General features: G+C 66.1%; 198 protein-coding genes and 13 pseudogenes (2 of these 211 running past the window's edge). 126 read left to right on the top strand and 85 right to left on the bottom strand.

Features of this window, described 5'->3' with window-relative positions:
- The 4 genes in view from ACVBD7_RS24600 to ACVBD7_RS24585 are tightly spaced (at most 10 nt apart) and all read left to right on the top strand, a layout consistent with a single transcriptional unit that may run on beyond the window.
- Positions 1-189 carry the final stretch of a M20/M25/M40 family metallo-hydrolase gene (locus ACVBD7_RS24600; RefSeq protein ID WP_458098122.1) on the top strand. It extends 1,098 nt beyond the left edge of the window, so only the last 189 of its 1,287 coding nucleotides appear in the window; its start codon lies beyond the left edge, outside the window; its stop codon occupies positions 187-189.
- The gene (locus tag ACVBD7_RS24595; RefSeq protein ID WP_458098121.1) at positions 186-1,781 is read left to right on the top strand and encodes an ABC transporter substrate-binding protein; all 1,596 of its coding nucleotides are present in this window, start codon (positions 186-188) and stop codon (positions 1,779-1,781) included. The genes ACVBD7_RS24600 and ACVBD7_RS24595 overlap by 4 nt, the downstream gene beginning before the upstream one ends.
- Positions 1,778-3,088 (top strand): NAD(P)/FAD-dependent oxidoreductase, encoded by a 1,311-nt coding sequence (locus ACVBD7_RS24590; RefSeq protein ID WP_458098120.1) that lies wholly within the window; start codon positions 1,778-1,780, stop codon positions 3,086-3,088. Before ACVBD7_RS24595 ends, ACVBD7_RS24590 begins: the two co-directional genes overlap by 4 nt.
- A 10-nt stretch (positions 3,089-3,098) precedes the next feature.
- Complete coding sequence (locus ACVBD7_RS24585) at positions 3,099-3,803, top strand: DUF1028 domain-containing protein (RefSeq protein ID WP_458098119.1); 705 nt, start codon at positions 3,099-3,101, stop codon at positions 3,801-3,803.
- 208 nt (positions 3,804-4,011) lie between these two features.
- Here ACVBD7_RS24585 and ACVBD7_RS24580 read toward each other — a convergent pair whose 3' ends face one another.
- Together ACVBD7_RS24580 and ACVBD7_RS24575 are read right to left on the bottom strand one after the other, a co-directional pair.
- Positions 4,012-4,842 (bottom strand): segregation and condensation protein A, encoded by an 831-nt coding sequence (locus tag ACVBD7_RS24580; protein WP_458098118.1) that lies wholly within the window; start codon positions 4,840-4,842, stop codon positions 4,012-4,014.
- Entirely contained in the window at positions 4,835-5,575 is a 741-nt protein-coding gene (locus tag ACVBD7_RS24575) for a hypothetical protein (protein WP_458098102.1), read from the bottom strand. The genes ACVBD7_RS24580 and ACVBD7_RS24575 overlap by 8 nt, the downstream gene beginning before the upstream one ends.
- A 19-nt stretch (positions 5,576-5,594) precedes the next feature.
- Here ACVBD7_RS24575 and ACVBD7_RS24570 point away from each other — a divergent pair, with 19 nt between their 5' ends.
- Positions 5,595-5,789, top strand: coding sequence for a hypothetical protein (locus tag ACVBD7_RS24570; RefSeq protein WP_458097907.1), 195 nt, complete (start codon positions 5,595-5,597; stop codon positions 5,787-5,789).
- Positions 5,790-5,835: 46 nt separating this feature from the next.
- On the opposite strand, the gene ACVBD7_RS24565 is transcribed toward ACVBD7_RS24570, so the two are convergent.
- The gene (locus tag ACVBD7_RS24565; RefSeq protein ID WP_458098117.1) at positions 5,836-6,870 is read right to left on the bottom strand and encodes a tyrosine-type recombinase/integrase; all 1,035 of its coding nucleotides are present in this window, start codon (positions 6,868-6,870) and stop codon (positions 5,836-5,838) included.
- A gap of 408 nt (positions 6,871-7,278) precedes the next feature.
- Entirely contained in the window at positions 7,279-7,848 is a 570-nt protein-coding gene (locus tag ACVBD7_RS24560; RefSeq protein ID WP_458098116.1) for a hypothetical protein, read from the bottom strand.
- 381 nt (positions 7,849-8,229) lie between these two features.
- On the opposite strand from ACVBD7_RS24560, the gene ACVBD7_RS24555 reads away from it, so the two are divergent.
- The 10 genes from ACVBD7_RS24555 to ACVBD7_RS24510 all read left to right on the top strand — a co-directional run bounded on the left by ACVBD7_RS24555 (position 8,230) and on the right by ACVBD7_RS24510 (position 21,331).
- On the top strand, positions 8,230-8,937 hold the full coding sequence (locus ACVBD7_RS24555; RefSeq protein WP_458098115.1) for an IS6 family transposase: 708 nt from the start codon (positions 8,230-8,232) through the stop codon (positions 8,935-8,937).
- Between the two features lie 527 nt (positions 8,938-9,464).
- Complete coding sequence (locus ACVBD7_RS24550; protein ID WP_458098114.1) at positions 9,465-9,791, top strand: hypothetical protein; 327 nt, start codon at positions 9,465-9,467, stop codon at positions 9,789-9,791.
- Positions 9,792-10,284: 493 nt separating this feature from the next.
- Complete coding sequence (locus tag ACVBD7_RS24545; protein WP_458098113.1) at positions 10,285-10,623, top strand: H-NS histone family protein; 339 nt, start codon at positions 10,285-10,287, stop codon at positions 10,621-10,623.
- Between the two features lie 1,120 nt (positions 10,624-11,743).
- A complete protein-coding gene (locus ACVBD7_RS24540) occupies positions 11,744-12,907 on the top strand; it encodes an antitoxin Xre/MbcA/ParS toxin-binding domain-containing protein (RefSeq protein WP_458098112.1) in 1,164 nt (387 codons plus the stop codon).
- Positions 12,908-13,072: 165 nt separating this feature from the next.
- Positions 13,073-14,383 (top strand): hypothetical protein, encoded by a 1,311-nt coding sequence (locus ACVBD7_RS24535; protein ID WP_458098111.1) that lies wholly within the window; start codon positions 13,073-13,075, stop codon positions 14,381-14,383.
- Positions 14,380-14,610 (top strand): hypothetical protein, encoded by a 231-nt coding sequence (locus ACVBD7_RS24530; protein WP_458098110.1) that lies wholly within the window; start codon positions 14,380-14,382, stop codon positions 14,608-14,610. Before ACVBD7_RS24535 ends, ACVBD7_RS24530 begins: the two co-directional genes overlap by 4 nt.
- 133 nt (positions 14,611-14,743) lie before the next feature.
- On the top strand, positions 14,744-15,100 hold the full coding sequence (locus tag ACVBD7_RS24525; RefSeq protein ID WP_458098109.1) for a DUF6634 family protein: 357 nt from the start codon (positions 14,744-14,746) through the stop codon (positions 15,098-15,100).
- Between the two features lie 2,242 nt (positions 15,101-17,342).
- The gene (locus ACVBD7_RS24520; protein ID WP_458098375.1) at positions 17,343-18,263 is read left to right on the top strand and encodes a replication protein RepA; all 921 of its coding nucleotides are present in this window, start codon (positions 17,343-17,345) and stop codon (positions 18,261-18,263) included.
- Positions 18,264-20,297: 2,034 nt separating this feature from the next.
- Positions 20,298-20,984: an AAA family ATPase gene (locus ACVBD7_RS24515; protein ID WP_458098108.1), complete on the top strand. Its 687-nt coding sequence runs from the start codon at positions 20,298-20,300 to the stop codon at positions 20,982-20,984.
- Entirely contained in the window at positions 20,981-21,331 is a 351-nt protein-coding gene (locus ACVBD7_RS24510; protein WP_458098107.1) for a hypothetical protein, read from the top strand. The genes ACVBD7_RS24515 and ACVBD7_RS24510 overlap by 4 nt, the downstream gene beginning before the upstream one ends.
- A gap of 211 nt (positions 21,332-21,542) precedes the next feature.
- On the opposite strand, the gene ACVBD7_RS24505 is transcribed toward ACVBD7_RS24510, so the two are convergent.
- The 3 genes and pseudogenes from ACVBD7_RS24505 to ACVBD7_RS24495 all read right to left on the bottom strand — a co-directional run.
- Positions 21,543-21,707, bottom strand: coding sequence for a hypothetical protein (locus ACVBD7_RS24505; RefSeq protein ID WP_458098106.1), 165 nt, complete (start codon positions 21,705-21,707; stop codon positions 21,543-21,545).
- Positions 21,707-22,060 (bottom strand): RES family NAD+ phosphorylase, encoded by a 354-nt coding sequence (locus ACVBD7_RS24500; RefSeq protein ID WP_458098105.1) that lies wholly within the window; start codon positions 22,058-22,060, stop codon positions 21,707-21,709. The genes ACVBD7_RS24505 and ACVBD7_RS24500 overlap by 1 nt, the downstream gene beginning before the upstream one ends.
- A pseudogene (locus ACVBD7_RS24495) lies at positions 22,057-22,308 on the bottom strand (antitoxin Xre/MbcA/ParS toxin-binding domain-containing protein); the annotation flags it as partial. The gene ACVBD7_RS24500 and the pseudogene ACVBD7_RS24495, both read right to left, overlap by 4 nt.
- Before the next feature lie 211 nt (positions 22,309-22,519).
- On the opposite strand from ACVBD7_RS24495, the pseudogene ACVBD7_RS24490 reads away from it, so the two are divergent.
- The 3 genes and pseudogenes from ACVBD7_RS24490 to ACVBD7_RS24480 all read left to right on the top strand — a co-directional run.
- A pseudogene (locus tag ACVBD7_RS24490) lies at positions 22,520-22,867 on the top strand (DDE-type integrase/transposase/recombinase); the annotation flags it as partial.
- A 277-nt stretch (positions 22,868-23,144) separates the two neighbouring features.
- Positions 23,145-24,197 (top strand): DUF808 domain-containing protein, encoded by a 1,053-nt coding sequence (locus ACVBD7_RS24485; protein WP_458098104.1) that lies wholly within the window; start codon positions 23,145-23,147, stop codon positions 24,195-24,197.
- 368 nt (positions 24,198-24,565) lie between these two features.
- A complete protein-coding gene (locus ACVBD7_RS24480; RefSeq protein ID WP_458098103.1) occupies positions 24,566-25,597 on the top strand; it encodes a tyrosine-type recombinase/integrase in 1,032 nt (343 codons plus the stop codon).
- A 46-nt stretch (positions 25,598-25,643) separates the two neighbouring features.
- Here the strand turns inward: ACVBD7_RS24480 and ACVBD7_RS24475 are convergent, their stop codons facing one another.
- Complete coding sequence (locus tag ACVBD7_RS24475; RefSeq protein WP_458097907.1) at positions 25,644-25,838, bottom strand: hypothetical protein; 195 nt, start codon at positions 25,836-25,838, stop codon at positions 25,644-25,646.
- Between the two features lie 19 nt (positions 25,839-25,857).
- On the opposite strand from ACVBD7_RS24475, the gene ACVBD7_RS24470 reads away from it, so the two are divergent.
- The 3 genes from ACVBD7_RS24470 (at position 25,858) to ACVBD7_RS24460 (ending at position 28,209) form a co-directional block, all read left to right on the top strand.
- Positions 25,858-26,598 carry a hypothetical protein gene (locus ACVBD7_RS24470; protein WP_458098102.1) on the top strand — a complete coding sequence of 247 codons (741 nt, stop codon included), beginning with the start codon at positions 25,858-25,860 and terminating at the stop codon, positions 26,596-26,598.
- Positions 26,591-27,421 carry a segregation and condensation protein A gene (locus ACVBD7_RS24465; RefSeq protein WP_458098101.1) on the top strand — a complete coding sequence of 277 codons (831 nt, stop codon included), beginning with the start codon at positions 26,591-26,593 and terminating at the stop codon, positions 27,419-27,421. The genes ACVBD7_RS24470 and ACVBD7_RS24465 overlap by 8 nt, the downstream gene beginning before the upstream one ends.
- Before the next feature lie 290 nt (positions 27,422-27,711).
- The gene (locus tag ACVBD7_RS24460; RefSeq protein ID WP_458098100.1) at positions 27,712-28,209 is read left to right on the top strand and encodes a VOC family protein; all 498 of its coding nucleotides are present in this window, start codon (positions 27,712-27,714) and stop codon (positions 28,207-28,209) included.
- A gap of 544 nt (positions 28,210-28,753) precedes the next feature.
- On the opposite strand, the gene ACVBD7_RS24455 is transcribed toward ACVBD7_RS24460, so the two are convergent.
- The 4 genes from ACVBD7_RS24455 to ACVBD7_RS24440 form a co-directional block, all read right to left on the bottom strand.
- Positions 28,754-30,331, bottom strand: a complete 1,578-nt coding sequence (locus ACVBD7_RS24455; protein WP_458098099.1) for an ABC transporter substrate-binding protein — start codon at positions 30,329-30,331, stop codon at positions 28,754-28,756.
- A gap of 38 nt (positions 30,332-30,369) precedes the next feature.
- A complete protein-coding gene (locus tag ACVBD7_RS24450; protein WP_458098098.1) occupies positions 30,370-31,137 on the bottom strand; it encodes an SDR family NAD(P)-dependent oxidoreductase in 768 nt (255 codons plus the stop codon).
- Positions 31,138-31,180: 43 nt separating this feature from the next.
- The gene (locus ACVBD7_RS24445; RefSeq protein WP_458098097.1) at positions 31,181-31,555 is read right to left on the bottom strand and encodes a hypothetical protein; all 375 of its coding nucleotides are present in this window, start codon (positions 31,553-31,555) and stop codon (positions 31,181-31,183) included.
- 227 nt (positions 31,556-31,782) lie between these two features.
- On the bottom strand, positions 31,783-32,034 hold the full coding sequence (locus ACVBD7_RS24440; protein WP_458098096.1) for a hypothetical protein: 252 nt from the start codon (positions 32,032-32,034) through the stop codon (positions 31,783-31,785).
- Positions 32,035-32,399: 365 nt separating this feature from the next.
- On the opposite strand from ACVBD7_RS24440, the gene ACVBD7_RS24435 reads away from it, so the two are divergent.
- From ACVBD7_RS24435 to paoC, 3 genes are read left to right on the top strand one after another with little or no spacing between them, the layout of a single operon-like run.
- Positions 32,400-32,894: a 2Fe-2S iron-sulfur cluster-binding protein gene (locus tag ACVBD7_RS24435; protein WP_458098095.1), complete on the top strand. Its 495-nt coding sequence runs from the start codon at positions 32,400-32,402 to the stop codon at positions 32,892-32,894.
- Positions 32,891-33,856 carry an FAD binding domain-containing protein gene (locus tag ACVBD7_RS24430; protein WP_458098094.1) on the top strand — a complete coding sequence of 322 codons (966 nt, stop codon included), beginning with the start codon at positions 32,891-32,893 and terminating at the stop codon, positions 33,854-33,856. Before ACVBD7_RS24435 ends, ACVBD7_RS24430 begins: the two co-directional genes overlap by 4 nt.
- Positions 33,846-36,071, top strand: a complete 2,226-nt coding sequence (gene paoC / locus ACVBD7_RS24425) for an aldehyde oxidoreductase molybdenum-binding subunit PaoC (RefSeq protein WP_458098093.1) — start codon at positions 33,846-33,848, stop codon at positions 36,069-36,071. Before ACVBD7_RS24430 ends, paoC begins: the two co-directional genes overlap by 11 nt.
- A gap of 11 nt (positions 36,072-36,082) precedes the next feature.
- Here the strand turns inward: paoC and ACVBD7_RS24420 are convergent, their stop codons facing one another.
- Complete coding sequence (locus ACVBD7_RS24420) at positions 36,083-36,706, bottom strand: TMEM175 family protein (RefSeq protein WP_458098092.1); 624 nt, start codon at positions 36,704-36,706, stop codon at positions 36,083-36,085.
- Positions 36,707-36,868: 162 nt separating this feature from the next.
- Here ACVBD7_RS24420 and ACVBD7_RS24415 point away from each other — a divergent pair, with 162 nt between their 5' ends.
- Positions 36,869-37,645, top strand: a complete 777-nt coding sequence (locus tag ACVBD7_RS24415) for a VOC family protein (RefSeq protein WP_458098091.1) — start codon at positions 36,869-36,871, stop codon at positions 37,643-37,645.
- Positions 37,646-37,664: 19 nt separating this feature from the next.
- Positions 37,665-38,255 (top strand): hypothetical protein, encoded by a 591-nt coding sequence (locus tag ACVBD7_RS24410; protein WP_458098090.1) that lies wholly within the window; start codon positions 37,665-37,667, stop codon positions 38,253-38,255.
- Between the two features lie 31 nt (positions 38,256-38,286).
- Here the strand turns inward: ACVBD7_RS24410 and ACVBD7_RS24405 are convergent, their stop codons facing one another.
- The 5 genes from ACVBD7_RS24405 to ACVBD7_RS24385 all read right to left on the bottom strand — a co-directional run bounded on the left by ACVBD7_RS24405 (position 38,287) and on the right by ACVBD7_RS24385 (position 46,936).
- Entirely contained in the window at positions 38,287-38,643 is a 357-nt protein-coding gene (locus ACVBD7_RS24405) for a putative quinol monooxygenase (protein ID WP_458098374.1), read from the bottom strand.
- Between the two features lie 120 nt (positions 38,644-38,763).
- Entirely contained in the window at positions 38,764-41,658 is a 2,895-nt protein-coding gene (locus ACVBD7_RS24400) for an ATP-binding protein (protein ID WP_458098089.1), read from the bottom strand.
- Positions 41,659-41,754: 96 nt separating this feature from the next.
- On the bottom strand, positions 41,755-42,777 hold the full coding sequence (locus ACVBD7_RS24395) for a Bug family tripartite tricarboxylate transporter substrate binding protein (RefSeq protein WP_458098088.1): 1,023 nt from the start codon (positions 42,775-42,777) through the stop codon (positions 41,755-41,757).
- 116 nt (positions 42,778-42,893) lie between these two features.
- Positions 42,894-44,885, bottom strand: coding sequence for a hydantoinase B/oxoprolinase family protein (locus ACVBD7_RS24390; protein ID WP_458098087.1), 1,992 nt, complete (start codon positions 44,883-44,885; stop codon positions 42,894-42,896).
- Positions 44,886-44,890: 5 nt separating this feature from the next.
- Entirely contained in the window at positions 44,891-46,936 is a 2,046-nt protein-coding gene (locus ACVBD7_RS24385) for a hydantoinase/oxoprolinase family protein (RefSeq protein ID WP_458098086.1), read from the bottom strand.
- Between the two features lie 124 nt (positions 46,937-47,060).
- Here ACVBD7_RS24385 and ACVBD7_RS24380 point away from each other — a divergent pair, with 124 nt between their 5' ends.
- The 6 genes and pseudogenes from ACVBD7_RS24380 (at position 47,061) to ACVBD7_RS24355 (ending at position 54,604) form a co-directional block, all read left to right on the top strand.
- Entirely contained in the window at positions 47,061-47,948 is an 888-nt protein-coding gene (locus tag ACVBD7_RS24380) for a LysR family transcriptional regulator (protein ID WP_458098085.1), read from the top strand.
- 1,304 nt (positions 47,949-49,252) lie between these two features.
- Positions 49,253-49,917, top strand: a pseudogene (locus tag ACVBD7_RS24375) (IS6 family transposase).
- A 420-nt stretch (positions 49,918-50,337) separates the two neighbouring features.
- On the top strand, positions 50,338-50,727 hold the full coding sequence (locus ACVBD7_RS24370) for a hypothetical protein (RefSeq protein ID WP_458098084.1): 390 nt from the start codon (positions 50,338-50,340) through the stop codon (positions 50,725-50,727).
- The gene (locus ACVBD7_RS24365; protein ID WP_458098083.1) at positions 50,727-52,973 is read left to right on the top strand and encodes an FAD-dependent oxidoreductase; all 2,247 of its coding nucleotides are present in this window, start codon (positions 50,727-50,729) and stop codon (positions 52,971-52,973) included. Before ACVBD7_RS24370 ends, ACVBD7_RS24365 begins: the two co-directional genes overlap by 1 nt.
- A 9-nt stretch (positions 52,974-52,982) precedes the next feature.
- Positions 52,983-53,870, top strand: coding sequence for a hypothetical protein (locus ACVBD7_RS24360; protein WP_458098082.1), 888 nt, complete (start codon positions 52,983-52,985; stop codon positions 53,868-53,870).
- Between the two features lie 47 nt (positions 53,871-53,917).
- Entirely contained in the window at positions 53,918-54,604 is a 687-nt protein-coding gene (locus ACVBD7_RS24355; RefSeq protein WP_458098081.1) for an FkbM family methyltransferase, read from the top strand.
- A 1,317-nt stretch (positions 54,605-55,921) separates the two neighbouring features.
- Here the strand turns inward: ACVBD7_RS24355 and ACVBD7_RS24350 are convergent.
- Positions 55,922-56,635 carry a PEP-CTERM sorting domain-containing protein gene (locus ACVBD7_RS24350; RefSeq protein WP_458098080.1) on the bottom strand — a complete coding sequence of 238 codons (714 nt, stop codon included), beginning with the start codon at positions 56,633-56,635 and terminating at the stop codon, positions 55,922-55,924.
- A gap of 347 nt (positions 56,636-56,982) precedes the next feature.
- On the opposite strand from ACVBD7_RS24350, the gene ACVBD7_RS24345 reads away from it, so the two are divergent.
- Both ACVBD7_RS24345 and ACVBD7_RS24340 read left to right on the top strand, forming a co-directional pair.
- Positions 56,983-57,773, top strand: a protein-coding gene (locus tag ACVBD7_RS24345; protein WP_458098079.1) for an IS5 family transposase whose coding sequence is annotated in 2 segments (ribosomal slippage) — positions 56,983-57,319 and positions 57,319-57,773 — 792 coding nt in all. Because the reading frame shifts where the segments join, the coding sequence is not laid out codon by codon here.
- 16 nt (positions 57,774-57,789) lie between these two features.
- The gene (locus tag ACVBD7_RS24340; protein WP_458098373.1) at positions 57,790-58,131 is read left to right on the top strand and encodes a tripartite tricarboxylate transporter substrate-binding protein; all 342 of its coding nucleotides are present in this window, start codon (positions 57,790-57,792) and stop codon (positions 58,129-58,131) included.
- A 1,399-nt stretch (positions 58,132-59,530) separates the two neighbouring features.
- On the opposite strand, the gene ACVBD7_RS24335 is transcribed toward ACVBD7_RS24340, so the two are convergent.
- Both ACVBD7_RS24335 and ACVBD7_RS24330 read right to left on the bottom strand, forming a co-directional pair.
- Positions 59,531-60,649 (bottom strand): OmpA family protein, encoded by a 1,119-nt coding sequence (locus tag ACVBD7_RS24335; protein WP_458098078.1) that lies wholly within the window; start codon positions 60,647-60,649, stop codon positions 59,531-59,533.
- Between the two features lie 125 nt (positions 60,650-60,774).
- A complete protein-coding gene (locus ACVBD7_RS24330; protein ID WP_458098077.1) occupies positions 60,775-62,502 on the bottom strand; it encodes a hypothetical protein in 1,728 nt (575 codons plus the stop codon).
- 432 nt (positions 62,503-62,934) lie between these two features.
- Here ACVBD7_RS24330 and ACVBD7_RS24325 point away from each other — a divergent pair, with 432 nt between their 5' ends.
- A complete protein-coding gene (locus ACVBD7_RS24325) occupies positions 62,935-63,438 on the top strand; it encodes a hypothetical protein (RefSeq protein ID WP_458098076.1) in 504 nt (167 codons plus the stop codon).
- On the opposite strand, the gene ACVBD7_RS24320 is transcribed toward ACVBD7_RS24325, so the two are convergent.
- The 5 genes from ACVBD7_RS24320 to pcaD form a co-directional block, all read right to left on the bottom strand.
- Positions 63,371-63,685 (bottom strand): AMP-binding protein, encoded by a 315-nt coding sequence (locus tag ACVBD7_RS24320; protein WP_458098075.1) that lies wholly within the window; start codon positions 63,683-63,685, stop codon positions 63,371-63,373. The two genes, ACVBD7_RS24325 and ACVBD7_RS24320, sit on opposite strands and share 68 nt — an antisense overlap.
- On the bottom strand, positions 63,682-64,983 hold the full coding sequence (locus ACVBD7_RS24315; RefSeq protein WP_458098074.1) for an enoyl-CoA hydratase/isomerase family protein: 1,302 nt from the start codon (positions 64,981-64,983) through the stop codon (positions 63,682-63,684). The genes ACVBD7_RS24320 and ACVBD7_RS24315 overlap by 4 nt, the downstream gene beginning before the upstream one ends.
- Before the next feature lie 546 nt (positions 64,984-65,529).
- Positions 65,530-66,441 (bottom strand): LysR substrate-binding domain-containing protein, encoded by a 912-nt coding sequence (locus tag ACVBD7_RS24310; protein WP_458098073.1) that lies wholly within the window; start codon positions 66,439-66,441, stop codon positions 65,530-65,532.
- A 78-nt stretch (positions 66,442-66,519) separates the two neighbouring features.
- Complete coding sequence (locus ACVBD7_RS24305) at positions 66,520-67,179, bottom strand: SRPBCC family protein (RefSeq protein WP_458098072.1); 660 nt, start codon at positions 67,177-67,179, stop codon at positions 66,520-66,522.
- 28 nt (positions 67,180-67,207) lie between these two features.
- Positions 67,208-67,993, bottom strand: coding sequence for a 3-oxoadipate enol-lactonase (gene pcaD / locus ACVBD7_RS24300; protein WP_458098071.1), 786 nt, complete (start codon positions 67,991-67,993; stop codon positions 67,208-67,210).
- A 257-nt stretch (positions 67,994-68,250) separates the two neighbouring features.
- Here pcaD and ACVBD7_RS24295 point away from each other — a divergent pair, with 257 nt between their 5' ends.
- From ACVBD7_RS24295 to ACVBD7_RS24275, 5 genes are read left to right on the top strand one after another with little or no spacing between them, the layout of a single operon-like run.
- Positions 68,251-69,138, top strand: coding sequence for an FAD binding domain-containing protein (locus ACVBD7_RS24295; protein ID WP_458098070.1), 888 nt, complete (start codon positions 68,251-68,253; stop codon positions 69,136-69,138).
- A 14-nt stretch (positions 69,139-69,152) separates the two neighbouring features.
- Entirely contained in the window at positions 69,153-69,653 is a 501-nt protein-coding gene (locus ACVBD7_RS24290; protein WP_458098069.1) for a (2Fe-2S)-binding protein, read from the top strand.
- Entirely contained in the window at positions 69,646-72,111 is a 2,466-nt protein-coding gene (locus ACVBD7_RS24285; protein ID WP_458098068.1) for a xanthine dehydrogenase family protein molybdopterin-binding subunit, read from the top strand. Before ACVBD7_RS24290 ends, ACVBD7_RS24285 begins: the two co-directional genes overlap by 8 nt.
- Positions 72,111-72,839, top strand: coding sequence for an enoyl-CoA hydratase/isomerase family protein (locus ACVBD7_RS24280; RefSeq protein ID WP_458098067.1), 729 nt, complete (start codon positions 72,111-72,113; stop codon positions 72,837-72,839). The genes ACVBD7_RS24285 and ACVBD7_RS24280 overlap by 1 nt, the downstream gene beginning before the upstream one ends.
- A gap of 48 nt (positions 72,840-72,887) precedes the next feature.
- Positions 72,888-73,868, top strand: a complete 981-nt coding sequence (locus ACVBD7_RS24275) for a Bug family tripartite tricarboxylate transporter substrate binding protein (protein WP_458098066.1) — start codon at positions 72,888-72,890, stop codon at positions 73,866-73,868.
- A gap of 700 nt (positions 73,869-74,568) precedes the next feature.
- On the opposite strand, the gene ACVBD7_RS24270 is transcribed toward ACVBD7_RS24275, so the two are convergent.
- A complete protein-coding gene (locus ACVBD7_RS24270; protein WP_458098065.1) occupies positions 74,569-74,886 on the bottom strand; it encodes a LysE family translocator in 318 nt (105 codons plus the stop codon).
- Positions 74,887-75,214: 328 nt separating this feature from the next.
- Here ACVBD7_RS24270 and ACVBD7_RS24265 point away from each other — a divergent pair, with 328 nt between their 5' ends.
- Complete coding sequence (locus ACVBD7_RS24265) at positions 75,215-75,877, top strand: Bug family tripartite tricarboxylate transporter substrate binding protein (protein ID WP_458098064.1); 663 nt, start codon at positions 75,215-75,217, stop codon at positions 75,875-75,877.
- A gap of 147 nt (positions 75,878-76,024) precedes the next feature.
- Here ACVBD7_RS24265 and ACVBD7_RS24260 read toward each other — a convergent pair whose 3' ends face one another.
- Positions 76,025-76,948: a GntR family transcriptional regulator gene (locus ACVBD7_RS24260; RefSeq protein ID WP_458098063.1), complete on the bottom strand. Its 924-nt coding sequence runs from the start codon at positions 76,946-76,948 to the stop codon at positions 76,025-76,027.
- A gap of 128 nt (positions 76,949-77,076) precedes the next feature.
- Here ACVBD7_RS24260 and ACVBD7_RS24255 point away from each other — a divergent pair, with 128 nt between their 5' ends.
- Positions 77,077-78,057: a Bug family tripartite tricarboxylate transporter substrate binding protein gene (locus ACVBD7_RS24255; RefSeq protein ID WP_458098062.1), complete on the top strand. Its 981-nt coding sequence runs from the start codon at positions 77,077-77,079 to the stop codon at positions 78,055-78,057.
- A gap of 25 nt (positions 78,058-78,082) precedes the next feature.
- On the top strand, positions 78,083-79,108 hold the full coding sequence (locus ACVBD7_RS24250) for an Ldh family oxidoreductase (protein ID WP_458098061.1): 1,026 nt from the start codon (positions 78,083-78,085) through the stop codon (positions 79,106-79,108).
- A 326-nt stretch (positions 79,109-79,434) separates the two neighbouring features.
- Here ACVBD7_RS24250 and ACVBD7_RS24245 read toward each other — a convergent pair whose 3' ends face one another.
- Complete coding sequence (locus tag ACVBD7_RS24245; protein ID WP_458098060.1) at positions 79,435-80,415, bottom strand: Bug family tripartite tricarboxylate transporter substrate binding protein; 981 nt, start codon at positions 80,413-80,415, stop codon at positions 79,435-79,437.
- Between the two features lie 169 nt (positions 80,416-80,584).
- Between ACVBD7_RS24245 and ACVBD7_RS24240 the strand changes: the two genes are divergently transcribed.
- The 3 genes and pseudogenes from ACVBD7_RS24240 to acnA all read left to right on the top strand — a co-directional run bounded on the left by ACVBD7_RS24240 (position 80,585) and on the right by acnA (position 84,946).
- Complete coding sequence (locus tag ACVBD7_RS24240; RefSeq protein ID WP_458098059.1) at positions 80,585-81,385, top strand: MBL fold metallo-hydrolase; 801 nt, start codon at positions 80,585-80,587, stop codon at positions 81,383-81,385.
- Between the two features lie 53 nt (positions 81,386-81,438).
- Positions 81,439-82,074 (top strand): annotated as a pseudogene (locus tag ACVBD7_RS24235) (PrpF domain-containing protein); the annotation flags it as partial.
- Positions 82,075-82,273: 199 nt separating this feature from the next.
- On the top strand, positions 82,274-84,946 hold the full coding sequence (acnA, locus tag ACVBD7_RS24230; protein WP_458098058.1) for an aconitate hydratase AcnA: 2,673 nt from the start codon (positions 82,274-82,276) through the stop codon (positions 84,944-84,946).
- Between the two features lie 348 nt (positions 84,947-85,294).
- Here acnA and ACVBD7_RS24225 read toward each other — a convergent pair whose 3' ends face one another.
- Positions 85,295-85,960 carry a GntR family transcriptional regulator gene (locus ACVBD7_RS24225; RefSeq protein WP_458098057.1) on the bottom strand — a complete coding sequence of 222 codons (666 nt, stop codon included), beginning with the start codon at positions 85,958-85,960 and terminating at the stop codon, positions 85,295-85,297.
- A 115-nt stretch (positions 85,961-86,075) separates the two neighbouring features.
- Here ACVBD7_RS24225 and ACVBD7_RS24220 point away from each other — a divergent pair, with 115 nt between their 5' ends.
- The 8 genes from ACVBD7_RS24220 (at position 86,076) to ACVBD7_RS24185 (ending at position 94,067) form a co-directional block, all read left to right on the top strand.
- Positions 86,076-87,149, top strand: a complete 1,074-nt coding sequence (locus tag ACVBD7_RS24220) for an isocitrate/isopropylmalate dehydrogenase family protein (protein ID WP_458098372.1) — start codon at positions 86,076-86,078, stop codon at positions 87,147-87,149.
- An 80-nt stretch (positions 87,150-87,229) separates the two neighbouring features.
- On the top strand, positions 87,230-88,207 hold the full coding sequence (locus ACVBD7_RS24215) for a Bug family tripartite tricarboxylate transporter substrate binding protein (protein WP_458098056.1): 978 nt from the start codon (positions 87,230-87,232) through the stop codon (positions 88,205-88,207).
- A 14-nt stretch (positions 88,208-88,221) separates the two neighbouring features.
- Positions 88,222-89,205, top strand: a complete 984-nt coding sequence (locus ACVBD7_RS24210) for a tripartite tricarboxylate transporter substrate binding protein (RefSeq protein ID WP_458098055.1) — start codon at positions 88,222-88,224, stop codon at positions 89,203-89,205.
- Between the two features lie 5 nt (positions 89,206-89,210).
- Positions 89,211-90,077 carry an amidohydrolase family protein gene (locus tag ACVBD7_RS24205; RefSeq protein WP_458098054.1) on the top strand — a complete coding sequence of 289 codons (867 nt, stop codon included), beginning with the start codon at positions 89,211-89,213 and terminating at the stop codon, positions 90,075-90,077.
- 98 nt (positions 90,078-90,175) lie between these two features.
- Positions 90,176-91,087: a LysR family transcriptional regulator gene (locus ACVBD7_RS24200; protein WP_458098053.1), complete on the top strand. Its 912-nt coding sequence runs from the start codon at positions 90,176-90,178 to the stop codon at positions 91,085-91,087.
- 106 nt (positions 91,088-91,193) lie between these two features.
- The gene (locus ACVBD7_RS24195) at positions 91,194-92,012 is read left to right on the top strand and encodes a class II aldolase/adducin family protein (RefSeq protein ID WP_458098052.1); all 819 of its coding nucleotides are present in this window, start codon (positions 91,194-91,196) and stop codon (positions 92,010-92,012) included.
- A gap of 55 nt (positions 92,013-92,067) precedes the next feature.
- Entirely contained in the window at positions 92,068-93,078 is a 1,011-nt protein-coding gene (locus ACVBD7_RS24190) for a Bug family tripartite tricarboxylate transporter substrate binding protein (protein ID WP_458098051.1), read from the top strand.
- The gene (locus ACVBD7_RS24185; protein ID WP_458098050.1) at positions 93,075-94,067 is read left to right on the top strand and encodes a Bug family tripartite tricarboxylate transporter substrate binding protein; all 993 of its coding nucleotides are present in this window, start codon (positions 93,075-93,077) and stop codon (positions 94,065-94,067) included. The genes ACVBD7_RS24190 and ACVBD7_RS24185 overlap by 4 nt, the downstream gene beginning before the upstream one ends.
- An 11-nt stretch (positions 94,068-94,078) precedes the next feature.
- Here the strand turns inward: ACVBD7_RS24185 and ACVBD7_RS24180 are convergent, their stop codons facing one another.
- The 6 genes from ACVBD7_RS24180 to ACVBD7_RS24155 all read right to left on the bottom strand — a co-directional run bounded on the left by ACVBD7_RS24180 (position 94,079) and on the right by ACVBD7_RS24155 (position 100,224).
- Positions 94,079-95,005 carry an SMP-30/gluconolactonase/LRE family protein gene (locus ACVBD7_RS24180; protein WP_458098049.1) on the bottom strand — a complete coding sequence of 309 codons (927 nt, stop codon included), beginning with the start codon at positions 95,003-95,005 and terminating at the stop codon, positions 94,079-94,081.
- Between the two features lie 2 nt (positions 95,006-95,007).
- A complete protein-coding gene (locus ACVBD7_RS24175) occupies positions 95,008-95,979 on the bottom strand; it encodes a Bug family tripartite tricarboxylate transporter substrate binding protein (protein WP_458098048.1) in 972 nt (323 codons plus the stop codon).
- Between the two features lie 32 nt (positions 95,980-96,011).
- Positions 96,012-97,106 carry an Ldh family oxidoreductase gene (locus ACVBD7_RS24170; RefSeq protein WP_458098047.1) on the bottom strand — a complete coding sequence of 365 codons (1,095 nt, stop codon included), beginning with the start codon at positions 97,104-97,106 and terminating at the stop codon, positions 96,012-96,014.
- Positions 97,103-97,900, bottom strand: coding sequence for an HpcH/HpaI aldolase family protein (locus ACVBD7_RS24165; protein WP_458098046.1), 798 nt, complete (start codon positions 97,898-97,900; stop codon positions 97,103-97,105). The genes ACVBD7_RS24170 and ACVBD7_RS24165 overlap by 4 nt, the downstream gene beginning before the upstream one ends.
- 10 nt (positions 97,901-97,910) lie before the next feature.
- Entirely contained in the window at positions 97,911-98,873 is a 963-nt protein-coding gene (locus ACVBD7_RS24160) for a Bug family tripartite tricarboxylate transporter substrate binding protein (protein ID WP_458098045.1), read from the bottom strand.
- Positions 98,874-99,345: 472 nt separating this feature from the next.
- Positions 99,346-100,224 carry an IclR family transcriptional regulator gene (locus ACVBD7_RS24155; protein ID WP_458098044.1) on the bottom strand — a complete coding sequence of 293 codons (879 nt, stop codon included), beginning with the start codon at positions 100,222-100,224 and terminating at the stop codon, positions 99,346-99,348.
- Positions 100,225-100,359: 135 nt separating this feature from the next.
- Here ACVBD7_RS24155 and ACVBD7_RS24150 point away from each other — a divergent pair, with 135 nt between their 5' ends.
- Together ACVBD7_RS24150 and ACVBD7_RS24145 are read left to right on the top strand one after the other, a co-directional pair.
- A complete protein-coding gene (locus ACVBD7_RS24150) occupies positions 100,360-101,127 on the top strand; it encodes an SDR family NAD(P)-dependent oxidoreductase (RefSeq protein ID WP_458098043.1) in 768 nt (255 codons plus the stop codon).
- Between the two features lie 142 nt (positions 101,128-101,269).
- On the top strand, positions 101,270-102,523 hold the full coding sequence (locus ACVBD7_RS24145; RefSeq protein WP_458098042.1) for an ABC transporter substrate-binding protein: 1,254 nt from the start codon (positions 101,270-101,272) through the stop codon (positions 102,521-102,523).
- On the opposite strand, the gene ACVBD7_RS24140 is transcribed toward ACVBD7_RS24145, so the two are convergent.
- Positions 102,520-103,419 (bottom strand): LysR family transcriptional regulator, encoded by a 900-nt coding sequence (locus ACVBD7_RS24140; protein WP_458098041.1) that lies wholly within the window; start codon positions 103,417-103,419, stop codon positions 102,520-102,522. The two genes, ACVBD7_RS24145 and ACVBD7_RS24140, sit on opposite strands and share 4 nt — an antisense overlap.
- 120 nt (positions 103,420-103,539) lie before the next feature.
- On the opposite strand from ACVBD7_RS24140, the gene ACVBD7_RS24135 reads away from it, so the two are divergent.
- Genes ACVBD7_RS24135 through ACVBD7_RS24120 form a run of 4 tightly spaced genes read left to right on the top strand, consistent with a single transcriptional unit; the run spans position 103,540 to position 107,223 of the window.
- Positions 103,540-103,956, top strand: a complete 417-nt coding sequence (locus ACVBD7_RS24135; protein WP_458098040.1) for a cupin domain-containing protein — start codon at positions 103,540-103,542, stop codon at positions 103,954-103,956.
- Complete coding sequence (locus ACVBD7_RS24130; protein ID WP_458098039.1) at positions 103,956-104,924, top strand: Bug family tripartite tricarboxylate transporter substrate binding protein; 969 nt, start codon at positions 103,956-103,958, stop codon at positions 104,922-104,924. The genes ACVBD7_RS24135 and ACVBD7_RS24130 overlap by 1 nt, the downstream gene beginning before the upstream one ends.
- A gap of 5 nt (positions 104,925-104,929) precedes the next feature.
- The gene (locus ACVBD7_RS24125) at positions 104,930-106,072 is read left to right on the top strand and encodes a CaiB/BaiF CoA transferase family protein (RefSeq protein WP_458098038.1); all 1,143 of its coding nucleotides are present in this window, start codon (positions 104,930-104,932) and stop codon (positions 106,070-106,072) included.
- The gene (locus tag ACVBD7_RS24120; RefSeq protein WP_458098037.1) at positions 106,057-107,223 is read left to right on the top strand and encodes an acyl-CoA dehydrogenase family protein; all 1,167 of its coding nucleotides are present in this window, start codon (positions 106,057-106,059) and stop codon (positions 107,221-107,223) included. Before ACVBD7_RS24125 ends, ACVBD7_RS24120 begins: the two co-directional genes overlap by 16 nt.
- Before the next feature lie 122 nt (positions 107,224-107,345).
- Here the strand turns inward: ACVBD7_RS24120 and ACVBD7_RS24115 are convergent, their stop codons facing one another.
- Positions 107,346-107,666, bottom strand: coding sequence for a hypothetical protein (locus ACVBD7_RS24115; RefSeq protein ID WP_458098036.1), 321 nt, complete (start codon positions 107,664-107,666; stop codon positions 107,346-107,348).
- A gap of 146 nt (positions 107,667-107,812) precedes the next feature.
- Here ACVBD7_RS24115 and ACVBD7_RS24110 point away from each other — a divergent pair, with 146 nt between their 5' ends.
- Together ACVBD7_RS24110 and ACVBD7_RS24105 are read left to right on the top strand one after the other, a co-directional pair.
- The gene (locus ACVBD7_RS24110; RefSeq protein WP_458098035.1) at positions 107,813-108,580 is read left to right on the top strand and encodes a tetratricopeptide repeat protein; all 768 of its coding nucleotides are present in this window, start codon (positions 107,813-107,815) and stop codon (positions 108,578-108,580) included.
- Between the two features lie 71 nt (positions 108,581-108,651).
- Entirely contained in the window at positions 108,652-109,323 is a 672-nt protein-coding gene (locus tag ACVBD7_RS24105; RefSeq protein ID WP_458098034.1) for a hypothetical protein, read from the top strand.
- 31 nt (positions 109,324-109,354) lie between these two features.
- On the opposite strand, the gene ACVBD7_RS24100 is transcribed toward ACVBD7_RS24105, so the two are convergent.
- A complete protein-coding gene (locus tag ACVBD7_RS24100) occupies positions 109,355-109,594 on the bottom strand; it encodes a hypothetical protein (RefSeq protein WP_458098033.1) in 240 nt (79 codons plus the stop codon).
- Positions 109,595-109,762: 168 nt separating this feature from the next.
- Here ACVBD7_RS24100 and ACVBD7_RS24095 point away from each other — a divergent pair, with 168 nt between their 5' ends.
- Positions 109,763-112,012 (top strand): endonuclease/exonuclease/phosphatase family protein, encoded by a 2,250-nt coding sequence (locus ACVBD7_RS24095; protein ID WP_458098032.1) that lies wholly within the window; start codon positions 109,763-109,765, stop codon positions 112,010-112,012.
- A 200-nt stretch (positions 112,013-112,212) separates the two neighbouring features.
- On the opposite strand, the gene ACVBD7_RS24090 is transcribed toward ACVBD7_RS24095, so the two are convergent.
- The 3 genes from ACVBD7_RS24090 to ACVBD7_RS24080 all read right to left on the bottom strand — a co-directional run bounded on the left by ACVBD7_RS24090 (position 112,213) and on the right by ACVBD7_RS24080 (position 114,739).
- The gene (locus ACVBD7_RS24090; RefSeq protein ID WP_458098031.1) at positions 112,213-112,767 is read right to left on the bottom strand and encodes an IS5 family transposase; all 555 of its coding nucleotides are present in this window, start codon (positions 112,765-112,767) and stop codon (positions 112,213-112,215) included.
- 142 nt (positions 112,768-112,909) lie between these two features.
- Positions 112,910-113,620: an IS6 family transposase gene (locus ACVBD7_RS24085; RefSeq protein ID WP_458098030.1), complete on the bottom strand. Its 711-nt coding sequence runs from the start codon at positions 113,618-113,620 to the stop codon at positions 112,910-112,912.
- A gap of 126 nt (positions 113,621-113,746) precedes the next feature.
- The gene (locus tag ACVBD7_RS24080) at positions 113,747-114,739 is read right to left on the bottom strand and encodes a GntR family transcriptional regulator (protein WP_458098029.1); all 993 of its coding nucleotides are present in this window, start codon (positions 114,737-114,739) and stop codon (positions 113,747-113,749) included.
- A 150-nt stretch (positions 114,740-114,889) separates the two neighbouring features.
- Here ACVBD7_RS24080 and ACVBD7_RS24075 point away from each other — a divergent pair, with 150 nt between their 5' ends.
- From ACVBD7_RS24075 to ACVBD7_RS24025, 11 genes and pseudogenes are all read left to right on the top strand, one after another.
- On the top strand, positions 114,890-115,732 hold the full coding sequence (locus tag ACVBD7_RS24075) for a fumarylacetoacetate hydrolase family protein (protein ID WP_458098028.1): 843 nt from the start codon (positions 114,890-114,892) through the stop codon (positions 115,730-115,732).
- A 3-nt stretch (positions 115,733-115,735) separates the two neighbouring features.
- On the top strand, positions 115,736-116,911 hold the full coding sequence (locus ACVBD7_RS24070; protein WP_458098027.1) for an alpha-hydroxy acid oxidase: 1,176 nt from the start codon (positions 115,736-115,738) through the stop codon (positions 116,909-116,911).
- Positions 116,908-117,693: an acetoacetate decarboxylase family protein gene (locus tag ACVBD7_RS24065; protein ID WP_458098026.1), complete on the top strand. Its 786-nt coding sequence runs from the start codon at positions 116,908-116,910 to the stop codon at positions 117,691-117,693. Before ACVBD7_RS24070 ends, ACVBD7_RS24065 begins: the two co-directional genes overlap by 4 nt.
- 1 nt (position 117,694) lies before the next feature.
- Positions 117,695-118,453 carry an SDR family oxidoreductase gene (locus ACVBD7_RS24060; RefSeq protein ID WP_458098025.1) on the top strand — a complete coding sequence of 253 codons (759 nt, stop codon included), beginning with the start codon at positions 117,695-117,697 and terminating at the stop codon, positions 118,451-118,453.
- 44 nt (positions 118,454-118,497) lie between these two features.
- Positions 118,498-119,802 carry an MFS transporter gene (locus ACVBD7_RS24055; protein ID WP_458098024.1) on the top strand — a complete coding sequence of 435 codons (1,305 nt, stop codon included), beginning with the start codon at positions 118,498-118,500 and terminating at the stop codon, positions 119,800-119,802.
- Entirely contained in the window at positions 119,802-120,566 is a 765-nt protein-coding gene (locus tag ACVBD7_RS24050; protein WP_458098023.1) for an SDR family NAD(P)-dependent oxidoreductase, read from the top strand. The genes ACVBD7_RS24055 and ACVBD7_RS24050 overlap by 1 nt, the downstream gene beginning before the upstream one ends.
- Before the next feature lie 735 nt (positions 120,567-121,301).
- Positions 121,302-122,012 (top strand): IS6 family transposase, encoded by a 711-nt coding sequence (locus ACVBD7_RS24045; protein ID WP_458098022.1) that lies wholly within the window; start codon positions 121,302-121,304, stop codon positions 122,010-122,012.
- Positions 122,013-122,069: 57 nt separating this feature from the next.
- Positions 122,070-122,713, top strand: a pseudogene (locus ACVBD7_RS24040) (IS5 family transposase); the annotation flags it as partial.
- A 31-nt stretch (positions 122,714-122,744) separates the two neighbouring features.
- Positions 122,745-122,963 (top strand): hypothetical protein, encoded by a 219-nt coding sequence (locus ACVBD7_RS24035; RefSeq protein WP_458098021.1) that lies wholly within the window; start codon positions 122,745-122,747, stop codon positions 122,961-122,963.
- 271 nt (positions 122,964-123,234) lie between these two features.
- Positions 123,235-123,894, top strand: a pseudogene (locus ACVBD7_RS24030) (IS6 family transposase).
- A gap of 2,116 nt (positions 123,895-126,010) precedes the next feature.
- Positions 126,011-126,310, top strand: a complete 300-nt coding sequence (locus ACVBD7_RS24025) for a hypothetical protein (protein WP_458098397.1) — start codon at positions 126,011-126,013, stop codon at positions 126,308-126,310.
- 25 nt (positions 126,311-126,335) lie between these two features.
- On the opposite strand, the pseudogene ACVBD7_RS24020 reads toward ACVBD7_RS24025, so the two are convergent.
- From ACVBD7_RS24020 to ACVBD7_RS24010, 3 pseudogenes are all read right to left on the bottom strand, one after another.
- Positions 126,336-126,431, bottom strand: a pseudogene (locus ACVBD7_RS24020) (hypothetical protein); the annotation flags it as partial.
- A gap of 133 nt (positions 126,432-126,564) precedes the next feature.
- A pseudogene (locus tag ACVBD7_RS24015) lies at positions 126,565-126,744 on the bottom strand (transposase); the annotation flags it as partial.
- Positions 126,745-126,751: 7 nt separating this feature from the next.
- A pseudogene (locus ACVBD7_RS24010) lies at positions 126,752-127,060 on the bottom strand (transposase); the annotation flags it as partial.
- 55 nt (positions 127,061-127,115) lie between these two features.
- Between ACVBD7_RS24010 and ACVBD7_RS24005 the strand changes: the two are divergent.
- A complete protein-coding gene (locus ACVBD7_RS24005; protein ID WP_458098020.1) occupies positions 127,116-127,910 on the top strand; it encodes a hypothetical protein in 795 nt (264 codons plus the stop codon).
- A 117-nt stretch (positions 127,911-128,027) separates the two neighbouring features.
- Here ACVBD7_RS24005 and ACVBD7_RS24000 read toward each other — a convergent pair.
- The 15 genes and pseudogenes from ACVBD7_RS24000 to ACVBD7_RS23930 all read right to left on the bottom strand — a co-directional run bounded on the left by ACVBD7_RS24000 (position 128,028) and on the right by ACVBD7_RS23930 (position 142,992).
- Positions 128,028-128,992, bottom strand: a pseudogene (locus ACVBD7_RS24000) (IS630 family transposase).
- A gap of 96 nt (positions 128,993-129,088) precedes the next feature.
- Positions 129,089-129,886, bottom strand: a complete 798-nt coding sequence (locus ACVBD7_RS23995) for a hypothetical protein (protein ID WP_458098019.1) — start codon at positions 129,884-129,886, stop codon at positions 129,089-129,091.
- 48 nt (positions 129,887-129,934) lie between these two features.
- Positions 129,935-131,341 (bottom strand): mannose-1-phosphate guanylyltransferase/mannose-6-phosphate isomerase, encoded by a 1,407-nt coding sequence (locus ACVBD7_RS23990; protein ID WP_458098018.1) that lies wholly within the window; start codon positions 131,339-131,341, stop codon positions 129,935-129,937.
- 77 nt (positions 131,342-131,418) lie between these two features.
- Positions 131,419-133,689 (bottom strand): glycosyltransferase, encoded by a 2,271-nt coding sequence (locus tag ACVBD7_RS23985; RefSeq protein ID WP_458098371.1) that lies wholly within the window; start codon positions 133,687-133,689, stop codon positions 131,419-131,421.
- 42 nt (positions 133,690-133,731) lie between these two features.
- Positions 133,732-134,223, bottom strand: a complete 492-nt coding sequence (locus ACVBD7_RS23980) for a hypothetical protein (RefSeq protein ID WP_458098017.1) — start codon at positions 134,221-134,223, stop codon at positions 133,732-133,734.
- A gap of 79 nt (positions 134,224-134,302) precedes the next feature.
- The gene (locus tag ACVBD7_RS23975) at positions 134,303-135,040 is read right to left on the bottom strand and encodes a polysaccharide pyruvyl transferase family protein (protein WP_458098016.1); all 738 of its coding nucleotides are present in this window, start codon (positions 135,038-135,040) and stop codon (positions 134,303-134,305) included.
- 766 nt (positions 135,041-135,806) lie between these two features.
- Positions 135,807-136,772 (bottom strand): IS5 family transposase, encoded by a 966-nt coding sequence (locus ACVBD7_RS23970; RefSeq protein ID WP_458098015.1) that lies wholly within the window; start codon positions 136,770-136,772, stop codon positions 135,807-135,809.
- A 115-nt stretch (positions 136,773-136,887) separates the two neighbouring features.
- On the bottom strand, positions 136,888-137,733 hold the full coding sequence (locus tag ACVBD7_RS23965; protein ID WP_458098014.1) for a hypothetical protein: 846 nt from the start codon (positions 137,731-137,733) through the stop codon (positions 136,888-136,890).
- A gap of 14 nt (positions 137,734-137,747) precedes the next feature.
- Positions 137,748-138,257 (bottom strand): annotated as a pseudogene (locus ACVBD7_RS23960) (winged helix-turn-helix domain-containing protein); the annotation flags it as partial.
- Positions 138,258-138,383: 126 nt separating this feature from the next.
- Positions 138,384-139,151, bottom strand: coding sequence for a hypothetical protein (locus tag ACVBD7_RS23955; RefSeq protein ID WP_458098013.1), 768 nt, complete (start codon positions 139,149-139,151; stop codon positions 138,384-138,386).
- Positions 139,152-139,447: 296 nt separating this feature from the next.
- Entirely contained in the window at positions 139,448-139,660 is a 213-nt protein-coding gene (locus tag ACVBD7_RS23950) for a hypothetical protein (RefSeq protein ID WP_458098012.1), read from the bottom strand.
- A 138-nt stretch (positions 139,661-139,798) separates the two neighbouring features.
- Positions 139,799-140,518 (bottom strand): Crp/Fnr family transcriptional regulator, encoded by a 720-nt coding sequence (locus tag ACVBD7_RS23945; protein WP_458097839.1) that lies wholly within the window; start codon positions 140,516-140,518, stop codon positions 139,799-139,801.
- Positions 140,519-140,597: 79 nt separating this feature from the next.
- Entirely contained in the window at positions 140,598-140,873 is a 276-nt protein-coding gene (locus ACVBD7_RS23940; protein WP_458097838.1) for a DUF6894 family protein, read from the bottom strand.
- A 121-nt stretch (positions 140,874-140,994) separates the two neighbouring features.
- Positions 140,995-141,732, bottom strand: a complete 738-nt coding sequence (locus tag ACVBD7_RS23935) for a Crp/Fnr family transcriptional regulator (RefSeq protein WP_458098011.1) — start codon at positions 141,730-141,732, stop codon at positions 140,995-140,997.
- 513 nt (positions 141,733-142,245) lie between these two features.
- The gene (locus ACVBD7_RS23930; RefSeq protein ID WP_458098010.1) at positions 142,246-142,992 is read right to left on the bottom strand and encodes a dienelactone hydrolase family protein; all 747 of its coding nucleotides are present in this window, start codon (positions 142,990-142,992) and stop codon (positions 142,246-142,248) included.
- A gap of 504 nt (positions 142,993-143,496) precedes the next feature.
- Between ACVBD7_RS23930 and ACVBD7_RS23925 the strand changes: the two genes are divergently transcribed.
- From ACVBD7_RS23925 to ACVBD7_RS23910, 4 genes are all read left to right on the top strand, one after another.
- Complete coding sequence (locus tag ACVBD7_RS23925) at positions 143,497-144,234, top strand: DUF3489 domain-containing protein (RefSeq protein WP_458098009.1); 738 nt, start codon at positions 143,497-143,499, stop codon at positions 144,232-144,234.
- Complete coding sequence (locus ACVBD7_RS23920) at positions 144,234-144,992, top strand: recombinase family protein (protein WP_458098008.1); 759 nt, start codon at positions 144,234-144,236, stop codon at positions 144,990-144,992. The genes ACVBD7_RS23925 and ACVBD7_RS23920 overlap by 1 nt, the downstream gene beginning before the upstream one ends.
- A 157-nt stretch (positions 144,993-145,149) precedes the next feature.
- Positions 145,150-146,202 carry a phosphate ABC transporter substrate-binding protein PstS gene (gene pstS / locus ACVBD7_RS23915; RefSeq protein WP_458098007.1) on the top strand — a complete coding sequence of 351 codons (1,053 nt, stop codon included), beginning with the start codon at positions 145,150-145,152 and terminating at the stop codon, positions 146,200-146,202.
- A gap of 63 nt (positions 146,203-146,265) precedes the next feature.
- Entirely contained in the window at positions 146,266-147,972 is a 1,707-nt protein-coding gene (locus tag ACVBD7_RS23910; protein ID WP_458098006.1) for a Na/Pi cotransporter family protein, read from the top strand.
- 164 nt (positions 147,973-148,136) lie between these two features.
- Here the strand turns inward: ACVBD7_RS23910 and sthA are convergent, their stop codons facing one another.
- Positions 148,137-149,564 carry a Si-specific NAD(P)(+) transhydrogenase gene (gene sthA / locus ACVBD7_RS23905; RefSeq protein WP_458098005.1) on the bottom strand — a complete coding sequence of 476 codons (1,428 nt, stop codon included), beginning with the start codon at positions 149,562-149,564 and terminating at the stop codon, positions 148,137-148,139.
- A 998-nt stretch (positions 149,565-150,562) separates the two neighbouring features.
- Between sthA and ACVBD7_RS23900 the strand changes: the two genes are divergently transcribed.
- Both ACVBD7_RS23900 and ACVBD7_RS23895 read left to right on the top strand, forming a co-directional pair.
- Positions 150,563-153,847, top strand: coding sequence for a glycerophosphodiester phosphodiesterase family protein (locus tag ACVBD7_RS23900; protein ID WP_458098004.1), 3,285 nt, complete (start codon positions 150,563-150,565; stop codon positions 153,845-153,847).
- A gap of 957 nt (positions 153,848-154,804) precedes the next feature.
- Positions 154,805-155,770: an IS5 family transposase gene (locus tag ACVBD7_RS23895; RefSeq protein ID WP_458098003.1), complete on the top strand. Its 966-nt coding sequence runs from the start codon at positions 154,805-154,807 to the stop codon at positions 155,768-155,770.
- A 647-nt stretch (positions 155,771-156,417) separates the two neighbouring features.
- On the opposite strand, the gene ACVBD7_RS23890 is transcribed toward ACVBD7_RS23895, so the two are convergent.
- The gene (locus tag ACVBD7_RS23890; RefSeq protein WP_458098002.1) at positions 156,418-157,392 is read right to left on the bottom strand and encodes a Bug family tripartite tricarboxylate transporter substrate binding protein; all 975 of its coding nucleotides are present in this window, start codon (positions 157,390-157,392) and stop codon (positions 156,418-156,420) included.
- 327 nt (positions 157,393-157,719) lie between these two features.
- Here ACVBD7_RS23890 and ACVBD7_RS23885 point away from each other — a divergent pair, with 327 nt between their 5' ends.
- From ACVBD7_RS23885 to ACVBD7_RS23860, 6 genes are all read left to right on the top strand, one after another.
- A complete protein-coding gene (locus ACVBD7_RS23885; protein ID WP_458098370.1) occupies positions 157,720-159,027 on the top strand; it encodes an LLM class flavin-dependent oxidoreductase in 1,308 nt (435 codons plus the stop codon).
- A gap of 330 nt (positions 159,028-159,357) precedes the next feature.
- Positions 159,358-160,440 carry an ABC transporter substrate-binding protein gene (locus tag ACVBD7_RS23880; protein ID WP_458098001.1) on the top strand — a complete coding sequence of 361 codons (1,083 nt, stop codon included), beginning with the start codon at positions 159,358-159,360 and terminating at the stop codon, positions 160,438-160,440.
- Positions 160,437-161,429 (top strand): ABC transporter permease, encoded by a 993-nt coding sequence (locus ACVBD7_RS23875; RefSeq protein WP_458098000.1) that lies wholly within the window; start codon positions 160,437-160,439, stop codon positions 161,427-161,429. The genes ACVBD7_RS23880 and ACVBD7_RS23875 overlap by 4 nt, the downstream gene beginning before the upstream one ends.
- Positions 161,423-162,184, top strand: coding sequence for an ABC transporter ATP-binding protein (locus ACVBD7_RS23870; RefSeq protein ID WP_458097999.1), 762 nt, complete (start codon positions 161,423-161,425; stop codon positions 162,182-162,184). Before ACVBD7_RS23875 ends, ACVBD7_RS23870 begins: the two co-directional genes overlap by 7 nt.
- Positions 162,185-162,194: 10 nt before the next feature.
- The gene (locus tag ACVBD7_RS23865) at positions 162,195-163,496 is read left to right on the top strand and encodes an O-acetylhomoserine aminocarboxypropyltransferase/cysteine synthase family protein (RefSeq protein ID WP_458097998.1); all 1,302 of its coding nucleotides are present in this window, start codon (positions 162,195-162,197) and stop codon (positions 163,494-163,496) included.
- Positions 163,497-163,506: 10 nt separating this feature from the next.
- Entirely contained in the window at positions 163,507-164,538 is a 1,032-nt protein-coding gene (locus ACVBD7_RS23860) for an isopenicillin N synthase family dioxygenase (protein WP_458097997.1), read from the top strand.
- 52 nt (positions 164,539-164,590) lie between these two features.
- On the opposite strand, the gene ACVBD7_RS23855 is transcribed toward ACVBD7_RS23860, so the two are convergent.
- The 5 genes from ACVBD7_RS23855 to ACVBD7_RS23835 are packed head-to-tail and all read right to left on the bottom strand — an operon-like array spanning position 164,591 to position 169,412.
- A complete protein-coding gene (locus ACVBD7_RS23855; protein ID WP_458097996.1) occupies positions 164,591-165,187 on the bottom strand; it encodes a peroxidase-related enzyme in 597 nt (198 codons plus the stop codon).
- 12 nt (positions 165,188-165,199) lie between these two features.
- Positions 165,200-166,144: an ABC transporter substrate-binding protein gene (locus ACVBD7_RS23850; RefSeq protein WP_458097995.1), complete on the bottom strand. Its 945-nt coding sequence runs from the start codon at positions 166,142-166,144 to the stop codon at positions 165,200-165,202.
- 4 nt (positions 166,145-166,148) lie between these two features.
- Positions 166,149-167,099, bottom strand: a complete 951-nt coding sequence (locus ACVBD7_RS23845; protein ID WP_458097994.1) for an ABC transporter substrate-binding protein — start codon at positions 167,097-167,099, stop codon at positions 166,149-166,151.
- Positions 167,100-167,113: 14 nt separating this feature from the next.
- Positions 167,114-168,220, bottom strand: coding sequence for an LLM class flavin-dependent oxidoreductase (locus ACVBD7_RS23840; protein WP_458097993.1), 1,107 nt, complete (start codon positions 168,218-168,220; stop codon positions 167,114-167,116).
- A 22-nt stretch (positions 168,221-168,242) separates the two neighbouring features.
- Positions 168,243-169,412, bottom strand: coding sequence for an acyl-CoA dehydrogenase family protein (locus ACVBD7_RS23835; RefSeq protein WP_458097992.1), 1,170 nt, complete (start codon positions 169,410-169,412; stop codon positions 168,243-168,245).
- Between the two features lie 480 nt (positions 169,413-169,892).
- Between ACVBD7_RS23835 and ACVBD7_RS23830 the strand changes: the two genes are divergently transcribed.
- On the top strand, positions 169,893-170,600 hold the full coding sequence (locus ACVBD7_RS23830) for an IS6 family transposase (protein ID WP_458097991.1): 708 nt from the start codon (positions 169,893-169,895) through the stop codon (positions 170,598-170,600).
- Positions 170,601-170,875: 275 nt separating this feature from the next.
- Here the strand turns inward: ACVBD7_RS23830 and ACVBD7_RS23825 are convergent, their stop codons facing one another.
- The 3 genes from ACVBD7_RS23825 to ACVBD7_RS23815 all read right to left on the bottom strand — a co-directional run bounded on the left by ACVBD7_RS23825 (position 170,876) and on the right by ACVBD7_RS23815 (position 172,969).
- Positions 170,876-171,250, bottom strand: coding sequence for a hypothetical protein (locus ACVBD7_RS23825; protein WP_458097990.1), 375 nt, complete (start codon positions 171,248-171,250; stop codon positions 170,876-170,878).
- A 171-nt stretch (positions 171,251-171,421) separates the two neighbouring features.
- Positions 171,422-171,658, bottom strand: coding sequence for a hypothetical protein (locus ACVBD7_RS23820; RefSeq protein WP_458097989.1), 237 nt, complete (start codon positions 171,656-171,658; stop codon positions 171,422-171,424).
- A gap of 258 nt (positions 171,659-171,916) precedes the next feature.
- A complete protein-coding gene (locus ACVBD7_RS23815; RefSeq protein ID WP_458097988.1) occupies positions 171,917-172,969 on the bottom strand; it encodes a DUF3616 domain-containing protein in 1,053 nt (350 codons plus the stop codon).
- Between the two features lie 1,061 nt (positions 172,970-174,030).
- Between ACVBD7_RS23815 and ACVBD7_RS23810 the strand changes: the two are divergent.
- The 7 genes and pseudogenes from ACVBD7_RS23810 to ACVBD7_RS23780 form a co-directional block, all read left to right on the top strand.
- A pseudogene (locus ACVBD7_RS23810) lies at positions 174,031-174,279 on the top strand (transposase); the annotation flags it as partial.
- A gap of 12 nt (positions 174,280-174,291) precedes the next feature.
- Positions 174,292-174,687, top strand: coding sequence for a hypothetical protein (locus ACVBD7_RS23805; RefSeq protein ID WP_458097987.1), 396 nt, complete (start codon positions 174,292-174,294; stop codon positions 174,685-174,687).
- A 403-nt stretch (positions 174,688-175,090) separates the two neighbouring features.
- The gene (locus tag ACVBD7_RS23800; RefSeq protein WP_458097986.1) at positions 175,091-175,849 is read left to right on the top strand and encodes an SDR family oxidoreductase; all 759 of its coding nucleotides are present in this window, start codon (positions 175,091-175,093) and stop codon (positions 175,847-175,849) included.
- Between the two features lie 324 nt (positions 175,850-176,173).
- Positions 176,174-176,518: a cation transporter gene (locus tag ACVBD7_RS23795; RefSeq protein ID WP_458097985.1), complete on the top strand. Its 345-nt coding sequence runs from the start codon at positions 176,174-176,176 to the stop codon at positions 176,516-176,518.
- Positions 176,519-176,782: 264 nt separating this feature from the next.
- A complete protein-coding gene (locus ACVBD7_RS23790) occupies positions 176,783-177,523 on the top strand; it encodes an aspartate/glutamate racemase family protein (RefSeq protein WP_458097984.1) in 741 nt (246 codons plus the stop codon).
- Positions 177,524-177,527: 4 nt separating this feature from the next.
- Complete coding sequence (locus ACVBD7_RS23785; RefSeq protein WP_458097983.1) at positions 177,528-178,370, top strand: glycosyltransferase family 32 protein; 843 nt, start codon at positions 177,528-177,530, stop codon at positions 178,368-178,370.
- A 473-nt stretch (positions 178,371-178,843) separates the two neighbouring features.
- Positions 178,844-179,848 (top strand): annotated as a pseudogene (locus ACVBD7_RS23780) (DUF2332 domain-containing protein).
- Positions 179,849-179,959: 111 nt separating this feature from the next.
- On the opposite strand, the gene ACVBD7_RS23775 reads toward ACVBD7_RS23780, so the two are convergent.
- The gene (locus ACVBD7_RS23775) at positions 179,960-181,477 is read right to left on the bottom strand and encodes an FAD-dependent oxidoreductase (protein ID WP_458097982.1); all 1,518 of its coding nucleotides are present in this window, start codon (positions 181,475-181,477) and stop codon (positions 179,960-179,962) included.
- Positions 181,478-181,665: 188 nt separating this feature from the next.
- On the opposite strand from ACVBD7_RS23775, the gene ACVBD7_RS23770 reads away from it, so the two are divergent.
- Together ACVBD7_RS23770 and ACVBD7_RS23765 are read left to right on the top strand one after the other, a co-directional pair.
- Positions 181,666-182,295 (top strand): TetR/AcrR family transcriptional regulator, encoded by a 630-nt coding sequence (locus ACVBD7_RS23770; protein ID WP_458097981.1) that lies wholly within the window; start codon positions 181,666-181,668, stop codon positions 182,293-182,295.
- A gap of 311 nt (positions 182,296-182,606) precedes the next feature.
- Complete coding sequence (locus tag ACVBD7_RS23765; RefSeq protein WP_458097980.1) at positions 182,607-182,924, top strand: HU family DNA-binding protein; 318 nt, start codon at positions 182,607-182,609, stop codon at positions 182,922-182,924.
- Between the two features lie 86 nt (positions 182,925-183,010).
- On the opposite strand, the gene ACVBD7_RS23760 is transcribed toward ACVBD7_RS23765, so the two are convergent.
- Positions 183,011-183,538, bottom strand: a complete 528-nt coding sequence (locus ACVBD7_RS23760; protein WP_458097979.1) for a hypothetical protein — start codon at positions 183,536-183,538, stop codon at positions 183,011-183,013.
- Between the two features lie 278 nt (positions 183,539-183,816).
- Here ACVBD7_RS23760 and ACVBD7_RS23755 point away from each other — a divergent pair, with 278 nt between their 5' ends.
- Both ACVBD7_RS23755 and ACVBD7_RS23750 read left to right on the top strand, forming a co-directional pair.
- Positions 183,817-184,044 carry a hypothetical protein gene (locus ACVBD7_RS23755; protein WP_458097978.1) on the top strand — a complete coding sequence of 76 codons (228 nt, stop codon included), beginning with the start codon at positions 183,817-183,819 and terminating at the stop codon, positions 184,042-184,044.
- A 13-nt stretch (positions 184,045-184,057) separates the two neighbouring features.
- Positions 184,058-187,390 (top strand): error-prone DNA polymerase, encoded by a 3,333-nt coding sequence (locus tag ACVBD7_RS23750; protein WP_458097977.1) that lies wholly within the window; start codon positions 184,058-184,060, stop codon positions 187,388-187,390.
- A gap of 194 nt (positions 187,391-187,584) precedes the next feature.
- Here ACVBD7_RS23750 and ACVBD7_RS23745 read toward each other — a convergent pair whose 3' ends face one another.
- The 4 genes from ACVBD7_RS23745 to ACVBD7_RS23730 are packed head-to-tail and all read right to left on the bottom strand — an operon-like array spanning position 187,585 to position 191,410.
- Complete coding sequence (locus tag ACVBD7_RS23745) at positions 187,585-188,553, bottom strand: Bug family tripartite tricarboxylate transporter substrate binding protein (RefSeq protein ID WP_458097976.1); 969 nt, start codon at positions 188,551-188,553, stop codon at positions 187,585-187,587.
- Between the two features lie 32 nt (positions 188,554-188,585).
- Positions 188,586-189,248: an HD domain-containing protein gene (locus ACVBD7_RS23740; RefSeq protein WP_458097975.1), complete on the bottom strand. Its 663-nt coding sequence runs from the start codon at positions 189,246-189,248 to the stop codon at positions 188,586-188,588.
- A 6-nt stretch (positions 189,249-189,254) separates the two neighbouring features.
- Positions 189,255-190,241, bottom strand: a complete 987-nt coding sequence (locus ACVBD7_RS23735) for a Bug family tripartite tricarboxylate transporter substrate binding protein (RefSeq protein WP_458097974.1) — start codon at positions 190,239-190,241, stop codon at positions 189,255-189,257.
- A 29-nt stretch (positions 190,242-190,270) separates the two neighbouring features.
- Positions 190,271-191,410 carry a mandelate racemase/muconate lactonizing enzyme family protein gene (locus ACVBD7_RS23730; protein ID WP_458098369.1) on the bottom strand — a complete coding sequence of 380 codons (1,140 nt, stop codon included), beginning with the start codon at positions 191,408-191,410 and terminating at the stop codon, positions 190,271-190,273.
- A gap of 117 nt (positions 191,411-191,527) precedes the next feature.
- On the opposite strand from ACVBD7_RS23730, the gene ACVBD7_RS23725 reads away from it, so the two are divergent.
- From ACVBD7_RS23725 to ACVBD7_RS23640, 18 genes are all read left to right on the top strand, one after another.
- Positions 191,528-192,460: a LysR family transcriptional regulator gene (locus tag ACVBD7_RS23725; protein WP_458097973.1), complete on the top strand. Its 933-nt coding sequence runs from the start codon at positions 191,528-191,530 to the stop codon at positions 192,458-192,460.
- Between the two features lie 377 nt (positions 192,461-192,837).
- Positions 192,838-193,674, top strand: coding sequence for a Bug family tripartite tricarboxylate transporter substrate binding protein (locus tag ACVBD7_RS23720; RefSeq protein ID WP_458097972.1), 837 nt, complete (start codon positions 192,838-192,840; stop codon positions 193,672-193,674).
- Between the two features lie 39 nt (positions 193,675-193,713).
- Entirely contained in the window at positions 193,714-194,487 is a 774-nt protein-coding gene (locus ACVBD7_RS23715; RefSeq protein ID WP_458097971.1) for a GntR family transcriptional regulator, read from the top strand.
- Positions 194,480-195,061 carry a cysteine hydrolase family protein gene (locus tag ACVBD7_RS23710; RefSeq protein ID WP_458097970.1) on the top strand — a complete coding sequence of 194 codons (582 nt, stop codon included), beginning with the start codon at positions 194,480-194,482 and terminating at the stop codon, positions 195,059-195,061. The genes ACVBD7_RS23715 and ACVBD7_RS23710 overlap by 8 nt, the downstream gene beginning before the upstream one ends.
- Before the next feature lie 442 nt (positions 195,062-195,503).
- A complete protein-coding gene (locus tag ACVBD7_RS23705; protein WP_458097969.1) occupies positions 195,504-196,337 on the top strand; it encodes a TauD/TfdA dioxygenase family protein in 834 nt (277 codons plus the stop codon).
- Positions 196,337-197,326 carry a Bug family tripartite tricarboxylate transporter substrate binding protein gene (locus tag ACVBD7_RS23700; RefSeq protein ID WP_458097968.1) on the top strand — a complete coding sequence of 330 codons (990 nt, stop codon included), beginning with the start codon at positions 196,337-196,339 and terminating at the stop codon, positions 197,324-197,326. The genes ACVBD7_RS23705 and ACVBD7_RS23700 overlap by 1 nt, the downstream gene beginning before the upstream one ends.
- 5 nt (positions 197,327-197,331) lie before the next feature.
- A complete protein-coding gene (locus ACVBD7_RS23695) occupies positions 197,332-198,393 on the top strand; it encodes an isocitrate/isopropylmalate dehydrogenase family protein (RefSeq protein WP_458097967.1) in 1,062 nt (353 codons plus the stop codon).
- 49 nt (positions 198,394-198,442) lie between these two features.
- Positions 198,443-201,100, top strand: coding sequence for a 2-oxoglutarate dehydrogenase E1 component (locus tag ACVBD7_RS23690; RefSeq protein WP_458097966.1), 2,658 nt, complete (start codon positions 198,443-198,445; stop codon positions 201,098-201,100).
- Positions 201,097-202,314, top strand: coding sequence for a CoA transferase (locus ACVBD7_RS23685; RefSeq protein ID WP_458097965.1), 1,218 nt, complete (start codon positions 201,097-201,099; stop codon positions 202,312-202,314). Before ACVBD7_RS23690 ends, ACVBD7_RS23685 begins: the two co-directional genes overlap by 4 nt.
- A gap of 4 nt (positions 202,315-202,318) precedes the next feature.
- The gene (locus ACVBD7_RS23680) at positions 202,319-203,977 is read left to right on the top strand and encodes an acyl-CoA dehydrogenase family protein (protein WP_458097964.1); all 1,659 of its coding nucleotides are present in this window, start codon (positions 202,319-202,321) and stop codon (positions 203,975-203,977) included.
- A 177-nt stretch (positions 203,978-204,154) separates the two neighbouring features.
- A complete protein-coding gene (locus ACVBD7_RS23675) occupies positions 204,155-205,366 on the top strand; it encodes an ABC transporter substrate-binding protein (protein WP_458097963.1) in 1,212 nt (403 codons plus the stop codon).
- Positions 205,367-205,415: 49 nt separating this feature from the next.
- On the top strand, positions 205,416-206,171 hold the full coding sequence (locus ACVBD7_RS23670; RefSeq protein ID WP_458097962.1) for an SDR family NAD(P)-dependent oxidoreductase: 756 nt from the start codon (positions 205,416-205,418) through the stop codon (positions 206,169-206,171).
- 7 nt (positions 206,172-206,178) lie between these two features.
- Positions 206,179-207,090: an NAD(P)-dependent oxidoreductase gene (locus ACVBD7_RS23665; RefSeq protein WP_458097961.1), complete on the top strand. Its 912-nt coding sequence runs from the start codon at positions 206,179-206,181 to the stop codon at positions 207,088-207,090.
- A complete protein-coding gene (locus ACVBD7_RS23660; RefSeq protein ID WP_458097960.1) occupies positions 207,087-207,977 on the top strand; it encodes a branched-chain amino acid ABC transporter permease in 891 nt (296 codons plus the stop codon). The genes ACVBD7_RS23665 and ACVBD7_RS23660 overlap by 4 nt, the downstream gene beginning before the upstream one ends.
- On the top strand, positions 207,970-208,959 hold the full coding sequence (locus ACVBD7_RS23655; protein WP_458097959.1) for a branched-chain amino acid ABC transporter permease: 990 nt from the start codon (positions 207,970-207,972) through the stop codon (positions 208,957-208,959). The genes ACVBD7_RS23660 and ACVBD7_RS23655 overlap by 8 nt, the downstream gene beginning before the upstream one ends.
- Complete coding sequence (locus tag ACVBD7_RS23650) at positions 208,952-209,740, top strand: ABC transporter ATP-binding protein (RefSeq protein WP_458097958.1); 789 nt, start codon at positions 208,952-208,954, stop codon at positions 209,738-209,740. Before ACVBD7_RS23655 ends, ACVBD7_RS23650 begins: the two co-directional genes overlap by 8 nt.
- Positions 209,733-210,470 carry an ABC transporter ATP-binding protein gene (locus tag ACVBD7_RS23645; protein WP_458097957.1) on the top strand — a complete coding sequence of 246 codons (738 nt, stop codon included), beginning with the start codon at positions 209,733-209,735 and terminating at the stop codon, positions 210,468-210,470. Before ACVBD7_RS23650 ends, ACVBD7_RS23645 begins: the two co-directional genes overlap by 8 nt.
- 23 nt (positions 210,471-210,493) lie before the next feature.
- Positions 210,494-211,423 (top strand): SMP-30/gluconolactonase/LRE family protein, encoded by a 930-nt coding sequence (locus ACVBD7_RS23640; protein ID WP_458098368.1) that lies wholly within the window; start codon positions 210,494-210,496, stop codon positions 211,421-211,423.
- A gap of 215 nt (positions 211,424-211,638) precedes the next feature.
- Here ACVBD7_RS23640 and ACVBD7_RS23635 read toward each other — a convergent pair whose 3' ends face one another.
- Positions 211,639-212,640, bottom strand: coding sequence for a hypothetical protein (locus ACVBD7_RS23635; RefSeq protein ID WP_458097956.1), 1,002 nt, complete (start codon positions 212,638-212,640; stop codon positions 211,639-211,641).
- 355 nt (positions 212,641-212,995) lie between these two features.
- Here ACVBD7_RS23635 and ACVBD7_RS23630 point away from each other — a divergent pair, with 355 nt between their 5' ends.
- Entirely contained in the window at positions 212,996-213,820 is an 825-nt protein-coding gene (locus ACVBD7_RS23630) for an alpha/beta fold hydrolase (protein WP_458097955.1), read from the top strand.
- A gap of 210 nt (positions 213,821-214,030) precedes the next feature.
- Here ACVBD7_RS23630 and ACVBD7_RS23625 read toward each other — a convergent pair whose 3' ends face one another.
- Both ACVBD7_RS23625 and ACVBD7_RS23620 read right to left on the bottom strand, forming a co-directional pair.
- Positions 214,031-214,681, bottom strand: a complete 651-nt coding sequence (locus ACVBD7_RS23625) for a LysE family translocator (protein ID WP_458097954.1) — start codon at positions 214,679-214,681, stop codon at positions 214,031-214,033.
- Positions 214,682-214,709: 28 nt separating this feature from the next.
- Positions 214,710-215,333: an FMN-binding negative transcriptional regulator gene (locus ACVBD7_RS23620; protein ID WP_458097953.1), complete on the bottom strand. Its 624-nt coding sequence runs from the start codon at positions 215,331-215,333 to the stop codon at positions 214,710-214,712.
- A 39-nt stretch (positions 215,334-215,372) separates the two neighbouring features.
- Between ACVBD7_RS23620 and pdxR the strand changes: the two genes are divergently transcribed.
- A complete protein-coding gene (pdxR, locus tag ACVBD7_RS23615) occupies positions 215,373-216,884 on the top strand; it encodes a MocR-like pyridoxine biosynthesis transcription factor PdxR (RefSeq protein ID WP_458098367.1) in 1,512 nt (503 codons plus the stop codon).
- A 169-nt stretch (positions 216,885-217,053) separates the two neighbouring features.
- Here pdxR and ACVBD7_RS23610 read toward each other — a convergent pair whose 3' ends face one another.
- Entirely contained in the window at positions 217,054-217,944 is an 891-nt protein-coding gene (locus ACVBD7_RS23610; RefSeq protein WP_458097952.1) for an AraC family transcriptional regulator N-terminal domain-containing protein, read from the bottom strand.
- Between the two features lie 132 nt (positions 217,945-218,076).
- Here ACVBD7_RS23610 and ACVBD7_RS23605 point away from each other — a divergent pair, with 132 nt between their 5' ends.
- Positions 218,077-218,832 (top strand): SDR family NAD(P)-dependent oxidoreductase, encoded by a 756-nt coding sequence (locus tag ACVBD7_RS23605; RefSeq protein WP_458097951.1) that lies wholly within the window; start codon positions 218,077-218,079, stop codon positions 218,830-218,832.
- Positions 218,833-218,919: 87 nt separating this feature from the next.
- Here ACVBD7_RS23605 and ACVBD7_RS23600 read toward each other — a convergent pair whose 3' ends face one another.
- Complete coding sequence (locus ACVBD7_RS23600; protein ID WP_458097950.1) at positions 218,920-219,081, bottom strand: hypothetical protein; 162 nt, start codon at positions 219,079-219,081, stop codon at positions 218,920-218,922.
- On the opposite strand from ACVBD7_RS23600, the gene ACVBD7_RS23595 reads away from it, so the two are divergent.
- The 3 genes from ACVBD7_RS23595 (at position 219,076) to ACVBD7_RS23585 (ending at position 220,575) form a co-directional block, all read left to right on the top strand.
- A complete protein-coding gene (locus ACVBD7_RS23595) occupies positions 219,076-219,504 on the top strand; it encodes a YsnF/AvaK domain-containing protein (protein ID WP_458097949.1) in 429 nt (142 codons plus the stop codon). The two genes, ACVBD7_RS23600 and ACVBD7_RS23595, sit on opposite strands and share 6 nt — an antisense overlap.
- A 252-nt stretch (positions 219,505-219,756) precedes the next feature.
- On the top strand, positions 219,757-220,140 hold the full coding sequence (locus tag ACVBD7_RS23590) for a response regulator (RefSeq protein WP_458097948.1): 384 nt from the start codon (positions 219,757-219,759) through the stop codon (positions 220,138-220,140).
- 48 nt (positions 220,141-220,188) lie between these two features.
- Positions 220,189-220,575 carry a response regulator gene (locus ACVBD7_RS23585; protein WP_458097947.1) on the top strand — a complete coding sequence of 129 codons (387 nt, stop codon included), beginning with the start codon at positions 220,189-220,191 and terminating at the stop codon, positions 220,573-220,575.
- 246 nt (positions 220,576-220,821) lie between these two features.
- Here ACVBD7_RS23585 and ACVBD7_RS23580 read toward each other — a convergent pair whose 3' ends face one another.
- Together ACVBD7_RS23580 and ACVBD7_RS23575 are read right to left on the bottom strand one after the other, a co-directional pair.
- Complete coding sequence (locus tag ACVBD7_RS23580) at positions 220,822-221,127, bottom strand: hypothetical protein (RefSeq protein ID WP_458097946.1); 306 nt, start codon at positions 221,125-221,127, stop codon at positions 220,822-220,824.
- A gap of 164 nt (positions 221,128-221,291) precedes the next feature.
- Entirely contained in the window at positions 221,292-222,383 is a 1,092-nt protein-coding gene (locus tag ACVBD7_RS23575) for an NADH:flavin oxidoreductase/NADH oxidase (RefSeq protein WP_458097945.1), read from the bottom strand.
- Positions 222,384-222,466: 83 nt separating this feature from the next.
- On the opposite strand from ACVBD7_RS23575, the gene ACVBD7_RS23570 reads away from it, so the two are divergent.
- Positions 222,467-222,802: an ArsR/SmtB family transcription factor gene (locus ACVBD7_RS23570; protein ID WP_458097944.1), complete on the top strand. Its 336-nt coding sequence runs from the start codon at positions 222,467-222,469 to the stop codon at positions 222,800-222,802.
- 494 nt (positions 222,803-223,296) lie between these two features.
- Here the strand turns inward: ACVBD7_RS23570 and ACVBD7_RS23565 are convergent, their stop codons facing one another.
- Both ACVBD7_RS23565 and ACVBD7_RS23560 read right to left on the bottom strand, forming a co-directional pair.
- On the bottom strand, positions 223,297-225,021 hold the full coding sequence (locus tag ACVBD7_RS23565; protein WP_458097943.1) for an FAD-dependent monooxygenase: 1,725 nt from the start codon (positions 225,019-225,021) through the stop codon (positions 223,297-223,299).
- Positions 225,018-225,476 carry a MarR family winged helix-turn-helix transcriptional regulator gene (locus ACVBD7_RS23560; RefSeq protein WP_458097942.1) on the bottom strand — a complete coding sequence of 153 codons (459 nt, stop codon included), beginning with the start codon at positions 225,474-225,476 and terminating at the stop codon, positions 225,018-225,020. The genes ACVBD7_RS23565 and ACVBD7_RS23560 overlap by 4 nt, the downstream gene beginning before the upstream one ends.
- A 458-nt stretch (positions 225,477-225,934) precedes the next feature.
- Between ACVBD7_RS23560 and ACVBD7_RS23555 the strand changes: the two genes are divergently transcribed.
- Both ACVBD7_RS23555 and ACVBD7_RS23550 read left to right on the top strand, forming a co-directional pair.
- A complete protein-coding gene (locus ACVBD7_RS23555) occupies positions 225,935-226,909 on the top strand; it encodes a Bug family tripartite tricarboxylate transporter substrate binding protein (protein ID WP_458097941.1) in 975 nt (324 codons plus the stop codon).
- On the top strand, positions 226,906-227,198 hold the start of the coding sequence (locus ACVBD7_RS23550) for a M28 family metallopeptidase (RefSeq protein ID WP_458097940.1). The gene runs 1,021 nt beyond the window's last position; the window shows 293 of its 1,314 coding nt (coding positions 1-293); the start codon lies at positions 226,906-226,908; its stop codon lies off the right edge, out of view. The genes ACVBD7_RS23555 and ACVBD7_RS23550 overlap by 4 nt, the downstream gene beginning before the upstream one ends.

The raw sequence follows: 227,198 nt of genomic DNA, 5'->3' as shown, positions 1-227,198 counted from the left end.
GGCTCTGATGCCCGCTACTGGCGGTGGCGCGGCGTGCCCGCCTACCTCTACGGTCCGTCGCCGAAGACCATGGGACGCCGCGACGAGCATGTGACCGTGGAGGAAATGCTGCACGTCCTTCGCGTCCACGCGCTCTCATCGCTCGATTACCTCACGCGCTGGACGGATCGGGAAGGACAGACAGGATGATCGGACGCAGGACGGGCCTGAGAGCCGGGCTCGCAACGGCGGCGCTCCTGCTCGGGCGGGCTGAGGAGGCTGAGGCCCAGGCCAACCGCGACAACGTCACCATCCTCGTCCGCAACGACTCCGTCGGCTTCGACCCGCACAAGGTCACGGGGCGCGGCGCGGCCGAAGTGCTGTTCATGGTGACCGACACGCTCGTCGCGCTGGAGGACGATCAGAAGACGGTCCACCCACTCCTGGCAAAGTCATGGACGATCTCGCCGGACGGCACGACCTACACCTTCGAGCTCCGCGACGATGTCACCTTCCACGACGGCAAGCCGATGACGGCCGACGACGTCGTCTACTCCCTCACCCGCCTTGTGGACCCGATGACGCGCTCCCCTGCGGCGTGGCGCGCCGGGCCGGTGAAGGCCATCACCGCAAAGGGGCCGCACACGGTCGAGTACGTGCTGCACCGGCCCTATAACGAGCTGCTGCTCCAGCTCGCGCAGAGCTTTGGCGGCATCATCGACAAGGACAATGTCGCCGCCCTCGGCAACGACTTCGGGGCGCGCGGGATGAACGGCACCGGGCCCTTTCGGTGGGGCGAGTGGCGGCCGCGCGATCGTGTGGTGCTGACGCGCCACGAGGCCTACCGCTGGGGTCCGGCCATCTATGAAAATCGTGGCCCGGCCCGTGTGCGACAGGTGACGTGGCAGGTGATTCCCGAGGAGTCCACCATCGTCGCCGCCATGCAGACCGGCGGCGGCGACCTCACCTACTCCATGCCGGAATGGGCCATCGACGGCCTTAGGCGCGATCCGCGTCTTGCCCTGGCCCAGCCGCGGCTGGCAAATTACAGCGCGTTCCTCGGCTTGCGCGTGAACCGCGACCTGACCTCCGATGAACGGGTCCGCCAGGCCATGTCGCTCTCGGTGAACCGTGAGATGCTGGTCAAGGGTCTGTGGTTCGGTCAGGCGGCGGTGGGCGATTCTTACATCAACCCGGGCACGCTGGACTATTCCGATGCGGGACGTGTCGGCTTCGACCCCGGCCGGGCAGGTGGACTCCTGGACGCAGCGGGCTGGACGCGCGGGTCGGACGGATTCCGTGTGAAGGACGGAAAGCGGCTGGCCCCTGAGATCGTAGCGGCAAACACGCCGGGCTGGCGCGCCCGGCTGGAGGCGATTCAGGGCTATATGCGGACAGTCGGCATCGATCTCCGGCTGACCATGCCGGAGCCGGCGGCCGCCATGTCACGGATCAACAATTCCCCCGACTACGACGCCTACGCGCTGTTTCAGCCCTATGGCACGGCAGGCGAGGCCCTGATGCCCTTCCACTCCCGCAGCATCCCCGCGCCCAACCGGATCAACTGGCGTGATGGGGAGACCGACGCGCTGCTCGACGCCGGGCAGGTGGCGCTCGACGAGGCCGGGCGGTCGGAGGCCTATGCCAAGGTGCAGCGGATCGTCGCGGAGAAGGCACTGGTAATCCCGCTCGCGCATGAACGGCTTTTTCTCTTCTCCAACCGTCGCGTCAGCGGCGTGAAGGTGCACGGCATCTACAATTGCGGCATCTACAAGGGTCTGGATCTCCAGCTCGGCCGGTGAGAGACATCCTCGCCCCGGATTTCTCGGCCGAACCGCATTGGTGGCGGGCCGCCCCGCGCGAGCCGGCCCAGGACGTGGCGCTCCCCGCGCGGGCCGACATCGTCGTGGTCGGGGCCGGCTACGCCGGCCTCTCGGCAGCGTTGCATGCGGCGCGAGCAGGGCGCTCGGTCGTCGTCATCGAGGCCCGGGAGCCCGGCTGGGGCGCTTCCACGCGCTCAGTCGGCATGATCGGCGGCCGGTTGCGCCAGGGCTACGCGCCACTGTCCAAGGCGCTGGGCGAGACCGAAGCCCTGGCACTGATGACCGAGACGCGCGACGCCTATGACTGGTTCCGTGGCTTCGTGGCGGAGGAAGGGATCGAGTGCCACCTCCGTCGTAGCGGACGGCTGGTTTGCGCCTGGACGCCAAAGGACCTGCCGCGCCTGGAGGGGCTGGCACGCTTCCTCAAGGGGCGCCTCGGTATGGAGGCGACCATCCTCGACCGCGCAGGTCTGCGGGCGGAGCTGGCGAGCGATCTGCACCACGGCGCGCTTCTCCTGTCCGGCGATGGCGGTCTGCACCCGGCCTTGCTGCATGAGGGGCTGTTGAGCGCAGCGCGTTCGGCTGGGGCATCCATCGTCCCGCATACGGCTCTAACGGGGATCGAGCGCGACCAGGCCGGTTTCAAGGTGACGACGACCCGTGGAGCGGTAGCAGCGCGCGACGTCATCGTCGCGACCAATGCCCACGGCCATGGTCCTGCGCTCGGCTGGTTCCGCCGCCGCGTGATCCCCGTGGGCAGCTACATGATTGCCACCGAAATCCTTCCACGGGCGTTGCTGGACGAGTTGATCCCGCAGGATCGGCTGGTGAATGACACCCGCGGCCTGGCCTATGCCTTCCGCCGCGCGCCCGACGAGGATCGGTTGCTCGTGGGCGGACGCGCTTCGGCGCGCGACCACGCTGATCCGCGGAAGGTGGCGGCCGGGCTGCACCGCATCATGCGACAGGTCTTCCCGCAGCTCGCGGGGACGCGGATCAGCAATGCCTGGGGTGGCCTGGTCGCCTTCACTTTCGATCGCCTGCCGCGCATTGGGCTGCGGGACGGCGTCCATTACGTTCTTGGCTGCAACGGCTCCGGCGTCGTGATGAACACCTATCTCGGGCGCTGCGCGGCGCGGACGGCGCTGGGCGAGAAAGCGGTAAGCGGATTCGCGCGCCCGCATTTCCCGACGGCGCCTCTCTACACGGGACATCCGTGGTTCATGCCCCCCCTCACCCTCTACTACGATGCGCGCGACCGGCTGGCGCGCCTCACCGCACGATAGGAGACGCGCCGTGACCTTTTCGCTCGCCGCCCGCTGCCCCGAGACGGGGATGTTCGGCATCGCGATCACCACCTCCTCCATTGCCGTGGGCAATCGGTGCCCCTGGGCGCGGGCCGGGGTGGGTGCGGTGACGACGCAGTACCGCAGCGACATCCGCCTGGGGCCGCTCGGCCTAGACTTGCTTGCTTCCGGTCTTTCCGCAAAGGAGACGGTGGCCGCGCTGGTGGCGGGAAGCGAGTATCCCCAGTTTCGGCAGGTGGGCGTAGTGGACCGGAACGGCGGCACCGCTTTTCACTGTGGCACCGATATAAAGGGCTACAATGCGGGCGCCGAGGGGCCAGGATGCGTCTCGATTGGGAATGTCATTGCCCATGACGGGGTGCCGGCGGCGACGGTCACCGGCTACATGGCTGCGAGGGGCTCTTTTGCGGAGCGCTTGCTCGCGGCGGTGGATGCGGGGCTGGCGGCTGGCGGCGAGACCCAGCCGATCATGTCCTCTGCCCTGCTGATCGTAAATCGTTACGACTGGCCACTCGTCGATCTGCGCGTCGACCATCAGGAGCATCCGCTTCTCCAACTTCGCAAGCTCTGGATGCTCTATGAGCCGGAAGTGGAGCACTACGTAACGCAGGTGCTCCGGCCAGATGCCGTGCGGCCCCTGGCAGAACGGCAGGCGGCAACGGCCGCAGCGTTGGCTAAAGTCGTGCAGCTGTAAAAACGTTCACAGGTCCGCTCGCCCCATGATGGCGCTCCCAGGCGGCAAAAGGACCGGCGAGGAAGGCAGCGACAGTCTCCATCCTGCGGCAGTCTCGGCCGCAGTGCGGGAAGGCTGCCGCCCAGAGAAGGTTTGCGCCGAGTTCCTACTGCTGCGGGCAAAGGGATTCAAAATGTAGGCCTCAAGCATTCACCCTGTAGCTCTCCAATCAGGTGTTGGCACTCGCAGGCATAACTGTGACCGCTCCGAATGGCGTCACCTGCTCGATCGTGACCGCACCATCTCGCGCCAGTTCGAGCCCGGCGACGAGGGTGCTCGCATACGCCGTCCGTAGGCGGATTATGCGATCAGATGCATGCGACGGGAACTGTGGCATGCAGCGCTCCAGCGCCAATCCGGTCGGGTGCTGCTTGAGTAGTTCGGCGATGCGCCGGAGCGCATCCGGGATGCGCCAGAGGTCGGGGGGGCGGGGCTGGTAGACCGGCGCTGGTTCAGCCCCCCTGCCCTCCCTCCCCTCCAGCATGGCAAGCGTCGTCTCCAGGAAGGCCACGTACAGCTCAGCCTGCGGCCGGGCCTGGGGTGGCGCGCCCTGCCCCCTGCCGAACACCACCCGCCCGAGCTGCGGTCGCGCCGCCAGCCAGTCGGCGCCGGCTCGCATGCGGGCGAGCTCGTCCAGGAGCTCGAGCCGGCGTGCAGCGGCCACCCTCGCGTCCGCAGCCTCCTCCGGGCTCGTGGGCGCCAGGAGCTGCGCCTTGAGCAGCAGGAGTTGGCTCGCCATGACCAGCCAGTCGCCGCGACGCTCCAGCGGGATCCGCCCTCCCCCGTCCTCGATGGCGGCGACCAGTTGATCGGTCAGGCTCAGGATCGAGAGCCGCCCGAGGTCGACCCGCTGGCGCCGCACCATCTCCAGCAGGAAGTCGAGCGGGCCCTCGAAGCCCTCCACGCTCAGCCGCGGCGTGGCATGGGTCAGCTGGGACTGCGCCGCCCTCCCCTTCCCTTCCCAGACCTCAGCCTCCGCGGTGGCCGGGAGCTCAGCCACGGCGGCGCGCCCCGACTCGCACTCCACCTTTTCGCCCGGCCGCCTCCCGTGCGGGTACCCGGCTGTCCTGCTCCAGCGTCTCGCCCCGTGCCGAGCCGGGATAGTGCGGCTGCAGCTCCACGGAGAGGTCGGGCCAGGCGCGGCGGAGGCGCAGGATGGCGGCCCAGGGCGACCAGTCGGCCGACCAGAACCCGACCCGCAGCTGCCCCATCTTTCTCTTCCGCCCGTCCAGCGTGCTCGGCAGCGCCTCGACGTGCCGGAGCGGACGGGTCACGCCCCAGTGGCTTTGGAGCCAGTTCCGACTCACGGCCTCCTCCGGTCCGAGAGCGAGGACGGAGGGCGGCACTGGCAGGAGCCGGTGCAGGTCAAAGGGACAGCGCCGGTCGGTGGTCAGCCGGGCCAGCGCCGCTTGGTGGTTGGCGGCCGCGGCGTCCCGCAGCCTCCGGGCGAGGATCTTGGCGCCGGAGAGGCTGATGGCGCGCACCCCGTCCTGGGGTCCGGCCATGGGCAGCAGGAACTCCTCCTCCAGCGAGGCAAGGTCCAGAGCCCAGGGGATCACGCCTGAGCCGGCCGCGGCCTGGCGGAACGCCTCCACGCGTTCCGAGGGCCCGCCGGCAGTCACGACGTTCCACAGCCAGTCCACCGGCATCGGTGTGGGCTGCCAGAGGGGCGACGCGGGGTCTCTCGGCTCCGGCGCGACGGTGGCGCTCTCATCGCTTGGCATCGCGCTCATGCGCTTCTAGGAAGCCACGATGCTGTTCAAACCGGCCGCCCCCACGAAGGACCCTCTGGATACGCTGGAGATCCAGGTCAGCAAGGAGGGCGCGGGCCGGAACAACTGGCGCTGGTCGATCTGGCGCGGGTCGACGCTGGTCTCGCGCGCGCCGCAGGGCTTTGCGGGTGCCGAGGCCGCATATGAGGACGGACGCCGCGTCCTGAACCGCTGACCAGCGCGCCCTCTAACGAGGGCCCGCCCGGGCTGCCGGCCGCCCCTCACAGGTCGAGCAGCCGTGCCGGGCTGTCCTGGGTGATCTTGGCCCGCCGGCGATAGCCCTGGGTGGTGGCAATGCTCCGCTGCCGCGCGTGATGCATGACCTGCTCGTCGAGGGCACCCTTGAGGTAGGCCTCGGTGATGAACCCGGCCCTCAGTCCGTGGGGCGAGAGGCGCTCGGTCTCATCCACCGTGAGTCGAGCCATCTCCGCCCGACGGCGCAGGATCTTCCACACCCCCTGCGGGCTCAGCCGGTCTTCCAGTGCGCCCCCAGCGCTGAGGCGACGGAACACCGGCCCCCACTCCGTGCGCGTCTGCCGGAGCCACTCCTCCATGGCCCGCACCGGGCAGGAGAGCGGGTTCAGGCCTCGAGGGATGCCAATCGTGGCCCCCTCCCCTTCCCGGTCGCGCTTGGAACGCGGGATGAACACGGTCATCCCCTCGGTCGTGAAGCGCAGGTGCTCTCGGTCGATCGCGACCAGCTCGGAGCGCCGCAGCGCGCCCGCGAAGCCCAGCAGCAGCAGCGCGCGATCGCGGGTGCCGGCCGTGTCGGTGCCGCAGGCCGCGAGCAGCCGCTTCACCTCGACTGAAGTGAGGGCGGCGGCAGGGCGGGACGCCTTGCCGTGAGTCGCGAGGATGCCGCGCATCGTCGCTGCGATCGCCGGGTGCCGGGTCTCCCAGGGGTGGCCGGCCTGACGGTGCTGGTGGGCGATGGCGGCGAGGCGCCGGCGTAGCCCGCTGCGGCCCAGCGTCTTGGCCAGGCTCGCGAGGTGGCCGGCGACCACAACGGGAGCGGCCGGGAGGGGGGCGATGCCGCCCGCCTCGCACCAGGCGCAGAAGGCACGCCAGTCGCCCTCATAGGCGCGCTTGGTGTTGTCCGAGAGCGCCCGGCCCGCGTAGCCGGCCGCCTGCGCCACCGCCTCGCCGGCCGGGCCGGAGAGCATGGCCAGCGCCTCGAGCGAGAGCGCGCCCTGAAGGAGGCGGCGCACCGTCGGGGAAAGCGGCGTCACGCCAGAACCGGCGGGCAGCTTCAGCACGCCGGCCCCGCACCGACGGGCTCTGCTCGGCCAGACTTTGCTCGATTTTTCATGGTTGTCCCGGCCACCGGTCTCAAACTCCCTGCCCTCTTCGGTCGCCGAAATAGACGTAGCAGCACCGCCTTTCTATCTACATACAGAGCATGCGGGTCTACCGAAGCTCCATCCTTCGGGTCGAAACAAAGGGGCGAGTTGAACGTGTAGATCAGTACCGAATTCGTCGAGAGGCCGCACGCGTGAGATACGTAAGATTGGCGATCCCGAAAGAATTACTGTAGGAGCTTGGCTAATCATCCCAGCCCTGCCAAGCCTGTCTCAGACAGTCAATAACAAGCCTTAATACTCTCAAGGCAAGTTCAGCCCTATCTCGATAGGCCCAAGTACAGCTTCACCCATTGGGTCACCAGCCTAGGAAGGTTTAAGAGGCGGGTTACGCTCGGCCAGTTCCTGCCGGCGACTTTGAGCGAATGCTGCAGGTCGCTTCTCGCTTAACTCCTCTGCATCCTCCGCCATACCCGTAAGTAGGGTAGCCAACTCTTTGAAGGTGACAGAACATGCCGCGCATTCAATACCATCTTGCACCACCCACATCGGCGCTAGCGGGACTGTTTGCCGTTTTCGCGCTGCGTCCTGAATATCGTCTTCAAAGTGTTTGATGCGGTTCGTGATGCAACGGACACGATCGAAGGCAGAGCCGTCGCCATTGCTGAATAGCGGTGACGCACCCAAGAAATTGCTAACAGCATTCAGTGCGGCAGCAGATAGACATGTCTCCAAAACACAAGTCTCGAAGTGAGACAACGAGCGGGCATGAGCGTCGAGCTGCTCATGATTATGTAAAGACGCCACGTACTTGCGGATTTCCAAAGTTCCGAGCCTGTACGCCTCTGTCGCCTTGCGGAGTCGATTCAAGAAAACAGAAATAGCGATCATTACATGCCGGGCATATCCGACTCCGACGAAGGCATGGTTCAGCACCAGAGAGCTTCTATACGGAGGAAGCTGTAGCACTTCCGGAGGATTGCAGTTTACTAACAACGATAATTTCGGGGAGATATATTTGTCAAGTATATACTCACCAAAATGCATAGCCATCGACCTCCGCATTTGATTGATCACCTTTGGATCATGCGACCTTACCGGTAGCACCTTCTGCAGCCGTACTTACATCGTCAAATCGCCGTGTTGCTTAAGTCATGTTGCAGACGCACTTCCCTCTTGTTGACTTTGATCATGCGCGAGCGACGGCGTTCGGCATACTGAGGGCGCTATGCGTGTTCAGGATGGAGCAGCGGATTTGGACTTCGACGGGCCTTGTCAGGTTAGCGGGCTCGGCAGGACGGTGGCAGTCTCGGCTGCATGACGCCCCCCAGCCCTTACCGAGGCTTCCGCTATCCGGCCGAGGTAATCCAGCATGCGGTGTGGTTGTACCATTGCTTCAGCCTCAGCCTGCGTGACGTCGAGCTGATCCTGGCCGCGCGAGGGGTCGTGGTCAGCTACGAGACCATTCGGGACTGGGGCCTGCGCTTCGGCCGGCTGTTCGCGAACGAGCTGAAGCGACGCCGGCCACGGCCGGGCGACAAGTGGTACATGGACGAGGTGTTCATCCGCATCCGCGGAAAGCAGCATCTCCTCTGGCGCGCGGTGGATCAGAACGGTCACGTGCTCGACATTCTGGTCCAGAGCCGACGCAATACCACGGCAGCCAAGCGGTTCTTCCGCAAGCTTCTGAAGGGACTGCAGTACGTGCCCCGCGTGATCGTGACGGACAAGCTGCGCAGCTACGCTGCCGCGAAGCGCGAGATCCTGCCGGGCGCGGAGCATCGGCAAAGCCGCTATCTCAACAACCGCGCCGAGGTGTCACACCAGCCGACACGACGACGAGAACGGCAGATGCAGCGGTTCAAGTCACCGCGTCATGCACAGCGATTCCTCTCCACCCATTGCCGGATCCACAACCACTTCCAGCTCCGTCGTCACCGCCTGACCGCCGACCAACACCGCGACGCCCTCAGCGCCGCGTTCAGCGCTTGGCGCGATGTGACCGGGACTGCACCGACGATGTGAGGGTTGCGCCAGCTCGATGCTCCTTGCCTCCTACGTCCCCAACCTGACAAAGCCGTTTTGACTACTAGTGCCGTAGACGTCCAGTGAAGGAGTTCAAAATCGTCTGGTAGCCACGGATGTCTCCGGACGCCTCGTGGCCGGCGCGGCCATGCCATCGCTCAATGTTTTCGAAACCCGCTTGAACTCGGCGAGGTATGTACACATATCTGAACTCAGACCGTAGTGCTTTGCGCGCTCGTGTCTCTGTTGGCTCAGGACATTTGGCCTTCTATCCGCGTGGTGTCGGCCCTTGGATGACGCGCCTGAGAGCGTCTCCAGCTTCGCCTGTTATCCCGTAGGGGGTTGATGGCCTGCTCCGCCCGCCGGCATCGGCGGTGTCGTCGTGGTTGGAATTCCCCTGGTTGTCCAGGGAAGCCGCCCAGCCTCCCCTGTATCAACGGGACGGAGGATCAGCCATTCATCCCCACACGGGCCGACGCCGTCGATGCCACGCAGCTTTCCGCGCCCGTGCTACCGTGAGCCTCATCATGTGCAACGACAATCAGAAGAACCAGGGCAGTGCTGGCGCATCTGCTGATCACTGCAGCCCGGGAGAGCCCAGCATGGGCTACCCAAGCCATCTGCATGACGCGTTCGATAAGCTGGACAGCGAACTCACCGATGTCGCCTGCGGCGTTATCGCACTGCAAGACCTCACGCGCGCATCTTTGCCGAAAGACGACACAATTGAGCACGCTAGAAAAGTCGATGCGATCGAATGGATATGCAATCGTCTACTGACGCAGTTGAAGAGCATGGCGACCTACGCCGAAGAGCAAGCCTACGCTCTTCGGCACGGACATAAAGCGACATAAGCCACAACGCCCCTCCTCCCTAGGCCACCTCGCCAATCTATGGCACAGCCAATTTGGTGGGGGGACCGTCGGGGAGGTTTAACAATTGTCTCAATTAGGGACGAGTTGGGACGGAGCCGCTCCGCGCCTCCGTCCCACACGAATGTGGTGGCCGCTTCTGCACACTCGTCCAGGACCGAGACCGACACGGGTGAATAGCACACTTCAACACGAAATAACCGGAATTCAAAAGCTTGTTAATTTCGCATAGTCGTACAGCGGACTGGCATAGCCGCTTTCACACTCTGCGTGCCCTAGAGCATGCCATCCGCTTCCGGCCAACCTTGTCCATCTGATCGCCATTTGGAGGGTTCTCTTCAGAGCTCAACTTCGTGGATCAGGCTGGTAGAGTGCTCCCCATAAACTAGGGTCAGATCAAAAAATCCGCAACTAAGGCTAGTTTAAAATGGAAAATTGGTCTACCTTCGCGTGACTGAAATTTACTGGAGGATCTATGGCGAAGTCTGACATCAACTTGGACAAGCTGAGCGTCCCGGAACTCATCCAGCTCATTGAGGAGGCAAAAGTCGCCCTTGGTAACAAAAGGGGCCAAGCCCGCGCCCAGCTGGTGGAGGAGATGACCGAGAAGGCTCGGCAACTCGGGTTGGATCTCAGCGACCTCATCACCTCGCCCGGCACCAACGTGCGGAAGCACCGGGCCGACAAGGGCGGTGTAATTGCTGCCAAGTTCCGCAATGAGCAGGGCGAGACGTGGAGCGGCCGCGGCCGCATGCCCAAGTGGCTCACTGATGCCGTTCAGCACGGCAGGAAGAAAGAGGACTTCGCCGTCTGATCCGATGCCGTGGGGGGAGCTTTCCCAGGTCATGTTTCCCGCCAGGTATCCGCTTTTATTGGGTCGCTAAAAAGCTGAACGTACTGCCTTTGGCCACAATCTATCATTTGCGGGAAAACAGCCATAAGACGGTTCAAGGCTTGAGTCTGTTATCATGCGCAGAGCAATAACCGATGCGGAATAACTTGACGCCGTCCCTTCTAATATCGGAGGCAGGATCCTTGCAGGAGGTGCCAATACCGATACCGATGGCTTGAGTGACTCCTCCTGCTGACCGTAAGGGGTGACACCCCCAGGCGCGGCCCACCATCTGGTTCCACGTCGACGGCGATGGCTTCCGGCGCCCGATCAATCACCTCAGCGAGTTCATGATCTGGAGCTATAAACCTAGGTTGCCCGTCCGGCGGATTTAGGATTTCTGACGGCAGCTCAGGATCCCGAACCATCGGCTGCCCTGACCCGATTGCAGCTCGCGTGACTGTCACGAACTCCGTCCACTCTTCCGCCAGCAGGGTGTGCAGCAGCCGCTGCGCCTCGACCCAAGCGCGGCGCTCATCACCTTCCCCCTCTTGTTCGACAAACTCGGCCACGATCTCCGCGTCTGGAAGCTCTCGTGCCAGTGCCGTCCTCTGGCGCTCCAGGGCCCTGGCTGATGCCTCGGGCTCGCTGGGGCAGCTTCGGAGATAGACGATCGTCTTCAGCCTAAACTGCTCCTGTAGTAGATCATTGTTTGAGGACGTCATTGTTGATTCCTTGTGCCCTAGTCCTTGTCCGCAAGAAACCAACGAGGGCCGCCAGCTACCCCTGCACTGCCGAAAACATTTCGCTCTTGCGAAGATGCTCGAATCAGCCCGTGGGCCAACTTTTCCGTCCTCGCGGCGGCGGCAGGAGCCGAGGTCCGGGCCTGGGGCCGGCCTCGGCCTCCTGCCGCCGCCGCGAATGGACAAGCTTGTATGTCATCTCGCACCAACACCCCGCCCTTTGGGCGGGGCAGTTCTTCTTCCATCAGCCGAGACGTGGAGCGCCGCCTAGGGGGAACTGGATGCGCCTCCCCCATCCCTCGGCACCGTCCCCTTTCGGATACCGGCCCTGGTAGCCGGCCGGTCTCGGGGATCTTCCGATGATCCCGCCCCTGGCCGGTCGGGCCACTGACGTCCTCTCCCCTGCCCCGCACGCGCGCCTGCTCGGCCTCTGCGCCCGCGTCGCCGCGGTCCAGCGTCGCACTGAGGCCCTCGCAGCCCAGGAGCGCCGGGCCGAACGCCGGGGCGACCTCGCCGCTGCTGAGCGCCTCCACCACCGCCAAGTTCGGCTCGTCCATCGGCGGCACCGGCTCCTGGAGGCGGTCTGCGACCTCCCTGCCCCAACAGCCCTCAAACGCCAAGTCAAGGCGGCCGCCCTCGCGACCCTCATCACCTTCGACACCGATGGACGGCCCGACCGCCTGAACGGCATGGCCCTATGGTCGGTGCTGCGCGACTTGGAGGCCGCTGGGAGCGAGTTCGCAGCGAGCGGCGAGGTCCTGCCTCCCGCGCTGCTCAGTGCCCTCCTCCGGCGCGTCTGGCGGGCCGGCGACGGCTGGGCCTTGGACAATGACGCGATCCGCCACCTTCTCGGCAACCCGGACGACGAGACGGCACAGGCTTGGTTCCGCCACGAGGCGATCCCCCTGCCGTCTGGGACGCGTCGGCGCATCGGCCTCCTCCTCGCCCTGGACCACGCCCTTCGCCGCCTCTTCCGCTCGGCGGAGCGGCGTCTCGACTGGATGACGCGCGCCCACCCGGGGCTCGGTGGCCGCGCGCCCATCACCCGCCTGCTCGACGGTGGGCTCGGCGGTCTCCTTGCCGTGCTCGCGCTGCTCGCGGGGGAGCATCGCGCGGCAGGTGCGGGGGATGGCCGTCGCACCTCCTCCTTCCCGATCGAGGCTGCGTTGCGGCAGGCGCTGACCCGCTTCTGCGACGGAACCGAGGTTCCGCCTCCGGCGATCGCCTTCCCCTCCTGGGACGCGCTCCTGCGCTGGGTCTGGGACGGTGATGGCGACGAGGATACGGCTGTCCGAGGGCGCGTCGCAGAGCTCCTCGTCCGGACCGAGCGGGTCATCCACAACACCGACGCCCGGCGCCAATGGCTGACCGCGCGCACGCCCTGGCTCGGCCACCTCACCCCGCTCGCCGCCGCCACCACCCCGGGCGGGCTGCATCGGGCGCTAGGGCTGCTTCGCGACGTCGATGCCCTTCGCCGGCGCCTGCGCGATGCCGGCTTCCCTCCCGCCGACGGCGACAGCTGAACCCGGAGCACGGCTGTCAGCCCGGGCAGCCGTGTCCCCGCAGCCCTGCCGCAGGGACCCAGTGAGGAGGAACAGAAGGATCACAGCCTGTGGAGGGCACGGATGCCGCCCGGCGCCCTGCGGCCGGGGCGGCATTCCGTCGCCCCCCACGAGGATCAACACGACATGACACGCAAGAGGACACCTGGGCGGCCCCACTTCCGGCGCCGCACCAGCGGGACAACCGACTCCCGTCAGCTTCGCCTCAGCCTCCGTCACGGACGTGGCGGCCGGCGCAAGCGCTCCCAGGCAGGGGCGCAGGCGCTCACCCCCTACCCTGCCCTGCTCCTGCATCGCACGGTCATTCCCTTCGGCAATCTGCCGACCAAGCCCCCCGTGGGAATGGCTTGGCTGTACCAGATGTCCGGCCTCAACGACCCAGAGCCCTTCTACGCGGGCTTTACCAGTCAGAATCCCGCCACCCGCCTTGCCGCGCACGTCTCCTTTGCCCGGCATCGCGAGGGCTCCAATATCCGGCTGGAGACCCGGCTCCGCCGTATGGCCGAGCAGGGTGAAACCCTGGTGATGCGCCTCGTCGGCATGCATCCCATCCACGCGATCGGAGCGGCCGAGGTCGCCCTCGTTGCAGGACTGCGAACTTGCCTCGGCACCGCTCTCCTGAACCAGGGCCCGGGGGGCGAGAGTGCGCCCGTCGGTCGCCTCGTCTCCCGGGAGGAACGCTATCGCGCGGCCATGGCGCGCCGCGCACGCCAGGCGGATCCGGCCTACCGCCTGCATCAGGCCCTCGCCAGCGCCCGTCCACGCCACACACCGGAGGCGCTGAACCATCTCCTCACCGACATCGCGGAGGCCGATCCGAGCCTCCCCACCTGTGCCCTTTGCCGCCGGCACGGGGTGCACGAGGCGGTGCTGCTCGGCCTCCTCGCCGGCACGGCGCGCCACCTGGTCGTCGATCCCGAACGCCTCGCCGCGGCCCGCGCCGCACAGGCCCGGCGCCAAGCTGTCCGGTCCGCGGCAGAGGAGGCCACGGCGTCGGCCGTCATCGCGACGCTGCTGAACTATCTCGCCGCTCCGGCTGGCATGGGGCTGGCCGAGATCGCGCGCATCCGGGGGCTCGATCCTCGTCGCCTGCAAGAATCCATCAGGCGTCGTCGGCACGGGATCTCCGATGAACTCGCCGGTGCCGTTCGGGCCCGCATGAGAGAGGATAACCGCCTGCGGGGCGCGGCTCTCGGCCGCAAGGCGCCCGCTGCCGACGCGCGCCTGCTCCGCTGGTGGCTGACGGCGTACTCCCGGCCAGGCTCGACGCTAACGCTCGCGACGGTCGCCGCCCGGCTCGGCGTGACGCAGGGCGCCCTCTCGCATCGCCTGGCCGGCGAGCGTGGCACCCCCCTCCCCCGGGCGTTGCTTCGGGCCTGCCGTGCCCGGGCCCGCACCGCGCGCCTTGCCGCCCTCCGCTCAGGGATGCGGCGATGAGCGAGGCGGAATTCCTGCGGGACGAACTGACCGAAGGCGAGCGACGCGGTCGCTTCGTCATCGTCCGTGACGTCGATGGACGCCGGCATGCCCTCGCCGCCACGGCTGTCGTCGCGATCAGCGAGGATGGGGACGGCGACGTCCTTCTCCTCCTGCCTGGCGGTCGGGCCCTGCGCCTCGCCGTCCCACTCCCCTCCGTCCTCGGCTGGCTCGACGGCCGGGGCTGACCCGACACCCACCACGGCCATGCCCCTGACAGGACCATGGCCTCCCCCTTCAAGTCGCGTGATCGATCGCTCGGAAAGGCTCGACGCCTTTGCGAGCGAGAGATCGCGCGCTCTCACGGAACCTGCCATTCCCATGATCCGCCTCGACGGCCCCCCTGACCTCCTCGCCCGACAGCAGCTGGAGTTCCAGATCACCCGATTGGAAGCTCTTATCGGTGACTTGCGCAGCCTTGCGGCCGGCAGCATGCCCAACGCCGATCAGCTTGCCGGCGCGCCAGTTCTTCATGCCTGGCAGATCATCACCCGTCCCGTACCGTGTCTCGCCGGTATGGGCCTCGGTCACCCACGCCTTCCGCCCGGTCCTGTAGTGACAACGGATCTCTGGGCCGTCGACGCGACAGCTGGTTGGGCACGAACCCTCAGTCGGTTCTACCGCCTCAAGACGCCTTTACAATTCCAGCGCGGTCTGGAGATCAATGATGAGGAGTGACCCGATCGCACCGTCATCCGCCGCCACGCGGTAAGTGACGAGGTGCCGAGCTTCCGCAACACGGCGTGCTGGCTTGACGCGGTGTCCGGCGAGGCGAGTTGGATATGCCCAAAGCCCGTGTAAGCTGGGCACTTCAACCGTACCGGCCAGCCGCCTCCAGACCGTGATGGCGCGCGCTGTCGAGGAGGAGAGCGTCTAGCTAGTCCTCCGCTGTCCTGGTGAGGCGATAGGATACTACTCGCCGGAAGGTAGGCGAGCCCGGAGCCACGTCATCATGTCGTCTCGCTGCTGCTGCTCGTCGCCGGGACTTGCCACCGTTCGGTAACGCCCTTCGCCGTGGTCGGCCAAGCCAGCGCCGACGGTACGCCGGACGTGCTATTCCTTCGCGGGAGCCTCGTCGACCAAGCGCATGACCGCCTCTTCAAGGAAGACTGTCGGGTTGGTGGCCCTGTGCGGTCCCGTCACTCGGTCACCTCGACCGAGCCGCAATCCACGCATTCCATCTCAGGATCCCGGCCAGCCCCTAAACGGTCAGTAGCCCTTCCACTTCGGGCACCTCTGGCGCAAGAGAGACAGAACCGGCCTGGGCGCGAACTAGGGGGCACTCCGCCGCCGGCAGCACGCGCCGCGTCCTCTGCGCCGTTGTCTCCTCGCTACTGAGGGCCTCTTCTCACCGTCTCCTTTACTCACCTCCCACAGCACCGCAGGTGGTTCCGCCTCCTTGTCGCCCAGACTTTCCAGGACCTCGCGCATGCGGCGACACAGGTGCCGATCCCGAGGTCGGCCTCTAACTCATCAAGTGGGCCCCGCCCACTCCAGTTGCGCTGGCTCACAACATCGGGTGCTCCCCTGCTCGACGGGTTCGCGTCCCTCGGCCTCCTCGGCTCCGCCGGGCACGCCGCCGGCCCTCGAGCCGGCACGTTGAAGGGAGCTAAGTAGAAGGCTGATCCATTAAAATTCGCCCCCAGTGGATTGGGGAAGGTGCCCCCAGTATGCCTGGGGACTTTACCGGGAACTTTGTCCTGCGATCTGCCGATCCGGCCTAAGCGAGCCATTCTGTGGCGGCGAAATTGGGGACTCTGCCGGGGGCAGGCCGCCCGCGGCTTTGCCCGCTGTATCTTCGATGGATCGCGAGCGCGCCGCCGGAACAATGGGGACTCTACCGGGTGATGCCCTTTCCTGCGGTCTGCGCCACCGTTTGTGCAATGCGATCCTCATCAGCGGATCGGGGACTCTGCCGGGGTCACGCTTCGGAAAGGGTTTCCCCACCTTTGAACGCATACTGACTTGGGGCCGCGCCTAACCACTGGATCAGAAGGTGGGGACTCTGCCGGGGCGCCCTGCCCGCCGTAGCGTCGGATCGATAGCTCGAACAATCAGCAGAGTTGGCGGCGGGGACTTTGCCGGGGTTTGCCTCGTAAAATCCGCGCCCCCTCCCCCGACGCCCTGGAGGACGACGACAATGACCAGCGGCGTTTTCGGAAGTGGGGACTTTACCGGGGAGGGGCGCTGCTGCGGACCCACAGCATGCCAGAATTCTGCTGACAGTCGTTGGAAGCAAGCGTAACGCCAGACCCGAGCCCCAGACGCCAAGCCATTGTTTCTATTGGGCGCAGTGGTGGAGAGAGCCGAACCTAACAACAGGCTGTTAAGGTGGGGACTTTACCGGGATCCCTAAGTTGCGACCTTCAGGTCGCGGTCAGGCAAAGCCCTTCCGCCAGAAAACCAAGGTGGGGACTCTACTGGGGCCTTCACGCCGAAGTTCGGCCTTTAGGCTGCGCCCGATGGAGATCACGCTCCTGAACTTTTCTGTGCCGCTCAGGCAAGGCGCCTGGAGTTTGGGGCAACCGCTTAGGTCCGTGCCCCATCAGGGCGAACTCTGCACCGGCCCTACCGCTCGACGCTGAGGGAGCCTAGGCGCGCCGGGAAGACCGTCCGTCCAACCAAAACAGAAGGAGGCCGTGCGCTTGCCCGAGTCGCAAGTCTCGGAAGCTGTGGACTGCCCCGTGAAGCGCGAAGCCATCCACCTAGCGGGTGGGGACTGTACCGGGCAGTTTGGGGACTCTGGCGGGGAGCACCTATGAAGAGTCAACGAGTCGCAGGAACTATCCCGGGGGGAACAGCGGGACAAACTAGTAATAGATTCTCTAATAGCCTTCCTAGTAGCTGCCCCCGGTAAAGTCCCCAGAGACAAACGAGAGCTTCCGGACGAAAAGAAGGGTGCATAGGGAGACACGTTGTGATGGGGACGGTGCACCAGATCATCGAGACCCGCGGACGGCGGGGCGCGCTCTCGATGGACATCGACCGTCGTGTGGTCGACGCGGCAGCCGACTTCATGGCGGACGAGGAAGGCGGCATCGGCTTCCTATTTTCTGGCTGGGCACAGGCCGCCCTCCCCCACAAACGGCTTCCCGACGACGCTCCTTGGCAGGTCCAGACTGAGCGGGTGATGCTTCTCGTGCAGCCCGGACGCCGCGCAGTGCGCGACAGTGCACCGATCCCGATTGGTGTGCCTTATGGCTCCCGGGCGCGGCTCATCATGCTCTATCTCCAAACAGAGGCCATCAGGACCAACTCACGCGAGGTCGAGCTTGGGAAATCCCTACGCAGCTGGCTTGGCAAGATGGACATTGCCTGGGGTGGAAAGACCGTAAAAGATGTTCGAGAGCAGGCTGAGCGCATCAGCCACTGCAGCCTCTCTTTCCAGATCAACCAGGGCGGACGCGGCGCCCTCTTAAATCAGCACATCGTCGACACGGCATTGTTCCTGGACTCAGATGACGGAGCTCAGGGAAGCCTGTTCCTCGAAAGGGCGAAGCTGTCCGAAAGCTTCTTTGAGCAGCTGAAGCGACATCCCGTTCCCCTCCAAGAGGCGGCGATCAGACGGCTGAACGCAAGCTCTATGGCCTTGGACATCTACTGCTGGCTGGCTTATCGCCTCCACGTGCTCGAGAAGCCCTGCCCTATCACTTGGGTTGCGTTGAAGGCCCAGTTTGGAACCGGGTTCAACCGGTTGGACCACTTCCGCGCTACGTTTCAGCAGAACCTGGAACTAGCAATGGCTGTCTATCCAGAGGCCAAGGTGCTCTCATCACCGGCGGGTCTCACACTCCATCCCTCGCGGCCGGCGGTGCCGCCGAAACTGGTAGCCGTAAAGTAACTCACATCGGACTACTCGGGGCCGGAGTAAGAAGTGCAGCAGATCGGGGCGGCATCTGTTCATCTCCTGGTCGGCTAGCCGCTAAGTTAGCGTCTTCAGAACCCGAGACTTCCCGAAATGCCGTGCTCGGACCTCTCGGAAATCATCGCAAATGGCCATGGCTCATGGCCATCTGAAGCTCACGCTCCGCGGTCCTGAGACGTAGTGACAGCCTCTGCGGGTTACATTTGACGGAGAGGCGGAAAACAACCCTAGCCGCCGTTGTTCCCAGAGCGATATCTAACTGCTATCTTTTCGCGACCTATTAGCTATCTAGTAGCTACAGGACTGCAATCGTCCAGGCATGAACACCTCCTTTGATAGCTGTCGGAGGTACAAGCCGAGCTCTTAAAGGCGGGTCTCGGCTCTACTACGCTCGGCTCTTGTAGTGCCGCAACGGGCACATTGAGGAGTCCTCGAGAACCCTCCCTGCCCAATCTCGCCAGGCAGAAGCATACAAGCCCCTCCCCGCTTCTCCATGTGGAGCTGCGAGTGAGTTTAGCCGGCCCATAAACAGCTACGCTCCTGAACTGTTCCAGCAACCGAGCGCACACGAGCAACCGCCATGTCGATCGAACGAGAGCAGCACGGAAGGCCCGCAGAGATCTCGCCTCCGCGCCACCGGCAGAAACAGGACGCCTTCCTTAATCCTTTAACGCGCCTTCCTCAGCAAATAGCACGAGAGATGCTCCCACTTGGATGCCGAAGTTCCAGCCCACGGCCAGCAAGTTGCACTTAGAGAGCTATACGACTGCGAACCGGTAGCTAGCCGGTAGCTTCTGACGTGCCGTCAGATACGGCTTAGAAGCTGGGAGAGGCCGCCACGGCTCGGGGTCCCCCAGCAAGCCTCCATTCTATGATTAGCTATCAAGTAGCCTTCGGATAGCCTTCAAGTACCACGCGGCAACTGCGGAGCATCCAGTCTGTGCATCACGGGGCGCCCCTCTCGCCGTCGAAAGCACACCAGCTAAACAACAGCCACGAGCAAGGTTTGCGACACTAGCTAGGACAAGCGACGGCATCTGCTCGATCCAGCTTTTCGAAACCAAGTGGCTACTAGAGGGCTACTTGAAACTTCTCTTCGCATTGCACTGGCCTCGTTTCTTGCCAGGGGCGGCACCAAAGGATTCGCAGCACGAAACCCGAAGCATTCTCACAACTCTGGCGCTGTGATCAGGACGCCATCTTAGGGTTGGATGGTGAGGTAAGATGCACTGATTTGGTTCAAGGTGGCGCAAGCCCGCCCTCCAAAAGCCACTTCACGGCTGTGTCCGACAAGTCCAAGCCCGACCGCCCACTAGTGCTCAGATCGGGGTGCATGGGCCTCGCGAGCCCACGCCAGGTAGCTGCCGGCTAGCCACTAGAGAGCTAATAGGAAGTGTCTGGCTAGCCGAGTGGAATCCCTTACGAGGCGCTGGATACTCATTGTCGAAGCGTGGAAAGTACGCCAGGCCCTACTAGCCACAAACGAGCAACCTCGTTGCACCCAGGCACCCCAGACTACACTGTCAGAGCTACCAGCATCCCGGACTGCTGCGCATGTATCGAGATGGCGAGCTAATTTGGATGTCCACACCTGACAGAGACACACTGCCCCCTCCCCGGACCGATATCTATCCAGGAGCTACTAAGTAGCTACTGGAAAGCGTCCCAGAGGATAGCAGGGCGCTACCTGTTGACAGTCAGGTGCCTATCCGACCACTAACTGGTGGCTATCAGAAACCAACCGGAGAGTACTTTTACTCTTCTAAGGGATGGCGGAGTAGATCCGACGGGAACACCTCGTCCCGACGGAGACACACTTTAGCCTCCCCGCACCACCCGAGCACAAAAAGATACTTGGTAGCTACTCGGAAGCGTCCCAGAAGGTGACAGGGCGCTACCAGTTGACATTCCGCTGCCTCTCTGGCGACCTTCCGCTAGCATTCAGCACCCGCCATGCAGCTGCTGCAACTCTGCCATGGAATGGCTGAGTGAGATGTGAAGGGGACAACTATGCCGACGATCTGCATGGCCAGCAGCAAGGGGGGGTGCGGGAAGTCCACGAGCTCTGTAGTGCTGGCGACACAGCTCGCGCAGCGCGGCGCGAAGGTGACGCTGATTGACGCCGACCCTAACCGCCCGCTGAGCGCCTGGGCCGAGAGATCGGGTCGCCCAGAAAGCCTGACCGTGCTTTCTGAAGTGACCGAGGCGACAATTATCGACGAGATCGAGAAGGCGGCCCAGACTACGCCATTCGTCATTGTTGACCTCGAGGGCACGGCGAGCATGACGGTCGCCTATGCCATCAGCCGCGCGGATCTCGTCGTTGTTCCGGTCCAGGGAAGCCAGTTGGACGCGGCGGAGGCAGCGAAGGCGATCCGCCTCATCCGACAGCAGGAAAAAGCATTCGGGCGGGCCATTTCGTATTCTGTGCTGTTCACGCGCACGTCGGCCGCCATCCGCCCGAGAACGCTGCAGCATATCCGTGCAGAATTGGAGGGGGCAGGGATCCCGATTTTCAAAACCCAAATGCATGAGAGAGAGGCCTTCCGCGCCATATTTTCCTTCGGCGGGACGCTCGAGCAACTGAATGCTACGCAAGTCGGTGGCCTTGAGGCAGCGCTCAAGAACGCTCGCGAGCTCGCGGCAGAGGTAGTTGCGCTCTTAAGGAAGCCGGCCGTTAAGGAGGCTGCAGCATGAACGGCGAGCGCGCCAAGCTGTTTGGTGGCGATGATGACCTCGACCTGAGCGGATTCACGCCGAAACCGCCAGCCCGCCCAGAAGAGGTGAGGGGGGTTGCGGAGGGCGCCGGCTTCCGAAGCCGGGAGCCTTTAGCTGCTCAGAACAAACTGCCTCCTGTTAGTGATCCCGCCAGACGGGAGCAGCGAAGGTATCGCACTGGCCGTAACGTGCAGCTTAACCTGAAGGTTCGGCAAGAGGATCTCGATGCTTTTTACAAATTGGCTGACGATAGCGGTGATGTTCTTGGGCTAGTGTTTGCTGATGCGGTGGCCGCCCTACAGCGTGAGCGAGCGGGACAGAAATAGGATTCCACCTTTGTAGCTGGTAGCTGGTAGCTAGCTGATAGCAGCTCAGAACTGCGTCGATCCGACCTGCTTCCCATCGCCTTACGCAGCAAGCAGGGGCGGGGACGCACACGTAGCTTACTGAGCCAAAAGCACCGAGCTCCAGGAGCAGCTTAGGGGCCGGAGAGATCGGCCGCTCGTTGCCTGGACCGGCCAAGCATTAGCCGGTCCCCTACGACCAAAATTGCTGATCTCGTGGTAGTCGAACCTGGTCATCGACCACTGTGATCCTATGCGGAGGGGAACCGCTCGAGCGCCAGAAAACGACGTTTGGGTCGTCTTCAGCTGCACCCGGAGCAAAGCTCGGGACGACAATGGCAGCCGTTCCCTCGGCCATCAGTTGACGTGCCAATGCCCAGCTCGGCGGCTCCTGGCCTTGAACGCTAAATCCTCCCACGTACCGGCGAGATCCGTAGAGGCCACCGTCCGAGCGGACCGGACCTGGGCATCAATCAGGTCAACGACGTTAACGAAGTCCACCTCGTAGGCGCAGATGGTCAGGAACTGCGCCTTGAATGTTATACCCTGCTGCGCCTCTCGGCAGGCGGTCTCCATACGGCAAGAAGTGTAGAGAGCTGGAGAACCAACAGGATTGAAGCGCCCACCGAAGCGGACAGCGCCATCGCCAGAGGTCGGAGCGAAAGCCCAGTGGGGATTGTGAGCCCAATAGACAATCCGCCGCAGCCTCACGCGTAACCGCCGACCGCGATCCGATCGAGGTAGCGCCTCACTGCATCCGCTCGGCCTTCCTTGACGAGGGCTCCAGCCTTCTGATCGCCGAAGGAGGGAAGGGGCTGCGAGCGGTACCAGGCAAACGCGAACTGCGGCGTCCCGACCCAAGGACGAACCCGGTTCAGGATCTCAATCATCTCGCAAAGTCGAGACTGTGTCACTTGGAAGCGAGCCCGGGTGGCCTTCGAGACGGCCTCGCGAGACAGACGGATCTGTCAGCTCTCGCGCCAGAGAAGGGCGGATTGGCGAACTGGGGTAGGCGTGGATAGGCTTCAGACAGGGTGAGGGTCGGCCGGGAGCCTGAGATGGAGTGCGTGGACTGCGGCTCGGCCAAGGTGATGGAGCAGCGGGCCCGTACAGCCCAGGGTCACCGACGCTTCCGGTGTCGCAGTTGCGGGCGAGGGTTCAACGAGCGCAGTCCGAGGACGCTGGTGCTACTTGTATCGGGCAATCGACCGGAACGGTGACCTCGACGACACCATGCTGAGCGAGCACCGCGACATGGCGGCCGCGAAGACGTTCTTCCGCTTAGCCAAGTCCCCACAGGTATCATCCCCGACCAAGTCACCACGGACGGGCATGGCTCCTACCCGCGGGCGATCCGCTCATCGCTGGGCAAGCGGGTCACACACCGCAACAGCGCCTTCAAGGATAATCGGCTTGAGCAGGATCACCGGGGCATCAAAGGCCGGATACGATGCATGCGTGGGTTCAAGAGCTTCACCTCAGCTGACCGGTTCTGCCGCAGTGACGACGAACTTCGCAACCACCTCCACCCTCGCTACCGGCACGACCAGCATATCCCCGCCAACCGCCGCCGCACGCTTCATCTCCGTCGCGCGGCAACCGCGCTTGCCATTCTAGCGGCAGGGTAGGCCGGCAGCGTCAGCCGGCTTGCGATAGCAGCTTTGGCGCGAGAGCTGACAGAACCCGCTAGCCCCGCGCCCACCGATCCCGGCATTTTCGAGGCGCCCCCCGGGTCGCGGCGAGCATACGGATCATCCATGATAGCCGCGCACGCGCGCCAGAAGGGGAGCTTCGCTTGAGCACAGGGTTGATCGCGCTCTTGGACGACATCGCCGGGCTGGCCAAGGTCGCGGCGGCGTCGCTGGACGACGTGGTCGCGCAGTCGGCCAAGGCCGGCGCTAAGGCGGCTGGCGTGGTGATCGACGACGCCGCGGTGACACCGCGCTACGTGGTGGGCTTCGCCGCAGCGCGCGAGATACCGATCGTGGCGAGGATCGCCTGGGGATCGCTCAAGAACAAGTTGCTATTCCTGCTCCCCGGCGCACTGCTGCTAAGCCTGTTTGCGCCCTGGGCAATTACGCCGCTTCTAATGCTGGGCGGCGCCTATCTCTGCTACGAGGGCGCCGAGAAGGTGTGGCACGCGGTGGCGCCGCACGGGGCAGGCCAGCACGAGGCCAAGGTGCTGGCACCGCCCGAGAACCCCCAGGCGCTGGAAGACGCCAAGGTGCGCGCCGCCATCGGTACCGACTTCATCCTTTCGGCCGAGATCATGGCGATCACGCTCGGCACCCTGCCCGACGTGCCGCTTTGGGAACAGGCGGTGGTTCTGGCGATCGTGGGGATCGGCATCACTGTGGGCGTTTACGGGGTGGTGGCGCTGATCGTGAAGGCGGACGACGCGGGGCTGGCGATGGCGGCCGGCGAGCGCCCGATCTCGGCGATCTTCCGTCGGCGGATCGGTCAGCCTAGCGGCGCCGACGTCGCGGTTCGGCCGGTGACACAGGCGATCGGGCGCGCACTGGTGATTGGGATGCCCTGGTTCCTCAAGGTACTTGCGGTCGTGGGCACGGCTGCGATGGTGTGGGTAGGCGGTGGCATCATCGTGCACGGCCTGGCTGGCTACGGCTTGCCGGGAGTGGAGCACGCGATCCACGCCACCGCCGTCGCGGTGGCGGACGCGGCGCCAGCGGCGGCGGGTGCCGTGGAATGGCTGGCAACGGCGGCAGGTTCGGGCGTGGTGGGATTGCTGGTCGGCGCGGTGCTGATCCCCGTCGTGCAGTTTGTGGTGTCGCCGCTGATCGGCCTGTTCCGGCGAGCGCCGAAGGGACAAGGAGCGCCGGGCGCCTGACAGGGGACGCTGCCGGCAGGGTCCGGGTTGGCCTGGGCATGGGCCCGTCCGGGGCGGACCTGCACTTCCGAAGCCGCCCCGCGTCAGACCGGACGCCAGAGGCGGAACGCTGCACTCGACCGCATTTCAGCCATCTGATTGGGTAATAAGGCACGATAATCATCTATTATCGTGCCGACGTTGGACTGCGGGGCGGATTGCCATGAGAGGGGCTCTCCTGGCACTCTGATCCTGGCCGGAACGGCGAGGGCGGCCGCGCTGAACCGGACGGCCGAAGAGGGCAGGGGGTGTGGGGGGATGACCGGGACAGGAACGCCGGGCCCAGTAAATGCGGAGCTTTCGCCGCGTCGGCCCCAGAGGTCCTGGCGTTGACGCCGCCTGACGAAACTGGCCGGGCACCGCTGCCCACTGCCGTGCGGCGGCTTGTCCAGCAGACACTCCCACCCGAGGCGCTGGCCATGCTCTCCGGCCCGGTCGGCGAAGCGGTGGCGCAGGCGGCCGGCTACGCGGGCCGGGCGCTCTCGGACAACACCAAGCGCGCCTATGAGAGCGACTGGCGTGCCTTCTGCGCCTGGTGCGAGGCGGGCGGCATCGCCCCCCTCCCGGCCGCTCCCGTTGTGGTCGCCGGCCACCTCGCGAGCCTGGCCAAGACGCTGGGCCGCAGCGGGCTACGCCGGCGCCTCGCCGCCATCGCCCACCAGCACCGTCAGGCCGGCCACCCCTGGGAGACCCGGCACCCGGCGATCGCAGCGACGATGCGCGGCATCCTCGCGACTCACGGCAAGGCGTCCCGCCCTGCCGCCGCCCTCACTTCAGTCGAGGTGAAGCGGCTGCTCGCGGCCTGCGGCACCGACACGGCCGGCACCCGCGATCGCGCGCTGCTGCTGCTGGGCTTCGCGGGCGCGCTGCGGCGCTCCGAGCTGGTCGCGATCGACCGAGAGCACCTGCGCTTCACGACCGAGGGGATGACCGTGTTCATCCCGCGTTCCAAGCGCGACCGGGAAGGGGAGGGGGCCACGATTGGCATCCCTCGAGGCCTGAACCCGCTCTCCTGCCCGGTGCGGGCCATGGAGGAGTGGCTCCGGCAGACGCGCACGGAGTGGGGGCCGGTGTTCCGTCGCCTCAGCGCTGGGGGCGCACTGGAAGACCGGCTGAGCCCGCAGGGGGTGTGGAAGATCCTGCGCCGTCGGGCGGAGATGGCTCGACTCACGGTGGATGAGACCGAGCGCCTCTCGCCCCACGGACTGAGGGCCGGGTTCATCACCGAGGCCTACCTCAAGGGTGCCCTCGACGAGCAGGTCATGCATCACGCGCGGCAGCGGAGCATTGCCACCACCCAGGGCTATCGCCGGCGGGCCAAGATCACCCAGGACAGCCCGGCACGGCTGCTCGACCTGTGAGGGGCGGCCGGCAGCCCGGGCGGGCCCTCGTTAGAGGGCGCGCTGGTCAGCGGTTCAGGACGCGGCGTCCGTCCTCATATGCGGCCTCGGCACCCGCAAAGCCCTGCGGCGCGCGCGAGACCAGCGTCGACCCGCGCCAGATCGACCAGCGCCAGTTGTTCCGGCCCGCGCCCTCCTTGCTGACCTGGATCTCCAGCGTATCCAGAGGGTCCTTCGTGGGGGCGGCCGGTTTGAACAGCATCGTGGCTTCCTAGAAGCGCATGAGCGCGATGCCAAGCGATGAGAGCGCCACCGTCGCGCCGGAGCCGAGAGACCCCGCGTCGCCCCTCTGGCAGCCCACACCGATGCCGGTGGACTGGCTGTGGAACGTCGTGACTGCCGGCGGGCCCTCGGAACGCGTGGAGGCGTTCCGCCAGGCCGCGGCCGGCTCAGGCGTGATCCCCTGGGCTCTGGACCTTGCCTCGCTGGAGGAGGAGTTCCTGCTGCCCATGGCCGGACCCCAGGACGGGGTGCGCGCCATCAGCCTCTCCGGCGCCAAGATCCTCGCCCGGAGGCTGCGGGACGCCGCGGCCGCCAACCACCAAGCGGCGCTGGCCCGGCTGACCACCGACCGGCGCTGTCCCTTTGACCTGCACCGGCTCCTGCCAGTGCCGCCCTCCGTCCTCGCTCTCGGACCGGAGGAGGCCGTGAGTCGGAACTGGCTCCAAAGCCACTGGGGCGTGACCCGTCCGCTCCGGCACGTCGAGGCGCTGCCGAGCACGCTGGACGGGCGGAAGAGAAAGATGGGGCAGCTGCGGGTCGGGTTCTGGTCGGCCGACTGGTCGCCCTGGGCCGCCATCCTGCGCCTCCGCCGCGCCTGGCCCGACCTCTCCGTGGAGCTGCAGCCGCACTATCCCGGCTCGGCACGGGGCGAGACGCTGGAGCAGGACAGCCGGGTACCCGCACGGGAGGCGGCCGGGCGAAAAGGTGGAGTGCGAGTCGGGGCGCGCCGCCGTGGCTGAGCTCCCGGCCACCGCGGAGGCTGAGGTCTGGGAAGGGAAGGGGAGGGCGGCGCAGTCCCAGCTGACCCATGCCACGCCGCGGCTGAGCGTGGAGGGCTTCGAGGGCCCGCTCGACTTCCTGCTGGAGATGGTGCGGCGCCAGCGGGTCGACCTCGGGCGGCTCTCGATCCTGAGCCTGACCGATCAACTGGTCGCCGCCATCGAGGACGGGGGAGGGCGGATCCCGCTGGAGCGTCGCGGCGACTGGCTGGTCATGGCGAGCCAACTCCTGCTGCTCAAGGCGCAGCTCCTGGCGCCCACGAGCCCGGAGGAGGCTGCGGACGCGAGGGTGGCCGCTGCACGCCGGCTCGAGCTCCTGGACGAGCTCGCCCGCATGCGGGCCGGGGCAGACTGGCTGGCAGCGCGGCCACAGCTCGGGCGGGCGGTGTTCGGCAGGGGCGAAGGCACGCCACCCCAGGCCCGGCCGCAGGCGGAGCTGTATGTGGCCTTCCTGGAGGCGACACTTGCCATGCTGGAGGGGAAGGAAGGGAGGGGGGCCGAACCGGCGTTGATCTACCGGCCCAGTCCGCCTGACCTCTGGCGCATCCCGGATGCGCTCCGGCGAATCGCCGAGCTACTCGAGCAGCACCCGACCGGATTGGCGCTGGAGCGCTGCATGCCTCAGATCCCTGCGCATGCCGCTGACCGTGCAGCCCGTCTAAGGACGGCGTATGCGAGCACCCTCGTCGCCGGGCTCGAACTCGCGCGAGATGGTGCAGCGACGCTCGAGCAGGTGAAGCCGTTTGGACCGGTCACAGTCAGGCTTGCGAGTGTCGGCATGTGATCGATGAGCAGCGGTGGCGTTTGGGGCCGAAACTTCGAATCCCTTTGCCTGCAGCGGTCGACGGAGAGAGTGGCCACCGTGATAGTCGAAAGCTGACGATCCCGTTTTCTATGAGCTACGGTTTCCGACTTCCGGAACTGATGAACGAAGATCCGCCTCAAGAAAGTAGCGTCCAGACGCGTAACCAAGGTCCGAAGTTCGCTCCCTGAGCTTTGCGCATTTACCTCTTTTTACCCTAATTTGACGATCCCCGCTGTTAAACAAAGCATTGCCAAGCGAGGAGAGCATCAATGGGTTATCACCCGCTACCGATCACGCATGTCGGCCTTACCGTTACCGACATCGCCGCAGCGACGAAGTGGTACCAGGACGTTTTCTCCTGCAGGCATATCATTGGACCACTGCACATTAAACATGACGGATCGCATATTGGCGAGGCGTTCAAGGGCATATTCGGGGACCGATTTGAGGAGTGCTTTGTCTGCCACTTGGCGACGGCGAACGGAGTCGGAATAGAGCTCTTCCAGTTCGTCACGCCACATTCGGAGCCGGCGGACAACAATTTCGACTATTGGAAAACGGGTGTCTTCCACTTCTGCTTGGTTGATCCGGATATTGAAATTCTCGCCAAGCGCATTGCTGATCATGGCGGTAAGCAGCGCTCCGCGATTTGGACGCTCTTCGAGGGGGAGCCGTTCCAGGCGGTCTATTGCCAGGACCCGTGGGGCAATCTGATCGAGATCTACAGTCACTCGACGGAGCTGATGTACGCCAATCGGGGACGGTAGGGCCGATCGGACCTGGGGGTGAGTCTCGGCCCGCCGGATCGAAAGATTGCGGGCTGCGGGCCTCCGGTACGACAGAGCCAAGCTGACTGACAGCAGCACTGCGCTCCGGCGTGATACGGCCGAAGATGTTCGGTCCGCCCAACGACCCCGAACCCAGGCTGCGGCGAATCTAGGTAAAGGGCAGTTACTTCACCAGCACCTTCGAGGCGAACAGGATCAGCAGCGACGCGGAGGAGCACACGGCCGCCGCGCCTCTCCCAGTTTCCGGGCTCTCCGCCGATGGCTACCGGTGGCGCTCTTCGGCAGCGTATGCCTTGCGCCCATCCTGCTGCAAAACCTCTAACTCCACGTCTGCTTCGCGGCGTGAACAGCAAGATTGAGGATGCTTATCCTCGCGTTGATCCTGCTTCACCTGGGAGCGGCACTGTCCCACGCTCTGGAGTGTTCAGCGATGTTTTCGCGGCTGCGGCACCTATCGCGACGCGTGCCCCTCAATGGGCGGCAACAGACGCGCGCCCGCCTACCGCCGTTCCTACGCAGTGCATCAGGTCTTCCTGACATTCCAGAACAGGGGAAACCCGCGAAGGAGCCCTTCGAGGTTGGACCGGTAGGCCGCGACTTGGAGGAACTGCCCAGCCGGGACATAGGGCACGTCCCGGAAGGCCTGGGCCTGCAGCCTCCGCGCGAGACCCTGCTGCGCGGCGAGGTCCCCGGCGGAGTACCATTCGCCGACTAGCGCTTCGATCTGCGGCAGGTTCGGCCAGCCCGCCATGGCCTGAAGGCCGTTCCCTCGCAGCGGCGTGCTGAGTGCGGGATTGGCGGTGTCGATCCCTGTGAGGGCCGTCATGTAGCAGCTCCAGCCGCCCTTCTCGACCGGCTCCCTACTGGAGCGCCGAGTGGTCAGCGTTCCCCAGTCGGAGAGGAGATACTCGACGTTCAGGCCACATTTGCGGAGGAGATCCGCCGCTACCTCGCTCAGGCCGAGGATGAAGGTCGGCTCGGTGGACCCGAGCAGCACCACCTTCTCGCCCTTGTATCCTGCGGCCTCGAGCTCCCGCTTAACCCGGGCGTAGTCGCGCGGTCCCTGGAGCACGCCGAGTCCCTCGTCGTTCGCCATGGGCGAGCCCGGGGTGAAGAAGCCAACCGGCGCGTGCCACATCGCCCTGTCGTCACCGGCGACGGCCTGCATGAAGTCCGCCTGGTCGAAGGCACCCAAGATCGCGCGGCGGATGGCCGGGTTGTTGAAGGGCGGGTGCAGGTGATTCAGCCGCATCAAGCACATCATGCCCGCCTGCTCCTGCACCGCCACCTTCACGCCACGCATGCGCCTGAGAAGCGGGACCATGTCGTTCGCGGCAAACTCCAGCCAGTCATGCTCACCTGCCTGCAGGGCCGCCGCCGCCGTGGAGGCATCGGGGATCGTGGTCCATTCCACCCGGTCCACATGCACGACCTTCGGCCCCGCCGTGCCATCCGCCGTGCCCGAGGAGCGCGGCACGTAGTCCGCAAACCGCTCGTAGACGACGCGCGCGCCGGAGACACGCTCCCCGGGAAGGAAGCGGAACGGGCCCGATCCGACCATCTCCGTCACCTGCGTGAACGGGTCTGTCCTGGCGAGGCGCTCCGGCATCATCACCGGCAGCAGCGGCGGCAGCTTGCCCAGCGCCTCCGGCAGCAGCGGGAAGGGACGCTTCAGGCGAAACCGGATTGTCCGGTCGTCCGGGGCCGAGAGCTCGTCCGTTATGGCCAGCAACGCCTGACCGAAGGGGTCGCGCGCACCCCAGCGGCGGATGCTCGCCACGCAGTCCCGCGCTAGAACGCGCTCGCCGTCGTGCCATTTTAGTCCATCGCGCAGCGTCAGGCGCCAAAGGAGACCATCCCCCTCCGTGATCTGGCCTTCCACCATCTGCGGTGCCACACGATAGCTGCTGTCCTGGCCGTAAAGCATGTCGAAGACCATGTAGCCATGGTTCCGGGTCGCGTAGGCCAGGCTGAAGATCGGGTCGAGGAAGCTGAGATCCGTCTGCGGGATGAACCGCAAGACCTTGCTCTGCTGGGCGGTGGTAAGAGACGGCGCGGCGAGAAGGGCGCCGCCGCTTGCCAGGAATGCTCTGCGCTTCATGAAATGTGTCTTTCCGTTGGAGGTATGGAGCTCAGGCCTCAGCCTTCGGCCTGCGCCGGCGCGGCGCGGGACGTGAGCCAGCCCCCATCGACGACGAGGACCTGCCCCGTGATGAAGGACGCGTCCTCCGAGGCCAGGAAGGCCACGGTGGAGGCGATCTCCTTCGGCTTTCCTGCGCGCCGGAGCGGCGTCGGGAGGGTCATGTTGGCGACGTAGCGCGGGTCCTTCAGGTAGTTCGCCGTCATCCGCGTCTCGATGACACCCGGCGCGATGGCGTTGACGCGGATGCCCTCCGGCCCGAGATCGCAGGCCAGCTGGCGCGTGAGCTGGGCGACTCCCGCCTTCGCGACAGCATAGGCCGCGGTGCCGGGGTAGCCCACCAGTCCGAAGATGGAGGATATGTTGACGATGCTCCCGCCCGGCCGGGCCAGATGCGGCAGGCAGTCCCGCGTCACGCGCAGCACAGCCTTCAGATTTGTGTCCACGAAACGGTCGATGAGGTCGTCGTCCGATTCGGCCAAGGCCTTGCTGCCGCCGATGCCAGCATTGTTCACCAGGATGTCGATGTGGCCGAAGGCCTGGAGCGCCGCCTTAGCAAGCCTGCTCCCCGCACTCTTCTCGGCTAGGTCGAGCTCGAGCGCGACACCGCCGATCTCGCGCGCCACCGCGTCGACATCCGGCGAGCGATCGGCCACCAGGACCTTAGCCCCTTCCTGCGCGAGCCGTGCTGCCGTTGCCGCGCCAATGCCGCTGGCCGAGCCGGTGACGATCGCCACTTGACCGGCAAAACGAGGTTCCTGAAGCACCGAAGCGATCCTTTCGAGAGGGGCGGGCCGGTCACTGCTCCGCCTATTGCCGCGCCACTGTGGATTGTGCCGACGCGCGGGCTCGGAACTCCTGCTGACCCTCGTCCAGCGTGAAGAACTCGGCGCCCATGGTGCCTAGCGCGTCGATCGGCTTCTCCGGCATCAGCATCCGATTCCTGCACCCGATGACGTAGGGGTGGAAGGTGAAGACGAGCATTCCCCACTCTGTGGTGCGGCGTATGTACTCGAAGTCGGTAATCCAGTTCTCCAGCACCGCATCCGTGTTCGCCAGCCCCAGCATCACCGTGCCGCCGATGCGGAAGAACTCGAAATGTGGGTGGTCGTGCAGCGACCGGCTGTTGGGAATCTCGACCACGTCCGTCGTCTCGCCGAAGACCAGCGACGCGTCCGCCGACACCTTGTTCCCGCGCCCCGCGAAGTACGGCCGGCAATCATGCCCCTTAATGCTGCTGTCATAGCGGCAGCCGTGCTCCAGGGCGAGGTCGAGTGAGCGGTCGCTGATATCCCAGGAGGGAGATCGGTGACCAACCGGCCCCTTGCCGGTGAGGGGCGGATGCTCTCCACCGCGCGCGCGAACTCCTCCGCCTCCCGGTCCGCCGGCAGGTCAGCGGGCGGCACGTGGCTTCAGCCGTGGTGGCTGATCGCATGCCCGCCGGCGATCACGCGCTCGCAGGCCGCCGGGTAGGTCTCAATCAACACCCCCGGGACGTACCAGCTCGACTTGATGCTGCGGCTGGCCAGCAGGTTCAGGATGCGCCCGGCGCCGACCACACCGAACTCCCCGCGGGAGATGGAGGTCGGCGTTAGCATCCCGAGCGAGGCGAAGCCGGACCAAGTATCGAAGTCGACCGACAGGCAGGCGATGTGACGGGGCATGACGTCTCCGGCTCCCGGTCTGCAACGCAGGGATGATGGCGCAGGTGCCTGGCAGAGGTCTACCGCCCATCGAGGGGTTCAAGCTCCCGCTCATATGGATCCGAAATCCCCGATGGCGCGCTCCAGATATCTCGCATGAAGCTTTCGGGCCGATCCATTGGCCATCCATTCCGGCAAGTGGCCCCGGAGAAGTCAGCGGCACCCGAAGTTTTCACCGCATTTAACCAGTACCAGTGACGACCGGGCGCTATGTCCAACATCGAAGATGACGGTGTCAGGGAGGAGAGCCTATGCAGGACAGGACTGACAATCTCATACGGTCCAGATCGGCGGAGCAACCTCCTCGCTCCCTGCAAACCAGCGCGATGCTCGTCAACGGTCAGGAGCGGCTCTTCGAGGGTGATCCCCGGGTCACTCTCCTCGACTTCCTTCGGGAGCACCTCGATCTAACTGGGACGAAGAAGGGCTGCGACCAGGGCCAGTGCGGCGCCTGCACCGTTCTCGTGAACGGGATCCGGATTAACTCATGCCTGAGCCTCGCGATTATGCATGTGGGAGACGAGGTCACCACGATCGAAGGAATTGGAAGCGGCGGTAAGCTGCATCCGCTGCAACAGCAACTAATTGAGCACGACGGCTTCCAGTGCGGCTACTGCACGCCAGGGCAGATCTGCTCGATTCTGGGTGCGCTGGACGAGGTGCGCCGCGGCGTGCCCAGCCACGCGACGACGAATCTGGAAGCGCCTACAAGCCCGACCCCACTCGAGATGCGGGAGCGCATGAGTGGCAATATTTGCCGATGCGGCGCCTATTCGAGCATTCAGGCCGCCATCGCCGGCTTCCTCGGAGAGACGTCATGAGGGCCTTCACCTACCAGCGCGCGAGGACGGTCGAAGAGGCGATGGGGGCGATGGCTGGCACACCCGGCGCCAAGTTCATCGCGGGGGGCACCAACTTGCTCGACCTGATGAAGCTGGAGATCGAGGCCCCTTCCCGACTCATCGACATCCGCGACCTCGACCTCGCGCGTATCGAGGAAACGGCCGAGGGCGGCCTCCGTATCGGGGCGCTGGTAAGCAATACAGATCTCGCGGCGGATGCACGCGTCAGGCGCCACTACGGCGTGATCAGCCGCGCTATCGTGTCCGGCGCAACCGGACAGCTGCGCAACAAGGCCAGCACCGCCGGAAACCTGCTCCAGCGAAATCGCTGCCCTTATTTTTACGACACGGACCAGGCGTGCAACAAGCGCGTACCCGGCTCGGGTTGTTCGGCCATCGACGGGGTATCACGCGGGTTGGCGGTGATCGGCACCAGCCCGTCCTGCATCGCCACCTACCCTGGAGACATGGTGGTTGCGCTGCGCCTGCTCGACGCCTCGGTCGAGATCATTGGCGCGGCGGGCCGGAAGCGAATCTTGCCGATCGCCGCCTTCTACCGCCTCCCCGGCGAAACGCCGGAAATCGAGACAGAACTAGCCCCCGGCGAGCTGATCACGGCCGTGATCCTGCCCCCGCCGATCGGTGGCACCCACATCTACCGCAAGGTCCGCGATCGCGCCTCCTACGCCTTCGCGCTCGTCTCGGTCGCCGCGGTGCTGCAGGAGGACGGGACGGGCCGTGTCGCCTTTGGCGGCGTCGCGCCGATGCCGTGGCGGGTTGAGGAGGCGGAGGAAGCCCTCACGGACGGGGCGGAGGCGGTGGTCTCCATCGCCTTCGCCGGCGCGACACCCACGGAGCAGAACGCGTTCAAGATCCCTCTTGCCGCGCGCGCGCTCGCCTCCGTCATCGCTCAAGCGAAGGGAACGATCGATGCGATTTGAAAAGCCAGCCCTCCGCAATCCTATCGACAACGGCACCGTTGTCGGGAAACCGGTGCACCGCATCGACGGGCCGTTGAAGGTGGGCGGCAAGGCCCGCTACGCCTTCGAACGGAATGATGCCGTCACCGATCCGGCCTACGGGTATATTCTTGGCGCCGGCATTGCCAAGGGATCTGTACGGGCCATCGACACCGCCGCCGCGCTCGCCGCGCCGGGCGTCCTCGCTGTTGTCACGACGCTGGACCACGCCCCGCTCCCGCATGGCGAAATGTGCGCCGCCAGCCTGTTCGGCGGCGACAGGATCCAGCACTACCATCAGGCCGTCGCCGTGGTCGTGGCGGAGAGCTTCGAGCAGGCACGCGCGGCCTCGCGGCTGCTGAAGGTCGACTATGGACGAGAGGAAGGACGCTTCGTCCTCGTGGCCGAGGCGGCGAAGGCGGCACCCGCTCCGGACAAGGAGAACGGCGGCCCGGACGCGCCCGACGTCGACCGTGTCGGCGATTTCGAGGCCGTATTCCGGCAGGCCCCTATTACGCTCGATCAGACCTACACGACTCCCTACGAGAGCCACGCTCAGATGGAGCCCCACGCCACGGTGGCGGCGTGGGAAGGCGACCGCCTGACGGTCTGGACGGCAAACCAGATGGTGAACTGGGCGATGCGCGACCTTCCGAAGGCGCTCTCCATCGAGCCGGACAGGCTGCACGTGATGTCGCCCTACGTCGGCGGCGGGTTCGGGGCCAAGCTCTTCATCCGGAGCGACGTGGTGCTGGCTGCACTGGCGTCGAAGGCGGCTGGCCGGCCCGTGAAGCTCGCCCTCCAGCGCGCCCTGATCTTCAACAACGGCACGCACCGTTCGGCCACGATTCAGAGGGTGCGGCTAGCGGCTCTCGCCGACGGAACGCTGACCGGGATCTCCCACCGCGGTCTGAGCGGCAACTTGCCCCTCGGCGGCGCCGAGATGGCGACATCGCAGACGAAGATCCTGTATGCCGCGCCGAACCGCGAGATCGGCATGAGGTTGGCCACCATGGACCTGCCCGAGAGCAACTTCATGCGTGCGCCCGGCGAGGCGCCCGGCCTGATGGCGTTCGAAATGGCCATGGACGAGATGGCCGAGAAGCTCGGCATGGACCCGGTGGAGTTCCGTGTCCTGAACGACACCCAGGTCGATCCGCACGCGCCGAGCCGCCCCTTCTCAGAGCGCCATCTCGTCGAGTGTCTGCGGACGGGCGCGGCGCGCTTCGGGTGGTCGGCACGGAATTCATGGCCGGGCCAGGACCGCCGGGGTCGTTGGCTCGTCGGCATGGGCGTGGCAGCGGGCATCCGCAACGCGCTCGCCATGAAGTCCGGCGCACGGGTCCGGCTTGAGGCGTCGGGCGGCCTCACCGTCGAGACGGATATGACGGATATCGGGACGGGCACCTACACAATCGTGGCGCAGACTGCGGCGGAGATGCTCGGCCTCTCCACCGCGGAGGTTGAGGTCCGGCTTGGCGATTCCAGCTTCCCGCGGGCCGCAGGCTCGGGCGGCCAGTGGGGCGCTGCCAACGCGACCTCCGGCGTTTACGCCGCCAGCATCGCGCTGCGGAACGCGATCGCGGATCGCCTGGACCTCCCGCGAGACCGCTGTGAGTTCGTCGGGGGCAGCGTGAGGTCCGGGAATGCGGTGGTGCCCCTGCAGCAGGCCGCCGCGAAAGGAATCCTAACCGGCGAGGACTCCATCGAGTTCGGCGATCTCGACAAGCAGTACCAGCAATCGACCTTCGCCGCCCAGTTCGCCGAAGTGGGGGTGGACGCCTTCACCGGCGAGGTCCGACTCCGCCGCATGCTCGCAGTCTGCGATGCCGGCCGCATCATCAACCCGATCACCGCGCGCAGCCAAGTGATCGGCGGTATGACGATGGGCCTTGGCGCGGCGCTGATCGAGGAGCTGGCGGTCGATCCCGGGCGCGGCTTCTTCGTCAACCACGACATGGCCGGCTACGAGGTTCCCGTCCATGCCGACATCCCGCATCTCGACGTCATCCTCCTCGATCACCCGGATGCGGCCGCTTCCCCGATGAAGGCGAAGGGAATCGGCGAGCTAGGGCTCTGTGGTGCGGCGGCGGCGGTCGCCAACGCGGTCTACAACGCGACCGGAGTGCGGGTGCGCGACTACCCCATCACCCTTGACAAGCACCTGCACGAACTGCCGGCGCTAACGTCTCTCTGAGCAGCGTCCGTCTAGCGCGCCCCTTTCGCGGTGCCGAAGCCGAAGCCGATGTAGGCGATAGGCACCGCGAGGTAGGCGGCTATGCTGAGGTAGGGTGAGACGAGGTTCAGCAGGAAGGCGCCCAGGTAGATCGCCGGTCCAAGGGCGAAGTGTCGTTTGAAATCCGCGTATAGCGGCTCGTCCATCCCCGCCTCGAAGAGCCGCCTGTCCCAAGCCCAACGCAAGATGACGTTGAACAGGGCTGCCTGCCCAAGCGCCGTCGCTGCATAGAGGCCTGCCGCGACCTGTAGCCCGCTCGCCGGGCCGTTGAGATGCGTCGCCAGCAGCTTCGCGGCAACGGGCAGCACGGCGATGAACAGCAGCAGGCCCAGATTGAGCACGAGCATGCCCTGGTCGACCTCCCGGACGAAGCGCCAGAGATTGTGGTGCACGATCCACATCTGGCCGACCACGAGGAAGCTCATCACGAAGGCTAGGCCGGGTGGCCAAGCCGCCGCGAGGACGCCGGCGAGGTCGCTCGCCTGAGCCCCGCCTGCCCCAAGCAGTTCATAGGCCATGAGCGTGACGCTGATCGCGATCACTGCGTCGCTGAACGCCTCAGCGCGGTGATAGCCGTTCTCCGGTCCTCGTCTCATCCCGCGTCCGCTCTGCCCAGGTCGAAAGTGTAGCGTGCCGATGGACCGGAGACGCCGCAACAGAAAGACATTTACCCCATTTTACCACTGACGGACCTTACCGAAGGCTATGGACGTCGCGCACTCGCTCCGGCTGATCCCCGGCCCATCAGGAGACGACCTATGGCACTTTCGCCCGGTTCCAACCACAGCACCCCGTCCCGCTCCGACACCGGCGAGGTGGAGGTAACCTCTTCCCGCGATCGTGGCCCGCTCGGGCTTCGGCTGCAGGGCGTGCAGCACTTCGGCGTCACCGTCCAGAACATGAACCGCGCCTTCGAGTTCTACACGGAGGTTCTCGGCGGGACGGAGGTGATGCGCGACGGTGACTTCCAGGGAGAGGCGATCCACAACACGCTGCTGACCGACGAGGAGATCCTGGCCGCTGAACAGGGCATCGTTCCCGCGACGATCGGCGTTCCGGACCTTGCCGGCGGGTCGCAGCGCCTCGACGTCCGCTTCGTGCAATTCGACAACGTTGTCATTGAGCTTCTGCAGTATCGAAACGCCGACCAGCCGGAGGGCGACGGCCGGAGCTTCGCCGAGCCCCGTGACCACATGAGCCCGGCCTATCCCCGGTCGATGCACATCTGCTTTTACATCCGAGATGACGTGGATTTCGACAAATTCATCGCGGATCTGGAGGCGGAGAGCGCGCGCCGCGGCATGACCCAGGTCCGGGCAAACCGGGCGGTCACAGTTCGCACCGAGGACGCGCGCCGTGGAGCCCCGATAAGCGCCAACACGAATAAGATCCGCCAGGGTAAGTCTAATGGCTGGTCTCTTATCTACTGCAAGGGGCCGGAGGGCGAGCAGCTGGAGTTCGTGCAGGCGCTCGATCCGGTGAAGGGGACTTTTCTGGAGGCGAGGCAGCGTCATCTCGCCAAAATGGGGCAGTGATGCCGGGGGAGGCCGGCCCGTGCTGACCACCGTTACCTCGCTCATCTCCCGAGGCGGCCGTGAGGCCGCCATCATCCGTGATTTTGAGAGCGCCTTCGCGGAGGCGGGCCGGGACTCCCATCATCTGGCAACGCTCCTGCTCCAGCAGGGCGACGGCCTCAGCTTTCTGGTCTCGCAGTTCACGGGTGAAGGCGACCTGAGGAAGTGGGAAGCCTCGGAAGCTCATCAGCGTATGGTCTCGTCGTTCGAGCGCGACTCCCTACGCGAGCTCTGCATCATCAGCGACCCAATCGTCCGCATCACCGTTCCCAGCGACGCATCTGGGCCGAAGTGGAAGGTGCTGGCCTCGACCTGGGTACTGACCTACCCACTACTGCTGGCCCTGAGTGCTGTCCTCGACCAGGTAGCGCCGGCGCTGCCCTGGGCGGCCCGGCTTGCTCTGACTTCCGGGGCCGTGTCGATTGCGTTGTTATGGATAATCTCGCCGCTCACGCGCGGCATGACGCGTGCGTGGCGCCTGCGCAATCAGCAGATGCGGGTGGACGTGGTCCACTATCCCAGCCGTCCTGACCCCCACGGAGCGGCTGGCGCGGCCACGCCGTCGCGCTAGCCGAAATGAGCTCTTCTTCTCGCTCTCAGCTTCAGTCCTCAGCGGGTAGAACCTTCAAGCGGAGGACCTCGACGTTGCCCTGTGCAAGGTCCTTCAGCTTTGCGAACCACTCCTTGACGTAAGGCTTCTCGTTGTGGGCCATGAAGTCCTCCTCCGTTGCGAAAATCTCGTAAAAGACGAAGTGGCCGGGATAATCGCGATCCTCCTGGAGAAAGTAGACTAGATTTTTCGGGTCCAGGCGGACCTGCTCGATCAGCGGCAGGGTTTCGGCGCGTAGCGCTTCCTCCTTGCCCGGCTTCGCCCGGATCTGCGCCACAGCACAGAATGCTCCCGCCGACACCGCGCCATAGAGGGCGCCTACCGCATTCGGGGTCTCCGCCTCTTGCATCGTTGGCTTCATCGACTTCCTTCTCCGCTGGTTTGCGACGAGCGCTCCCTGTTGCAGGATGCGATGCCCGACGGGAGTTAAAGTTTTCGTCACTGCCTCGGCTTCGCCATTCACCGCATTTTACCCGGAGGCGATCTCTTTCCCTTTTGGCTCTGATTTCGGCGCTTCCGCCCGCTCTAGCAGACGTCTTGCCTCGACGAGGTCATGCGTCGCGAAGCCTTCGCTGAAGCGGCGGTAGATCGGCGAAAGCACGGCCGTGGCGTCGACGTGTCGCCCGTCGTCGATAGCCTGGGCCGCGATGTCGTTCGCAACTCGAAGGCCGTAGGCGGCCGCGCCCATGCGGCGCGCCTCACCAAGCGCGTGCCGCAGCAGCGCGTCGGCACGCCCGCCTTGCCCCGTTCTGCGTAGAACCATCGCCTGGATACGCAGCAACTCGGGCCGGCACCAGCGCTGGTCGTGCCGCCCTTGATACCGGAGCGCGTCACTGATCGCGGCCGCGGCCTCGTCCAGCCGATGCTGCCGGACAAGCGCCTCGGCGAGGACGCTGAGCGACATGCCGGTCAGCATGCAGTTTCCGGAGGAGGCCAATCCCGCGATGGCCTGCCGCAAGGCCACGACCGAACCGGGCTCCTCCCTCATCTCGGCCAGGGCCGCCGCGTAGAACCGTTCCACCGGGACCCAGATTCCGAGATGCTCGGTTTCGAGGTTCGCCCGCAACTGGGCCGTGTAGCGCTCGAGCCCGGACGCGTCCCGGCGGCAGAGCGCTACCGGCAGTGCCGCGAGGCCAAGCGCGTTGGACTGCGACACGAGGTGGTTCAGCGTGCCGGCCAGCTCCACTGCGTCCCTCGCTGTGGCCGCCGCACGGTCCGGCTGCCCCGTCAACCAAGCCACCATGGGCAGGTCGCAGCGAATTCCGAGATAGCGGTCGGCGCGAAAGCCTGCCATCCACGGGCGGCGGTCGGGCCGCGGGTGCGCTGCCGCTAAGCGGTCGAGGATCATCCGGCTTCGGCGCAGGTCGCCGGAGTAGCTCCTGGCCAGGGCCAGGGCGCGCTCGCCCTCGGGCGCGGCCGAGCGGTCGCCCGTGGCCCTAGACAGCGCCCTGAACTCTTCAAGGCAGGCAAGCGCCGGCCCGATTTGCCCGGTCTGGACGAGGTAAAGCGCCAGCGCCGCGAGGGCCCGCAGATGTTGCCCGGTTTGCCCGGCGCGCTCCGCCGCCGCCACGGCCGCGCGCCAAGCCTCCTCGACCTCTGCGACCGGCCTCGCGTCGTACACCAAGACCCAGGCATGAAAGTCGGCGAGCTTGGCCAGCGCCACGTCGTTGCACGGCGCCGTCCGGGCGTAGCGGAGCGCGGCCCCGGTCCACCGGCGGCCCTCGGCCATGGCCGACAGCTCGAACCAGAGGGGCAGCGCCGCTGCGGTGAGGCGGACGCCGAGCCCGGGGTCGTTCCCGTCGCAGAATGCCCAAGTTAGAGCGACCCGCAGGTCGGGCAGCCGCTCGCGGTAGCGCGGCAGCCATTCGCGGCTCTCGCGCCAGTCCCACTCGCCCTCGGATCGGTCGAACAGGGCGAGCACCCGCTGCGCGTGGAAGCGTTGGATGCGGCGGTCCAGTGGATCCCCCCGGCGCCGCTCGCCCGCGTAGAGACGCGTGCTATCAAACATCCGGAAGCCGAGGCATGCGCCCTCCATCCCGGCTGTGAGCAGCGACTTGGCGAGAAGGCTGCCCAGGCACCCCACCACGGCCGCGACGCCCAGCCCAGCAGCCGTAGCAACAGCGACGGCATCCTCCTGGTCGAATCGGTCCGGAAAGACCGAGATCACGCGGAACAGGATCGCCTCGTTCGCTGACAGCAGGCCGTAGCTCCAGTCGATGGTGGCCTGCAGCGTCCGATGGCGGGAGGGTACCGCGCCTTCGGTGCTCCGGAGCGCGGTTAGCCGCAGGTCGAGTTTGGCGCGAAGCCTGTGCGGACCCTGGATGCCCAGCTCGGCAGCAGCGAGCTCGATCGCCAGCGGAAGCCCGTCGAGCGCCCGGCATATTCGCGCGAGAGAGCTGCAATCCCCGTCTGCCAGCCTGTAGCCCGTCAGTTCCGCCGAACGACGGACCAACATCTCAATAGCGGGGAAGCGCATCGCCTGCTCCGCGTTGAGCGCCCGGTCGTCGACCGCATATTGAAGCGGCTCGACCGGGAAGATCGTTTCCAGTGCTGCCCCCAGCGGAAACCGGCTGGTCGCCAGAAGCCGGGACTCACCACCGGCGGCGAGGAACTTGCCGGTGAGGATGGCGGCCGCAGGTTGCAGGTGCTCACAGTTGTCGAGCAGCACCAAGGTGCGGTTTGCGCGCAGATGGCCGACGACCGCCGCAAGGGGGTCCGCCGGGTTTCCAGGCAACCCCAATGCCTGAAGCAGCGACGCGGGAAGGGATGTCGGATCGTCGACCGGCGAAAGGTCCACAAAGCAGACCCCTGCCGGAAAGGACGGACCGATCGCCTGGGCCACCTCGATCGCCAGCGCCGTTTTGCCGACGCCTCCGGCCCCGACGACCGTCACCTCACGCTCCTTCTCAAGCAGTTTGATGAGTGCGGAAATCTCCTGCGCCCGGCCGATGATCCCGCGCGGCGGAGGCAGTACGACGGGAGAGGGCGGCGGAGCTGCAAGCCGGTCAAGTTCGGGTGCCGTGCTGGCCGTCACCGGCGCAACGAAGCGATATCCGCGCCGGGGCACGGTGGCGACGAAGCGCGGCGCGTCGTCATCGTCCCCGAGCGCCCGCCGCAGGCTCGCGATGTTCACCTTAAGGTTGCTTTCGTGGACGTAGATCTTCGGCCAGGCGGCCGCGATCAGCTCCTCACGGGTGACCACCTCGCCGTGGCGTTCGACCATCACTCGCAGCAGCTCGAACGCCCTTCCGCCGAGGCGCACGGGCCGGCCGTCGGCGAGGAGCAGCTGGCGTCGCGGCAGGAGCAGGAACGGACCGAAGGAGAAGGCATCACTCTCGCCCGTCCGGCCAGGGGAGGCGCTCACGACGCACCGCCCGATCCCGGCCGGGGTAGCGGCAGCCCGGACGTCTCGTCCACTGGAAGACTGTGAAGCATTGGCTAGACCTGGCGACGCTGCCCGTCAGTCCACCCGCGCGCCCGAGGCACGCACCAGCGGCGCCCACTCGTCCATTTCGCGCGCGACATAGGACCGGAAGCGCTCCGGGCTCCAGCCGCGCATGACGGGCAGGCCCATATCCTCCAGTCTCTGGCGAACACCGGTATCGGCGAAGGCGTACTCTACAGCCGCCGCCATCCGTTCCACCACCACACGCGGCGTGCTCGACGGACCGAAGAGGCCGAACCAGGAATAGGCCTTGTAGGGCGGCACCCCGGCCTCCGCCATGGTCGGCACCTCCGGCATCAGGCTCGACCGCTCCTCTCCTGTGACGAACAGGCATCTCGCCGTGCCCGCCCTATGATGCGGCAGCAACAATCCGTACACGTCCTGGACAAACTGGACCTCGCCGGCCACGAGCGCGCTGACGGTTTGCGCGCCGGCCCGGTAGGGCACGTGCTCCACCTGCGCGCCGATCCGGGTAACGAAGTTGGCGCTGGCAAGGTGGCCGGCCGAGCCGACGCCGTTGGAGCCGTACTGATACCGGCCGGGCCTGTTCCGCAGGGCAGCAATCAGGGCCTCCGTCGAGCGTATCTCCCAGCCGGCGGTGGTGACCGCCAGGGCCAGCGGGACGAAGACGCTGGGCGCGATGGGCGCGAGGTCCCGCAGCGGTTCGTAGGGCAGGTGGCGGTACAGGGCGGGTGCCACCGCCGTCGAGGCGAGGGTGGCGTGAACGAAGCTGTGCCCGTCCGTCGCCTTGGCGACGAGATCGGTACCCACGGTGCTGCCGCCACCCACGCGGTTCTCGACCACCAGCGGCTTGCCGAGGAAATCGCTCATTCGCGGGACCATCATCCGCATCACCAGGTCCGTGCTGCCGCCGGCGCCGTATGGCACCACCATGCGCAGCGGCTGGCTGGGCCAGGTTCCCGCTCCGCCGCCCGGCTGCGCACGGGCCAGGATGGGCATCGCCAGCCCAGCCGCGGAGAGGGCGAGCGCCCGCCGCCGTGGCAGGGATCGGGCAGGGATCAGTCGGTCGTCTCGCATACAATCATCGCCTTTGACGTCGGCCGGATAGCCGTGCTGGCGGGTTCTCCCGCTTTGATTGGGCCCGAAACTCTCTTGCCCGGGCAGCGGCGGGCCACCGCTGCCCGGCCGTGAAATCACTCCGCCGCTGCCGACGGTCGCAGGGCGCGCAGCTGCGGAAGGGCGGTGACCAGCGCTTCCCAGGCCTTGCGCACACCCGCGCCGCCACTTCCCTGCGTCGTGACAGCCTCCATCAGCCTCCGCTTGACGAAGTGGCGCCAATGAACCGGGAGACCGGCGAGGATTTCCGTCATGGCCACGTAAGCGGCGGCGTCCCAGACCCGCTCAAATGCCTCGCGCTCGGGGCCGAAACGGAAGTGGGCAGCGGATTGGGAGGGCGCGGCACCGCGCAGCTTTTCGGTGGCCGCCGCGTCCAGAGCACCGTCGCGGATCACCACGCCGTAGTCAGCCTCCGCCGCCTCGGGAGTGACATAATTGCAGACCACGTCGCGCAGCACGCGCTCCGGCTCGCGCGCGAAGGGGTCGCCACGGCCGCCGCCGCCCGGCGAGGTAATGGAGACGAGGTCGCCGGGATTGAGGCCGAAAGTGTCCACGTTGTTCAACACGCGCTCGTCCGCGCGCCCGGGGTTAACCACCATGCGGGAGGGCGCGCCCGGCCCGCCGCCGAGGATGCCCCAGGGCCGGAAGCGGCAGCGGTCCCGGTTGCGGGCGGTGACGCGGGTATCGGGGCCAAGCGCCTCGAAATCCATGCGCGTGGCCAGGCCGCCGCGCCAGCGCCCAGCGCCGCCGGAGCCGGAGGCAAGGCCGTAGTGGCGGAAGCGAATGGGCACCTCCGCCTCGGTGATCTCGATCGGCGTGTTCTTCAGGTAACCCGCATCGGCGCCGGAGCCGTCCGTGCCGTCGGCGTGCGGCATGCCCCCGCCGCCGCCCACCACCGGGTTGATCGCGGCGATCATCGCCCCGCCCGTCCGGTCGTCATGGGTCATCACGTTGACGATGGAGGAGGAACCGGCAGGTGCGGCAGGCATCCGGTCCGGCATCGCCAAGCCGAAGACGCCGAACATCAGACTGCGCAGCCGCGCGCAGGTGAGCGAGCGCATGCCTACCGCGGCAGGCGATCGCGGGTTCACCACCGTGCCCTCGGGCAGGATGCAGGTGAAGGGCCGGGTCAGCCCGTAATTCAGCACGATGTTGGGGTTGAGCGAGTAGAGCACGTAGTAGACGCCCACTAGGAGCAGGGTGTGGCGAGGGTTGCCGCCGGTCGGCAGGTTCATGGAGGCGGTGAGCTGCGGGTCGCTGCCGGTGAAGTCCAGCTCTGCGGCGCCGCCGCGGACTCGCAGCGTGACCGCAAAGCGGACGGGGTGCCCTTCGGGACCGTCCTCGTCGGCATAATCGGAGAAGAAGTAGTCGCCGTCAGGGATGGAGCGCAGGATCTCGCGCGCCTGGTGCTCGGCATAGTCCTGAAGGTCGGCGAAGCCCTGGGTCAGCGTCTCCACGCCGAAGCGAACGATCATCTCGCGCAGCTTGCGTTCCCCGGTGTTCAGGGCGCCGACGAAGGCCTTCAGGTCGCCCAGGTTCTGCTCGGGCTTGCGGACATTCAGCAGCATCACGTCCAGCAATTGCTGGTTCAGCTCGCCGTGCTTGTAGAGGAAGGTAGGCTGGAATCGGATGCCCTCCTGGTGCACCTCCGTCAGCGTGCGCGAGAGGCTGGCCGGCACGGCGCCGCCCATGTCAGTATTGTGGATGTGGCCGGAGACGAAGCAGACCAGCCGGCCCTCGTAAAACACTGGCTTCCACATATGCAGGTCCGGCACGTGGGTTGCGACGTAGCCGGAATAGGGATCGTTCGTCAGAGCGATATCGCCAGGCTCGTAGCCCTTGAGCATCGCAATCGCCGGGCCGTAGTTCAGCCCAGGATACCAGGTGGCGCCGAGATCCATGGGCACTCCCACGGTGTGGCCCTCCGCATCCAGGACCTGGATGGTGAAGTCCTCCGTCTCCTTCACGAAAGTGGAGTGGGCCGTGCGGTACAGCGTAAAGGCTATATTCTCCGCGGCCGCCCGGGTATGATTAGCCAGGATCTGCAGCGTGACCTTGTCGATCGCCATGGGCTTCACTCCGCCTTTAGGTCGAGGATGATGTTGCCCATCGCATCCACCCCGGCGTGAAAGCCGGGTGGGACGCAGACGGTGGTGTCGTCCTGCGCCACGACGCAGGGTCCGGAGAAGCTCTGCCCGACGGCTAGGTCGGCGCGGCGGTAAAGCGGTACCTCGTGCCAGTCACCTTCGAAGAAGACACGAAGCACTCGCTCCGGCGTGGCCTCGCCCTCGCCGCGCGGCGGCGGCTGGATCGCTGGGCGGGGCGGGCTGCCCGCCATCACCAGGCGTAGGTTGACGATCTGCACCGGAGCCTCGCGATCGCAGAAATCGTAGAGCGCCTCGTGGGCCTGATGGAACGCGTCGGCCAGGGCGCCGGTATCGCCGGTGCGCAGGGCGGCTCCGGGCAGCGCCACCTCAATTTCAAAGGACTGGCCATGGTAGCGCATATCGGCGAACCAGCTCGCTTGGGCGGGGCCGTCGAAGCCCTGCTCCTCGCGAAGCCAAGCCACGCCCAGCCGCCCCAGGGCCTCCGCCTCCTGCCGAAGATGTCCAGCCTCCGCCGGCGAGAGAGTGCTGAACAGCGTGCGGATAAAATCGTTCCGCAGGTCTGCGACTAGCCCGCCGAGCGCGCTGACCACGCCGGGACGGGCCGGCACCATGATGCGGCGCATCTCCAGCTCGCGCGCCAGAAAGCAGCCGAGCATGGGCCCGGCACCGCCGAAGGTCAGCAGGGTAAAGTCCCGCGGGTCCACGCCGGAGCGGGCGACGAGCTTGTTGACCTCCACATACATGCTTGAGACCGCGATGCGGATGATCGCCTCCGCGGCCGCCTCCGTTGTGAGGCCCATTGCCCGCGCGACCGTGCCGATTGCCTTGCGCGCGAGCGCCACGTCGGGGCGGAAGGCGCCATAAGCCAGTTCATGCTGGCCCAGGAAGCCGCAGACGGCGAACGCGTCGGTAATAGTCGGCCGCGTGCCACCACGCCCGTAGCAGGCGGGGCCGGGATCAGAACCGGCGCTCTCAGGGCCCACCTTTAGCACGCCGAAGTCATCGACCCAGGCGATGGAGCCACCGCCGTCGCCGATCGAGGTCACGGAGACGGTGGGAATATAGAGCGGTAGGTCGCCGATCTTCTCGCCCAGGCCGAACTGTGGCTGCCCGTCGAGGATCAGAGCCACATCAGCGCTGGTGCCGCCGATGTCGAGGGTGACGACCCGATGCTGATCCGCCTGCCGAGCCAGGAAGGCGGCGCCGATCACTCCCGATGCGGTGCCGGACAGCACCATGCTGACGCAGTTACGCCGCCCCTGAGCCGCCGACATCACGCCGCCATTGGATTTCGTGATCAGCGGCTCCGCGGGCACGCCGCGTGACCGCAGCCCGCTGATCAGGTTGTCCAGGTAGTCGCGCACCTTGGGATGGACGTAGCCGTTGATGAGCGCGGTGGTCGTGCGCTCGTACTCGCGGATCACCGGCCAGACCTCGGTTGAGCGGAATACGAAAAGGTCGGGCGCCTCCTCCGCCGCAAGGGCGGCCGCGCGCACCTCCTGTTCGGCGTTGCGATAGGAGTTCAGGAACGCGATGACGATGCCGTCGACCCCCTTCGCGCGAGCGGCGCGGACGGCCCGGCGCACGCTATCCTCGTCCAACGGGGTTTCAACGGCGCCGTCCGCCAGAACGCGGCCGGTGACGCCGAAGACGCACTCGCGAGAAACCAGCGGCTCGCCCCGGCTCGAGAACAGGCTGTAGGCCTCAGGCATGCGGAGACGGGCCAACTCCACCACGTCCTCGAAGCCTGCGGTGGCCAACATGGCCAGCCGGGCACCCTGGCGCTGGATCACCGTGTTGATGCCCACGGTGGTGCCGTGGACGAAGCTCGTGATCTGGTCAGGCCTAGCGCCGTAACGCTCCTCCAGCAGTTCCAGTCCTCGCAGCAGCTCCGCCCCTGGGGTAGCCGGGGTGGTGAGCACCTTGAGGCTGTGCAGCTCCGCCGTGCTCTCGTTCCACAGGCAAAAATCTATGAAGGTTCCGCCGATATCGACGCCGACGCGAAAGCTCATATCCGTTGGTCCCGATCCGCCCACCGGCGTTGCGCCGCGGCTTGGAAGAGATACGGGTCGTTGCGTTCAGTGATCCACGCCAAACACGTGCAAGCCTCATAACTGTCGGTTATCCTCTCCCGCCATGAACGCCCGTCAGATCGAGATCTTTCATGCCGTGATGCGGATGCGTAGCGTCACTGGCGCCGCAGCATTCCTCGGCATCTCGCAGCCTGCCGTGAGCAAGGCGGTGCGCCTGGCCGAGCGACAGTCCGGATTGCGGTTGTTCCACACCGTCAAGGGGCGGCTCCTGCCGACCCCGGAAGCGCAAAGGTTGCTGCCTGACGCAGAGCGCATCGTGAACGAGGTCTCCGCCTTTTCGCGCCTGACCGGGGAGGTACGATCCGGCGGCGCTGGGCTGGTGCGGATCGCGGCCTCTTCCTCTCTGTCAATCACGCTGGTGCCCAAGGCAGTTGCCACCTTCGAGCGCCAATACCCGATGGTTCGCATGGCCTCGCACCTGCTCCCAGCGCGAGAGACCGCGGATGCAGTCCTGTCCGGCCAAGCCGACCTCGGGCTGTGTCTGTCGCCTGTGCCGAAACCCGGTCTGGCCGTGCGCACCCTGCCGGGGCCGCGGATGATCCTGATCGCTCCAGACGGGCATCCATTGCTGCGCCGACGGTTCGTTCACCCGACCGACATCGCGCCCTACCCTCTCGTCTCTTACGGCTCGGACACCTATTTCGGACAGGCTCTCGATCAGGCTTTCGCGTCGGTCGGGCTGTCGCGCGACGTCGTGCTCCAGATCACCATGAGCATGTCAGCACTCTGCCATGTCCTCGCTGGTGCCGGGGTTGCAATCGTCGATGGCTTTATTCGTCATCTCGGATTGCCAGGGGTGGGCTGGCGACCCTTTCGCCCTTCAATCCTGCTACCTGTCACGTTGATGACACCTGACGGTCGTGCGCTCCCCCAATTAGCGAACGCTTTTGTCCAGACGTTGACAGCAGAGCTCGAGGAGATGGCCGCATGAGGCCGCCTCACTGGCAGCCCTACTGTTCGCGAGGTTGCTACAGGATTTCCGGGTCGGCTGCCGTGCATAGGGCGGGTCGATACGCCTTATAGGAGAGCGCCCAGCCGCCAAGGCCGGGTCAGCCCAGGTTTGATCGAAACTTCCACTCTCGGTCAGGGTGCTTCTAAGGCGCACGATAGGACTAATCAGAAACGATCCTAGCTGACCCATGCCAAGCCGCGACTGACCGTGGAGGGCTTCAAGGGCACGCTCGACCTCCGTCTGGAGATCGCATGGCACCAGCGGATCGACCTCGGGCGTCTCTCGATCTCGAACCGGACCGACCAGCTGGTTGCCGCCATCGAGACTGGAGAAGGGCGATCCCGCTGCAGCGGCGCAGGGACTGGTTTGTCATGGCTAGTCCAGCAGCCCTTCGTGTCCGTCGTAAACGCAGGCCATCTGCTCCGTTAAGGGGGCGCTGTCTCAGCGGACGGCAAGCCAGCCCGGTCTCTGATCAGTGTACGTCTTCCGCCATGTGAGGTGCGGCGAACATCGGTCGTAATCGACGCGTGGAAAACGGTGGCTAGGTCTCCTGGGGTCCAGTGCGGGTTTGGGTTGTTGCGCGATGCGGCGTCTACTGATTCGCGCACCGTGGGCTTGGGGGCGACCCGGCTGGTTCGTGTCCTCAGAGCGGACCTCATCAGTGCCGAAGAGCCGCGGGCAGCTGGGCGGTGGTGGAGCCGGCCGGGCGCGGGTTGAGTTCGAGCCGGCGTGAGTGCAGGCGTGCTTGCGCTCAGGTGGCCGGGGGAGCGAACCTGGCTCTCTCCCCTCGTTGTAACGGTGCAGGTGGCGGCTGATCACGGCGGGGGCGGGCTGCGCATTGGAGAAACTAGTGGGGGAGGGGGCCGGTGTTCCGGCGCCTCAGCCCTGGAGGTGCGTTGGAGGATTGGCTGACCGCGACGTCAGACAGCGAGCGTCGTTTCTCCTACATCCCTGCTGACGAAAAACTCGACATCCTGGAGCCTTTGCTGGTCGGGGGCTGCTGAGGTCTCTGTATGGCGCACGGGTTAGTCGGTTCCTCGTGAAGCAGGCCCTGAGCTCCTGACCTCGATGCGCCGCATCGAGTAGAATACCAATCGCGGACGCCGCCTGGCTCAAGTGGTGCACCAATTCCTGCTTACGCTCCGGCTGAACACGACTCTCGGTTCTGTTGCAGAGTTTGCGCCGACCGACAGCCGGGACCATGGTTCGGCATGGCGGGACGGCGGCGAGTGGGTCAGATCGGGGTGGAGCTGGCCTTCAAGGGGCGGTAGTTTGCGGCCGAGGTGATCCTCCGGGCGGTCCGGTGGTATCTCATGTTCCCGGTCAGCTACCGCGACCTTGAGCTGATGCTGCAGGACCGGGGCGTGAGTGTGGACCACACGACGGTGTTCCGCTGGATCCAGGCCTATGCGCCAGAGCTGGAGAAGCGGGTCCGGCCACACCTGCGCCCGAGCAATGGCTCGTGGCGGGTGGACGAGACCTACATCCGAGTGAAAGGGCGCTGGACATATCTGTACCGCGCGGTCGACAGCCACGGCCAAACGATCGAATTTCTGCTCTCTGCCCGGCGGGACGCATGCGCCGCGAAGCGGTTCTTCCGAAAGGCGCTGCGTCAGCCACACACAGTCAACCCGCACACGCTCACCATGGACAAGAACCCTGCCTTCCGCCTGCGGTGGCGGAGATGAAGGATGATGGCGAACTCTGCCGCTTCTCACGGCTACGGCAACGCAAATACCTGAACAACATCGTCTAGCAGGACCACCGACGCGTCAAACGGCTTGTTAGACCGGGGTTGGGCTTTGCCAGCCTCCAGAAAGCGCGACGAACGCTGGCGGGCTACGAGGCGGTAGCGATGGTCCAGAAGGGGCAAATTCCGAAACTCGGTGGGCGCAACATGCGGGCCCAAGCCGCTTTAATGGCCAATCTGTTCCAGATCGCGGCCTGATCCGCCGCCTCCGTCTTCCATCTGCCGATCACGCGCGCCTTCTCCGCATCTTTGCAACAGAACCATCGCATCCGCTCCTGCCTCCAGGTAGAGCTTGGCGCGCGCGACTGCCCCGTCGATCCTCCCTCTCGCGGCGGCGTCCGTGCGCATCGTGCAAGCATGCGGGAACTGTGGCCGTGGCGCCTGATAACGTGGCCGCGATGATCCGCCCGGATCGGCGGCTGCTTCCCTTTCTTGGCAAGTGCGTCGAAGCGCCGGCGCAGCCCGAGGAACTGGAGGTGGCGGCAGCAAGCCTACACAAGGCGGGCCTAGGGCCTCTGCTGACACCTGTCCCATCCGCGGGACGGTTGTCTTCTTTCCCATCATCGATAATGATGGCTACGCATACGGCCTTGACCGGAGCGAACTTCAACCCTCCCATTGGGCGACGCGGTTTTGACTACTCTCGAGATTTTTGAGGATTGTCTTCCTTCTACCACCCCCTCTTGGAGGGATGGTCAAGCCCTTACTACTTGCAACCCGCTTCCCCAGTGGCCAGAGCTTGCCATCCAGATCACCCATGTCGATGACCGGATGGCCCGCTTGCCACAGGCTCGGTGTGCGGCGGCACTGACGGTTGCCGTTCAATCAGCCATGGCCGGTGGTGGTGGCGCTTTCTCTTTTCAGATGAACCAGAACGCCTCAGCCATCACCAACCTGGACGGGCATGATCTGGACGACGGCATGCAGCCACTGGTCTCAGCCGACCTCATCAGTTCGGACAGTGCAAATGTGCTGGCGGCCACTGATGCTAGGGCAAAGAAGCTTTAATGGCCGTCCCGCCTTCCATTCGCCTCCGCCTTCGCGCCGACCCAATCGGTGTTTCGTCGCAGCAGCCCGTTGCCGGGCAGAGAGTGCGGGTACACATCGATGTCACCGACGAGCTGGGCAAGGCGATCGATACGCGCGATCTGGCGCTGCTGGTGGTGCGGCTGGAATCAAACCACCCTTCCCTCCACACCGCGGTCCCGCAGGCAATTGGCCTGTACTTCGTCGACGTATCGTTGGACGCCACTGGTACCTGGCGCTTTGTGGCGAGCTGCACGCTGCCCCGAAAGGCTCAGGGGGAAATGTCGTTGAATGTGACAAGTACCGCGAGCCTGCCCACGACACCCCTGTCAGACGTGCTGCTCAACACAGACGACATCGTGGTCTTCGAGGAAGGGGCGCTCTCGAGCAACCAGCGTGTTTCGGAGATGCGGGAGACTGAGACGCCGCCGGTTAGCGTTCCGCACGTCATCGCACCTGAGGGCGATGGGAAGCTGCCCGTCGAGACGCGTTACGAACCGACTGAAGTAGCCCGTCAGCAGGTGACAACCCCCTCCGATATAGTCGTCAAGCGGGTTGTTCGGGCTTTACTACCCAACGTCGGCGAGATGGTCGACGTGAGCACCGACATCGAGGGGCGGTTCCTCTCGGGCACTCGCAAGAGCGACGGCTCATTCTGGGTCCATGGCGTCCGCGGGCCATTCCGTGTGCAGGACACATCCGACCCGCTGGCTTTCGACTTGGTAATCTATGGCGGCACGCTCTCCGGCATCATGGCGGCCAAGAGGGCGGCGCTGCGGGGTTGGCGCGTCTGTGTGGTCGAGCCGTCCGCCCATTTAGGCGGGGTCATCTCCGGCGGGCTGGCAGAGACTGATAAAGCTATTCCAGCCTCCATTGACGCCATCTGGGGCGACACGCGGCAGGTCTTCATTGACCTGAACTCTGCGGCCACCGGGCGCGACACGTTCACACCTCGCTACAGCTACGAGCCGCACGTCGCGGAGACCGTGTTCAACCGCACGCTACTCGACACCGGCGCTACGGTGATCCTGAACAGTCCGATCTATAGCGCGCGGCAGCTTGACGTGATCAACGGCCGCGTTCGTGCTATGAGCACCACGGCGGGTTGGGTCCGCGGGCGATATTGGATCGATGCCTCCTATGAAATGGACATGGCCCGGTATGCTGGCGCACCGTATCGTGTCGGGCGCGAAAGTAAGGCCGAGTTCGGGGAGCCGAGCGCTGGGCTTAAGACGGATCGAGCCTTCAAAGACCCGGGGAGCTATCCGGGGCTGACCGGGACCCAGTTGCCCTTCACACCAATCCCGACAGGGGTAATCGGCTCAGCGGACCAAGCAATTCAGCCCTACTCCTTCCGCCACGCACTTACAAATGAGGTAGGCAACACCCTCCGCTTTGTCCGCCCAGCCGGATACCTGACTTCCGACTACGCCGCGCTTAAGGCCATTGTCCTCGCGCGCGGCTTCACGTCCTGGACGCAGGTGATCTTTACAGCAAAGGTCTACAAGGGGCGTGGCAAACACATCATCAACAATGGCACCCTGGTCAGCATCGAGCTACCCGGGCGAAACTGGGATTATCCCACCGCCTCCCGCGAGCGCCGGGCGGAACTCGTGGCAGCCCAGGTGAAATGGCAGCAGGGCTTCTACTACTATCTGCAGAGCGATCTGGACTGTCCGCCCGAAATACAGGCCAGCTTCCAGGACTGGGGTCTGCCGCTTGATGAGCACCAGGACAGCCCATTCGGAAACAACTGGCCGCCGCAGCTCTACATTCGCGAGGCCTGCAGGCTCAACGGTCGCGCCCTCATCACTGAACTGGACGTATGCGGCCTGTCAGGTGGCTCGCCTGCACGTGCGACGTCCATCGCCTTCTGGCGCTACTTCCTGGATTGCCACCCCGTGCAGGTCTACCTTCAAAACGGCTTGATTTTCGGCGAAGGACCGACTCGCGTTCCAAACGCGCCCGTTCCGTATGAGATTCCAGCAGAGGCCCTGATTCCCTCTTCGGGACCGGAAAATCTCCTTGTATCCGTTTGCATCAGCGCGACCCACGTCGCTTGGATGCCAACTCGCATGGAACCTCTGTTCGCCATGTGCGGAGAGGCAGCGGGCGAGATCGCGGCCCAGTGCCTGGCCGCTGGCGACGTTCCCGTTTCGCACTACAACTACGCTCGGCTCGCAACGGCTCTCACCGAGCGCGGCTCCAAACTCAGACTCCCGGGATAAAGAATACGAATGGTGTTTAATGCCACGGTGCGCGGAACCGGCATCATCCAGAGTGATATGGCAGTGCCGTTGATCACCGAGGACAAGGAGGCGGCGATTCTCGACATCCCGAGTCTAGTAGCTTGGGGTCGCGGCAATCAGGTCATGTTCCGGGGCATCATCACGGGCAGTACGCAGCCTTTCGCCTGGGTGGATGTGAAGAAGCGCATGCCCATGGGTCTCGCGGTAGCGGGGCAAACGCCCAAACCGATGCGAGAGGGCAACAAGTCCTACCTGGCGTTCGGTTACGGCAACGGCTTCGTAGGCAATCCCCTGTCACATGGCGCAAACGGCAGCCTTATGTCCCCGGACGGGGAGCCGCTGTTCAGCGGTAACAGTCTGTCAGTTTTCATTGTCTCGCGCGTGCCTGTGATGGACAGGATCGAAGGCGCCAATCCCGGCGGCTTCCTCATCGGTGGCAAGGCGACCCACTCGGCCACCCACAATCCCTCAACGCAAATTCGACAGTGGGGCCTCTGCATTGGACGGGGAACCGGCCTAGGACGCGCGCGGATGCTCGCGCGGGGCGATGTCAGCGACGCGCCCACTACGGAAGCGACCATCGACGATCGGGATGGCACTTGGCACGCATATGGCGGCATCATCGACGACAAGGCTAAGGCTGTCTCCCTGCTGCGAGACGAGCAGGTAGCTGGCACTGGCACTCTGGGAACGCAAACCATCAGCACGGTCGCGGGAGCGCGCGAGCTTCGCCTCGGCGCAACCGGCGCTCCAGGGTCTCCTCCGGATTTCACCTTTATGGGCGATATTCTATGCTGGGCGCTGTTCGGCACGGCTATTGCCGGCGAAGATCTCGAGACGGTCAACACGTGGACCGCGTGGGCTAAGACGTTATAATGGCGGATAGCGCTACAGGCTTAGGGCCTGTTCTTCAAGGACCTACAATGATCATCACGTCTGCCGGGCTCAAGATCGACATTGGACATCCGCTCGTAACGCCTGAGATGGCCGATTCCTTCCGGAAGGAGCGTTTCGAGAACCACGAGGCCCGGATCACGCGCCACGTGCTTCATCCTGGCGACAGGGTCATCGAGATGGGAACCTGCACTGGCTTTGTCGCCATGGTGGCTGCGTCGATCGTGGGAGCGGAAAATATCATGAGCTTTGAAGCAAATCCTGTGGCGGCAGGATTGGCCAGGCATCATTTTGAACTGAACGGCCTTGATATCAAGCTCACGAACAAAGTGCTCCTTCCCCGGTCTATGGTGTCTCCCGACATTAAAACAGTTCCATTCTACGTTGGCGATCATCTAAACAATAACAGCTTAAAGAAGAAGCGTGGCGAAGCAATCGAAGTTGAAATTCAGATCCTAGAGGACGTTGTGGCTGAATTTCAGGCAAATGTCTTGGTCATGGATGTGGAAGGCGCCGAAATAGACATCCTAAACAATGCGGATCTGTCCGGCATTGATCACGTCCTCATGGAAACCCATTACCGAAAGATGGGTAGAGACAAGACCGACGGAATGATCCGCAATCTGTACACAAAGGGCTTCTGTATCGATTTGCAGACATGTCAGGCTGGTGTAATTCACGTCGATCGACTTGGGAAGTCGCGCCAGAAGCTATGATATGGCTGCGCGCATCGGTTCAGCTACGCAGACCTATTCTGTAAGCTCGTGCCTTATATCTCCATCTTCGGAGGGGCGAATTGGTCATACCAGGCCGCCCGCCCCAACGATGGCGGCGCCGTAGTCGAGGACGAGCCGTCGCATGTCGATGAACTGCGCGGAGCTGGCGCGGGCAACTTGTTCACGGGTGCGATGGATGTACGGGCGCCGGAGCAGGGTATTCCGAAGGCTAAGCCAGTGGACGAGAGGCAGCTAGCCCTGCCCTGCTGATCCGCCCTTTTCACGCCGTGCCGGCAGCAACTGTGAACCGAAACAGGCCTATCTCTTATGGCACACAACTGGAGCCGGGAGATCAAGCGTTGAAGGATGCTCGCGAGCCCGCTCAAGGACTTCCCGGACTACATGCTGCACATCGTTTGCGGCAGTTCGGCCTGTGGCGGTAAGCGGATTCTGCGGATCAGCGACCTCATTTCACGGCGGGGTGTTCCGGGTCGATGCAGTGCTGCCAAAGCTGCGATGCAACACCTGCAAGGAACCGCCCATCAGGGTCTCCATGCGTCGGCCCGCTCTGGACAGGCAGATTATGCCGGCAGATCGCTGGCTTACTCAGACAGGCTAGGAGATCGGACAGCGGCAAGCAGTGTCCAGCCAGGTCTCCTGCTCCGGGAGGTGAGGCGGCGGGTACTCAGGATCGGAACTGCGCGAGTTATTTGGCGCGAATGCAACTTTAGATAAATTTTTACCAGCACTGCACTGAGTTGTGGATTAATGCGTGAAGGAACGGGGAATGTTGCGTGTCGAAGACCGATGACGCTACCGGGAAAGCTGCGCGTATCTCGGAGGCGGTTGGGCGGGCCTATCGCACTGCGGGCGGACACGGGGCTGACGAGGATGGTCGACTCAGCGCTGGAATTGAGGCTTTCCTAGATGCCGGCGGCATGGACGCCGCGCCACGCGAAGCAGTCGAAGCCATCATCCGCGACCTTATGCGTAACCGCCGCGACTGGCTTTTCGAGCCTGCCGCGAGGTGGGCGCTCCGCCAGCACCGCCGATACCAAGACGGCCGCCTGCGCTGGCGTCGCCCATTCCGGTAAGAGACCTCGAGGGCGCGGGTGCCGCGCGGAAAGGGAAAGGATAGGCACATAGCGCCCGGGCACCTCGGCTGCGCCTACTGCCGAAAGCGTTCCCGCAACTGGCTCGACGGCTACGGCCTGGAGGGCCTGGGGCGGTTCTGCTCTGTCCTGCATGCGGCGGCGTGAGGGCAAGGCGAGCTAAGCGACCGCTGGCGGCAGCGGTCGCTCGCATCGCCGAGTTTAGCTAGGCGGCCTTCCGCTTCCGGATCTGGGTTCCGGCTAAGCCGAGCAACCCGGCGCCAAGAAGAGCCATGGTGGCCGGCTCGGGTACAGGAGTGACAGAACTCACAATGCCGCCGAAGCGGCATTCGCCCGGGTCGTAGCAGGCACCAATGCCCTCAGCCGAAGAAGTCCCCTCAAACGTGGACCCGGAGAAGCCAGCTTCGAAATATACCTCCGTCGTGCGACCGTCCCCGTGATGATACATCACGTCCCCAACGGGCAGTTGTCCGGGATCGGACCGCAGGCGCAGCGAAGCCCGGTACAGCTCGTTGGTCGCAAATGACCCCTTGAACTCCCTAGAATCGCCACCGTAACTAAACCGATTGATGTGAGTGACGCCGTCTTGGGTGTAGCTGTTACTGTAAAACATTTTGAAAGAGAAGCCGAGTAGGACAGCATCTGTCGCTGCGCCGGTTCTTGTCTGGATGTAGCTGTGCTTTTCTTCGTCCCAAAAGTACTCTGACAGGTTGTAAGAAATGTTCAGCCCCTGCGCCTTCCAGAGATGCGTGCGGAGCGTCAGGCTACCCTCGAAGGTTATGAGCTTTGTTGGCTCATCGATAGACGAGTAGGTCTGGCTATACTTGACTATGGTGTTGTAGCCGATCGGGCCGGCTTGAGCCGCTGCTCCGAGGCCAAGCGTCATGGCAATAGCTGCCAGGATGGTCTTAACGCGCACGAACTTCGTCTCCCCCACGAGTAAGGGTGATCGTTGAGCAAGCTGTGTGCCGCACCGTACAATATTGTTCCAACACGGATTTGAGTCAGCGCCCGCACACTATGTAAGAAGTACTGACGTTACCCCGGTGGGTGATAGATGAGGGGCCTGCCTTAGCTCCGGTATTTAGTCGTGCTCGTCCCGGAGGCGGATCCTCCTCACCTCTTCAGCGTCGGCACCATATACAGCGCCGGCCCGGTTAGCTGCCGGCCTCGTTTGCTTTGGCAGGTCCTGCTTCTTCCGACTAGGCGGGGTGGACAAAGGTGCTTCATGCCCGGGAGCTGAGATGATTTAAGGCTGCCTTCTAGGTGGAGGCGGTGGTGCTGCGGGGCTTGCTGACGAACGAGGAGTGGGCGTTCTTCGAGCCCTTCGTGGTCGAGACCGGCCCGTTCCGCGGTCGCCCGCCTGGCGGGCACCGCCGGGTGCTGGATGCCGTCTTCTGGGTGGCGCGCACCGGCATTCCTTGGCGAGACCTGCCGCCTGAGTTGGGCAGCTGGAACTCCGTCCACCGGCAGTATCGGCGCTGGACCACGTCGGGCCTGTGGGACGTGTTGCTGCACGCTCTGGCCGATGGTGGCGGCGATGCGGATGTCCTGCAAATGATCGACAGCACCATCGTGCGCGCCCACCACTGCGCGGCGGGCGCAAAAGGGGGACTAATCGCAAGGGTCTCGGGCGCTCGCGCGGTGGCTTTTCGACCAAGATCCACCTTCGCACCAACGCTTATGGCCTGCCGATTGGCCTGATGCTGACGCCAGGCGAGGTGCACGACAGCACTGCCTATGCCGGGCTGATGGACGAACGCGACAGCGACCCCGGCATCCTGCTTGCCGACCGCGGCTACGACAGCGATGCCATCCGCCAGGACGTCCGCGACCGTGGTGGCCAGCCGGAGATCCCCACCAAGCGAAACCGCTGGGTCCAGCACAGCATCCAGCGGCCGATCTACGCCCTGCGCAACCGCGTCGAGCGCTGCATCAACCGCCTGAAGAACTGCCGCCGCATCGCCACCCGATACGACCACACCGCCAGCAGCTTCCTCGGCTTCGTCCAACTCGCCGCAATCAGGCTATGGATCGGCTTTGTCGACGCTGCCTAGTGGTCTGCCGAACTCGGTGATGAACGCCCAGGCGGGCACCGCGCGCACCCTGGCCCATTGCGGGATCGGCACCCTTCCGGTCCTCCCCGACGTGCCGGCAGTTGCCGACACCCTGCCGAGCTTCGAGACCTACGAGTGGAACGGCGTCTTCGCCCCAGCTGGCACGCCCGCTGGGGCGATTAGGTGGGTCAACGAGGCCTTGTCTGCCGCGGTCGACGAGCCCGGCGTGCAGGAGCGGCTGACCCAACTTGGTGTCTCGGCACGACCGAACACCGTCGCGGAGTTCACGGCGTTCCGGGATGCCCAGATCGCTCTTAGCGCCCGTGTGGTCAGGGAAGCGGGTATCCGACTCGAGTAAGCCGCTCATGGATGGCCAAGAGTGCTGATGACGTCAGTGTCGGGTACGCTCTCGCTCATGATGCGATGCTCCAGGCCGAACGGAGGGCCTGACGATCGAACGGGCGGACGAACTGTGATGGGATGGATGCGCTTAATTTCCATAAAGTCACGAGCCGGTCGACCGGCAGGTGCAGCCTGGAGAGTCGACACATCAGCGCCATGACACAGGGTCAGTTGCGTAAAGGATCAGGCCCTCCGAACCACGACCCTACACTCACGGTTGCGCAAAATCATTGTGAGGTCGTGGATCGGTTTTTGACGTTATAGTCAGGCACCAGCGACGGCGTCGGGCATACCGATGACGTTGAAGGAGTTGAGGATGGCGGAGCGGATTTGCACTTAGGCGACCTGACCGGCGGGGGGGGCGCGGGCTGAGAGGCGCTCACCGAAGTGCTTGGAACGCGACACGGCCATCTCGGCGAGGCTGCGTGGGTGGGGCAGCCGCTCCTGGTCGTCCAAAGCCGTCGGCCGAGACACTTAATAGCACGTAGGTTCTCGTTGCGAGCCTCGACGCCGGTCATCCTCACCATCTATGGCTTGCCGTAGCGTCGCGGTGGCACGACCAGGGTTATAACCCTCCGGCGAGAATGCGTATCTCCTTTGAAGCGCTACAACTACAAATTATGTAGTGGAGCCTCGTCTGCACTGACTAACCTAGATCATACGATCTGATTGCAGCAGAATCCCAAAGCTCTCTGCCTCGCTCAGATGTGTGGCTAGGGCTGGCTGATTCGGCCCGGTTCCCTGTTCGGGTGAAGGCCGCTACCGCTCGCCCGACAGTCGACCGGCGACCATCTCGAATACGCGAGTGTCGCGAATATAGGGCAGCGCCTTTCCGGAGCGGAGCTCAGGAGCTACGTCGGTGGGATATGATTGGGCCCACATTGAAGAACGGTGACCCCGTCACGCCGAGGAGCGACCCCATTCGGGCGCTCGGGAACTTGACCCGAGGGCCTCTGCTGACCACGGTCAAGCAGCCCGAGAACTTGCGAGCAACCCGGACCATGGATAGGGAAGCTCGGAGTTCATCGCCGATGAATGGGCGTAAGGCGACGACAGAACGCCAGTGACAGCTAACCAGTGCCGTGCTGCCCGCGAGTTGCTGGGTTGGACCGAGGCGGCTCTCGCCCGCCGGGCCAAGCTTGGAGTGGGTACTGTGGTGTATTTCGAAAGCGGCCGAGGCCGTCCGTGGCGTTCCACAGTAGCTGCCCTCCGGACAACCGTAGAGGCTGCTGGCGTCGAACTCCTGGGAGAAGCGGAAGGCGGGCCGGTCGTGCGGCTGCGGACGACCTGACAGACAAAGGGGCGGGACCTTTCGGCCCCGCCCCTTCCAGTTCTTTAGCGAGAGGTCGTGCTGCTTAGCGCAGGACGATCTCGACGCGACGGTTCTGCGGCTCGCGCACGCCATCGGCCGTCGGGACCAGCGGACGGCTCTCGCCGAAGGCCTGGATCGACATCTGGCCGCGCGAGATGCCGCGGCGGGCGAGCTCAGCGGCAACCGCCTCGGCGCGACGCTGCGACAGGCGCTGGTTGTACTGCGGCGTGCCCGAGCGGTCGGCATGGCCAGCCACCTCGATGCGCGTCGTGCCGGTGGAGTTCACCGCCTGGGCGGCCTCGGCGATGATCTGGCGGGCGCGGTCCGTCAGGTCAGCGCGGTCGAAGTCGAAGAACACCAGGTAGGTGCGGGCCGGAGCCGGCTGAGCGGCAGGTGCCGGAGCGTAGGCGGCGACGGGCGCCGGGCGCGGCTGGCCGAAGGCGTAGCGAACGCCGAGCATCACGGAATGGTTGTAGTTCTCGACCTCGGTGCGGGTGGCGGAGGCGACGCCGCCGGCCGGGGTGAAGCGGGAGGCGATCCGCGGCTCGGTCGTGCCAAGGAAGCGGTACTCGGCCGTTAGGCTCAGGCCGGGCACGGCGGCAATCGGCAGGGCTGCGCCCGCAATGCCCTGATAGGCGAAGTTGCCATCCGTCCCGAACAGGTCCAGCCGGGTGGCGCCAGCGCCCGCACCCTGGACGCGAACGCCCTGGTAGTTGGTCCAGACATAACCGGCGCCCGCGCCGAGATAGGGCTGCACGGGGAAGCCGGGGATGACGAAGTCGTAGAAGACGTTGCCCATCACGCCGTAGTTGAGCACGTGGCCGCCGGTGTTCAGCGGACGGCTCAGCCCGCCGAAGCCGGACGCACCGTCGACGTTGTTGCGGCGGAAGTTACCCTCGACCTCGGCGCGGAAGCCGTTGCCGAAGCCCCAGCCGATGCTGGCCAGGCCAACGAAGCCGGTGTCGAAGCGCAGTTCACCGCCGCGGCCGAGGCCGGCACGCGCCGCGGCGCTGCCCTGGTCGAGTTCGGAGTCCATCAGCCAGTTCGCACCGGCGCCGCCCGCGATGTAGAGGCCGGTCACCGGCTGGAACGGCGTCTGTGCTATGGCCGTGGCCGGCAGCGCGAGAATGGTGGCGCCCAGGAGGGCCTTGCGGAGCGACATCGAATTCCTGTCCTTAGTTGAGTTGGAGAGCTTTCACTGCAGCAAGCGCCAACACGGTTACCGGGTTAGAACGGCCCCCTGCGCGAGGCGCAGGGGGCCGTCCCGGGCGGCGCTTAGGGCGAGGTTCAGGCCACGCCGATGAAGTCGCTGGCCTGGACGGTGTGAAGGCCGTTCAGCTGGATCATCATGTCGCGGTTGCCGTCGCCATCGAGGCCGATGTCGATATAGGTGTTGCCCTGGAACTGATGGACGAACACCTCACCGGCCCCGGCCTTCTCGGGCGTCTCGCTGGTGCCGCGGAACACGAAGCCCTGGATCCCGTCGGCGTCGGGATCGGTGTCGATGGCACTGAGGTCGATGAAGTCGTCATCGCTCCAGTCCGTGATGACGTCGCGCCCGGCGGTGGTGGTCAGGGAATCCGCGCCGCTGGTGAAGGCGAAGATGTCGCTGCCGGCACCACCGGTCAGCGTGTCACGGCCCGTGCCGCCGATCAGCGTGTCGTTGCCGGTGCCGCCGTTCAGCCGGTCGTTGCCGGCAAGACCGCTGATCACGTCATCACCCGCCGAGCCGGTCAGCGTGTCGTTCCCCGGCGTGCCCGTCGGCGTCGTGTCCACGGTCGCACCGACGAAGTCGGCAGCGTCGAGGGCGTGCAGCCCGTTCAGCTGGATCATGATGTCACGCGTGCCATCGCCATCGACGCCGATGTTGATGAAGGTGTTGCCTTCGAACTGGTTGATGAAGATCTCGCCGGCCATCGCCTTGTCCGGCGTGGTGCTGGTACCGCGGAACACGAAGCCCTGGATGCCCGCGATGCTGGGGTCGGTGTCGATGGCACTGAGGTCGATGGTGTCGCCATCGCTCCAGTCCGTGATCACGTCGCGCCCGGCAGCGGTGGGCAGGGAGTCCGTGGCGCTGGTGAAGGCGAAGACGTCGTTGCCGGCGCCGCCGGTCATCACGTCACGGCCCGTGCCGCCGGTCAGCGTGTCGTTGCCGCTGCCGCCACTCAGCCGGTCATTGCCAGCGAACCCGCTGAGCTGGTCGTCGGCCGACGAGCCGGTCAGCGTGTCGTTGCCGGGCGTGCCGGTCAGGGTCTGGCTCGTCGCAATGCCAGAGAAGTCGCTCCCGTCGAGCGTGTGGAGCCCGGTGAGCTTGATCACCATGTCGCGGTTGCCGTCGCCATCGAGGCCGATGTCGATATAGGTGTTGCCCTGGAACTGATGGACGAACACCTCGCCGGCCCCGGCCTTCTCGGGCGTCGCGGTGATGCCGCGGAAGATGAAGCCCTGGATGCCCGCGAGAGTGGGATCGCCATCGAGGCCGCTGAGATCGATGCTGTCGCCCTCGGCCCAGTCGGTGATGGTGTCGCGACCCGCGAAGGCAGCCTGGGAATCCGTGGCGCTGGTGAAGACGAAGCGGTCGTTGCCGTCACCGCCGGTCAGCGTGTCCCGGCCCGCGCCGCCCACGAGCACGTCATCGCCCGCATCACCGAGCAGGGTGTCGGCGCCCGTGCCGCCATTCAGCCTGTCATTGCCGATGCCGCCGTCCAGCGTGTCGTCGCCGGCGTCGCCGTTGAGGGTGTCATTCCCCGCGAGGCCGGACATGGTGTCGTTGCCGCCAAGGCCGCTCGCGACGTTGTCCTGCGCCGCCTGCAGAATGCCGAGGGAAACCTGCGGGTTCAAACCCAGGGTGACCTTGGCCTCCAGAACGCTGTCGCCTGTGTAGGTGTCGTCACCCTGCGTCGCGCCGCCACTGACGACGTCCACCCGGAGCGGTACGAGCGACCGGATACCAAGCACTTCGTTCCCGAAGGAGCCGTTCTCGCCAACGGTCAGATTAACAAGGGAGCCGCTCATTGGATTTTCCTCATGAGTTGGTTGTCCAAACCTATGGAATCGTCTCGATCATCAGGTTGAGCTGCGCCTCCATGAGACTTGGCCTCCCCATTAACTTCGCGTGTGTCTCTTTAAGCTCGACACTCCATGGCCAAATGACACGAACCCTTCTAAGATTATTAATCTCGTATATGCAACCGGAGATTGTGTGAATGGGCGGTAGTTCCCTCTGAGCTCGGGCTCAGAGCTAGGGCTTGCTGAGTCGTTGCAGCATCCAGAACGGGTTGAAGCCGTGAGCAGGCGCCGATGGACGTCCGGACGGTTTCTTGTATGCGGGGCAGCGGCTTCCCGGAGCGGGGCTTAGGCATACTGATCATGGCGCGGGTGCCAGCCCTTCAAGAAGGACGACGGCGGCCAGCCGCAAAGCGAAAACGCTCTTGACCAGAAGGGTAGGTGACAACCCGGAGGCACAATCCCGTCACCGGCACTGAAGCGGGAGAGTCGGCGCCGGACATCCTTCTGCCTCTCCTCGAGCCCGAGACGGCGGCCCGCTACCACGACCACTATCGCCTGACTGAACTCGACCTCTCCTCGGTCAACTGGCTCCTGGCCAGCAATGACGCCTCGCGGTTGCCGGAAGCCTCCATGTCCCGCGTGGCGCTGGTTCAGGTCGCGCCGCCGCCCGCCAGCGCCTTCGCGCGCATCGTGACCGGCATTCAGGCGGATGTGAGCCTCCGCTACGGCGTGGAAGCGGCGGACCTGCCGCAGATCCCGCCCGAGGCGTTGGACTGGATGCGCGGCCGCTTCGAGAGCGACCGAAGCATCCGCATTCTGAAGGCGGGCGTGACCCGCTGCATCGGCATCGTCGCCCGCGGACGAACCATTCAGATCATTCAAGCACTGGAGGCGGAGGATCGTGGCGCGGGCGTGAGAAGGACGCCGGGCTTCGGCGATTGACCGGGAAGGGCACCATGCCGCCCCAGTAGCCGGCGTTGATCAGCAGGGCCTGGGCGACGCTGTTCCGCGCGAGGATGCCGAAGCGCTGTCCCGGGCGGAGGCCATGGAGGCGGAAGGCACCGGCCGTGCGCGCGATGCGGTCAGCGTAGTCGCGCCAGGTTAGGCAGCCGGTGTCGTCGCGGATTGCGACCCTGGCCGCGTGGACCTGCGCGGTGGCGCGGAGCATGGCGCCGAGCGAGGTGGTCACAGCCGGCGCTCCCGGGCGTTCCAGTGGCGCTCCAGGTTCCGCACCAGCTGCTCGCTCAGGTGGCAGAAGGCTTGGTCGCGCGCGTAAGTGGCCATGTAGGCGCGGAACAGGTCCGTCGGCTTCGCCTGGACGCGGATCGCCTTCCGGTTCGCCCCGGCGCTCACCATGCCCGAGCCGGTCGCGTTGTCGACGCAGTCCCTGAGCGTCGCCTCGATCTCGTCCCGCGGCACCACCTGGTTCGCGATCATGCGGCCTTCCGGCGTATCGGCCCGGAAGATCTTGTCGAACATGATCGCCTGCCGCGCGAAGCGTTCGCCGACGAAACGTGGCAGGCGCATATTCGCGGTGCCCGGCAGAATGCCTTCCTTCCGTGCCGGCAGACTGAAGTAGGAACCCTCCTCGGCGATCACGTAATCGACCACCAGCAGCAGCTGGCAGCCCCCGCCGATCGCGAAGGACTCGACCACGGCGATCCAGAGCTTCTCCGCCGTCAGCTCCGGCCCGTCGAGCGGCATCTCCAGGCTGTCCGGCAGGTCGAGTGGCAGGATGCCCCGATACAGCTTGCTGTGAAGGCCGAGGTTTCGGAACAGGAAAGAGATGTAGCTTTGCTTGCCCTGATAGATGCGCGTGAGGTTGATGCCTGAACGGAAGACGCGGCGGCCGCCGTACTTCGGGTGATGTACGGCGCTGCCGCGCAGCACGCCCATGCGCACACCCGGGTGGAGCAGGACGAGATCGACGGCGGCCTCCATCGGGCCCACGGTCGTGTCGTCCTCGGAGTTGAGGTAGCGCTCGTTGTGGATTGTGACCGTGGCGGTCTCACCCTCCACCTCAATGCGGATCGTCCCCAGGTCCGCCCTTCCGGTCCGCACGAAGTCATCCAGGAGAGCGAGGGCGTCCGGCCGCGGACGCAGCATGGCGCGGATGAGGTGTTGGCCGCAGGCCCGGTCCGACATGACCGCGCTGATGAACAGGCCTTGCGGGATCTCAAGCCCGTCCTTGTCCTGCTGCAGCAGGCGGCTCTCCCCGGCCAGCTCGGCCTCCGATGGGAGAATGCCCGGAAGACGCGCCGCGGCTCCCCAAAGGAGCTCATCTACGCGGAGAGGGCGCGCGCCGCCGCTCGTCAGCTCCGCGTAGATCTGGGTAGCATGGCGATTGAAGAAGTCCCGCGCTGCAGCTGCCGCCACGTGGGTGAGCGCCTCGCCCGCGGCCTTTTGTTCTGCGTTCCGCTGCGACCGCAGCGGCATCTCCGCGAGGAGCGCCCGCGCCGTGCGGTAGAGAGCCTGGAGGGAAGTCATCTCGGCCCTCAGAGACCTGTCTGCCCCGTTAATCGGACAGCTCCCCTCCGAGGCGGGCAGAAAGGCCCTTATGCCCTGCGTCAAGAGGCCTGCAGCATGGAGACGATCGCGTGCGGCGTCCGGGGAGACCAACTCTATCATGGGGCAGAAATCTCCCGTGCCGGATGCGCTTCGTGCCACCGGGATGCCCGGTGCGGCCGGCGAAGGCGAGGATGTCGGCAGCAGGCCCCTGCCGCCGGTGTATCATGCTGCCCCGCTAATGCTGTAGGCCGTGGCGGCGTGGGGTGTACGAGCATGCCTGGACGGGCGCAGTGTCGGATTTCCGCCAAGCGATCGCGCACGGGCGGGTAAGCGCAGCAGAGCAGCACCACATGCCTCCCCGGTCTCTCCTGCGCGCGGCCAGTGCCCGCAGATTTTGCGGCAGTCTGTCCTCAGGAGACGGAAAGCATGAATCAGTTTTGCTCAACGGGTATCAGGAAACCTCACGAGCTCTGAGGCTTGGCTCCGGGAAATGCAGTACGGGCCCTGACCGGAGCGCCGCGCGCGTCAAGAATTCGGGGAGGCCGAGATGGCCATGGACATCTCGGTGTCCCTGCCCTCCTGCATCAGCCATCCGACGAAGTCGTCGATGACGGGTGTGCGTGCATTTGCGACCGCGTAGTACTGTCTCTGCCGTGCCGCCAGCGTGCCGAAGGGCGCGCAGAGACGCCCGGCAATGATGTCGTCGATGGTGAGGAAGATGGGCACGAGCACAACTCCGAGCCCTTCGGCCGCGGCCTGCAGCGCGAAGTACATCTGCTCAAATTGTAGGGTTCCCGCCGGGCGTAGCTGCGGGACGTCGGCGGCGGCCAGCCATTCAGGCCAGGAGTAGGGCTGCGTCGCGTAGGCGATCAGGGTGTGAGCGGAGAGCTGATCCGGCCGCACCAGGCGCCCACCCTCCGCTAGGTCCGCGTGGCAGACCGGGACGATCACCTCGGTCATGAAGGCGGCGGATACCGCGGCCTGCAGCGGCGCCAGGGATCCGCGGATCGCGATGTCGTAGGTGCCGTCGAAGGCCACCGGCCCGAGCGACGTCGTCATGCGGATCTCGACCTCGGGATGCCGCCGCTGAAAGCCGGACATGCGGGGAATCAGCCAGCGCATAGTGAAGGTAGGCGGCGCGTTGACGTGCAAGGTACCGGTGAATGCCTGTTCCCGGACCTGCATCGACGCCAGCGACAGGCGGTCCAATGCCGCCGTGGCCTCAGCCAGGTACCCGCGGCCCGCATCGGTCAGCACGAGCTGCGCGGGACGGCGCAGGAAAAGCGGTACGCCCAACCAAGCCTCGAGCTGCGCCACCTGCCGGCTTACCGCGCCATGGGTGACGCCGAGCTCCGCCGCGGCCTTCGTCAGGCTCGAGTGCCGACCCGCAGCCTCGAAGGCACGAACGGCGTTGAGGGGCGGGAGACGGCGGTTCATTGCGATGCGGGGACCTGGATAGCGGCCCTGGGATGCAGGGACAACGTTGCCGGCCTGCCCTAGCCTGCTGGCCGGCGATCAGAGCAGCGCGTAGGCAATGGCCGCCAGGAGCGCGGCGGCCGCCGCGTACAGGATCCATCCCGGGGCAGCGGCGGCTCGATCGGGAGAGGCTGCAAGTGAGGGCGGGCCGCCGCTCAGGGCTTCAGCGGGTGCGAGCTGCGGCGGGACGGCCGTCACCGTGGCCGCAGTGAGCGCGGGTGGCGCCTCGCTGGCCGGAGAACCGGCCTGCGCGTAGGCCTGCTCAACGTGGGTGGCGAAGGCCGTGAAGAACTGGTCGGACACCTGCTTCGCCGTGGAATCGATCAGGCGCGCCCCGAGCTGCGCCATCTTGCCGCCGATCTGCGCCCGTGCCGTGTAGCCCAGGCGCGTGGCGCCCGGCCCATCCTCCTGCAGCACCACGTCGGCGTTCCCTTTGGCGAAGCCCATGGCTCCGCCGCTACCCTCGCCGCTGATCGAGTAGCGCTCCGGGGGCTGCAGGTTCTCCAGCTTCACCTTGCCGCCGAAGCGGATCGCCATGGGGCCGACCCGCATGGCAACCCGCGCCTCGAAGCAGTCTGCTGCAGCTCGCTCGATGCTCTCGCAGCCCGGGATTGAAGCCCGCAGCACGCCGGGGTCGTTTAGCGCGTCCCAGACCACCTGACGCGGGGCGGCGATCCGCCGCTCGCCCGTCATCTCCATGAACTGCTGTCCTTTTCTTGCTGGGCGGCTAGGGGCGGGACGGAGCGTGACCGGCCAGCGCGACGCGGCAGGCCCGTGTCACCGCCTCCGCGCACTCGTAGGTCGGGATGTGCGCTCCGGCGGGGATGACAGCTAACGTACTGCCGGGGATGGAGGCGTGGATCGCCTGCGCAGCCTCGGGCGGGGTCGAGCTGTCCTTCTCCCCGACGATGATGGTGGCCGGGCACGCGACCCGCCCCTGGATGGATGCGGCCGTCGCGTCGCGCAGCGCCTCGGCGGCGCCGGCATAGCCCTCCGCCGGCGTGCGGAGCAGCATCTGCCGCAGCCCACAGGAGTCTGGGCGCGTCGCGTCAACCACCCAGCGCGCCATCACGGCGTCGGCGATGGCCGCGATTCCGTCGGCTCGCACCGCCTCGGCCCGCTGCTGCCACAGCGCCGCCGGGGGAAAGGCGAGGGCAGTGTCGCAGAGGATCAGGCTCTCGACGCGCTTCGGTGCCAGGGCCGCCATCTCCAAGGCGATGCGCCCACCGATGGAGATGCCGGCAAGGTGGGCGCGCGCGATGCCCAGCGCGTCCATCAGCCCGAGCATGTCAGCAGCCATCTGCGCCATGCTGTAGGGGCCGGCCGGAACGGAGGTGAGGCCGTGGCCGCGGAGGTCCGGCCGGATCACGCGGAAGCTGCGCGACAGCGAGCGCACCTGCGGATCCCAGACGTGCAGGGAAGTGCCGAGCGAGTGAAGCATCAGCAGAACCGGCGCGTCGTCCGGGCCCTCCACCGTGTAGTGCACAAGCAATGCATCGACGCGCTCGAACATCGTGGCCCTCTTCCTCCCGATGCGCTCGCATGGCTCCGGGCGCGGAAGCTGGCACAAGCGGCGCATCGCGGGAAAGGCTCGCCGGCGTGAGATTTCTTCACGCTGCCTGAGAAAATCTGGTTTGGACAGCCCGGCGGTCGGCCGTAACTGAACGGCGGGCCCGCTGAGGCTTCTTCGAACAACGACGACTGGGAGGGCGCGATGACCGCAGGTACGCCGCTCCATGGCCCACCTCCGCGCCCCGCAAGGAACCGAGCATGAAGGCGGCCCCCTTCGACTACATCCGTCCCGTGACCCTGGAACACGCTCTAGAGGTGCTGGCCCAGCACGGGCCGGACGCCAAGCTGATCGCAGGCGGGCAGAGCCTCGTGCCCATGATGGCGATGCGCTTGGCGCGGCCGGCCATGCTGGTGGACGTCAACCGGCTCGACACGCTGCGCGGCATAGCGGCCGCGCGGGGCTTGGTCGCAACGGGCGCCACGACCCGGCAACGGGACCTGGAGGAGAGCGCCGTCCTGCGCGGGTCCGTTCCGCTCCTGGGCGCCGCGCTGCACTGGGTCGGCCACGTTCAGACCCGCAATCGCGGCACAGTCGGCGGCAGCCTCGTCCATGCCGATCCCTCGGCGGAGTTGCCCCTCGCCGCTCTCGTCCTCGATGCCCGGATCCACCTGCGGAGCCGGGAGTGCGGCGCGCGCACCGTGCCCGCCTCGGAGTTCTTCTTCGGCGCTATGTTCACCGCCACGGCAGAGACCGAGTGCGTGACGGGCATCGAGTGGCCGGTCTGGGAAGGGCCGGGCATCGCCTGTGCCTTCGAGGAGACGGCAATCCGCCACGGCGACTTCGCGATCGCCTCCGCCGCGTGCCAGCTCCAGATCGCGGCCGACGGGACCTGCCGGCGTGCCGCCCTCGGCCTGGGCGGTATGGCCAGCACGCCGCTCGCCTTCCCAGAACTCGCAAACGTCCTCGTCGGGCATCGTATCGAACTCGCCCTGGCGCGTGACGTGGCGGAAGCCGCCGTGGCCCAGAGCGAGCCCGGGGCCGATCTGCAGGCCGATGTCGCCTATCGCCGCCACCTTGCCGCTGTGTTGCTGACGCGCGTGCTGCTGCGCGCCGGCACCACCCCCGTCACTGCCCTCGCCGCTTGATTAGGGGTCCCGCGATGTCCTCCACCTCCCTTGCCCCCGCGCTCGCGACGGTCGAGATCACGGTCAACGGCCGCCTCTACCGCCGTACCGTGGAGCCTCGCACCACGCTCGTCGACTTCCTGCGGGAAGCGCTGGGGCTGACCGGCACGCATGTGGGCTGCGAGCACGGCGTGTGCGGTGCCTGCTCCGTCCTCCTGGACGGCGACCCCGTGCGATCGTGCTGCATCTTCGCTGTGCAGGCCGACGGCCTCTTTGTGACCACCGTCGAGGGGCTTGCACCGGAGCGGGGCAGGCTTTCCGCCCTGCAGGATGCCTTCTGCGAGACCCACGCGATGCAGTGCGGCTACTGCACCCCCGGCATGCTCATCGCCTGCCAGGACCTGCTCGCCCGCAACCCACATCCTGACGAGGCGGCAATCCGGGACGCCATCGGTGGGACCATCTGCCGCTGCACCGGGTACCAGCAGATCGTCGACGCCGTGAAGCTCGCGGCCGGAGTTCCCGCCCATGGCTGACGCCCCGCGCGACAAGGCCTATGAGGCGTTCCGCTACATCGGCCGCCGCCGCCGTGCCGTGGAACACCGGCGCTTCGTCGTCGGCCAGGGGCGCTACGCCGCCGACATCCAGCCGCCGGGGCTGCTGCACGTCGCGATCGTCGCCAGCCCCCACGCGAGCGCGCGGATCACTTCGATAGATGTCTCCGCTGCCCTTGCGATCCCGGGCGTGCACGCCGTTCTCACGGGCGACCAGTTGACGCCGGACCTCGATCCGATGCTCCCGGGCGTGGATGCCCCGAAGGTGGAGCGCTTCCCCCTGGCCAACGGCGTCGTCCGCTACGCGGGCGAGTGGGTGGTGGCCGTCGTCGCCGAGAGCCGCGCGCTGGCCGAGGACGCGAGCGAGCTCATCGAGATCGAGTACGAAGCAACCTCCCACATCATGGATCCCGAGCGGGCCATGGAGCCGGATGCGCCGCTCGTCCATCCCGCCCACGGCTCCAACGTCATCTGGCAGCGTCTGTTTACCTGGGGCCCGGTTGCGCAGGACTTCGCGGCGGCGGAACACCAGCTCTCCTACCGCGTGCGCTGGGGCCGCTCCTCCACCGTGCCGATCGAGACGTTCGTCGTAACCTGCGATTGGAACGACGCCACCGGCATCCTCGATGTCTGGGCCTCCATCCAGATGCCGAAGTATCCGGACCTGATGGCCCGCTGCCTGCGCCTGCCCGGAAACTCCGTGCGCGTGCACTTCGACGTGGACGTGGGCGGCAGCTACGGCGTGAAGCGCGGGCTGAAGCACTCCGTCCTCGTCGGCTATCTCTCCCGCATGCTCGGGCGCCCGGTCCGGTTCCTGGAGGACCGGCTGGAGAACATGCGGGGCGGCGACATGCAGGGTCCGGACCGCATCTTCGACGTCACGCTGGCCTTCGACGGGGACGGCACGGTGCAGTCGATGAAGATGCGGGCAGTGGACGACATCGGCGCCTATGCCGGGCGTTCGCCGCTGCAGCTCGGCAAGCCCGTCGGCGCCATCGTCGGCCCGTATCGCATCGCGAGCGTCGAGTACGACGCCATCTCGGTCATGACGAACAAGACGCCGCAGGAGGCCGTGCGAGGCTTCGGCCAGGCACCCACCAACTATGCCATCGAGACTGGGATGGACCGGGTTGCCCGCTTTCTCGGCATGGATCGGATCGAGTTGCGAAGGCGGAACCTGATCGGCAAGGAGGAGTTCCCCTACCTCATCCCGAGCGGCACGACCTACGACTCTGGTGACTACCAGGCGGTGCTGGATAAGGCCCTTGCCGCCGCCGGCTATCCCGATCTGCTGAGGGAGCGCGACGCGCTCCGTGGCCAGGGTCTGCTGGCGGGCATCGGCGTCTCCACCTGCCTCGAGCCCTCGGGCGGCAACTCTGCCTTCGAGCCCCTCTTCAACCCGAAGAACCAGACCACGACCTGGATGGACTCCTGCCTCGTCCGCATTGACCTGAACGGGGCGGTGACGGCGCTGATGGGCACCTCCAGTTCTGGCCAGGCCCACGAGACTCTCGTGTCCACGGTGGTGGGGGAGGTTCTGCACCGGGAGCCCGACAGCATCCGCGTGATCCACGCGGATTCCCTCGGCGCGCTGCCCTCCAACAGCCCTGTCGGTAGCCGCATGGCCATCATGCTCGGCGGAGCGGCGGCAGGCGCGGCACGTCTGCTGCGGGACAAGATGATCCGCATCGCGGCGCATGCCTTGCAGGTCCTGCCAGAGGCGGTCCTCTGGGACGGCGGCGACGCGGTGCTGCGGGAGGATGCTTCGCGCCGCATGGCCTGGGACGCGCTGGTCGAAATAGCGCATCGTCGCTACCACGAGATGCCGGAGGGCATGGAGCCGGGGCTGCAGGAGAAGTTCGTCTGGGAGGTGCCGACCGGCGGCGATATGCCGACGGCGGATGGCCGCATCCAGATGTATCCCTGCCACTCCTTTGAGTCGCATGTCGTGCTGGCGAGCATCGACCCCGAGACGGGGAAGGTGACGCTGCACCGCTACGCCGTCGGCCACGACTGCGGCGTGATGATCAGCCCGGATGTGGTGCACGGCATGACCTATGGTGGCGTGGCGCACGGCCTCGGCGCTGCGCTGATGGAACAGTTCGCCTTTTCGGAGGACGGGCAGTTCCTGTCTGGCAGCTTCGCAGACTACCTCATGCCCAGCGCCCACGAGGTGCCGTCCATCTCGATCGCCGACCATTGCACGCCCTCGCCGCTCACCAGCTTCGGGCAGAAGGGCTCGGGCGAGGCCGGGTATCTCGGCGGTCCCGCTGCCATCGCGGGCGCCGTCAACGACGCCCTGGCCGCACGCGGCGCTTCCATCGACGCCCTGCCGATGACTCCCCGTGCCATCTGGCACGTCCTGGCGGGTGCCACTTCCGCCGCACCCAACACAGCGCCGAGTGAACTCGTGCCGGCCCTTCAAGGAGAAAACTGCTGATGTCCGACCCGCTCGCGATTGTCCAGGACGGACGTCTGCTTCGTGTCACTCTCGGGCGCGATGGAGGCGGCGTGTCCGACGGCATGGCCACGCGGATGAGCCAGGCTCTCCTCCGCGCACACGAGGAGTCGGACGCCGTGCTGATCACTGCCGCGGGTCCCGATTTCTGTACCGGCCGCATTCGCGAGGCAGACGGTCCGCCCGCCACGGAGGCCTATAGCCGCCGGCCGGAGTATGACGGCATCTTCGGTAGCTACACGGCGATCCGAAATGCGCAGGTCCCGGTAGTCATTGCCGTGGAGGGGCGCTGCATGGGGTACGGCACCGCCATCACCGCCCTCGCCGACGTCTCATTTGCGAGCGACGCCGCGACGTTCAACATGCCGGAAATCGAGCACAACGTAATGCCGACGATGGTGATGTCGGCAGTGGCCGCGCGCATGAGCCGCAACGCCGTCCTCTGGATGGCATACTCCGCCGAGTTCATCGACGCTCAAAGAGCGCTCACCTACGGCATCGTGAGCCAAGTGGTGCCCGCTGCTTCCCTGAAAGAGGAGGCGGAGCGGTTTTGCAAGCTGCTGCTCAGTCGCCCGCGCCCGGCCATACTCGGTCTGAAGGAATACCTGCGGGTAGCCCCGCGCATGGATGACCAGGGTGCGACCGACTACGCGCGCAGCCTGCATTCGATGGTGAATACTGCTGCCGCCATGAAGCGGGCGGCGCACTGAACAAAAAAGAGCGGTTGTGGGACGAGACGGACAGGAAGGGAACGGGTCGTGACAACGACGCATATCGGCCGGCGGGCCGTCCTCGGTGCTGCCGCGGGGCTGGGCCCGGTGCCGCGCACCATGGCGCAGCCGCCAAAGCGAGTGGTCAAGATCATGGTCGGCTTCCCTGCGGGGCAGGCGACCGACACGGTCGCCCGCCTTTGGGTGGAACGAATGACATCGCGATCGCCGGACAACTTCATCGTGGACAACAAGCCGGGGCAGGGGGGCAGCGTTGCTCTGGCCCAGCTCGCTCGATCGGCGCCGGACGGCACCACGATGATGCTGGCCCATATGTCGGCGCTCTGCACCAACCCGCATTTCTACCGCAATACCCCCTACGACACGCTGAAGGACTTTGACGCCGTCGGGCTGATCGGCGATCTGCCCTTCGTGCTGGTGGCCAACCCTTCCCTGCCGGTCAGCAACCTTGAGGATCTGGTCCGCTACACGAGGGCACGTCCGGGCCAGCTAACCAACGCGTCTTCCGGCAATGGCACCGTCTCGCACCTCGCCATGGAGGAGTTGAAGCGCCTGATGGGAATGGAAATTACGCACGTCCCCTATCGAGGCAGCTCGCTCGGCGTGACGGACGTGATCGCCGGCACCGTCTCCCTCGCCCTGGAGACCGCTACCTCTACCATTCCGCACATCCAGTCTGGTCGGCTCAAGGCAATCGCCGCCGGTACGGAGAAGCGGCTGGCCAGCCTCCCCGACGTTCCCACGCTGATCGAGCAGGGCGTCGCCGGCCTTACGGCCGTGACCTGGCTGATGTCCATCTACCCTCGCGGTGTCGGGCAGGAGACGCTTGCAGCGACCCACGCGGCCATCGATGCCACCCTGCGTGGCCCCGAGATCGAGGATCGTCTCCTCAGTATCGGTGCGGTGCCACGCTACAGTAGCGGTCCCGACGAAGCGGCTGCCTACATGCGAAGCGAATTCGCGCGGTGGGGCGAGATCGTCCGCCGCAACAATGTCTCGATGGAGTAGGCGACGCACTCGGCCCTAGCGGCGTCAATGCAGCGGGGGGCCCGATCGCCGGAAGTTCAGATCCGGGCGGACAGTATTTCGCGCGGTAGCGCGTCGCGTCCAGCTCTAGAGGCCCGGCTAAGCTGAGCCCAGTTGTGGGTAATCTTTAACCAGGTCCTTCCACATTCTCGGTGCAGGTATCAGGGTTGACCTTGCGGGCCGCTGGCGAGAGCCGGGGGTATGGGAATGAGAACGTTGCTGGCGCCGCTCGATTGGGACAGATTTCGCGATCTCATGCCCGTCCTAGAAGATAGGTTTGACCATTTTCAGTCCGGCAACAGCGTCGCTCGAGAGACCGCGCTTAGGATGAAAGCCGTGCACGAAAAGCAAGGTGTGGATTGTTCGATCACAGTTCAAATTGTCGCTCAGCCGATTACCGAGGCTGTCAGCTCAGGACCACAGGGACGAGCGACGCAAGAAGCAACAAAGCCATCGCGATGTTGAAAAGCCTCAAAGCATAGTTTGACCGAAGAAGGTGACGCGCCGAGGCGCCAATCAGCGCCCAAGCTGCTCCGCAGGGCATACTGACCAGCGCGAATACAGCCGCGAAGGCGATACCCATCGTCAACGAAGTCCATGCGCCAGACGCAATGCCGTAAGTGAGGATGCCACTTGCGCCGCCTAGCCAAACTTTGGGGTTAAGTGCCTGAAACAGCACCGCCTAGAGAAACGTCAGCGGCCGGGCACGTTCGGCGTTCCCTTCGAGTGAGACTTTGGGGCGGCTGCTGGCAATCTTGAACGCGAGCCAAGCGAGGTAAGCCACGCCGCCCCACTTCAGCACGCTTCGGAACGTCTCGTTCTCTAAAAGTTGGCTGCCGAACACGGCGAGCCCCATCAGGATGCAGCAGATGCCTACGCCTGTCCCGAAGACGTGCGGCAATGCGCGACCGAATCCGTTGTTTGCGCCCGTGGCCGTCAGGAGCATGTTGTTGGGGCCAGGTGAGCCGGACGATGCAATGGAAAAGAAGATCACGGCCACGAACCAACTTGTGGTCAAGACATAGCCTGCACATGGTGCGCGGGCGATCCGCTATCGTCCCGGACTAATTGGAAGAAAGTCATCGTGATGCACCTTCGAATACGGCTCTGGTTAAAAAGACCAAGCACGCTTCCTTAGCCTCCTAGGCGTACTGTGGGCAGGAGCCGAGCAAAGCTTATCAAGCTAGCTAAGATGGCGATGCAGCACCCCACCCAAAGGGTAACCTCAGCTCCTTCGACCGGGAAGGTGGAGAGGCAGAGCGCGACAAGAGCCGCGCCGAGCGCTTGGCCGCGTTACGTGACCCGCCCCCGCTACGGAAGGCCTCTGGGTGGCATCTCTACCGGATCGCGAGCCAGGCGACCTGGAGGTGATGGCGCGCACCGCCCGCGCGCCGCTGGTCCTCGCCTCGTCCGGCTCCCGGCCAGAGAAGACGCTGGCCGAGGTGATAACGGCGGCGAAGGCGAGGCCCCGCGACTGGAACTTCGCCATATCCTCCCTCGGTTCCGCTGGTCATCTCGCCACCATCGAGTTCCTGCGCCGGACCGGCCTCGACCTCGACATGGTGACCTATCGCGGCACCCAGCCGGCCCTGACGGACACAATGGTGGGCAGCGTGCAACTGCTGATCGACCCGTCCTTCGCCATCCTTCCCGCGCGCGGGGACGGGAGGGTGAACGTGCTGGGTATCGCGGCGCCACAGCGCTCGGTACTGGCGAACGACGTGCCGACCATGGCCGAGTCCGGCCTGCCCGGCTACGAGTTCCAGTCCTGGTACGGCGTCTGGGCTCCCAAGGGCACGCCTACCGAGATCTGCGGCCGCGTGAACGCGCTTATGCAGGACACGATGCGCGATCCCGCCGTGGTGCAACGCCTGACCGGCCAGGTGTTGGAACCGGTGACGGAGAGTATCGAGGAGACGCGCCGCTTCATTGACGCCGAGATTAGCAGGGCAGGGAACTTGCTGAGGAGCGTGAACTATCAGCCGGAGTGACAAAGCTGTACTCGGGCTAGATAGAGGAGATGTTCAGTCGGCAAAACCTGGTCTGGAACCCGGAACTGGTCAGGCGGGCGCGGGAAATCGAGTCCCTAAGCCCATGGCCGATGTGTCTCGTCTGGCGTGACATCGTCTACGGCGCATTCAGCCTACGCGCGCTTCCAGCAGGGGCCGCACGGCAGAGAGGCCTTCCATCACTGCAGCAAGATGCGCGGACATGGCCGCCGCAGCCTCCTCGCGGCGGCCCGCTTCCAGCAGGTCTAGGATCACAAGATGCTCTCGTGCTTGCCGGGAGTAGCGTTGCCGGTCGGTCAGGGAGCGATACACCAACAGCCGGCGCACGCGGTTCACGCGCTGCAGCGCCTCCAGCATGAAGGGATTTCCCGAGGCCCCGACGATCGCCTCGTGGTAGCGGACACCGCGGTCATAAAGCGCGTCCGAGGAGGCGGTCTCGATGCCACCGGCGAGCATATGCTCCTCCACCGCGCGGCAGCGGGCGGCCACCTCCGGGTCCAGCCGATAGCCGGGCTCCAGCAGGCTGGCCGGCTCGATCGCGAGGCGAAGGCGATAGGTCTGCTCCAGCGCGTCGGGCGTGGTCAGCACCGAGGAGAAGCGCCACCCGTAGCCGGCCCGGCGTTCCGCCCAGCCCTCGGCGGCGATCCGGTCCAGCAGTTGGGCGAGTTGGCCGCGCGTCACGCGGTAGCGTTCGCGTAATGCGGCCTCGGAGATGGTGTCCGGCAGGCGGCCGGCCACCCGGTCCTCCGCGATGGCGAAGTAGACGGCGGCCAGGCCCTCGGGCCTGCGGCGGCCGCCCAGGGCGGCGGCGTGCGCGCGGCCCTCATCGGCCACGAAGAAGCCCCGCCGAGGCGCCGTGGTGACCACCCCGTGGTCCGCCAGCACGCGGAGCGCCTGGCCGACAGGGAAGCGGGACACGCCGAAGCGGTCGGCCAGCCGCTGCGCGGAGAGGTGGGCCCCGGCGGAGAGCACGCCGGCGCTGATATCCTCCGCCAGCGCGTGGACGATTTGCGAGACGGTGCTGGTCGGCGTCTCAGGCATGCGGCGCGTCATCTCCAGTTCCGGGCCTCGGTAGGGTGATCGATGCCCGCCGGCAATATGGCGGCTGGGGCCAAGAGTGACTTTGCATTTTGAACCGACAACATGCAAAGTAGTGCCACAGAAGCCGAGGAAACGCGCGCATGATCATACGTCGCGATCTGCTCTTGACTGCCGCCCTGGTAGTGGCCAACGGTCAGGCCCGGGCCCAGGGCGAGTTCCCGGAGCGTCCCGTAAAGGCCATCGTTGGCTACCCGCCCGGCGGCGGCGTGGACATCGTGGCGCGACTACTTGGCGAGTCGATGCGCAGCGTTCTCGGGCAATCGATTATCGTCGAGAACCGCCCGGGAGCGAGCGCGATGATCGGGGCGCAGGCGGTCGCGAAGGCGCCGGCAGACGGTTACACCGTGCTCTTCGCCGCGGCAGGCGAGATTGCGGTGAACCCTTCGCTCTATCGCGGCCGCATGACCTACGACGCCGAGAAGGAGCTTGCGCCGGTTGCACTCTGCGGCACGGTGCCCTGCCTTGTGGTGGTGCCCGCCTCCCTGCCGGTGCGGACCCCGGCGGAGCTCATCGCCTATGTCCGCACGAAGAAGGGAGAGCTCTCCTTTTCCTCCTCCGGCATCGGCAACCCGCAGCATCTGGCGGGGGAGCTGATGAACTACATGGCGGGCACGGATGTGCTGCACGTGCCCTATCGCGGCTCCGCGCCGGCGGTGACGGACGTGGCCACGGGCCGCGTGACGATGAGCTTCAGCAGTCTCGGCGCGGCGTTGCCGCTGATCCAGGACGGCCGGATCCGCGCGGTGGCCGTCACCTCGAAGGAGCGTATGCCGCAGCTGCCGGATGTCGCGCCGCTGCGCGAAGCACCGGGGCTCGAGAATTACGAGCTCATCAACTGGTTTGGCCTCTTTGCGCCCGGTGCCACGCCGACGGCGGTATTGGAGCGGCTGGCCGGTGCCGCCGATGCTGCCCTGTCCGACCGCGCAGTGGCAGCGAAGCTGATGGAGCAGGGCATCCTCCCGCGCCGGCTGACGCCTGCGGAGTTCCGCGGCTTCGTGCGGGAGGAGGCGCAGAAATTCGCCGCGATCATCCGAGACGCCCGCATCAGTCCCGAGGGCTGACGCGCTGCATACCCGAGAGAAAAGAATGACCGAGACCATCATTCCCGAACGCGACCTCCTCGACTTCGCCGCGCGCGCCCTCACGCGCGGCGGCATGCGGGCGGGGGAGGCCGCCCTGACCGCCAAGGTGCTGGTGCTCGCCGACATGTTCGGCGTGCGCACCCACGGCATCAGCCGCGTCGCACAGTATCTGGACCGCGTGCGCGTGGGCGGCATCGACCCACAGGCCGAGGTGCAGGTGGCGCGGATGGCGCCGGGGCTCTCCATGGTGGATGGCCGCAACGGCATCGGGCCGCTGGTCGGCATGAAGGCGCTGGAGGCAGCGATGGAATCCGCGCGGGAGGTGGGCATCGGGGCCGCCTTCGCGCGCGGCAGCAACCATTTCGGTCCGATCCTGCCGTATGCCTTCCTCGCCGCGCAGGAGGGCTTCGCCAGCATCATCGCGAGCAACGCGACGACGACCATTGCACCCTGGGGCGGCAAGGATACGCGGGTGGGCAACAACCCGATGGGCATCGGTATGCCCAACCCCGGCGGCGACCCGATCATCCTCGACATCGCACTCTCGGTTGCGGCGCGGGCCAAGATCCGCAAGCTGCTGCAGGGGGGCCAGCCCATGCCGGAGGGCTGGGCCGCGGACGTGGATGGCAAGCCGACCACCGACCCGAAGAAGGGGTTGGAAGGGTTCCTCCTGCCGGTCGGCGGGCACAAGGGCTACGGGCTGGCGGTGATGGTGGACCTGCTGGCGGGGCTGCTCTCCGGCGCCGCCTACCTCACCCATGTGCAGGCCTGGGACAAGAACCCGGAAGCCGCGCAAAATCTCGGCCATGTCTTCATCCTGATCGACACGGCGAAGCTGCACGCGGCCGACTGGATGCGCGAGCGGATGGCGGATTTCGGGGCCATCCTGCGCTCCACACCGGCCGCCGATCCCGCCCAGCCGGTGATGGCGCCGGGCGACCGGGAGATGGCGATGCATGCGAGGGCCATGCGCGAGGGCGTCAGCGTCGCCACCGCCGATATGGAGTCCGTTCGGGCGCTCGCCGGCTGATTTTGGCGTGTTCCGGGTCTGATCTGCCGGTGCTTGTGGCCCCGGGAGGCGCCGCCTCCCGGACCCTCCGCCGGGGTGAAGGAATTCTCCCCGGACCCCTCATCTTCTTTTTCGAGGCTGCCGCGGATGCCCTGATTGCTCGCGTACTGCGGACAAAGGGCGTTGGTGGCGGGAATCGCCTTTTCAGTCGCCTGAGGTCCAGGACCTCAGGAGCACCGCAAGCCAGGCATTTCGCGGTAGCCAAACAGACAAAGATGAGGGAGGTCCAGGAGGGAGAACTCCTTCTCCCTCCTGGGGCCGCAGGCGCAATGGGCGCCCACGGACACTCAGTTGTTCGTCGCGCCGCTCTGCTTCACGATCGGCGCCCAGCGATCGAACTCGGCCCGCACGAAGGCATCCGTCTCGTCCGGTCCGGCCCAGATGTCCTCGGAGCCTAGCTCCTGCAGCCGCTGCCGCATGGCAGGCGCGCCGAGCAGGTTGCGCATCTCCGCCGCCAGGCGATCGATGATCGGCCGCGGCGTGCCGCGGGGCGCGAAGAGGCCCGTCCAGGACTGCACCTCGTAATCGGGCACGCCTTGCTCGCCGATGGTCGGGATGTCCGGGCGGCTGGAGAGCCGCTTCTTGCCGCCGACACCGAGAATCTTCACGTGCCCCGCCTCATGTGCGGGCAGCACGGTCGGCAGGTTGAGGAAGGCCATCGGCACGGTGCCTGCGATCAGGTCTGACAGAGCCGGGCCGCCGCCGCGATAGGGGACGTGGTTCAGCTCCACCCCGGTGCGCAGCCGCAGCAGCTCGCCAGCCAGATGGTTGCTGCTGCCGACGCCGGTGGACGCGAAGCTGAGGCCGCCCCGCGTGGCGCGGATCTTGGCGAGAAGGCCCTGCACGTCCGTCAAGCCCAGGGACGGGTGCACGGCCAGCGCGTTCGGCACGTCCACCATCATTGAAATGGCAGAGAGCGCCTGGCGGGGGTCGTAGCCCTGGTCGGGCACGACGAGGTGGTTGAAGACGTGGTTCGAGGCCGAGGAGACGAGCAGCGTGTAGCCATCCGGCCTCGCGCGCGCGACCTGTCCCATGCCCACCGAGCCGCCGCCGCCCGCGCGGTTCTCGACGACGAAGGAGCGCCCGAAGGCGGCCAGCAATCCGGGGGTGAGCAGCCGCGCCACCACGTCGTTCGAGCCGCCGGGCGCGTAGGGCACGATCATCAGCACGGAACGGTCCGGCCAGGTCTCGCCCTGGGCCAGCGCACGGCCCGACATCGCCCAGCCCGGCAGCGCTGCGGCCGCCCCCAGCATTCTACGCCTCAGCATGGTCGCCTCCACTGTCACCGCAGCGACGGAGAGGAGCCGCGCCGCGATCATTCCTGGCGATGGGAAGGACCCAGGCATCTGGACGCTGGCCGCCCATGGCGCGCAGCGCGACCCCTCCCAGTCGTCTTCTGCTTGGAGAAAGCATTTTAATGGAGGAAAATGCAAGTTCATGCCCAAGACGAAAGAGAGCGATCCGATGTCCTGGACGGTCGAGACCCTGCTGCAGGGCTATCCCGGAAAATCCAAGTACCATGGCGGACTGGGCTGGAGCACGGTCGCGCTCGCGCGCGGGCCGGGGGGGCGCATTGCATTGCTGGACACGGGCGGCTTCGGGGCGCGGCGGCGCCTGCTGACGCAGCTCCAGGCCGCGGGTGTGGCGCCGGAGGCGGTGACGGACCTGCTGCTGACCCATTTGCATTACGACCACTGCCTGAACTGGCCGATGTTCCCGCACGCCACCCTCCATGCCGGCGAGGCCGAGCTGGAGATGGCACTCGCCCTGCCGGATGGCGATCCGCTCTATCCCGAGTTCACCATCCGCGAACTGGCGCGGCACCGGCGCCTACGCCGGCTGCGGGATGGCGAGACGGGGCTGCCGGGGATCACCTGCTTCACCGCGCCGGGCCACACGCTGCACCACCTCGTCTTCGTGCTGGAGGGTGCGCCACGCACCATCTTCTCGGCCGATGTGGCGAAGAACCGTTCGGAGCTGGCCACGGGGCGCGCCGACATGACGCTGGATGCCACAGCCCATGCCGCCTCCATCGCGCGGGTGAACGCCACCTGGCGCGAGGTGCCGGGTACCCTCCTGCTTCCGGGGCACGACCTGCCGCTGCTGCTCGACGATGCCGGACGGATGGTGGCGCAGGGCGAGCGCGCCTGCGCGATCGACGCCTGGTTCGGCAACGCGCTGGACGAGGTGACGCGCTTCGACCTGACCGAGGGCGGGCAGAGCAAGGCCCGCGCCTGAGTCCCGGGAAGGAAGGGCTGGGCACGAGACCCACAGGCCATAGAGGAACTGCCGTGATTCAGGAATCCATCCCCGCCGTCTTCATGCGCGGGGGCACCAGCAAAGCCATCATGTTCCACGCGCGTGACCTCCCGGCGGACCGCGCCGCGTGGGACGCACTGTTCACGGTCGCGATGGGCACGCCCGATCCCTGCGGCCGCCAGCTGGACGGCATGGGCGGCGGCGTTTCTTCCCTGTCCAAAGTCTGCGTCCTCGCACCCTCCACGCGGGAGGATGCGGATGTGGACCATACCTTCGGCCAGACCCTCATCCGCGAGAGCCGCGTCGGCTACCGCGGCAACTGCGGCAACATGAGCTCGTCGGTCGGCCCCTTCGCGGTGGAGGAAGGGCTGGTGGACGCAAGCGGGGACAGCGCGACGGTCCGCATCTACAACACCAACACGAAGAAGATCATTCATGGCACCTTTCCCGTGGAGGAGGGGCGGGCGCGTTATGACGGCAACCTCGCCATTCCCGGCGTGGGCGGCACGGGGGCGCCGGTGCGCCTCGACTTCATCGAGCCCGGTGGCGCCACGACGGGCCGGCTGCTGCCCACAGGCTGGGTGGTGGACCGGCTGGAGGTGCCCGGCCTCGGTGTGGTGGAGGCGTCGCTGGTGGATGCGGCCAATGCCGCCGTCTTTGTCCGTGCACGCCGTCGGGCGTGCTGACGGTCGGGGCTGAGGTGGCCCGCGAGGATGACAGCTGGAGGGCGCGATCCGGCTCCTTCTACCGCACCGCACGCCAGCTGTTCGACGGGCGGGTCTGGGTGCCAGGGCGGGCTCTCCGTCCGGTGGTGGGTGGCGTGAACCCTCCCTTCCGAGTTTAGCCACGGTGGAGGCATTAGGATCGATGAGCAGCAAACACAGCATTCCGTACCCCGGCCTGCAGGGCGGTACCGGGCCGGCTCCGACCCGCTGGTTGGAAGGTGCCTTCGGCCGACGGCGCGTGGTTGATCTGCCAACCGCGGCGGGAGGTACTGACATCCTGGCCCGCATGCCTTGGTGCCACCGCGTTCTGCTGGAGAACGTGCTCCGCCAGCCAGAGCCCGAGATACGCGGGGCTGCGCGCGCCGCCCTGCTGGCCTGGCTGGAAACGGGCCGCTCGGAAGCGGAAATCCCCTTCGCTCCGACCCGCATCCTCATGCACGATACCACCTGCGGCCCGGCCCTGGTGGACATCGCCGCGATGCGGGACGTGCTGGTCCGGGCGGGCGGTGATCCCGCGCGGCTGAACCCCGCCGTGCCGGTCGCGACCTCCACGGACCACTCCCTTCCCGTGGACGTCTCGGGCGCGCCCGGCGCCCTGCAGGCGAACATGGCCAACGAGATGGCGCGCAACGCCGAACGCTACCGGTTCATGAAGTGGGCCGCCCAGGCTGTCAGCGGTTTCCGGGTCTTTCCGCCGGGCACCGGCATCATGCACACCATCAACCTCGAGCGGCTCGCCACCATCGTGACGACGGAAATGCGCGATGGCGAGGCCTGGGCGGTACCGGACACGCTCGTCGGCACGGACAGTCACACGCCCATGGTGAACGGCATCGGCGTGCTCGGCTGGGGTGTCGGCGGCATCGAAGCTGAGGGCGTAATGTTCGACGTGCCCGTTTCGCTGCGCGTGCCGGATGTCATTGGCGTGCGGCTGACGGGCGCGCTCCCGGAGGGCAGCTTCGCCACGGACCTGGCCCTGGCGGTCACGCGGTTGTTGCGCCAGTTTGGTATCTCCGGTGAGTTTGTGGAGTTCTTCGGGCCGGGCGTCGGCACTCTCGCGGCGGGTCAACGCGCCGTGGTGTCCAACATGGCGCCCGAGTACGGCGCGACCACGGGCATGTTCCCGATCGACGGCCACACGCTCGATTACCTGCGGGCAACAGGGAGGGAGCCGGCGCAAGTCGCTCTGGTGGAGGCTTACGCCAAGGCGCAGGGCCTCTGGTACGATCCAGACGACGCTCCGCGCTACACCGACGTGCTGGAACTGGACCTGTCCACCCTTCGGCCGTCCCTCGCCGGGCCGCGCCGGCCGCAGGATCGCTTGGCACCTGCCGAGGTGCCGGCCGCCCTGACCATGTCGGGAACCCACGCCGCCGCTGCCGCGGTCAACGGCATCCCCGCCGATGCCGTGGCGATCGCCGCCATCACCTCCTGCACCAACACCACGGATCTCGGCCTGCTCGTCGCGGCGGGGCTGGTGGCGCAAAAGGCGCGCGCGGTCCGCCTTTCCGTGCCGTCCTGGGTCAAGACCTCGCTCACCCCCGGCTCGCCCAGCGCGGAGCGCCGGCTGCGGCGGGCGGGGCTGCTGCAGGACCTGGAGGCGCTCGGCTTCGGCATCGCCGGCTATGGCTGCGCAACCTGCATCGGCAATTCCGGCCCGCTGCTGCCAGCCGTGGCGGAGGCCGTGGAGACGGGCGGGCTGAAGCCCGTCGCCGTGCTCTCGGGCAATCGCAACTTCCCTGGGCGGGTGCATGCGCAGATCGAAGCCGCGCTGCTCGCCTCGCCTCCCATGGTGGTCGCCTATGCCATTGCCGGGCGCGCGGGCCTCGACATCACGAAAGACGTGCTGGGCACCGCGCCGGACGGACGGCCCGTCCATCTGACCGATCTCTGGCCGCGCGCGGCGGAAATCGAGGCGGCTGTGGCGGCCGCGAGCGACCCGGGCGATATCGCGGCGGCAGGGGAGGAGGCGGACCGCTCTGCGGCCTGGGCGGGGCTGGATGCGCCTGCCACGCCACTCTTTCCCTGGGATACAGCTTCCACCTATCTGCGCCCGCCGCCCTTCGTCGATTTCGGGCCGGAGAGCCAGGACGCCGGAACCCTTATGGCCCATCCGCTGCTGGTGCTCGGCGACGACATCACCACCGACCACATCTCCCCCGCCGGCGCGATCCCGGCGCGCAGCGATGCCGCCGACTGGCTTGTGGAGCACGGGGAGAACCCGCGTGGCCTCAACGTCTACGCCTCGCACCGCGGCAATTGGGAGGTGATGCTGCGCGGGCTGTTCACGAACAAGGCGGCGGTGAACCACCTGACGCCGCATCTTCCGGCCGGGCACAGCGTCTTCGCGCCAACGGGCGAGGCGTTACCCGTCTGGCGCGCTGCGGCGCGCTACACCGCGGCAGGGCTGCCAGTCGTGATCCTGGCCGGCGAGCGCTACGGCACCGGCTCCTCACGGGACTGGGCGGCCAAGGGGGCACAACTCCTCGGCGCCCGGGCGGTGCTGGCCAACAGCTTCGAGCGCATCCACCGCTCCAACCTTGTCGGCATGGGCGTGCTGCCGCTGCGGCTGCCGGAGGGATGGCGCTTCGACACGCTCGGCCTGCACCCAGGGGACATCATCGAGATCGGCTGGGATCCGGCTGCCCTGGCGCCGCGCGCCACCCTTCCCGTCACGCTGCGCCGTGCCGATGGAAGCTCCCTGCAGGGCACGGCCAGCGCGCTGCTCGATACGACGCGAGAGGTTCGCCTGATCCAGTCTGGCGGGATAATACCGACCATTCTCCAGCGCGCCTTGGCGTCCGCCAGCCAATGAGAAGGTGAGCCGAGCGTAGGTGAATCGGGACGTATTTTGTCCGGACGGTCTGCACATCGGGGCGCGGTGGCAGGGGACTTCCCTCCCGCGCCGCCCTGGCCGTCGGATGGAGGGGCTCCGGATTGTAAGGCCCGAGGAGCGGACCAGCTTAAGGACGACGGCAGCGCTTGTTTCACCCACGTGCAGCCCCGGTGGCACGAACCCGGAACCGGCGCAGTTTCTCCGCCACATCCTCGTCCTGATCACCACGGCGAAGCGGCACGCCCCGATCGCATGTGCGCGGACGGCGGATTTGGGGACCAACTTGCACACGACGCCGGCCGCAGGTGCCTGACATCTAACCCGAACCTAATCCCCGGCTGGCTGCCGCATCAGCCAGGTGATTCGGTGCTCCTGCGCCGAGCGCAGGTGGCGCCGCATCGCGGCGTCCGAAGCCGGCCCATCACGGCGCCGGATGGCTTCGAGCAGCGCCTGGTGCTCGGAGTGCGACTGGCGGGCGCGGACAGGGTCGCCCAGCATGGTCGGCAGCAGGGCCATGGTATCCGTCATCTGCGCCAGGGCCCGGAGCAGATAGCGGTTATGGGCCGCCCGGTGCAGCAGGGTGTGCAGCCGCATGTTGATGCTCGAAAGCTCGTCGGGCCGATCCAGCGCGCCCGCCTCCTCCTCGACCAGCCGTGTCAGCGCGTTGAGTTCAGCCTCGCCCGCATGCTGGGCGGCGAAATGGGCCGCCGTGCCCTCCAGCACCTCCCGGAGCGCATAGAGTTCGATGACCTGCTGGTGGTCGGGCCGGCTGACCACCACACCCCGGCGCGGCTCGTGGCTCAGCAGCCCCTCGGTCTCAAGCCGTGTGAGCGCCTGGCGGATCGGCGTGCGGGAAATGCCGAGCCGCATGGCCAGCTCCGCCTCCGTCAGGCGAGAGCCGGGGGCGAGGCTGCCGTCGCGGATGGCGGATTTCACGCGCTCATAGGCGTCACGCCCGAGATCGGGCGCCTGGGTCCGGGGGGCTGGCGTCATGCATCATGGATAGCCGCAGGGCGGGTGCTCCGCCATGCCGCTCGACATCTCGGGACGCACTGGTATACGACAGTATCCGAGGTGGACGAGGAACAGGATGGCCGGCAGCAATTCCATGCATCTCATCGTTCTGCCGGGGGATGGGATCGGACCGGAGATCACGGCGGCCACCATCGCCGTGTTGGAGGCCGCCTCGGACCGTTTCGGCCTGGGGCTGCGTCTGGACGGCGATATTGCCGGGCATGAGAGCCTTGCGCGCCATGGCACCACTGTGCGGCCGGAGCTGCTGGAGAAGGTCCGCGCCGCGGACGGGCTGGTGCTCGGCCCCATGTCCACCTTCGACTACACGGATGAGAGCAAGGGAGGGATCAACCCTTCCATGTTCTTCCGCAAGAATCTCGACCTTTTCGCTAATGTGCGCCCGGCGCGCACCTACCCAGGCGTGCGGCACCACGCCCAGGCGGAGTTCGACCTGGTGGTGGTGCGCGAGAACACGGAAGGCTTCTACGCCGACCGGAACATGGAATCTGGTGGCAGCGAGATCCTCGTCACGCCTGATGTCTGCATCTCGCTCCGCCGTATCACTCGCCATTGCTGCGAGCGCATCGCCCGCGCGGCTTTCCGGCTGGCGATGACGCGCAAGAAGCATGTCAGCGCCGTGCACAAGGCGAATGTGCTGAAGATCGGGGACGGGATGTTCCTGGAGGAGTGCCGCAAGGTCGCAGCGGACTTCCCGGAGGTGGTGCTCGATGAGTACATCATCGACGCGATGTGCGCGCATGTCGTGCGCGCCCCGCAAAATTTCGACGTGATCGTCACCACAAACATGTTCGGCGACATCCTCTCGGACCTCACCGCCGAGCTGTCGGGCAGCATCGGGCTTGGTGGCTCGGTGAATGCGGGGGTGCGCTACGCGATGGCGCAGGCGGCACATGGCTCGGCGCCCGACATCGCCGGGCAGGACAGGGCCAACCCCCTCTCCCTCATCCTCTCCGGCGCGCAGCTGCTGGACTGGCATGCGGACCGGCTGGGCAGCGAGGCCTTTGCCAGCGCCAGCCGCGCCGTCGAGGCCGCGGTGGCCGAGGCGGTATTGGCAGGGGAGTCTACCGAGGATGTCGGCGGGCGCCTCGGCACCGCCGCCACCGGCGCCGGGATCGCGGCCCGCATCCGCGCCATGCCAGGTGTCTGAACGCGCCTGGTAATCTGCCGCGCCCCTGAAGTCGGGCGCGAAGAAGAGCCGCGTGTGCAACGGGGGGAGGGGACCAGGACATGCGTCGTCGTCTGCTTTGCGGGGCCAGCCTTGCGGTGGCCCTATCGCGCTCCGCCACCGCGCAGGGCGTTCCGGGAGGATGGCCCAACCGCCCGATCCGGCTGATCGTGCCCTACGCCCCCGGCGGTGGCACGGATGTGCTGGCGCGCGCCGTGGCGGACAAGGCCGGGCAGCGCCTCGGCACTCCCATCGTCGTGGACAACCGGCCCGGCGCGGCAGGCAACCTGGCAACGCAGCTCGCCGCCGATGCCGCGCCGGATGGCTACACCCTGCTGGTCGGCAATATCGGCCCGATCGCGGTGAATCCCAGTCTTTTCCGCAACCTTCGCCCGGATCCGGCGCAGGCGCTCGTGGCGGTGACGCTGCTGGCAGCGGCACCGATGCTCATGCTGGTGAACCCGCGCCTGCCCGTGACGGATCTGGCCGAACTGATCGCCATGGCGAAGGAGAAGCCGGGCGCGCTGAATTACGGGTCGGCCGGGAATGGTTCGGCCAATCACCTGGCCGGCGCCTATTTCGCGCTGAAGGCTGGGATCGACATCCAGCACATCCCCTATCGTGGCGCGGGGCCGGCACTGAATGACCTCGTCTCGGGCACGCTGCAGATGATGCCGGCGACCATCCCATCCTCCATCGGCCTGGTGCGGGACGGGCTGGCGCGGGCGTTGGCCGTCACCTCGCCTGCGCGTGTGCCGACCCTGCCCGATGTGCCGACGGTCGCGGAGGCGGGGGTGCCGGGGTACGAGATGAGCGCCTGGTACGGGATCATGGCGCCGGCCGGCACGCCGCGGACGGTCGTGGAGCGGCTGCAGCACGAGATCGCGGCCGCGATCCACGAGCCGGAGGTTCGTGCGCGCATCGTGTCGGAAGGCGCTGAACCCTCCGGCAACAGTCCCGACGCCTTCCGCGACTTCGCCGCCGCCGAGCGCCGAAAATGGGCCGAGGTGGTGCGCGCCGCGAATATCACCGTGGACTGACGGAGATGGGACCCATGTGGCGCCTGCTCACCATTGCCGGACTGGGCGCTGCGCTGGGCTGCGCCGCCGCTCACGCGCCCGCCCTCGCGCAGTCCGCGCCCTTTCCCACGCGGCCGATCCGCATGGTCGTGCCCTTCGCGGCCGCGGGCACGGCGGACATCGTGGCGCGGCTGGTTGCGGGCTGCATGACGCCCGCGCTGGGCCAACCCGTTGTCGTGGAAAATCGCGGCGGCGCGGGCGGCACCATCGGCACGGACGCGGTCGCGAAATCACCGCCGGATGGCTACACCATCGCGCTGCACACCGTCTCCTCGGCGGTGCTGAACGGGTTTCTCTACCGCAACCTGCCCTACGATGCGCGGCGGGATTTCGTGGCGGTCAGCCAGGTGGCGATGAGCCCGAACGTGCTGGCCATCCGCGCCGACATCCCAGCGCGCACGGTGGGCGAGTTCATCGCGTTGATGAAGGCGAAGCCCGGCGGCTACAGCTACGGCACCTCCGGCCCGGGTACGATCCTGCACCTCTCCGCCGCGCTCTTCGCCCGCATGGCGGGGGTGGAGGCGACTCATGTGCCCTATCGCGGCGAGGGGCCGGCCATCAACGACATGATGGCCGGGCAGATCGACTTCATGGTCAATGTCATCCCCGCGCTGCTGCCCTATGTGCGCGACGGCCGGTTTCGCGCGCTGGGCGTCACCACCACCGCGCGCGCCCCGTTGCTGCCGGAGGTGCCGACGGTCGCGGAGGCCGGGGTGCCGGGTTATGAGACGTATATTTGGCACGGTGTCTTCGCGCCGTCCGGCACGCCCGCGCCGATCGTCGAGCGGCTGGCCGATGCTGCCGTGCAGGCCGTGACGGAGCCCGGTTGCCGTCAGCGTATGGTGGATCTCGGCCTCGATCCCGTCGGCTCCCGCCCGGCCGAGTTCACGGCGTTCTGGGACCGCCAGATCGCCACATGGGGCCCGGTGGTGCAGGCCTCCGGCGCTACATTGGAGTAGCGTCGATGATCCTTCCCGCCGGCAGCACGGACTGCCACACCCACGCCTTCGGCGACCCCGCCACCTTCCCCTTCGACCCCGCGCGCAACTACACGCCGGGGCGGGCCGATGTGGCCGATCTGCGCGCCTTCCTGGACACCCACCGGCTTGACCGCGTGGTGGTGGTGCAGCCCAGCGTCTACGGCACGGACAACCGCTGCACCCTGGACGCGGTGCGTCAGCTCGGCGCCCGCGCGCGGGCCGTGCTGGTGCTGGATCCCGGCATCGGGGATGCCGAGCTGGCCGCGCTGCACGCGCAGGGCGCGCGCGGCGTGCGACTGAATCTGCACACATCCGGGATGGACGACACGCGCCGGGCCCAGGCCGAGGTGGAGGCCTTTGCTGGCCGGCTGCGCGGCAGCGGCTGGCACCTGCAGGTCTTCGCCGCGCATGGGGTGATCGCAGCGCTGCGGCCCGTGCTGCAACGCGCGGGGCTGCCGGTGGTGCTGGACCATTTCGGCCTGGTCGGGCGCGGTTCCACGACGCTGGAGGAGGCGGGCGCGGGCCTTCTGCAACTGGTGGGCACGGATGGGATGCATGTGAAGCTCTCCGCTCCGCAGCGTGTGGTGCCGGAGCCCGAGGACGCGCCGGTGCTGGCGAATCTCGTCGCCGCGCTGGCACGCGAGGCGCCGGAGCGGCTGCTCTGGGGCAGCGACTGGCCGCACACCGCACGGACGCGGAGCGGGGATGCCGGCACCATCGAGCCCTTCGAGCCGATCGACGACCGGCGTGCCCTGGAGCGGCTCGCGGGCTGGATCGGCTACGAAGCGGTGCTGGCCAGGGCGCTGGCCGCGAACCCGGCCGCGCTTTACGGCTTCTCTGCGGCGGGGTGAGGGGGTCTGGCGGCACCGCCCTTGGCGCTCTCCCGGGGAATCCGCCACTCTCGCCAGCGCGGTTGCCGGCGGCGCGCGGAGGACAAGACGGACAGCGGATGAACCTGCGCCAGTTTGAGGTGTTTCACGCGATCATGCGCACCGGCTCGGTCACGGGCGCGGCGCGGCTGCTGAACGTCACCCAGCCCTCCGTCAGCACCGTGCTGAAGCATTGCGAGGCGCAGCTCCGCTTCCCGCTGTTCAACCGCATCGGCGGGCGGCTGCAGCCGACGCCGGAGGCGCAGGCCATGCTGCCCGATGTCGAGGCGGTGTTCAGCCGCCTCGCCGCGGTGGAGCGGCTGGCGCAGGACCTGGCGGGCGGGCGGCTGGGCACGCTCTCGGTCGCAGCCGCGTTTCCCATCGCCAATGGCTATCTCGCCAAGGCGGCGGCCACCTTCCTGGTCGCGCGGCCGGGCACGCGGGTGGCGCTGCAATCCCTGACATCCCCGCAGGTGGTGGACCGCGTGGCCAGCCGGGAGGTGGAACTGGGCGTGGTGCACGAGCCCGTGGTGAACCGACAGGTGGAGACGGAGCTGCTGGTGCGCTCCTCCCTCGAATGCGTGATGCCGGAGGACCATCCGCTGGCGCGGCTGCCTTGCATCCCCGTGCGGGCGCTGGCGGAGTACCCGCTGATCACCTACCTGCCGCAGAATCTGTTCCGCGGCTATGTCGATCGCGCGCTGTCCCAGGCCGGGATCGCGCCGCCGATCGTGGTGCAGGTGAGCGTGTCGCTGACCGGCATCATGCTGGCCCGGCATGGCTGCGGGGTGGCGCTGGTGGAGCCGCTGATGCTGCGGACCATGCCCTTTCCCACCCTGGTCGTGCGCCCCCTGGATCCGCCCATCGGCTTCGACACCGTGCTGGTGCGGCCGCGCGGCATGGTCGCCTCCACGCTGCTCGGCCATTTCGTCGAGCATCTGCGCAGCACGCTGGCCGAGGAGGGCATCGCCGCCGCTCGGCCCGGTGGTTAGCTGGCCGGTGGTTAGCCCCGGCCATTAGCCGCATCTATGCGCGGCCCAAAGCTCGGTATTGGACGGCGGCGCCCCGCATCTGGAAGGAATGGCGGCAAGAAGCAGGATGGGAGGAACGCCGGTGGACAATGTGGCGCCGCGTTACGGCACGGATTGGCCCTCGATCCGCGACCAGGTGAGTCCGGAGGAGTGGCAGGCGCGGCTGGATCTCGCCGCCTGCTACAGGCTGGTCGATGCTTATGGCATGACCGACATGATCTACAACCACATCACACTGCGCATACCCGGCACGGACCACCTTCTGATCAACCTCTACGGGCTGCTCTACAGGGAGATCACGGCGACCAGCCTGGCCAGGATCGATGTGGAGGGGAACATCCTCTGGAAGCCGGACACGGATTACGGGATCAACAAGTCCGGCTACGTGATCCATGGCGCCATCCACAAGGCGCGTCCGGACGTGGCCGCGGTGCTCCATACCCACACGCGCGCGGGGATGGCGGTCGCCGCGATGGAATGCGGGCTGCTGCCCCTGAACCAGACGGCGATCCGCTTCGTCGGCCATCTCGGGACGCATGACTACGAGGGGCCCGCGATCGACCTCTCGGAGCGGGAGCGGATCGTGGCCGATCTCGGCCCGCATGACGCGATGATCATGCGCAACCACGGGCTGCTCACCTGCGGCGCGACGCTGCAGCAGGCCTTCAACACCATGTACCAGCTCGAGATGTCCTGCCGCGCGCAGGTGGATGCGATGGCGGCCCGCACGGAGCTGACCCTGCCTTCCGAGCATGTGCTGGCGAAGACCGCGCATCTCTACCAGCCTGGCGCGCGGCGCCCTTATGGCGTGCTGGAGTGGCACGCGATGCTGCGGCTGCTGGAGGCCGAGCAGAAATCCTCGGGCTTTCCGCCCTACTGGGTCTAGCGTCGCGCAGGGCGAGCCCGCCGCGAGAGCGGGCGCCGCGGAGGAGGGAACGGGGATGGGCGAACCGGGGATCGGCCGGCGAGGGGTGCTCGCGCTCGCCGCGGGCCTCACGGTGCAGGCGCATGGCGTTCGGGCGCAGACCACGACGCCGGGAGCGCCCTGGCCGAACCGCCCGATCCGCTTCATCGTGCCCTTCGCCGCGGGCGGCAACAGCGACGTCACGGCGCGCCTCTTCGCGGCGCAGATCAGCGCGCGCCTCGGCCAGCCCGTGGTGGTGGAGAACCGCAGCGGGGCGACGGGGGCGATCGGGACCGAGGCGGTGGTGCGTTCGCGGCCGGATGGCTACACGCTGCTGATCGGCAGCCCCGGCTCCATCGTGAACGGCCCGTTGCTGATGGCCGCGCCGCGCTACGACGCGATGGCGGATCTGGTGCCTGTGGCCCTGCTCGGCCAAGCGCCCATGGTGATCATAATCCGCCCCGACCTGCCCGCGCGGAATCTCACCGAACTCGTCTCCCTCTCCAGGCAGAAGCAGGGCGGCATCACGATCGGCACCTCCGGCACCGGCGGCGCCAACCACCTGCCGCTGGAGCTGTTCAAGGCCGCGACCGGCGCCAACCTCATCCATGTGCCCTATCGCGGCGGCGGCAACACCCTGCCCGACTTCATCGCGGGGAATGTGGACGGCATCCTCACCGAGCTGGCGAGCGTGCTGGACCTGCACCGGGAAGGGCGCGGCCGCATTCTTGGCGTCGCCGCGCCGAAGCGCTCGCCGCAGGTGCCGGAGGTGGCCACCTTCATCGAGCAGGGCGTGCAGGGCTTCGTGGCCACCTCCTTCGTCGGCCTCTTCGCGCCCGCCGGCACGCCGGCCGAGGCCCTGCGCGCGCTGCAATCCGCCATCACCGCCGCCGCGTCGGATCCCGATGTGCTCGCCCGCCTCGCTGCCCTCGGCAACGAGCCGCCAACCGGCCCGGAGCTCACCACCCTCGGCGTCTCCGCCTTCCTGCAGGGCGAGCTGGCCAAGGCGCGGCGGGCCGTCGAGATCGCCGGGCTGAGGCCGGAATGAGAGGCGCGGGGGAACCGGGCGCCCGCCTCGCGCGCAGGGCGCTGCTGGCCGGGGCGGGCGCGCTGGCCACCGGCGCGGCCCTGGCCCAGGAGCGTGCCTTCCCCACCGGCCCGGTGCGGATCGTCTCGCCCTATGCGCCCGGGGGCGGAACCGACACCACCGCTCGGGTGATCGGCCCGGCCCTGGGCGAGTATCTCGGCCAGCCCGTATTGGTGGAGAATCGCGGCGGCGGCGGCGGCTCCATCGGCGCGGCGGAGGTGGCGCGCTCCGCGCCGGACGGCCAGACGGTGCTGGTGGACGCGCTGGGCCATGTGGTGAACCCCTTCCTGCTGCGCGGTCTCTCCTTCGACTACGCCGTCTTCGTTCCGGTGACGCAGGTGACGCTGCTGCCGCAGGTGATGATCGCCAGCCCACGGCTTCCCGCCACGGACATGGCGGGCTTCATCGCCCATGCCAGGGCGCGCGCGGGGCAGCTCTCTTATGGTTCCTCGGGCAATGCCACGGGCTCGCATCTAGCCAGCGTGCTGTTCCTGCGCCAGACCGGGCTGGAGATGGCGCATGTGCCCTATCGCGGCGGCTCGGCCGCGATGCAGGATGTTCTGGCGGGGAATGTGGCCTTCGCCATGGCCACGGTGAACTCCGCCACGCAGCTCATCCTCGACGGCCGCCTCCGGGCCCTCGCCGTCGCCTCAGAGAGTCGGGTGAGCGCCCTGCCGGATGTGCCCACCATGGCGGAAGCCGGGCTGCCCGGGGTGGTGGTGGATGAGTGGAACGGCATGTTCGCCCCGCCCGGCACCCCGCGCCGCATCGTGGAGCGGCTGCATGTCGGCGTGCGCCACGCGCTGGACACGCCGATGGTGCGGGACCGCTTCGCCGCCATCGGCGCGGTGCCGGTGGGCAGCGACCCCGACAGCTTCGCCGGCTTCGTGCGCGAGCGGCGCGAGGCAATGGGCCGGCTGGTGCGGGAAGCGGGCATCACCATCGAGTAGCGGCCGCGGAATCAGCCGTGGGAGAACATGCCCCGCCCCGGCACGGGCAGCTCCGCCCGGTGGATCTGGCCGGCGATGGAATCCACGATATGCAGCACGCGGTTCCCCGGCCCGCCATAGGCGAGGTTCGTCACCACATCGCTACCCGGGGACTGGATGCGCCAGCGCGGCTCGCCGCGATGGTCGAAGACCCAGACCGCGCCCATGTCGGGGTGTGCCACCGCCAGCCCGTCCTCCTCGTCCATCGCCAGCCCGTCCGGCCCGCGCCCGCCCGAGAGCTGGAGGAAGAGCCCCATGCGGAGCACCGAGCCATCCGGCAGCAGCGGCAGGCGCCACACCGCATTGGCGCGGGTGACGGCCACATGGAGGATGCTCTCGGCCCCGTTCAGCACGAGGCCATTGGGGCTGGGCAGGTTGTCGGCCAGGCGCTCCAGCCGGCCATCCGCCGCGCGCAGGCGATAAACGCGGCCCGTCGGGTCCTGCAGCCCGGTCTGGCCCTGATCGGTGAAGTAGAGGTCGCCGTTGCGGGCGAAGACGAGGTCGTTCACCCCCTTGAAGCGCTCCGCCTTGTATCCCTCCAGCAGCGGGGTGACGCGGCCGCTGGCGGGGTCGAGCAGCAGGATGCCCTGGCGGTAGTCGGCAATGAAGATGCGCCCGTCCCGATGGATCTTCAGCCCGTTCGGCTCGCCGTCATACTCGGCGACGAGCGTCCAGTCGCCCGCCGGTGAGATGCGAAAGACGCGGCCGAAGGGAATGTCCGTGACATAGAGGTTGCCCTCGCGGTCGAAGGACGGACCCTCGAGGAAGCAGCCCCGCGCGGGCACGCCACGGCCCGAGGCGGCGCGCTCGGGGCTGGCCTGCCTGCGGAAGTGGTCCGGCAGGGTGGCGAAGACCTCCGCCCGGACGAGCTGCGGCGGGGCGAAAAGGCTCGGCGGCATGCTCATCCCAGGGATACGCCGGATTCCGCCACCACCGGCCCCCAGAGGCGGAGCTGCCCCTCCCAGAAGTGCCGCAATTCCTCGGACGAGGAGCCGACGGGCTCGGTGCCGGCCTCGCGCAGGCGGTGCGCCCCGGCGGGGTCCGAGACGGCGGCGCGGCTGGCCGCCTCCAGCCGCGCGATGGTCGGGGCGGGGGTGGCGGCGGGCGCGAAGACGCCCATCCAGTTGAGGATCTCGAAGCCGGGCACGCCCTGCTCGATCACGGTCGGCACATCGGGAAGCAATGAGCTGCGCTGCGGCGAGGTGACGGCGATGGCGCGAATGGCGCCCTGTTGCGCGAAGGGCGCCTGAGAGGCGATGCCCTCCACCAGGAAATCCGTATCCCCCGAGATCATGAAGGCGATGGCGGGGCCGGCGCCGCGGTAGGGGATGTGCTCCGCGCGGCATCCCGTGCGATTGCACAGCATCAGCCCGCCCAGATGGTTGATCGAGCCGGGGCCGGAGGAGCCATAGGTCAGGCGCCCTGGCCGTTCCTTCATCAGGGCCACGAACTCCTCAAGGCTGCGAGCCGGCACATGGTTCCCCACCGTCACCAGCATCGGCATGGTGATGACCAGCGAGACGGGCGCGAAGGCCTTCGCCGTCTCGAAGCGAAGGTTCCGGTGCAGGAAGGCGTTCAGCACGGCCGCGGTGACGGTGAAGAAGCCGAGCGTGGCGCCGTCCGGCGCGGCGGTGGCCACCGCCTCTGCCCCGATCACCCCGCCGGCCCCGCCGCGATTCTCCACCAGCACGGGGCGTCCCCCCAGCGCCTCGGACATGCCCGGCGCGACGATGCGAGCGACGACATCTGTCGAGCCCCCCGCCGCCGCCGTGACGATGAGGCGCAGGGGCTGGGAGGCCTCCGTCTGCGCCGTAGCTGGCTCGGCCGCGAGGGCACCCGCCAGCAGGCCCCGGCGGGAAATGGCGCTGGTCATCCTCTCTGTCCTCCCATGTCGCGTGGGGCGGCCTATTCCAGCAGATAGGGCGCGCCGCATCCTTCGCAGACCGCGCGGAGCTGGTCGGCCAGGCTGCGCGGCATCGGCACGCCGTCTCGCAGCCGCCGCTCGCGCGATGCCGCCTCGGGGTCGCCCGGAACGAGGACGGGCAGCGCCGGATCCGCGGGTGGGGCGGCGCGCAGCACGTCCAGCGCATCGTCCAGATCGGCCTCGAACTCGCCCTCCTCACGGAAAGAGTCGGGATCGATGGCCATGAAGAAATGGCCGAGGTTGTCGGGGTCGTCCGGCCGCTGCGTCCTCACGCGGATCGGTGAGAAGGAGGCGCCGGAAAGGGTGCCGCCGAGGATATGAACCATCATCGCCAGCCCATAGCCCTTGTGGGAGGCCATCTCCGGCATCCCGCCCAGCGGCGTCAGCCCGCCCTCGCGGCCCTCGGCCACCAGGCGCCTCGCCTCGGCAGGGTCGGTCACAGGCGCTCCGTCCCCGTCCACCGCCCATCCCGGCGGCAAGCTCCGCCCGTTCAGCCCATAGACACGCACCTTGTTGTTCGCGGTGGTGGTGGTCGCCATGTCCAGCCGGAAGGCGCGGTTGCGCCCGGCGGGCGCGCAGAAGGCGAGCGGGTTGGTGCCGAGCAGCGGCGCGCGCGAACGGGTGGGCACCATGCTGATGGTGCGCGTGGCGCTGGTGACCATGCCGATCAGCCCATGGGCCGGCGCCAGCGCCGCGTAGTAGCCCGCGGCGCCGAAATGATGGGAGTTCCGCACGGTGACGACACCCACTCCCATCGCGCGCGCCTTGGCGATGGCCAGCTCCATCCCCATCACCGCCGCGGGATGACCGAGCCCCGCCTCCGCATCCACCAGCGCCGTGACAGCATTTTCCCGTATGATGCGTGGGCGCGCCTGAAGGTTCAGCTTCCCCTTCCGGCGGGAGGCATCGTAGTCCATCAGCATCGAGATGCCGTGGCTGTCCACCCCGGCCAGATCCGTCTCCACCATCACTTCGGCGGTGGTGCGGATCGCGGCCGGGTCCATTCCCCAGGCGGTCAGCACGGCGGTGACCTGGGCGCGGATGGTCTCCGCCGAAACCTGCAGTCCTTCGCTCAAGCCTTCTCCTCCAGCGCGGCCCGAATACCGGCGGCCCAGCTCGTGGCCGCGGCGTTGAGCAGCGCGATATCCGTCTGCGTGGTCAGGAACAGCGCGCCGCGGCGGATTGCGTCGACCTGGCGCGCGACATCGCGGTTGCCGCCGCACCCTGCGGCGATGCCGTTGGCGCGGGCGGCCGCTATAACGCGGTCCTGTGCCGCGACTGCTTCAGGGCCATCGAACTGTCCGGGTTTGCCGAGGGTGACCAGGAGGTCGTTTGTGCCGACATGGAGGACGTCGATGCCCGGCACGCCCGCGATGGCCTCCGCATTCTCCTGCCCCTCCACCGTCTCGATCATCAACACCAGCAGGGTGCTGTCGTTCAGCTGCGCGGTCGCCTCCGGCAGGGGAACGGGACGGAAGTCGAACTGCGCGTAGCCACCCGCGACCGAGCGCCGCCCGAGCGGCGGGAAGCGCGTGATCTCCACTGCCCGCCGTGCCTGCTCCACGGTCGAGATGTCGGGAAAGACGATGCCGGTCACGCCGTTGTCGAGCAGGAGGGAGACATCGGGGTCCTCCACCCCGCGCACCCGCACCAGCGGCGCAATGCCGATGGCCTCCGCTGCCTGGGCGATGTGGATGATCGTCTCCAGGTCGAAGACCGCATGCTGGGTGTCGATGAACAGGAAGTCGTGGCCGCTGCCGCGCGCGATGCGTGCGATGTCGGCGGAACGCACCATGCGCACGCTGATGCCGAGCACGGGTTGACCCGCGCGCAGCTTCTCCTTCACCGGATTGGTCAGGCGGGGTTGCATCGGCAGTTCCTCAATCCGGCCGGATGCCGGTCTGGAGCACGAGGTCACGCCATTTCGGCACCTCCTCGGCCAACCGCGCCGCGAGCGGGCCGGGGCCATCCATCCGCGCTGTGGCGGCGCCTTCGGCCATGCGGGCCTGGAAGTCTGGCGCGTCCCGGAGCGGGGCGAGGGCGGTGCTGAGGCGGGCAAGGAGGGCAGGGGGCAGGCCCCTGGGGGCCATGAGGCAGAACCAGTTCGGCGCGGCGTAGCCGGGCACGATCTCGGAGATGGCCGGCACATCCGGCAGGGCGGGCACGCGACGCGGCATGGTGACGCCGAGGATGCGCGCGCGGCCCTGGCGAACATGCTGCATGAGTTCCAGCGTGGAACCGAAGATGAGGGAGATGTCGCCGGAATAGACGGCCGTGACAGCTTGGCTGACGCCGCGATAGGGCACATGCGTCATCTCTACCCCGGCCATGGCGCAGAAGAGCGCGCCGGCGAGATGATTGGCCGAGCCGACGCCGCCCGAGGCATAGGTGAGCCGCCCGGGATGGGCCCTCGCATGCTCCAGCAGCCCGGTCAGGGAGGCGAAGGGGGATTCCGTGCGAACGAGAAGACCCGATGGCACGTCGCAGAGCAGGCTCACCGGATCCACGTCGCGCCGGGGGTCGAAGCCGAGATTCGGCTGCAGCGTGGGGATGATGGAGATGCCGGCGGAGGTGGCGAGGAAGGTGGCGCCGTCGGGCGGCTGCTGCGCTACGTATTGCGAGCCGATGCCGCCGCCGGCACCCGGCCGGCTCTCCACGATGAAGGTGGCGGAGAGGGCGCGCGAGAGATGGTCCGCGACGAGGCGGGTGGGAATCTCGATCGGGCTCCCCGGCGCCTGCGGCACAATCAGCCGGGCGGTGCGGACGGGCCAGGGATCCTGCGCTCGGGCGATGGTGGGAAGGGAGAGGGCGATCAATCCCAGCCCGAAGGTCCTGCGCTGCATCCGTTTCCTCCGGCCGGCCTCTTCGGGCTACCGGCGTCGGCGGATGCTGGCGATCTCCGCACGGCGAGGTCCAATTGAAAGAAGGCCGTCGGACATTCACGGCGTCTATGACCATGCAGTTCGGCCCGCCTTGAGCTTTCGTGTCTGTGTGCCTTCTGCTCCGAGCGCTGACCCGGCTTCAGGAAAACGGCTGAACCGCGTGTGGCGGGACCACTTGGTCGACCATCACCGACTGGAACGGGGGCGATCAGCTCTCAGTCTGGGGGCGGCACCCGGGCATAGCCAGGTAACCTGGGTCGATTAGGCCGGCGCCGAGGGCTACTAGGGCCTGAACATGACCTTATCAGGTTGGCAGCCTAGTCGGGCAGTGGCAGCGACCTTGGTATGACGACCTCGCCCAGTCCCTTCCGCGGCTTCTGGTACGTGACCGAGGTCTTTCAGCATGCGATTTAGCTGTATTACAGCCGCAGCCTCAGCCCGGACCGTCTACCTCCGGCAACAGAGCCAGATGTCTCCGCAGCAGGGCCGCTGTCAGGGGACGGCGCTCAAGACAGCGGGACACAGGTCCGACGACCAGGATCGATAGCCGGCGCGGCTGACCGGAGATGGCAAGAGCGACGCCGGCCAGGTCCGGCGTGTACTCGGCATGGCTCTGGTGAAAGCCACGCTCTTCAGCCTCGGCAATGGCAGCCTCTACTGACGCGGGCGTCATGGGGGTGGTCGGCGAATGCGCCTCGAACGCAATTCGGCGATAGAGCTTCTGGCGTTCATTGGGCGTCGCCTGTGCGATAAGCGCCCGTCCAGCGGAGCTGGCATGAATAGGCACTCGATCCCCGACCTGGGCGAAGTAGCGCACCGGCTGCCTAGACTGCTCGACGTAGAGGAAGACGGCATCCGTGCCCGCCGCGGTCGCGATCAGCGTCGTCTCGCCACTTTCCCGGGAGACGGCATGCACGAGACGCTGCAACTCCGGGGGAAGTGGATCCGCCCCCGCCACCAACTCGGCGAGAGAGAGCCAGCGTGGGCTGGGATAGTAGCCGATGCGCCCGGGCTGTTCGTAAAGATAACCTTTCGTGGCCAGCGTAGTGACGAGGTTGAAGGTGCTCGACCTCGGCCAGGCGAGATCATCCGCGATTTCGGCGGGCGTCGCCGGGCGAAGGCGCCGCGCGAAATACTCCAGGATCTCCAGCGCGTTCGCGGCCTGTCTTACATACATCGTGCTGCGCGCCTCGCTGCGTCTGACAGAGAACGGCCGACTCTGCTGCTGGATGATCCGAAAGCCGGCGACGCCGCATGCTGCAGCCGGCCGGCGTCTTGGCAGCTGTCGCTTGTCGTTGACCGAAATTCTCATACAGGTATTCTGAATTCAAGATTAAGAATGCGGCGGTTTCAGGCATCACCAATGCCAGGCGGTTCCTGTCGCGCCGGGCCATGCCCGGGATTCCGACACGCGAAGGGAGCGACCATTCCAGGGAAGGAAAACGGCATGCGACTGAGCGGTAAGCTGGCGGTCATCACGGCCGCGGCCTCTGGGATGGGGCGCGCGGGCGTGGAGCGGTTCGTGAGAGAGGGCGCGAGGGTTGCTGCGGTGGACATCAACGCCGAGGCGCTGGCTGCCCTCGTAAGCGACCTCGGGCCGAACGGCGAGGTGGTGCCGGTGCAGGCCGATCTCGCGACCGAGGCGGGCGCACGCGGCAGCATCAACCAGGCTGCAGAGGCCCTCGGCGGCATCGACATCCTCTGGGCTCATGCCGGTATTCCCGGCCCGGCCTCTGTCGAGGACCTGGATCTGGCGCAGTACGAGTTCGCGATGACGCTCAACGTCACCTCCGCCGTATTGGCTGCGGGCGAAGTGGCGAAGCACATGCGCCAGCGCGGCGGCGGCTCGCTGATTTTCACCTCCTCCGTCTCCGGCCTCGTGGGGTCGATGATGAGCCCGGTCTATTCCACCGCGAAGTTCGCGGTGGTCGGCCTCGGCAAGTCGCTCGCTCTCAGCCTGGCGCCTGACCGGATACGGGTGAACGTGCTCTGCCCCGGACTCACCGAGACGCCGATGATGAACGGCTTCATCGGCCGTAGCGGCGATCCGACGGAGCGGGACGCGAACGGCCAGAAATACCTGACCGCCATCCCGCTCGGCCGCTTCGGCCATGCGGAGGATGTGGCCCAGGCCGCGCTCTGGCTCGCCTCCGACGAATCCGGATACGTCACGGGCGTCGCACTGCCCGTGGATGGTGGCTACACCTGCCGATGATCCCGTGACGACGCAGGGTGCCCTGGCCGGACCGCCCCGGGCATCACGCGCCGCGAAGGGTTGAGGACCCGCCGCCTCCGCTCCTCCCGGCACCGTCCCGCTGCGGTCCCAACAAAATGCACAACATGGAGGAGACAGAAAGATGACAACGAGACAGCCCGGGATCGGACGGCGGCTTGCCCTTGGGGCAGGGGCGGCGCTGATTGCAGGGGGTGCCGCGACGCGCGCCGGCGCCCAGCAACCGACGACGATCCGCATCGGGTTCCTCACCGATCTGTCCGGACCTTACAAGGACATCACGGGAGAGACGGGCGCCATCTGCGCGCGCCAGGCGATCGCCGATTTCGGCGCCGCCGAGAAGGGCATCCGCGTGGAGGTACTGCTGTCCGACCATCAGCACCGGCCGGATGTCGGCGTCGGCATCATCCGGGAATGGTTCGACCGCGGCGACGTGGACATGATCCTGGATGTCGGCAGCTCCGCGATCGCACTCGCAGCGGGCGGCTTGGTGACGGAGCGGAACAAGGTTCACCTGAACACCGGCGCCGCCTCCTCGGACCTCACCGGCAGGTCGTGCAACGCCAACACGATCCACTGGCCTTACGACACCTGGTCCAACGCCAACTCCACCGCGCGCTCGCTCCTGAATTCCGGCGGAAACCGCTGGTTTTTCGTCACCGCCGACTACGCCTTCGGCAAGTCGATGCAGGCTGATGCGACGCGGATCGTGGAGGCGGGCGGCGGGCAGGTCGTGGGCTCCGTGGTGCATCCCTTCCCGGGCACGACCGACTTCTCCTCCTACCTCGTCCAGGCACGGGCCCGGCGCGCCAATGTGGTGGCCTTCGCCAATGCCGGGGCGGATACGCTGAACTGCGTGAAGCAGGCGGCCGAGTTCGGGCTGGCACGCGCCGGCATCCGCCCCGCGGCCCTGGTGGCCTTCATTCAGGACATCAAGGCGCTCGGCCTGGAGACGGCGCAGGGCCTGACGATCAGCGAGAGTTTCTACTGGGACCTGAACGACCGCACCCGCGCCTTCACCGAGAGGCTGAAGCCGCGCCTGACCAGCGGAAACATGCCGAACATGGATCACGCGGCCGCATACTCGGCCACGCTGCACTACCTCAAGGCGGTGGCGGAGCTCGGCGTCGTCAGGGCGAAGGCGGATGGGCGGGAGGTTGTCGCGGCCATGAAGCGCCTGCCCACGGAGGATGACTGCTTCGGTCGGGGGAGCGTGCGCGCTGACGGGCGCAAGATCCATCCGATGTATCTGTGGGAGGCAAAGAAGCCTTCGGAGAGCACCGGCCCGTGGGACCTCCTGAAGCTCGTCGGCACGACACCGGCCGATCAGGCCTTCCGGCCGCTCGCCGAGGGCGGTTGTGCGCTGGTGATCAACTAGGGCGCGAGGTCCGCTTCCTCACCCTCGCGCAGCGCCTCGACGAGGGCCTCCGCCGCGGGGGAGAGGGAGCGTCCAGCCCGGCGGATCACCACCACCTGGCGGACCAGGTCGGGCTCGAGCGGCCGCCGTGCAAGCTCCGGCGCCATTCGGAGCTCAACGGCGGTGGAGGGCAGCAAGGCGATGCCGAGGCCGGCCTGCGCCATGCCGATGAGCGTGCTGGTGTGCACGGCCTGCTGTAGCGGCGCGAGGCGAAGGCCGCGCGCCGCGAAGGCGTCGTCCAGCACCCGCCAGACGGAGGTGTTGGCCTCCAGCAGCAACAGGGGTTCCCCGGCGAGCGCCTCGAGCCGGATTCGGGGCGCGGCGGCCAGGGGATGGCTGGCCGGAAGGATGGCGAGCAGGCGGTCCTGGAGCAGCGGTTCCTGTGCGAGGTCCGGGCCCGGCGCCGGGCCGCTGGCAATGCCGATATCCACCATGTCGGCCCGCACCATCTCGTGCACCCGGCCTGTCACCGCCTCCTGCAGCTGAACGCGCAGCTCGGGGTGACGCTCGCGCAGCCGCAGCATGGCGCGGGGCAGGGGACCCGATGCAACCGAGGGCAGGGCTGCCAGCCGCACCGTGCCCCGCCGGCGGGTGGCGAGGTCCCGCACGTTCTCCAAGGTATGGTCGAGGTCGCGGAGCTGAACCGCCAGCACCCGCGCAAGCTCCGCCCCGGCCGCCGTCGGTTCCACCCCTTGCGGCGTGCGGTCGAGCAGACGCAGCCCGAGGGCGGTCTCGAGCTGGCGGATCTGCACGGTCAGGGCGGGCTGGGTCACGTTCAGCAGCGCGGCAGCCCTGGTGAAGGAGCCGTGGCGCGCGATGGCGAGGAAGGCGCGCAGCCCCTTCAGCGTGACGTCCATAAAGCTTCCTTATTGGAAGAGAAAAAAAATTCAATTGCCTTATCGTTTGGAGCTTTCCAGTTTGCCCGCAAGCCATTGGAGAGCCCGGAGGACCGGGCCCCGCGAGAGGACCGATCCAGGATGTCACAAGCACCGCCTCCCGCGGCGCGCCGCTACTTCCTGCGCGCCGAGGATGTCACCCCTTACAGCCCTGCGAACCATACCGGCACGAGCAACCGCCGCGTGATCGCGCCCGAGACAGTGGGCGCGACGCAGATGGAGGTGCTGATCGGCACGATCGAGCGCGGCAACGGCGCGCTGCCCCATGCGCACCCGACACTGGAGCAGACCTGCTTCATCATGGAGGGCCGCGCGCGGGTGGAGATCGGCGGCGAGAGCCGCGAGGTCGGCCCCGGCGACTTCTGCTTCTTCCCGATCGGGGAGGAGCATGTCGTCACGGTGATCAGTGAGGCGCCGCTGAAGCTCATGGTGATCTATGCGCCACCCTATGGCGAGGATCCCGCCAAGGTGATCCGGCGCTCGGGAGTGCATGCGTGATGCGGCGTCGTCTCCTTCTCATGGCTGCGCTCGCCGCCCCTGCCATCCGCTCCGCCCAGGCCCAGGGCGGCTGGCGGCCCAGCCGGCCCATCACGATGGTGGTGCCCTTCACCGCCGGCAGCGGCACGGATGCCGGGGCGCGCATCCTGGCCCAGGTCATGAGCGCGGAGCTCGGCGGCGCCAGTATCGTGGTGGACAACCGTGCCGGCGCCAACGGTGCGATCGCCGCGAGCTATGTCGCGCGGGCTGAGCCGGACGGACACACCATCTTCGTCACCACCAACACCACGCACTCCGCCAACCCGGCGCTGCTGAGGCATATCGATTACGACCCGGTCGCCGATTTCGCCCCGGTCGCCCGTGTGGGCAATCTGCCGTTCATGCTGGTGGTTGGCGAGAGCTCGCCCGCGAGGGACGCGAAGGGCTTCCTCGACCTAGCGCGGCAGCGGCGGGGGCAGATGACCTACGCCAGCGGCAACAGCACGGGCATCGTCGCGGGCGCAACCATGGCGCGCATGGCCGGCACGGAGATGCTGCACGTGCCCTACCGCTCCACGCCGCCGGCCATCACCGACGTTATCGCCGGCCGGGTGGACTGCATGTTCGTGGACATCGCCGCGGGCCTGGGAAACCTGCGCGGCGGCAAGCTGCGCAACCTCGGCATGACGACGAAGGAGCGGTCGAGCCTCATGCCCGAAGCGCCGTCGCTGTCTGAGGCCGCCTTGCCGGGCTTCGACATCACCTCCTGGAACGGCGTCTTCGCGCCGGCGCGCACGCCCGCCCCGGTGATCGAGGCACTGAACGCCGCCATCCGCGGTCCGATCGGCCGCCCGGAGGTGAAGCAGCGCTTCGCCGAGATCGGCTTCGACGCCTTCTCCGGGACGCCCGGAGAACTCGGGGATTTCGTGCGTCAGCAGCTCGTGGTCTGGCGGGATCTGGTCGAGGCCGCGGGCATCCCGAAGGAGTGAGCGGCATGTCCGGGAAGGGGCCGCTCGCCGGCATCCGCGTGCTCGACTGCTCCTCGGTGGTGATGGGTCCCTACGCGGCGCGCCTGCTGGCCGATCAGGGCGCGGAGGTGCTGAAAGTCGAGCCTCCCGAGGGTGACGTGCTGCGCCGTGCCGGGCAGGGCGGCGCGATGTTCGCCCATCTCAACCGCGGGAAGCGCGCCGTGGCGCTGGACCTGAAGTCGGAAGAGGGCCAGGCCGCGCTGCGGCGGCTGGCGAGCGGCGCGGATGTGCTTCTGCACAACATGCGCCCTGAAGCGGCCGCGCGGCTGGGCCTCCGGCAGGAGACCTTGCGCGGGGTGAATCCGCGTCTGATCGTCGCCAGTGCGGTCGGCTACGGTTCGGGTGGCCCCTATGCCGCGCGCCCCGCCTATGACGACCTTATCCAGGCGGCGAGTGGGCTGGCGGAGATCATGGGCCGGGTCTCGCCGGACGGAGAGCCGCGCTACGTGCCGCTTACGCTGAGCGACCGCGTGGTTGGCATCCAGCTCGCCCAGGCCGTGACGGCCGCGCTGCTGGCCCGCGAGCGTGGTGGCGAGGCGGCCGAGATCGAGGTGCCGATGTTCGAGACCTTCGCCGAATTCGTGCTCGGCGACCATCTGGGCGGCCTGAGCTTCGAGCCACCGCGCGGCGACCCGCACTATCCCCGGTTGATGACGCCGGAGCGCCGCCCTTACCGCACACGGGACGGCCACATCGCCGTGCTGCTCTACAATGACGCCCACTGGCGGCGCTTCTTCCGTGCCGTGGGACGGGTGGCCGAGCTGGACGCCGACCCGCGGCTGCGCGACCACTCTGCGCGCGCCGCGAATTTCGGTCATGCCTACGGGCTGGTCGGAGCCATCCTGGCGGAGCGCAAAACGGCGGATTGGATGGAGCTTCTCTGCTCCCTCGACATCCCGGCCGCGCCGGTGAACGGGGTGCGGGCGTTGCTGGAGGACCCGCATCTCCAGGCCGTCGGATTCTGGCGGGAGGCGCCCCTGCCGGAGGGCGGCACCCTGCGGTCCACCGCCGCCGTCGGCAGCTGGGCCGGTGGGGTCCGCCCGGCCCTGCAACCGCCGCCGGAGCTGCCGGACGGCGACGACGAGGTGGTTACATGGACTTCGCACTGACCCCCGAGCAGGAGGCCGTGCGCGATGCCGTCTCCCGCATCTGCACGCGCTTCGGCGACGACTACTGGCTGGAGCGCGACCATACCGGCGAGTTCCCGGGCGAGCTGCACCAGGCGCTCGCGGCCGACGGCTGGCTCGGCATCTGCATGCCCGAGGAGTACGGCGGGGCGGGGCTCGGTATCACTGAAGCCGCGATCATGATGCAGGCCATCTCGCAATCCGGTGCGGGGATGAGCGGGGCGTCGGCCGTGCATATGAACATCTTCGGCCTGCAGCCCGTGGTGGTCTTCGGTACGGACGAGCAGCGCCGTCGCATGCTGCCGCCCCTCATCGCGGGCAGGGAGCGCGCCTGCTTCGCGGTGACGGAGCCGAACACGGGGCTCGACACCACCCGCCTTCGCACCCGCGCGGAGCGACGTGCCGACCGCTACCTGGTGAACGGGCAGAAGGTGTGGATTTCCACCGCCGGCGTCGCCGAGAAGATCCTCATCCTCGCGCGCACCACCCCGCTTGAGGAGGTACGCAAACCCACTGAGGGCCTGTCACTGTTCTACACCGATCTCGACCGATCCCGGATCGAGGTGCGCCCGATCGAGAAGATGGGCCGCAAGGCCGTGGATTCGAACCAGGTCTTCTTCGACAATCTGGAGGTGCCGGAAGGCGACCGGATCGGCGAGGAGGGACGCGGCTTCGAGTACATCCTGCACGGGCTGAACCCCGAGCGTATCCTGATCGCCGCAGAGGCGCTGGGCCTGGGCTTCGTCGCGATCGACCGCGCCGCGCGCTATGCGAAGGAGCGCGTGGTGTTCGGCCGGCCCATCGGACAGAACCAGGGCATCCAGCATCCGCTTGCCGAGTGCTGGATGCGACTGGATTCGGCGCGTCTGAGCGTAATGCAGGCGGCCTGGCGCTACGATCAGGGCCTGCCCTGCGGTGCCGAGGCAAACACGGCGAAGTTCCTCGCCGCCGAGGCCGGCTTCGCAGCCTGCCAGCAGGCTGTGATGACCCATGGCGGCTTTGGTTACGCCAAGGAGTACCACGTCGAGCGATACATGCGGGAGGTGATGATCCCGCGCCTAGCGCCGGTCAGCCCGCAGCTGATCCTGTGCTTCATCGCCGAGAAGGTGCTCGGGCTCCCACGCTCTTATTAGCAGGCTGCTGAAGAATTCGGGCGGATGGCTCTGAGGGTGGCTTCGTCGCCGTCCCAGGCCCGCCATCCACCACCGGACGACCCTGGTAGTCCGGTTCTTCACCGCGCTCGCGGTCTGAGCGGTCATGAGAACGAGCGGTTCTCGACAGGACGGGTGTCATCGTACCCCGCACCTGGGCCAACACCACTTCCACCTCGCCCAACGGTAGCCATCGCCAGGGAGATTGTTTCCAGACCCGGCCCTTCCAGGACATCAATGTTTGTGAGCGCGAAGTGGGAAATGGCCGAAAGTGGCATTTCCGCTTTCGGGCCGCGGTTAGAAGAAAGCAGCCGATGGGCAGCTATCCTTCCATCGTCGGTTTCGACCCAGATCACGCCGTAGCAGGTGAACTCACGCCAGTCGCTTTTATGGCCGCTCACGAGGGTGAAGAGGCGTCTTGGCATGCGCCTTCTACAGTCGTTTCCTATCCGCGACGGCGCTCCAATGCCCCGCCGTCTGACGCGCACGGTGCTGGACGGTTGAACCGGACAAGCCGACTCACGTTGAGACGAGGGATGGGCGAGGAAAACGCGCCGGAAGAGGATGAGCCATGTTCAAAATCACCGGCCGCGCGGCCGCATGGGGGACGCTCCTGCTCCTCGCGGCTCTCGCGGGATCGCCGACCCGCGCCGCCACCGACGGGTCGGATCAGAAGAGTGGTCTTGGGCCGGCAGGAACCTCGGCGGAGGTTCCGGCGGGGATCACCGAGTGCGACCGACTGGCGCAGCCCACCCGGGCCGCCATGGGTAACCTGCCGGCGCTCGTGGACGGGGTGAGCCTCCCCGACATGCGCTGGCCCGCTGCCCGCGCCGCCTGCGCCCGCGTCATGGAGGAGGCTCCGAGCGAGGTGCGCTTCGTGGCCTTCGCCGCCCGAGCGGCAGATAAGGCTGGCGATGCCAGGACCGCTGCCCGCCTGTACCGCGCGGCAGCGGACGAGGGTTACCCGCTGGCCCAGGTGAACCTTGGTGTCATGTACGAAAACGGCGAGGGTGGGCTCGGGCGCGACGACCGGGAGGCCGCGCGGCTGTACCGGCTGGCGGCGGATCAGGCCTACCCTGCGGGTCAGGCGAGCCTCGGCACTTTCCTCCTGGCCGGCCGCGGTGGGCTGCGGCGGAACGAGGTGGAGGCCGTCCGCCTGTGGCGCTTGGCGGCGGATGGGGGCAACGCCCAGGCGCAGAACAACCTCGGCAAGCTCTACGCGGAAGGACGAGGTGGGCTGCGGCGCGACATGAACGAGGCGACGCGGCTGTGGCGCCTTGCCGCCGAGGGTGGCGTGGCCGAGGCGCGCAACAACTTGCGCCGGGCCGGGCGAAGCTAGGTTCGGCGGCGCGGCCCGGACTCAACGGGCGTGCACCACCGGCACCCTGGCCACACGCGCGCCTCGCCCGCATGACGGTGCCCCTACCGGAGGTGGACGAGGCCAAGTTGGTGGTGCGCCTCCTCGCCGCGCTGGCAGGCCTTTTCGCCCTGTGGTTCGGCTGCGACCTGACCAACACGCCGCTGCTCCTCGGCGGGCCGATGAACCCCGCTCTTAACCCGCTCGGCGTGCCGCTCCTGGCATTCGGCCTCGTCGGCGTGGCACTCACCCCGGCCTGCGGCTGGGTGGTCGTCTGGCCTCTGGCGGCCGTGCTCGCGTCCGCCACGGCGGGGGTGAACATCTGGCGCCACGTCCCTTTCGAAGATGGAGCTTTCCAGTCGCTGAAGGCGGGGGTGCCGGACCCGGTCACCCGGCCCGCCCCCGCTTTCCTCCACACCCTAGCCCTTGCCCCCGTGGGCGTCGCCCTGGCTGCCCTGCACGGCCCGCAGCGCGCGGCTCCGCTCCTCCTGGCCTCCGCCGTGGGCGCGGTTGGGTCGGGGCTCCTGCTAGAGGCCTTCTCGGACGCGATGCTGGGCACGGGCCCGAGCGCCACGCTCGTCGCCATCGGCGTCCCCGCAGCCGCCCTCCTCGCCCTGACAATGGCGCGGGCGGCTCGTCCGGCCCTGCGCGGGCTCGCCGGCCAAGGCGGCGTGCTCCTCGGACTCTGCATCTTCCTCTGGCTTCAGTGGCGATCGGTGGGCTGACTCCCTGCCGGGGTTTGCGCGGCCGATCGGGTCAGCGCCGGATCAGTCTCTTCAGCCACCGTCCGACCAGGTCCCATAGGGGAAGGGCGAGGAGCAGCGTTTCCGGCCCGACATGCTGCGGGTCGACACCAGTCTCGGCCGCGATCACGCTGGCTAAGCGGTCCCAGGCCTCCTCCGGACGCGGACAAGGCTCCGGCAGCAGCCGCAGCAGCGACGCGTGGACGTCACCTACGGTCCGCCAACCCGGCGCGTCTCGCTCGTCGAACCTCACGCCGAACCTTCCCGCGGCCGTGTATTCGGGTCTGCGTGGACCCGCAACGGCATCTTTACGCATTTGTCGCTTTTCCCCTCGCGGCCCGGCCACTTTGCGACGGATGGCGGTAGCCAGTGCCGCAGGTGGCCGCTAGCGTCCTAAGGAACCGATGCAGCGGGAAGCCGCATGAGCCTGGCCGACACGCCCTTCACCCCATTTCGGGGTAGCCTCTACACGGCCGAGGAGCTGTCCGCCGGGTTCGACCCGGCGCGGCCCGCGAGCTTCGCTGAAACGCTCGATTTCAGGACCTACCGGCACTTCGTGATGCAGGGCGGTGCGGCGCCGCAGGACTCGCTCGCGAGCATGCTGCAGGCGCTGCACGACAACAGCATCTCGCAGGCGCTGGTCGCCCACCTCCGCGGCGAACAGCGGGTTGTGGCCATCATGGGAGGCCACAAGCTCCCCCGTGATTCCGCAGCCTACCGACGGATCGCCCTCCTTTCGCACGCCCTTTCCCGGCGCGGGTTCCTCCTAGCCAGCGGCGGGGGCCCTGGCGCGATGGAGGCGACCCACCTCGGGGCGCTGCTGGCGAACCATGACGCGACCTCCGTCGAAGAGGCGATCGGCGGCCTCGCGGTGAAGCCTGCGATGCCGACGGACACGCGGGGCATCGTCAGTGAGACAGGCGTTATCGATGGGGCGAAGCTGGCGGAACTCGCCGCGTGGTGGACGCCTGCCTTCCAGCTTCGTCGCTCAATCGAGGACCCGGGCCAGAGCTTGGCGGTCCCGACTTGGCACTACGGGCATGAGCCCTACTCCCCGCTCGCGACCCACGTCGCGAAGTACTTTCAGAACAGCATCCGCGAGGACGGCCTACTCGCGCTCGCCGGGGCCGGGATCGTCTATGCGGAGGGAAAGGCGGGCACCCTGCAGGAGGTCTTCCAGGACGCAGCCCAGAACTACTACCGGACGGTCGGCAATCGGTTCAGCCCGATGGTCTTTATCGGTACGGAGTTCTGGAAGGAGACCATGCCTGTCGACCCGCTGCTCCGGGCGCTCTTTGTGAAGGGCGAGGATGACGCGGATTACCGCCGCTACGTCCTGTACACCGACGACGTGGCGACGGCAGTTTCCTTCCTCGCCGATCGGCCTGACGAGGGGCAGCAGGCGAGGCTCCTGGTAGGGGCAGGGTTGGCCCAGACAGCGGCGCCGCTGGCCTATGACCAGAGCGACGACTCCGGCCCGCGCGAGGCCTGTCCGGGCACGCCCGCAGAGCGGACCGCACCCACCGTCCTGCCCGAGGGGGCGCTCGGGCATGAGAAGGCCGCCGCGCGGCCGACAACACTTCGGCTCGCCACCTTCAACGCCGAGAACCTTCTGCACCCGGATGCCCGCTACGCCGAACGGGATGACCTGCCGATGGCGCCGGGCGAGTACGCCGAGAAGATCGCCTGGATCGGCCGCATCCTGGATGAGGGCCGCTGCGACCTCGTCGGCTTCCAGGAGGTATTCAGCTCCGACGCGCTTGAGGCTGCCGTGGCCCGGTCCCGCTACCTGTCGAGCCGGGGGTGCAAGGTTCACACCCCGGGATACGAGGCGAACTCGAACGGGCGCCCCAGGCCTGATGGGTCGCAGGAGTTCACCGGGCCTAACGTGGCGCTGGTCACGCACCTGCCCGCGGAGGTCGCTTCCGTCGCGGAGTTCCCCCCGGGGATCGAGTTCACGATTCCGCTTGGGCGTGTCGGCGGCGAGCTTGACACCACGGGACTCGGCGTCCGGCGATTCGAGCGACCCGTCATCCACGCCGTCGTCGAGCTTCGGCCCGGCGTGAAGGTCGCGGTCCTTGTCGCTCACCTCAAGTCCAAGCGCGGCAAGTTTCTCGACAGCGAGACCGAGGAGATGCAGCGCGACCCGAGGCTCCAGGCCCTCGCGAAGACCCGCTCGCTCGTCATCCGGGCGGCCGAGTCGACGGCACTGCGGGCCATGGTCCTGGACATCCTCCAGGGCACTCCAGGGCGGCCCCCGATGCCGGTCATTCTCTTCGGCGACCTCAACGACGACGTCGGCGCCGTCACGACGCGCGTCATCGGCGGCGAGCCCCGTCTCGCGCCTCGCGGCGAGGAGCCGCGCGCCCATTTTGGCCTCTTCAGCGTCCACGACCTCCAGGAGCAGAACAGCCTGCGGGACGTGAGCTACAGCCACCTCTTCGACGGCCGGTACGAGGTGCTCGACCAGATCATGCTGAGCCAGCACTTCGTCGAGGGAAGCGGTCGCATTGCCGACGTCCGCCAGACCCGCATCTTCAACGACCATATCGCTGACCGAAACTTCTGGGACGACCTTCCTCCGCTCGAGCCAAGGGGGCCGACGGTAAGGGGACAGCCGCGCACGCGCAGCGATCACGGCATTCCGGTGACGACCATCGCCCTCCGGTAGCTGGCGCAAGTTAGGATCAGGCGAAAGGGTGCCAGTCAGCCCAATAGCGTGTCTCGTCCAGCCGACGGCCGTCCGGGCTGTCATGGAGGACGAGCAATCCCTGCCGGTCCCCGTCGCAGGGCGCAGATGCCTTTGGGGCTTCTCGGGGCGCTGTTGCGCAAAACAGGCCGAGGGCGTGAGTGTTCCTGTCGCGCTCTGATCTAAACGGGGGCGATGGTGTCGGGCATACCGAGGGCGTTGAAGGTGTTCAGGATGGCGCAGCGGATCTGCACCTCAGCGACCTGGCGGGCGGGATCACAAGCTGACAGACGTTTGCTCAGGCGCTTGAGGCGTGACATGGCGGTCTCGGCCAGACTGCGCCGGTGATAGCCGCTCCACCGCTTCCGGAGCCGCCGCGCGAGGTGCCGGATGGCCCGCAAGCTCTCGTTGCGCTCGGCCGCCCCGGTGGTCCTCGCCTTCCACGGCTTGCCGTTGCGGCGCGGCGGGACCACCAGCGCTGCATCCCGTGAGGCAGAGGCCTCGTAGACGCCGCGGGTGTCGTAGGCGCCGTCACCGCTAATCACCCCAATCCTGTCCCCCTCGGGCACCTGCGCCAGCAGGCCCGGCACGATCCTTTCGTCGCCGTGACGGTGGTCGGTCATCTCCACGGCCCTGACCTCGAGGCTGTCCGCGTCGATCACTACGTGGACCTTGCGCCAGACCCGGCGCTTGTCGGCCCCATGCTTCCTGACCTTCCACTCGCCCTCGCCGAGCACCTTGAGCGGCCTTGTCAGGTTAGCAGGTCCGGCAGGACGGTGGCAGTCTCGGCTGCATGACGCCCCCCAGCCCTTGCCGAGGCTTCCGGCATTGTCAGGTTGACGAGATAGGAGGCAAAGAGCACCCGGGCTAGCGCAGCCCTCACACGGTCGGTGCAGTTCCGGTCACGTCGCGCCAAGTGCCGAACGCGGCATTTCGGACTTCCCGGTGTTGGTCGGCGGTCAGGCGGTGACGACGGTATTGGAAGTGGTTGTGGATCCGGGCGTGGATGGAGAGGAATCGCTGTGCATGACGCGGTGACTTGAACCGCTGCATCTGCCGTTCTCGCCGTCGTGTCGGCTGGTGTGACACCTCGGCGCGGTTGTTGAGAAAGCGGCTTTGCCGATGCTCCACGCCCGGCAGGATCTCGCGCTTCGCGGCAGCGTAGCTGCGCAGCTTGTCCGTCACGATCACGCGGGGCACGTACTGCAGCCCCTTTAGCAGTTTGCGGAAGCACCGCTTGGCTGCCGTGGCATTGCGTCGGCTCTGAACCAGGATGTCGAGCACGTGACCGTCCTGGTCCACCGCGCGCCAGAGAAGGTGTAGCTTGCCGCGAATGCGGATGAACACCTCGTCCATGTACCACTTGTCGCCCGGCCGCGGCCGACGCCGCTTCAACTCGTTCGCGAACAGCCGGCCGAAGCGCAAGCCCCAGTCCCGAATGGTCTCGTAGCTGACCACAACTCCTCGTGCGGCAAGGATCAGCTCCACGTCACGCAAACTGAGGCTGAAGCAGTGGTACAACCACACCGCATGCTGAATGACCTCGGCTGGGTAGCGGAAGCCTCGGTACGGATTAGGCGAGGTCGTCATGGTCAGCAGGCTGCCACTACCCGACTGGACCACCAACCTGACAATGCCGTGTGAGGCCATCACCGGCCGTAGGCCCGCGACGTCGCCGTCGTCGTCAACCTGACAACGCCGTCCAAGGTGCTCGGCTCAGTCCACCTCACTCAGATAATCTGGCATCGAGCGCGCCTCCGGCCTGGCACCCCGATTGAAGCGCTGCAGCCATCGATTGTCAGCGCGACGAAGATGCATTTCCAACGCTTCGGCGGCCTGGGATGGGCGGCCGTCCAGCAGCAACCGATAGATTTCCAAATGCTCTCGAAGCGCATCCGCGATTAAGTCCAGCGGGATGTGCAGCACGGGATCGAACAAGTAGCGGGTCGGCACGAAAAGCATGCGCGTGCGGCCGAGGGCATAGAGAATCTGCTGGTTTGGACAGAAGGAAAGCGCCCGGACGTGCAAGTCATGCTCTGCGATGTCGGTGTCGAAACCTTCCTTTGGGAAACCATCCAACGCGTCCTGCACCGTTGCAGTGGACTGCTCGAGAAGAACTCTTGGCAGGTGCGGAGCGGCCTGGAGCAGAGCACTGGGTTCAAGGAGCCAGCGAAGCTCGTACATCTGGTGGGTCACTTCTGGCGTCACCTGCGGCGCCACCCATCGTCCAAGGGAGTCCTTGGTGACCAATCCGATGCCGTGCATGCGGGCCAGGACGTCCCGCACGACGGTGCGACTGACCCCGAAATTCTCAGCCACACGCTCCTCAACGATGCGGACCGTTGAAGAGATCATGGCGACGCAAAGCGCCTGCTCCAACTGTGAGTACATGCGCTCCCAATGTGGAAGGGCGGGAATTTTGACCGCGTCCAGCACCGCTAGCCGCGCGGCGCCGGCTACAGCTTCTCCCGCTACCTCGTAGCCCCGACCATGACGCTCGCGGACAAGCCCCTGAGTGCAAAGCTGCCTTAACGCACTGCGGGCCGGCGTGCGGCTGATTCCGAACGCCTTGACGATCTGCGCCTCCATAAGCTGAGCCCCTGGAGCTAGGCGACCGTCCGCAATCATGTCCCGTAGAAGGGCGAATGCTTTGCCCTGGAGCGAGTGGCTGTCCTCCGGCACGTCTCGGCCCTTCTCACCCTCACTCATCACTAGGTTCCCCTTACCGAATTTCTGAGTGTTGACATGCCTGACCCTTCGCTTATCCTGAAAACGTACTTCGCACACACCGTACATTTCAGAACTCAGGATGAGCAGGCCGGACGTCCAAGGTGTCTAGGAACTAAGGGGAGGATGCCCATGCGACTGGTACGCTGGGGAGAGTCGGGAATAGAGCGTCCCGGCCTTGTGGCTGCGGACGGAACGTTCCGCGACCTTACTGAGATTGTGCAGGACATCGCAGGTACTGCCCTCTCTGACGAAGTTCTCGCCCGTATCCGGGCCGTCGATGCGGCTGCCCTGCCCGCGATCCCGGCCGGCTCGCGTCTGGCCCCGCCGGTAACGGGTATCGGTAAGATCATCTGCATCGGCCTGAATTACCGGGACCACGCAGCAGAGGCGAATCTGCCTGAGCCCAAGGAGCCGATCATATTCCTCAAGGCCACGAGCTCAGTCACCGGTCCTCATGACCCTGTGGTTATTCCACACGGCGCTGAGAAGGTGGACTGGGAAGTCGAGCTCGCAGTGGTAATCGGCCGCACCGCGCGCAACGTGACCGAGGCGGAGGCCCTGTCCCACGTCGCCGGCTACTGCATCGTCAACGACGTGTCCGAGCGCGCCTGGCAGATGGAGCGGGGTGGACAGTGGGATAAGGGCAAGTCCGCCGACACCTTTGCCCCGATTGGCCCCTGGCTCGTCACGCGGGACGAAGTACCTGACCCTCAGGCACTCCCATTATGGCTCGAGGTAGACGGCGTGCGGCGCCAGAACGGGACGACAGCCGACATGATCTTCGGCGTCGCGAAGCTTATCGCCTACACGAGTTGCTTCATGAGCCTGCAGCCTGGTGATGTGATTGCCACAGGAACACCTGCTGGCGTCGGAATGGGCTTCCGACCTCCCATCTATCTGCGCGCGGGCCAGACCATGCGCGCCGGCATTCAGGGGCTTGGCGAACAGACCTCCGAAGCCGTGGCGAACTAGAGCGTGAACAAAACGATCGCCTCGGTCGATGATCTGCAGCGTATCGCAAAGCGGCGCGTGCCGTCGCTCTTCTATGACTATGTCGACAGCGGATCCTGGACGGAGAGCACCTATCGCCGCAATAGCGACGACCTGGCCCGCCTTCTCTTTCGCCAGCGTGTCGGCGTCAACATCGACGAGATTGATACCAGTTCTGCCATCCTCGGGATGCGGGCGGCTATGCCACTTGTGCTGGCCCCGGCAGGGCTAGCTGGCATGCTCCACCCGGACGGCGAAATTCTCGCCGCGCGTGCTGCGGCCCGGATTGGCGTGCCCTACGTGCTCTCGACCGTCTCGATCTGCTCCATCGAGGATCTTGCGACGCATACGAAGCAGCCCTTCTGGTTCCAGCTTTATATCATGAAGGACCGCGGCTTCATCGAGCGGTTGATCGACCGCGCAAAGGCGGCAGCGTGCTCCGCCCTGGTCCTCACCATGGACCTGCCGATCCAGGGCCTGCGCTACAAGGACATCCGCAACGGGCTTTCGGTCCCGCCACGCATCACCGTGTCATCCCTAACTGCGATGATCTCACGCCCGCGCTGGTGTGCCGCGATGCTACGCACGCAACGTCGCACATTTGGCAACATCGTGGGTCATGCAGAGGGCGTCTCGGACACGATGCGGTTCTCGGAATGGGTGGGCAAGCAGTTCGACCGGACTGTAACCTGGGACGATGTTCGCTGGATAAAACAGCGCTGGGGCGGCAAGCTGGTCGTCAAAGGCATTATGGATGCATGCGACGCGGAGGAGGCCCTCAAAGCCGGAGCCGACGCTCTTGTTGTTTCCAACCATGGCGGCCGGCAGCTCGACGGCGCGCCTTCCAGCATCAGCGCCTTGCCGACCATCGCCGCGGCAATTGCGGGGCGCGCCGAAGTACTCGTCGACGGCGGGATTCGCAGCGGACAGGACATTCTGCGCGCGCTAGCCCTCGGCGCAGATAACGTGATGATTGGCCGCGCTTATCTCTATGGTCTCGGCGCCGGCGGAGAGGCAGGCGTAATGCAATGCCTCAACATCATGTCACGCGAGCTGGAGGCCACCATGGCTCTCTGCGGTCTGACCGACGTCAGGCAGGCCGGCCCTGGCACGCTCGCCAACCCCGAGTTTACTGCGCCACAAGGAGGAAATCTGAGATGACCGAGCCCAGCGCACCAATGTTCGGCAACTACGAGATGCACCCGGGAAGTGGTGTGAACCCTCCCTATTCTCCCGCCTATCCTGTGGAGTGGGAGTGCCCGCTCCGCACGCTCGAGGTTGTGACGCGCGTCGATCGCGCGAAGGTCGAGAAGCTGCTCTCCGACACGCCCTTCGAGTTGGTGAATGACCGCGTCGCCTTCCGCTTCATGCTGTCCCCCGGTCACACGCTTGCGATCCATGCCGGACAGATGTTTGACCTGATGGTGACGGTTCCGGTTCGCTACCAGGATCTGTTCACGCAAACGCACATTTACATGTACTGCAGCGACCCGATGGGAATCTGCGCCGGACGCGAGCTGTTCGGCTACACGAAGAAGGACACCCACTACGCCTTCGACGAGACGGCGGACGGGGCCATCTCGGGCTGGGTGCGTCGGCGTGGCGTGCCGCTCGTAGACTACAGCTTCACGCCTGATAGCAGCGCACCGATGGTGATGCTCACCGATGAGTCTGAGCAGCCCGGCGGCGAGATCCATGTTCGCCGCCTTCCTGATCCCGAGAAGGTGGGCACCGCCTATGCGGACATCGTTTATCGTCGCACTCCATTGCAATACACGAAGCCTGTAGCCGGGCGGATTGACTGGACGTTGTACCAGAGCAGCTACGACCCGATCGCTGATCTCGCGCCCGAAGTGCTCAGCGCTCATTTTATGACATCTGACGTTTATGGCGGCGGCTTCGAGGCTGAGGATCGACGCCTTCTCAAGCGCCTGATTCCCTGAGATGCCCGTGTCCGCGCAGGGCTGCACCGTGGTGACGGGAGCCGGAGGCGGCATCGGCGCTGCTGCAGCCCAGGCGCTGGCCCTTGAGGGTTGGCATCTGGTGCTAACGGACCGGGACAGGCCAGCCCTCGAGCGAGTCCGCGCAGGACTCGCCGCGGCAGGTGCGCTGGCCGACATCTTGCCCGGTGACATGACACAGGAGGAGGACGTTGCTGCCGTCGTGGCGCATGCGGCAGGCCAATATGGCGGGATACGCGGCTTCGTTGCCGCCGCCGGCGTGCCGGGCTCCGTGCAGGCGTTGCCGGACTATCCGACCGATACTTTCAGACGAGTCCTGGAGGTCAATGTCGTGGGCACCTTCCTGTGCATGAAGCATGGGCTACCGGCGATGAGCGAAGGGGGAAGTTTCGTTGCCATTGGCTCCACGTCTTCCATCCGTGGACGCGCCAACCTTGCAGGCTATGTTGCGAGCAAGCATGCGGTACTCGGGCTAGTCCGAACGGCAGCGTTGGAGCATGTCGGAACAGCCGTCAGGGTCAACGCGGTTCTCCCAGGCCCAACCCAGACTGCGATGATCGACGCCATCAACGAAATGGCAGCACGACGGATTCCGAATGGCGGCCAGGTGGAGCGCGCTGTTTCAGCACCCATGGCGACACCGGCCCAGGTCGCGGACACGGTCGTCTTTCTGCTGTCGCCCGCATCCCGGCACCTGAACGGGTCCGCCATTGTCGTCGACGGGGGCAGCACACTGGCCTGACGACTACAACAACCAACGCTGAAATGGCATCGGAGGAAACGAACATGACAACTGTAGCAACCCTATCCACAGCTGAGCGTCCGGTCGCGGCACAGCACAAACGCGCCCTAGTCGCGGCGTGCATTGGAAATTTCATCGAATACTTTGATTTCGTCATCTACGGCTATTTTGCCTCGGTCATTGCACGCTTGTTCTTCCCCGCAGACGACCCTGCGGCCAGTTTGCTCCTGACTTTCGCAGTCTTTGCGATCAGCTACGCCTCACGGCCGCTTGGCGGGATCATCTTTGGGCATCTGGGCGATCGCTACGGGCGCAAGACGCCCCTTGCCGTTGCAATCCTTTTGATCGCGGCGTGCACCACGCTCATTGGCCTGATGCCGACCTACCACTCCATCGGTATCGCTGCGCCGATCTTGCTTACCGTTTTACGCCTTATCCAAGGCATCTCGGTGGGCGGTGAGTATGGCGGCGCGACCTCCTTCATCTCCGAATATGCACCAGCCAATCGCCGCGGCTTCTATACGGGCTGGCAGACCTTCACCATCGGTCTCGCCCTCCTTGTGGGTGGAGGGGTGGCCTCTCTCCTCACCTCCACGCTTTCCTATGAGGCCCTGCACAGCTGGGGTTGGCGTTTGCCGTTCCTCGCCGGTCTGCCGCTCGGCTTCGTTGGGCTGTATCTCCGCCTGAAGTTGGAAGAGACCCCTCACTTCGCATCGGTACAGGCGCATCATGACGTTGAGAAGGCGCCGCTCCTAGCCGGCCTTCGTCAGGAATGGCGCTCTATCCTCATTGCCATGGGCCTCATCTGCGCACCCTCAGCATGCATCTACATCTACTACATCTATATGCCGACCTATCTCGCAACGGTGCTGAAGTTCGATCTGGCCCAGGCTCAACGCCTCAACCTCTATAACCTCGCTTTCTACTGCTTTCTGCTGCCCTTCTTCGCCTTGCTGAGCGACATCGTCGGCCGCAAGCCAATGATGCTGGCCGGAGCAATCGCGATCGGGCTTGTGACCTATCCGGCTTTCCACCTCCTGGATCCGGCCAATCCGGGCCGAACCTTACTTGCGCTCGGCCTTATGAGCCTGGCCTTCGCACCCCACTCGGCCACTGCGCTCTGCGCCATGTCCGAGCTCATGCCGACCAAGATGCGTTACACCGGACTTTCAGTTAGCCTGAACATACCCGTCACCCTGCTCGGTGGGACCGCGCCCTTTCTGGCAACCTATTTCATTTCCCGCACCGGAAACGCCTACTCTCCATCTTGGATTGTGCTCGGCGGGGCGCTGCTTACTCTTCTGGCGGTTCTTGCCTACCGCGAGACGCTGCGGACGGGGCTGCGCTAGTGGCTGAGTTTCAGGGCAAGACTGTTCTTGTCACAGGTGGAGGAAGCGGTATCGGCCGCTGCTGCGCCCTAGCATTCGCGGAGGCTGGCGCGCGCGTGTTGGTAGCCGACCGTGACGAAGCCGCCGCAGGGGATACGCTTTGTTTAATGAGCGGAAGTGCCGAGCAAGGGGCTTGCCTCGCGTTCGACGTTACCGTGGAGGCTGAGGTGCATGCAGCGATCGCACGCGCCTCAGTCCTCGCGCCGATCGACATTCTTGTAAACTGTGCAGGTATCGGCGCGACCCAATCGTTTCTCGAGACGGATGTCGCTCTTCTCGATCGCATGTTCGCGGTCAACCTGCGCGGCACCTTCCTTTGTGCGCAGGCGGTCGCTCGCGGGATGGTGGCGGTGGGCCGGGGAGGAGTCATCGTAAATGTGGGCTCCGCCTCGGGTGCGCGGGGCAACGCGGGGCGGGCAGCCTACGGTGCGACAAAGGCAGCCGTGGCGAACCTCACACAGGTCATGGCAGTTGAGCTGGCCAGGTTGGGAGTCCGCGTCAACGCCGTCGCGCCTGGGCCGATCGAGACGCCGCTCGTTGCCGCAGCGCACTCGGAAGCGGTGCGGGACGGCTGGCTGCGCGAGCTCCCGGACGCCCGTTACGGCGCGGCATCCGAGGTCGCCGCGGCCGTGTTGTTCCTTGCTTCGCCGCGCTCGACCTACATAACCGGCCACATCCTGGCAGTCGACGGAGGCTTTGCAGGGGCTGGCGTGATGTCGGCCTAGCTGGGCGCTGGCATTGTCACGTTAGCGGCCGATAGTCGGAACGAAGCGGCTTGGCAAAGCTGGCGGGATGACGCTCGGCCTGACGGCTTGCTGCTTGGTGCCGTCGCGTGGAGTACGGGGCGCGGAAGGATCGCGAGTTGGGCGGTGACGCCTCAGGGCCGCCCTGAGCGCCTCTACGAAGGTGGGTAGGGCAGAGTGGTGCTCCAGGCCGGCGTCCCAGGCCACGAGCAAGGTTGTGGCGGCGTCTCGGAGCGAGGTGCGGGGTTGTGCCACCATAGGCTCCATAGACGCCTTTGGGCCTCGCGGTGCGCCAATACCGACCGACTGCCCTTCCCTACCCTCCTGTGGCTCGGAAGCGGCATCGTCGGCCGCCTCCAGCCGCGCATGACGCACACACCACCGCCAGCCCGTCCCCAGTGACCCGAAACACGCCGCTCCCATTGCCGGACACCTTCTCCAGCAGCCCGTCCCTGAACATGCTTTGGAACACCGCGTTGCGGGCAGCTGCGGGCAGGTTCGGTAGCGCGTCGGCCGGCCGTGCTGGGTACTGGGCGGCGGAGGTTAGGATCCGCGCCTAAGTTGGGGAGAGCGGCTTCCATCATGGTCGGGGTCCCTGGCTCGTGCCCAGTCATCGGGACCTACGACACAGAGCCTTGCCGAGGGACGGTCAGGGTGGTGAGGGAGGGGGGCATTGTCAGGTTGGTGGCCCCTTCGAGTAGTGGCAGCCTACCGGCCATGACGACCTCGCCTAATCCGTACCGAGGCTTCCGCTATCCAGCCGAGGTCATTCAGCATGCGGTGTGGTTGTACCACTGCCTCAGCCTCAGCCTGCGTGACGTCGAGCTAATCCTGGCCGCACGAGGGGTCGTGGTCAGCTACGAGACCATTTGGGACTGGGGCCTGCGCTTCGGCCGGCTGTTCGCGAACGAGTTGAAGCGGTGTCGGCCGCGGCCGGGCGACAAGTGGTACATGGACGAGGTGTTCATCCGCATTCGCGGCAAGCTACACCTTCTCTGGCGCGCGGTGGACCAGGACGGTCACGTGCTCGACATCCTGGTTCAGAGCCGACGCAATGCCACGGCAGCCAAGCGGTGCTTCCGCAAACTGCTAAAGGGGCTGCAGTACGTGCCCCGCGTGATCGTGACGGACAAGCTGCGCAGCTATGGCGCCGCCAAGCGCGAGATCCTGCCGGGCGTGGAGCATCGGCAGAGCCGCTATCTCAACAACCGCGCCGAGGTGTCACACCAGCCGACACGACGACGAGAACGGCAGATGCAGCGTTTCAAGTCACCGCGTCACGCTCAACGGTTCCTCTCCATCCACGCCCGGATCCACAACCACTTCCAATACCGTCGTCACCGCCTGACCGCCGACCAACACCGGGAAGTCCGAAATGCCGCGTTCGGCACTTGGCGCGACGTGACCGGAACTGCACCGACCGTGTGAGGGCTGCGCTAGCCCGGGTGCTCTTTGCCTCCTATCTCGTCAACCTGACAATGCCACTGGAACTCCGTCCACCGGCAGTATCGGCACTGGACCACGTCGGGCCTGTGGGGCTTATTGCTGCAGGCTCTGGCCGATGGTGGCGGCAATGCGGATGCCCTGCAAATGATCGACAGCACCATCGTTCGCGCCCACCAGTGCGCGGCGGGCGCAAAAGGGGGACTCATCGCCAGGGTCTCGGGCGCTCGCGCGGTGGCTTTTCGACCAAGATCCACCTCCGCACCAACGCTTATGGCCTACCGATTGGCCTGATGCTGACGCCAGGCGAGGTGCACGACAGCACTGCCTATGCCGGGCTGATGGAGGAACGCGACAGCGACCCTGGCATCCTGCTTGCCGACCGTGGCTACGACAGCGATGCCATCCACCAGGACGTCCGCGACCGTGGTGGCCAGCCGGAGATCCCCACCAAGCGAAACCGCCGGGTCCAGCACAGCGTCCAGCGGCCAATCTACGCCCTGCGCAACCGCATCGAGCGCTGCATCAACCGCCTAAAGAACTGCCGCCGCATCGCCACCCGATACGACCACACCGCCAGCAGCTTCCTCGGCTTCGTCCAACTCGCCGCAATCAGGCTATGGATCAGCTTTGTCCACGCTGCCTATGCTTCGGCAGCAGCAAACGATCTGAGCAAGCGGCACTAATACCTATTTTCTCCAGGCAAACCTCAAGCATTTGCATGGGCGGTTCATCACGTTCGAAGTCGTCGATGAAATTGAAGAGGACGTTGATCTGCCGCTGGGCAGCGTAGCAAAGGAGGACATTCAGTTCGTCAACCTTCTCGGCTATGCGATTAGCGAGATAATCATCATCTCGCGCCACGTTCCGCGCATCCATTCCCATGCCGCCCCGGTTTCTGCAAAGACTGACGGGTGCCCCATTCCGCTGGAATAAACCAGCAACCTACGGTAGGCGCGCGCTCAGATTTCTTGAAATTTCTCTATGGGCGACTCGGATTAGGTTCAGGTGTAGGGGTCGGTCTAGGCCCGCCCGTCTTCCGACGCTTCTCCGCACTATGCCGTAGGGCCAGGACTTGTTGGGCGGCGGACCTCGCCCGCTCAACGTGACGAGGCGTTGTCAGATTGGCGGGTCCGGACGGCCGTTACAGCCTGCCCGCATGAACTCGCCTAATCCGTACTGAGGCTTCCGCTATCCAGTCGAGGTCATCCAGCAAGCAATTTGCCCGTACCGCTGCTTCAGCCTTAGTCAGCATGACGTCAACCTGATCTTTGCCACACGAGGGGTCGTGGTCAGCTACGAGGGCATCCACGAGTGAGGCCTACGTTTCGGTCGGCTGTTTGCCAACGAGCTGAATCGTCGCCGGCCATGGCCGAGCGATAAGTGGTTCATGGACGAGGTGTGCATCCGCATCCACGGCAAGCAGCACCTCCTCTGGCGTGCGGTGGACCAGTGCGGTCACGTGCTCGACATCCTGGTCCAGAGCCGACGCAGTGCCACGGCAGCCAAGCGGTTCTTCCGCAAACTGCTAAAGGGGCTGCAGTACGTGCCCCGCGTGATCGTGACGGACAAGCTGCGCAGCTATGGCGCCGCCAAGCGCGAGATCCTGCCAGGCGTGGAGCATCGACAAAGCCGCTATCTCAACAACCGCGCCGAGGTGTCACACCAGCCGACACGACGGCGAGAACGGCAGATGCAGCGGTTCAAGTCACCGCGTCATGCACAGCGATTCCTCTCCACCCATTGCCGGATCCACAACCACTTCCAACTCCGTCGTCACCGCCTGACCGCCGATCAACACCGCGACGCCCGCAGCGCCGCGTTCAGCACTTGGCGCGATGTGACCGGGACTGCACCGACGAGATGAGGGCTGCGCCAGCTCGGTGCGATTTGGCCCCTACGTCCCCAACCTGACGACGCCGGTCAACCGCTGAAACTGGATGTCACGTTGCAACTCTGTGAGCGCACGCTGTAACTTGTGGGCAGCAGACTCCTAGGAAAGTTACTATGCTATACATTTTTGGTGGAGACTCTCATTCGCGCCAATTCGCTCCGAAGTTCGCGGGAAGCTTTTCTAATACAGTATTCTCGGGCGCGACAATCGTAGGTCTAGCAAATGAACGATCACACCTGGGGCACGGCAAGGTTATACGTCACCTTGTAAATACCCCAATGCAGAGAACAATATTTCTGATGTTCGGAAATGTCGATATCGATTTCCGTTTCTATAAGCAGTGTCACAAAGACCCGAATACGTCATTCTCAGAATTTCTTGCAAGATGCGTGTCGTCTTACAACCAATTTTTGTCACGCTTAATCGAGGATGTGGGTAATGATAGTAGCCTCCGAGGCATCGTTGTCTTGGGAGCCCAAGCAACGCCTCTATCAGACGAGCATTTCGTTCGGACCACCGCAGCTGAGGCAAAGATGCTTCCGGAGGAGCTTAGGAGCATTGAAGATGTGATCGATATTAGCTGGTCGGCCCGCATACAGCGGGCCATCGATTTAAATGATTCGATGCAGAATGGCGTACTGTCTCACTCACTGATATCATTCCGAAGAATTGACCATAAAATGGTCACGGCCTCCGGAGCAATAAGGCCTGAGATGCTCGGGCCATATCCGAGGGATCACCATGCATCAACAGGCCAAACCCTCCGCCTTTGGAAAGAAACCTTAAAAGATCTCATTTTACCTTACGAGATGCAAGTCCAGAGAGCAATGCGTAAGCAAACAGCTTAACGTAATCGGTTCGGAACATGCACCACCGCCAAAAATTGCTCAGGAAAGTTGTTGGATTTGATGGTCCGGAATTGTAGGTTCTGGTTTGAACCCTGGAGTATCCCTGCGATTCCGGCGGGCACAAAGCCCCGCTGCCTTGAAGAACTGGCTAATCTGCTGCGATCGCGCCTAGTCGAATAAATCGTTGGGCGATATGAAATAGTCCGGCTGGCGTGGTTGATCGTCTGGTACTGGTTCGAGCAGGGGGGCAGTCTCTGCCTCGCCTCCGAGGGGCGGCCCATCACCAATCCATGCCTGATGGCGCACGCTCAAGCGCTATACGGGATGCTTTCTGCGAGACCTTCACCCGCAAGCTCCGCGCCCTCTCGAAGGGAGGGCTACGAAAGCGGATTGAGCACCGCATGGCCCTTCTCACCCGCCCTCTACAGAAGGCTCCCAAGAACGCTGGCAAGCTCTATTCCTTGCTCGAGCCGGGTGTGAACTGAATTCGTCAGGGCCAAGTCCGCGTCCGCCAAGAGTTCGGGATCAAGGTGAGCATCGCCACAATGCTCACCGTCGGCTTTGGCGTTGGCATGAGCACCTCGTCTGCAACTCGCCGCACAGGGCTTTACTCGCAATTTGCCGGTTGTTGTCGCCGGGCATTTGCCGAGCGGTTCGGCAAGACGATGTTGGGCGAGCGGTAGTCATCGGACGCCCGTTCACGAAGTGCGGTTTACATGCACCGGTGGAAAGCTGATGAGCGTTGACCGCTATCATGTTGGTCTATCCGACACTGTAACCTCGAGCCGCGCACACAGCCGAAGTTACGTACTTGGCCGAGCTCGGGCTTTCGTGAAACGCTTTCAGCGACAACGCAGAGCAGCACACCAGGAAGAGTCGTGAGTAAAAGACAGCTTAGCAAAAGTTCCTCCGCCTAAACGGACCAAAGCCAGAAGGCGATGCAGTGCGTGGACTGCCGGTGATCATGCAAACCATGATGCCGAAGCCGCCACGAGACCAGCCAAGCGCCTCCCACATGTCCTGCTTCGGTGCCGTTGAGCAAGATCATGCCAAGCCCTGTCCCTCACGCCTCCGTCGGGGTGAGCGGCGCTTGCAGACGCCGAGGCGAGACCGGAAGATGAAGGCCTGGGCGTCCACTCACGATACTCATTCCTCTGCGGGTAGGGCTCGCCACTTCGCGCCGTTGTCGTTCCGGAGGCGGCCAATGCCTTGAGGCCCGTATCGGCGGGTAGGTTGGAGAGGTGGTACTTCGTCTTGCAGAAGGCCCGCTACTCGCCAGCCACACAGGCTTCCTCGCCCGGCAGGTGCTGCGCAGGCTTGCCGCCGATCCTCTGGGCCTGACGTTTGGCCACGCGGATGTGCAGGGCCGCGAACCAGGTGGTGAGGCGCCCCTTGATGCCGAGGCGCTAGGTGATGGTGGGTTACACGATGTCCGCGAGGGCAACCTCGGCCAAGCGGGAGTGCTGATCGGGCTCGGGCAGGCGACAGCGACCACCGGGAGATGGTGGGAACTGCGCTACGTCGGCCGGGGTAGACCTTGAGGTTGCGCCGAAGCCCGACCGCCCAAGCCAGCCCGCGCGCGCTCAGGCCCTCACGGAAGGTGGCACTGACCCCTGAGCCCGCATCGGCCAGCACGGTGCCGAACCGCGCCCTCGACGCCACGACCCGGTCCAGCTCGGCCGGGGCGAGATCTGGTTTGGTGCCCGGTGCCCATCAGGGCTCCGGCACCCCGGCCTTGTCGAGCCGGGGCGGATCGCTGGCCCAGCTCTGTAGAAGGGTCTGAAGCGCTGCTTGAAACGCGCAGAGCGATCGGAACCGGCACCTCGGCGCGGGCCAGGGTCAGCGGGACCAACGTCTGGCAGCTGGCGTTCTTGCCCAGCATCTTGGCGGACTGTGGTGCAACGCCTACCCAGGCGCGACCCTTGTTGGGCAGGGCTGTGTCGTCGCTTACGGAGGACGCGACCGGCCCGCCCACTAACCGAAGCCGGCTTGACCGCGAGCGCCGCCTCCAGCTGCTTCTTGTCCCAGATCCCGCTCGCGATGAAGTGGTGCAGGGCGCCGTGGCTCGGCAGACCCATGCGCTCGGCCATCGACTGAATGCTCTTGCGCTCGCCTGGTCCGATCAGGCCAGCGACGTAGAGCGGGCACATGGCCCGTCGCGCCCAATGTCCGAGTGCTTCCAGAAACGGCACCTCGGTTGCTGAGCGGTGCAAGCCTGATACTGGGTAGAAGCTGAAAGCATTGAGAAGGATCGTCCAATAGCGCTGAGCAGCTTCGCAAAGGGAGTGCATGTCGCTATGTAGCATGCATAGTGCTTGACGGTACGAGAGTCATTTTCGAGGCAGGATGATGAAGCCTTTCTATTTCTCAATCCCTTTCCTTTCGGAGCAGGTCGCAAAAGACTTCGACGCGAACTGTCGGATGTTGCGGCACACGCTCGCAAGTTGTTGCCAACAGACAGACCCCAGCGGAGTTCGTGTGGTTGTTTGTCATCATGAGATGCCGCTTCAAATCAAGCAGGAATTCCCCGAGGCTTTGTTCTTGGAAGCTCCACTCGGTCCGCCGACTCGCGGCGGGTCAAAAGAAGCTTGGCGCCTAGACAAGAGATTAAAAATCCGTGAAATCACACTTCGTTTAAAACAAGAAGGTGGTGGCCACCTGATGATGACAGACGCTGACGACATGGTCAGCAGAGATGTTGTCCGCCAAGTTAGGGCTTACGGTGAAATGTCGACGGTCCTCTTCTCATCTGGATATATCTTCAATCTTTATAGAAAGACGTTCATCAACGTCCCTGAAGATCATGGACAGCCACTTTACTCAGCCTGCGGCACTTCAATGGCTTTGTACCTTAGTGCTGCCGATATTCCTGCACACATCAATGATTTCAGCCGGCAGGTATTTTTCAATCGTCTGAGTGGGCATAAGCTCTGGGCGTCAGACCTCCGGTCTGAAAAACGTCAGTTTGAAATTAGTGGAATTCCGTCAGTAATCTACACGAAAGGACACGGCTCCAATCTGACATCCCACAGAGATGATGGCACATTTTCTGGAGCGCTCCTGAAGGGTGGCGAGAACAGCCTGTCTAAAGCCATCTCGGATTTTCGAGACGAAAACTTCAACGTTTCACATCTTTTGTAAGTCACCCTGATATCTCCTTCGAGACAGTCGTCCCATCATGCGTCAAGAGCTCCGTCCTTCAGGACGGCCTTGAGCAGGGCGATGACAGATTTGGCAAGCAACAAGAGCAGACGCTGTTCATTCGGGCTCATAGCCTGCGGCTGTGCAGGGGTTCGCGCACCTGTCTTGTGTGAACTGAGGGAGTGCGATCCCACTGTTGTGCCAAAGATAGTCGAGGCTGGGTGCGGAAGCCTTGCGGAGGATGGCCTTGAGCTTGGCGGAGGCATCCTCGATGGGCTTCCATGCACTGTTTCGAGGATCGGGGAAACAGGGCGGCAGCTAGCAGAGGGTGGCGTCTTTAGCATCGATAGCAGCTCGGGTGTCCGGGCCCTTTACGGGCGGGAAGGTTGTCCATGATGACGACGTCACCGGGCCGGAGTGTCGGCGCCGACACTTGGTCGACGCAGGCGGTGAAGGCGGCGCGGTTCATCGGCCCGTCGAGAACCATGGGCGAGGTCGTGGCTGACAGGCGCAGGGCGGCGGTGAATGTGGTGGTCTTCCAGAGGCCGTGCGGCACCGGCAAACCGCAGCGCTGGCCGCGTTTTGCACGCCCGCGCAGGCGGGCCATCTTGGTCGAGGCACCGGTTTCGTCGATGGAGACCAAACGCTCGGGATTTAGTTCAGGCTGCGCAGCGAACCAGGCGCGGCGCTTAGCTGCGACGTCGGGCCGGTTCAGCTCGCTGAGGCGCCCAGTTATTTTCGCGCGTCTTGGCGTGGCGGTCGAGGAGACGCCAGATAGTGCTCAGGGCGAAGTGTGCGCCGTGGTCGCGTCGGAGCACTTCGGCTAGCTCGACAAGCGCGTAGTCAACCTTGGCCTCAACCGCACCCAGAATCGCGGCAAGATGCGCCTCGATCCATTGCTAGCGCTGGTCTCCGCCCTTGCGCCCAGCCCTCGTCGCGCCCGTCGCATGAAACACCCGAACCCAGCGGAAAGCGGTGGCTACCCCCATGCCGAAGAACTCAGCCGCCGTTCGGCGCAACAACCCACCCGCCGCTGCCTCCGTAACGCGGCTGCGAAGATCGGCCGACAAGGTTCGACCCATCCTTGCTGGCCTCTTCACCAGCAGTGAGGGTGAATTGAATAGCCGCCGCGTCGGGCAAGGACTTTCGCATCCAGTCGCTCGGATCACATTCCAGCCCTAGCTAGGAGCTGATCTGTTGGCATGCTGCATGGCCCAGGTCGCGAGGTTTGCCTTGCCCTTTCGTGCAGCTCTCTCGGCCAACATTCTCCACGTTCTCGGAAGTGCCCGCTTGCGAACGCGCAGCTCACGTCTAAAGGTACTCAAGTTGAAGTTGTTCTGGACGATTGACTCGACCGTATCACGTAACATCCCTGCTGATGCTAGAAGTTCACCACAAAGGTGGCCACCGAATGGAACCTGAATAAGCTGCACGTCAGCGCATGCTGAGATAAACCTGACATGATTAGCGTCTTGCTCGTAAAATGGATCATAAAATATGAAACTCTGTTTTCCCGGAAGTATATTGTCAGAAAGACTATCGTTTACAAAAGACGGTATGCTTCGACGATAGGCTAGCCAGCGCTTTTCGAACGGTACTTTTTTCGGATCCGGCGAGAACTGTGGTGCGATTGCTACGCTTCGTGTGGCACCGACATTCCGAGCAAACGCGAGCGCGCAGTAACCACCCATACTGCTTCCATAGGTAATGGCAGAGGGATATCGACAGGCCAACTCACGTACCAAAGAGAGAGCTTGCTTAGTTTCAGGATACTGCAGCCATGCATTATTTGAGCACTTTATCGAGATGAAATCTCTGCCCATTTTCGAATACAAATTCACACCGAAGCCGATCTTCTCTAGGCTTTGATTCTCATCAAGCTGCGGAAATAAGATCATTAGTGGGCCGTTCCCATGACTTTCTGAGTGCTCTATCAAGATATTCTCAGAACGATATAATTCCCGCTTCTTCCTCAATATCGCACTCCTTGCGAGATCGGTGGAGTTCCCGAATCCAGATTAGATTCAATCATCGATTCTGCCGTATGTATCCTCGAATCGGACGATGTCGTCCTCGCCGAGGTATGCGCCGGACTGGACCTCGATGAGGGTGAGCGGGATCATGCCGGGGTTCTCGAGGCGGTGGACGCAGCCGAGCGGCAGGTAGACGCTCTCGTTCTCGCGCAGGAGGATGCGCTCGGCGTCGCGCTCGACGACGGCGGTGCCGTTGACCACCACCCAGTGCTCGGCGCGGTGGTAGTGCTTTTGCAGGCTGAGCTTCTCGCCCGGGCGGACGAGGATCTTCTTCACCTGGAACCGGTCGCCCTGGATCAGGCCCTCGTAGTGGCCCCAGGGGCGGTACATGCGGCGATGCGCGCCGGCCTCGGGGCGCTTCTTCGCCTTGAGCTGCTCGACGAGCTTCTTGACGTCCTGGGCGCGGTCGCGGTGCAGCGCCAGCACGGCGTCCTCGGTGCTGACCAGCACAACGTCGGAGAGGCCGATGACGCTGGTGAGGATGCCTTCCGAGCGGACATAGCAGTTGCTGGCATCCAGCAGCTCGACCGGCCCGTGGGTGGCGTTGCCGGCCGTGTCCTTCGGGCTGACCTGCCACAGCGCGTCCCAGGAGCCGACATCGGACCAGCCGAGATCGGCCGGCACCACTGCGGCGTGCGCCGTGCGCTCCATCACCGCGTAGTCGATCGAGATCGACGGTGCCTCGGCAAAGGCGGCGCCGAGGCGGACGAAGTCGAGGTCGCGGGCCGCGCCGTCGACCGCCGCGCGCACGCTGGCGACCAGCTCGGGCTGCAGGCGCTCGAGCTCGGCCAGCAGCGCGCTGCTGCTGGCGACGAACATGCCGGCGTTCCAGAGGTGCCGCCCGCCCTCAAGGAAGGCCTGGGCGCGGGCGAGTTCGGGCTTCTCGACGAAGGAGGCGATGGCGGAGACGCCTTCCGCGTTCACCAGCGGCGCGCCCGCCTCGATATAGCCGAAGCCGGTCTCGGGCGTGGTGGGGCGCATGCCGAAGGCGACGATATGGCCGGCCCGCGCCGCGACCGACGCCCGCGCAAGGGCGGCGTGGAGGGCGGGCAGGTCCTGGATGGCGGCATCGGCGGCCATGATCCAGAGGAGCGCGTGGGGGTCGGACTCGGCCACGAGCAGGGCGGCGGCGGCGATGGCGGGGGCCGAGTTGCGGGCCGCGGGCTCGAGCACGATGCGGGCGCCGGAGGAGAGCCCGGCCTCGCGCAGCTGCTCGGCGACAAGGAAGCGATGCGCCTCGGCGCAGATGACCATGGGCGGCGCGAAGCCCGGGCCCGTGGCGCGCCCCACCGTCTCCTGCAGCATCGACTGCGCCGAGGTCAGCGGCCAGAACTGCTTGGGATACCCCTCCCGCGACAGGGGCCACAGCCGCGTCCCAACCCCGCCCGACAAAACCACGGGAACAATGCGACCAAAGTTACCGACCACGGCCTGCAGCCCAGAACAAGTTGAATTCAGCAGCAAAGCTCAACCCCTCAAGACCTCTGCCTCCCAACTTCTAAACTGGCGTCGATATAAACTTCCTCGAGCCTTTTTGCCATTGTCTCTACCGTGAACTCTGCATCAAACCGATCCCTTCCACGGTCACCGAGAGCGCGTGAGACATCCGGGTCCGAAATGAGTGTGTCGAGTGCATCGTAAAGGCCCTTGGAATCATCAATCTCTGCTAAAAGGCCTGTCTCACCATGACGGACAACTTCAGGAACCCCACCGGCCCGAAAACCAACACATGGTAGCCCGAATCGCATCGCCTCCGCAAATATAAGGCCGAACGATTCGTAACGGGATGGAGCAACGAAAATGTCGGCTCGCGAGTAAAACCGGAGCAGATCTTCATCGTCTACATAACCGTGGTGCCGCACGCGGCCCGAGTACTTCCCCTGGATCTCCTGCACCAGCCGGACGACTTCCTGATCAGCGCCCGACCCCACAAAATCAACCTCTAATTCCGGATGAAAGGAGCACAGTTCATCAATAACCTTCGCCAGAATATCGGCACCTTTCCGAAACTCCAGGCGTCCAACAAACAGGACGCGCGCATTTCGCCCGGACCTAACCTGTCGGACTCTGAGACTATTAGGGATGTCATCAACGCCATGTGGAACAACGACCAGACGATCTCGCTCTATTTCTATTTTGTAGAGACGCTCGATGTCTTGGACAATGGCCTCCGAATTTGCGATGATGGTTCGTGCCTTTCTAATTGCAAGACGCTCCGCCATCATGATCGGCTTAACATGGTTCTGCAGATACTCGGAGTTAGCCCGCCATTCAGGTTTGAACTCTAGCGCAAGAGCAACCGAAGTGTGCAAGCTCAGGCAGACCGGGCTCGACTCCAGAACTTCACGATCCGAGAAGAACGCTGCCCCTTCTACGTCCCATATAGGCGAAGAGACTACGTTGAAGCGCCTTCGGTCATTCACCCGCTTGAACTCAGCGAGCATGTGCTGACTATAAACCCCTACAGATGGCGGAAGGTCTAAAACATCGCCGTCCGGGTCGAATGATCGAAAGTTTGTAGGAACACGGTGGCTCCAGTAACCGGTGTCCGTGAAGTCCACTGTATGTGCATTGCGAGCGTTACGGCCCATGATTGTAACCTCATGCCCTAAGTCGGAGAGACCGCGAGCAACGAGCCTCGACCACCGACCTATTCCACCTTGGGCAGAACTCCCCTCGTCCTGGGAGAGCATGCAGAGCCTCAGACGCGAGGCTGCATTTCGCCGAACGACGAAAGGTGCTGCGCGAGTCGCGCGGGTAAGCTGAGCTAGCTTATCTGCCCAAGTTGTAGGAGCAGCGTTAACCCCGTCCACAACACCTTGTCGAATACCTTCCCGAATCTCGAGAGAGAGCTTGCTGAACTGTTGTCCAGATATCTGACCAGCTGCCAAATTCCCAGATTTATAGAAGATCTCTGTTTGTTCAAGTGACTTGAGGCGATCAACGACCGAATTCCAACCATGCCTCGGTAGACCGTGTCGAATCGCAAAGTATGCGACGCTACGCATAATCGGGAACATGCGTTTTGGCACATTATCAACAGTGCGCAAATGACTTTCAGCATATTTGTGGTGAATTTCAGCATGCGGGTTGATATCAAGCACGCCACCCGCATCTACCAATTTGAGGTTTACATCTGTTTCATCGAGAAAGTATTCATATGTCTCGTCAAATGCAGCCACCTCCTCTAGAGCCGACCGCCGAATAGCGCTGTTAGTCCCAGTGAGACTAAGAAACAGGTTATGATCGAGACTACACGCATGCTTCGCGGCGTCAACACTGGCAAAGGCCTTGCCTCTACCAAATCTGTCGCTGACAACAGCCTTCGCTTGAAAACGAACACCAGAATGGTCACGAATGAAACCGCCAGCAGCTACAACCACATTATTCTCAAATGGCTTTACCAATTCGTCGAGCCAATCTGGCTCCGGAATGGCATCATCATCCATGAACGCGATGATTTCGCCACTAGAATTTGCGATTCCGATATTGCGAGATAAGGAAAGATTTTGCTGCTCGGTTGATAGTACCGAGATGTTTTGTCTGAACTCCTCGATGACCTCACTCGTGTTGTCCGTCGATGGACCGTTAACTACAATAACTTCGAAGTTTGGATATCGCAAAAACCGCAATGAAGACAGCGCGCGGCGCAACGTCCTGGCCCTATTATAGGTCGAAATCACAATCGAGACGAGCGGCGCCTTCTGCTCAGAAGAGGATTCCTGATACGCAAAGCTCTCGACCATTGCCACGATCCTATCCCCCAGCAATAACAGTTGTGCAGCAGATCAGCCGTTGGAAGTGGCGAAAAGCTGTTCCAAACGACGCTCCAGGAACTGTATTCTTGCCTGAAGAACAGTGAACTCGATTGAAGAAATAGTAGGCTTCAATGCAGGATACGAGAGAACATCTGATTCTAAGATGTTACTCGGTTTGTCGAAGCCCTTCAACGCTAGGAAGCCGATGTGATCTGCGGGAGTATTAAATGGAACATCAAGCTGAATGGCGTCTCTTTCCGTTTTGATCCATATAGACCGGGTACCGCATCGGATCTCGATGCGGCTACCTTTTTTGGGTTGATAGGGCACCCTCGACTCTGTCTGCCACCGACCGTTGATATAACTATTCAGGACTAACTCCGACGTCTCAGGCAGATATTTGATGTGGCCAAGCCGGTCAGTAGCTTCAGTGTCCCAGAAATCAATCGACAGCTGGGTTGGCTCTAGTTCAATAACTTCGAATACGTATGGTATATTTTGGTACATCGATACAGCAAGCATCGATCGCGCCTCCTAATTGGCTTTTTGAATGATGGGTATCCGAGGTTGAGGCGAGTCCGCCTTGCGGACCGGGTATTCTTCAGAGGTCTGCAACTCTTTGTGCAAAGTTCTTGTTGGCTTCTCGGCACTCGTCGAGAGCTTCGGGGTAGGTCAGCGCCATCCGCTCATAACGCCTCCAATCCTGCGGGTCACAAAGGGGGGCCGGAAACTTGCAGTCGTAGAATTTAGAGGAACTTGGAAATCCAATAACTTTTCTGCCGAGCAACGTTGCCCAGTACAATCCATGGTAACTGTCGGTAAGGACTAACTTGCACGACTGAATGAAGTCTACCGCTTCTTCAAATGAAGCGCTGTTGCTCAAAAGGGGCAAGTTGCTCGGCAACTGTTTTTTGAAGTTCGGGTTGTTCAATGATCCTGCATGGGCGTACATTCCGACTTCATGCTGAGGGTCTTTCCTGTTTCCGTCGAAAATCGGATGCATACAACTGACACACGGCACCCAAGAATATGGCTGATTGTGATCTCGAATTCCAATAAGGTCGAAGCCGTACTTTTCTAGATCCACTCTTTGCTTCAGCAACCTCCAGTCGCCAATCGTCCAAGCATTATGACCAGCGCCCCACAGCGCCAGCTTCTGACCTTTTGTCCTTAGCTCGCTAATCTTCAGTAGTGCCGGTTCAAAGAAGTCAATATTCAGAAGTCCTCCACCACCGACAACGATTGTTTTGGCATCAGCAAAGCGCCTTCTCCATTCAAGGCGATCCTCTTTTTTTTCGTTATCGCTCTGGCGAAATCCCAGTATTTCCGAACTAGTCATCCCAAGTTCTTCCCCAAAGTACAGCACTGGGCCACACATTAAGTCGCCAACATTCTTCGTATTCTTCCTATGTAGGTTAAGCATGCACGACCCAGTCAGATGAGGTTCTTCATCTTGATCTAAACGGAATCACTCACAACGTCTAGATACGCCAGCGGTGTTACCGTTTCGAGGAACGCGATATGAACCAGGACATCTAACTACATCAGGTAGATGAGGGCATGTTTCCGCAGCGCCATGCTGCAATCGTATATTAATCATACACAATGTCGCTTGAAGTTAAGTCGTCCACAACAGCCGGCGGCCCTCACTCACATGGATGAGGCGCCGTGTTTCGATACTTCCCCCACACTCATCACTAAAAAATTCATCTGACACCGAGGGGTCAACCCGCCAAGTGTTGAGATCGCTCAGGTTGATATGGACAGTTTCTCAGGCGAGTTCCTGAAAAGACCGGATGGAACTTCGAGAATGCCGAGCGCTGGACCCGAGAAGATGCTCATAGTAACGGGCTGATGCTCTTCCTCCTGGATATCGTGGCGATACAAACCCCAATTCTTGGGGCGAAGGCCAGGATGAAGTAGGCGCACGGGTGCGAGACCTCCGTGCGAGGCATTGGCAAGGCGCTTCTGAGGTAACTAGTCAGGTTATGGCCCGCAGCGGTCCTGCTGTTGATGACGCCACTTGGGAACCGCACAAGATCGCGGAGGGACTGTCTTGCACGGGCCAGCTTGGAGGCGCAGTCGGCGAGCGGGCGGGGACGGGATCACGCGAGCCGGACATACTCCGGGCGTCCAAGCTCAAGCATGCGGTTCAGCGCACTGACAGCGACGGCCACCTCGGTCGCGCGGCGCCTGTCGATGCGCGACCGCAGCGCGCCGCCGATGACGCGCTTGAACCTGCTGATGTCCTCCTCGACCAGGGCGCGCCAGTTGTAGCCGGACGCCTTCTGCCAGCTCATGCGCCCCCGCTCCGCGATGGTCCGAAGATGTTGGTCCCGCTGGGTCGGCGCCGTCTCGGCCGTGGCGCTTGGCACAGCACTGGACCTTGGTGGAACGATGGCAGACGCATCGGGACACCGCGCCGCCACCTCAGCGTAGACGCCGTCCTGGTCGTAAGCGCCGTCGGCGATGAGTGAGGCGAGTGAGTCCGCGCCCTGGTCGAGCAAGGGACCGACCTGCGAGGCGTCATCGGTGTCGTTCGTCGTCAGGGTGGACGCGACGATCCGCCCGGTGTCAGCGTCCACACCGATATGCAGCTTGCGCCATGACCGGCGTGCCCTGCTCCCGTGCCTCTCGACCAGCCACTCCCCCGGGCCACATAACTGCAGCCCCGTGCTGTCGACGATCAGGTGTATGGGACGGGTGCCGGACTTGGGCTGCGGCACTTCCAACGTGTCGGCCCGGCGGCTCAGGGTCGTGTGGTCCGGCACGGCCAGGTCGAGACCGAGCAGGGCGAAGATCGAGCCGATCAGGCCTTCGGTCTGACGCAAGGCCAGGCGGATCACGGCCCGAAGCGTCAGGGCCGTGGAGATGGCCAGCCCCGAATACCGCGGCTGTCCGCCGCGCGTGGTCCGGGGCTCGGCCTTCCAGGCCGCGATAGCCGCATCCGTGAACCACACGGTCAAACTGCCACGTCCGCGTAGGGCCGCATCATACTCCACCCAGTTCGTCGCCCGGAACCGTTGTTTCGGAATGTGCTGGCGACGGGCGACATCGGCCTTGAAGGGCAAGCTGCGCTCTCCTGGAGGATAACCGGCCGTCGACCCCTCAGGATCCTAGCCTACCCAGACTGCCAGACCGATCTGTGCACCACAGTGCTCCCCAGGCCCGGCCGCAGGCGGAGCTCTACGTGGCCTTCCTGGAGGCGACGCTCGCCATGCTGGAGGGGTCGATGAACTCGCCCCGCAGGCGCATGCGCGTCAGCGGCGTTCGAAGATCGTGCGAGATCGCGGCGAGCATGGTGGTGCGGTCTTCCACGAAGCGGCGAATTTGAGCCTGCATGGCGTTGAAGGCGCTGATCGTTTCGCGCAACTCCGCGGGTTCCTGCGGGTCGATGGTCGGTGCACGTGGGTCGGATCCGAATCTCCTTACGCCGGCAACAAGCCGTTCCACAGGAGATGCCATGCTGCAGGCCGCCGCCGTCGCGAGAACGACGCTGGAGATAACGGCGAACAGACCGATCAGAAGCCAACGGAAGGGCATCGAAATGCCCCAGCTTCGCTGGGATGCGGAGAAGGTCAGCCAGGTGCCGTCGGTGAGCTGGACGCTCATGAACAACCGCATCCCCCTTCTGAGGAACTCCTCCATCCGAGGGGACGAGGTGGCCTCCGGCATATTACCGTTGAAGAAGAGGACGGTGCGGGACGGGTCGCCCAGCACTCCGCGGAATGCCGCGACGCCTGTCCTGTAATTGGTCTGGAGGCGCTCGCTCGGCACGACAGGCGGCTCCCTGTCCCAGGTGACGTCGTAGGCGGCCGTTCCCGCCGAGGCGGCGAGGGAGGGGCGGGCCTCCGGCGACTGCACCTCGATGATCCGCAAGGCCGTCGCTGCCGAGTCCAGCATCCCGCTCTTCTCGAATGACGGGCGGCCCCAGACACCCGCCACGGCCACGAAGATGCCGTTCATGAGAATCGTTACGGCGATCGCAAGCAGGATGGTCAGGCCGAAGCGCCGCGCGATGGTGTCGTGCATCCAGAGACGGGGGATCACGAGCGCGACACCGGGGTAATGAGTATGTAGCCCCCGTTGCGGATGGTCCGAATCACCTCGGGGCTTTTCGGGGATTCCTCCAGCTTCCGACGCAGGCGGCTGACCTGCACGTCGATGCTGCGGTCGAAGGCAGCGTGGCTTTCGCCACGCGCGAGATCCATCAGCATATCACGGGTCAGAACCCGCTGCGGGTGCTCGGCAAAGGCGAGAAGCAGGTCGAACTCACCGAGCGACAGGGGGATGAGCGTGTTGTCGTCCGCCCGCAGCTCGCGCCGGGTCACGTCCAGGCGCCATCGGCCGAAGGACAGCATCGGCCGGGTCTCGTTGGGCCTGGACGTGATGCCGGCCTCGGCGCGGCGCAGCACGGCCTTGATCCGGGCGAGGAGCTCCCGAGAGTTGAAGGGCTTCGTAATGTAGTCGTCCGCCCCGATTTCCAGCCCCACAACCCGGTCCGTGTGGTCGGTCACTGCGGTGAGCATGATGACCGGCACCGAGGACTCTCGCCGAGGCGCGTCCGTACCTACCCGCGGCGGCGCGCGAGGCGGTGTTCCAAAGCATGCTCAGGGCGGGATTGTCGGGATCCGCATGGCTGTGATGTTCCGGTCCGCCAAGGGTGGGCAAGCCAGCCTGCTTTAGGGCAAGACCGGACCCTTTGGCCGCCCGGCTCGGCGGCGGAGTTGCAGAAGCTCTGCCCTCCGGGAGTAGCGCCTCCTCGCGTGACGCGCGACGCGGCGCACCAGTTCATCATCGTGGGAGCGCGCGGCCTCTAGCAGAGCCGCCATCATCGGTGTGTTCGCGAACGGCCGAATGGAGCCGTGCCCCACAAACGGCATTCCGATGAGCACCGTCTGGCTGATGTGCTCGCGGATCTTCGCGGCGTGCCAAGCATCGTGTCGGTCATGGGGATCATAGAGAAGGTAGAGCCGCCCGCCTTTCGGGAAGGAGTTCAGCTCCATGTCGCAGTGCCTGTCTTCACGGAAGTGCTTCACGAAGGGCTGTACCACGCCCTTCAGCTTGGCTGGCTCGATACTCCACTGGGGTGAGCAAGCGATCGTGGTTCGCGCCCCGAGCCGCGCTGCGTGCCGGATGGCGCCGTAGGCCCCCATCGAGAACCCATAGGTGATCCGCTCGGCATGCTCAGCCACCTTCGGATCGGCTGCAGCCATGGACTGGGTCATGAAGTCGGCACTGAACCAGCGGGGGCGCTTGTGCACGAAGCCGAGTGCCGGGATGCCGAGATGCCCGAGAGTGCGATCTCCCCAAAAGCGGCTGCCGTCGGCTTTCATCGTCAGCTCGCTGAAGGTGATAACGAGATACCCAGCGCGTCCTTGCTGGTAGAAGACCTGCGCGGCGTGGTCCTCATGGAACAGCGAGAGCTTGGGTGGTGCTTGAGCCGTCATGTCTGCCGGTTGCACCTACGGGCGCCGCCGTTCGACGCAGGCCCTCCACCCGGTGCTGCCATAAGGCGCCCCTTCGGAATGGCAGCCCGCCAGCAGCGCTGCTGCAGTATCGTTGCAGGCTGAGAGAGCCAGGAGGAGCCGATAGAGCTCGTCGTCGCGCAATGGCCGTGTGGGAACGCCATCTTCGGTCAGCGGTAGGTCTTATGGCAGGGAAGGGTAGGACTGCGCCTTGGCCGGGGACGGACAGGCCGCGAGCAGGAGCATGGTGGCTACAAGTCTTGCGATCATCCCAAGGGTCACCCGCCCTGACCCCGTGCCGCGTCCAAGGCCAGCATGAGCGCGTCGGTGACAGCCTCCCCGCCATCGATCATCGCCGCCCAAGTCATCACCGCCACGACCACTTCGCGTTCGTGCCAACCAGCGTCCTGAGCCTCGAGGTTAAGTGCGCTGAGAGCAGGCGCTATGGCCTCGCCGCAGAGCGAGAAGCGGCGGCCCGGATCAATGTCCATGGGCGGAGCGGGATAAGGCCCAACTATCGCGATACTGGACCAGTAATCCCCCCGGCCCCTTCGTAGGTGCAGATCGCTGCAAATGCTGCAGGTTCCGTCGTCGGCTTTCACGCCGAGGCTGCAGAATGAAGCAGAAAATTAGACCCGACGGCTTAGGTGCAGGTACTCAGGATTGAAGTCGGATAGGATACGCATCCGTTCCCGGTCGAGGATGTTCACGCGCCCCCCTTGGAAGTCCGCCAGACCCTGCGTGCGCATCCACTGAATTGTCCGATGCGTGTGTACGACCGAGATCCCAAGGATGTCGCTCAACTCCGCCTGGGTAATCGAGAGAGTGTAGGCGTTGTCCTCGGTCAGTCCCACAGCTTCAAGGCGCACGAGCAGTTCCTGAAAAAGATGTAGCAGTTGGTGATCGGCTAAGCGGCGGCCCTTGTTTGCGAGCCAATGCCGGAGGATCGCTTCATCCACCAGCGTGGACCACCAGAGGGCATGCGTGATGCGGGGATTCGTTTCAATCAGCCTCTTGATCGTTGATCGAGGGATTTCGACCACCTCGCAGGCCGACAATGTCGCAAGGCTGTGGTCCATTGCGCCAAGGATAGCCACGTGCATGTCGCAGAGATCGCCCGGGAGTAAGAGCGCCACGATTTGCCTGCCGCCATCTGGAAGGCTCTGATAACGGCAGGCAACCCCACTCATCACAACCCGAACCACCTCTGGGCGGTCGCCTTCGTGGATCAAGTTCGTCCGAGGCGCGACCGATCGGGGTCTCGAGGTAATCCGCTGCAGCTCTGCCCGATCTTCCTCGGTAAATTCGACGGCATGACTGAACCGCCTAATTAACGGGTTGAGCGTCATTGCCTGGCCATACGCCCACCTGTGAGGCTGAAAAGCCTATTACAGACGCTACACTGGCGAAATGGGCATTTCTCTATTCTTACAAAGAACAGGTGCTGGAGCTTGGGGGCCGGGTCATCGGAAGCAACGGCGAGACGGATACGGCGACGATGGAGCGAAGAACTTGAGTTCCATCCGCGCGTTCAACGCTGACCTCTACAGCCGCATTTCGTTCGCCCCGGCTAATTTCGCCCGCCAGAAAAGCGATGGCACCATCCACTCCTACTGCCATCGCGGTTTCCGGCTGATCATACTCTGCTCCCTCATCGTGGGAGGCGAATTCTGCATCGTGAGCATGGATAAATAGCAACGGCATGGTCTTGCCTCCTGCGAGGCGAAGGCTCTTGCCCCCGGTCGTCAGCGCCCCAGGGCAACCGTGCTGACGATGGCCCTTGTTAACGCTTATCCCACAGAAAACAATATAGAGAGTTAACGTTTCAGGAGATTTGCTGCGAACGGTATGGCCGAAGACGCCGGTGCAAGTAGTTGTCATCAAACCCAGAGATCCGGATCAGGGCTGCAGGATCGTGAATGCGCAGGACGCCGCGCTGCAATTCCACCGCACCTGACCGTCGGAGATCCTGAAGGACCCTATTGATGTGCACTGGGGTCATTCCAAGTGCGTCCGCTAGGATCACCTGGGACAGAGGGAGTTCCACCTCATCACTCCCCATGCTGCCGGTCCTAACGCCGCGGACATAGAGTTCGAGCAGGAGATGGGCTGCGCGTTCAACGCTGCCGCGCCGTCCCAGGCTTACGATCCACGCCCGCAGCGTGCCTTCATCTACCAGTTGCGCCACATACATCGCATGAGCGATCCCGCGGTGGGTCGTCATCAGCTCGTCCATCGTTTCACGGCTGATCTTGGCAACCTTCGCGTGCCTCACAGTCTGGATACTATGATCCATTTCGGCGAGCATGCTGATGTTGAGGTCGCAGGCGTCGCCTGGCAGCAGGAACGCCATGATCTGCCGCGACCCGTTAGGCAGCACCTTGTAGCGGAACGCCCAGCCCTCAAGGACAACGAACACGGGACCCGGCTGATCGCCCTCTCGAATGAGATCCTGGCGGGGCTTGTAAGACTGCGGCTGAATGGTAGCCGCAGTGAGCGCACTGATTTCTGGACCAGTGAGTTCGGCGAACCCGCTCAGCTTTTCAATGAAGCGATTGACCATGCTGGTGGCCTACACAGAGCTTTTTGAAGAGGATATTGCTATGTGTTAATGAACGCACTTGAGAATGAATGCATGCTGAAGAACAGGCTTGCGAATAGGCCAGAGTGCCCTGGCAAGAGCGCGGTGCTCATCTCGGACTTTCTAGAATTTTTTGAGAGTGGACCCGAGGTCACCGACGCCACCTGCTTGCCTCCCTTTATCCTGCGCGCCCTGGACACAGAAGCACCGACATTGCGGTGAAGGACTAAGTCGACTCGGGCACTAGAGTGCGTAACCTGGCCAAGCACTCGATCCTCGCCTCCGCACCTTCCACCCTGCAGAGCGAAACACAGCGACGCCGGGAAACCTTCCCCGCCACCCTGAACGCCCCTCGTCAGAGCTCTCGGTCGTAGCCCGATGCTCAGGGCCGAAATGGTGTTGGGTGCCTAGACAGAGTTCCAAGACATCCGAATGGATGCCTTCTGGCCGCTACATGTGTGCGACGCGACTAACGTTTTGCGTTCAAACTGCTGCTCAGCGTTGCGCCAGCGGCCCCAGCACCTGGCGCAGGAATTGAACCAGCCGGCCGGTGGCATCCTCCGTCATGTTCTGATCGGGCGTCACCACCAAGGGGCTGGAGCCAAGGTTCGCCAGCCTGATTGGAGTGTGGCCGACGACTAGGCCGATATCCCACGCGTAGGTTGCTGTCCGGTACTCGTGCCATAGCGCAGCTGGTCGGCGTTGGACTGCAAGAAGAGCGTTCAAGGTATTGCAGGCGGACGAGTCGTCCTGCCCGTGCTGTAGCACCGCCAGTGGTGCGCTGCTCCACGCAGAGAGATGGGTGAATCCCTCAGCCAGCAGTGCGCCACACCCTGGATAAAAGGCGAAATGGGCGGCAAAGCGCGCGCCGAACGTTCCCAACTCGAGGGTCATAGCCTCTTCCGACCCTGCCAGGAGTGCCGCCCGTCCACCCGTGCCGAGGCCGACGACTGCAATACGGCCAGCGTCGATGCCCGGTTCTTCCGACAGCCACTCAAGTAACAGGGCGAGATCGCTCACCAGTTCGCCAGCGTCGGCCTGCATAGCGAGGGAACTCGGCCCGGGCGGCTCGTGACCGTCGGCTGAGACTGGAGCGAGATCGACCTCCAACGTGGCCCAGCCCTCAGCCACGAGGCGATTGGCAATGGCAGCAAGTCGCTGGTCGAGGCCGAGCGCATCCGGCACGAGGATGGCGGCCGGTACAGGCCCCATCGGGATGGGCCGTGTGAGAAGGGCGTGCACATCGCTGATCCTTCCATCCGCACGGACCAGCCGGATTGTTCGGAGCCCTGGCGAGGTGGCGAGGGAAGCGGCTGGTGTCCGCGATCCGACCCGCTGATCGAGAGTTGCTCGGCGAGTTTCATCCGCCGTGGCGGCCCCACAGAGTAGAGCCATTCCGGCCAACACTGCCCGGTTTGCTGAAGAATGGAGCGCCATCTGATTGTTCCTCAAATCGCGGTCCGAAGCTTGATCTCCGTTTCGGGCTGGCGCTGTGCGCTTGATCACTCAGCAGCGTCGCGAACCGGCGGATCGGATCAGCGTGCTCGACCCCTTCGCGGCCCGGATACTGTGTTTCGTCACACTTCGCCCGATGTTGCCGGTGTGCCGCTTGGCTTTCCCGGCGGACAGAGCGAAGCGTCAGTAGCGCGTGGGAAGCCAATATCCTCTACCGCCACCCTGACCGCCTCTCGTCAGGGCTCCAGGTCGTAGGACCCGATGACCGGTTCCACCCCTGAGACCCCGACCATGACGAAGCCGCTCTCCCCCACCCAGGCGCAGATTCTCACTACCGCGGCCCAGCACTTAACGCGACTGACCGAGGCGCCACCGAACCTACCCGCGGCAGCCCGCAACGCGGTGTTCCAGGCTGTGCTCAGGGCCGGGCTGCTGGAGGAGGTGTCTGGCGATAAGGGAGCCGCGCTCCGGATCACTGAGGCCGGGGTCGCTGCAGTGGAGGCATCGGGTGGCACGGAGCCGGCCGAACAGGCCATTGCGGAGCTACAGGAGGGCAGGGAAGGGCAGCCGGCCGGTACGGCCGGACCGCGAGGCCAGGAGCCGCCCGCGGCCCCCTTGGTGCCAGAGCCACGCATCTCACTTCGAGACGCGGCCACAGCCTTGCTCGTGGCCTGGGACGCCGGCCTGGAGCGCCCGGCCCTGCCCACGTCGATAGAAGCACTCGGGGCGGCCCTGGGGCGCGGTGGGGCAGCCCGTCCCACTCGCGCCCCCTTCGCATCACGCACCCCACGCGAGGGCACCAAACAGCAGGCCGTCCTCACCCTTCTGCGCCGGGAGGAGGGCGCCACCATCGCCCAGGTTATCGCGGCTACAGGTTGGGCCCAGCACACCGTCCGGGGCTTCCTGGCAGGGCTGAAGAAGAAGGGCCACGCGGTCGAGGTGCTGGAGCGGGTGCGCCAGGTCGGACTGGGGGCGCAGGGGGCCAAGGGCAGCTACTCGATTTACGGGATCAGCGCGGAGCAGGGCTGATGGCCGCCCCGCGTCGCTCCCCCACCCAGCCCCGCTACGCCGTGGCCCTCTACCGCGTCTCCACAGCCGAGCAGGGGCACTCCGGCCTGGGGCTCGAGGCACAGCAGGCGAGCGTCCGTGCCTTTGTCGAGCGCGAGGGTTGGATCTTGGTCGCCGAGCAACAAGACATCGCATCGGGCAAGGACGATCGCAGGCCTAGGTTCCAAGCGGCTCTGACGAGGTGTCGGCAGCTCGGGGCGGTGCTGGTCGCAGCGCGGCTCGATCGGATTACCCGGCGCGCCCACACGCTCTCCGGCCTGCTGGAGGAGGGGATCTCGGTCCGGGCAGCCGACATGCCGGGCGCGGACGACCTCATGATGCGGGTCTACGCAGCCATGGCGCAGAAGGAGCGGGAACTCATCTCGGAGCGCACCAGGGCTGCGCTGGCGGCTGCACGGGCGCGAGGGGCGGTGTTGGGTGATGATAGGGGGTGGCGGCCACCCAAGCCGCCTTTTGCCGCAACGGCAGCGCGGGCGCGAAAGGATCAGGCAACCCGGACGGCGCATCGGCTCGGGTTGGAGGTGGAGGCGCTCCGAAGCGACGGGGTCAACACTAGTGCAGGGCTCGCGCGGGCACTGACGGAGCGCGGCGTGCCGACGCCGAGAGGTGGCCTGGTTTGGACACATACGATGGTGGCGCGGGTAACAGAGCGCCTTGGGACATACTTTGCAGCGCAGCCGACGCAATTCGGACCGACCGAAGCTGAAGCTCTGCGCTGATTCGAAACGGCCCAGCCCATCCGTCACAATTCTATCTTTTGCGCCCGTCCAGCGGTCCCGTTAGCCGACCGTGAATGGTGGGCCGGCCCCGGCCAGGTGCTGGTCGGGGGTCGCTCGTGCGGCGGATCTCCGGCTCGCCGGAATTTGGAAGGCTCACATGCTAAGGCGCAGCGTTTCTCGTCTTCTCGGCGCGGTCATGGTCATGCTCGCTGCCTCACCCGCGTTTGCCGACGGCTTCTCGGGCGCCGGCTCCACCTTTGCGCATCCGCTCCTCGCCCGCTGGGGCCAAGTCTACACCTCACTCCAGGGAGAAGGGGGCAGCGCCTTCGGGGCGGATGGCGGGTTCGACTACGAACCGGTCGGCTCCATGGGGGGCATCATGCGCGTGCTGCAGCGAGCCGTTGATTTCGGCGCGACGGACGTGCCGATGCCGCCCGAGGAGGTGGAGCAGCACCGCCTGGCGCAGTTCCCTATTGCGACGGGAGGCGTGGCCGTCGTCACGAACCTGCGCGGTATCTCCCCCGGAACGCTCCGCCTTTCCGCTCCCTTGCTGGCCAGCATCTATCTCGGCGAGGTCACGCGCTGGTCCGATCCGGCAATCGCCGCGCTGAATCCCGGGTTGAGCCTCCCGGAGGCGCCGATCGCGGTGGTGCGTCGCAGCGATCGCTCGGGCACCAGCTGGCACTTCACCACCTACTTGGCGGGCGGCAGCCCCGAATGGCGGTCCCGCGTCGGGGTGGAAACGCTGCCCCGCTGGCCTGTTGGGACCGGCCTGCGCGGCAACAGTGCCGTAGCCGACCGCGTCCAGGCCGTCGAGAATGCGATCGGCTATGTGGAGGCCAGCCAGGCCGCGCGCCGCAACCTCTCCGTCGCGCTCGTGGAAAACCGTGCGGGCCGTTACGTCGCGCCTGAACCGCAAGCTCTCCGTGCCGCCCTGGCCAGCACACGGTGGGATCCGGCACAGCATTTCGCCCAGGCGGCCACCGAGGCGCAGGGCGAGGACGCCTACCCGATCACGGCAACCATCTTCGTTGTGGCCCCACGCCAGCCCGCAACAGCGGCCCGCGGCCGCCACATGACCGAGTTCTTCCGCATGGCCCTGACCGAGCGCGCCGGGGATGCGGCCGCGCTTGGTTACGTCCCTCTGCCTGAGGCGATGGTGCAGACCGTCTCGGACTACTGGCGCGCCAACATCGCCGGCGCCCGCTGAGCCTCCATAGACCAACCACCCCCGTCAGGCGCCACGCAGCGCTTCAGGAGAGACGCCACTTCCATGCAAGTTGATCTTTTTACCCAGGTGATCGTGCCTGTGATCGGAGGGTTGGGCATCTTCATGCTCGGCCTCGAATTTATGGCCAACGGCATTCAGGCCCTGGCCGTGACCAAGATGCGCAACCTGCTGGCGCGCATTGCGGGCACCCCGGCCAAGGGCGTGCTCGCCGGCACGCTGATCACCGGCGTCATCCAGTCCTCCACGGCGATGACGGTGATGGTCGTCGGCTTAGTGAATGCGGGGGTGGTCGGGTTACGCCCGGCGATCAGCGTGATCATGGGCGCCAATATCGGCACAACCCTAGGCAACGGGCTGATCGCCCTGCCGCTGGGCCCGCTAGGTCTGCTGCTCGGCGGCGTCTTTGCCCTCGTCTACATCTTCGCCAAGTCGGACAAGGTGAAGAACATCGCGCTGGCCTGCATGGGCTTCGCGCTGATCTTTTACGGGTTGAACCTCATGACCGGCGGCCTGCGTCCGCTGCGCAGCATGCCTGAGGTGATGTCGGCCATTTCCGGCTTGAACGCTCAGACCTTCGGCGGCCTGCTGGCCTGCGTGGTGACCGCCGCGCTGATCACGGCGCTCATCCACTCTTCCTCCGCCACCATCGGCATCGTCATGGGGCTGGGCGCCTCGGGTGTGCTGGACTGGCAGACGGCTGTGGCCTTCTCCCTCGGTGCCGACCTCGGCACCACCATCACCTCCTGGATGGCGTCGCTGAACCTGTCGCGCAACGCCAAGCGCGCGGCTTACGCTCACATTTCCTTCAACATCATCGGCGTTGCCGTAACCATCCCGCTCTTCTTCCTCTCCATGGATGTGCTGCGCTTCGCCATGGGCTGGTTCGGCGGCGACCCCGGCGTGCCTGTCATGACGAACGGGCGCGAGACCTACCCGCTCGTGCCGGTCGCGATCGGCGTCTACTCGACCTTCTTCAACATCTTCAACGTTATCCTCCTCTATCCCTTCATCGGCGTGTTCGAGCGCGTGCTGTCGCGCATCGGCCGCGACGCCTCGGAGGATGTGGAGGACTATTCCACGCCGAAATACCTGTCCGCCGAGGCCCGGGGCGACCTCTCTCGGGCGCTGCCCGCCGTGCAGCAGGAGCTCGCGCGGCACGTTCAGGCCAGCACGCTGTTCATCGATACGGCGCGTGGCGTGCCCACTGCCCCGCGCCTGCCGGCGGAGCATCACACGGCGCTTGATCTCCTCAACCGGGACACGCGGTCCTTCGCGGCCTCGCTCTTCACCCAGAACCTTGCCCCCGGCCAGGCCGAGCTGGTGGCCAGCCTGATCGAGGAAGCGGACGTCGCCGCCAATCTGAGCGACATGTTGCATCAAGTGGCCCGGCGCATCCTGCGGGAGGAGTTCTCGCCCGAAGCCAAGCCGGTGGTGGATGGTCTCTTGGATGGGATCAGCCGCAACCTCGCCACGGTGCTGCCGTCAGGCCAGGGCCCCGTGGCCCGGGCAGATAGCGAGGGCGCAGCCCTGCTAGCCACCCTGCGGGAGCGGACGCTCGCCCTGAGCGTTGCCGTGCCGCCGGGCGAGCGGGGCGCGATCCTTGCCCTGCTCGGCAGTGCGGAGCGGGTGTTCCAAGCAACGGAGCGGCTGGACGGAGAGCGCCGTTCCGTGCCCCGGGCGGTGGTCCTGTCCACCTCGCCGGTTCTGCAGGCGCCCGGACTGGGGTTTCAGCCACTCCCGGCCGAGTGAGGCGGAAGACGGTATTGCCCAGGAAATGCCTGGGGCGATACCGCCCATCCGTTGCATCGGAGACCCGGCCCGACTTTGGTGCTCAGCTTGCAGGCGCGGTTGACCTTCTCATCCAGCGGCCGAGCATGCGGCGGTCAACTGACCGCCGCGCCGTGGACCGGCGGTCAGGGCGTCGAGGCGGTCACCTCGGCCACCGCCTCGCTGCGCGGCGTCATGCGATTCCAGGCATCGAGGGCAGCGATTTTATAGGCCTCGGCGAGGGTCGGGTAGTTGAACGTGTTGTCGATGAAGTAGTCCAGAGTGCCGCCGAGGTTCAGCACAGCCTGGCCGATATGGACCAGTTCGGTCGCACCCTCACCCACGATGTGCACGCCCAGCAGCCGCCGCGTCTCCATGGAAAAGATCATCTTCAGAAGGCCGCCGTTCAGCCCCATGATGTGCCCGCGCGAGGTCTCCCGGAATCGCGCGATGCCGCACTCATAGGGCGTGCCGGTGCGGCGCACCTCCTCCTCGGTCAGCCCCACTGTGGAGATCTCGGGCACGGAGTAGATGCCGTAAGGGAAGAAGGCCGGTGCAGGCGGCAGGGGCTGGCCGCAGGCGTGGCAGGCGGCGATGCGGCCCTGCTCCAGCGAGGTGGAGGCAAGGCTGGGAAAGCCGATCACGTCCCCGGTGGCGTAGATATGCGGCACCGCGGTCTGGAAGGTCTGCGGATTCACCGTCAGGCGGCCTCGCGCATCGGATTCCAGGCCGCAGGCGGTGAGGTTGATCGTGTCGGTGGCGCCGACGCGGCCGGCGGTGAAGAGCAGCATCTCGGACCGCACGCGTCGGCCACCCTCCAGGATCGCCACGGGCTGGCCACCTTCGAACTGGATGGCCTCTACCTTCGACCCCAGGCGGAAGTTCAGGCCACGGTCGCGCAATTGGTGCACGAAGTCGTCCACCAGCTCGCGATCGATGAAGTCGAGAAGGCTGCTTCGTGGCTCCACCAACGTCACGCGGACATCGAGGGCAGAGAAGATAGTGGCGTACTCCACCCCGATGACGCCAGCGCCGACCACGGTCAAGGACCGCGGCAGCGTCTTGATCTCCACAAGCTCGTCACTGTCGAGCACCGTCTCGCCGTTAAATGGGATGTGCGCCGGGCGCAGCGGACGGGTGCCTACAGCCAGCACGATGCGGGCCGCCTCCACCACCCGGCTCTCTCCGGCCTCGACCTGCACCTCGATCCGGTGTGGGTCCACAAAGCTGGCCAGGCCGCGCACCACATCCACGCGGTTCCGGGCGAACTGGTGATCGAGCGTTTCGACCTCATGCTCCAGGGTCTTGTGTAGCCGGGCCATCAGGTCGCCCGCCTCGATATCCTTCTTCACGCGGTAGGCAAGCCCGTAGAAGCCGCGCTCCCGCCAGCCGGTTAGGTTCAGCACGGTCTCGCGGAGTGTCTTTGAGGGAATGGTGCCGGTGTGGACCGACACGCCACCCACACGCCGTCCCTTCTCGATAACCAGCACTGAGCAGCCCAGCTTGGCGGCCTGAACGGCGGCCCGTCGCCCAGAGGGACCGCTCCCGACAACGACGAGATCGTATCGTACCATGCCCGTGAGCCCTGTCCCTTTTGACCACGGTAGGCAGGCCAGGGAGGTGGGGCGGCTGTCAAGCTGGCGGTTCCGAGCTGGGCGCCAGCGTCATCGAAGCTTCTCTCGATCAGCCTGTTGCTACCACCGCCAGCAGTGCGCCTAGATAGCTAAAGGTCTGGGACGTAAACGCGCTTCCAGTTCAGCCAACCCACAATCAGGTAAGGCTAGGGAACAAACGCTGGTTGGAACGGATAGATCGGAAGCAGTTCGTGTTGGCGGTATGAACGCTACACTGACCGGCCCCCCACAACCGCTAGTCGCTGGCCGGAGTGACAGGGGCTCGGGTACCTGCGCAGCGCCAACGACATGGGGGCTCATCATGCAGGTTGTCGAGACTAGGACGCTTGGCGCGTCGCGGCTTCAGATTGCGGAACATAGCTGCACCGGGTGGACGGTAACAGTGTTCCCGCCGAACGAAGCACCCCTTGTCTACCGGTCCGAGTATGCGGGTGATCTGCCGAAGCTGGTCGAGCGAGCGGAGGCCAAGGCGGCGACCTACGAGGGAGGCGAGAGCTCAATGCGTGGCAGCTGACGTGCTTGGTCCTTAACCAGCTGGCGGTATTAACGTCCCCCTGCTCGCGGCACGCAAGTCACACCACCATGCATTCCACCCTCAGCGTGCAAACAGTCTGCCACTATAGGAAAGCCGCCATTGTGAAGCGCGACTTGGGCGTGAGGGATCACCAGCAGTACTTGAGTTTTGCAGTCTAGAGTAGGCAGAGGGAAAGGCACGGAGGCGGTGATTGCCTCCGCGACAGCTGCTGTGTCCTTTGTCGGTACTCCGCCTAGGACAGTTCGAAGCCATGCTCGTTTTTCAGCGGCTCACGATTGCTTGGACAACGAAGCTTCACGGAACCCACACCGGCCCGGCACGACTGGCCGGCTAAGCCTTTCCCCTTGCTTCGGGTACCCGTCGGCAGAATGCCGGCCGGCCCGCAGACCGGGGAGAGGCCAGAATGGCGCAGACCGAATTCCGCGTGGCGACCTTCAACGCGTCGCTGAATCGCAACGCCGAGGGGCAGCTCGTCGCCGACCTCTCCACCCCCGACAACCTCCAGGCCCGCACCGTCGCCGAAATCGTCCAGCGCGCCGCGCCCGACATCCTGCTCATCAACGAGTTTGACTATGTCTCCGGCAACCAGGCGCTCAACCTGTTCCGCGACAACTACCTCGCGGTCGGCCAGAATACGCTCAACCTCGCCAGTGGCGGCGGCCAGGCGATCGACTACGGCTACGCCTTCACCGCACCGTCCAACACCGGCATCGCCTCCGGCTTCGACCTGAACAACAACGGCGTCACCGTCATCACCCCCGGCGCCGCAGGCTACGGCGACGACGCCCTCGGCTTCGGCAGCTACGCCGGCCAGTACGGCATGGCGATCTATTCCAAGTACGAGATCGTCTACGAGGACATCCGCACCTTCCAAACCTTCCTTTGGAAGGACATGCCCGGCCCCCGCCTGCCGGACGACGTCTCCACCACCGCACTCGGCGACTTCTACTCGCCCGAGGAACTCGCGATGCTCCGTCTCTCCTCCAAGAGCCACTGGGACATCCCCGTGCGCATCGATGGCGAGATCCTGCACGTCATTGTCGCCCACCCCACCCCGCCGACCTTCGACGGCTCGGAAGACCGCAACGGTCTACGCAACGCCGACGAGATCCGCCTCATCTCGGACTACGTCACCCCCGGCCGCGGCGACTACATCTATGACGATAAGGGCAACACCGGCGGCCTCGAGGCCGGCGCCCGCTTCGTCATCATGGGCGACATGAACGCCGACCCGAATGACGGCGATAGCGTGGGTTCTGCCGCTCTTCAGCTTCTCGAGAACCCCGTCATCGACGCGAGCCTCACACCCATTTCCGCCGGCGCCGCCGAGGCCGCCGCCGCTCAGGGCGGCGCCAACAACAGCCACACCGACAACCCGAACCAGGACACCGCCGACTTCGCGGACAACGCCCCCGGCAATCTCCGCGCCGACTACGTCCTGCCCTCCGCCGCCGGCCTTACCCCCGTGGCGGGTCAGGTTTTCTGGCCCGGTGCCGCAGACCCGCTCTTCCCACTCGCCGGCAACTACAGCCCCAGCCTGCCGCCCAACGGCTTTCCCGCCTCCGACCACCGCCTCGTCTCGGTGGACCTGCAGTTGGACCCGGAGTTCGACACGTTGACCGGCGACGCCCCCACGATCATTGCCCATCGCGGCGCCAGCGGCACCCGCCCCGAGCACACGCTGGAAGCCTATGAGGAGGCCATCCGCCTCGGTGCCAAGGTGATCGAGCCCGACCTCGTGCTGACGAAGGACGGCGTGCTGGTGGACCGCCACGAGCCGCTGCTGAGTGGCACCACCGATATCGCCGACCACCCGGAGTTTGCCGATCGCCGCGTGACGAAGGTGCTGGAGGGCGAGACCGTCACCGATTGGTGGGTGGAGGACTTCACTCTCGCCGAGCTGAAGACCCTCTACGCCCGCGAGCGCATCCCGCAGCTCCGCCCGGACAATGCCGAGTACAACGACCAGTTCCGCATCCCGACGCTCGAGGAGGTGATCAACCTCGTCAAGCAGGTGGAGGCCGAAACGGGCGTGAAGATCAGCATCATCCCCGAGACCAAGCACCCCACCTATTTCGAGTACAATGGCGTCTACGCCGACGGCATCCGCATCGGCGTCGACACCAGCCAGCTGCTGGTCGACACGCTGCTGGAGAACGGCTTCACCGACCCCACCCGCGTCTCCATCCAGTCCTTCGAGATGGCGAACCTCATCGAGCTGCAGACGAAGATCATGCCCGCCGCCGGCATCGATGTGCCGCTGGTGCAGCTGATGTACAACAACTACTCGCCCGACATTGCCTTCCACCTGGACCCGGACAATGATGCCCTCGGCGCCGACCCCTCGCTGTTCGACGGCTTCGATCCCCCCCTCATAGCTACGACTGTGGCGGAAAAGGGCGGCGGCGGCCTCTACTCGGCCGAGGCGATCAAGGCCATGGCCGACCTCTATGCGGACGTCATCAGCCCCTACAAGGAGGACGTCTTCGCCAGCACGCCTCTCACGACGCCCGTGGACTACGACGGCGACGGCGTCCCGCTCATCGCCGCCCAGCTGACGGGTGCGGAGATGGACATAGTGAAGTGGGCCCATGACGCCGGCATCGAGGCAGTGATCTACACTCTGCGCGACGAAGAGTATTTCTCTTTCCTCAACCCTGACGGCACGGTGCAGCGCCCCGTCGAGGAGTACCTGAAGGTCATCGCATCCGGCTTTGACGGCCTCTTCACCGACTTCCCCGGTACCGGCGTCGCGATCGTCGACCAGCTCCGCGCCGGCGACGGCGCAATCTCCGTTCCGGGCTCCATTTCGACCGCCGGTGGCGAGCCACGCGGCAACGACATCGTGGTGCTCGAGACCGCGGGCCTCACCGCCGCCAAGGGCAGCGCCGGCACCGACACTGCCATCTATGCCGGCGAGGGCCGCCTCACCCTCGCCGCCACGGTCGAGAACGCCGAGCTACGCGGCGCCTCCGATGCCGACGTTATCGGCAACGCGCTGGACAACAAGCTGATCGGTGGCGGCGGCGACAACCGGCTCATTGGTGGGGCCGGGGACGACCAAATGGTCGGCGGTGCCGGCGATGACGCCTACGACGTCAACTCCGCCGGGGACGTGGTGGTCGAGCTTGCGGGTGAGGGATCCGACCGCGTCACGGCTTCCATCAGCTACACGCTGACCGACAACGTCGAGAAGCTGATCATGGAGGGCACGGCGGTGGAGGGCATGGGCAATGCGCTCGGTAACCGCATCCTTGGCAACGCGCAGGACAACATCCTCTCGGGTCTCGCCGGGAACGACACGCTTCACGGCAACGGCGGTGACGACCTGCTGATGGGCGGCACGGGCGTGAACCACCTGTTTGGTGGCGAGGGTGCGGACCGCTTCCGCTTCGACGCGCCGGGCGGCCAGGGCAACCTGACCCGCGTGATGGACTTCGTCGGTGGCGAGGACCGGATCGAGCTGGACGGCGATGTTTTCGCGGCGCTGTCGGGTTCCGGCCCGATCGCGGCCGGGGAGTTCGCGGCCGGGCGCGTGGCGACCACGGCGGACCAGCACGTCCTCTACGACCAGGCTTCCGGCACCCTGCTTTACGATGCGGATGGTGCGGGTGGGGCCGCCGCGATCCGTATCGGCACGCTGGTGACCGGCACAGCGCTGGCCGCTCAAGATGTCTGGGTGGTCTGACAGCTTCGTCAGGTCGCAAACGGATCCACATGCACGGAGATGGTAGTCCGTGAGGTGGCGCGGCCAGGCTTTCATCCTTGGAAGCGCCTGGCCGCCAACTCAGCGTATGTTCCAGAGAGCTGGCCTAGTAGGGTAAGGGGTGTTCATGACCGACCAACGGTCGTTGGTGGGTGTTGAACAGGTGTTTCGCAGCGAGGTCATCATTGCTCCGCTGTGGAGGTGGGATCTAGCGACGCCTGCCCGTGCATCTCTGCTTGGACTGCGGCGTTACTATCTCTTCCCTCAAAGGTAGCTGTCCGATGCGCGGCCTTGCTGTCGTGACCACGCTAGCGCTGGTTTGTTACGGGGCTCAGGCACAGGATGCGCAGCACGCGCCGGCAGGTGTGACCACCATGGAGAACGTGCAGTCCTACGTTGGATATATACGAATGACAGCCATGGCACGGTCCTGCGGTCTTAGAACGGCGGAGTGGGAGAAGGCGCGCCAGGTTAGCTTGACGGACTTGATTACCCGCGCCGTCAGTAGGGCTCCGTCTAATGGAGAATCTCTCGATGGCGCGTCACTCGCTGCAGCCGCTTCCATCGCCGCTGCCCAGGAGGCTAGTTCTCCGTCTCCGGCAGCATGTGAAGCCTTGAAAGCAGTGGTCGACGAATTCGATGCTTCGCTGCCGCAGAGTCCGGCGACACAGCGCTGAGGGGCCGACGGAATGACGAGGGCTTCACGCCGTTTTCCACGACACACGCTCGTCCTGCCTGTCGAACCGCCGCGCATACCCATCCCGCCGCCCGACCTTCTCCCGCTTTGCCGGCGTACCCCGGACTATTTTGTCCAGCAGCTGCCCGACCGGTACCGTCAACTTGCTGGCCCGAGGGACCGTGGTGCATGGATTGGGCGTGAGTCCGAGGTAGGGTAGGATGGGGCTGGAGCGTCCCGATGACCGACGGGGGACACGGCCCTTGCCCTTCAAAGTGAACAAGGACCGGCGCCACCGGATCCCGCGGCAGCGGCATCGGGCGACGAACTGGGCGGAGTATGAGGCAGGCCTGCGCGCTCGTGGCAGCTTGACGGTTTGGTTCACCGAGGAAGCCATCGAGGGCTGGCGGGCGGCGCCCCGGACCACCCGCGGCGGGCAGCCAACTTATTCGGACCTGGCGATTGCTACGGCGCTGACACTGCGTGCCGTGTTCCATCTGGCACTGCGCCAGACAGAGGGCCTGATCGCTTCGGTCGTGGGACTGCTTGGCCTGGACCTCGCCGTGCCCGACCGCTCAACCTTGAGCCGCCGGGCGGAGACGCTCAAGGTGTCGCGGCCACGCGGCGGGCAAGCGCCCCTGCACCTGCTGGTCGACAGCACGGGACTAAAACTCTGCGGGCCGGGCGAGTGGCTGACAGAGAAGCACGGGACACGACGGCGCCGGTCGTGGCGCAAACTGCACCTTGCTACTGACGCCGACACGGGGCGGATCGTCGCGTCGGTGCTGACGGGCCACGATGCCGATGATGGTGGACAAGTCGGCCCGCTACTTGAGGGATTGGACGGACCTGTAGCGTCCGTCACCGCTGATGGAGCTCATGACCGCGACGATGTCCATGCCGAGGTCACGGCCCGTCACCCCAGGGCAAAGATCATTGTACCGCCTCGATCGAGTGCCGTGCCAAGCGCGTCGGCTGAGACTGCCCCAACAGCGCGAGACCGCCACCTGCAGACCATCGCCGAGTGCGGCCGCATGGGCTGGCGGAGAGCGTCTGGCTACAACTGGCGTGCCCTGGTCGAGGCCGACGTATCGCGCTGGAAGCGCGTCATCGGTGACGGCCTGCGCTCGCAAACGGACGGATGCCAAGCGACCGAGGTGGCCATCGCCGCCGAGGTACTGAACCGCATGTTGGATCTTGGTCGTCCGGAGTACGTGCGCATCACCTGACCGTCAGGGCTCCTGGGACAGATGCATCCAACGCTCTGATCGATGCAACAAGGTCGTTTGGATGCCCTCCGGCGCATCGCCGAGCTGCTCAAGCAGCACTCGACCGCATTGGCGCTGGAGCACTGCATGCCACAGTCCCCGGCGCATGCACCTGACCGTGCGCTCCGTCTACGAACAGCCTATGTGAGCACCCTCGTCGCCGGACTCTAACTGGCGCGGGATGGGGTGGTCACACTCGAGCAGGTGAAGCCGTTCGGACCAGTCACAGTCATGCCTGAGAGTGCCGGCATGTGCTCGATGAGCAGCGGTGGCGTTTGGGGCCGAAACTTCGAATCCCCTCGCCCGCAGCGGTAGGAGCTGGGCGCGAACCTTCTCTGGGGCTGTGGAGGGGAGTTTAAACGCAGCAGCCTTTCTCCGCTCGCGGCGCCCTCGCAATCAAGCTGCCGGCAAAACGCCCGAGCGTTGGCCCACCGGTCGGGTCCCCTTGATCGTCGTCCGGTGAAGCGTCCGGGCCTGATCTGGCGGGTCCGCAGGTGCGACGAGAAGCGCGCTCAGCAAGCCGCCGAGACGGGCGAGGATGCGCCTGACCCCTCCAGGCGCGAGGCGGGCGCGTGCCACGCCGAGTTCCGGTTGCTGTCGGGCGCCGCTCAACCGCGCGCCTGGAGATCGCGGATGTCCCGGAAGCCGCGCTCGATGCGGCCCTGAGCCTCTGCGCCGGTCTGGAAGATGGCATTGCCGCCGTCCTGCGCAACGCGGACGAAGTCCGGCGTGCGCACGGCCTCGGCAAGGGCCTCGCGCAGCCTGGAGAGGATGGCGGGGGCGACCCCCGATGGCACGAACAGGCCCTGCCAGTTGCGGAAGTCGAACTCCGTCAGCCCGATGTCGCCGAAGCTCGGGACATCGGGCAGTTCCTCGAAGCGCGTCGGGCCGGTTCCGATCAGCGGGATCAGCGCGCCGGATTGCAGGTGCTCGCGGACGAGGTTGATGTCGAACATGGTGAACTTCACCTCACCCGAGAGGACCGCGGCCATGCGAGGTCCACCGCCCTGGTAGACCACCTCCAGGAACTCCAGCCCGTAGCGACGCCGCATCGCCTCGGCGGCCATGGAAGCGGCAGCGCCGGACCCGGAGGACGCGAATGGGAGGGGCTGCGCGTTCTTCCGGGCCGCTTCCACGAAAGTTTCGAAATCACGGGCGCCGAGCGAGCTGTGCGCGACGAAGAGACCGGCACTCTCCTGGACGATGCCGACGGGTGTGAAGTCCTTGAGCGTGTCGAAGCGCGCATTGGCCGCGTTGCTGGCCACACTGCCGATAACGGCGGTGTTGTTGGCCAGCAGGAGGGTGTAACCGTCCGGGCGCGCGCGGCTCACCTGCTCCGCGCCGATCAGCCCGCCGGCGCCGCCCCTGTTCTCGATCACGACGGGCTGCCCGAGAATGCGGCCCAGCGCATCGGCCAGGGGGCGGCCATACCGGTCCACCTGGCCGCCCGGGGGCCAGGGGATCACGACGCGCAGGGGCCGCTGTGGCCAGGGTTCCTGTGCGTGTGCGGCGCCCGCGATCAGGCCGAGCGCCGATGCGGAGAACGCGCGGCGGCCCATCAGGAACGGAACCAGTCGAGCCATCCGGATCCCCATCGTCTGTTCAGGCCGCGTCTTGCAGCCATGCTGTTATATTTCCGGGGTGATGCGTTCGGAATGGAATGGCATTCCAAAGATCGGCGAAGGTGGAGAAGCTGCGTCCCCTTTCTGGCGACGACGGGAGAAGATCTCATTCTTGCGGTCATCGCGGCCGACCCGTCCGGGCCGGCATGGCGGGCGCGCAGCTTGACGGGCCCGCGGTCGGGATGTTCTTCGCCGGCGAGGTTGAGACATCGGCGAGGACGGACGACATTGATCAAGGATGAGAGCGCCGGCACGGCTCGGGCATCCGGCGATCCTCGCCCGCGCCAGATGAGCCTCGGGCTGTTCGCCCAGATGGCGGGGCACCATGTTGCGGGCTGGCGGCACCCCGACGCCCAGGCGGGCGGCGAGAATCTGGCCCTCGTCCAGCACGTCGCCCGCACCGCGGAGCGCGGCACCTTCGATCTGTTCTTCCTGGCGGACGGGTTGACGACCGGGGCGGACGCTCATCCCTCCACGGTAGCGCGGTTGGAGCCGCTGACGCTGCTCGCGGCCCTCGCCATGGTCACGACCCATATCGGCCTGGCCGCCACGGCCTCGACCACCTATGGCGAGCCCTTCCACACCGCGCGTGTCTTTGCCTCGCTCGATCACGTAAGCGGCGGCCGTGCGGCCTGGAACGCCGTCACGACCTCCTATGCCCGCTCGGCCGCGAACTTCTCGCGCGGAGAGCACCCGTCGCATGACGAGCGCTACGCCATCGCGGAGGAGTATCTCACCGTCGTCCGCGGCCTCTGGGACAGCTTCGAGGACGGAGCAGTCCTGAAGGACAAGGCGGCGAACGTCTATGTGGACCCCGCGCGGCTCCATGCGCTGAACCACAAGGGGCGGTACTTCTCGGTGAAGGGTCCGCTGAACGTCTCGCGCCCGCCGCAGGGGCATCCGGTGGTCATCCAGGCCGGCTCCTCCGAGCCCGGGCAGGAACTGGCCGCGCGCACGGCGGATGTGGTCTTTACCGCGCAGCAGACGCTGGAGGAGGGCCGCGAGTTCTATCGCAGCGTGAAGGAGCGGATGCTGCGGCATGGGCGAGACCCCGCGAGCCTGCTCATCATGCCTGGCGTGTGCCCTGTCCTCGGCCGGACGGAGGAGGAGGCCCGCGCGCTCTATGCACAGCTCCAGGGCTGGATCGACCCGGCGGCAGCGCTTGCGCTGCTCTCGGATCGGCTGGGCCACGATGTCTCGGCCCTTCCGCTTGACGAGCCGCTTCCGGACCTGCCTGAATCCGACCAGCTCCGCTCCCGTGCGAAGTTGCTGACGGACCTTGCACGGCGCGAGCGGATGACGTTGCGCGACCTGTACTACCTCGTTGCCGGCGCGCGTGGCCACCGCATCGTCTGGGGTACGCCCGAGCAGGTCGCGGACGCGCTGGAGGAGTGGTTCACGGGCGGTGCTGCGGACGGCTTCAACATCATGCCTCCCTTCTTCCCCGGCCAGTTCGATGACTTCGTCGATCTCGTCGTGCCGATCCTGCGCCGGCGCGGTCTTTTCCGCGAGCGCTACGAGGGGGTGATGCTGCGGGATCATCTCGGCCTCGCCCGGCCGGAGAGCCGCTTCGCGCGAGTGGCGGCGGGCGCGTAGTCTGATCGTCCTTGCGGGCTCGCTCGCGCCGCTACCCTGCCGCGCGCCCGCGACAGCGCCTCGTGATCTTGCACCGGGATGACATTGCTGTCGGGACATGCATCGGGAGCATGTCCCTTTTTCTACCCGCAGGATCTTTAGAAAACGCCTCTGTTTCCTCGCGGCGGGCACGCAACTAGCCTGCTGCCATGAAGATAAGGTTTTGCGGCGCACGGACGAGCGGACTGCACGGCACTGCGCCGTGTCGAGTTCCGCGCACGCAACAACCGGTCTGACGCGGAACCCGCGAGTAACATCCCGGCCCATCGCCGAGCTAATGAGGATCCACCTATGACGACGTCCCGCTCCGGGCGGCGCGCGATGCTGCGCACCGCCGGTCTGCTCGGTGCTGCCCTGCCCCTTGGCGGAATGGCAGCCTACCCCCGCATCGCGTCGCGCGAGGCCGGGTTGCCCTCCGGCTTCGATGCCTCCGCCATCTGCCGCGTCAGCACCGGATCCCCGGCGGCCGCGGCCCCGGGCGAGCGGCGCGAGCTGAAGCTGACCTGGAACGCGAACGCGGTCTGCACCGTCGGTGTTCCCGTCGCCGAGCAGACCGGCATCTTCGATCGGCACAACTTGAAGGTGGAGCTGATCAACTTCGGCGGCACCACGGACCAGCTGCTGGAAGCGATCGCGACGGGCAAGGCGGATGCCGGGGTCGGCATGGCGCTGCGCTGGCTGAAGCCGTTGGAGAGCGGATTCGACGTAAAGTTCACCAGCGCGATCCATGGCGGGTGCCTGCGCCTCTTCTCGGCACCGAATTCCGCCTTCACAACCTTGGAGAGCCTGCGCGGCCAGACGATCGGCGTGCCGGACATGGCGGGGCCGGACAAGAACTTCTTCTCAATCCTCCTGGCGCAGAAGGGCGTCGACCCGACGCGGGACGTTACCTGGCGCCAGTTCCCGGCAGACCTGCTGGGCGCAGCATTGCAGCGCGGGGAGGTGCAGGCCTTCTCGCTCAGCGACCCGCTAGGCTACGTGATCCAGAAGCGCGACAGGCTGCACGAGATCTCCAACAATCTCACCGGAGAGTGGGCGAACCGCGCCTGCTGCGTGCTGGGGGTGCGGGGCAACCTGATCCGCCGTGACCGGCCCGCCGCCCGCGCCCTGACCGCCGCGTTGCTAGAGGCGCAGGACTGGGTGGTGGCGAACCCTGCCGAGGCCGCGCGCATCTTCGCCCCCTATGCGCGGGCGCCCGTCGCGGATCTCGAGGACATGATCCGTGCCCACACGCATCACCACCATCCCGTGGGCGCCGGCCTCCGCTGGGAGATCGCGCGCTACACGGAGGAACTTAAGCTGGTGCAGGTCATGCGCCCGAACACCGACCCGACGCGCTTCTCCGAGCGCGTCTTCGCGGACGTGCTGTCGTGAGTGCGACCGCGGAGGCGGGGCTCGTCCCTGCCGCGCGGGAGGCGCGGCCCTGGCGCGCCTGGGGGGGCGGCGCCCTGGCCGGCCTGGCCTGGCTGGCGGCCGCGGTCGTCATCCTCGCTTGGCCTGACTCGGACGAGTACGGGCTCACGGAGCTGCTCGGCGGCGCTGCGGCGGTGCTGGGCATCGTGTTCCTTGCCGCGGGGCTGGCCGGCGCGCCCGGGCCCCTTGGGCGGTTGCGGCCCGCCGGGCCCTGGCTCGTCGCCCTTGCCGCGGGCCTCGTCGCCTGGGAACTGGTGACCGCGAAGCTGGACATCCTGCCGCGGCCCTTCTTCGTCGCGCCCCAGGCCCTGCTCGAGGTCTTCACGGACGACTACGCGAAGCTTGGCGAAAGCGTGCTGCACTCGGTGCTGCTGCTGCTGCCCGGCTATCTCCTCGGGGCCGCCGTCGGCTTCGTGGTGGGGGTGGCAATGGGGTGGTCGCGTCAGGTCGGCTACTGGGCGCAACCAGTGCTGCGGCTGATCGGGCCGCTGCCCGCAACGGCCTGGCTGCCGATCGCCTTCTTCGCCTTCTCGACCAGCCGACAGGCCAGCACCTTCCTCATCGCGCTGGCGAGCTTCTTCCCGGTCGCCGTCCTCACCTGGTCCGGCGTCGCCTCCGTGTCGGGCAGCTTCTACGACGTGGCGCGCACCATGGGTGCGAAGCCCTGGTTCCTGATCCGCAAGGTGGCCGTCCCGGCGGCCCTGCCCTCGGTCTTCGTCGGGCTCTTCATGGGGCTCGGCGCCTCCTTCTCGGTTCTCGTCGTGGCGGAGATGATGGGGGTAAAGGCGGGGCTCGGCTTCTACATGCAGTGGTCCCAGGGCTGGGCGGCCTATCCCAACGTCTATGCCGCGCTGCTGGTGATGGCGGCGATGTGCACCGGCCTCGTCACGCTGCTGTTCCGTGTGCGGGACTGGAAGCTTGCCTGGCAGAAGGGGGTGGTGCGGTGGTGAACCCGATCGAGCTGCGCCTGCGCGGCATCCATCACGCCTTCGCCTTCAAGGGGCAGGACCTGCCGGTGCTGGAGGACGTGGACCTGGATGTCCGTCCCGGCGGCTCCGTCGCGCTGCTCGGGCCGTCGGGCTGTGGAAAATCCACCCTGCTCCGGCTGGTGGCGGGGCTGGAGCCGCCGCGGCGCGGCACGCTGGAGGCCGATGGGATGCCGATCACCGGCCCCGATCCCTCCCGCGTGCTGATGTTCCAGGACCCCACCCTCTATCCCTGGCGCAGCGTGCGCGCCAATGCCGCGCTGGGGCTTGAGGCCCGCGGTCTGCTGAAGACCGAGGGCGCGAGGGTGGAGGAGGCGCTGCGCCTCGTCGGCCTGCACGAGTTCGCCGAGGCCCTTCCGCACCAGCTCTCGGGCGGCATGGCGCAGCGGGCGGCGCTGGCCCGCGCGCTGGTGAACCGCCCGGGCCTGCTGTTGCTAGACGAGCCGCTGGGCAAGCTGGACAGCCTCACCCGCCTGCGCATGCAGGAGGAGCTGGTCTCGCTCTGGCAGCGGGAGGGCTTCACCACCCTGCTCGTGACGCATGACGTGGAGGAGGCGCTCCTGATGTCGGAGCGCGTCCTCGTCTTCTCACCGCGTCCCGCCCGGGTAGTGACGGAGATCACCGTGAACCGACCCTTCCCGCGCCACCGGGACGACCCGCATCTCGTCGCGCTCCGGCGCGAGGTGCTCGACACGCTCGGCCTGCGCCAGGCCGCCTGAGGGGTATGCGATGAGCCAGAAGCCCGAAACCCTCGCCGTGCATGCCGGATGGCGCGCAGACCCGGCAACCGGCGCGGTGGCCGTGCCGATCTACCAAACCACCTCCTACCAGTTCCCCAGCTCGGATCACGCGCGGGACCTGTTCAGCCTTGAGAAGCTCGGCTTCACCTACACGCGCACCGGCAATCCGACGACGGACGTGTTGGAGAAGCGCGTTGCGGCGCTGGAGGGTGGCGTCGGCGCCCTGGCGCTGGCGTCGGGTCAGGCAGCCTCTGCCTTTTCAGTCCTCGCCCTCGCACGGGCAGGGGACAACATCGTCTCCTCCACGGACCTCTACGGCGGCACCTGGAATCTTTTTGCCAACACGCTCGCCCAGCGGGGCGTGGAGGTGCGTTTCGCCGATCCGACAGATCCCGCAAACTTCCGGGCCGCCACCGATGAGCGCACGCGCGCCTATTACGCCGAGACCCTGCCCAACCCGAAGCTGATCGCCTTCCCGATTACCGAAGTGGCAGAGATCGGGCGGGAGCACGGCATCCCGCTGATCGTCGACAACACCGCGGCACCCCTGCTTGCCCGTCCGCTTGCGCTCGGTGCAGCCATCGTCGTGCACTCGGCCACCAAGTACATCGGCGGCCACGGCACCTCCATTGGCGGCATCATCGTGGAAGGCGGCAACTTCGACTGGGCGGCATGGAAGGAGCGCCAGCCCGCCCTCAACACACCGGATCCGAGCTACCACGGCGCGATCTGGACGGAGGTGGCGCAGCGCCACGGCATCGGTGCCTATGTTGCCCTGGTGCGAAGCACGGTGCAGAGGGACCTCGGCGCCCCGATTTCGCCTTTCAACGCCTTCCAGCTTCTGCAGGGTCTGGAGACGCTGCCGCTGCGGATCGAACGGCAGGTGAGCAACGCGACCGCCGTGGCGGCGTGGCTCGCCCGCCATGCGCTCGTCACGCGCGTCATCCACCCGTCGCTGCAGACCGGCGAGGCAAGGGCACGGGCGGACCGGGTTCTCACCGGCGGCCCCGGCGCGCTGGTCGGGTTCGAGCTGGCAGGCGGCGCGGGGGATGGTGCGCGCTTCATCGACGCGCTGAGGCTGTTCTACCATGTGGCCAATATCGGCGACGCCCGCAGTCTGGCGATCCACCCCGCCACCACCACGCACAGCCAGCTCACGTCCGAGGAGCAGGCCGCGAGCGGCGTGACGCCCGGTTATGTGCGCCTTTCTATCGGCATCGAGCATATCGACGACATCCTGGCGGACCTCTCGCAGGCGCTGGACGCGATCCGCCTGCCCGCCGCCGCCTGAGGAGCAGACCATGAACGAACTCGCCCTTCCCCTCATCGACCTGCGCCGGCTAGACGGGGCGCCGGAGGACCGCGCCGCATTCCTGCGGCACCTTCGCGCCACCGCCCGGGACGTCGGCTTCTTTTACCTGGCCGGCCATGGCATCCCGGATGCCGAGGGCACGGCCGTGCTGAGGACCGCCCGCCGCTTCTTCGAGCTGCCCGAGGCCGACAAGCTGGCCGTGCAGATGGTCCACTCCCCGCATTTCCGCGGCTATAACCGCGCGGGCCAGGAGCTGACGCGCGGCCGGCCGGATTGGCGCGAGCAGTTCGACATCCATGCCGAGCGCGAAGCGCTGCCGATCGCGCCGGGCTCGCCGCCCTGGTCCCGCCTCCAGGGCCCGAACCAGTGGCCGAAGACGCTGCCGGACCTGCGCCCGGCCCTGCTGAACTGGCAGGCGGCGCTGACCGGGGTGGCGACCCGCCTGCTGCGTGCCTTCGCCAAGTCGCTGGAGCAGCCTCCGGACGCCTTCGATGGCATCGTGCAGGGCACCCCGAACCAGACCATGAAGATCATCCGCTATCCCGGCCAGGAGGGCCCGCGCGACGATCAGGGGGTGGGCGCGCACAAGGACAGCGGCCTGCTCACCTTCGTCCTGCAGGACAGCCGACGCGGCCTGCAGGTGCAGCGAGAGGACGGGCGGTGGGTGGATGCGGTCCCCGTGCCAGGCACCTTCGTGGTGAACATCGGGGAGCTGCTGGAACTCGCCTCCAACGGCTACCTGCGCGCTACCATTCACCGCGTGGTGAGCCCGCCGCCGGGGGAGGATCGCATCTCCGTCGCCTTCTTCCTCGGCGCGCGGCTGGACGCGGAGGTGCCGTTGCTGAATCTGCCCCCGCAGCTCGCGGCCGAGGCGAAGGGGCCGGCGAGCGACCCGGAGAACCCGCTCTTCCGCTCCGTCGGGCAGAACTACCTGAAGGGAAGGCTCCGATCGCACCCCGATGTGGCGCAGCGCTGGCACGCGGATCTGCTGGTGCCGGCCGGGGCGCCCATCCCGGCCTGACCTCGGCGCGCCGGGGCTTTGCCGCGGCATCCGGAGACGCCACGGCGCGGCTTCAGCGATGGGCGGCGTAGGCCTCCGAATTGGGCGGGACGCCAATGGCGCTGTTGATCCGGTTGCTGAAGTTGAAGTACGCGGCGATGGCCGCCGCATCCAGGATCTCCGCCTCCGCCAGCCCAGCCGCGCGCAGCCGGTCCAGATCGGCCCGCTCGATCGCGCCCGGGGTGCGGGTGATGGCCAGCGCGTAATCGGCTAGCGCCCGCTCTCGCGGAGACAGCGGTGCGTGGCGGTGGTTCACCTGCACGCGCTCGACCCAGAAGGCATCGCCGGTGATGCCGCGCAGTGCGGAGGCGTGGCCGAGCACGCAGGGCTCGCAGCGGTTCTCGCTGCTCACCACCAGCGCGATCAGCTCCCGCTCCTTCGGCGACAGGGTGCTGGCCGGGTTCGCGTTCACGGCGCGGCTGAGCGCGTCCTGCGCCAGCAGCAGCTCCGGCCGCGGCAGCAGGGCCGCCTGGCCGCTGCGGACATAGCCGAGCTTCTCCCTGGTGCGGTCCAGCACGGCCTGCACCACCTCGGACGGGCTGGCGGCTGGCAGGTCAAGCCAGGACGGAGCGGGCGCATGCGGCCCGGCCGCAGGAATGGCGCCGGTCATCGATTCCTCTCTCTATCCCTGAAGGCTGCGGGCGAAGCGCAGGTCCAGCCCGGGCCGGACATCCACGCGCTGGCGGAGCAGGCCGAATTCCACTGCCTCGTCCGCTGCGCGCTGGAATTCGGCGACGATCGCCTCGTCCAGCACCCCGGGTACGGCGCGCTCGATGCCGTAGGCCCGTTCCAGCACCGGCACCGGCAGCCGCGTCAGCTCGGCGTTGTAGCGGGCATACTCGGCGATGTGGCCATCCGCCCAGCGCCAGCCGTCCCGGAAGCGGCGGAGGAGGTCGGCCAGGATTGGCTCCTTCTCCCGGATCGCCCGCTCATGCGCCGCGACGAACATGATGGAAGGAGTCAGCCCCCTGCCGTCCAGAACCGTGCGCGCGCCGAAGTCCAGCACCTCGAGCGAGATGTAGGGCTCCCAAATCGCCCAGGCATCGACGGCCCCGGAGCGGAAGGCGAGGGAGGCGTCCGCGGGCGGGAGGAAGTTGATGGTGGCATCGCCCGGCGCGATCCCCTCGCGCTTCAGCGCGGCGCGGATGAGGAACTGGCCCCAGCCACCGCGGTTCCCCGCGATGCGCTTGCCCCGCAGGTCGGCGGGGCTGCGGATGGGGCCGTCCCCTCCCACCAGGATGCCCTGCCCGGCGGGCGACGGACGCGCCACGCCGATGGCCTTCACCGGCGCCCCGGAGGCCTGGACGGTGAGGAAAGCCAGGTCTCCCTGGTATCCCAGGTCAAGCGCCCCGGCATTCAGCGCCTCCAGCAGTGGCGCTGCGGCTGGAAACTCGCTCCACTCGATGCGGTAGGGCAGATCATGCAGCACGCCCGATGCCTCCAGGAGAGAGCGGAGGCCGCCCTTCTGGTTGCCGATGCGGAGCACGCCGGCGGGCTGGGCGCGCAGCAGGGCAGGGGCAGCCAGAAGCGCAGAGCCGGCGGTGAGGATGAGACGTCGCGTTGTCACGGCCTCAGCCCTCCGCACCGCTGAAGGAGGTGTCGATGCCCTCCGCCACGTTGAAGCGGCGGGAGACGATGCCGTAGCCGACGCAGCGGTCCACCGCCTCCTGGAACTCGGCTAGCAGGGCGGCGTCAATCGGCACCGCCTTCACATCGCTCACCTCGTAGGCGCGCTCGATCACCGGCACGGGCTGGCGGATCAGGGCGGCGGTGGTGCGGGCGTAGTCCTTCAGGTGATCCCGCGCCCATTCCCAGCCGATGCGGTTCCGCCGCACGAAGTCCTGCAGCTGCGGCCGCTTGTTCCGCAGCGCCGGTTCGCTGACGGCGAGAAGGCTGGCACTCGGCGTCAGGCCGCGCGCATCTGCCAGCACCCGGCTGCCGAAGTTCAGCACCTCGAGCGAGGTGAAGGGCTCCCAGACCGACCAGGCATCGATCGCGCCGGTGCGGTAGGCCAGGGCGGCATCGGCCGGCAGCAGCCAGGCGATGTTCACCTCACTCGGCTTCACCCCCGCTTGTTCGAGGATGCGGAACAGCGAGTAATGCGTCCAACCGCCCCGCGCGGCCGCCACGCGCTTGCCGCGCAGATCCGCCACGGTCCGGATCGGGCCATCCGCCTTCACCACGATGTTCTGGGAGGCGGCATCCGACCGCGTGGCGCCGATCGCTTTGATGGCCGCACCATTGGCGAAGACCGAGAAGAAGTTGAGGTCGCCCATTGAGCCGATATCGATCGCATCGGCGTTGAGCGCCTCCAGCAGGGGTTGGGCAGCCTGGAACTCGCTCCAGACCACGGGGTAGGGCAGGTCCTTCGCTTGGCCGGAGGCTTCCAACAGCGCCTGCAGCCCGCCGCGCTGGCTGCCCACCCGCAAGGCGGCGAGGCGGGGTTGCGCCTGGGCGGGCAGGGCGGTGGCGAGGAGGCCGGAGGCGGCCAGGATGGCTCGCCGGTTTATGCCGCTTGTCAAGGTGCGGATCCCTTTCATTCGGCCGCGTTGCGGAAGGCGACGGTGATGCGGCCGCGATCCTCCGCCTCGGCCAGCTCGCGCAGCAGCGGGATGAGTTCCTGGCCGTACTGCACCGTGTCGGGCAGCGGGTCCCAGCCGCGGAGGATGTAGTGGGAGACGCCATGGGCGCGGTAGCGCAGCATGGCGCGCGCAACCTGCTCCGCCGTGCCGACCAGGGCCGTGGAGTTACCACGGCCGCCGAGCACCCCGGCCATGGCGGTCCAGAGCCGCTCGTCCAGAACCTCGCAGCGCTGGGAGAGGCCGACGAGGCGCTGGGAGTTCGTTGCCCCGCTTGCGGGGATCAGCCCCGCGCCGCCCGCGACTTGCTGCTTGCGGAGGGCCCGCTCCCGGATATCCTGCGCCTTCTCCCAGGCCTGCTTCTCGGTGGCCGCGATGATCGGGCGGTTGGACCAGGAGAAGGCGATCTCCCGCCCAGGCGGGACCGCGGCGCGGACCCGGTCCAGCATGGCGGCCGTATCGGCCAGGGGCTCGCCGAACAGAGCATAGACATCGGCGTGGCGGCTGGCCACGCGCAGCGCTGAATCCGAGGCGCCGCCGAAGAAGATGGGCAGGTGCGGCGCCTGGACCGGCCGGACGTCGGACCACGCATCCTCGAAGCGGTAGAACTCGCCCTCGTGGCTGATGGGGCGGTCGGCCGTCCAGATGTTGCGGATGATGCCGAGGAACTCGTCCGTGCGGCGATAGCGCGCGGCATGGTCGGCATAGTCGCCGTCCTTGCGCTGGTCGGGATCGTCGCCGCCAGAGATGACGTGAAGCGCGAGGCGACCGCCCGTCAGGTTCTCCAGCGTGGCCAGCTTGCGCGCGGCGAGGGTGGGCGAGACGAAGCCTGGGCGGTGCGCGATGAGGAAGTGGATCCGCTTTGCCACCGCAGCGGCATGGGCGAGAACGAGAAACGTGTCCGCGGCATTGGTCCAGTAGCCCGCGAGCACGCGGTCGAACCCGCCATCCTCATGGGCGCGGGTGATCGCCTCGATGTGGTCGGGCTGGAATGCGGCACCGCTCGGCGGCTCGAGATCCGAGGTGGGGCGGGCCCAGATCATGCCCGTGATGTGCAGTGACATGCTGTATGACGTCCTTCTAGGGTCAGATGCCGTAGCTGGAGAGCAGGGCGCGGCCGGCGGCGAGATGGGCGGCGGCGTCGTTGGGGACGTGCACACGGGCGCAGAGCACGTCGCGCAGGTGCCGCTCCATCGGGTTGCTTCGCGAGAAGGCGTGATTGCCCGCCAGGGCCGCGGCGGCTTCGACCGCGCGCACGGCGTTCTCGGCAAGCACTGTCTTCAGGAGGAAGCTGTCCGCAAGGGAGGGCGGCGTGCCAACATCCGTCTCTGCTGCCGCAGAGGAGATCAGGCGCGCGTTGACGAGGAGGCGCGATTGGACTTCGCCGATCTTTTCCTGCATTCGGGGCAGGGTAGCGAGCGGGGCGCCAAGGCCGGTCGGGCGCCGTTTGGCAAGAAATCGCGCTGCCCAATTTCGCGCGGCCTGCGCGATGCCGGTGTAGACGGCGCCGAGACCCACGGCGTTCCACGCCGCCTGCTCCAGGTCGGGGTCGGCCCATTCCTCCGGCGATCGGAGGTCAACCGCATGGCCTGCTGGGACGATGACCTCCTCAAAGACGACGTCGTGGCTTCCGGTCGCCCGCATGCCCAGGTGGTTCCAGCTCTCCTCGATGCGCAAGCCGGATGCACGGGCGTTGACGAGAAGATAGCCAACGCGTGGGCGATCCTCCTCCGTGCGGGCCCAGACCTCCATCCACGTCAGGCCCGATGCGCCGGTAGCGTAGGTCTTGCGGCCGGTGAGGCTCCAAGAACCGTCCGGAAGGCGGCGGGCGACCGTGGCAGGCAGACCGCCGCGGGTGGGCGAACCCAGTTCCGGCTCCACGCGCAGAGCGTTGAGGAGCGCGCCCTCCCGCACGGCGTCGCGCGAGACACGCTCGCGTGCCGGCCTGGGCCAGCGCCTATCCCTCGCCAGGGCGCCATGCCTGTTGAGCTGCATGGCAAGAATAAGGGCCGTGGAGGCACAAGCCGCACCGGCCGATTGTAGAAGCTCGGCCGCGTGCGAGAGGCCTCCCCCTATGCCCCCGAAGCGACGTGGCACCGTCAGCGCGAGGAGGCCCGCGTCGTGGAGCTGCGCGATGCTCGCGTGCGGAAACCGCGCTTCCGCGTCGTGCGTGGCCGCCATGTTTGCGAGCGACGGCGGCACGGATAGAGGGTGACGGGCGGCGACACTGCCGCCTAGCTGCGTGGCGAGCTCCATCGGCGATCCGTTTTGTCGGTGCCCTGCCGCTGGACTACGCCGTGGCAGGTTTTTGTGGGGACTAGGGCGATGCGCGGCGACTACAATTGATAACGTCGGCGTAGATCGTGTGCGGCCTCATCATGGCGCGCAGCTTAGTGGCGCAGCGTCGGGGCCTGAACAGTTGTGTTTTCCAAAATGCCGCGGTCCCGGAGTTGGCCGGTACTGTGTCACCCTGCCTTCTTAGGACGGGAGTGCCCATTGGCGCTTATGCAGGCGCAAAGACGCCGCAGTGTCTGCTAGGCTCCCCCGCCGATCAGAGCGGGGCACACCAGCACGGAGAGGATCTGTCAGCTCTCGCGCCAGGCAAGAGCGGATTGGCGAACTGGGGTAGGCGTGGATAGGCTTCAGATGGGGTGAGGGTCGGCCGGAAGCCTGAGATGGAGTGTGTGGACCTTGTCAGGTTAGCAGGTCCGGCAGGACGGTGGCAGTCTCGGCTGCATGACGCCCCCCAGCCCTTACCGAGGCTTCCGCTATCCGGCCGAGGTAATCCAGCACGCGGTGTGGTTGTACCACTGCTTCAGCCTCAGCCTGCGTGACGTCGAGCTAATCCTGGCCGCACGAGGGGTCGTGGTCAGCTACGAGACCATTTGGGACTGGGGCCTGCGCTTCGGCCGGCTGTTCGCGAACGAGCTGAAGCGACGCCGGCCACGGCCGGGCGACAAGTGGTTCATGGACGAGGTGTTCATCCGCATCCGCGGGAAGCAGCATCTCCTCTGGCGCGCGGTGGATCAGAACGGTCACGTACTCGACATCCTGGTCCAGAGCCGACGCAATACCACGGCAGCCAAGCGGTGCTTCCGCAAACTGCTGAAGGGGCTGCAGTACGTGCCTCGTGTGATCGTCACCGACAAGCTGCGCAGCTATGGCGCAGCGAAGCGCGAGATCCTGCCGGGCGAGGAGCATCGGCAAAGCCGCTATCTCAACAACCACGCCGAGGTGTCACACCAGCCGACACGACGACGAGAACGGCAGATGCAGCGGTTCAAGTCACCGCGTCATGCCCAGCGATTCCTCTCCACCCATTGCCGGATCCACAACCACTTCCAACTCCGTCGTCACCGCCTGACCGCCGACCAACACCGCGAGGCCTGCAGCGCCGCGTTCAGCGCTTGGCGCGATGTGACCGGGACTGCACCGACGAGATGAGGGCTGCGCCAGCCTCGGTGCGATTTGGCCCCTACGTCCCCAACCTGACAAAGCCCCCAGGCGGCATAGCGGCAGCGATCGCCATCCGCCTAGTCTGGCCGACGAGGACATTCGGCAGGCTACCCCCCACTAGATCCCGGATCGACGCGGCGAAGGTCGGCGACCGATCCGGAACATCCACCAGAGTGGAGTTGGCGCTCCTGAGTCTCTGGGCCGGTCGACACTAAGTTAAACGCTGTCGTCAGCTCCTCAGCTGAACTAGATGGCGCCCGTTGCTACAGCGACCAGAGCAGCGCGACCGCTGCCGTGACAGTCCCGACCCCGAACGCTCCGAGGCTCAGGGCGAACAGCAGGCGCGCCGCGATCCTCCAGCGGGTTGCTGCAGTTGCCCGCAGCACGATGGCGGCGTCGTGGGCAAGGGAAACGCAGACAGACACAAGCAGTGCAAGCATCACCCCGGATGCATATGCCAGCAACGCGGGACCGACACGGGGAAGCAGGCTCTCGATCGTCGCCGCTCCTCGCCCTGCCATGTTGCCAAGCAGCGTGAGGAGGGCGACCGCCCCACCGGCGTTGACGACGAGTGCCTGACCTACGGCCAGACGTGATGCCTCCGCACCAGCCTTCGCGAGTTCGGTCAGGGTATTCACCTGTAGCTTCCATAGATCAACCTCGACGTGATGCCTCTGCACCGCGGCTTGGCGTTCCTCCGGTGACAGGCCTTCCAGAACCGGAAAAGGGGGCACCGGCGCGTAGCTAGGCGATGACGTCCTCGGATCGGGTACTCCCTTAGGCGACCCTTTGATGGCGGACATGGGACTTCATCCTGCGGCAGTTGCGAGAACGCGGATCGAGAGGTCGACTCCAGGAAGCACGCCGACAGTGTTTCCCCTTGCCGCAAGTTGTGCTGCGAGCGTGCCCCGGTGTGGTCTGGCGCCGAGCAGCTCGGCTGGTGGTGATGCAAGCCGGATGGCGCGCCATGCCATCACCCAGTTCGAAGCCTCATCGATCATCGACTGCGGAAGGGCGATGTGCGCGGCGATGACCGTGGACTGCACGCAGCGCCTCACCTCCGCCTTCGGCCTACCACGCCGGACGGCATCGTCACGACGGGCGACAGCCAGGGCAACTGTTCGCCGCGAGAGCCAGGCTGGGGCAGATCGAAGGGGGAGGATGGGCTTCAGCATCCCCCAAAACCTAGATGGCCGAATCCGAACAAAGCAAGAACAAAAACCCAGGATCAGGAGAACGTGCCTAACGTCGCCCTCTGGAAAACGACCCTTTCTGCTGCGTCTTTCGCCTGAGATGCCGCGCCTTCAAGGAGCGGTGCCAAAGTCCAGTAACAGAGTCCGGAAGCGTTGCTGGTCCCCTGGAAGGGCTTTGCACTGGCGCCCCGCCAGGCTCCGGTCACCGTCATCACTCAGCAGGAGGATCCGGCGGCCACCTGGGAGAACCAGCCCCTCGGGCCGGAAGTCCTGGATGTCCCGGGTCGCCTCCGCGAAGCCGAGGACCTCTATCGGATCCTCCCCCGGGATGCCGGACCAGGTGAACAGCGCGAAGTCAGTGCCATCGCCCACTGGACCAGCCACGACTAGGTAGGCGACCGACATCGACGAGGGCGCGCGCTCGATGCTCCGAACGCCCCGGCCGCCGAGCTGAAGCAGCATGGAGGCATCGAGGACCGGGTCACTGCCCGAGGTGACGAGGTCACCGTGATTTTGAAGGCGGAGGACTACAGCCCTGCCTTCCGCGTCCAGAGGATTCCTGAAGCCTAGAAGGAGCGAGGAGTAGTCGAGGCCCACCGCAAGGCCCTCGATGCTGACTCCGGACTTCTCGGGCGCGAGTCCGGGGTCAGTAGCCCTCTCCAGACCGGTGTGCGGACGCAGGACGTCGATCGCTGCGACATGCCGGACGAGATCCCGGTAGGGCTGGGTGTCCTCCTCTACCGACACGGATACCGCGTCGCCCACGCGTGTGACGGCGACTGCTGCCAGCTGTTCACGACGTGGTCTGCGCTCGCCTGAAGAGTTCCGTCCATGTGAGCCGACCACGTAAAGGCGGCGGCCGACCCGCGCCGCACCCTCGAGATCGACCTCGCCACTAGCACCCTGAAAGCGGTGCTGCCGTTGCAGGTTGCGCGGATCGCTTTCCGGGTGTTGCTCGACGGGCAACGGCGTGCCGTCCATCCGGAACCGCCCCGTCGTCTCCGTCTCGTCGTTCCAGACGAGGATCTCGTCGAAAGATGTGGGAGCCGTCAGGAGCGAGCCGGACGCATCGCAGGCCCCCCGCAGTTCCACGAGCCTGCCATTCCGGATTTCATGGCTCTCCGCAGATTGCACTGCGGAACAAGCCAGACCGAGCAGGGTCACGGCCAGTGCTGGGAAGGCGCGCCAGAATGTCCTTCTCAGGAGCTACTCGCTTGCACCCATGTTGTCCTCCCTTGCCGCTCCGATGCCCGCCACGGTCTGTGGCCATCCTGTCCTCGTCAGGCCGCGTTGGAGCGCGAGCGCTCCGTCTGCCCTCCATCACACCGGCACCTCCAATGGGTGACGCCGAGGCATATCGCGCTGCGGCTCCTACCGTGCCCGCGAACCCGTTAAGGACGGATCCTCCTCATGCCCATGTGGATGCGGACCTCAGCGAGCCAGAACATGCAGGCCCCGCCCAGGTACAGGCAGTGCGGGTACCCAACGTAATCAACCTGTAAGTGACTGTTTGAGAATAGCTTGGCGAGGTCAACCACGATGATGCATCGTCGTGACATCGACTTGGAAGGTACGTGGGCAGATGGCGGTTCTTGTCCGTCGCGTTAAGGTGGCCGGATGAGGATCAGGGTGTCGTCCATCCTACTCGGCGTCATTGCCCTTGGTGGGACTTTTCTACTCTCGACTAGTCAAGCCGAGGCGTGTTCGCGCACCTACCTCGTCTTCTTCATCGAGCCGGGTTTGACCAGTGTTTCTCCTCGCGGCGATCAGGCTTTGGAGGAGTTCGTCCGCTTCTTTAGCGACCAGAGGCCCTCAGACCCAACAGGGCCGGTCAGCACCTGCGGACCGTTGCCACCGGGGGATTGGAAGGTCGTTGTCGCGGCGCATGCGGACGACCCGGGAGCGCGTGATCAGTGCGCCCTCAGTCTTGCGCGCGGGCTCGCTTGATTACGCTCGGCATTCCGGCGGCTTCCATCGTAATCGAAGCGTTCGGCGACCGAAGTAAGCTCGCTCCGAAGTCGGCTGGGGAAAGAGACGTCCGAAATCGCCGTGTCGAACTAGGCATTGTAGAAGGTAGCCGCATTGAGGAACGAGGCTCGTATCCCCGCATGCGTAACCCCCTCAGGAATGCTTGCCCGGAGTACAGGCGACAGTAAGCACGTTGCACCTAAATGGCTACCTGAGAGGAGCTTGGCAGGACTTGGACAGGGTTATTCAAGATCGGGATGTGGACCCGAGAAACGCGTCGCCGGATGGCCGAAGTCGCCCGCAAGACCAAGCGCTACCCGTCTGACCTGGCAGACGAGGAGTGGGCCCAGATCGAGCCGTTGATGCCCCGCCCCGCTCGGCGAGGCCGCAAACCCTCGGTGGACCTGCGAGAGGTGCTGAACGCGATCCGCTACCTCGCGCGCTCGGGCGGGAGCTGGCGGATGCTGCCGGTCCACTTCGGGCCGTGGCAGACGGTGTACTGGTGGTTATAGGACCTGATGGCGGTGATCAACGGATTTGCAGGAGGCGCACCGCCTATCCTGATCGGGTGCGCGCAAGGCGGGAAGATCGCGATCGACGCGGCCCTGCGGTCTCCCTCCCCCATTCATGCCCTGGCTCTAACCGTGCCCAGCGTGGGCGGAGCGCCCGAGGCAAACTATCCGCCCGACATCGCGGCCGTGTTGAGCCGTCAGAAAGCGGCCGAGGACGCGGGAGACCTGGATCAGGTGAACGCGTTCAGGGACCGGCTTTGGCTGGACGGCCTGATGGCACCGGAGGAACGCGTCACGGGTGACGCCCGAGCGCTGTTCCTCGACATGAACGCCATCGCGCTTCGGTCACCGCCAACCGGGCCGAACCTCGACACATCGCCAGCCTTCGACCGCTTGGCTTAGATTGCCGTGCCGACGCTCGTGCTTTGGGGAGATCTCGACTTCCCGCACATCCAGGAGCGGTGTCGCTACATCACTGATGTAATGCCGAATGCGTCAGGGCACGAGCTAGCCGGGACTGCCCACCTGCCCAGTCTGGACCGACCAGCGGACCTCGCGGATCTCCTTCGCAGCTTTACCGACAGCTGCCTTGGTCGCCGTCGGTAGGCATGTCGAATGCAGAGAGCCGGTTGCAGATCGGGCTACATCCACGCAGCATCATTGGCGGCTTTGTCTGCGTCGTGCATCACGATGGATGAAGGGGTAGACTATACATCGGTCTCTGCATTCGAGCACAACAACCGGAAGGCCGGGGTGTCGGCGCAGCCATTAGAGCTCCTGGGTACATTGTTCAGGAGCGAACCACATGGAACTGAGTGGCAAGTCGATCATCGTCACTGGAGCGAGTAGCGGGATCGGCGCGGCAGCTGCCTTGCTGTTCGCAACCGAGGGAGCCGATCTGGTTCTTGGTGCGCGTAGGTCTGCTTCATTGGAGGTTGCGGCACAGAAGATCCGCCACGGCGGAGGGAGGGTCGTGTTCCTTGCGGGAGATGTCAGGGACGAAGCTTACGCCGGTGCCCTTGTGGAGCTTGCCGTCCAGGAGTTCGGCACCTTGGACGGTGCATTCAACAACGCGGGTATTGTGGGAACAATGATTTCGGCCGCGGATATGGAACTCGCCAACTGGAGCGACGTCATCGCGACAAACCTAACGAGCGCTTTCCTAGCCGCTAGAGCTCAGATACCAGTGATGGCGAAGCAGGGGCGAGGCTCGATCGTCTTCACGTCGTCCTTTGTAGGCTTCAGCAATGGCGGCTTGCCTGGAATGGGGGCTTACGCAGCATCCAAGTCCGGGCTGAACGGGCTGGTGCAGTCCCTTGCATTGGATCACGCAGCGGAAGGCGTCCGTGTCAATTCACTGCTGCCGGGTGGCACCATCACTCCCGCCGGAGGCGAAGGAGATGCCGACACGCTGGCATTCGTCGCCGGGCTGCATCCGGTAAAGCGGATGGCGCAGCCGAGTGAAATCGCCCAGGCAGCCGTCTTCCTTCTCTCAGACCGATCGGCCTTCATGACTGGCACCCCGATGATTGTGGACGGGGGCATGTCGATCAGACTGCTCTAGGAAGATGGCCCGCCTCCTGGCCCGTCTCACCTGACGGCCTGTTTACGCTGTCCCCTGAAGGGGAGCGAAGCCGACCTCAGGGCCAGGAACGCCGTCCCGCGCGCCTGCCCGACGGTCGCCCACAGCAGGGAGACGCAGGTGATCAGGAACGAGAGAGGGATGACGTGATCCAGGGGGGTCGCGTCGCGCCCGCGTCATGGTGGCAAGGTCGAGAACGATGTCCCCGGGGGTGAAGGTCACCGCTCGGGCAACGTCGAACATCTCCCCTTGAACCTCCAGTGGCTGGCGGTTCTATCTGAGGAGCTGGCAGTAGGGGGCACCCTCATGGACGGCACGCGGAACGGCAGCCAGGGGCAGTCCGTGCCCTGGCGCGTGGAGGGAACGGACTGCGTCTCCTGCGTGGCCAAGGTCGAGAAGGCCGTCGGCCGAATGCCGGGGGTCGCCGACCTCTTGGTGAACCTCATGGCGGAGCGAGACCGATGCACAGGCTGCCGTGGAGAAAGACGGTGCGTGCTGCGCCGCGCCACACCGGAGAATGCAAGTTCGCCGACAGCCTGGGTGCCAGACCGAAGGAAATGCCCGCTCATCTCATTTCCGATCGGTCGGAGCCTGCCGACTCAGCGCACCCGAGCGAAGGTAGCCAGTGCTACCGATATGGTCCGGCCCTGATCAGTCGCGATCACACCGGCCAACTCTACGAACTGCAGCTGAACGGCCTGCCTGGGTCTCCGCACAAGGGACTGGGCGACCTCGCCTTGGTGCACTGGGTCGTTGACAGGTGGTGCGAGGCGAAAGGCATCGCTCGGGACAATGAGGGCGGGCCGTAGGAAAAACGATCTCCCGCGCCCTGAGGTCCACTCCGGCGTTTTTCGGACGTCCTTGCTCATCTGACAGCCTTCGCCTTCCATGTTGCGCTGCTGGACGAGGGACAACATGGCGCAGAAGGTAATCGGCCTCATCGGCGGGATGAGCTGGGAAAGTTCGGCCGAGTACTACAGGATCATCAACCAGACAGTTCGTAGCCGCCTCGGCGGCCTGCGTTCGGCCCGCTGCCTGATGTGGTCTTTCGACTTTGGAGAGATCGAGGCGCTGCAGCACGCAGGGCGCTGGGATGATGCCGCGGCGGAGATGATCGCGGCAGCCCGGCGCCTCGAGGGCGGCGGCGCAGACTTCGTGGTGATCTGCACGAACACGATGCACCGCATGGCCGATGATGTTGAGGCAGCGATCGGGCTGCCGCTGCTCCATATCGCCGACCCTACGGCGGAGCGGATCAAGGGCGCCGGATTGCGGAAGGTCGGCCTGCTCGGCACGGCGTTCACCATGGAGCAGGACTTCTACAAGGGACGGCTCGCGGATTGGCACGGCCTGGAAGTCCTGGTGCCGGGTGACGCCGACCGTGCCCTGATCCATCAGGTGATCTACGAGGAATTGGTGCAGGGCCGGGTAGAGCCGTCATCGCGCCAGGTCTACCGCGAGGTAATCACCCGCTTGGTGGAGCGCGGGGCGGAAGCCATCATCCTGGGCTGCACGGAGATCATGCTCTTGGTGCGGCCCGAAGACAGCCCGGTGCCGCTCTTCGACACCACGGCCATCCATGCAGAGGCGGCCGTCGACCTAGCGCTCGGAGAAGCCGTGACGAAGCGGGCGGTCGCCCACACCGAGGAGGGCTGACCGCGTGCGTCCTGGCCTCGATACATCCCTGACGGCATTCCCGCAGGGCTTCCATGAGGACGACCTGCTTCGCTCCGAGTTCGTCCGTCGCCTGTTCGTGGCGGAACGCGCGGAGAAAGCGCTGTCAGGCACCGCCAGCACGATCCCGAAGGTGCTGGTGCGCTTCTGGGACGATGCCGGTGCCGTGCCGCCAGACGTCAGGGACTGCCTGGACAGCTGGAACCCGCTGCGAGAGGACGGCTTCGACATCCTGACCTTCGACGATGCTTCGGCCACGGCCCACATTCGAAGGACCGGCAGCCCGCGGCATCTGGATGCTTTCTCGCGCTGCCACCATCCGGCGATGCGCAGCGACTACTTCCGCCTGTGCTACCTGTCCTCGTCGGGCGGCTTCTACGTGGACGCGGACGACGCAATGACGGAAGGGAACTGGCCCCTCCTTTACGGCAACAGTCACCTGAAGCTGCAGCCCCTATCTTTCGACATCCCCAGCAGCACCCTGGTGGAGGTAGCGGGCTTCTGGCGCTTCGACCGGCCCAGGCCCGACCGCTTGTACTACGTCAACAACAACCCACTGGTCGCGCCCGCCGGTCACCCATTGCTGAGCCGGGCGCTCGAGCGGGCCACCGACGCGCTACTCGGCGCGACAGGTTCAATGGACATCCAGGCCCTGACTGGGCCGGGCAACCTGACCGTCGCCCTCGTCGAGCACGCCCATCAACGGGCGCTCGCCGGGTTGCTTCCGGACTACGAGATGATCCGGGACTGGGACCGGGTCGGGCGGACTCGATGGGAACTGTCCTACCGGGCGGATGATCGTAACTGGCGCAACATGAATAAAAGCTGACCATCCGTATGAAGGCAGCGATCTCGTCGTCGATCGCTACGGCCGAAGCCCCTTTCGATCAGGAGTAAGAGGAGCGTCGGGGCAAGAGTTGAGGGGCCCAGGGCCAGCCAGGGTCCGCCGGGGGGGCGCCGCCTGCCGCAAGACGCCCGAGCGCCCAGTGGACCACGAACACCTTTGCCGAGAAGAGGAGAAGCATGGGGGGAGATGGCCGCCAGCTTCGGGAGCCGCCACTGGTCGGTGACAGCCCCGACCAGGACCCCGGTTAAGGCTGACTGCAGGCTCACACGAAGAGGCACCCGGCTGCCGCCCTGGGCCCAAATCGGCTGTCCAGTCACCGGCGTCGCTCGCCCCAGAGCCGACATGACCGATGGTCAGGATGAGTGGGAAGAGGACTTCCATGATCGGCGTATGATTGCTGCTGGTGCCTCCGTCGTCACAATCTGAGCTTCCCTTCAGCTAACGGGACCTTGTCCATGCAAACAGCCGGTTCAATCCCGGGCGGTCCGGCCGAACGGTACATTAGCTTCGCGGACAACGAAGCGCAGGGACGCTCGCCCCTCTTCGAGGCGCTGGCTCGGGGCGTCGCGCACGACGCGGAGGTCATCGGCTTCCTGTCGGCGCTTCCACTTGCGAAGCAGCAACCAAACCTATTGTTCGCTGCTGTGCGCTCCCTTGAGGGCATCTCCGAAGACTTCGGCCACTTCAAGCGCCGCCTGCTCAGAAATGCCGAGGCGGTTCGCTCCGTAATGCTGACGCGCTCGACGCAGACCAACGAACACGCGCGCTGCGCAGTGCTTCTGCCGATCCTGGCGCAACTACCGCAGCCGCTGGCCCTGATCGGGGTTGGTGCCTCTGCTGGCTTGTGCCTTCTGCCGGACTCCTACGGTTACGACTTCGGTTCCGGCATCGTCCGGCCGGACGTCGAAGACGGGACCTTTCCGGTGTTCCGCTGCATCGCGAGCCCCAACACCCCTGTCCCGACGGAGATGCCGCAGACCGTGTGGCGGGCCGGATTGGACCTGAATCCATTGGACGCCACCGATCGGGAGCAATCATCTTGAATCGAAACGCTGGTCTGGCCGGAACAGACCGAGCGGCTGGACGGTCTTTGCCTTGCCCTGCGTGTGGCCGCTGCTCAGAAGCCCCGCGTGGTTAGAGGAGATTTGACCAGCGACGCTCTGGCCGCGCTGTGCCGGGAAGCGCCCGCAGGCGCGACACTCGTGGTGTTCCATACGGCGGTCCTGGCCTACGTCCTGGACCAGGAAGACCGGCAGGCCTTCGCGAACACGGTGACGTCTCTCTTCCCATACTGGATTTGCAATGAGGCTCCGAGCGTCCTACCTGATTTATTGGATGGCATCGGCCGGGCGAGCCAGGCTGGCCGGTTCCTCATGTCGGTCAACCGAAAGCCGGTTGACTGGACCGAGCCGCATGGGGCGGCCATGGAATGGATCGCGCCGGAGGCAGCCATCGCGTAAGCCCGAGAGCCTGGTCAGGGTCGAAAGCGGCTTCTCTGCTTTGTGGATCTATGGGCCGGAAGCGGACGATCAGCCGGGGTTCCCCGCTGAACAGTCGTTTCCTAACCCTCATCAGCCGCGATTAAGGAAGCGCGATGCGAAGTACCGGTCGAGGGAGGCAGAGGACGCCTTCGGCTCCGCTAGCGCCACGTAGGTGTCCGGCCGCAGCAGGTAGGCGGCGTCCTGCTCCAGACCGGCCTTCCCGTGCTCGGGTTCCCAATTGAAGGCGTGCAGCGGGATCCGGTGCTGCTCGCACCAGGCCCGCAGATCCGCCCTGGCCGTGCCGTAGACATGGACCTGCCAGCCGATCTCGGAGAGCGGACCGTAGTTGTCGGCTCCGTGCGATGGCACCCAGGGCAGACGGTCGCCGCCTTTCACCTTTCCCGCCTTGCCTTCGCTCAACGGGCTCTCGTGATAGTTCAGCATGGTCTGCGAGACCGTCCGGAACATGAACTCGCGCACGCTGCCGATGTCGTAGGCGACGCTCGCGACGGTCGGGAAGATGCGGCTCCGCACGAAGTCGGCAAAGCTGCCCTCCGCCGTGGCGAAGGTGAACAGCCTGTCCGTGGTGTCCACCAGCTTGTGCGCGAAGGCCTGGCGCTCCTGCTGGTAGCTGTCGAGCAGGCTGTCGGGCGCCTCCCCCTTCACGACCGCCGCCAGCTTCCAGGCCAGGTTGATGGCGTCGCTGATGCCGGTGTTCATGCCCTGGCCACCGGCCGGGCTGTGCACGTGCGCGGCGTCCCCGAGCAGGAAGGTGCGCCCCTGCCGGAAGCGATCGGTGACGCGGTGATGGACACGGTAGGTGGAGAACCAGTTCACCTTGTCGACCGTGAGCGCCAGATCCTTGATGGCCTCGTGGCTGACGTCCTCGAAGGTCAGCGTCTCGGCACGGTCCGCCCATTCGCCGACGACGACACCGATCAGGCGGAACTGCCCGCCTTTGCCGTAGGGCAGCACCATCACGAATTCGGAGCTGTCGAGCGCGATGTAGGCCTCGTCGGCCGGGTCCAGGCCGCTCAGCTCGACGTCCGCGACGTAGAAGACCTGCTTGTAGGTGCCGCCCTCGAAGCTCGCGCCGAGCTGATGCCGAATCGGCGAGCGGGCACCGTCGCAGCCCGCGAGGTAGCGCGCTTCGACCACCTCCTCGCCGCCGTCCGGTCCACGTAGACGGGCCGCGACGTGATCGTCCTTGTCCTCGGAGGACACCAGTTCGGTCCGCCGGTCGACGGTGACGCCGAGGGTCTGGAGGCGGTCGATCAGCAGGCGCTCGTGCTGGTCCTGCGGATAGACCAGCAGGAACGGGTACGGGGTGATGTCCGCTCCCGCATCGCGCAAGGACAGCTTCGCCCGGCGCTTGCGCCCGGCCCAAAAGTTCATGGTGGGGTTCTTGTGCCCTGCCGCGATGACCGCGTCCGCCAGGTCGAGCTGGCGGTAAAGCTCGAGCGTGCGGGCCTGCACTGCCATGGCGCGGGAGGTCTCCCCGGGCCCGGCGGCCTTATCGATGATCCGGACGCCGATGCCCTGCTTGGTCAGCCAGAGGGCCAACGCGAGGCCGGTCGGCCCGGCGCCTACGATCAGAACGTCCCGCATTCGTGCTTCCTCTCGGTCTTTGATGACCCAGCGGTCATTAAGTTTCTAATGACTTTCGGGTCAATAGAACGGGTGGTAGACACCGGGAACGTGATCCGGACAAAGCATGTGGAGCAGCGAAAGCAGGTGAAATCCTGGACGCGAGATGCCCTCGGGAGAGGCGACGACCTCCGTCCGTCGTGTGCTCCATGACCGGCGACGGCAGGCTGAAGCGGCAGCGGCGCAAGGACGCCCGGCCCGGCGAGATCATCGACGCGGCGATGGACGTCTTCGCGGAGAAGGGGTTTGCGGCCGCGAAGCTGGACGAGGTCGCCAGCAGGGCGGGCGTCGCGAAAGGGACCCTCTACCGGTACTTCGAGACCAAGGACGACCTGTTTCGGGCCGTGGCACGCAGGGCGATCGCCTCGAACCTCGAGGCCATGCAGGTTGGCGCGGAGGCCTTCGAGGGATCGCTGGCCGAATTCGTGCCGGTGCTGCTGGCCCGGTTCGCCAGCACGCTGGGCGACAGCCGCCTTCCGGCGATTGCCCGGATGGTGATTTCGGAATCCCGGTCCTTCCCCGATCTCGCGCGCATCTGGCACGACGACGTCGCCTCGAAGGCGCTGGCCCTGCTCTCCGGCATCATCGCGCGCGGCCAGAAACGCGGGGAGATCCGGGAAGGCGACCCGCAGCTGCACGCCTTCTCGATCATCGGGCCGATGATGATGGGGATGCTATTCCGCGAGATTTTCGGGGAAGCAGGTGGTGACCTGCCGGATATGAGCCGTCTGGCGGAGCTACATGCAGAAACGGTGCTGCGTGGCTTGAGAGCGACGTAGAAGGGCTGCTCCCTCTCAGGGGTAGGTTCGTGAGATGTGTTGTGGCCACAGAGGCGTAGGACTCCTTCGTACCCACCGCAGGAAGCCCACTTCGCGTTTGTCCGCTTCGCTGGTCGACCTTTGCCCAGCCCCTGTATGGCGGATGCCGCAAGCGGAGGTTTGGCGGGTGTGGCGCACCGGCAGAACACGTCTTGGACATTCGAGCGCGCTCTGACTCGTTCTATATTTGGATTTATGCAGCTCGCAGTACCGGTTGGATCGCACTGCTGCGCGGGGATAAACGGGCGCTTCGCCCATCACTAGGATCGCACATGTCGAAAAAGTTCCTGACCGATGTCATCCAGCAGTCGTCGGAGATGACAGGCGCTGCCGCCGGTCGGCTCGCGGCGGAGATCATCGGCGCCATCAAGGCGGAGATCACTGAGAGTGGCCGGTTCACGCTCCCCGACTTCGGTACCTTCACGGTCCGCGAGACGCCGAAGAGAACGGCGCTGAACCCGCGCACCGGTGAGAGGGTGGCGGTCAAGGCGGGTGCCACGGTCAAGTTCAAGGCCAGCCCGTCCCTGAAGCTCGCCGCTTTTGCAGGAGCCAAGAAGGCGAAGCGGAAGGCCGCGAAGACCAAGGTCTGACGTTCCGTCGAGACCGCCGGTCGCGACATCGAAGGGGCCGCAGCATGTGCGTGCTCCGGCTTCTCCTGGTCAGGTCGAGCGCTCCATCACGCGGAGGCCGACCGGATCTTCGCGAGGTCCAGTTCGCCCTTCGCGCCCCATCCCCTGACATCGGCGGGCACTTCCGGACGGAAGCGCTCGTAGAGGTGGAAGCCTTTCCGGTTGAGCTCGTCCGGCGCCATCGACCCGGCAAGCCGCCTCATGGCGGCCTCGACCTCCCCGAGGCGTTTCCCGAACGCCTTCGTGACGTAGGCCTGCACAGGGCCCGCAGGGGAAGGCTTGCCGTCCCCTGCATCGGCCAGCACGACGCCATCCTCGTCGTGCGTCATCGGGATCTCGCGCCCGAGCAGCCGGACGACGTCGTCGGACTTCGCCGCGGGCGCGCCACTCCGAGGTTCGCGATCCTCGACGATGCCCAGACGCCGGGCCTTGGCCCGGGCGGCCGTTCCAGCGACGTGGCTGGCAAGACTCATGGCGGTGTCAGACGGATGCCCCAGCCGCTCGGCCACGATAGCCGCCCACAGGGTCAGGACGGGGGCACGGTTCACCCGGACCGGCGTGTCGGATTCGGCCATCTCACATCCCGTTTGCTGTTTCCAGCCCGGGGCAACGCGGCTGTGAACGAGAAGTCACCGCTCCCCTTATCGTGGCCGGTCAGCGGCTTAGGGCGGCGCTACCCGAAGGTCTCATGTAACAGGCTGCGGAATGCGGCTGGTTGTTCTTGATTCGTTCGCTTCGCTTCGACAGCTTCGCCGGATGCCCGAATCGGTCCCGCCTTCCGCATCCTGTCCAACGGCCTGCTGCTCGCCATGTCGCCCGGTAGTACGATGCCCGTCCTCGGGGGAAGCGTGCCATGGCTGACCAGCCTGCCCCCGACCAGCCCCAGGGCATCCCGGCGACGGAGGAGGAGGTCGCCAACGTCCTGGCATACGGGCTGAAGCACGACGAACGTGGGCGCCCCCGCCGCGGAGCCGCTTGGGATGTGGCAGCCGTCGTCCTGGCCGAGCAGCTCGCGGCACAGCTCGAGCGAGCCAACATGACGGTCATCAAGAGACCGCCCCGCGGGCCGCACAGCACCTGATCGGCCCCGCGCCGTGCCACCAGACTTCCAGCATGCCGACGGGCCTCCACAGCCTTTCGCGGAGCTCGCCGCGAAGTCGAACTACAGTTTCCTGGACGGGGCCTCGCACCCCTGGGAACTGGCCGCGACCGCGAAGGCGCTCGGCTACGCCGGGTTCGGCATTTGCGACACGAACACACTGTCCGGGGTCGTCCGAGGACATGTGGCGGCCAAGCAGGCTGGCGTGCCCTTCGTGGTCGGCTGCCGCCTCGTCCTGGATTACGGGGCCGAGTACCTGGTCTGGCCCACCTGCCGCGCCTCCTATGGCCGCCTGACGGCCCTCCTGTCCCGCGGCCGCATGAGCGCCCCGAAAGGCGAGTGCCGCATCACCCGGGCCGACTTGGCCGCCGCCTGCGAGGGCTGGGTGGTCGCCCTTGTTCCGCCCGGGGACATCGGTGCGGGTTTCGCGGAGCGCTTCGCCCGGGACGCACTCGACTTTCGCCATCTGGCGCTGCCGGTGATGGTAACGGCTTCGCATACCTTCAGGGGCGGCGACGCGCGCCGCCTCCATCTGCTCGGCGAGATCGCGGCACGGGAGGGCGGCTGGCTGCTGGCCACCGGGGATGTCCGCTACCACGTCGCGCGCCGTCGTCGGCTGGCCGACATCCTGACAGCCATCCGGCTCGGCCTCGCCGTCGACGAGCTCGGCTACGCCGCGGAGTTCAATGCCGAGCGCCGTCCCAAGAGCCCCGGGGAGGTCTCCAGGCTGTTTGCCCGGCATCCCGAGGCGGTGGCGAACACCGTCCGCGTGCTCGATGCGGCCCGAGGCTTCAGCCTGGACGACCTGCGCTACGAGTATCCTGACGAGGTCATCGAGCCCGGCCGGACGGCCATGGAGACGCTCCGGGCCCGAGTGAAGGAGGCGCTAGCCCGACGCTGGACGGTGGTGCCCGACGAGGTCTCGGGCCGCCTGGAGCACGAACTCCGCCTCATCGACCAGCTCGGCTACGCCCCCTATTTCCTCACCGTCCACGAGATCGTCGCCTTCGCGAGGGAGCGGGGCATCCTGTGCCAGGGCCGTGGGTCGGCGGCAAACTCGGCTGTCTGTTACGTCCTCGGCATCACAGCGGTTGACCCGGTCAAGCACGACGCCCTCTTCGAGCGCTTCGTGTCCGCCTCGCGCGGCGAGCCCCCGGACATCGACATGGACTTCGAGCACGAGCGCCGCGAGGAGGTCATCCAGCATATCTACGAGCGCTACGGCCGCGACCGTGCCGCCATCTGCGGGACAGTGATCCGGTACCGCGCGCGCTCGGCCGTCCGCGAGGTGGGCAAGGCAATGGGCCTGTCCGAGGACGTGACGGGAATCCTTGCCAAGGCAAGCTGGGGCCCGGGCCACGAGAAGGGTTTCGAGGAACTCGCCGAGAGCGAGGGGCTCAACCTCGCAGACCGCCGCCTCGCCATGACGCTGGAGTACGCCCAGGAGCTGCTCGACTTCCCTCGCCATACCGCGACCCATGTCGGTGGCTTCGTCATCACCAGGGGCCCGCTGACCGAGCTGGCGGTGGTCGGCAACGCCGCCATGGAGGGGCGCACTGTCCTGGAATGGGACAAGGACGACGTCGATGCCCTTGGCATCCTGAAGGTGGATGTCCTGGCGCTCGGCATGCTCTCGTGCATCCGGCGGTCCTTCGACCTGCTACGGCGCCACGGCGGCCCCGACCACGACTTGGCCAGCCTGCCGCGCGAGTGCGCCGAGACCTACGCGATGCTGCGGCGGGCTGACTCGGTCGGCGTCTTCCAGGTCGAGAGCCGGGCGCAGATGAACATGCTGCCACGCCTCCGACCGGAGAAGTTCTACGACCTCGTCGTTGAGGTCGCCATCGTCCGTCCCGGGCCGATCGCGGGTGACATGGTCCACCCGTACCTGCGCCGGAAGGCAGGCAAGGAGCCGGTCGTCTTCCCGTCGCCGGGTGGCGAGCACGGCCCGAAGGACGAGCTGGAACGGGTGCTGGGCAAGACGCTCGGGGTGGCCCTGTTCCAGGAGCAGGTCATGCGCGTGGCGATCGTCGCGGCAGGCTTCTCACCCGACGAGGCGGACCAGCTCCGCCGCGGCATGCAGACCTTCAAGCTGACCGGGGGCGTCGCGGCCTACCGGGACCGGCTGGTCGCGGGCATGGTGCGTCGCGGATACCAGCAGGACTTCGCCGAGCAGATCTTCGCCCAGATCGAGGGTTTCGGTAGTTACGGCTTTCCCGAGAGCCACGCAGCAAGCTTCGCCCACCTCGTCTATGCCTCGGCCTGGATCAAGCGGCACCACCCAGCCGTCTTCACCTGCGCGCTGCTGAACAGCCAGCCTATGGGCTTCTACTCGCCCGCGCAGCTGGTGCGGGATGCCCGGGATCATGGCGTCGTGGTCCGCGAGGTGGACGTGAACAGCTCGGATTGGGACAGCACGCTGCATGCGGAGCGGCGGAGCACGGGCGGTCTCGCAATCCGTCTGGGACTACGGCTCGTGTCGGGGTTGCAGGAGGCGGACGCCCGGGCGTTGCTCAAGGCAAGGCGGACCCGGAACGGCGCCCCGTTCACCTCCGTCGAGGACGCGGCGCTGCGCTCGGGCGTCGGGAGGCGCACTCTCGAGGCGCTGGCCGGGGCGGACGCGTTCGCCTCCACTGGCCTCACACGGCGGCGGGCAGCCTGGGACGCCGCGGTCGCGGCCTCCGGCCCGCAGGCGCTGCCGCTCTTCGCCGTCGCGCGGGAAACGGCGGATGCAGCCATGGCGTCGGACATGCCGCTCATGCCGGAGCCCGAGGTCAGTCTGCCTCTCCAGGGCGAAGGGGAGAACGTCGTCGAGGATTACCGTTCGACCGGCCTCACCCTTCGGCGACACCCGCTGGCGATTCTCCGCCCCGCTCTCGACCGCCTCGGGCTGGATGACACGAGGGCGCTCGGCACTCTTCGGCACGGGGCGAGGATCAGGCTGCCCGGCATCGTGCTCATCCGCCAGCGGCCCGGGACGTCGAAGGGGGTGATCTTCATCACCGTCGAGGACGAGTTCGGGGTCGGGAACCTGGTGGTGTTCAGCAAGGTCGCCGAGGAGCATCGCCGGGCGTTGGTCGGCGCCCGCCTCCTGGTCGCGGAAGGCAGGGTCGAGCGCCTGGACGAGAACGTCGAGGTGGCGGTGAACCACCTCATCGTCCGCGTCCTCGTGGACCGGTCGGACCTCCTCGACGGCCTCTCGGTGGCGGATCAGGGTGGCGAATGGGCGGAGCGCTCGCTGGGACGGGCTGACGAGGTTCGGCGGCCAGATCCCGGGAGTAGACGGACGACCTCGGTGAAGCTGCCGAACAGCAGGGACTTCCACTGACCCGCCTGCCGGTCGTCCGCGCAGCCCGGGGCCATGGAGCGTGCCTACTGGTGCGCCAGATTCGCTGCCCTCCTCTCAGTTCCGACCTACGGACAGCGTGTCGTGACGCCAAGCTGACCCAAGGACAGCTTGCCGCCCGGGTGGGGCTATCCCTGCCGACTCTCCGGCAGTCCGAGCAGGGACATTGGTGGTCTTCAGTCCGCCTGGATTCCGGCCTCGTGCACCAGCGTACCCCACCTCGTCACCTCTGCCCGCACCATTGAGGCAGCGGCCAAGGCATCGGGAGGCCCGCGTTCCAGGGCCACGTCGCGGAGGCGAATCTGGATCGCCTCCGTCGCGAGGATAGCCGCCACAGTCTGGCGCAAGCGGTCGATGATCTGGGGCGGCGTGCCTGCACGCGCCGACAAGGCGTGCCAGACCGTGAACTGGAAGCCCGGGACGCCTGCCTCGGCCACGGTAGGGCGATCCGGGCTGCCGGGCGACCGTTGCTCCCCGGTTGTAGCTAGGGCACGCAACCGGCCAGACTGGATCTGCCCCAGCACCTCGGACGGACCTGCGAACATAAAGTCCAGCGTTCCGGCGACCAAGTCAGTGACGGCCGGTCCGCCTCCGCGATAGGGCACGTGCTGCGCGTTAATCCCTGTCAGCTTCGAGAGTAGGACCACTGTGACGTGGGAGGGCGAGCCGACACCGGGGGAGCCGTAGCTCAACTCACCCGGCTTGGCGCGCGCCAAATCCAGCAACCCCTTTAGGTCGCGCACCGGGCTGGCCTGCGGCACCACGAGCACGGAGGATGAGGTGGCGGGGACCGCGATGGTCGTGAAGTCGCGCAGCGTGTCGTAGCCGGGACTGCGCATGATGGCGGGCGTGATCGCGTGGGTGCCAATATGACCTTCCACAAGCGTGTATCCATCGGCAGGCGCCTGGGCCGCGGCGGCCATACCGATGGCGCCGTTGGCGCCGCCGCGGTTCTCCACCACCACGGGCTGACCGAGGCGCGCCTGCAGCTCCGTCCCGATCAGCCGCGCGATGAGGTCGGAGCTGCCGCCCGGCGCGAAGGGCACGATGACGCGAACCGGCCGGTCCGGCCACTCGGCGCGGGCCGGGCTAGCGGCGAGGAGCGCGGGGAGGAACAGGGCGGTGCGGCGGCGGAACGATCTCATGTCGGCTTCCTTTCCTGAACGCTGGCGATCAATCAGTCGCGGAGCGGGCGGGGCACGATCTTCCTGGCTTCGAGGATAGCGTCGCCCGAGGGCTGCAGCAGCCCGCAGCCTCCAGCGATCGACCACCAGAGGTGGTCCGCCCGCTGCACGATGAGACACTCCAGGCTGCGGATCAGATGCTCACCCTCGAAGGAATGTGCCAGGGCGATATGGGCAAGCTCCTCCGGCAGCCCGGCCGCGATGCAGAGATGCGCGCCATAGACGGGATGGCGGAGCGAGGGCAGGCCGCTTGCGGAAGGATCGCCTGTCCAGCGCGCGCGGTTGGCTGCGTCGAACTCCCAAGGTTTGCCGACGTCATGTGTCAGCCCACCGGCGATCACCAGATCGCGGTCAATCCGCACGGCCGGATCCATGGCCGCGAACTCGTCGGCAATAGCGAGAGCGATGCGGGTCACGCCCCGCAAGTGCGTGGCCTGGTCGCCACGCCGCAGCGCGAAGTGGTTCGGATTGGACTCACCGGGCACGTCGGAGATTCGCGCAAAGCTGCTCTCGGCCAGGGCGAGACACCAGACCTCGACGCATTTAGACCGCAGTTCCTCATTCTCGATCTGCGCCAGCTCGGGCAAGTCTTCCAGGACCGCAGCGCGCAGGACATCGGTGATCTCACGCCGCGGGCGGCGGTCAAGGAAGTTCATATCAGTCTACTCCAGCACGATCTGAAGGTCGCGCGTGACGCTGCCCCACTTCGCAATCTCGGCCTCGATGAAGCGGGCATAGTCGGCCGGTGAGCCCTGGCCCGGAATGTATCCGCTCGCGGCGAAGCGTTCCCGGGTCTGCGGGTCCTGGAGCGCCCGGGCGGCAGCGTCGTGCAGGCGCGCGACGATGTCGGCTGGTGTGCCAGCCGGGAGAGAGAGCCCGAGCCACCCGACTGCGGAGAAGCCGGGATAGCCGCTCTCGGCGACGGTGGGCGCCTCCGGGTAGAGCGGGCTCCGCGCTCCGCTCGTCACGGCGAGCACGCGCAGTCGACCAGCGCGCACATGCGGCAGGGGAATGTCCACGTTGATCATCACGATCGGAACCTGCCCGGCAATCACATCAGTGATGGCGGGCGCAGCTCCGCGGTAGGGGACATGCAGCATCTCAATCCCCGCTGCGCGCATGAGCATCGCCATGGCGAGATGGCCGGAGGAACCGCTGCCAGGGCTCGCAAAGGTGAGGTCACCCGGCTTCTCCTTCGCCATGCGTACCAAATCCTGCAGCGTGCGGGCCGGGAAGCCTTCCGCGACGACCAGGGCGTTAGGCAGGGAGGCGAGCTGCGAGACATGGGTGAAAGCCGTGCGGGAGTCGTAGGGCATGTTGCGGTAGAGCCCATGATTCATCGCGTTCTGGCCGTTGCCGGAGACGAGCACCGTGTAGCCGTCCGGCGCCGCGCGGGCGACCTGGGCCGCGCCGATGTTGCCGTTGGCGCCAGGACGGTTGTCCACCACGAAGGGTTGGCCCAGCGCCTGGGACAGGGGCTGGGCCACCATCCGTGTCACCACGTCGTTGCTGCCGCCCGGTGGGAAGGGAACGACAAGGGTCACGGGCCGCTCGGGCCAGGTGGCAGCGTGACCGACCCTTGGCAGCGCGAGGGTGGGCGCGGACAAGGCGAGCGCGCCAAGGACCGAGCGGCGGGTCAGCGTTTGCATTTCGTCTCCTCCGTGCAGGAATGGGGCGTTCACGTGGCCAGACGCCAGGTCTCGCTGACCCAGGGCGCCAGCCGCTCAACCTGCAGGTCCAGCCCGGTGCCCGGCGCGTCCGGAACGGCCATCATGCCGTCGCCCTCGACTGGGAGCGCCCCCGCGATGTCCAGCAGCGGGTTGGCGGAGGCGTCGTACTCGATCCAAGGATACTCGCCCGGGGCACCGCGGCGAGGGGTGACGAGCGCCGCGGCCTGGAGTGCCGCGCGCATGTTCACCACGGTGCCGAAGACATGAGGCATTACCGGGATGTCGTAGGCGGCGGCGAGTGCCGCGATGCGGAGGAACCCTGTGTAGCCGCCGCACACTGTGAGATCCGGCTGCAGCACAGACATGGCGCCAGCCGCCAGAAAGTCCCGAAAGGCGGCGAGGCTGGCCAGCGCCTCCCCACCCGCGATGGCAACCGGCACGGCTGCAGAGATCGCGGCATAGCCCGCTACGTCCTCGGGCTGGACCGGCTCCTCCATCCAGAGGAGCCCCGCCTCCTCCATGCGGCGGGCCGATTCAATTGCCGCCCGGGAGGTGTAGCCCTGGTTGATGTCCACCATGATGGAGACCTCTGGCCCGACCTGCTTGCGCACCGCTATGGCCATGATTCCGTCCGCCCGCGGCGAGACCCCGGCACGCGGCTTCAGGGCGCGGAAGTTGCGGCGAAGGATGGAGTCGATCTCGGCCTCGTAGTGGCCATAGGGCTCGTCGGCATCCGTCGTGATGAAGGGAGCGCTGGCATAGGCGGGCAACCGCGTGCGAAGTGCTCCGCCGAGCGCTTCAGCCACACTGATGCCGCGGTCCTGCGCAGCGAGGTCGTGGAGCGCCATGTCCACCGCCGAGATCGCCATCATCCCAGGCCCCCGCCGGTCATAGCCGAGCGTGCCGAGCATGCGGTCGTAGAGACGTCCATGGTGGTGCGGCGAGGCGCCGAGAAGGATGGGCGCGAGCCGCGTGCGGACCAGGGCCGCCGCCGCGGCAGGCGAGGCAAAGACCTCCCCCCAGCCCCGCGCGCCGGTGTCGGTCACCAGTTCCAGCAGCAGGAAGTCCCGTCGGCGGATCATCCGCGATGCGTTGCCGATGGACGGTGAGGGCGCGAAGCCCAGCAGGTAGGCGCGGATCTCCACCACCTTCAACGCGACGTTCCTCCATTCCGCGGGAGCTCTTCGCGGCCCGGGGACAGAGTTTGTCGCGCCAGGGATGATGTGGGCAAATGCCGATATGCGCAGGGATCATGTCCATTGGTTATGACCTTCGACCTTCGGGAGATGGAGGTCTTCCGCCGCGTCATGGAGCTCGGCAGCGTCACCGCAGCTGCTGCGGCGCTTAACATCTCCCAGCCTGCCGTCACCCGCATGCTGCAGAAGGCGGAGGCACGGCTCGGCTTTGCCCTGTTCCTGCGAGAGCGGCGGCGGCTGCGCCCGACCCCGGAAGCGCAGGTCATGTTCCCCGGGACTCTCAGTGCCTTCACGGCGATCGAGTTGGTGCAGCGCATGGCTGGTGAGCTGAGGGAGGGACGTGCGGGGATCCTGGCGATCGCCGCGATCCCATCGCTCGCAAGTTCCATCCTTCCTCCCGCGATCCGGCGCTTTCGGGAGAAACGGCCGGAGAGCGCCATCACCCTCCAGACCTTCAGCGCACACGAGATCATCCAGCGTGTCGCGTCCCACCAGGACGATCTGGGCTTCATCATCGGGCCGGTAGGCCACGAGGCTTTGGTCGTGCAGGACCTGCAGAGCACGGGCCTGGCTTGCGTGATGCCCCCGGATCATCCCTTAGCGGTCCAGCGCAGCATCAGTCCGGAAGCGCTGGCCGACTATCCGCTCATCTGCCCAAGCCGCAACCTCGTCCTGAGCGAACAGCTGGCCCGCGCCTTCGCGGAGCGGAACGTGCCCTTCCACATTGCCGTTGAAGTCTCCCACACCCATGCCGCCTGCGCCCTTGTCCGGGCAGGGGTAGGCATCGCGCTGATGGATGGCTTCGGCTTGATGGGCGCACGGGCCGACGACCTGTCCAGCCGCCCCTTCCGGCCCACCCTGCTGAGCACCGCACGCTTGGTCACGGCGCGTCTGCGCCCGGCATCAAGGCTTGCGCAAGACTTCGTCGGCGCGTTGGAGACGAGCGCCGTAAAGGTTGAGCGTTCCAGGCGAACAAGACAGCCCCACGCCAGTCAGATCTGACGTTTCTCGCCGGGCTACAGGCAAAGGTCAGCAAGGAACTCGGCGTGGTGCTCGGGCTGCCTCAGCTCAGAGCGCTCCTCCACGCCGGACGTCCGTCCAGGCTCCCGCTACATGACCGCTTGCAGGCCACAAAATAAAATGCATTATCCGAGCTGATAAGAAGCTCTGCACTGTAAGTTGAGGGGGGGCTGACCGGAATGGTAGCTGTCATTCGCAAGCCCGGCCTCCTAGGCCGTCGCGCCATGTTGCTTTGTCTCGGGGGCGGGCTGGCCGCGGGCTGGCCAGGGCTTGGAGCTGCGCAGCAATCTGAGGGGCGCTATCCTGGTCGTCCCATCCGCCTAGTTGTCCCTTACGGTGCGGGAACCAGCACCGACACCATGGCGCGGCTTGTCGGCCCCGCCATGGCCAAGGTTCTCGGCCAGCCGATCGTCGTCGAGAACCGGCCCGGGGCAAGCGGCGCCGTGGGAAGCGAAGCGATCGCCAGGGCCGCGCCGGATGGATACTCGCTCCTGCTGGGGGCGGTCGCGTCCCATGCAATCCTGCCGACACTTATGCCAAGGCTGCCCTATGATCCGATCCGCGATTTCACGGCGATCTCGCTGACGACGAACGCACCGAATCTGTTGGTGGTGAATCCGAAAGTCCCGGCGCGGACGCTAGCGGAGTTCATCAGCTGGGCGCGCCAACAACCGCACAAGGTGGCGTATGCATCCGCCGGGAACGGCACCTCCAGCCATCTTGCGGGGGAGCTCCTCGTGCTGCGAACGGCAGCGCCGCTCGATCACGTGCCCTATAGCAACGGGGCTCAAGCCGTAACGGACGTCATCTCCGGCCAGGTGCCTATGCTCGTCTACCAGGTCACGGCGGTCCTGCCCTTCGTGCGCGAGGGCTCCTTGCGGGCGCTGGCCACCACTTCCGACGCGCGGCTCAGTTGGACGCCCGACGTCCCGACCGTCCAAGAAGCAGGGATCCGCGATTTCGACGTGGCAGCTTGGCACGGCCTCTTCGGGCCGAGTGGCCTACCCGCGCAGACTGTCGACGCCCTCTACGCCGCACTCAGATTTGCGTTGGACGACCCTGCGCTGCGGCCACGGATCCAGGACCTTGGGCTCGTGCCAGTGGGGATGCCTCCGGCGGAGTTCAGCCGCTTCTTAGCGTCCGACATCGTCAGGTGGCGCGAGGTCATCCGCGCCGCCAACGTGAAGGCGGACTAGTTCGCGACGTGCAGAGCAGGGGCGGCAAGATTGTTGCGGATGCTCGAGGCATCGTATGAGGTCCCTTTCGGCCGGTCGGCCCAGCCAGAGGGGATCACGGAAGCCGTGGAGTACCGCACCAAAGAGGAACAGGTTGCCGATCACCTCCGGGAGGCGATCTTGTCCGGCCAGTTCCCACGCGGCACACGCTTGAAGCAGGCCGAGGTGGCGAAGACGCTGCAGATCAGCATCACGCCCGTGCGGGAGGCGCTCAAGCTTCTCGAGGCCGAGGGCTACATCAGCGGCAGCTCCTACAAGGGAGCCGTGGTGGCTCCCCTCGATGTGGCAGCCTCAGTGGAAACCTTGAACCTGCGGATTTTGCTGGAGGGCCAGCTAATCCGGCACGCAGTTGAGAGGGCAACCACCGACGACCTGCGCCTGATTAGAGGTCTCGCCGACCAGTTCGCAGATGCCGTCCAGAGGAAGGACAGCGCCGAGGCACGAGCCTCGAACTACCGGTTCCACAAACAGATGTACGCCACGGCTAACCTGCCGCAGACTTTGCACTTCGTGCAGATCCTGTGGGCCCGTTACCCGTTTGATGTGATCAACCGGGTGGAGGGGCGCGCCACCACGGCCGTCGAGGAGCATGAAGAGCTTCTACGGGCGATGATCGAGGGTGACCTCGCTGGCGCGATGATCGCGCTGCGGCGTCACATCGAGGCGGGATGGGCGACCGTGAAGGATGAATCCGAGGTTGCGGCCGTACAGCCAGCGGTCCCCCGTCTTCAGCGAACGCCGCAGGGCGGCAAGGAGAAGAAGCGAAATGAGTGACTCATTGCTCCTCGTCATGGACATGATGAACGACCTGATCCATCCGGAGGGGCCCAACGCGAAGACCTACGCGCCCATCGTCGCTGAGCGAGGCATCATCGAGCGGACGCGCGAGCTTATTGGCAAGGCGCGGGGAGCAGGGATGCGGGTAGGATTCGTGCGCGTGGGCTTCTCGCCCGACTACGTCCAATGTCCGCCCAACTCCCCGGTCTTCTCGGCGGCAAGGCAAAAGGGATTGTTCAAGCTCGGGACTTGGGGGACCGAGGTCCATCCGGCTTTGGAGCCGCGCACGGATGACCTGGATATTGTGAAGCACAGGGTTAGCCCTTTCTACGGCACCTCTCTTGAACCGACCTTGCGGGCCCTGGGGACGAAGCGCCTCTTCCTCACGGGCGTCTCAACGAATGGCGTCGTGCACACAGGTGTCCGGGAAGGGCACGATCGCGACTACGCCTGCGTGGTCGTGGAAGACTGCTGCGCCGGGATCTCCGACGAGGAGCATCGCAACGCCATCTTCTGCATGCAGCGCTTCGCAAAGATCCAGACCGTCAATGAGGTCGACTTCTCCAGCTAAACTGCCTCTGCTGGCTCAGGCGCGGTGTCAACGGGCTGACCATCGCGTCGCCCGAAGGAGGCCCGGAAGGGCACTGACGGAACGCGAAGACCGCGATCCAGTTCGTCTTACGCCCCCCCTCAACTTGCCTTCACGTTCCGACCTGATGCTGAAGATTATGCGTGGTCTACTGTCGATCAGCTTGTGAGCTCGCCAAGAATGCATTATGCATCATTCGGAGGGTGGAAAACGTCCTGACGTTGGTTTCGACCGGCGTTGCTGGAGCGCTTCCCGAGAAGCTTGGCGCGCCAGTTCTCATCCTGATCTGGCGGGCATCACCGGACGGATGATCTGTCCGGGCGCCGTGGTGTTGGACGTCGGAGCAAGCTCCCGGCTCTGACGCACAACCTCAAGGAGGAAACGACCATCATGACATGCGTTCAGTCGAGGATGTCGGGCCGTCATGAATAACATCAGCCCGCAGATCACAGCCCGTCGGATTTCCGGTTCGCTCGGGGCAGAGGTCCACGGAGTTGGATCTTTGGCCAACGCGTCCAACGAGACGATCGCGCGCATCCGAGAGCTCTGGCTCGAGCACTCGGTGATCTTCCTCCGCGACCAGCCGCTGGAGCCGAAGGATTTCGTCGCCTTCGCTCGGCGCTTCGGGGACGTGGTCCACTATCCTTTTCTCAAAGGCCTGGAGGAGGCACCGGAGGTGATCACCGTCGCCAAGCGCGAGGACGAGCGCGTCAACTTCGGAGGCCTCTGGCACACGGATACCGCGTATCTGGAGCAACCGCCGATGGCGACGATGCTGGTGGCGCGCGAGGTTCCGCCGTTCGGCGGTGACACGCTCTTTGCCAGCAGCTACGCGGCCTACGATGCGCTCTCCGACAGCATGAAGAAGCTGCTGGAGCCGCTGAAGGCCATCAACAGCTCCGCCAAAGCCGAGAAGACCCGGACGCGCGAGGACCGCAAGGCGGGCGAGGAGCGGAAGGTTTTGGAAGGCGTGCACCCCGTGGTGCGAACCCATCCCGAAACGGGGCGGAAGGCGCTCTACGTCAATGGCGGCCATACCCTACGCTTCGAGGGCATGTCGGAAGAGGAGAGCGAGGGCCTGCTCGCCTACTTGTTCGAGCACCAGGTCAAGCCCGAGTTCACCTGCCGCTTCCGCTGGGAGCCGGGGTCCATCGCGTTCTGGGACAACCGCTGCGCGCTGCACAACCCAGTCAACGACTACCACGGCTACCGGCGGATCATGCACCGCGTGACGCTGGCCGGGGACACGCCGAGGTGATGTCTGCGCCAACTGGGTTGGCTAGGCGGGCGGTGCTGGCGGGGATACTGTCCCTGCCAGCGATCGGCCGGGCCCAGGCGCCCTGGAGCGCATCGCGCTCGGTGTCGATGGTGGTGCCATTTGCCGCGGGCGGCACCACCGACGTCATGGCGAGGCTGCTGGCCGAACAACTCGGCCAGCGCCTCGGCCAGACCGTGGTCGTAGAGAACGTCACGGGCGCGGGCGGCAACATCGGGGCGGAGCGCGTCGCTCGGGCGTCCCCGGATGGCCACACGGCACTGTTCGCCCATGTCGGGGTGTTCGCCGTGAATGGCCACCTCTACCGTTCGCCGGGCTTCCAAAGCGAGCGCGACTTCGCCCCTGTGGGAGTTGTCTGCACGAATCCTATGGTGCTGCTGGTCTCCGCGCGGTCCGGCATTGGGGACCTTACTGAGCTGCTGCGTCGGGCGAGGAGTGGGGATCTTCGGATCGCAACCTCCGGCGCGGGCTCGTCCCTGCATCTCGCGGCGCTGCAGTTCCTGGATGCGGCGGGGGGCCGTGCGGACTTGATCCCCTATCGAGGCGGGGCGCCCGCCGTGAACGACCTCCTGGCTGGACAGGTGGACATGCTGATTGAGCAGGCCTTCAGTGCCGTTCCGAACTCCCGGGGCGATCTGGCCAAGGCGCTGCTCGTCACCGGGGTCGAGCGGCTCAGCGTGCTGCCGTCGGTGCCGACCGCCAGGGAGGTGGGCCTCCCCGGCTTGGACATGGAGGTCTGGAACGCACTCGTGCTGCCCGCCGCCGCGCCTGTGCCGGTGCGGGCTGCCTGGGAGGCAGCGCTGGCGACCTCCTTGGCGGAGCCATCGCTGCGGCGCCGCTACGAGGGAATGATGGGCCGGATACCAGCCGGGCCAGAGGCGTCAGCCGCGCATCTTGGGGCGCTGATCGTGGGCGATACGCGCCGCTGGGGCGAGATGCTGCGCCACAGTGGCGCGGCAAGGTTGGATTGAGGGACATGCGCATTCTGGTTCTCCCAGGCGACGGGATCGGCCCCGAGATCACGGCGGCCACCTTGGCCGTGCTCAATGCGGCGCAGAGCCGCTTCGCTCTGTATCTGGACCTCGCGCACGACGTGGTGGGCCGGGAGAGCCACCGGCTTCATGGTACCACTGTGCGGAGCGAGCTGCTTGCCGAAGCCCGCCGGTCGGACGGCGTGATGCTCGGTCCAGCCGATATCCTAGAGAGCGACGACGAGCGTCATGGGGAGATCAATCCCTCAAAGTTTTTCCGCAAGGGCCTCGACCTCTTCGCTAATATCCGCCCCTGCCGGACCTATCCTGGCTTCGTTGGAAAGGTCGGCGAGTTCGACCTGGTCGTGGTGCGGGAGAACACGGAGGGCTTCTACGCCGACCGCAACATGGAGGCGGGTAACGGCGAGATCCTGGTGACGCCGGAGGTGGCCATCTCGCTGCGGCGGATCACCCGGGCTTGCAGCCTTCGTGTCGCGCGGGCGGCCTGCGAGTTGGCGATGCGCCGCGGGCGGCGCCTCACGGTGGTGCACAAGGCGAACGTGCTGAAGATAACGGACGGCATGTTCACCGGCGCGTGCCGCGAGGTGGCCGCTGAGTATCCCGACATCTCCCTTGACATGGTGCTGGTGGATTCCATGATGGCCTATGTCGTGCGGGATCCCCGGCGGTTCGATGTGGTCGTCACCACGAACATGTTTGGCGACATCCTCTCGGACTTGACGGCCGAACTGTCGGGCAGCCTCGGGCTGGGCGGATCGCTGAATGCCGGAGCCGAACACGCCATGGCCCAGGCCGCCCACGGGTCAGCACCAGACATCGCCGGGAAGGACCTTGCCAATCCCTTCTCCCTGGTGCTCTCGGCGGCGCTCCTCCTGTCCTGGCACGGGCGCCGGACCGGGATGGTAGATTTCGTGGCTGCCGGGGACGCCATCGAGGCCGCCGTCTCCGACGCGATCAGTGCGGGAGAGACGACGCGGGATATCGGCGGCCGCCTCGGCACCGCGGCAACCGCGGAAGCGCTCGCTGCCCGCATTCGCGCGCACTGACAAGTCTTCCCTCCCACGCATGCCGGGCTATTCGGAGCAGGTTTTTCGTATGGGTCATGGATCGTCGCCGCTGGTGGCAATGGGCGCTTCTTCACTGGAGGCGCTGCAGCGGCAATTCCGCCTTGATCCGGCTTCGGTCGATCCGGGCTGGCGAGTCCTCTTCGAGGTGCTGGACGAGGTGGAGCCAGGTGTCGGCCTCGACCGGGCATCGGAGGACGGGGGCACGGTGGCTGCCCGATTGGCCGAGGCGATCCGGGCACGCGGACATCTGCACGCCTGGGTTTGCCCGCTCGTCCAGGAGCGTTCCCCCATGCTCTCACGGCTTAGGGCTAGCGAACCTCCTGCCCAGCTCCCGTCACCCGAAGCCCTGGAGCATCTGTACGGCGGCACGCTGACGGTCGAGACGGCCCATATCGATGACGCGGAGGCGCGGGCCTGGCTCTTGCGGGAGTTCGAGGCCGGGGCAAAGGCGGCCGGGCCCGAGGAGAAGCGTAGCGTTCTGGGCAGGCTCATCGCGGCTGACGAGTTCGAGCGCTTCCTCGGCGTGAAGTACCCGACCAAGAAGCGTTTCGGCGCCGAGGGGGCGGAAGCGGTGGTGCCGCTGCTACGCCGCCTCTTGGAGGCGGCGGCCGCTTCGGGTGTGACGCACGTCGTCGTCGGCACGATGCACCGGGGGCGGTTGAGCTTGATGGCCAACGTGCTGGGGAAGGACATCACGCGCATGCTGGCCGAGTTCAAGGGGATGCATCCCTTCTCGCCAGGTTCGGACCGTGCGGGGGACGTGCCGTACCATCTCGGCTTGGAAACGGCCCTGGAGATCGGCGGGCACAGATTACGCATCACACTCCTCGCCAATCCTTCCCACCTTGAGGCTGTCGACCCTCTCGTGCTCGGCCGCGCCCGGGCGATGCAGGAGATGAAGGGCGAGGAGGGGCGGGCTAAGATCCTATCCGTCATCCTCCACACCGACGCAGCGGTCATCGGCCAGGGCGTCGTGGCGGAGACCCTGCAGCTCGGCGGGACGGCGGGCTTCGGGACCGGCGGGACCGTACACCTCGTCATCAACAACCGTATCGGCTTCACCACCGAGGAGCGGGATGCCCGCACCTCCACCCACTGCACAGGCGCCTGGAAGGCCATCGACAGCGCCATTCTGCACGTCAACGCGGACGATCCGCTGGCGGTGTGCCGGGCTGCAGAGCTGGCCTTCGGCTACCGCCACACCCAAGGACGGGATGCCGTGATCGACCTCGTCTGCTACCGCCGGAACGGCCACAACGAGATCGACGAGCCGACGTTCACCCAGCCGCTGCTTTATCAGCGGATCGCGGACAAGGAGCCAGTGGCATCCTCCTTCGCCGCGCGGCTGGTGGCCGAAGGCATCATGACCGAGGAGGAGGTCGCGGCCGAGCGGCGACGGAACCGGGACCGGCTGCAGGACGCCTACGAGCGTGCGTCGGAGTACCGCCCGAATGTCTCAGGAGGGGCCGGGGAGGCGCCGCCCGCCCTAGCGCCCGAGACCGGCGTCTCACCGGAGCTGCTCCGCGCTATCGCAACCAAGCTGGCCGACACCCCGACAGGTATGGCGCTGCATCCGCGTATGGGGCGGGTCCTCAAGCAGCGACTGCTGGCGGAGGAAGCGCAGGTGGGCTGGCCCCTTGCGGAGGCGCTGGCCTTTGGATCCCTCTTGAGGGAGGGAGTCCCGATCCGCCTGACCGGCCAGGACGTGGTGCGCGGTGCCTTTTCCCACCGCCACTTCGGCCTCTTCGACACCGGCACCGGCGAAATGCATCTCGGCCTGAACGGGCTGGCCGAAGGGCAGGCTCGCTTCTCCGTCCATAACAGCCCACTCTCCGAGTACGCGGTGCTTGGGTTCGAATACGGCTACAGCCTGGCCCGGCCCGATGTGCTGACGCTGTGGGAGGCCCAGTTCGGGGATTTCGCAAATGGCGCGCAGATCGTCATCGACCAGTTCGTCATGTCGGCCGAGGAGAAGTGGGGCGATCGCTCCGGCCTCGTGATGCTACTTCCCCACGGGCTGGAAGGGCAGGGGCCGGAGCACTCCTCCGCCCGGCCGGAGCGGTACCTGCAGATGGCGGCGAAGGACAACGCCAGGATCGTCATCCCCAGCACCCCCGCCAACTACTTCCACCTCCTGCGTGAGCAGGCGCTCGGGGCCGTCCGGCGGCCCCTGATCGTGATGAGCCCGAAGAAGCTGCTCCGCCTGCCCGCCGCAGTTTCTCCGCTGGAGGATTTCGCGCCGGGCCACCGCTTCCTGCCCGTGATTGCCGGGAGAGGCGGGAGTGACGTGGGTCTCGTCCTCTTCTGCTCCGGCAAGATTGCCTACGAGCTGGATGAGGAGCTGGCGCAGCGGCAGGATGCCGGGGCGGTGGTGGTCCGACTGGAGCAGCTCTACCCCTTCCCGGGCGAGACGCTCGCCGACCTGGCCCGCCGTTGTCCGGAGGCGCAATGCCGCTGGGTCCAGGAAGAGCCCGAGAACATGGGTGCCTGGAGCTGGGTTCGCCCGCGGCTGGAAGCCGTCCTCGCCAGTGCCGGGCTGCGCTCGCCGCAGCTGACCTGTGTCAGCCGTCCTGAGTCGCCGTCCCCCGCGGGCAGCTTCCACGGGGACCACGATGCCGATCAGCGCTCCATCATCGAGCGCGCCTGCGCCGCCCCGGCGTCCCTGCAAGCGACCAGGGCCGCATGATGGGCCCGCTTTCCGGACTGCGCGTGGTGGAGGTCTCCGCCTTCATCGCGGCTCCTCTCGGGGGGATGACCCTCGCCCAACTCGGCGCCGAGGTCATCCGCATCGACCCGATCGGCGGCAACATCGACTATCGCCGTTGGCCACTCGCGCCAGGGGGAACGAGCCTTTACTGGACCGCGCTGAACAAGGCCAAACGCTCCGTGGCGCTCGACCTGAACAAGCCCGAAGGGCAGGAGATCGCCCGTGCCCTGATCTGCGCGCCGGGCGAGGATGCTGGGATCCTCCTGACCAACCTGCCCGCCAGCGGCTGGATGAGCCACGCCGCCCTCTCCGCGCACCGACCGGACCTGATCTCGCTTCGCCTGATCGGCAATCCGGACGGCTCAGGAGCAGTGGACTACACGGTGAACTCGGCTGCCGGTTTCCCTGCGGCGACAGGCCGGGGAGGGGAGCCGGTGAACCACGTGCTGCCCGCCTGGGATATCGCGGCGGGGCTCTACCTCGCGACCGGCCTCCTTTCCGCAGAGCGGGTGCGGCGGCGGGATGGGAGGGGGCAAGAGGTGGTGCTTTCCCTGGCAGACGTCGCCTTCGCCTCTGTCGCGAACCTCGGCTACGTGGCCGATGTGCAGGTGAACGGGTCAGTGCGCCCGGCCATGGGCAATGAGCTGTACGGTGCCTTCGGGCGGGACTTCGCGACGGCTGACGGTCGTCGCGTGATGATCGTCGCCATCTCCAACCGGCAGTGGCGGGCGATCGGCACGGTGACTGGCCTGACCGACAGGCTGGCGATGATCGGCCCCATGCTGGATGTGGATCTGAACGACGAGGGTGGGCGCTTCGAGGCGCGTCATGCCATTGCCGCCGTGCTCGCTCCTTGGTTCTCGAGACGAAGCTTAGCAGAGGTCACCAGACAACTTGAGGGCAGCGGCATCCTCTGGGGACCGTACCAGGATTTCGGCCAGCTCGTGTGGGAGGACCCGCGTGTCTCGGCCGCCAATCCGATGTTCGCCGAGATCGAACAGCCCGGTGTGGGCCGCATCCTGGCTCCAGCCGTGCCGCTGGCCTTCTCGGGCACGCCGCGCCTGGAACCCGCCCCGGCGCCGCGCCTGGGCGAACACAGCGACGCGGTGCTGGCCGAGGTCCTCGGCCTGTCCGCCGCGTCAATCGGCAAGCTGCATGATTTTGGCATTGTCGCCGGACCCGAGGAGGGCTGATCCCATGAATGCCGTCACGAACGATATTGCCCTGTCCGAGTACGGCGCGGCCCTGGCGGCGGCCGAGCGCCTCTTCGAGGAGGGGCGACGCGCGGTGGCTGGGATGGTGGCCCCGTCTGGTAAGCCGGACGCTGCCCTGATGGACCGGCACCAGTTCGCTCTGCACGGGCTGGCCTGGCAGGCCGCCTATGTCGAGGCGCTGCGCCAGACGCTGCGCTGGGCGGAGGGCCTCGCCGCCTCCGGCAGCCTTGGCGTGACTGAGGCGGCGATCCTGCGCCTGGGCTATGCCGAGTACCTCGCCCAGCTCGCGGGCGGCATCCCGATGAGCCAAGCCGAGGTCGTGCGCCCTGCGGACCTCGGCGTCCCGCCCGAAGTGGTGGCGCGGTATCTCGCCGAGCCCGTACTCGCCCGCCTCTCCAGCCCCGCAGCGGTCGAGGCTGCCCGGCTCACGCTCGCCGCAGGTCTGGTCGACGGCCAGTACGGTGTGCTTGCCCTCGATGACGAGGCCCTGGAGGCGACGCGTGCCGAGTTCCTGCGCTTCACCGCGGCCGAGGTCACGCCGCATGCCCAGATCTGGCATCAGCAGGACGAGCTGATCCCGATGGAGTTGGTGGGCAAGCTGTCCGAGATGGGGGTGTTCGGATTGACCATCCCCGAGGAGTTCGGTGGGCTGGGTCTCGGCAAGGTCGCGATGTGCCTCGTCTCCGAGGCGCTGAGCGGCGGCTATATCGGCGTCGGCTCGCTCGGCACGCGATCCGAGATCGCGGCAGAACTGATCCGCCTCGGCGGCACGGAGGAGCAGAAGGCACGCTGGCTCCCTCGCCTGGCCTCCGGCGAGACCCTGCCGACCGCGGTTTTCACAGAGCCAAACACGGGGTCGGATCTCGGCAGTCTTCGTACCCGCGCGGTTCTGGAGGGCGACGTCTACAGGGTCTACGGCGCCAAGACCTGGATCACCCACGGCTCACGCTCCGACCTGATGACGCTGCTGGTCCGCACAGGCGCGCCGGGCTCCGGCTACAAGGGCCTGTCGATGCTGCTGGCGGAGAAGCCGCGTGGCACGGAGGCGAACCCTTTCCCTGCCCCGGGTATGAGCGGGGCGGAGATCCCGGTGCTCGGCTATCGCGGGATGAAGGAATACGAGATCGGCTTCGATGGTTTCGAGGTACCCGCATCCTCCCTCCTAGGCGGCGTGGAGGGGCAGGGCTTCAAGCAGCTGATGGAGACATTCGAGAGTGCGCGCATCCAGACCGCTGCGCGGGCACTTGGAGTGGCGCAGAACGCGATGGAGCTGGGCGTCGCCTACGCCACCTCGCGCGAGCAGTTCGGTCGCGCAATCCTGCACTTCCCAAGGGTTCACGCGAAGCTGGCCTGGATGGCCACCGAGACAATGATGGCGCGCCAGCTCTCGTACTTCGCCGCGCGAACCAAAGATTCCGGGCAACGCTGCGACATGGAAGCAGGGATGGCGAAGCTGCTAGCTGCCCGCGTCGCTTGGAGCAACGCGGACGCGGCACTTCAGATCCACGGCGGCAACGGTTACGCCATCGAGTACCCGATCAGCCGCGTGCTCTGCGACGCACGCATCCTCTCGATCTTCGAAGGCGCGGCAGAGATCCAGGCTCAGGTCATTGCCCGCGGTCTCCTGGGGCGCTTGAACTAGCTTCGGGGCAGCCTGAAAGAGGCCAATCACCAATGCCTCCAAGATGCAGAATGCATTATGCATTGACGGCAGCGGAGCTAATGGTGATGCTCCCGAGAAAGGTCGGCTGGGCGGAACTTAGGCTCGGTGGACACCAGAAAAGGTTGCCGGAAAGGCAGCCGTGAGGGATCCAAGAAGATGAAGATCAGCCGAGCCCAACTCCTGTCGGCCCTCGCCGCGTCGGCGTTAGCGCCGCTGGCGCGGCCTGCACTGGCACAGGGTGGTGTGCCGGGTATTGACCTTGCAACGAAGACGGTGACGGTCGGCGCTTTCACCCCCGTAACCGGGCCTGTGCCCTTTTATGCCATCCTAACCCGAGCGGCGGATGCATTCTTCAAGCACAAGAACGAGACCGGTGGAATCCGAGGGTGGCAGGTTAAGTACGCCACCATGGACGACGGCTATGAGCCGTCGCGCAGCGTAGCCGTGACACGTCGGCTGGTGGAAGAGCAGGGCATCTTCGCTCTGGTTGCGCCGGTCGGCACCGCGACGAACGTGGCTGTCATCCCTTACGCCCGGGAGCAGGGCCTACCGATGATCGGCCCGATCGGGGGCGCCTCCGCATTCTTCACCGAGAAGCATGTCTTCCCGCTGCTACCCGATTACGGCTGGTCGGCCGCTGCCAATACCGAGCACGCGATCGACGGTCTGAAGCTTCAGCGTGTGGCGCTCCTGTGGGAGAATGACGAGCTCGGCCGCTCCGCCAAACGCGGATTCGACAAGTACATGGCGTCACGCAACATGGAGCCTGCTGAATCGCAGTCCTTCGACGTGCGTGCGACAGACTTTACCCCCCAGATCCGTCGCTTGATCAGCGCCAGGGCGGAGGCGGTGGTGATGTTCGGCTCCAACGCCAATCTCGCCGCGGCTCTGCGATCGGCGAGCCGCAGCGGGTTCCGTACAACCTGGTTCGCGCCCTTCTTCACCGCCGACCCCTCCACCTACCGCCTTGCCTCCGAACTGCTGGACGGAACCTACTTCTCTTCATGGCTTCTGCCGGTCGGCGGCGCGGAGCCGGAGGTGGAGACCTACCGACAGTCTGCCGCCAAATACGCGCCCAGCGATCCGGTTGGGGTTTTCGGACTGAACGGGTGGAGCAACGCGGCCCTTTTCGCTTCTGGGTTCGAACGGCTCCTGGACAGCGGCAAGCCCCTGACGCGCCCGAATTTGATCGAGACGATGGAGGGGCTGACGAATGCCTCGGTCGGCGGCGCCCGCAACGTGTCCTTCCAGCCCGGCGACCACCGCGGCACGCGCCAGGAGGGCATCATCCAGGCGAAGGACGGACAGTTCAGCCTTGTCCGTGAGTTCCGGCCTTACCCGGTAGCGGCTTTCGACCTGCCGACCTGAGTCGGCGGCGACCGGGTTCGGCCCACGACGCATCCAAGACAGGATAGACATGACAAGCATTCCGATCAGCGCACCCGCGCGGATGGACGGTCGCGTGGCCATCGTGACCGGTGGCACCGGCGGCATCGGGCGGGCCGTTTGCGCCGCCCTGGCGGAGGCCGGAGCGAAGGTGGTGGCTGCAGACCTTCACGAGGCCCCGGCGGGAACCGCGGCGGTCCCTGGTGTTACCTTCGCGCATTGCGACGTGACCTCCCGCGCAGGGACAGAAGCGATGATCGATGCCGTCCTCGCGGAGCATGGGCGGGTGGACGCGCTTATTCTTTGCGCGGGCACGATCGCGAACACGCCGCTGGCGGACAGCGAGGACGACGAGTGGCGATCCATCCTCGACGTCAACCTCATGGGCGTGGTGAACCCTTTGAGGAAGCTCTACCCGCTAATGGTGGAGGCGGGCGGGGGCAAGATCGTCGCCCTGGGCTCCATCGCGGCGAAGATCGGCGGCGTGGCCTCCGGGCCCGCCTATGTATCGGCAAAGTCTGCGGTGCACGGGCTGATGAAGTGGGTGGCAAAGTCTGGCGCGCAGCACGGCGTCTTTGCCAACACCATCGCGCCGGGCCCGGTGGAGACGCCCATGTGGCAGACCGTGACCGGCCGCGCGCCGCCCTCGGCCCATGGCAGCGTACCGCTCGGACGCTTCGGCCAGCCCGAGGACATCGCGCACGCTATCCTTTTCCTTTGCTCGCCCGCGTCGAACTGGATCACGGGAACCGTGCTCGACGTGAACGGCGGGATGTTGATGGATTGAGGCGGACATGACAGCAGCGGAAACCATCGGCTTCATCGGCCTCGGCGTCATGGGCGGGCCCATGTGCCGCAACACCGCCACCAAGCACGCGGGTGAGGTGCGGGCCTTCGACATGGGCGCGGCCGCACGCGACGGGCTTCGGGACACCCGCGCCATGGTAGTGGAGAGCGCGGCGGAAGCCGTGCGCGGGGCGGACATCGTCTTCCTCTCCCTACCGGGTCCGCCGCAAGTGGAGGCGGTCTGCCTCGGTGAGGACGGCATCCTGCGCCACGGTAAGCTCGGCCTCCTCGTGGTGGACCTCAGCACCACCACGGTTGCCTCCGCACGGAACGTCGCCAAGCGCTTGGCCGAGGGCGGCATGGGCTTCGCCGATACTCCCGTGGCCCGCACCCGGGAGGCGGCGATCCGCGGCGAGCTCAGCATCATGGTCGGCGCGGATGAGGCGACCTTCACCCGTCTCCGCCCGCTGCTCGGCTACATGGCGACCGACGTGACCCATTGCGGGGACGTTGGAACAGGCCAAGCAGTCAAGCTCATCAACAACGCTCTCGTCTTCGAACACGTCGCCGCGCTTGCCGAGATGGTGGTGATCGGGGAGCGCGCGGGAGTAGAGCCCGCCCGGCTGCTGGAGGCCGTCTCCCGCGGTTCCGGCGACAGCTTCGTGCTGCGCAACCACGGCATGAAGGCGATGGTACCGCGGAACTTTCCCGAGAAGGCTTTCCCCTCGACCTACGTGCTGAAGGACTTGGCCGGAGCGCTGGAGCTGGCACGCGACACAGACGTGCAGGCGCGCGTCACGGAGACGGCGCGCGACTACTACGCCGAACTGGTTCGGGTTGGAGCGGGCAGCCAGTACTTCCCGATCCTGCTGGAATTGGTGGCGGGGCGCCTCTCGGTGACGGAGCCCGCTGAGACATGAGCGACGCTCTCCAGGATCTCCTGTCCCTCGTCTGGACGGGGATCGTGACCGGCTGCCTCTACGCAATGGGTGCGCTGGGCCTTGTGATGATCTTCAAGGCAACGCGGGTGGTGAACTTCGCCCACGGCAATCTGGCAGCCCTCGCGGGCTTCGTGGTCTATGGGCTGACGACCGCGGTCGGTGGCCTCGGCTGGATCGTCTCCGTTCTCGTGGCGCTTGCGATCGTGGTCGTCCTGGCGCTCGTCTCCTACGGCCTGATTGCCCGCGTCTCGGAGGCGTCGGACCTGCGCGGGACGATCGCGACGCTCGGCATCAGCCTCGTGCTGCAGGGGGCAGTGCAGGTGCTGTTCGGCGCGGATATCGTCAACCTCGACCTGCCCGTGCCGAGTTGGAGCACCACGGTGGCGGGGCTCCGGGTTACCTCCTACGACCTCACGGTGCTTGCGGTCTCGGCAACCGTGATCGCGGTTCTCTTCTTCGTCATTGAGCGGACCCGGGTCGGAATTGCCTTCCGCGCCGTCTCCACCAGTGCCTTCGCCAGCCGCGTCTGTGGGTTGAACATCTACGCCATCCAGGCACTCGCCTGGGGCGTGGCCGCAGGGCTGGGCGTGACGGCGGCGCTGCTGATCATTCCCAGCACCTTCCTCAGCTCCACGACGGTCGCCTCCTTCATGCTGCAGTCCTTCGCTGCGGCGGTTCTCGGGGGCTTCTCCAGCCTGCCTGGGAGCATCATCGGCGGGCTGGTCGTGGGGGTCACGATGAACCTGTTCAGCTACTTCGTGACCTCCGAGCTGAGCGCGACCTTCCTGCTCGTCCTAATGCTTGTCGCGCTCAACCTGTTCCCGGGCGGTATCCTGCCCCAGCGCGGAGGAGGCTCGCGTGCCTGAGGCAGCCGGAGTGGTGACCCAGGCGGTCACGGGCGAGGCGCGCCCTCTGCCGCGCCGCCTAGCGAGTTGGGTGGTGCTGGCGGCCCTCGCTGTACTGCCCATGGTGGCGGGCGGCTTCTGGACCTACAGCCTGGGCGTCTGCATGGCGAACGCCGTCGCGGTCCTCTCCGTTGGCTTCCTGCTCCGCTACGGCGGGGAGGTCTCCATCGGGCACAGCTTCTTCCTCGCCTTCGGGGCTTATTGCACGGCGGTGCTCGAACGGCAGCTGGGTCTCTCCGTCGGGGTCGGTCTCCCGGTTGCCGCGGTCGCGGGCGCATTGCTCGGCATCGCCTTCGCCTGGCCCTCGCGCGCTCTTTCCGGGATCTATCTCGCGATCGCCACCATGGCGCTGGCGCTCTCGGTGCCCGAGCTGATCCTGCAAGCGGGTCCCATCGCCGGTGGCTACGAGGGCCTCTACGTCTCGCGTCCTCTGGTGCCGGGCGTCCCGATCGAGGTGCAGCGCTACTATCTGCCGCTCGTCGTGCTCGGGGGCGTGGTGCTGTTGCTGGCGCGCTTCCGGCGCTCCCGGCAGGGGCTGATGCTGCTCACGGCGCGGGACCATCCGCGCGCGGCCGAAGCCTTCGGCTTCTCCCGCGGCTACGCGCGCCTGGCAGCCTTCGCGGTCAGTGCCGCCATCGCCTCTGTTGCAGGCTCGCTCCTGGCCTTTGCGGCCTCAACCGTCTCGCCGAACAGCTTCACCCTCTCGACGGCCATCTACCTTCTCGTGGGCACGGTAGTCAGCTTCGGGTCGCTCGGGCTCGTCGGCGCCCTGGCCGGGGGAGCTTTCATCACCCTTGTCCCGCAGGTGTTCGCGGCCTGGGGCGACTGGGTGCCGATCATCTATGGCACCGCGCTGCTGCTGGTCGTCACCCTTGGCCACCGGCCAGCGGAGGTCCTGGCGGCATTGCGGGCGCGGCTGGCGGGAGGGCGGCGGGATGCTTGACGCGTCGATTGCCGCAGGTGCGGAGCTGACGGTCGCCTCCGTCTCGCTCTCCTTCGGCGGGCACCGGGTGCTGAAGGAGGTCAGCATGGACTTCCGGCCCGGCGAGGTCACGGGCCTCATCGGGCCCAACGGGGCGGGCAAGACGAGCCTGTTCAACTGCCTCACGGGGCTTTATCGCCCCCAGCAGGGCGCCATCGCGCTGGGCGGAGAGCACTTGGAGCGACTGCCGCCCGCCCGGCGGGCTCGCCTGGGCCTGTCGCGCAGTTTCCAGCACGTGGCGCTCTGCCCGGAGCTGGACGTGGTGGAGAACGTCATGTTCGGGCGGGCGCGGCTCGGCCGCTCCGGCTGGGCGGATGCCTTCCTGCCCCTCCCACACGGACGCGCCGAGGCGGAGGAGGCCCGGGCGGCCGCCATGGACGTCCTTCGCCGCCTGGATCTCGCGGAACATGCCGCGGCCACGCCCGACGGACTGCCGCCGGGAACCCAGCGCCTCGTGGAGATCGCCCGGGCCATCGTCTCCCGCCCGCGCGTCCTGCTCCTGGATGAGCCAGCGGCGGGGCTGAACCCCGCGGAGACGCGGCATCTGATGACAGTGCTTCGCAGCCTGGTCTCGCCGGAACTGATCATCGTGGTGGTGGAGCACGACATGGACCTCATCATGCAGCTCTGCGACCGCATCCACGTGCTGAACTTCGGCCAGCGGATCGCCACCGGCACGCCCGAGGAAATCCGGGCCGAGCCTGAGGTCATCCGCGTCTACCTGGGGGACTCCGATGACTGACCTTCTCCGGGTGGAGGGACTCGAAGTCCGCTACGGCGCCGCGACGGCGGTGCGCGGCATTGCGCTTGCTGTGCCGCAGCGCGGCACGGTCGGGCTGCTGGGCGCGAACGGGGCGGGCAAGTCCACCGTGCTCAAGGCGATCGCGGGGCTGATTCCAAAGGCCGCAGGCCGCGTCCTGTTGGAAGGGACGGACATCACGGCGCAGGACGCGCGAGCGCTGGTGCGCGCCGGAATCGTCTATGTGCCGGAAGGGCGCGAGATCGTGCCCAACCTGTCGGTGGACGAGAACCTCGTGCTCGGGGGCTTCCACCTGGACGGGGCGACGCGGCGCAAGCGCCGGGACATGGTCCTGGGCATCTTCACCGAGATCGCCGGGCGGGCGGGGAGTCCTGCTTGGCGGCTGAGCGGCGGCGAGCAGCAGATGCTGGCAATCGGGCGTGCGCTGATGGCCGGACCGCGCCTCCTGCTATTGGATGAGCCCTCGCTTGGTCTCGCGCCGTTGCTGGTACGCCGCGTCTTCGAGAAGCTGGCGACAGTTCGTGCCGAGACTGGGCTTGCGATGATCCTCGTCGAACAGAACTTCCGCCTGACCGTCCGTGTGTCCGACGCTGTGCACTTCATGCGGGGAGGACGGATGCTCGGACACCGGGAGGCGGCCGAGCTTCGCGAGCCTGCCGCCATGGAGGAGGCCATCGCTGCCTATCTTGGCGCGGGTGAGGTGATGGCGTGACTGACTTTTCGGGCGGAGGCGAGATGGACTTGGTTGGGCGCGAAGTCGCGCGGGGGCTGCGCTTCCCCGAGGGGCCAATCTGGCTGCCGGACGGCAGCTTGCTGGTCGTGGAGATCGAGGGCGGGACGCTGACGCGTGTCTCGCCAAACGGAAGCGCCGAGGTCGTTGCGAGGCTGGGCGGTGGTCCGAATGGAGCTGCAATAGGGCCTGATGGAGCCTGCTACGTCTGCAACAACGGCGGCTTCCGCTGGCTCGAGCAGGCCGACGGCTACCTGCGCCCTGTCGGAATTGCAGAGGACTATGCTGGCGGCCGCATCGAGCGCGTGGACTTGGCGACAGGCAAGTCAGAGGTGATCTACGCGGAATGCAACGGCAAGCCCCTGAACGGGCCGAACGACATCGTCTTCGACGCCTATGGCGGTTTCTGGTTCACCGACCTGGGCAAGGTGCGGACCCGCAGCATGGACCGCGGGGCCGTCTACTATGCCAGGTGTGATGGCAGCCTCATCCGCGAGGTGATCTTCCCCGCCCTGACCCCGAACGGCGTGGGCCTCTCCCCGGATGGAGGGACTCTCTACGTGGCAGAGACGGAAACGAGCCGTCTGTGGGCCTATCCTGTCACCGCGCCGGGTGAAGTGGCCCTGGAGGCCTGGCCGTCGCCCAACGGTGGACGTCTCCTCTACGGCCCGCCGGGGTACCAGCGGTTCGACTCCCTGGCCCTCGAGGCGAACGGCAACATCTGCGTGGCGACACTAGTGCGGTCAGGCATCTCGGTCGTGTCACCCGCGGGCGAGTTGGTGGAGTTCCATGCCGCGCCTGAGCCGTACTGCACGAACATCTGCTTCGGTGGTGACGGGCTCAGGACGGCATTCATCACGCTGTCCGGGACTGGCCGCTTGATCGCGGTTGACTGGCCGAGAAGTGGGCTGCCGCTGCATTTGAAGAGTAGATAAACTTCGACGAACCCGACTCCTTCCATGAACGGGATAGGGATTCTGGCTGTCAGACCCGGTAAGGCACCGACGTGGCAACTAGGCGTGGTCCATGTGGACCACGCCTCCCGACCTGCAGCAGTGGCAGGCACGGACAGCCTCAAATGAGGGTAGGTTCCCGAGATGAATGGACGAGTGAACAGGTACGTCGGGAACCAGTCGAGCATGGTAGCGACTCAGTAGAAGCCGCCCGGGATGAGGTAGGTGGCCTCGCCCTGGCCAATACGCGCAAGAATCTGCTCGTCGGCCATCCCGTCAAGGCACCATCCCGCCGCGCGCTGGCCAGTAGAGCCGAGGCTATGCCGGTTCGATCCCACCGCCGTGCTGGCTGTTGTCGCGACGTGCACGCCCTGTCTCGTCAGGGCGTCGGCATAGGCCTTCTGCGCCTCGAACGGGATGAGCTTGTCCCCTTGGTCGCCCAAGACGAATACCCGCAGCTGCGGTGAGGACCGAATGCTGCCGACCTCGCGTATCGGGTCATAGGGGTCCGCCGTGGTCTGTGTCAGACCCGGCCCGCGCGCAGCCTGGCCCAAGGCCTGCTCCCGCTCTCGGAACGCTGTGAGTGCGGAACTGAACACCGCACAGCGGATATCATCCCGCTTCGTCAGCATCCCAGCAAGCGACGGGCCGCCGCCGGACTGGGCAGCCACGGCGAACGTCTCGATCCGGTGGCGGCGCTTGATTACATCGAGAGCCGCATTCATCAGAATCGTTTCGCGGCGCCGGAACTGCTCGCTTGCGACACCGGAGGAGCCGTAGTTGCCGGGGCGGGCAATGATGATAAACGGATGCCCCATGGCCTGGGCCTGCAACTCCGCCGCCCTTTGCAGGGCGCCCTCCGACGGATTGCCGTAGGAGTCCGAGACGCCAACCCGTATCAAGCGCCCCTTGTCATCGTAAGAGTTGGCCAGGCGGTTGCCGTGGATGAAGACGACGGCTCTCGGGTTTGTCGCGGCGAGCCCAGCGGCGTAGTACCGGATACAGACCCCTTCCTCCTGCCCGCCCGGGTAGGGCGCGCTGACCCAAGCGGAGCCAGGCCGGTCCGTGCATTCGGCCTCCCGCAGGATTACGCCGGTCCGGAGCCCCTCATGACTCATCGTCGTGTAACCCTGCGCCAGGGCCATTGTTGGCCCACCGGCCAGGGCGGCCAGTAGGATCACCACCTTCTTCATGAACATGCGCCTCCCTTATCGTTAGCCCGATCCACCTTGCTACTCGGGCCTGTTCAGCATCCATCTCTACACGGCTCACCTCAATGTCGGCTTGAATGGCTATAATCGGTCCGCACGGTCGGGAACTGCGGCGGGGTCCTCGAGCGATACCTGGGCCAGGCGATACCGCTCGGCATGGGGTGCGGCCCGAAGGTCCTCAGCACGGCGGTTGGCGTCATGAATGCGTGGCTGCACCACTAGACGTCAGCTGTCCCGCTGCCCTGGCAAGATGGCTGCTCTCAGTCAGAAGCTTCGCTTCCGGTATGTAGACAGGGCAGTAATGTTGCTGGCCAGCTCACAGGCAAACTGCCGAGGACGAACCATGGGCCTGTTTCAGCGGATCACGTCCGGCCGCGCCGAACTGGCGGTTGAGGTCGTCGGCCAAGGTGATCCTGTGGTCTTCCTGCATGCCAATGTCTGCGATAGCCGGATGTGGGGTGTCCAAATGCGCGAGTTGGGACCCAACTACCGAGCGATTGCATACGACCGGCGCGGGTTCGGCAGGACTTCTGCCGAGGAGGAGGACTTCTCCGCAATCGAGGACCTGATGGCCGTGATCGACGGATGCGCAGGCAGCATGCCACCGATCCTGGTCGGATGCTCGCAAGGCGGGAAGATCGCGATCGACGCGGCTCTGCGGTATCCTTCCCGTATCCGAGCCCTGGTTCTCATTGCGCCCAGTGTGGGGGGAGCGCCCGAGGCAAACTATTTGCCCGGCATCGCTGCCGTGTTGAGCTGTCAGAAGGCTGCCGAGGACGCGGGAGACCTAGATCGGGTGAACGCTATCAAGGCCCGGCTCTGGCTCGACGGTCCGATGGCACCTGAGGGACGGGTCACGGGTGACGTCCGGGCGCTGTTCCTCGACATGAACGCAATCGCACTTCGGTCACCGCCGACCGGGCCTAACCTCGACACAGCGCCAGCCTTCGACCGCCTGCATGAGGTTTCCATGCCGACGATCGTGCTTTGGGGGGATGTGGACTTCCCGCATATCCAGGAACGGTGCCGTCACATCGTGAACGCGGTACCGAAGGCGTCAGGGCACAAGCTGAGCGGGACTGCCCACCTGCCCAGCATGGAACAGCAAGTGGACATCACAGGTCCCCTACGTAGCTTCATCGAGGAATGCTCTGGTCGCCCTCTGTAGACCTGCCGCAAGCAGAACGCCGGGTGCAGACCGGGTTAAATCCGCATCTCGTTGGTAGTGGCTTCGTCTGCGCCCGCATCACGACTGATTTGGGATAAACTATAAATCGACCTTTCGCAGCAGAGGCCACGAACGGGTCGAGCCTGTCGTCCGCGTCAGCCGAACAGCGATCTTCAGCGGCTCTGGTGTCTCTCGAAGACCGACGGGCCATCAACTGCTGGGCCGCCTCGCCATTGCCAATCCGACACCCAAGGCGATCATCGCCGCACCTGAGCCTTCCCTGAGGCGCCGGATCAGCGCGGGACGCGCCACGGCACCTTCCCGAATGCCACCGGCGGCGAGGGCGATCACGACATCCGCAAGGGTGTTGAGCGCCACCGACACAATGCCAAGCACGATGAACTGCGTTGCCACGGAGCCTGCGGTTGGGTCCACGAATTGTGGGACGAAGGCGAGGAAGAAGGCTGCCGTCTTGGGGTTCAGTGCTTCGACCAGCACGCCTTCACGGAATGCACGGCGCGGCCCGATCGGGGGCGTCACGACTTCCCCGACCAGGGCTGCCGAGGCGTCCCGGCGAGCGGCCTGGACTGTGCGAAACCCGATCCAGACCAGGTAGGCGGCACCGGCTAGCTTCAAGGCGGTGAAGAGTTCCGCGCTCGCGAGCACGATGGCGGAGACGCCCAGGCTTCCCGCGAGCACATGAACCATCCCGCCGAGGCCTGTGCCGAAGCTGGAGGCCACGCCCTCCGCCCGGCCGCCGGAGAGCGTGCGGGCAGCGACGTAGAAGATGCCCGGGCCGGGCGTGATGGCGAGCAGCAAGGCTGCAGCAAAGTAGAGGGCGAGTTGCGTCAGATCTGGCACGGCAGGAACCTCGGCGGGAGCTGAAAGGTCAGGTCGGGATCAGGGCTGCAGCAGCGCGGTCGGACGTCCGGTCACTCGCGGCTAGCCCAGCGGCAACGCCAGCACGGTCCTCGGCACTTCGGTTCTGGCTCATCTTCCGCTTGCCCTCGAGCCGCGTGATGGGGAGCCGCAGGCCCACGATCCCCTTGAGCTGCCCCCGGATGAAGCTCTCGGGTGCATCGGTGACGGCCCAGGGCGTGGCGTGGGCTCCCTCGTGGAGGTTCGTCAGCCGCGTCACGACCTCGAGCAGGCGGTCGGCATCGTCGAAGAACTCTACGGGGCCATAAGCATGGACGGCGACGTAGTTCCAGGTCGGCACGACCTTGTGGTGTTCCTGCTTGGACGGGTACCAGGAGGGACTGATGTAGGCGTCGGCCCCCATGAACAGCGCCATGGCGTCGCCTGCCGGTGGCAGCTTCCACTGCGTGTTCGCCCGAGCGACATGGCCATAGAGGGTGCCGTAGGCACCTTCATCCGGCACCACGAAAAGCGGCAACGGCGTCGCAAGCAGGCCCTCGGACGTCGCGGTGACGAGGTTCGCTAGCCGCGCTTCCCGAAGCGTGCCGTGCAGGGCGGCGAGATCATCCTCACGGAAGGCGGGCGGGACGTACATCGGCTGGGCTCCCCAATCGGGCTGGAACGTGCCCCGCCGATGGTCCACAAGGAACGTCCAGTTTCCTTGGAATGTATTGGGCCAGTCGCCGCGATGAGGCCGCAAAAACCCACGCCCGAGCGGGTCACACACAAGATCAGCGAGACGATCAAGACGCAGATCGCCTCTGGCCTGCTTGCCCCGGGTGCCCAGCTACCCTCCACCCGGTCACTGGCGGCAGAGTGGGGGGTCTCGCGGACCACGGTCACGGCCGCCTACGAGCAGCTCATCGCGGAAGGGTACCTGGAGACGCGGCAGGGCTCCCTGGCGCAGGTCGCGAGGGACCTTAGCCAAGTTCCCCCTAAGCCCGGGCAACCCACCACTCGCGTAGTCCCTGACCGGCTATCTGCCTTCGGGGAGAGACTGGCGGCCTTTCCGCTGCCCTCACTCGCCGGTCCGATGCGGCTGACGGTCGATTTCCGTTACGGGGATCTGGCGGCTGATGACTTCCCGGTGCTGGCCTGGAGGAAGGCAGTTACCGGCGTCGTCCTGCGCCGCAGGCCTCGGCTCCGGTACGAGGATCCCCGCGGCTTGCCCGGCTTGCGGACCGCCTTGCAGGGATATCTGTGGAGGGCGCGTGGCCTGCGCTGCGAACCGGGGCAGGTCATCGTGGTCAGCGGCTCTCAGCAGGGCCTCGACCTCTGCGCACGGCTGCTGCTCGATCCGGGCGACCAGGCCGTGATGGAGAACCCGGGCTATAACCTCGCGCGCCAGGTCTTCCTGGGCGTCGGGGCGGATGTCGTTCCAGTCGCAGTAGACCAGGACGGCATGCGGACGGAGAACGTGCCTCCGGCCCGGCTGGCCTACGTCACGCCGTCGCACCAGTTTCCCCTCGGGGGCGTCATGTCGGTTGGCCGTCGGCGGGAACTCCTCGCCTGGGCACGGCACGCGGGCGCCCATGTCATTGAGGACGACTACGACAGCGAGTACCGCTACGACATTGCCCCGATCCCGACCGTCCAGGCCATGGATGGCGCCGGACGGGTCATCTACCTCGGCACGGTTTCCAAGACACTCTCACCGACGCTGCGCCTCGGCTACCTCGTGGTTCCGGCCGAGCTGTCGGACGCCTTCGCCCAGGCGAAGCGGCTGGCAGACCGGCATGCGCCCGGCCTGGAACAGGAAGCCCTGGCGGACCTGATCGAGAGCGGCGCCTACGAGCGGCATGTCCGACGGGTGCGGCGCCGCAACGGCGAGCGGCGTGCCGCCCTGCTGGCAGCGCTTTCGGCCGAGCTGGGCGATGAGGTGACCGTGGTTGGCGCTGATGCGGGGCTGCACGTCGTCGCCTGGCTGAACAACATTCCCCGTGTGGCCGAGGAGGACTTTGCCGGGCAAGCGGTCAGTGTCGGTCTCGGCATCTATCCGATCAGCCCATTGTACGACGGCGCGGGAAGTGCGTCGCGCCCGGACTGTGCCGGTTTCATCCTTGGCTATGCCGCCCTCTCCGTGACGAGCATCGAGAAGGGCATCGGCCTGCTGGCCAAGCTGACCCGCTCATACAAGCCGGGTTGAGCGAGGTCGATGACGCCCACGCAGCAGACGTTCCGCATCGCGCCAGTTCCAGCTACGGCGGTTCAGCGCCCATCTCGGCTACCAGCCATGCGCACCTCGCTACCCGTGAGTAGACATCCCCTGAAGCAAAAGGGCTACCCATCGATGATGCTTTTGGCCCTACGTTGATTCACATTGGCGCTTCGGCCGACATCCGTGCTGCTTCCGCGTCTCTTGCTGGAGGCGAGCCGAACATCCTGCCGTACTCGCGCGTGAACTGGGGCACGCTCTCGTAGCCAACAGCGAAGGCCGCGCTGCTCGCCGAGCGGCCTTCGCCCCGCATTAGGCGCCGCGCCTCTATCAGCCGCAACTGCTTCTGGAACTGCAGGGGCGAAAGCGAAGTCACGCTGCGGAAATGCTGATGGAAGGAGGACGGGCTCATCCCCGCGACGGCCGCCAAGCTTTCTACCGGCAGCGGCTCAGCGAAGCGGGTGCGCAGCACCGCTATTGCACGCGACACGCGCTCCACGTGCCCCCCCGGCCAGCCGATCCGCCGGACCGCTGCCCCATGCCGCCCGGCGAGCAGCCAATAGTGCAGCTCGCGCATCAGGGATGCCTGCAGCACCGGCATTGCCGCTGGGCGGTTAACCAGGCGCATGAGCCGGGTGGCCGCTTCCGTGACCTCGGCCTCGGTCGGGTCAACCTGGACCGCCTTGGCATCGGCGATAGCGGTCCCGTCCATCTGCAGGCTCAGATCGGCGACAATGGCAGGGTCCAGTTCGGCCACTACCGACAGATATGGCTCGGCCGCGCTCGCCCGTGTCACTTGGCTGACAGTGGGCACGTCGGCCGTGATCAGCAGCAGATCTCCAGCGCCGAAGCTGAAATCTTGCGTTCCCATGGTGACGCGCTTACCGCCCTGCACCACCAGGCAGGCGAGCGGGCGGGAGATGTCGTGCACCAACTCGCTGGGCGCTTCCGCGAGGACGGTGCTCAGGCCCGGGATGCCGGTGCGGGCGATGCCATAGCCGTCGGCATGCGCCTGGCCGTGGTGTCGGACCAGGTGGAGAAGGCTGCTCATGTGGCCACCCTAACGGTGGACGACCGTGGCAGGATACCGCTTTGGAGGATCAGGCAAGCAAGTCCGAGGTTCCGGTAAGGACGTCAGCGTGGCCAGGTAGAATGATCGTGGCGGCAAGCAAGGAGTTCAGCCATGACCACCATCTCCCTCGTCACCGGTGGTAGCCGCGGCCTCGGCCGCAACACGGCGCACAGCATCGCGGCCCGCGGCGGCGATGTCGTCATCACCTACCAGAGCCGCGCCAAGGAAGCCCAGGCGGTTGCTGCCGAAATCACCGCCACGGGTCGCAAGGCCATCGCATTGCAGCTCGATATCGGCAACGTCGCCACCTTTCCCGCTTTCGTTTCCGCTTTGCGGGCGGCATTGGGCGAGACCTGGAGGCGCGATACCTTCGACCACTTAGTGAACAATGCCGGGCACGGTGAGTATGCGCTAATTGCGGACACCACAGAGGCGCAGTTCGACCGGCTTGTCGACGTGCACTTCAAGGGCGCGTTTTTTCTTACCCAGGCGCTGCTGCCTTTGCTGGCGGACGGTGGCCGCATCGTCAACCTATCCTCTGGTCTGACGCGGGTCTCGGCACCGGGCTGGGCCGCATACTCGGCGGTGAAGGGCGCGGTGGAAGTGCTGTCCGTCTACATGGCCAAGGAACTGGGCGCGCGTGGCATTGCGGTTAACACGGTAGCGCCGGGGGCCATCGAAACCGACTTTTTCGGCGGAGCCGTGCGGGACACGCCGGAGTTCAACAAGTTCTTCGCGGACATGACGGCGCTGGGCCGCGTCGGGGTGGCTGACGATATCGGCCCGATGATCGCCAGCCTGCTCGGTTCCGACAACCGTTGGGTCAATGCGCAGCGCATCGAGGTGTCTGGCGGCCAGGGAATCTGATCGTCGACGCTGCCCACTGGATCGAAGGGATCGTTGGCAAAGTTGCCCAGGTTGACGACGAGGTCGGCGCCTGCGCGCGCAGATCAATCAGCACAGCTTCCAGAGCAAGCAGGTCACCGTGGGCGTCGCGCCGCAGTACGGGTAGGACCAACCGAGGCGCTCGTCGCCGAAAACGAAACTGGGAGAGACGTTCCTTCTGGCGCCGAAGCAGGCGCCTTCCTCGAACCCGTCGAATTCGGCGTCGTGCATGCCCCGGTGCCCTATATCGTCGAGACGCCGGTGACGGAGCAGGTCACGCTGCGCGAGGAGCATGTGGACGTGCAGCGGCGGTCGTTGGACCGCCCCCTGACGGATGCCGATGACGCCTTCCGCGAGCGCATCATCGACGCCACCGAGCACGCCGAGGAGGCCGTGGTGGCCAAGGAGGCGCGGGTGAAGGAGGAGCTGGTGATCCGCAAGGACTCCACCGAGCGCAGCGAGACTGTCCACGACACCGTGCGCCACACCGAAGTTGAGATCGAAGATACCACCACGGACGCGAACCGCGCGACGGCGGGCAGTGTCGCCTCCAGTGGCACCTCGGCCAACAACCCGACCGGCACGATGGCCAGCCGCACGGTGGACGAGACGCTGGGCACCAACATCAGCGGAACCAACTCCGACAAGCGCTGATTCCTGGAGGGTGGCGGGGTTTGCCGAAGCGGCCCCGCCACCTTCACGCTCGGTCGGGGGCGGTCCGTCATCCACCGTGCAGCAATAGCCCTGGGCTTCTCTCGGTACTCCTAATTGTGAAACTGCAAAGGATTCTCGAGGTTAACAGGGCACTGCTGCGGTGGGCACGGAGGTGTGTCCCGCAAGGCTGCTCCCCTTGGGGTCACTCCCCTTACGAGCACCACCGCAGTCCCTCCGTCCTTGAGGACCGCCATGTGCGACGTACTGGTTTTCGAGGATGACGACCTAGTACGGCAGTTTCTTACCGAGCTTCTCGAGGGAGAAGGCTTCGAAGTGGCGGCCTGTGCTACCCCTCAAGAAGCTCTATGTCGCATCGACAGCGTCCTCCCATGCCGGATGCTTGTGACTGATATCGACCTTGGCGTGGACGGGCTCGATGGCTTCGCGGTAGCGCGCCGGGTCCGTTCAGCACGTTTAAATCTTCCTGTTCTCTACTTCAGCGGTCGTCCCCACCACATGAACGAGCGTTCCCTCGGTCCGTGTGAGGACTTTATTGGCAAGCCGTTCCGGGTGACTGATCTGCTTGGGAAGCTGCACGGACTTGGTATCGCTCCGCCTGGCGGTGCAAATGCCTAACTCGCCCCTCTGCTTCCAGATCTGGCGGTCTCAATGAAATGCGACGTCTTGGTCCTTGATGACGATGAACTGGTTCTGGACGTGACGGTCCAAGCCTTGGAGGATGCGGGCTACATCGTGCAGATGGCCGAGACTACAGCCGCAGCCTTGCATTACCTCGAGGGTTCGGGACCCTGCCAAGTGCTCCTGACCGATATCAACCTGGGCGAACCGCTGAACGGCTTCGCCGTCGTAGAGCGGGCTCGGGTCGCTCGCCCAGACATCAAGGTTATCTACTACTCGGGTCTACCGGGTAATTGGCATGGTCGCCCCTTGGGCGAGCAGGAGCGGCGGCTGGCCAAGCCCTTCAGCTTCGAAGACTTGCTCGAGGTGATGAGAGAGCTGAAGGCTTGGCCCAGCAACCCCCCGGAACTCGGTGCCCGGTCGTCTTTCTAGACTGCCGCGCATCCGTGACATTCGCAGCCTGCCAAGCATGATGCGTGAGATGAGTTCAGCCCGGCTGAGATGCCCCTAACTCGATGCGCCAGGCTTCCCAGGATATCAGCGCTCGCAACAGTCCATCTACCAAGGGAGCCGTTGGGATGGGCGACCCGACAAACACCGTGCCTGATCCAATATCTTGATCTGGCCACCCTCCTTCAGAGTGGCCAGCCGACTGGCTGTTACGGAGGCCGGTCTCCGTCAGCTCTGGCCTGTCTTCAACTCAGCCACGTTACAATCGCGGTAGCTGGCGATGGCGTCCTCGATCAAGGCATCGTCCACCTCCGCCCTCACTACAATTCGACCGCCTCGTTGACCTTCTGGGACACCACCCTCGGCTACGTCCGCTGCATCTGCTCCAGAAACAACAGTGCCCGAGGAGTTCTCCGGACCCTCGGCTATGGCCTGAATACGCTTCCGATCAAGGCCGTGATCCTGCACTAGGTGCTCAACGGCTATCTCGGCATCACGGCGGGTGTTGAAGTAGCCTGTAATAACTTGGGTCATCGTTTCGACATCCTGTTACGATACAGAAACGCTCCATGCCGACTAGGAATGCCCGGGGACTAGGCTGCTGATCCCTCGGTACCTTGGCGGAGCACAAGGCGCCTATGGCTGCTCGTGGAAGAGCTCATAGACGAACTTCCGAAAGAGTCTGTCTGCCGAGACGCTCAGCGATACCGCGCCAGCCAGTGTGCGTAGGGCGCGGGTAATGTCGCCCAGGCGGGGTTCTCCACGCCAAGTGCTTTGGCTGCTGCATAGGGCCAGTGCGGGCTCGCGAGCAGCGGACGGCCCAATGTCACCAGGTCAACCTTGCCGTCCCGCACCAGCGCATCGGCTTCGTCCGGCTTGGAGATGTACCAGCTCGTCGTGCCCGGGAGGTGCGTATCCCGGCGCACCTGCTGGCAGATACCGGCCATGAAGTTCGGTCCCCAGGGGATCTTGGCCTCGGGCGTGTTGAAGCCGATCGAGACGTCAACGAAGTCCAGCCCCTCTTGCTTCATCCGAGAGAGCAAGGCAGTCGCCTCGCCCAGCATGGCCTCGTTGCCATCGAACTCCACAACGCTGAGGCGAACCGCCAGCGGCCTCTCTTCGGGCCAGACCTTACGCACGGCGATCAGGGTCTCCAGAAGGAACCGCGCCCGGTTCTCGGCACTACCGCCATAGGCGTCGCTACGGTGGTTCGATAACGGCGAGAAGAAGTTCTGGGCCAGGTAGCCATGAGCCATGTGGAGCTCGAGCCAGCCGAAGTTGAGATCGCGCGCCCGGATCACGGCATTGACGGTTTCCTGCTGCACCCGGGCTATGTCGTCGAGTGTCATCTCGCGCGGTACCCGGGGCAGATCGCCGCCGAATGCGATCGGAGATGCAGCGATGGTCGGCCAGGCATTCGGCTGGCCCTCGGGGATATGGTCGTCGCCTTCCCAAGGACGGTTGGCAGAGGCCTTTCGCCCGGCATGGCCGATCTGGATACCGGGAACCGCTCCGGCATCACGGATTGCCTCCACCACCGGGCGCACTGCCTCGACCTGGGCGTCGTTCCAGAGGCCGAGATCGCCCCAAGTGATGCGCCCCTCCGGCGACACTGCCGTCGCCTCCACGATCACCAACCCCGCCCCTCCACGCGCAAGGGACACGTAGTGGGCCCGGTGCCACTCGTTCATGACGCCGTCCACCGCCATGTACTGGCACATCGGCGACACCACGATGCGGTTGCGCAGCGTGGCGCCTTTCAGGGTGTAGGGATCGAACAGGCCAGCCATGATAGTCACCTCATGCGATATCGGCCCTTAGTTCGATATTCATCGAACAAAAGACAAGAGCGGCTGCTGTGCAGGGAGCGAAAATGGGGCGGTCAGAGCAGACCCTGGCGAGCCGTCGGGACAAGGCACAGCCGACCGTGCTGCGCCTCGAGAAAGTCCTACACGCGCTGAGCGACCCTACCCGCCTGGCCATCGTGGTGCAGTTGCACCACGAGGGTGAGAGCAGCTGTGCAGTCCTGGATGGCGGTCGTCCAAAGTCGACCATGTCGCATCACTTCCGCGTCTTGCGGGAGGCAGGCGTGCTTCAGACCACCGTTCACGGCGTCACGCATATGAATCGGCTCTGCCGCGAACCGCTCGAGGCTGCATTCCCAGGCCTTCTGGCCTCGATCATCTCGGCCGCGGGCAGGGTGGACTGACCGCGACCTCCAATGTCTTGCTGCAAGTTGGGCCATTGGGCAGGCGTGAGGCGCGCATGTACGTCTTGCTGGTTGCTCCTCTCGCGGAACCCGCCGCGGGGGTTGGCGCTACCATCGTTGAAACCGCGGATCCACAAGGTGACCGATCCCGGGATCGCGTTGCTGCGCGTCACTCCGGTGGCAGTTTCGACTGCTGAAGGTGTGGTGCTCTGTGCTGCTGTGGTGGGGCGGGGGCGGAGTGGTCGGGAACCCTTCGGCGCCGAAGAGCTCGACAACGAGAACATTGACTACAGGGTGCGGTAAAAATCGGCGGCTCAGATTGCGGTGTCGTCCATCTGTCCCTGGCACAGGGTACGGCAGTTCTCCGCTTGCACCGGCTTCAGGGGCTAGCCGTCCACTCCGGGGAAAATGTAGCTCAAGCAGGACCACCTCGCTCGCCACTTCGACCCAGACGACCTGCAGGCGAACGCGGAACTCCGAACGATGCTGCAGGCTCACGCCCTGCCGCTCTCGATCCCGCACCCCACCGCCGCCGACATCCCCCACGCCGCACCGAAGATCCTGTTACAGTACGCTGCCAGGCGCTCGCCCCCGCTGGCCTCGTCGCGGAAGGCGATGTGCCCGTCCGGGCGCACGAGCACGAGCGCAGGGGTGCCCTCGAGCCCGTAGGCGCCATGGGCCTTGCCATCCAGATCCGACAGCACGGGGAGCTGCGCACCTTCGAGAAGCGGTCCCGCCAGCACGAGGCGTGGGCGGACCCAGCTCCACGGCGCGACGGCGCGTATCGCCTCGCGCAACGCGGGATGTGCCTCCCCGGATCTTCCGTCGAAGCACAGCAGTGTCCAGCCCGTCGTCAGGCCGTCCGGGTTGTAGAGGAAGGGGAACAACGTGGTTGCTGCGCCGTCATGAACGACCTCCGCGTCGGGCGCCCGCTCGCCGGGTCGTGCCCCAGGCCGCAGCATCCGCCCCAGCCCGGACAGATGATCCTCGTTCAGGATGCTCTCGGGGTAGGTCACCCCTATCTGCTGCATGTCGTCCGTTCCCTGCAGCAGCGAACCGAGCTTCGGCAGAGCTGAGGCAGCCAGACCCAGCACTGCGTCCGTCACCGCACCGCGATAGACGGTCCAGCGGAAGCCGCGCACCTGCTGGGTGGAGAGCCGGGCGTGCTCGCCGCCGCGCTCGCCGTCGTAGGATTGCAGGACGACCGGCGCGGCCTGCCCCCGTAGGGCCATGGCCAGCCGCCACCCGATCTCCACCGCGTCGTGCAGGCCAGCATTCATTCCCTGGCCTCCGATCGGCAGGGAAAGATGGCCGGCGTCGCCCGCGAGGAACACACGCCCCCGCGCGTAGCCGGGAGAGACGCCGTATTGGAAGCGGCTGTGGGTCAGCCAGACCGGATCGGTCAGTGTCAGGGTTTCGTCGCCCGTGACCTCGCGGGCGACCGCCTGGATCTCTTCCAGCGTCGGGTCGCGGTCCGGCACGCCGGTGTCGTCGGCCAGGAAGAACAGCCGGTGGTAGCCGCCCCAGACTGGCATGATGCCCGCAAAGCCGCGCTCGTAGTAGAAGAACCACAACTGGTCTGCCCCGCCGGAGCGCCGCCAGGACAGGCGAGCGTCGACCTGCCGGTTCATACAGCCCTCGAGCCGCGTGGTCTCGAAGTCGAGGTCGACCAGGGGGCGCACCGTGCTGTCCGCGCCGTCCGCGGCCACGAGGTAGCGGCAGCGCAGCCTCTCCGTCCCGCCGTCCTCCCGCTCGATCACCACGGTGACGCCGGTCTCGTCGGGCGCGATGTCGACGACCTTGCACCCGCGTTCCATGCGCCCGCCCCGCGTCTCGAAGGCTTGGACGAGGGTGCGCTCGATCACGTCCTGACCGCTGTACAGAACCCTAGGATAGGGGCTCGCGACATCCGCGATGGGGATAGGCGTCGTTGGCGTACCGTTGAGGGAGAAGTTGATCGTGTGGATGGCGTAGGCCTGGTCGGCGAGAGCGTCGCGCAACCCGATGCTCGCCAGCAGCTCCTGCGGCCGTGCCCAGAGATTGTTGGCCCGGGAGTAGGCCTTCACCTCCGTGCGCTGCTCCAGCAGCAGGCAATCGACGCCGTGGTGGCGCAGCGCACAGCCCGTTGTCAGGCCGACAGGACCTGCGCCGACGACGATCACCTCCGCGTCCCAGCGGGGAGTGACAGGGGCATCGATGGTGTTGGGCGCGCCGGTCATGCGTCGATCTCCTGACGAGTGGACGCGGCGATGGCCGCAATCTGGTGGTGGGAAGACTGGATCCGCGCCTGGAGTGCGCGGAGAAGTGCGCTGGCGGCCTCCATGGCCTCTGGCGGCAGACCGTCCGTCAGCACGTCCGCCCAGAGGTCCTGGCGCGCCATCGCCTCCGCATAGGCCGTCTCTCCAGCGGGGGTCATCGCCACGATCGAGGCCCGGCGATGGTGGGGGTTGGGTTCGAGGCGGAGAAGGCCGTCAGCCAGCATGTCACCGACGATACGCTGCACCGACTGCCGTGCGAGGCCCATGTTGCGGGCGATGTGGGCGACAGGAAGCGGAGCCGGTGACAGGGCAATGGCACCCAGCACCTGCCACCGGGCGCTCGAAAGGCCAAGATCCCGGACCAGGACATCACCTGCCTCGAGCAGATCACCGTTAATCCGGAACACCTCGACCACGAGCCGGGACAGGGCTTCCCGAGCCTGCCCGGACGTATCCCGGGGCCCTCTCGACAACGATCTCATGCTCACCCACCTCTTGTCACAGCGAGCTGTCAATATGACAGTAAGCTGTCTATCCTAGCATGAACATGCGGCTGGTCCTTCGGTTTCGCCTTCGCCAGGTGCCCTCGATACAACGGCGTTGACCCGGGGGGCGCTGTCTTACCGCGACGATGGCCGGAACTGGCGCAACATGGACAAGTCCTGACTATCCGCCGCGTGTTCATACTCCGCGGCCGTCCTGGCGCGGGGCCGCCCGGTCGCGGGGCTGTCGGCCAGGACGGACACTCTCGGCAGGTGGCGTTCCTTGCAGGTGTTGGCGGCGGCGGTGGGTTGCAGAGCAGGCCTGCTGCTGTTCCGGCCCGGGTGTTGCTTGGCTAGAAGGCTCTGGACGCCGTCAAGGAACTCTCAGACCCATGAACCGCATGAGCCGCCGCAGCCTTCTCGGCGCGGGCCTCGGGACGAGCATCAACCCCGCCGCCTTCGCCCAGCAGGGCGTGAACTGGCCGAGCCGCCCCATTCGCCTGATCGTTCCCTACGCCGCGGGCGGCCCGTCTGACGTCCTGGCGCGCGCTATCCAGGTGCCCCTGCAGGCATCCCTTGGCCAATCCGTGGTGGTGGACAACCGGCCGGGCGGCGGCGCCATCATCGGCACGGAAGCCGCTGCGCGTGCGGATGACGGGTATAGCTTCCTGGTCGCCGACAGCCCGCACACCATCATCCCCGCCGTGCAACCCCGGGTGCCCTACGACCCGGTGAACGACTTCGTGCCTGTGACGCTCTTCGGCGCCGTCTCAATGCTCCTCGCAGTCAATCCGGGCTTCCCGGCGCAGACCCTGCCCGACTTCCTGGCGGCCGCCCGGGCGAAGGAGGGTGCCATCACCTTCGGGAGCTCGGGCGTCGGCAGCCTAACCCACCTGCTTCCGGAATGGCTGGGGCTGCTGACCCGGACCTCCTTCACCACCGTGCCCTATCGCGGCTCCGGCCCGGCGCTGCTCGACGTCGTGGGAGGGCAGCTCAACGCGATCTTCACCTCCACTCTCTCGGCCGCGGGGCCTCTCCGGGATGCCCAGGTCCGCCCGCTCGCGGTGGCGTCCGTGGCGAGGACCTCTGCCCTGCCGGAAGTCATGACCTTTCGGGAAGAAAGCATCGACATGATCTCGAGCAACTGGTGGGGGGTGCTCGCCCCGCGCTCCACCCCGGCTCCGATTGTAGGGCGGCTGAACGAGGCGCTCGGCGCAGCCATGGACGACACCGCCGTGAAGACCCGCTTCGAGACGCTCGGGATCGAGGCCCGGCCGCGCGGCCCCGGTCCCTTCGCCGAACTGCTGAAGGCGGAGTTCGAGAACTGGGCGAGGGTCGCCCGCGATGCCGGGGTGAAGGTGCAGTGACCGCGCCCGACGCCTTCCTCCAGGCCCTTCGGGCCGATCGCGGCGCCCTTGAGGCCGATTTCAACGCTCTCTGCGACCGGGGTGGGCGCCTTCAGGGGACGCCGAGCGCGGATGCGGCATTCGCTTTCATCCACGATGCAATGATCGGCGTCGGCGCAGGGCACCTCTCCTCACCGCGCACCGCCTATCACGGGTGGACGTTGGAGCAGGTCGCCATCTCCCTACCGGGCGTGACGGCTAAGATCCCCTGCGCGTCCCTCGTCGGCTCGGTCCCGACGCCCCCGGAGGG

Source organism: Roseomonas sp. WA12 (genome assembly GCF_054165765.1).
The sequence above is the reverse complement of the archived record's forward strand: the minus strand, read 5'-3'. Positions and strand labels throughout refer to the sequence as shown.

Excerpts from the sequence above, each read along its gene's own strand:
- ACVBD7_RS24570 (WP_458097907.1), top strand. The coding sequence starts at position 5,595 with ATGCTGTTCAAACCGGCCGCCCCCACGAAGGACCCTCTGGATACGCTG.
- ACVBD7_RS23955 (WP_458098013.1), bottom strand. The coding sequence starts at position 139,151 with ATGACGGCTCAAGCACCACCCAAGCTCTCGCTGTTCCATGAGGACCAC.
- ACVBD7_RS24440 (WP_458098096.1), bottom strand. The coding sequence starts at position 32,034 with ATGCCCCGTCACATCGCCTGCCTGTCGGTCGACTTCGATACTTGGTCC.
- ACVBD7_RS23590 (WP_458097948.1), top strand. The coding sequence starts at position 219,757 with ATGTGCGACGTACTGGTTTTCGAGGATGACGACCTAGTACGGCAGTTT.
- ACVBD7_RS24525 (WP_458098109.1), top strand. The coding sequence starts at position 14,744 with ATGATCCGCCTCGACGGCCCCCCTGACCTCCTCGCCCGACAGCAGCTG.
- ACVBD7_RS24545 (WP_458098113.1), top strand. The coding sequence starts at position 10,285 with ATGGCGAAGTCTGACATCAACTTGGACAAGCTGAGCGTCCCGGAACTC.
- ACVBD7_RS24255 (WP_458098062.1), top strand. The coding sequence starts at position 77,077 with ATGATCATACGTCGCGATCTGCTCTTGACTGCCGCCCTGGTAGTGGCC.
- ACVBD7_RS24240 (WP_458098059.1), top strand. The coding sequence starts at position 80,585 with ATGCCCAAGACGAAAGAGAGCGATCCGATGTCCTGGACGGTCGAGACC.
- ACVBD7_RS24190 (WP_458098051.1), top strand. The coding sequence starts at position 92,068 with ATGGGCGAACCGGGGATCGGCCGGCGAGGGGTGCTCGCGCTCGCCGCG.
- ACVBD7_RS24595 (WP_458098121.1), top strand. The coding sequence starts at position 186 with ATGATCGGACGCAGGACGGGCCTGAGAGCCGGGCTCGCAACGGCGGCG.
- ACVBD7_RS23680 (WP_458097964.1), top strand. The coding sequence starts at position 202,319 with ATGAATGCCGTCACGAACGATATTGCCCTGTCCGAGTACGGCGCGGCC.
- ACVBD7_RS24555 (WP_458098115.1), top strand. The coding sequence starts at position 8,230 with ATGACGCCCCCCAGCCCTTACCGAGGCTTCCGCTATCCGGCCGAGGTA.
- ACVBD7_RS23790 (WP_458097984.1), top strand. The coding sequence starts at position 176,783 with ATGGCGCAGAAGGTAATCGGCCTCATCGGCGGGATGAGCTGGGAAAGT.
- acnA (WP_458098058.1), top strand. The coding sequence starts at position 82,274 with ATGAGCAGCAAACACAGCATTCCGTACCCCGGCCTGCAGGGCGGTACC.
- ACVBD7_RS24200 (WP_458098053.1), top strand. The coding sequence starts at position 90,176 with ATGAACCTGCGCCAGTTTGAGGTGTTTCACGCGATCATGCGCACCGGC.
- ACVBD7_RS23695 (WP_458097967.1), top strand. The coding sequence starts at position 197,332 with ATGCGCATTCTGGTTCTCCCAGGCGACGGGATCGGCCCCGAGATCACG.
- ACVBD7_RS24535 (WP_458098111.1), top strand. The coding sequence starts at position 13,073 with ATGACACGCAAGAGGACACCTGGGCGGCCCCACTTCCGGCGCCGCACC.
- ACVBD7_RS23885 (WP_458098370.1), top strand. The coding sequence starts at position 157,720 with ATGAGCCTCGGGCTGTTCGCCCAGATGGCGGGGCACCATGTTGCGGGC.
- ACVBD7_RS24260 (WP_458098063.1), bottom strand. The coding sequence starts at position 76,948 with ATGACGCGCCGCATGCCTGAGACGCCGACCAGCACCGTCTCGCAAATC.
- ACVBD7_RS24140 (WP_458098041.1), bottom strand. The coding sequence starts at position 103,419 with ATGGACGTCACGCTGAAGGGGCTGCGCGCCTTCCTCGCCATCGCGCGC.
- ACVBD7_RS24005 (WP_458098020.1), top strand. The coding sequence starts at position 127,116 with ATGATGAAGCCTTTCTATTTCTCAATCCCTTTCCTTTCGGAGCAGGTC.
- ACVBD7_RS23805 (WP_458097987.1), top strand. The coding sequence starts at position 174,292 with ATGGCGGTGATCAACGGATTTGCAGGAGGCGCACCGCCTATCCTGATC.
- ACVBD7_RS24165 (WP_458098046.1), bottom strand. The coding sequence starts at position 97,900 with ATGCAACCCCGCCTGACCAATCCGGTGAAGGAGAAGCTGCGCGCGGGT.
- ACVBD7_RS23855 (WP_458097996.1), bottom strand. The coding sequence starts at position 165,187 with ATGACCGGCGCCATTCCTGCGGCCGGGCCGCATGCGCCCGCTCCGTCC.
- ACVBD7_RS24575 (WP_458098102.1), bottom strand. The coding sequence starts at position 5,575 with ATGAGCGCGATGCCAAGCGATGAGAGCGCCACCGTCGCGCCGGAGCCG.
- ACVBD7_RS24515 (WP_458098108.1), top strand. The coding sequence starts at position 20,298 with ATGCCGACGATCTGCATGGCCAGCAGCAAGGGGGGGTGCGGGAAGTCC.
- ACVBD7_RS24075 (WP_458098028.1), top strand. The coding sequence starts at position 114,890 with ATGCGACTGGTACGCTGGGGAGAGTCGGGAATAGAGCGTCCCGGCCTT.
- ACVBD7_RS23600 (WP_458097950.1), bottom strand. The coding sequence starts at position 219,081 with ATGCACGACGCCGAATTCGACGGGTTCGAGGAAGGCGCCTGCTTCGGC.
- ACVBD7_RS24205 (WP_458098054.1), top strand. The coding sequence starts at position 89,211 with ATGATCCTTCCCGCCGGCAGCACGGACTGCCACACCCACGCCTTCGGC.
- pcaD (WP_458098071.1), bottom strand. The coding sequence starts at position 67,993 with ATGTTCGAGCGCGTCGATGCATTGCTTGTGCACTACACGGTGGAGGGC.
- ACVBD7_RS23755 (WP_458097978.1), top strand. The coding sequence starts at position 183,817 with ATGGCTGACCAGCCTGCCCCCGACCAGCCCCAGGGCATCCCGGCGACG.
- ACVBD7_RS24310 (WP_458098073.1), bottom strand. The coding sequence starts at position 66,441 with ATGAACCGCCGTCTCCCGCCCCTCAACGCCGTTCGTGCCTTCGAGGCT.
- ACVBD7_RS23835 (WP_458097992.1), bottom strand. The coding sequence starts at position 169,412 with ATGGAGCTCGCCACGCAGCTAGGCGGCAGTGTCGCCGCCCGTCACCCT.
- ACVBD7_RS23880 (WP_458098001.1), top strand. The coding sequence starts at position 159,358 with ATGACGACGTCCCGCTCCGGGCGGCGCGCGATGCTGCGCACCGCCGGT.
- ACVBD7_RS23765 (WP_458097980.1), top strand. The coding sequence starts at position 182,607 with ATGTCGAAAAAGTTCCTGACCGATGTCATCCAGCAGTCGTCGGAGATG.
- ACVBD7_RS23795 (WP_458097985.1), top strand. The coding sequence starts at position 176,174 with ATGGACGGCACGCGGAACGGCAGCCAGGGGCAGTCCGTGCCCTGGCGC.
- ACVBD7_RS23675 (WP_458097963.1), top strand. The coding sequence starts at position 204,155 with ATGAAGATCAGCCGAGCCCAACTCCTGTCGGCCCTCGCCGCGTCGGCG.
- ACVBD7_RS23610 (WP_458097952.1), bottom strand. The coding sequence starts at position 217,944 with ATGAGCAGCCTTCTCCACCTGGTCCGACACCACGGCCAGGCGCATGCC.
- ACVBD7_RS24510 (WP_458098107.1), top strand. The coding sequence starts at position 20,981 with ATGAACGGCGAGCGCGCCAAGCTGTTTGGTGGCGATGATGACCTCGAC.
- ACVBD7_RS23965 (WP_458098014.1), bottom strand. The coding sequence starts at position 137,733 with ATGCACGACACCATCGCGCGGCGCTTCGGCCTGACCATCCTGCTTGCG.
- ACVBD7_RS23740 (WP_458097975.1), bottom strand. The coding sequence starts at position 189,248 with ATGAACTTCCTTGACCGCCGCCCGCGGCGTGAGATCACCGATGTCCTG.
- ACVBD7_RS24475 (WP_458097907.1), bottom strand. The coding sequence starts at position 25,838 with ATGCTGTTCAAACCGGCCGCCCCCACGAAGGACCCTCTGGATACGCTG.
- ACVBD7_RS24385 (WP_458098086.1), bottom strand. The coding sequence starts at position 46,936 with ATGAGCTTTCGCGTCGGCGTCGATATCGGCGGAACCTTCATAGATTTT.
- ACVBD7_RS23890 (WP_458098002.1), bottom strand. The coding sequence starts at position 157,392 with ATGGCTCGACTGGTTCCGTTCCTGATGGGCCGCCGCGCGTTCTCCGCA.
- ACVBD7_RS23725 (WP_458097973.1), top strand. The coding sequence starts at position 191,528 with ATGACCTTCGACCTTCGGGAGATGGAGGTCTTCCGCCGCGTCATGGAG.
- ACVBD7_RS24195 (WP_458098052.1), top strand. The coding sequence starts at position 91,194 with ATGGGAGGAACGCCGGTGGACAATGTGGCGCCGCGTTACGGCACGGAT.
- sthA (WP_458098005.1), bottom strand. The coding sequence starts at position 149,564 with ATGGTACGATACGATCTCGTCGTTGTCGGGAGCGGTCCCTCTGGGCGA.
- ACVBD7_RS24215 (WP_458098056.1), top strand. The coding sequence starts at position 87,230 with ATGCGTCGTCGTCTGCTTTGCGGGGCCAGCCTTGCGGTGGCCCTATCG.
- ACVBD7_RS24145 (WP_458098042.1), top strand. The coding sequence starts at position 101,270 with ATGACAACGAGACAGCCCGGGATCGGACGGCGGCTTGCCCTTGGGGCA.
- ACVBD7_RS23580 (WP_458097946.1), bottom strand. The coding sequence starts at position 221,127 with ATGACCCAAGTTATTACAGGCTACTTCAACACCCGCCGTGATGCCGAG.
- ACVBD7_RS24155 (WP_458098044.1), bottom strand. The coding sequence starts at position 100,224 with ATGAGAATTTCGGTCAACGACAAGCGACAGCTGCCAAGACGCCGGCCG.
- pstS (WP_458098007.1), top strand. The coding sequence starts at position 145,150 with ATGCTAAGGCGCAGCGTTTCTCGTCTTCTCGGCGCGGTCATGGTCATG.
- ACVBD7_RS23720 (WP_458097972.1), top strand. The coding sequence starts at position 192,838 with ATGGCGCGGCTTGTCGGCCCCGCCATGGCCAAGGTTCTCGGCCAGCCG.
- ACVBD7_RS23640 (WP_458098368.1), top strand. The coding sequence starts at position 210,494 with ATGGACTTGGTTGGGCGCGAAGTCGCGCGGGGGCTGCGCTTCCCCGAG.
- ACVBD7_RS23940 (WP_458097838.1), bottom strand. The coding sequence starts at position 140,873 with ATGCCGTTGCTATTTATCCATGCTCACGATGCAGAATTCGCCTCCCAC.
- ACVBD7_RS24045 (WP_458098022.1), top strand. The coding sequence starts at position 121,302 with ATGACGACCTCGCCTAATCCGTACCGAGGCTTCCGCTATCCAGCCGAG.
- ACVBD7_RS24110 (WP_458098035.1), top strand. The coding sequence starts at position 107,813 with ATGTTCAAAATCACCGGCCGCGCGGCCGCATGGGGGACGCTCCTGCTC.
- ACVBD7_RS23840 (WP_458097993.1), bottom strand. The coding sequence starts at position 168,220 with ATGTCACTGCACATCACGGGCATGATCTGGGCCCGCCCCACCTCGGAT.
- ACVBD7_RS23985 (WP_458098371.1), bottom strand. The coding sequence starts at position 133,689 with ATGGTCGAGAGCTTTGCGTATCAGGAATCCTCTTCTGAGCAGAAGGCG.
- ACVBD7_RS24305 (WP_458098072.1), bottom strand. The coding sequence starts at position 67,179 with ATGGAGATGACGGGCGAGCGGCGGATCGCCGCCCCGCGTCAGGTGGTC.
- paoC (WP_458098093.1), top strand. The coding sequence starts at position 33,846 with ATGCGATTTGAAAAGCCAGCCCTCCGCAATCCTATCGACAACGGCACC.
- ACVBD7_RS23860 (WP_458097997.1), top strand. The coding sequence starts at position 163,507 with ATGAACGAACTCGCCCTTCCCCTCATCGACCTGCGCCGGCTAGACGGG.
- ACVBD7_RS23670 (WP_458097962.1), top strand. The coding sequence starts at position 205,416 with ATGACAAGCATTCCGATCAGCGCACCCGCGCGGATGGACGGTCGCGTG.
- ACVBD7_RS24065 (WP_458098026.1), top strand. The coding sequence starts at position 116,908 with ATGACCGAGCCCAGCGCACCAATGTTCGGCAACTACGAGATGCACCCG.
- ACVBD7_RS23945 (WP_458097839.1), bottom strand. The coding sequence starts at position 140,518 with ATGACGCTCAACCCGTTAATTAGGCGGTTCAGTCATGCCGTCGAATTT.
- ACVBD7_RS24520 (WP_458098375.1), top strand. The coding sequence starts at position 17,343 with ATGGGGACGGTGCACCAGATCATCGAGACCCGCGGACGGCGGGGCGCG.
- ACVBD7_RS24185 (WP_458098050.1), top strand. The coding sequence starts at position 93,075 with ATGAGAGGCGCGGGGGAACCGGGCGCCCGCCTCGCGCGCAGGGCGCTG.
- ACVBD7_RS23735 (WP_458097974.1), bottom strand. The coding sequence starts at position 190,241 with ATGCAAACGCTGACCCGCCGCTCGGTCCTTGGCGCGCTCGCCTTGTCC.
- ACVBD7_RS24280 (WP_458098067.1), top strand. The coding sequence starts at position 72,111 with ATGTCCGACCCGCTCGCGATTGTCCAGGACGGACGTCTGCTTCGTGTC.
- ACVBD7_RS23555 (WP_458097941.1), top strand. The coding sequence starts at position 225,935 with ATGAACCGCATGAGCCGCCGCAGCCTTCTCGGCGCGGGCCTCGGGACG.
- ACVBD7_RS24245 (WP_458098060.1), bottom strand. The coding sequence starts at position 80,415 with ATGCTGAGGCGTAGAATGCTGGGGGCGGCCGCAGCGCTGCCGGGCTGG.
- ACVBD7_RS24180 (WP_458098049.1), bottom strand. The coding sequence starts at position 95,005 with ATGCCGCCGAGCCTTTTCGCCCCGCCGCAGCTCGTCCGGGCGGAGGTC.
- ACVBD7_RS23980 (WP_458098017.1), bottom strand. The coding sequence starts at position 134,223 with ATGCTTGCTGTATCGATGTACCAAAATATACCATACGTATTCGAAGTT.
- ACVBD7_RS23760 (WP_458097979.1), bottom strand. The coding sequence starts at position 183,538 with ATGGCCGAATCCGACACGCCGGTCCGGGTGAACCGTGCCCCCGTCCTG.
- ACVBD7_RS23975 (WP_458098016.1), bottom strand. The coding sequence starts at position 135,040 with ATGACTAGTTCGGAAATACTGGGATTTCGCCAGAGCGATAACGAAAAA.
- ACVBD7_RS24060 (WP_458098025.1), top strand. The coding sequence starts at position 117,695 with ATGCCCGTGTCCGCGCAGGGCTGCACCGTGGTGACGGGAGCCGGAGGC.
- ACVBD7_RS23650 (WP_458097958.1), top strand. The coding sequence starts at position 208,952 with ATGCTTGACGCGTCGATTGCCGCAGGTGCGGAGCTGACGGTCGCCTCC.
- ACVBD7_RS23685 (WP_458097965.1), top strand. The coding sequence starts at position 201,097 with ATGATGGGCCCGCTTTCCGGACTGCGCGTGGTGGAGGTCTCCGCCTTC.
- ACVBD7_RS24295 (WP_458098070.1), top strand. The coding sequence starts at position 68,251 with ATGAAGGCGGCCCCCTTCGACTACATCCGTCCCGTGACCCTGGAACAC.
- ACVBD7_RS23660 (WP_458097960.1), top strand. The coding sequence starts at position 207,087 with ATGAGCGACGCTCTCCAGGATCTCCTGTCCCTCGTCTGGACGGGGATC.
- ACVBD7_RS24540 (WP_458098112.1), top strand. The coding sequence starts at position 11,744 with ATGATCCCGCCCCTGGCCGGTCGGGCCACTGACGTCCTCTCCCCTGCC.
- ACVBD7_RS24290 (WP_458098069.1), top strand. The coding sequence starts at position 69,153 with ATGTCCTCCACCTCCCTTGCCCCCGCGCTCGCGACGGTCGAGATCACG.
- pdxR (WP_458098367.1), top strand. The coding sequence starts at position 215,373 with ATGGTCCACAAGGAACGTCCAGTTTCCTTGGAATGTATTGGGCCAGTC.
- ACVBD7_RS24365 (WP_458098083.1), top strand. The coding sequence starts at position 50,727 with ATGGCCGTCCCGCCTTCCATTCGCCTCCGCCTTCGCGCCGACCCAATC.
- ACVBD7_RS23700 (WP_458097968.1), top strand. The coding sequence starts at position 196,337 with ATGTCTGCGCCAACTGGGTTGGCTAGGCGGGCGGTGCTGGCGGGGATA.
- ACVBD7_RS24415 (WP_458098091.1), top strand. The coding sequence starts at position 36,869 with ATGGCACTTTCGCCCGGTTCCAACCACAGCACCCCGTCCCGCTCCGAC.
- ACVBD7_RS23775 (WP_458097982.1), bottom strand. The coding sequence starts at position 181,477 with ATGCGGGACGTTCTGATCGTAGGCGCCGGGCCGACCGGCCTCGCGTTG.
- ACVBD7_RS24530 (WP_458098110.1), top strand. The coding sequence starts at position 14,380 with ATGAGCGAGGCGGAATTCCTGCGGGACGAACTGACCGAAGGCGAGCGA.
- ACVBD7_RS24550 (WP_458098114.1), top strand. The coding sequence starts at position 9,465 with ATGTGCAACGACAATCAGAAGAACCAGGGCAGTGCTGGCGCATCTGCT.
- ACVBD7_RS23570 (WP_458097944.1), top strand. The coding sequence starts at position 222,467 with ATGGGGCGGTCAGAGCAGACCCTGGCGAGCCGTCGGGACAAGGCACAG.
- ACVBD7_RS23950 (WP_458098012.1), bottom strand. The coding sequence starts at position 139,660 with ATGGACATTGATCCGGGCCGCCGCTTCTCGCTCTGCGGCGAGGCCATA.
- ACVBD7_RS23635 (WP_458097956.1), bottom strand. The coding sequence starts at position 212,640 with ATGTTCATGAAGAAGGTGGTGATCCTACTGGCCGCCCTGGCCGGTGGG.
- ACVBD7_RS24095 (WP_458098032.1), top strand. The coding sequence starts at position 109,763 with ATGAGCCTGGCCGACACGCCCTTCACCCCATTTCGGGGTAGCCTCTAC.
- ACVBD7_RS24435 (WP_458098095.1), top strand. The coding sequence starts at position 32,400 with ATGCTCGTCAACGGTCAGGAGCGGCTCTTCGAGGGTGATCCCCGGGTC.
- ACVBD7_RS24250 (WP_458098061.1), top strand. The coding sequence starts at position 78,083 with ATGACCGAGACCATCATTCCCGAACGCGACCTCCTCGACTTCGCCGCG.
- ACVBD7_RS24460 (WP_458098100.1), top strand. The coding sequence starts at position 27,712 with ATGGGTTATCACCCGCTACCGATCACGCATGTCGGCCTTACCGTTACC.
- ACVBD7_RS23745 (WP_458097976.1), bottom strand. The coding sequence starts at position 188,553 with ATGAGATCGTTCCGCCGCCGCACCGCCCTGTTCCTCCCCGCGCTCCTC.
- ACVBD7_RS24505 (WP_458098106.1), bottom strand. The coding sequence starts at position 21,707 with ATGGCCGAGGGAACGGCTGCCATTGTCGTCCCGAGCTTTGCTCCGGGT.
- ACVBD7_RS23900 (WP_458098004.1), top strand. The coding sequence starts at position 150,563 with ATGGCGCAGACCGAATTCCGCGTGGCGACCTTCAACGCGTCGCTGAAT.
- ACVBD7_RS24335 (WP_458098078.1), bottom strand. The coding sequence starts at position 60,649 with ATGTCGCTCCGCAAGGCCCTCCTGGGCGCCACCATTCTCGCGCTGCCG.
- ACVBD7_RS23715 (WP_458097971.1), top strand. The coding sequence starts at position 193,714 with ATGCTCGAGGCATCGTATGAGGTCCCTTTCGGCCGGTCGGCCCAGCCA.
- ACVBD7_RS23920 (WP_458098008.1), top strand. The coding sequence starts at position 144,234 with ATGGCCGCCCCGCGTCGCTCCCCCACCCAGCCCCGCTACGCCGTGGCC.
- ACVBD7_RS23910 (WP_458098006.1), top strand. The coding sequence starts at position 146,266 with ATGCAAGTTGATCTTTTTACCCAGGTGATCGTGCCTGTGATCGGAGGG.
- ACVBD7_RS24315 (WP_458098074.1), bottom strand. The coding sequence starts at position 64,983 with ATGACTTCCCTCCAGGCTCTCTACCGCACGGCGCGGGCGCTCCTCGCG.
- ACVBD7_RS24285 (WP_458098068.1), top strand. The coding sequence starts at position 69,646 with ATGGCTGACGCCCCGCGCGACAAGGCCTATGAGGCGTTCCGCTACATC.
- ACVBD7_RS24225 (WP_458098057.1), bottom strand. The coding sequence starts at position 85,960 with ATGACGCCAGCCCCCCGGACCCAGGCGCCCGATCTCGGGCGTGACGCC.
- ACVBD7_RS24380 (WP_458098085.1), top strand. The coding sequence starts at position 47,061 with ATGAACGCCCGTCAGATCGAGATCTTTCATGCCGTGATGCGGATGCGT.
- ACVBD7_RS24080 (WP_458098029.1), bottom strand. The coding sequence starts at position 114,739 with ATGAGTGAGGGTGAGAAGGGCCGAGACGTGCCGGAGGACAGCCACTCG.
- ACVBD7_RS24470 (WP_458098102.1), top strand. The coding sequence starts at position 25,858 with ATGAGCGCGATGCCAAGCGATGAGAGCGCCACCGTCGCGCCGGAGCCG.
- ACVBD7_RS24390 (WP_458098087.1), bottom strand. The coding sequence starts at position 44,885 with ATGGCGATCGACAAGGTCACGCTGCAGATCCTGGCTAATCATACCCGG.
- ACVBD7_RS24420 (WP_458098092.1), bottom strand. The coding sequence starts at position 36,706 with ATGAGACGAGGACCGGAGAACGGCTATCACCGCGCTGAGGCGTTCAGC.
- ACVBD7_RS24360 (WP_458098082.1), top strand. The coding sequence starts at position 52,983 with ATGGTGTTTAATGCCACGGTGCGCGGAACCGGCATCATCCAGAGTGAT.
- ACVBD7_RS23710 (WP_458097970.1), top strand. The coding sequence starts at position 194,480 with ATGAGTGACTCATTGCTCCTCGTCATGGACATGATGAACGACCTGATC.
- ACVBD7_RS24455 (WP_458098099.1), bottom strand. The coding sequence starts at position 30,331 with ATGAAGCGCAGAGCATTCCTGGCAAGCGGCGGCGCCCTTCTCGCCGCG.
- ACVBD7_RS23865 (WP_458097998.1), top strand. The coding sequence starts at position 162,195 with ATGAGCCAGAAGCCCGAAACCCTCGCCGTGCATGCCGGATGGCGCGCA.
- ACVBD7_RS24405 (WP_458098374.1), bottom strand. The coding sequence starts at position 38,643 with ATGCAAGAGGCGGAGACCCCGAATGCGGTAGGCGCCCTCTATGGCGCG.
- ACVBD7_RS24105 (WP_458098034.1), top strand. The coding sequence starts at position 108,652 with ATGACGGTGCCCCTACCGGAGGTGGACGAGGCCAAGTTGGTGGTGCGC.
- ACVBD7_RS23800 (WP_458097986.1), top strand. The coding sequence starts at position 175,091 with ATGGAACTGAGTGGCAAGTCGATCATCGTCACTGGAGCGAGTAGCGGG.
- ACVBD7_RS24430 (WP_458098094.1), top strand. The coding sequence starts at position 32,891 with ATGAGGGCCTTCACCTACCAGCGCGCGAGGACGGTCGAAGAGGCGATG.
- ACVBD7_RS24175 (WP_458098048.1), bottom strand. The coding sequence starts at position 95,979 with ATGACCAGCGCCATTTCCCGCCGGGGCCTGCTGGCGGGTGCCCTCGCG.
- ACVBD7_RS24120 (WP_458098037.1), top strand. The coding sequence starts at position 106,057 with ATGGACTTCGCACTGACCCCCGAGCAGGAGGCCGTGCGCGATGCCGTC.
- ACVBD7_RS24395 (WP_458098088.1), bottom strand. The coding sequence starts at position 42,777 with ATGCGAGACGACCGACTGATCCCTGCCCGATCCCTGCCACGGCGGCGG.
- ACVBD7_RS24355 (WP_458098081.1), top strand. The coding sequence starts at position 53,918 with ATGATCATCACGTCTGCCGGGCTCAAGATCGACATTGGACATCCGCTC.
- ACVBD7_RS23705 (WP_458097969.1), top strand. The coding sequence starts at position 195,504 with ATGAATAACATCAGCCCGCAGATCACAGCCCGTCGGATTTCCGGTTCG.
- ACVBD7_RS24115 (WP_458098036.1), bottom strand. The coding sequence starts at position 107,666 with ATGCCAAGACGCCTCTTCACCCTCGTGAGCGGCCATAAAAGCGACTGG.
- ACVBD7_RS24130 (WP_458098039.1), top strand. The coding sequence starts at position 103,956 with ATGCGGCGTCGTCTCCTTCTCATGGCTGCGCTCGCCGCCCCTGCCATC.
- ACVBD7_RS23665 (WP_458097961.1), top strand. The coding sequence starts at position 206,179 with ATGACAGCAGCGGAAACCATCGGCTTCATCGGCCTCGGCGTCATGGGC.
- ACVBD7_RS24125 (WP_458098038.1), top strand. The coding sequence starts at position 104,930 with ATGTCCGGGAAGGGGCCGCTCGCCGGCATCCGCGTGCTCGACTGCTCC.
- ACVBD7_RS23565 (WP_458097943.1), bottom strand. The coding sequence starts at position 225,021 with ATGACCGGCGCGCCCAACACCATCGATGCCCCTGTCACTCCCCGCTGG.
- ACVBD7_RS23620 (WP_458097953.1), bottom strand. The coding sequence starts at position 215,333 with ATGTACGTCCCGCCCGCCTTCCGTGAGGATGATCTCGCCGCCCTGCAC.
- ACVBD7_RS24160 (WP_458098045.1), bottom strand. The coding sequence starts at position 98,873 with ATGCAGCGCAGGACCTTCGGGCTGGGATTGATCGCCCTCTCCCTTCCC.
- ACVBD7_RS23925 (WP_458098009.1), top strand. The coding sequence starts at position 143,497 with ATGACGAAGCCGCTCTCCCCCACCCAGGCGCAGATTCTCACTACCGCG.
- ACVBD7_RS24330 (WP_458098077.1), bottom strand. The coding sequence starts at position 62,502 with ATGAGCGGCTCCCTTGTTAATCTGACCGTTGGCGAGAACGGCTCCTTC.
- ACVBD7_RS23830 (WP_458097991.1), top strand. The coding sequence starts at position 169,893 with ATGACGCCCCCCAGCCCTTACCGAGGCTTCCGCTATCCGGCCGAGGTA.
- ACVBD7_RS23575 (WP_458097945.1), bottom strand. The coding sequence starts at position 222,383 with ATGGCTGGCCTGTTCGATCCCTACACCCTGAAAGGCGCCACGCTGCGC.
- ACVBD7_RS23630 (WP_458097955.1), top strand. The coding sequence starts at position 212,996 with ATGGGCCTGTTTCAGCGGATCACGTCCGGCCGCGCCGAACTGGCGGTT.
- ACVBD7_RS24150 (WP_458098043.1), top strand. The coding sequence starts at position 100,360 with ATGCGACTGAGCGGTAAGCTGGCGGTCATCACGGCCGCGGCCTCTGGG.
- ACVBD7_RS24210 (WP_458098055.1), top strand. The coding sequence starts at position 88,222 with ATGTGGCGCCTGCTCACCATTGCCGGACTGGGCGCTGCGCTGGGCTGC.
- ACVBD7_RS23770 (WP_458097981.1), top strand. The coding sequence starts at position 181,666 with ATGACCGGCGACGGCAGGCTGAAGCGGCAGCGGCGCAAGGACGCCCGG.
- ACVBD7_RS24085 (WP_458098030.1), bottom strand. The coding sequence starts at position 113,620 with ATGACGACCTCGCCTAATCCGTACCGAGGCTTCCGCTACCCAGCCGAG.
- ACVBD7_RS24220 (WP_458098372.1), top strand. The coding sequence starts at position 86,076 with ATGCATCTCATCGTTCTGCCGGGGGATGGGATCGGACCGGAGATCACG.
- ACVBD7_RS24055 (WP_458098024.1), top strand. The coding sequence starts at position 118,498 with ATGACAACTGTAGCAACCCTATCCACAGCTGAGCGTCCGGTCGCGGCA.
- ACVBD7_RS24135 (WP_458098040.1), top strand. The coding sequence starts at position 103,540 with ATGTCACAAGCACCGCCTCCCGCGGCGCGCCGCTACTTCCTGCGCGCC.
- ACVBD7_RS23690 (WP_458097966.1), top strand. The coding sequence starts at position 198,443 with ATGGGTCATGGATCGTCGCCGCTGGTGGCAATGGGCGCTTCTTCACTG.
- ACVBD7_RS23645 (WP_458097957.1), top strand. The coding sequence starts at position 209,733 with ATGACTGACCTTCTCCGGGTGGAGGGACTCGAAGTCCGCTACGGCGCC.
- ACVBD7_RS23935 (WP_458098011.1), bottom strand. The coding sequence starts at position 141,732 with ATGGTCAATCGCTTCATTGAAAAGCTGAGCGGGTTCGCCGAACTCACT.
- ACVBD7_RS23605 (WP_458097951.1), top strand. The coding sequence starts at position 218,077 with ATGACCACCATCTCCCTCGTCACCGGTGGTAGCCGCGGCCTCGGCCGC.